At 45.3% G+C, this 230,686-nt stretch carries 174 protein-coding genes, 1 tRNA gene, 6 pseudogenes and 2 CRISPR repeat arrays (2 of these 183 running past the window's edge); of the genes and pseudogenes, 88 read left to right on the top strand and 93 right to left on the bottom strand.

Annotation, left to right across the window (positions count from 1 at the left end; genetic code table 11):
- On the bottom strand, positions 1–15 hold the 5' end (the start) of the coding sequence (locus THEBA_RS12165) for a hypothetical protein (protein WP_014731793.1). The gene continues 165 nt to the left of window position 1, outside the view; the window shows 15 of its 180 coding nt (coding positions 1–15); the start codon lies at positions 13–15; its stop codon lies off the left edge, out of view.
- A 267-nt stretch (positions 16–282) separates the two neighbouring features.
- A complete protein-coding gene (locus THEBA_RS12160; protein WP_014731792.1) occupies positions 283–1,236 on the bottom strand; it encodes a right-handed parallel beta-helix repeat-containing protein in 954 nt (317 codons plus the stop codon).
- Between the two features lie 265 nt (positions 1,237–1,501).
- On the opposite strand from THEBA_RS12160, the gene THEBA_RS12155 reads away from it, so the two are divergent.
- Together THEBA_RS12155 and THEBA_RS12145 are read left to right on the top strand one after the other, a co-directional pair.
- Positions 1,502–1,924 (top strand): hypothetical protein, encoded by a 423-nt coding sequence (locus tag THEBA_RS12155; RefSeq protein ID WP_014731791.1) that lies wholly within the window; start codon positions 1,502–1,504, stop codon positions 1,922–1,924.
- Positions 1,925–3,348: 1,424 nt separating this feature from the next.
- Entirely contained in the window at positions 3,349–4,242 is an 894-nt protein-coding gene (locus tag THEBA_RS12145) for an EamA family transporter (RefSeq protein WP_014731790.1), read from the top strand.
- A 55-nt stretch (positions 4,243–4,297) separates the two neighbouring features.
- Here THEBA_RS12145 and THEBA_RS12140 read toward each other — a convergent pair whose 3' ends face one another.
- The 6 genes from THEBA_RS12140 to THEBA_RS12115 form a co-directional block, all read right to left on the bottom strand.
- On the bottom strand, positions 4,298–5,263 hold the full coding sequence (locus tag THEBA_RS12140; protein WP_014731789.1) for an ABC transporter ATP-binding protein: 966 nt from the start codon (positions 5,261–5,263) through the stop codon (positions 4,298–4,300).
- Positions 5,256–6,248 carry an ABC transporter ATP-binding protein gene (locus THEBA_RS12135; protein ID WP_014731788.1) on the bottom strand — a complete coding sequence of 331 codons (993 nt, stop codon included), beginning with the start codon at positions 6,246–6,248 and terminating at the stop codon, positions 5,256–5,258. Before THEBA_RS12135 ends, THEBA_RS12140 begins: the two co-directional genes overlap by 8 nt.
- Positions 6,249–6,252: 4 nt before the next feature.
- Entirely contained in the window at positions 6,253–7,125 is an 873-nt protein-coding gene (gene nikC / locus THEBA_RS12130) for a nickel transporter permease (protein WP_006489886.1), read from the bottom strand.
- A 5-nt stretch (positions 7,126–7,130) separates the two neighbouring features.
- The gene (locus tag THEBA_RS12125; protein ID WP_006489888.1) at positions 7,131–8,141 is read right to left on the bottom strand and encodes an ABC transporter permease; all 1,011 of its coding nucleotides are present in this window, start codon (positions 8,139–8,141) and stop codon (positions 7,131–7,133) included.
- Positions 8,142–8,217: 76 nt separating this feature from the next.
- Positions 8,218–9,789 carry an ABC transporter substrate-binding protein gene (locus THEBA_RS12120; protein WP_014731787.1) on the bottom strand — a complete coding sequence of 524 codons (1,572 nt, stop codon included), beginning with the start codon at positions 9,787–9,789 and terminating at the stop codon, positions 8,218–8,220.
- 38 nt (positions 9,790–9,827) lie between these two features.
- A complete protein-coding gene (locus tag THEBA_RS12115) occupies positions 9,828–10,865 on the bottom strand; it encodes an L-Ala-D/L-Glu epimerase (protein WP_041928271.1) in 1,038 nt (345 codons plus the stop codon).
- 889 nt (positions 10,866–11,754) lie between these two features.
- On the opposite strand from THEBA_RS12115, the gene THEBA_RS12110 reads away from it, so the two are divergent.
- Both THEBA_RS12110 and ltrA (THEBA_RS14910) read left to right on the top strand, forming a co-directional pair.
- Entirely contained in the window at positions 11,755–12,981 is a 1,227-nt protein-coding gene (locus THEBA_RS12110) for a transposase (protein ID WP_014730612.1), read from the top strand.
- A gap of 682 nt (positions 12,982–13,663) precedes the next feature.
- A pseudogene (gene ltrA, locus THEBA_RS14910) lies at positions 13,664–14,900 on the top strand (group II intron reverse transcriptase/maturase).
- 362 nt (positions 14,901–15,262) lie between these two features.
- On the opposite strand, the gene THEBA_RS12095 reads toward ltrA (THEBA_RS14910), so the two are convergent.
- The 4 genes from THEBA_RS12095 to xylB all read right to left on the bottom strand — a co-directional run bounded on the left by THEBA_RS12095 (position 15,263) and on the right by xylB (position 19,461).
- Positions 15,263–15,991 carry a GntR family transcriptional regulator gene (locus THEBA_RS12095; protein ID WP_014731785.1) on the bottom strand — a complete coding sequence of 243 codons (729 nt, stop codon included), beginning with the start codon at positions 15,989–15,991 and terminating at the stop codon, positions 15,263–15,265.
- An 11-nt stretch (positions 15,992–16,002) separates the two neighbouring features.
- Positions 16,003–17,124 carry an exo-beta-N-acetylmuramidase NamZ family protein gene (locus THEBA_RS12090; RefSeq protein WP_014731784.1) on the bottom strand — a complete coding sequence of 374 codons (1,122 nt, stop codon included), beginning with the start codon at positions 17,122–17,124 and terminating at the stop codon, positions 16,003–16,005.
- A gap of 188 nt (positions 17,125–17,312) precedes the next feature.
- On the bottom strand, positions 17,313–17,957 hold the full coding sequence (locus THEBA_RS12085) for a class II aldolase/adducin family protein (RefSeq protein WP_014731783.1): 645 nt from the start codon (positions 17,955–17,957) through the stop codon (positions 17,313–17,315).
- Positions 17,950–19,461 carry a xylulokinase gene (xylB, locus tag THEBA_RS12080; protein WP_014731782.1) on the bottom strand — a complete coding sequence of 504 codons (1,512 nt, stop codon included), beginning with the start codon at positions 19,459–19,461 and terminating at the stop codon, positions 17,950–17,952. Before xylB ends, THEBA_RS12085 begins: the two co-directional genes overlap by 8 nt.
- Before the next feature lie 489 nt (positions 19,462–19,950).
- Here xylB and THEBA_RS12075 point away from each other — a divergent pair, with 489 nt between their 5' ends.
- The 6 genes from THEBA_RS12075 (at position 19,951) to THEBA_RS14465 (ending at position 25,671) form a co-directional block, all read left to right on the top strand.
- Positions 19,951–20,961: an autoinducer 2 ABC transporter substrate-binding protein gene (locus THEBA_RS12075; RefSeq protein ID WP_041928268.1), complete on the top strand. Its 1,011-nt coding sequence runs from the start codon at positions 19,951–19,953 to the stop codon at positions 20,959–20,961.
- Positions 20,962–21,004: 43 nt separating this feature from the next.
- Entirely contained in the window at positions 21,005–22,495 is a 1,491-nt protein-coding gene (locus tag THEBA_RS12070) for a sugar ABC transporter ATP-binding protein (protein ID WP_014731780.1), read from the top strand.
- Positions 22,473–23,480: an ABC transporter permease gene (locus THEBA_RS12065; RefSeq protein ID WP_014731779.1), complete on the top strand. Its 1,008-nt coding sequence runs from the start codon at positions 22,473–22,475 to the stop codon at positions 23,478–23,480. Before THEBA_RS12070 ends, THEBA_RS12065 begins: the two co-directional genes overlap by 23 nt.
- Entirely contained in the window at positions 23,467–24,459 is a 993-nt protein-coding gene (locus THEBA_RS12060; RefSeq protein WP_014731778.1) for an ABC transporter permease, read from the top strand. Before THEBA_RS12065 ends, THEBA_RS12060 begins: the two co-directional genes overlap by 14 nt.
- Positions 24,460–24,483: 24 nt before the next feature.
- Positions 24,484–25,224, top strand: coding sequence for a DeoR/GlpR family DNA-binding transcription regulator (locus tag THEBA_RS12055; RefSeq protein ID WP_014731777.1), 741 nt, complete (start codon positions 24,484–24,486; stop codon positions 25,222–25,224).
- Between the two features lie 69 nt (positions 25,225–25,293).
- Positions 25,294–25,671, top strand: coding sequence for a hypothetical protein (locus THEBA_RS14465; protein WP_014731776.1), 378 nt, complete (start codon positions 25,294–25,296; stop codon positions 25,669–25,671).
- 214 nt (positions 25,672–25,885) lie between these two features.
- On the opposite strand, the gene ltrA (THEBA_RS12045) is transcribed toward THEBA_RS14465, so the two are convergent.
- The 10 genes from ltrA (THEBA_RS12045) to THEBA_RS12010 all read right to left on the bottom strand — a co-directional run bounded on the left by ltrA (THEBA_RS12045) (position 25,886) and on the right by THEBA_RS12010 (position 36,603).
- Complete coding sequence (gene ltrA / locus THEBA_RS12045; protein ID WP_014731775.1) at positions 25,886–27,154, bottom strand: group II intron reverse transcriptase/maturase; 1,269 nt, start codon at positions 27,152–27,154, stop codon at positions 25,886–25,888.
- Between the two features lie 211 nt (positions 27,155–27,365).
- Entirely contained in the window at positions 27,366–27,488 is a 123-nt protein-coding gene (locus tag THEBA_RS14880) for a hypothetical protein (RefSeq protein ID WP_006485555.1), read from the bottom strand.
- A 94-nt stretch (positions 27,489–27,582) separates the two neighbouring features.
- Entirely contained in the window at positions 27,583–27,711 is a 129-nt protein-coding gene (locus THEBA_RS14875; protein WP_006485539.1) for a hypothetical protein, read from the bottom strand.
- A gap of 302 nt (positions 27,712–28,013) precedes the next feature.
- On the bottom strand, positions 28,014–29,024 hold the full coding sequence (locus tag THEBA_RS12040) for an ABC transporter ATP-binding protein (RefSeq protein ID WP_014731774.1): 1,011 nt from the start codon (positions 29,022–29,024) through the stop codon (positions 28,014–28,016).
- Positions 29,021–29,992 carry an ABC transporter ATP-binding protein gene (locus THEBA_RS12035; protein ID WP_006489918.1) on the bottom strand — a complete coding sequence of 324 codons (972 nt, stop codon included), beginning with the start codon at positions 29,990–29,992 and terminating at the stop codon, positions 29,021–29,023. The genes THEBA_RS12040 and THEBA_RS12035 overlap by 4 nt, the downstream gene beginning before the upstream one ends.
- A 5-nt stretch (positions 29,993–29,997) precedes the next feature.
- Positions 29,998–31,392: an ABC transporter permease gene (locus tag THEBA_RS12030; protein ID WP_014731773.1), complete on the bottom strand. Its 1,395-nt coding sequence runs from the start codon at positions 31,390–31,392 to the stop codon at positions 29,998–30,000.
- A complete protein-coding gene (locus THEBA_RS12025) occupies positions 31,389–32,429 on the bottom strand; it encodes an ABC transporter permease (protein WP_014731772.1) in 1,041 nt (346 codons plus the stop codon). Before THEBA_RS12025 ends, THEBA_RS12030 begins: the two co-directional genes overlap by 4 nt.
- Positions 32,430–32,481: 52 nt before the next feature.
- On the bottom strand, positions 32,482–34,983 hold the full coding sequence (locus tag THEBA_RS12020; RefSeq protein ID WP_014731771.1) for an ABC transporter substrate-binding protein: 2,502 nt from the start codon (positions 34,981–34,983) through the stop codon (positions 32,482–32,484).
- Positions 34,984–35,399: 416 nt separating this feature from the next.
- The gene (locus tag THEBA_RS12015; RefSeq protein ID WP_014731770.1) at positions 35,400–36,302 is read right to left on the bottom strand and encodes an alpha/beta hydrolase; all 903 of its coding nucleotides are present in this window, start codon (positions 36,300–36,302) and stop codon (positions 35,400–35,402) included.
- A 19-nt stretch (positions 36,303–36,321) separates the two neighbouring features.
- Positions 36,322–36,603 carry an acylphosphatase gene (locus tag THEBA_RS12010; RefSeq protein ID WP_014731769.1) on the bottom strand — a complete coding sequence of 94 codons (282 nt, stop codon included), beginning with the start codon at positions 36,601–36,603 and terminating at the stop codon, positions 36,322–36,324.
- Between the two features lie 251 nt (positions 36,604–36,854).
- Here THEBA_RS12010 and THEBA_RS12005 point away from each other — a divergent pair, with 251 nt between their 5' ends.
- Positions 36,855–37,331: a GNAT family N-acetyltransferase gene (locus THEBA_RS12005; RefSeq protein WP_006489927.1), complete on the top strand. Its 477-nt coding sequence runs from the start codon at positions 36,855–36,857 to the stop codon at positions 37,329–37,331.
- Positions 37,332–37,358: 27 nt separating this feature from the next.
- Here the strand turns inward: THEBA_RS12005 and THEBA_RS12000 are convergent.
- The 10 genes from THEBA_RS12000 to murA all read right to left on the bottom strand — a co-directional run bounded on the left by THEBA_RS12000 (position 37,359) and on the right by murA (position 44,486).
- Positions 37,359–37,434, bottom strand: a tRNA-Trp gene (locus THEBA_RS12000).
- A 34-nt stretch (positions 37,435–37,468) separates the two neighbouring features.
- Positions 37,469–38,911, bottom strand: a complete 1,443-nt coding sequence (locus tag THEBA_RS11995) for a proton-conducting transporter transmembrane domain-containing protein (protein WP_014731768.1) — start codon at positions 38,909–38,911, stop codon at positions 37,469–37,471.
- Positions 38,908–39,267, bottom strand: coding sequence for a sodium:proton antiporter (locus THEBA_RS11990; protein ID WP_014731767.1), 360 nt, complete (start codon positions 39,265–39,267; stop codon positions 38,908–38,910). Before THEBA_RS11990 ends, THEBA_RS11995 begins: the two co-directional genes overlap by 4 nt.
- Positions 39,264–39,935, bottom strand: a complete 672-nt coding sequence (locus tag THEBA_RS11985; protein ID WP_014731766.1) for an MnhB domain-containing protein — start codon at positions 39,933–39,935, stop codon at positions 39,264–39,266. Before THEBA_RS11985 ends, THEBA_RS11990 begins: the two co-directional genes overlap by 4 nt.
- Complete coding sequence (locus THEBA_RS11980) at positions 39,932–40,621, bottom strand: hydrogenase subunit MbhD domain-containing protein (protein ID WP_014731765.1); 690 nt, start codon at positions 40,619–40,621, stop codon at positions 39,932–39,934. The genes THEBA_RS11985 and THEBA_RS11980 overlap by 4 nt, the downstream gene beginning before the upstream one ends.
- Positions 40,618–40,899: a monovalent cation/H(+) antiporter subunit G gene (locus THEBA_RS11975; protein WP_014731764.1), complete on the bottom strand. Its 282-nt coding sequence runs from the start codon at positions 40,897–40,899 to the stop codon at positions 40,618–40,620. The genes THEBA_RS11980 and THEBA_RS11975 overlap by 4 nt, the downstream gene beginning before the upstream one ends.
- Positions 40,896–41,144 (bottom strand): hypothetical protein, encoded by a 249-nt coding sequence (locus THEBA_RS11970; RefSeq protein ID WP_006489940.1) that lies wholly within the window; start codon positions 41,142–41,144, stop codon positions 40,896–40,898. Before THEBA_RS11970 ends, THEBA_RS11975 begins: the two co-directional genes overlap by 4 nt.
- Positions 41,141–41,494 carry a hypothetical protein gene (locus THEBA_RS11965; protein WP_014731763.1) on the bottom strand — a complete coding sequence of 118 codons (354 nt, stop codon included), beginning with the start codon at positions 41,492–41,494 and terminating at the stop codon, positions 41,141–41,143. Before THEBA_RS11965 ends, THEBA_RS11970 begins: the two co-directional genes overlap by 4 nt.
- A complete protein-coding gene (locus THEBA_RS11960; protein WP_236609163.1) occupies positions 41,495–42,292 on the bottom strand; it encodes a radical SAM protein in 798 nt (265 codons plus the stop codon).
- 925 nt (positions 42,293–43,217) lie between these two features.
- On the bottom strand, positions 43,218–44,486 hold the full coding sequence (gene murA, locus THEBA_RS11955; protein ID WP_014731761.1) for a UDP-N-acetylglucosamine 1-carboxyvinyltransferase: 1,269 nt from the start codon (positions 44,484–44,486) through the stop codon (positions 43,218–43,220).
- 417 nt (positions 44,487–44,903) lie between these two features.
- On the opposite strand from murA, the gene THEBA_RS14460 reads away from it, so the two are divergent.
- On the top strand, positions 44,904–45,041 hold the full coding sequence (locus THEBA_RS14460; protein ID WP_158309314.1) for a hypothetical protein: 138 nt from the start codon (positions 44,904–44,906) through the stop codon (positions 45,039–45,041).
- A 630-nt stretch (positions 45,042–45,671) separates the two neighbouring features.
- Here THEBA_RS14460 and THEBA_RS15015 read toward each other — a convergent pair.
- Positions 45,672–45,869: a serine hydrolase domain-containing protein gene (locus THEBA_RS15015; RefSeq protein ID WP_407656342.1), complete on the bottom strand. Its 198-nt coding sequence runs from the start codon at positions 45,867–45,869 to the stop codon at positions 45,672–45,674.
- Between the two features lie 175 nt (positions 45,870–46,044).
- Between THEBA_RS15015 and THEBA_RS11945 the strand changes: the two genes are divergently transcribed.
- The gene (locus tag THEBA_RS11945; protein WP_014731760.1) at positions 46,045–47,313 is read left to right on the top strand and encodes a patatin-like phospholipase family protein; all 1,269 of its coding nucleotides are present in this window, start codon (positions 46,045–46,047) and stop codon (positions 47,311–47,313) included.
- A gap of 49 nt (positions 47,314–47,362) precedes the next feature.
- Here the strand turns inward: THEBA_RS11945 and rbr are convergent, their stop codons facing one another.
- The 3 genes from rbr to THEBA_RS11930 form a co-directional block, all read right to left on the bottom strand.
- A complete protein-coding gene (gene rbr, locus THEBA_RS11940; RefSeq protein WP_014731759.1) occupies positions 47,363–47,953 on the bottom strand; it encodes a rubrerythrin in 591 nt (196 codons plus the stop codon).
- A 153-nt stretch (positions 47,954–48,106) separates the two neighbouring features.
- A complete protein-coding gene (locus THEBA_RS11935) occupies positions 48,107–49,066 on the bottom strand; it encodes a cation diffusion facilitator family transporter (RefSeq protein WP_014731758.1) in 960 nt (319 codons plus the stop codon).
- The gene (locus THEBA_RS11930) at positions 49,063–50,499 is read right to left on the bottom strand and encodes an alpha-amylase family glycosyl hydrolase (protein ID WP_014731757.1); all 1,437 of its coding nucleotides are present in this window, start codon (positions 50,497–50,499) and stop codon (positions 49,063–49,065) included. Before THEBA_RS11930 ends, THEBA_RS11935 begins: the two co-directional genes overlap by 4 nt.
- A 141-nt stretch (positions 50,500–50,640) precedes the next feature.
- On the opposite strand from THEBA_RS11930, the gene THEBA_RS11925 reads away from it, so the two are divergent.
- From THEBA_RS11925 to rapZ, 5 genes are all read left to right on the top strand, one after another.
- Positions 50,641–51,690 carry a type IV pilus twitching motility protein PilT gene (locus tag THEBA_RS11925; RefSeq protein ID WP_014731756.1) on the top strand — a complete coding sequence of 350 codons (1,050 nt, stop codon included), beginning with the start codon at positions 50,641–50,643 and terminating at the stop codon, positions 51,688–51,690.
- On the top strand, positions 51,690–52,772 hold the full coding sequence (gene prfA / locus THEBA_RS11920; protein WP_014731755.1) for a peptide chain release factor 1: 1,083 nt from the start codon (positions 51,690–51,692) through the stop codon (positions 52,770–52,772). The genes THEBA_RS11925 and prfA overlap by 1 nt, the downstream gene beginning before the upstream one ends.
- A 28-nt stretch (positions 52,773–52,800) precedes the next feature.
- Positions 52,801–53,304, top strand: a complete 504-nt coding sequence (ybaK, locus tag THEBA_RS11915) for a Cys-tRNA(Pro) deacylase (RefSeq protein ID WP_014731754.1) — start codon at positions 52,801–52,803, stop codon at positions 53,302–53,304.
- A 259-nt stretch (positions 53,305–53,563) separates the two neighbouring features.
- Complete coding sequence (locus THEBA_RS11910; RefSeq protein ID WP_236609162.1) at positions 53,564–54,049, top strand: zinc ribbon domain-containing protein; 486 nt, start codon at positions 53,564–53,566, stop codon at positions 54,047–54,049.
- A gap of 1,331 nt (positions 54,050–55,380) precedes the next feature.
- On the top strand, positions 55,381–56,262 hold the full coding sequence (gene rapZ, locus THEBA_RS11905; RefSeq protein ID WP_014731752.1) for an RNase adapter RapZ: 882 nt from the start codon (positions 55,381–55,383) through the stop codon (positions 56,260–56,262).
- A gap of 96 nt (positions 56,263–56,358) precedes the next feature.
- Here the strand turns inward: rapZ and THEBA_RS11900 are convergent, their stop codons facing one another.
- Complete coding sequence (locus THEBA_RS11900; protein WP_014731751.1) at positions 56,359–57,831, bottom strand: phytoene desaturase family protein; 1,473 nt, start codon at positions 57,829–57,831, stop codon at positions 56,359–56,361.
- A 222-nt stretch (positions 57,832–58,053) separates the two neighbouring features.
- Here THEBA_RS11900 and THEBA_RS11895 point away from each other — a divergent pair, with 222 nt between their 5' ends.
- Positions 58,054–58,482: a hypothetical protein gene (locus THEBA_RS11895; protein ID WP_236609261.1), complete on the top strand. Its 429-nt coding sequence runs from the start codon at positions 58,054–58,056 to the stop codon at positions 58,480–58,482.
- Between the two features lie 51 nt (positions 58,483–58,533).
- On the opposite strand, the gene THEBA_RS11890 is transcribed toward THEBA_RS11895, so the two are convergent.
- From THEBA_RS11890 to THEBA_RS11850, 10 genes and pseudogenes are all read right to left on the bottom strand, one after another.
- Positions 58,534–59,034, bottom strand: a complete 501-nt coding sequence (locus tag THEBA_RS11890) for a hypothetical protein (protein ID WP_014731749.1) — start codon at positions 59,032–59,034, stop codon at positions 58,534–58,536.
- A 23-nt stretch (positions 59,035–59,057) separates the two neighbouring features.
- Positions 59,058–59,561: a hypothetical protein gene (locus THEBA_RS11885; RefSeq protein ID WP_014731748.1), complete on the bottom strand. Its 504-nt coding sequence runs from the start codon at positions 59,559–59,561 to the stop codon at positions 59,058–59,060.
- Positions 59,562–59,669: 108 nt separating this feature from the next.
- Positions 59,670–60,713 carry an ABC transporter permease gene (locus THEBA_RS11880; protein ID WP_006489976.1) on the bottom strand — a complete coding sequence of 348 codons (1,044 nt, stop codon included), beginning with the start codon at positions 60,711–60,713 and terminating at the stop codon, positions 59,670–59,672.
- Between the two features lie 330 nt (positions 60,714–61,043).
- Entirely contained in the window at positions 61,044–61,976 is a 933-nt protein-coding gene (locus THEBA_RS11875; RefSeq protein ID WP_014731747.1) for an HAAS signaling domain-containing protein, read from the bottom strand.
- A gap of 2 nt (positions 61,977–61,978) precedes the next feature.
- The gene (locus tag THEBA_RS11870) at positions 61,979–62,302 is read right to left on the bottom strand and encodes a PadR family transcriptional regulator (RefSeq protein WP_006489979.1); all 324 of its coding nucleotides are present in this window, start codon (positions 62,300–62,302) and stop codon (positions 61,979–61,981) included.
- 1,509 nt (positions 62,303–63,811) lie between these two features.
- Positions 63,812–65,079, bottom strand: a pseudogene (gene ltrA / locus THEBA_RS11865) (group II intron reverse transcriptase/maturase).
- 211 nt (positions 65,080–65,290) lie between these two features.
- Positions 65,291–65,413: a hypothetical protein gene (locus tag THEBA_RS14870; RefSeq protein ID WP_006485555.1), complete on the bottom strand. Its 123-nt coding sequence runs from the start codon at positions 65,411–65,413 to the stop codon at positions 65,291–65,293.
- A 94-nt stretch (positions 65,414–65,507) separates the two neighbouring features.
- Complete coding sequence (locus tag THEBA_RS14865) at positions 65,508–65,636, bottom strand: hypothetical protein (RefSeq protein WP_006485539.1); 129 nt, start codon at positions 65,634–65,636, stop codon at positions 65,508–65,510.
- Between the two features lie 487 nt (positions 65,637–66,123).
- A complete protein-coding gene (locus THEBA_RS11860; RefSeq protein ID WP_014731746.1) occupies positions 66,124–67,176 on the bottom strand; it encodes a YCF48-related protein in 1,053 nt (350 codons plus the stop codon).
- 461 nt (positions 67,177–67,637) lie between these two features.
- Positions 67,638–68,309 (bottom strand): annotated as a pseudogene (locus tag THEBA_RS11850) (formylglycine-generating enzyme family protein); the annotation flags it as partial.
- 46 nt (positions 68,310–68,355) lie between these two features.
- Between THEBA_RS11850 and THEBA_RS14455 the strand changes: the two are divergent.
- Positions 68,356–68,541, top strand: coding sequence for a hypothetical protein (locus THEBA_RS14455; protein ID WP_041928263.1), 186 nt, complete (start codon positions 68,356–68,358; stop codon positions 68,539–68,541).
- Between the two features lie 51 nt (positions 68,542–68,592).
- On the opposite strand, the gene THEBA_RS11840 is transcribed toward THEBA_RS14455, so the two are convergent.
- The 3 genes from THEBA_RS11840 to THEBA_RS11830 form a co-directional block, all read right to left on the bottom strand.
- Positions 68,593–69,018: a flavodoxin family protein gene (locus THEBA_RS11840; RefSeq protein WP_006489991.1), complete on the bottom strand. Its 426-nt coding sequence runs from the start codon at positions 69,016–69,018 to the stop codon at positions 68,593–68,595.
- 31 nt (positions 69,019–69,049) lie between these two features.
- A complete protein-coding gene (locus THEBA_RS11835; protein ID WP_014731744.1) occupies positions 69,050–69,733 on the bottom strand; it encodes a histidine phosphatase family protein in 684 nt (227 codons plus the stop codon).
- 219 nt (positions 69,734–69,952) lie between these two features.
- Entirely contained in the window at positions 69,953–70,327 is a 375-nt protein-coding gene (locus THEBA_RS11830) for a hypothetical protein (RefSeq protein WP_014731743.1), read from the bottom strand.
- A gap of 555 nt (positions 70,328–70,882) precedes the next feature.
- Between THEBA_RS11830 and THEBA_RS11825 the strand changes: the two genes are divergently transcribed.
- Genes THEBA_RS11825 through THEBA_RS11815 form a run of 3 tightly spaced genes read left to right on the top strand, consistent with a single transcriptional unit; the run spans position 70,883 to position 73,756 of the window.
- Complete coding sequence (locus THEBA_RS11825; protein ID WP_014731742.1) at positions 70,883–71,692, top strand: acetoacetate decarboxylase family protein; 810 nt, start codon at positions 70,883–70,885, stop codon at positions 71,690–71,692.
- 19 nt (positions 71,693–71,711) lie between these two features.
- Positions 71,712–72,518, top strand: a complete 807-nt coding sequence (locus tag THEBA_RS11820) for an SDR family NAD(P)-dependent oxidoreductase (RefSeq protein WP_014731741.1) — start codon at positions 71,712–71,714, stop codon at positions 72,516–72,518.
- Between the two features lie 14 nt (positions 72,519–72,532).
- Positions 72,533–73,756, top strand: coding sequence for a hypothetical protein (locus tag THEBA_RS11815; protein ID WP_014731740.1), 1,224 nt, complete (start codon positions 72,533–72,535; stop codon positions 73,754–73,756).
- 155 nt (positions 73,757–73,911) lie between these two features.
- On the opposite strand, the gene THEBA_RS11810 is transcribed toward THEBA_RS11815, so the two are convergent.
- Complete coding sequence (locus THEBA_RS11810; protein ID WP_236609159.1) at positions 73,912–78,129, bottom strand: acyl-CoA dehydratase activase; 4,218 nt, start codon at positions 78,127–78,129, stop codon at positions 73,912–73,914.
- A 264-nt stretch (positions 78,130–78,393) separates the two neighbouring features.
- Complete coding sequence (locus THEBA_RS11805; protein WP_014731738.1) at positions 78,394–79,797, bottom strand: DUF1254 domain-containing protein; 1,404 nt, start codon at positions 79,795–79,797, stop codon at positions 78,394–78,396.
- Between the two features lie 592 nt (positions 79,798–80,389).
- Between THEBA_RS11805 and THEBA_RS11800 the strand changes: the two genes are divergently transcribed.
- On the top strand, positions 80,390–80,962 hold the full coding sequence (locus THEBA_RS11800) for a MerR family transcriptional regulator (protein WP_201764208.1): 573 nt from the start codon (positions 80,390–80,392) through the stop codon (positions 80,960–80,962).
- A 384-nt stretch (positions 80,963–81,346) separates the two neighbouring features.
- On the top strand, positions 81,347–82,195 hold the full coding sequence (pheA, locus tag THEBA_RS11795; RefSeq protein WP_041928262.1) for a prephenate dehydratase: 849 nt from the start codon (positions 81,347–81,349) through the stop codon (positions 82,193–82,195).
- Between the two features lie 214 nt (positions 82,196–82,409).
- Here pheA and THEBA_RS11790 read toward each other — a convergent pair whose 3' ends face one another.
- The 4 genes from THEBA_RS11790 to THEBA_RS11775 form a co-directional block, all read right to left on the bottom strand.
- On the bottom strand, positions 82,410–84,353 hold the full coding sequence (locus tag THEBA_RS11790; RefSeq protein ID WP_014731736.1) for a beta-L-arabinofuranosidase domain-containing protein: 1,944 nt from the start codon (positions 84,351–84,353) through the stop codon (positions 82,410–82,412).
- A 32-nt stretch (positions 84,354–84,385) separates the two neighbouring features.
- Positions 84,386–85,207, bottom strand: coding sequence for a carbohydrate ABC transporter permease (locus tag THEBA_RS11785; RefSeq protein ID WP_006490014.1), 822 nt, complete (start codon positions 85,205–85,207; stop codon positions 84,386–84,388).
- Entirely contained in the window at positions 85,200–86,075 is an 876-nt protein-coding gene (locus THEBA_RS11780; protein ID WP_014731735.1) for a carbohydrate ABC transporter permease, read from the bottom strand. The genes THEBA_RS11785 and THEBA_RS11780 overlap by 8 nt, the downstream gene beginning before the upstream one ends.
- Positions 86,076–86,136: 61 nt before the next feature.
- A complete protein-coding gene (locus tag THEBA_RS11775; RefSeq protein WP_014731734.1) occupies positions 86,137–87,384 on the bottom strand; it encodes an ABC transporter substrate-binding protein in 1,248 nt (415 codons plus the stop codon).
- Positions 87,385–87,635: 251 nt separating this feature from the next.
- Between THEBA_RS11775 and THEBA_RS11770 the strand changes: the two genes are divergently transcribed.
- The gene (locus THEBA_RS11770; RefSeq protein WP_014731733.1) at positions 87,636–88,628 is read left to right on the top strand and encodes a LacI family DNA-binding transcriptional regulator; all 993 of its coding nucleotides are present in this window, start codon (positions 87,636–87,638) and stop codon (positions 88,626–88,628) included.
- Between the two features lie 221 nt (positions 88,629–88,849).
- On the opposite strand, the gene THEBA_RS11765 is transcribed toward THEBA_RS11770, so the two are convergent.
- Positions 88,850–89,572 carry a hypothetical protein gene (locus THEBA_RS11765; protein WP_014731732.1) on the bottom strand — a complete coding sequence of 241 codons (723 nt, stop codon included), beginning with the start codon at positions 89,570–89,572 and terminating at the stop codon, positions 88,850–88,852.
- A gap of 223 nt (positions 89,573–89,795) precedes the next feature.
- Here THEBA_RS11765 and THEBA_RS11760 point away from each other — a divergent pair.
- Both THEBA_RS11760 and THEBA_RS15010 read left to right on the top strand, forming a co-directional pair.
- Positions 89,796–90,413 (top strand): annotated as a pseudogene (locus THEBA_RS11760) (IS1634 family transposase); the annotation flags it as partial.
- Between the two features lie 187 nt (positions 90,414–90,600).
- Positions 90,601–90,768, top strand: a complete 168-nt coding sequence (locus THEBA_RS15010; RefSeq protein WP_147431759.1) for a 6-phosphogluconolactonase — start codon at positions 90,601–90,603, stop codon at positions 90,766–90,768.
- Here THEBA_RS15010 and THEBA_RS11755 read toward each other — a convergent pair.
- Positions 90,765–91,037 (bottom strand): hypothetical protein, encoded by a 273-nt coding sequence (locus THEBA_RS11755; protein ID WP_147431760.1) that lies wholly within the window; start codon positions 91,035–91,037, stop codon positions 90,765–90,767. The two genes, THEBA_RS15010 and THEBA_RS11755, sit on opposite strands and share 4 nt — an antisense overlap.
- Positions 91,038–91,425: 388 nt before the next feature.
- Here THEBA_RS11755 and dapA point away from each other — a divergent pair, with 388 nt between their 5' ends.
- From dapA to THEBA_RS11730, 5 genes are all read left to right on the top strand, one after another.
- Positions 91,426–92,343 carry a 4-hydroxy-tetrahydrodipicolinate synthase gene (dapA, locus tag THEBA_RS11750; RefSeq protein WP_006490028.1) on the top strand — a complete coding sequence of 306 codons (918 nt, stop codon included), beginning with the start codon at positions 91,426–91,428 and terminating at the stop codon, positions 92,341–92,343.
- A 35-nt stretch (positions 92,344–92,378) separates the two neighbouring features.
- Positions 92,379–93,380 carry a DctP family TRAP transporter solute-binding subunit gene (locus THEBA_RS11745; protein ID WP_014731731.1) on the top strand — a complete coding sequence of 334 codons (1,002 nt, stop codon included), beginning with the start codon at positions 92,379–92,381 and terminating at the stop codon, positions 93,378–93,380.
- Between the two features lie 65 nt (positions 93,381–93,445).
- Positions 93,446–93,976: a TRAP transporter small permease gene (locus THEBA_RS11740; protein ID WP_014731730.1), complete on the top strand. Its 531-nt coding sequence runs from the start codon at positions 93,446–93,448 to the stop codon at positions 93,974–93,976.
- On the top strand, positions 93,967–95,262 hold the full coding sequence (locus THEBA_RS11735; RefSeq protein WP_014731729.1) for a TRAP transporter large permease: 1,296 nt from the start codon (positions 93,967–93,969) through the stop codon (positions 95,260–95,262). Before THEBA_RS11740 ends, THEBA_RS11735 begins: the two co-directional genes overlap by 10 nt.
- 26 nt (positions 95,263–95,288) lie before the next feature.
- Entirely contained in the window at positions 95,289–96,044 is a 756-nt protein-coding gene (locus tag THEBA_RS11730; protein ID WP_014731728.1) for an IclR family transcriptional regulator, read from the top strand.
- 56 nt (positions 96,045–96,100) lie between these two features.
- Here THEBA_RS11730 and THEBA_RS11725 read toward each other — a convergent pair.
- Positions 96,101–96,769, bottom strand: a pseudogene (locus THEBA_RS11725) (ISNCY family transposase); the annotation flags it as partial.
- A 600-nt stretch (positions 96,770–97,369) separates the two neighbouring features.
- Here THEBA_RS11725 and THEBA_RS11715 point away from each other — a divergent pair.
- Positions 97,370–98,860: an InlB B-repeat-containing protein gene (locus THEBA_RS11715; RefSeq protein ID WP_014731727.1), complete on the top strand. Its 1,491-nt coding sequence runs from the start codon at positions 97,370–97,372 to the stop codon at positions 98,858–98,860.
- A gap of 23 nt (positions 98,861–98,883) precedes the next feature.
- Here the strand turns inward: THEBA_RS11715 and THEBA_RS11710 are convergent, their stop codons facing one another.
- Positions 98,884–100,581, bottom strand: a complete 1,698-nt coding sequence (locus THEBA_RS11710; RefSeq protein WP_014731726.1) for an HD domain-containing phosphohydrolase — start codon at positions 100,579–100,581, stop codon at positions 98,884–98,886.
- An 801-nt stretch (positions 100,582–101,382) separates the two neighbouring features.
- Here THEBA_RS11710 and THEBA_RS15005 point away from each other — a divergent pair.
- The 4 genes from THEBA_RS15005 to THEBA_RS11690 all read left to right on the top strand — a co-directional run bounded on the left by THEBA_RS15005 (position 101,383) and on the right by THEBA_RS11690 (position 110,574).
- On the top strand, positions 101,383–101,604 hold the full coding sequence (locus THEBA_RS15005) for a pirin family protein (protein WP_201764229.1): 222 nt from the start codon (positions 101,383–101,385) through the stop codon (positions 101,602–101,604).
- A 269-nt stretch (positions 101,605–101,873) separates the two neighbouring features.
- A complete protein-coding gene (locus tag THEBA_RS14590; RefSeq protein WP_201764207.1) occupies positions 101,874–102,017 on the top strand; it encodes a pirin-like C-terminal cupin domain-containing protein in 144 nt (47 codons plus the stop codon).
- Between the two features lie 206 nt (positions 102,018–102,223).
- Positions 102,224–105,289: a hypothetical protein gene (locus tag THEBA_RS11695; protein ID WP_014731725.1), complete on the top strand. Its 3,066-nt coding sequence runs from the start codon at positions 102,224–102,226 to the stop codon at positions 105,287–105,289.
- Between the two features lie 377 nt (positions 105,290–105,666).
- Positions 105,667–110,574, top strand: coding sequence for a right-handed parallel beta-helix repeat-containing protein (locus tag THEBA_RS11690; protein WP_014731724.1), 4,908 nt, complete (start codon positions 105,667–105,669; stop codon positions 110,572–110,574).
- A gap of 308 nt (positions 110,575–110,882) precedes the next feature.
- Here THEBA_RS11690 and THEBA_RS11685 read toward each other — a convergent pair whose 3' ends face one another.
- Positions 110,883–112,226 (bottom strand): APC family permease, encoded by a 1,344-nt coding sequence (locus tag THEBA_RS11685; RefSeq protein WP_236609158.1) that lies wholly within the window; start codon positions 112,224–112,226, stop codon positions 110,883–110,885.
- Positions 112,227–112,834: 608 nt separating this feature from the next.
- Between THEBA_RS11685 and THEBA_RS11680 the strand changes: the two genes are divergently transcribed.
- From THEBA_RS11680 to THEBA_RS11670, 3 genes are all read left to right on the top strand, one after another.
- Positions 112,835–113,458, top strand: a complete 624-nt coding sequence (locus THEBA_RS11680; protein WP_006490052.1) for a SatD family protein — start codon at positions 112,835–112,837, stop codon at positions 113,456–113,458.
- Positions 113,459–113,586: 128 nt separating this feature from the next.
- Positions 113,587–114,375 (top strand): DUF3307 domain-containing protein, encoded by a 789-nt coding sequence (locus tag THEBA_RS11675; protein WP_006490054.1) that lies wholly within the window; start codon positions 113,587–113,589, stop codon positions 114,373–114,375.
- Between the two features lie 929 nt (positions 114,376–115,304).
- On the top strand, positions 115,305–118,199 hold the full coding sequence (locus THEBA_RS11670) for a diguanylate cyclase (protein ID WP_014731722.1): 2,895 nt from the start codon (positions 115,305–115,307) through the stop codon (positions 118,197–118,199).
- Here the strand turns inward: THEBA_RS11670 and THEBA_RS11665 are convergent.
- On the bottom strand, positions 118,196–119,707 hold the full coding sequence (locus tag THEBA_RS11665) for a hypothetical protein (protein WP_041928486.1): 1,512 nt from the start codon (positions 119,705–119,707) through the stop codon (positions 118,196–118,198). The genes THEBA_RS11670 and THEBA_RS11665 overlap by 4 nt on opposite strands.
- Before the next feature lies 1 nt (position 119,708).
- Positions 119,709–120,464, bottom strand: coding sequence for an ABC transporter ATP-binding protein (locus tag THEBA_RS11660; protein WP_014731720.1), 756 nt, complete (start codon positions 120,462–120,464; stop codon positions 119,709–119,711).
- 187 nt (positions 120,465–120,651) lie between these two features.
- Here THEBA_RS11660 and THEBA_RS11655 point away from each other — a divergent pair, with 187 nt between their 5' ends.
- The 3 genes from THEBA_RS11655 to THEBA_RS11645 all read left to right on the top strand — a co-directional run bounded on the left by THEBA_RS11655 (position 120,652) and on the right by THEBA_RS11645 (position 125,838).
- Positions 120,652–122,772, top strand: a complete 2,121-nt coding sequence (locus THEBA_RS11655) for an efflux RND transporter permease subunit (protein ID WP_014731719.1) — start codon at positions 120,652–120,654, stop codon at positions 122,770–122,772.
- 31 nt (positions 122,773–122,803) lie between these two features.
- Complete coding sequence (locus THEBA_RS11650; RefSeq protein ID WP_014731718.1) at positions 122,804–123,364, top strand: 2'-5' RNA ligase family protein; 561 nt, start codon at positions 122,804–122,806, stop codon at positions 123,362–123,364.
- A gap of 104 nt (positions 123,365–123,468) precedes the next feature.
- Positions 123,469–125,838 (top strand): Lon protease family protein, encoded by a 2,370-nt coding sequence (locus THEBA_RS11645; protein WP_014731717.1) that lies wholly within the window; start codon positions 123,469–123,471, stop codon positions 125,836–125,838.
- Between the two features lie 83 nt (positions 125,839–125,921).
- Here the strand turns inward: THEBA_RS11645 and THEBA_RS11640 are convergent, their stop codons facing one another.
- A complete protein-coding gene (locus THEBA_RS11640; RefSeq protein WP_014731716.1) occupies positions 125,922–126,932 on the bottom strand; it encodes a phospholipase C/P1 nuclease family protein in 1,011 nt (336 codons plus the stop codon).
- 130 nt (positions 126,933–127,062) lie between these two features.
- On the opposite strand from THEBA_RS11640, the gene THEBA_RS11635 reads away from it, so the two are divergent.
- The 3 genes from THEBA_RS11635 to THEBA_RS11625 all read left to right on the top strand — a co-directional run bounded on the left by THEBA_RS11635 (position 127,063) and on the right by THEBA_RS11625 (position 130,770).
- Positions 127,063–128,286, top strand: a complete 1,224-nt coding sequence (locus THEBA_RS11635) for an alpha/beta hydrolase family protein (protein WP_014731715.1) — start codon at positions 127,063–127,065, stop codon at positions 128,284–128,286.
- A 2-nt stretch (positions 128,287–128,288) separates the two neighbouring features.
- Complete coding sequence (locus THEBA_RS11630) at positions 128,289–128,978, top strand: aspartate/glutamate racemase family protein (RefSeq protein WP_014731714.1); 690 nt, start codon at positions 128,289–128,291, stop codon at positions 128,976–128,978.
- A 244-nt stretch (positions 128,979–129,222) separates the two neighbouring features.
- A complete protein-coding gene (locus THEBA_RS11625) occupies positions 129,223–130,770 on the top strand; it encodes an ankyrin repeat domain-containing protein (RefSeq protein WP_014731713.1) in 1,548 nt (515 codons plus the stop codon).
- A gap of 105 nt (positions 130,771–130,875) precedes the next feature.
- Here THEBA_RS11625 and THEBA_RS11620 read toward each other — a convergent pair whose 3' ends face one another.
- Together THEBA_RS11620 and THEBA_RS11615 are read right to left on the bottom strand one after the other, a co-directional pair.
- Positions 130,876–131,322: a MarR family winged helix-turn-helix transcriptional regulator gene (locus THEBA_RS11620; protein WP_014731712.1), complete on the bottom strand. Its 447-nt coding sequence runs from the start codon at positions 131,320–131,322 to the stop codon at positions 130,876–130,878.
- Positions 131,323–131,325: 3 nt separating this feature from the next.
- On the bottom strand, positions 131,326–132,690 hold the full coding sequence (locus THEBA_RS11615; RefSeq protein WP_014731711.1) for an MATE family efflux transporter: 1,365 nt from the start codon (positions 132,688–132,690) through the stop codon (positions 131,326–131,328).
- Between the two features lie 920 nt (positions 132,691–133,610).
- On the opposite strand from THEBA_RS11615, the gene ltrA (THEBA_RS11610) reads away from it, so the two are divergent.
- The 4 genes from ltrA (THEBA_RS11610) to THEBA_RS14315 all read left to right on the top strand — a co-directional run bounded on the left by ltrA (THEBA_RS11610) (position 133,611) and on the right by THEBA_RS14315 (position 137,725).
- A complete protein-coding gene (gene ltrA / locus THEBA_RS11610; protein ID WP_014731710.1) occupies positions 133,611–134,846 on the top strand; it encodes a group II intron reverse transcriptase/maturase in 1,236 nt (411 codons plus the stop codon).
- 271 nt (positions 134,847–135,117) lie between these two features.
- Positions 135,118–135,288 carry a hypothetical protein gene (locus THEBA_RS14445; protein ID WP_158309312.1) on the top strand — a complete coding sequence of 57 codons (171 nt, stop codon included), beginning with the start codon at positions 135,118–135,120 and terminating at the stop codon, positions 135,286–135,288.
- 511 nt (positions 135,289–135,799) lie between these two features.
- Positions 135,800–136,960 (top strand): IS110 family RNA-guided transposase, encoded by a 1,161-nt coding sequence (locus tag THEBA_RS11600; protein ID WP_014729972.1) that lies wholly within the window; start codon positions 135,800–135,802, stop codon positions 136,958–136,960.
- Between the two features lie 345 nt (positions 136,961–137,305).
- Positions 137,306–137,725 carry a hypothetical protein gene (locus THEBA_RS14315; RefSeq protein ID WP_014731708.1) on the top strand — a complete coding sequence of 140 codons (420 nt, stop codon included), beginning with the start codon at positions 137,306–137,308 and terminating at the stop codon, positions 137,723–137,725.
- 528 nt (positions 137,726–138,253) lie between these two features.
- Here the strand turns inward: THEBA_RS14315 and THEBA_RS13805 are convergent.
- The 9 genes from THEBA_RS13805 to THEBA_RS11545 form a co-directional block, all read right to left on the bottom strand.
- Positions 138,254–138,619, bottom strand: coding sequence for a protein-export chaperone SecB (locus tag THEBA_RS13805; protein ID WP_148270038.1), 366 nt, complete (start codon positions 138,617–138,619; stop codon positions 138,254–138,256).
- A 79-nt stretch (positions 138,620–138,698) separates the two neighbouring features.
- Positions 138,699–139,130 carry a helix-turn-helix transcriptional regulator gene (locus tag THEBA_RS11580; protein WP_014731706.1) on the bottom strand — a complete coding sequence of 144 codons (432 nt, stop codon included), beginning with the start codon at positions 139,128–139,130 and terminating at the stop codon, positions 138,699–138,701.
- Positions 139,131–139,145: 15 nt separating this feature from the next.
- Positions 139,146–139,376 (bottom strand): hypothetical protein, encoded by a 231-nt coding sequence (locus tag THEBA_RS11575; protein ID WP_148270037.1) that lies wholly within the window; start codon positions 139,374–139,376, stop codon positions 139,146–139,148.
- A gap of 1,135 nt (positions 139,377–140,511) precedes the next feature.
- A complete protein-coding gene (locus THEBA_RS11570; RefSeq protein WP_014731704.1) occupies positions 140,512–140,931 on the bottom strand; it encodes a protein-export chaperone SecB in 420 nt (139 codons plus the stop codon).
- Positions 140,932–140,934: 3 nt separating this feature from the next.
- Entirely contained in the window at positions 140,935–141,342 is a 408-nt protein-coding gene (locus THEBA_RS11565) for a helix-turn-helix domain-containing protein (protein ID WP_006487492.1), read from the bottom strand.
- A gap of 4 nt (positions 141,343–141,346) precedes the next feature.
- The gene (locus THEBA_RS11560) at positions 141,347–141,730 is read right to left on the bottom strand and encodes a hypothetical protein (RefSeq protein ID WP_006487493.1); all 384 of its coding nucleotides are present in this window, start codon (positions 141,728–141,730) and stop codon (positions 141,347–141,349) included.
- 1,096 nt (positions 141,731–142,826) lie between these two features.
- The gene (locus THEBA_RS11555; protein WP_014731703.1) at positions 142,827–143,612 is read right to left on the bottom strand and encodes a tetratricopeptide repeat protein; all 786 of its coding nucleotides are present in this window, start codon (positions 143,610–143,612) and stop codon (positions 142,827–142,829) included.
- Between the two features lie 77 nt (positions 143,613–143,689).
- Entirely contained in the window at positions 143,690–144,058 is a 369-nt protein-coding gene (locus THEBA_RS11550) for a four helix bundle protein (protein WP_014731702.1), read from the bottom strand.
- Between the two features lie 167 nt (positions 144,059–144,225).
- A complete protein-coding gene (locus THEBA_RS11545; protein ID WP_269078300.1) occupies positions 144,226–144,669 on the bottom strand; it encodes an ATP-binding protein in 444 nt (147 codons plus the stop codon).
- Between the two features lie 46 nt (positions 144,670–144,715).
- On the opposite strand from THEBA_RS11545, the gene THEBA_RS11540 reads away from it, so the two are divergent.
- The gene (locus THEBA_RS11540; protein ID WP_014730611.1) at positions 144,716–145,930 is read left to right on the top strand and encodes an IS256 family transposase; all 1,215 of its coding nucleotides are present in this window, start codon (positions 144,716–144,718) and stop codon (positions 145,928–145,930) included.
- Here THEBA_RS11540 and THEBA_RS11535 read toward each other — a convergent pair.
- The 4 genes from THEBA_RS11535 to THEBA_RS11520 all read right to left on the bottom strand — a co-directional run bounded on the left by THEBA_RS11535 (position 145,914) and on the right by THEBA_RS11520 (position 149,492).
- The gene (locus THEBA_RS11535; RefSeq protein ID WP_014731701.1) at positions 145,914–146,297 is read right to left on the bottom strand and encodes a P-loop NTPase family protein; all 384 of its coding nucleotides are present in this window, start codon (positions 146,295–146,297) and stop codon (positions 145,914–145,916) included. The two genes, THEBA_RS11540 and THEBA_RS11535, sit on opposite strands and share 17 nt — an antisense overlap.
- Before the next feature lie 25 nt (positions 146,298–146,322).
- Positions 146,323–147,510 carry a hypothetical protein gene (locus THEBA_RS11530; protein ID WP_014731700.1) on the bottom strand — a complete coding sequence of 396 codons (1,188 nt, stop codon included), beginning with the start codon at positions 147,508–147,510 and terminating at the stop codon, positions 146,323–146,325.
- A gap of 114 nt (positions 147,511–147,624) precedes the next feature.
- Positions 147,625–149,049, bottom strand: coding sequence for a PD-(D/E)XK nuclease family protein (locus THEBA_RS11525; RefSeq protein WP_014731699.1), 1,425 nt, complete (start codon positions 149,047–149,049; stop codon positions 147,625–147,627).
- A gap of 131 nt (positions 149,050–149,180) precedes the next feature.
- A complete protein-coding gene (locus THEBA_RS11520) occupies positions 149,181–149,492 on the bottom strand; it encodes a helix-turn-helix transcriptional regulator (protein ID WP_014731698.1) in 312 nt (103 codons plus the stop codon).
- Positions 149,493–150,286: 794 nt separating this feature from the next.
- Between THEBA_RS11520 and THEBA_RS11515 the strand changes: the two genes are divergently transcribed.
- On the top strand, positions 150,287–150,523 hold the full coding sequence (locus tag THEBA_RS11515; protein ID WP_014731697.1) for a DUF1659 domain-containing protein: 237 nt from the start codon (positions 150,287–150,289) through the stop codon (positions 150,521–150,523).
- Between the two features lie 202 nt (positions 150,524–150,725).
- The gene (locus tag THEBA_RS11510; protein WP_006487518.1) at positions 150,726–150,935 is read left to right on the top strand and encodes a DUF2922 family protein; all 210 of its coding nucleotides are present in this window, start codon (positions 150,726–150,728) and stop codon (positions 150,933–150,935) included.
- A gap of 60 nt (positions 150,936–150,995) precedes the next feature.
- Here the strand turns inward: THEBA_RS11510 and THEBA_RS11505 are convergent, their stop codons facing one another.
- Positions 150,996–151,373: a four helix bundle protein gene (locus THEBA_RS11505; RefSeq protein WP_014731696.1), complete on the bottom strand. Its 378-nt coding sequence runs from the start codon at positions 151,371–151,373 to the stop codon at positions 150,996–150,998.
- Between the two features lie 105 nt (positions 151,374–151,478).
- Between THEBA_RS11505 and THEBA_RS11500 the strand changes: the two genes are divergently transcribed.
- The 17 genes from THEBA_RS11500 to THEBA_RS11425 all read left to right on the top strand — a co-directional run bounded on the left by THEBA_RS11500 (position 151,479) and on the right by THEBA_RS11425 (position 176,220).
- Positions 151,479–151,721, top strand: a complete 243-nt coding sequence (locus THEBA_RS11500) for a hypothetical protein (RefSeq protein ID WP_014731695.1) — start codon at positions 151,479–151,481, stop codon at positions 151,719–151,721.
- A 219-nt stretch (positions 151,722–151,940) separates the two neighbouring features.
- Positions 151,941–152,081: a hypothetical protein gene (locus THEBA_RS14440; protein ID WP_014731694.1), complete on the top strand. Its 141-nt coding sequence runs from the start codon at positions 151,941–151,943 to the stop codon at positions 152,079–152,081.
- Between the two features lie 390 nt (positions 152,082–152,471).
- The gene (gene cas6 / locus THEBA_RS11495) at positions 152,472–153,206 is read left to right on the top strand and encodes a CRISPR-associated endoribonuclease Cas6 (RefSeq protein ID WP_014731693.1); all 735 of its coding nucleotides are present in this window, start codon (positions 152,472–152,474) and stop codon (positions 153,204–153,206) included.
- 4 nt (positions 153,207–153,210) lie between these two features.
- Positions 153,211–154,965, top strand: a complete 1,755-nt coding sequence (locus THEBA_RS11490; protein WP_014731692.1) for a TIGR02556 family CRISPR-associated protein — start codon at positions 153,211–153,213, stop codon at positions 154,963–154,965.
- Between the two features lie 20 nt (positions 154,966–154,985).
- A complete protein-coding gene (gene cas7b / locus THEBA_RS11485; RefSeq protein ID WP_014731691.1) occupies positions 154,986–155,936 on the top strand; it encodes a type I-B CRISPR-associated protein Cas7/Csh2 in 951 nt (316 codons plus the stop codon).
- An 11-nt stretch (positions 155,937–155,947) separates the two neighbouring features.
- Complete coding sequence (gene cas5b / locus THEBA_RS11480) at positions 155,948–156,673, top strand: type I-B CRISPR-associated protein Cas5b (protein WP_014731690.1); 726 nt, start codon at positions 155,948–155,950, stop codon at positions 156,671–156,673.
- Positions 156,670–159,015: a CRISPR-associated helicase/endonuclease Cas3 gene (locus tag THEBA_RS11475; protein ID WP_014731689.1), complete on the top strand. Its 2,346-nt coding sequence runs from the start codon at positions 156,670–156,672 to the stop codon at positions 159,013–159,015. Before cas5b ends, THEBA_RS11475 begins: the two co-directional genes overlap by 4 nt.
- A complete protein-coding gene (gene cas4, locus THEBA_RS11470) occupies positions 159,012–159,509 on the top strand; it encodes a CRISPR-associated protein Cas4 (protein ID WP_014731688.1) in 498 nt (165 codons plus the stop codon). The genes THEBA_RS11475 and cas4 overlap by 4 nt, the downstream gene beginning before the upstream one ends.
- Before the next feature lie 4 nt (positions 159,510–159,513).
- On the top strand, positions 159,514–160,503 hold the full coding sequence (gene cas1b, locus THEBA_RS11465; protein ID WP_014731687.1) for a type I-B CRISPR-associated endonuclease Cas1b: 990 nt from the start codon (positions 159,514–159,516) through the stop codon (positions 160,501–160,503).
- Positions 160,504–160,506: 3 nt separating this feature from the next.
- Positions 160,507–160,776: a CRISPR-associated endonuclease Cas2 gene (gene cas2, locus THEBA_RS11460; protein WP_014731686.1), complete on the top strand. Its 270-nt coding sequence runs from the start codon at positions 160,507–160,509 to the stop codon at positions 160,774–160,776.
- A 167-nt stretch (positions 160,777–160,943) separates the two neighbouring features.
- Positions 160,944–168,054: direct repeats of the CRISPR family, unit length 30 nt; unit sequence GCTTCCAGACTACCTATGAGGAATTGAAAC.
- A gap of 402 nt (positions 168,055–168,456) precedes the next feature.
- Complete coding sequence (gene cas6, locus THEBA_RS11455) at positions 168,457–168,777, top strand: CRISPR-associated endoribonuclease Cas6 (protein WP_049794063.1); 321 nt, start codon at positions 168,457–168,459, stop codon at positions 168,775–168,777.
- A gap of 159 nt (positions 168,778–168,936) precedes the next feature.
- Positions 168,937–169,995 carry a type III-B CRISPR module RAMP protein Cmr1 gene (gene cmr1 / locus THEBA_RS11450; RefSeq protein WP_014731685.1) on the top strand — a complete coding sequence of 353 codons (1,059 nt, stop codon included), beginning with the start codon at positions 168,937–168,939 and terminating at the stop codon, positions 169,993–169,995.
- The gene (locus THEBA_RS11445; RefSeq protein WP_014731684.1) at positions 169,985–171,052 is read left to right on the top strand and encodes an RAMP superfamily CRISPR-associated protein; all 1,068 of its coding nucleotides are present in this window, start codon (positions 169,985–169,987) and stop codon (positions 171,050–171,052) included. Before cmr1 ends, THEBA_RS11445 begins: the two co-directional genes overlap by 11 nt.
- Positions 171,049–174,066 carry a hypothetical protein gene (locus THEBA_RS11440; RefSeq protein ID WP_014731683.1) on the top strand — a complete coding sequence of 1,006 codons (3,018 nt, stop codon included), beginning with the start codon at positions 171,049–171,051 and terminating at the stop codon, positions 174,064–174,066. The genes THEBA_RS11445 and THEBA_RS11440 overlap by 4 nt, the downstream gene beginning before the upstream one ends.
- Positions 174,063–175,001 (top strand): type III-B CRISPR module RAMP protein Cmr4, encoded by a 939-nt coding sequence (gene cmr4, locus THEBA_RS11435; RefSeq protein WP_014731682.1) that lies wholly within the window; start codon positions 174,063–174,065, stop codon positions 174,999–175,001. Before THEBA_RS11440 ends, cmr4 begins: the two co-directional genes overlap by 4 nt.
- Positions 174,998–175,396, top strand: a complete 399-nt coding sequence (locus tag THEBA_RS11430) for a hypothetical protein (protein WP_014731681.1) — start codon at positions 174,998–175,000, stop codon at positions 175,394–175,396. Before cmr4 ends, THEBA_RS11430 begins: the two co-directional genes overlap by 4 nt.
- Positions 175,396–176,220: an RAMP superfamily CRISPR-associated protein gene (locus THEBA_RS11425; protein WP_014731680.1), complete on the top strand. Its 825-nt coding sequence runs from the start codon at positions 175,396–175,398 to the stop codon at positions 176,218–176,220. Before THEBA_RS11430 ends, THEBA_RS11425 begins: the two co-directional genes overlap by 1 nt.
- 174 nt (positions 176,221–176,394) lie before the next feature.
- Positions 176,395–181,620: a CRISPR direct-repeat array (repeat unit 30 nt; unit sequence GCTTCCAGACTACCTATGAGGAATTGAAAC).
- Between the two features lie 542 nt (positions 181,621–182,162).
- On the opposite strand, the gene THEBA_RS11420 is transcribed toward THEBA_RS11425, so the two are convergent.
- The gene (locus tag THEBA_RS11420) at positions 182,163–183,530 is read right to left on the bottom strand and encodes an ATP-binding protein (RefSeq protein ID WP_014731678.1); all 1,368 of its coding nucleotides are present in this window, start codon (positions 183,528–183,530) and stop codon (positions 182,163–182,165) included.
- Positions 183,531–184,559: 1,029 nt separating this feature from the next.
- Here THEBA_RS11420 and THEBA_RS11415 point away from each other — a divergent pair.
- The 14 genes from THEBA_RS11415 to THEBA_RS11350 all read left to right on the top strand — a co-directional run bounded on the left by THEBA_RS11415 (position 184,560) and on the right by THEBA_RS11350 (position 201,290).
- On the top strand, positions 184,560–185,702 hold the full coding sequence (locus tag THEBA_RS11415; RefSeq protein ID WP_014731677.1) for an ROK family protein: 1,143 nt from the start codon (positions 184,560–184,562) through the stop codon (positions 185,700–185,702).
- Between the two features lie 46 nt (positions 185,703–185,748).
- The gene (locus tag THEBA_RS11410) at positions 185,749–187,848 is read left to right on the top strand and encodes an alpha-amylase family protein (RefSeq protein ID WP_014731676.1); all 2,100 of its coding nucleotides are present in this window, start codon (positions 185,749–185,751) and stop codon (positions 187,846–187,848) included.
- A gap of 18 nt (positions 187,849–187,866) precedes the next feature.
- Positions 187,867–188,700 carry a hypothetical protein gene (locus THEBA_RS11405; RefSeq protein ID WP_014731675.1) on the top strand — a complete coding sequence of 278 codons (834 nt, stop codon included), beginning with the start codon at positions 187,867–187,869 and terminating at the stop codon, positions 188,698–188,700.
- A 52-nt stretch (positions 188,701–188,752) separates the two neighbouring features.
- Positions 188,753–189,481 carry an ATP-binding cassette domain-containing protein gene (locus THEBA_RS11400; protein ID WP_014731674.1) on the top strand — a complete coding sequence of 243 codons (729 nt, stop codon included), beginning with the start codon at positions 188,753–188,755 and terminating at the stop codon, positions 189,479–189,481.
- Positions 189,482–189,500: 19 nt separating this feature from the next.
- Positions 189,501–190,460, top strand: a complete 960-nt coding sequence (locus tag THEBA_RS11395) for an ABC transporter permease (RefSeq protein ID WP_014731673.1) — start codon at positions 189,501–189,503, stop codon at positions 190,458–190,460.
- A gap of 24 nt (positions 190,461–190,484) precedes the next feature.
- Positions 190,485–191,717 (top strand): alanine racemase, encoded by a 1,233-nt coding sequence (locus tag THEBA_RS11390; protein ID WP_014731672.1) that lies wholly within the window; start codon positions 190,485–190,487, stop codon positions 191,715–191,717.
- Positions 191,718–191,749: 32 nt separating this feature from the next.
- Positions 191,750–192,910 carry a substrate-binding domain-containing protein gene (locus THEBA_RS11385; RefSeq protein ID WP_014731671.1) on the top strand — a complete coding sequence of 387 codons (1,161 nt, stop codon included), beginning with the start codon at positions 191,750–191,752 and terminating at the stop codon, positions 192,908–192,910.
- A 369-nt stretch (positions 192,911–193,279) separates the two neighbouring features.
- Entirely contained in the window at positions 193,280–194,437 is a 1,158-nt protein-coding gene (locus tag THEBA_RS11380; RefSeq protein ID WP_014731670.1) for an MFS transporter, read from the top strand.
- Between the two features lie 25 nt (positions 194,438–194,462).
- Positions 194,463–195,308, top strand: a complete 846-nt coding sequence (locus tag THEBA_RS11375) for an ADP-ribosylglycohydrolase family protein (protein ID WP_014731669.1) — start codon at positions 194,463–194,465, stop codon at positions 195,306–195,308.
- A 309-nt stretch (positions 195,309–195,617) separates the two neighbouring features.
- Entirely contained in the window at positions 195,618–197,267 is a 1,650-nt protein-coding gene (locus THEBA_RS11370) for an ABC transporter substrate-binding protein (protein WP_006487576.1), read from the top strand.
- A 109-nt stretch (positions 197,268–197,376) separates the two neighbouring features.
- Positions 197,377–198,357, top strand: coding sequence for an ABC transporter permease (locus THEBA_RS11365; RefSeq protein WP_006487577.1), 981 nt, complete (start codon positions 197,377–197,379; stop codon positions 198,355–198,357).
- Positions 198,357–199,334 carry an ABC transporter permease gene (locus tag THEBA_RS11360; RefSeq protein WP_006487578.1) on the top strand — a complete coding sequence of 326 codons (978 nt, stop codon included), beginning with the start codon at positions 198,357–198,359 and terminating at the stop codon, positions 199,332–199,334. The genes THEBA_RS11365 and THEBA_RS11360 overlap by 1 nt, the downstream gene beginning before the upstream one ends.
- Position 199,335: 1 nt before the next feature.
- Entirely contained in the window at positions 199,336–200,325 is a 990-nt protein-coding gene (locus THEBA_RS11355) for an ABC transporter ATP-binding protein (RefSeq protein WP_014731668.1), read from the top strand.
- Positions 200,322–201,290: an ABC transporter ATP-binding protein gene (locus tag THEBA_RS11350; protein WP_006487582.1), complete on the top strand. Its 969-nt coding sequence runs from the start codon at positions 200,322–200,324 to the stop codon at positions 201,288–201,290. Before THEBA_RS11355 ends, THEBA_RS11350 begins: the two co-directional genes overlap by 4 nt.
- A gap of 550 nt (positions 201,291–201,840) precedes the next feature.
- Here the strand turns inward: THEBA_RS11350 and THEBA_RS11345 are convergent.
- The 4 genes from THEBA_RS11345 to THEBA_RS11330 form a co-directional block, all read right to left on the bottom strand.
- Entirely contained in the window at positions 201,841–204,555 is a 2,715-nt protein-coding gene (locus tag THEBA_RS11345) for an HD domain-containing phosphohydrolase (RefSeq protein WP_041928254.1), read from the bottom strand.
- 1,059 nt (positions 204,556–205,614) lie between these two features.
- The gene (locus tag THEBA_RS11340; RefSeq protein WP_014731665.1) at positions 205,615–205,827 is read right to left on the bottom strand and encodes a hypothetical protein; all 213 of its coding nucleotides are present in this window, start codon (positions 205,825–205,827) and stop codon (positions 205,615–205,617) included.
- 934 nt (positions 205,828–206,761) lie between these two features.
- A complete protein-coding gene (locus tag THEBA_RS11335; RefSeq protein ID WP_014731664.1) occupies positions 206,762–208,165 on the bottom strand; it encodes a DUF1254 domain-containing protein in 1,404 nt (467 codons plus the stop codon).
- Between the two features lie 534 nt (positions 208,166–208,699).
- On the bottom strand, positions 208,700–209,788 hold the full coding sequence (locus THEBA_RS11330) for a serine hydrolase domain-containing protein (protein WP_014731663.1): 1,089 nt from the start codon (positions 209,786–209,788) through the stop codon (positions 208,700–208,702).
- A gap of 1,028 nt (positions 209,789–210,816) precedes the next feature.
- Here THEBA_RS11330 and THEBA_RS14130 point away from each other — a divergent pair.
- Positions 210,817–211,041: a hypothetical protein gene (locus THEBA_RS14130; protein WP_014731662.1), complete on the top strand. Its 225-nt coding sequence runs from the start codon at positions 210,817–210,819 to the stop codon at positions 211,039–211,041.
- Between the two features lie 358 nt (positions 211,042–211,399).
- On the opposite strand, the gene THEBA_RS11315 is transcribed toward THEBA_RS14130, so the two are convergent.
- The 4 genes from THEBA_RS11315 to gntH form a co-directional block, all read right to left on the bottom strand.
- Positions 211,400–213,085, bottom strand: coding sequence for a serine hydrolase domain-containing protein (locus tag THEBA_RS11315; protein WP_014731660.1), 1,686 nt, complete (start codon positions 213,083–213,085; stop codon positions 211,400–211,402).
- 843 nt (positions 213,086–213,928) lie between these two features.
- Entirely contained in the window at positions 213,929–215,044 is a 1,116-nt protein-coding gene (locus tag THEBA_RS11305) for a radical SAM protein (RefSeq protein ID WP_014731659.1), read from the bottom strand.
- Positions 215,041–215,703 (bottom strand): TetR/AcrR family transcriptional regulator, encoded by a 663-nt coding sequence (locus tag THEBA_RS11300; protein WP_014731658.1) that lies wholly within the window; start codon positions 215,701–215,703, stop codon positions 215,041–215,043. The genes THEBA_RS11305 and THEBA_RS11300 overlap by 4 nt, the downstream gene beginning before the upstream one ends.
- Before the next feature lie 466 nt (positions 215,704–216,169).
- Positions 216,170–217,402: a guanitoxin biosynthesis MBL fold metallo-hydrolase GntH gene (gene gntH, locus THEBA_RS11295; protein WP_014731657.1), complete on the bottom strand. Its 1,233-nt coding sequence runs from the start codon at positions 217,400–217,402 to the stop codon at positions 216,170–216,172.
- Positions 217,403–217,874: 472 nt separating this feature from the next.
- Here gntH and THEBA_RS11290 point away from each other — a divergent pair, with 472 nt between their 5' ends.
- Positions 217,875–220,226: a PAS domain S-box protein gene (locus tag THEBA_RS11290; protein ID WP_014731656.1), complete on the top strand. Its 2,352-nt coding sequence runs from the start codon at positions 217,875–217,877 to the stop codon at positions 220,224–220,226.
- Between the two features lie 637 nt (positions 220,227–220,863).
- On the opposite strand, the gene THEBA_RS11285 is transcribed toward THEBA_RS11290, so the two are convergent.
- From THEBA_RS11285 to THEBA_RS14995, 4 genes and pseudogenes are all read right to left on the bottom strand, one after another.
- The gene (locus THEBA_RS11285) at positions 220,864–223,578 is read right to left on the bottom strand and encodes a diguanylate cyclase (protein WP_014731655.1); all 2,715 of its coding nucleotides are present in this window, start codon (positions 223,576–223,578) and stop codon (positions 220,864–220,866) included.
- A 48-nt stretch (positions 223,579–223,626) separates the two neighbouring features.
- Positions 223,627–226,116 (bottom strand): EAL domain-containing protein, encoded by a 2,490-nt coding sequence (locus THEBA_RS11280; RefSeq protein ID WP_014731654.1) that lies wholly within the window; start codon positions 226,114–226,116, stop codon positions 223,627–223,629.
- A gap of 37 nt (positions 226,117–226,153) precedes the next feature.
- Entirely contained in the window at positions 226,154–227,842 is a 1,689-nt protein-coding gene (locus THEBA_RS15000) for a response regulator (protein WP_407656341.1), read from the bottom strand.
- Between the two features lie 90 nt (positions 227,843–227,932).
- A pseudogene (locus THEBA_RS14995) lies at positions 227,933–228,992 on the bottom strand (transporter substrate-binding domain-containing protein); the annotation flags it as partial.
- Positions 228,993–230,328: 1,336 nt separating this feature from the next.
- On the opposite strand from THEBA_RS14995, the gene THEBA_RS14530 reads away from it, so the two are divergent.
- Positions 230,329–230,686, top strand: partial view of an Ig-like domain-containing protein gene (locus THEBA_RS14530; RefSeq protein ID WP_014731651.1) — the beginning only. Its footprint extends 896 nt past the window's final position; 358 of the gene's 1,254 nt are visible here — the first part of the coding sequence; it begins with the start codon at positions 230,329–230,331; its stop codon lies off the right edge, out of view.

Below are 230,686 nucleotides of genomic sequence, written 5' to 3'. Positions count from 1 at the left end.
TCTCATCTTACGCATCTCGCTCCTTCGAACATTAGTATACCATGCTTAATTGAGAGATGCATCTGTAATTAACTATCAGTTAGTGTGTAAATCTATTCCTGAAAGGAAGTTTAGTGTTGAATTACTATGTGAACTTAAATAATAGATATACAAAGGAATTATATGAAATCGAACCGTTTTTTGGAAAGTCTTGGGAAGAAGAATGTTGCGAATGCTCCTCGCAGTGATATGGAGAACATAGTTGCCGGTACATTGGAGCAAATCGAAAGGTGATACTCTTGATTATTCTTTGTCAGCCAACTTGCCCAGATTCTCATCGAAACTGTAGAAGCTTTCATCCCAGAAATCTATCGGGCAGATCTCATCTTCGGACTCAAATCTGTTTCCTGAACCGACAACGGTCCCGTTGAATTCATCGCCGCCGCATTCACACTCCGTGCATCGATTCAAATAGAGGTCGAGACCATGCCAAATATTCCCGAAGAAGATGTTGTTCTCCAACCTGGTTTCGGAAGATGAGTTGATCAAGATACCGTTTTCGATGTTCTCCGTGACTACGTTTTCAGATAGAGATCCCGTAGCATTACCACCAAGTGAAACCCCTACTGTATTTCTCTTGAATGTGCATCCTGTGATGTTGTACTTCAGATCGTTTGTCAGGCTTATTCCAACTCCGTTCCTTTCGAAGACGCAGTTTTTGGCAATCAGGGTGGCGTTACCGTACGCGTAGATTCCGGCCAGCCTGGCTTCGATATACTCCTCGTTATCCATGCCGTCATAGCAGGTGATGTATGAATCGAGAACCTCTAGAGTCATTCCTGTGCCGCTGAAAGAGATTCCAAAGCGGCCGCCCGCTATGAGGACGTCTATGATCTGGCCGGAGGACCTGGAGACGTTTATGGCTGCGCCGCTGGCGATGACAGTCACGCTTCTTATCGAGAAGTTCTTGGCACCTCTTACGAAGATCCCGAGATCCTTTCCTTCTTCGGGCATTATTGTTACTTCGTCTCTTGAGGAGCCCTCTAGCTTTATCTCTTTGCTGATTGAAAGGCTCTCCTTGTATGTTCCCGAAAGTATTCGTATTGTATCGCCGGGATTCGCTGCATCGATGGCTGCCTGAATGTTTTTATACTGGCCGTCTGGGTCCCCGACAATTAGAACCTTGGCGCTGTCTCGTGCCGGGACTGTCGACACAAATACAAGTATGGATAAAAGCATAAAGAAAAGCATTTTCATAAACGCACCCCCATTCCTTTCCTACCATTAGTTTATCTTAATTTGGTTCAAGTATTCGATGGTTTTAACTATCAAGGTATTACAGATAACCATATAGCCGAGGTTTTGCCAATGATCTGACTCGCTTTCTTAAATTGTCTAGTTTACATTTCGTGACTGTTCTATTTGGAATGGTGCTAAAATCACTTGTTGTAAGGAAAATTCGTGGTCCGTTGTGGTTTTTCATGACTTCTCAGAGGCCAAAGTGAAAACTGGAGGCGAGAAAATGAAGCGGATCATACTGATTACGTCCTTTATGGCGATTCTACTGATGCTTCTTTCGGGATGTTTCTTCATTGATCCTATGGTAAAAGTTACAAAGCTTGTTAGCGATTTCGAGGAGTATTGGGAAGATGAAAATGCAGTCGGTCTTGCAGGATTGTATACAGATCCTGCGCTAATAAACACGGCAATGAAATCTTATTTACAGATCATAGACGCTTATTCAAGCAGATTCGAAGGAAGAGATGTAGTCTCCTTCAATAGAGGAGACGTCGACGTGCATTTCAATGTTGGAGCAACGGAAGCGACAGTAGAATTCAGCGCCGTAATAGACTGGACATCTGGTCCCGATGATCATCGCACTTATTCCTGGACAGTGAAAAAGATGTCCGGCAACTGGTTCATCTCGAGATCCAATGAATATTAGTTGATTTCTCTTTAGTGTGAAACCCAAAACAGAAGGATTGACCCTGTATTGATTCTTGTCGCTAGTTAGCGCTGTGAAGAAGCGCACTTAGATGAGATCATTATTCCTTCTGATTCTACGAGTCCAGGTTCTTCTTCGTAAAGGATTCCGTCCAAGAGCAGAAGTGATGCTGCCTACAGCAGGAAGTGAGGTTCGCTGGCGCGAGGAGGAATAGAATATTGACGCAAGGCTGCCTCTGGCAGGAGGCCATATCGAAGCCAGTCTGCTGGCACAGGCCAGTCAAAAGGCGAGAATCATCGCCGCCAGTGAAGGCTTCGCCTTCGCCAGTACCACTTCGTGGTGCCAGTTTCAGCTTCAAGCTGAGGCCAGTCACTGCAAGCAATGGCAAGAACAACCAAAAAACACAAGTGATGCAGAACATCAGGGCCATTGCACTTCGTGCGGCCAGTTCCAATTCGTGGGCAGAAAAGCCGCTGCACGCTTAAAAGCGGAGAACCCGCTAAGCGCTGGAAAAACCGTCCTTAGTAAGTACCGCTGTACGCTTAAGAGCAAAAACCCGCTGAGTGCTGCAAAGAGCCGTCCTTGGTCCTTCGTCAAAAACCGTGAACCCGTCCTTCGAAAGAGCAGTTGCAAGGATAAGAACCGCTGTACGCTTAAGAGAAAGAACCCGCTGATCGCTGTGAAGACAACATTGTCCATCAAAGGTCCTCCGTCCCCCGCCGAGAGGATCAAAACCAGATCCCGAAACAAGTTCGGGATGACATTCTTTGCGTTATTCAGACATGATTCTGCCCAGAATTCGGTTCGTTAAACTATTGAAGAGGACGATCTCATCCTTGGGAAGACTGATCATTGTTGACAGCGGGCGTGCAGCCGCACGCCCCTACATCCGTTTGGATCGAATCTATTCTCACATGCAACTCACAACTTGCAACTGTTCTTTTCGGCGAACGGCGAACCGGTTTCACTTCGTTCTTTCCGACCATAACCTCTTACCACCAACCACGGTTCCTGAAAAAACCAGATCCTGAACAGGAGCGCTTCAGGATGACGAAATGAGTTGGTTCTTATCAGATGGTTTTGAATTGCTTCTTGAGGACTGGGTCAATCTCTTTTTTGCTCCTGACCAACACCCAACCTGCTACCTCCGACCACTTACGGATCCTGAACAGGAGCGCTTCAGGATGACGAAATGAGTTGGTTCTTATCAGATGGCCTTTATTAGCCTTCTTCACGCCATAGATGGAGATGCTTGCCAGAATCACTCGAGTTAATCAAAGCAACAAAGGACTGTCATTCCGTGATGGGCTTCCCATTACAGTCTTTTTTTCAGAAAAGTTTCGAAACCGTATTGTTCTCGAATGATTATTGTTGGATAATTCGATCATTACTCCAATTTCCATCTGGAAGATTGAGGTTGTGTAATGAAGAAAAGTGAAGATGGAATGGCGATCTTAGCATATGTTCTCGTCAGTTTCTTTTGGGGATCGACTTATCTGGCCATAAAGATCGGTGTTGAGGGAATGCCGCCGATGTTTTTTGCTGGCGTTAGATTCCTCATAGCTGGTTTGATCATGATCGTCTTCTCGGCTATCAGGGGCTACGCCTTCCCGGCAAGTATGAGAGAGTTTTCGAGGTTGTCGCTCATCGGTCTTTTCATGCTACTCGGTGGAAACGGACTCGTAGTCTTCGCGGAACAGTGGGTAGATTCGGGTGTTGCCTCTCTAATGATGGCTACTATCCCTATCTTTGCAGGCGTGCTGGAGCATTTTTTCATAAGAACGACGCGCCTGACATTGAAGGCTCTTTTGGGACTTCTTCTGGGGTTCTTCGGTGTCTACTTTCTTCTAATTCCGGCCGAACACGGAATTTCTATCGACATCCCAGGAATACTAATACTTCTCTCTGCAAGCTTCCTCTGGTCTACGGGAACTGTACTCTCAAAAACGTTCAAGGGTAAAAGCTCTATTGTCTCGAACATCGGGATACAGATGTTTGCAGGGGGAGTCGGGCTGATGTTCGTTTCAGCAATAACCGGTGAATTCTCCAGAGTGAGTTTCTCTATGAACTCTGTTTTGGCAATAGCTTATCTCATTGTCTTCGGGTCCTTAGTTGCCTACAGCAGCTACATTTATCTTCTTCAGAAGTGGCCTGCAACAAAAGCGGGTACTTATGCCTATATCAATCCCCTTGTCGCCGTCTCGCTCGGAGCAATTTTTCTAGGCGAGAAGATCAATTTTCTCATGATCCTCTCTATGGCGGCGATTCTTCTCGGAGTTCTTATAGTCCAGAAATCAAAGATCAAAGTATCAGAATAGTTGGTATTAAAAAAGGCATGCCGCCAGGGACATGCCTCACAGTATTCTTAACAACTCAGAGAGGATAATGGCATCTTACGAAATGACCGGGTTTTATCTCCCTCAACTCTGGTTCTTCCCTCGCACATCTCTCATCTGCGAACGGGCACCTGTTATGGAATCTGCATCCAGAAGGGGGGTTTATCGAACTGGGTATCTCACCCTTCAGCAGCCGCTTTTCCCTTACGAACTTTGGATCGGGGATTGGATTGGAAGCCATAAGCAGGTCAGTATAGGGATGTGCAGGGTGATTGAAGATCGTGGCCTTGTCTCCCATTTCGACTACTTCCCCCACGTACATGACGGCGACCTTATCGGCTATGTAGTCCACGAGAGAAAGGTTGTGAGTTATGAACATATAGGTAAGGTTTTCCTGGACCTTTATCTCCTTCAGCATCTTGAGAACCATGGCCTGGACCGACACGTCCAGCGCCGAAGTAGGTTCATCCAGGACAATAAACTTCGGCTTGAGAACGATCGCTCTGGCGAAGGCTATTCTCTGCCTCTGCCCGCCGGAAAACTCGTGCGCGTATCTGTACATATGATCGTCAATCAGCCCGACTTCCTTCAAGACAGAAGCTATTCTGTCTCTTATTTCAATTTCCGAGATCTTGAAATGGATCTTCATTCCCTCGCCGATAATGTTCTTTATCAGCTTCCTCGGGTGGAGAGAATTGTAGGGGTCCTGGAAAACGATCTGCATATTCCTTCGAACTTCCAACAGATCTTTGCCCTTGAGTCCCAGGATATTCTTTCCATCGAACTCTATCTCTCCTGAAGTTGGTTCTATAAGCCTAAGAACGGTTCTCGCAAGAGTTGTCTTACCCGAACCAGATTCTCCTACAACGGCGAACGTAGAGCCTTTCGGGACGTCCATATTCACGTTGTCGACAGCTCTGACAAATAACTTCTTCGAGAAGATGGACTTCTTCACTGGAAAGTAGGTCTTAAGATCTCTTATTTTGATCAAGGTCTCAGCCATCTTCTCTCACCTCGTTCTTGCCCTTAAATAAATAGCAGGCAACATAATGATCGGGTTCTATTTCTACGAATGGTGGTCTCTCCGCCTTGCAAATGTCCATTGCATAAGGACACCTTGGATGGAAACGACAGCCGGATGGGGGGTTTACGAGATCGGGAACCGTGCCCTTTATGGCCTTCAGTTCGTCAGTTCTACCTACCCTAGGCACCGCCTGAAGAAGCCCCCCCGTGTATGGATGGAGTGGCTTTTCGAACAGCCTTACCGTCGAAGCGTACTCTACAGAGTTCCCGGCATACATGACAAGGACTTTGTCGCAAAACTCTGCCACAACGCCCATGTCATGGGTGATCAACATCACGGCGTTTCCCATCTTCCTTGCGAGTTCGTCCAGCAATTCAAGGATCTGAGCCTGGATGGTAACGTCGAGAGCCGATGTGGGTTCGTCTGCAATAAGCAGCTTTGGATGGGTTGCCAGTGCCATCCCTATCATGACTCGCTGCGACATTCCGCCGCTTAGCTCGTGGGGATAGCTGTTCATAACTCTTTCCGCGTCAAGACCCACAAGGCGAAGCATTTCCTTAACCTCCGGGTAGGTATTCTTGATCCTGATCTTCTTTGACTTGGCGATTGCCTCCCCTATCTGGTAACCTACTTTCATTACGGGATTTAGGGAGGATCTTGGTTCCTGGAAGATCATCGACATTTCTACGCCTCGTATGTTGTTCATTTTCTCTTCAGACAACTCTACAAGGTTCCTACCGTTGAAGATTATCTTCCCCTCTTGGATCTCTCCGGGTTGTTCTATCAAGCGCATTACCGCCAACGAAGTGACCGACTTTCCACAGCCCGTCTCCCCAACGACCCCAAGTCTTTCGCCGGAGTCCATCCAGAGCTCGACACCGTTGAGCGCTTTTACTACTCCCCTGTATGTATAGAAAGATACTTTGAGGTTAGATACATCTAATAGTTTTCCTCTAAGCTCCATATAATTACCTCCTCAACCTTGGATCAAGCATGTCTCTTATTCCGTCACCGAGGAGGTTGAATCCAAGAACGACAAAGGCGATGAATATGCCCGGAAAGGTAGATATCCACCACTGGTCGATCAGGTAGTTTCTGCCGTCGGAAACCATGGCTCCCCATTCGGGCGTGGGAGGCTGGACACCTAACCCGAGGAAGCCAAGACTTGCTGCGGTGAGGATTATCGTGCCCATTCTAAGAGTCAACTGAACAAGAACGGGAGAAATACACATCGGCAAAACGTGAAGGAACATTATTCTAAGATTACCACCGCCGGCCGCACGTATAGCTTCAATGTATGGCTGCGATTTTACTTTTATTGCCTCGGCCCGGGAGAGCCTGGCGTAGGTTGTCCACGTGACAATGGATATGGCAATAATCGTGTTTGTCAGATTCGGACCCAGCATTGCAGCAAAGGCCATTGCCAGGACCAGACTGGGAAAGGCCAGGAACATGTCCGTTATCCTCATGAGCACTTCATCGACAATGCCACCGAAATAACCTGCCGTAACACCAACAATAATTCCTATGGACCCGCTGATGACCGATACCAGGAAGATTATCCAGAGCGCGATCCTGGATCCCATGATAACCCTGCTGAATATGTCCCTCCCGAACTGGTCCGTTCCGAAGAGATGCTGCCAGCTCGGAGCCTGCAATTTTATCTGGAGATCCTGATGAACCGGGTCGTAAGGAGCTATAAGTGGCGCAAAGGCTGCCATAAGAAGGAAAACAAGGATTATAGCCGATCCGATCATCGTGAGGCGGCTCTTTCTCCAGAGAAAGGCTGTATGCTTCAAATCATCCATGAATGGCTTAGATACTTTTACGGTTTTTTCCATCTAGATCACATCCTCATCCTTGGATCGAGAAGAGCGTAAAGAATGTCCACGATAAGATTCGCAATTGAATATATCAAGGCTATATACAATGTACCGCCCATTACAGCCGGATAATCAAGGAAGAGCATTCCGGTGGTTATATATCTACCCAGACCTGGCCAGGAGAAGACCGTTTCCGTAAGAACGGCTCCTTCCAGTAGACTTCCAAATACGAGTCCGATTATCGTAACGGTCGGTATCAAAGAATTACGCAGTGCATGTCGGTAAATAACTACGTTTTTTCTCAAACCCTTCGATTTTGCAGTTCTTATAAAATCCTGCCTCAACACGTCGAGCATACTGGCTCTGGTAATTCTAGCTATGGAGGCCGTCGCATTGTAACCGAGGACGAACGCTGGAAGAAGAATATGCATAAGGGCTTCTTTGAATGTGTCCCACTGCCCTGCAATGATTGAGTCTATAAGATACATGCCCGTCACTCTTGGAGGCGGATAGGTGAAAAAGCCAAGTCTCCCGCTCCCGGGGAGCCAGCCCAGCTTGAAATAAAACACAAGCAACAGAAGAAGCCCAATCCAGAAGACCGGCATCGAGACCCCTAGTATAGAGAAGATTCTAGAAAACTGGTCTATGGCTTTGTTACGGTGAACGGCCGACAAGATCCCCAGAGTTATCCCCAGTATGATCGAGATCGTTATCGCGACAAGAGCCAGTTCCATCGTAGCAGGGAAATAGTTCCTGATATCTTCCATAACCGGATTGGACGTCTTCAAAGAAATGCCGAAATCTCCTCTGACTGCTCCGGTGATAAAATTGCCGAACCTTATTATTAGAGGCTGATCGTAGCCCAGTTTTGCCTTCAATCTATCAACCGCTTCCGGTGGAGCATTTCCTCCAAGAATGGCGCCGACCGGATCGGCAGGTATTACATTTGCTATGAAGAAGACAATACAGGCGACTCCAAAGAGAACTATGATCATTAAGAATAGTCTTCTGAGCAAGAATTGTCCGAAGTTCATAGAATTACCCCCGTATCAATATCTGATTTTTTGGGAAAGAATACGCCCCGCTCAAGAGAACGGGGCGGGGGATACTTTACTTAGATACCTTGGTGAAGTCGAACAGCATTCCGTAACCGAAAGCGGCTTCTTCAAAGTTCTTGACTTCTTTGCGAATTCCCCAGAACTCTACAGTCTGGTAAAGCATTGCAAAGGGTCCATTGTGGAACCAGTATTCAGTCAGATCCTTGTAAATCTGTTCACGCTTGTCAGGATTGGGCTCAACCTGACCCCATTCACAAAGCGTCGCCGCGTAATCGTCGAACCATGCATTTCTCCATGCGAGCTGCTTTGCCCTGTAGCTTGCGTGAGCCATCGCAAGGTTGTCCGGGTCTGGGTAGTCGTTACCCCAGCCGGCAATTATCATCTGATGACCCTGTGCCCTGTACTTTGCATACATCTGAGAAGACTGCATTATCACGATATTTGCCTTTATCCCTGCAAGAGCCAGGTCGGCCTGGATCTTTTCGGCTTCGGCCTTTCTTGTATCCGTGTTGCTGGTCAGCAGTTCAACTTCGAATCCGTCAGGATAACCGGCCTCTGCTAGGAGAGCCTTGGCCTTCTCTATATCCTGATAGAATGGATTCTCTTCAACATATCCGAAGTAGCCCTTGTTTATGAAACCCTGCACGAGGAGAGCGTTGTTTAGCATAATATCTTCAACTATCTCTTCGTAGTTGATTGAGTACCTTACGGCTTCTCTAACCTTTGGATTTGCAAGGGGTCCCCAAGTAGCGTTCATCGCGAGATACTCGTTAGAGTGTCCAGGAACTTTCACTTCAACGATGTCTGGATTTCTCTTGGCCTCTTCGAGTAGCTGAGGTGTGAGATCCCAGGCAACGTCTATGTCTCCTCTTTCAAGTAGAAGCCTCTGGTTCGATGCCTCAGGAATGTCTCTTACCATGATTCTCTTCAGAGGGGGCTGATTGCCGTAGTAATTCGGATTTGCTTCGAGAAGAATGACGTTGTTTCTTTCCCATTGAACGAGAACGTATGGACCGGCGCCGGCAGAGTGGTCTGTAAGCCATGCCCCACCAAGATCTCCATCGACTTCATGTTCAAGCACTACGTCTTTGTTGACGATACCTGTGAACATGTTGGAAAGAATACCAAGAGTGATGTTCTCTGCGTAGGGAGCGTTAAGCGTTATCGAGACGGTGTAATCGTCGATCATCTTAATCTTCTCATCTACATTGTCCTTGTTTATGCCGAAAATATCGACCAGGAACCATGCAGAAACCGACTCGAGAACTATGGGCCTCTTCAGAGAGAAGAGAACATCCTCAGCTGTCAAAGGATCACCGTTGGAGAACTTGACTCCCTTCCTGATATTGAAGGTATAGGTGAGCCCGTCCTCGGAGATTTCCCAGCTCTCAGCAATGTCGGGTACTGGAACGATAACGCCTTCGATTGCCTCCAGCTTGACCAACTGTGCATATAGAGCTGCTACGATCTTGTTCGGGAAGACCTCATAGGCAACGGCCGGATCCATTGTTATGAAGATTCCCGTGTTCGCACCTATAACAAGAGTGTCTTTCGGGGTTGCAGCAAATCCGGTTGCCGCAACGATAAGTACCATTAAGAAAACTAGCATGAAGCTTCGCTTCATTCTTGCACCTCCTTTTCCACTAAAGGTTGATGACAAAATTAGAACAGAATAGGATACTGTCTATCTTTCTCCTGCCTGAACCCGACAGGATCGACATCCTTGAGCAATAAATGAGAATCTAGATCGTGATAAGTAAAAGCGCCAGTCCCCGCAGCAAAATGCACGCTCTGTGAGACTCCGATTCCAGACTCGCTCATGCAGCCTATCATAAGACCAATGCCCGCGCTGTTGCACATCTCCACTATCGCAAGAGCGTCAGAGAGACCCGACTTCATGAGTTTGATATTGACGTAGTCGACGGCGCCTTCCTTTATAAGCCTCATAACATCGTACTTCGTCTTCGCGCTTTCATCTGCGCCAACTGGATACATCGAGCCCTGCCTGATTATCTTCAATCCCTCGAAGTCTTCGGCAGGAACTGGTTGTTCAAATATCCCCACAGGCACATCGTTTCTGTACATTGCATCTATGAATCTCAATGCTTCTTTGGTCGTGTAACCGGTATTGGCATCAATGACATACCTGACTCCTTTGATTTCGTCATTGACTGCCAGCACCCTAGCCACGTCGCTCTTTACATCTTCGCCTACCTTCATCTTGATAACTTTGTGGCCGGCATCAAAGATCTCCTTTGCATCATGAACAGTCTCTTCCAGACTACCGATGCTAACGGTCTTGTCTGTTTCCACAAAGTCCTTCATCCCTCCAAGAATCTGATATACAGGGGTGGAGATCGATCTCGAGAAAGCATGTAGCGTCGCGAACTGAATGGCGGCCTTCAAACTGGGAGCTGTTCTGGAGTACGCATCCAGCTTTGCAAAGACCTTCCTGTAGTCACGGACGTCTAGGTCCTTGATCATCTCGAGGATCTCCTTCTGGAGCTGGAAAATTGCTGCTTCGCTCTCACCGTTGACCCTGAACGATGAAGAGGACTCGCCCAGACCGACTGTTCCGTCTGAAAGAACCAGTTCCACCTCGATATTTACTTTGGAAGTGGAAACATTGTTCGCAATGTGAAAAGGCTTTACGAAGTCCCATTTCTTTTCAGTGAAACGCAGATCCTTGATCTTCATCATTTCCTCCCCTTATAAGAAAGCATAACCCACTTTCAATAGTGAAAAAACATCTATACAATAATACCTTAAATGGTTACTCTCTCCAAAATAGAGTAACCTACTCGGTTTTACGATACTTAGTTATAACATAAATTATGTAACACCTAAACATCATCATATTAAAGCTGTTGCCATTCATTAGATTGAATTGGAGCTAATTTTTCCGTCGTAATCATTTTCTTTGACGCACTGGCTGGTAAGATTAGTTCAGAAAGGCGCGGCATTGGTATTGTTAAGAGCGTCGCGGGAAGTAAGGGTCGCCAACGCGAGGAAGAATAGAATATTGATGCAAGGCTGCCTTTGGCAGGAGGCGAGGCCGACTTCGTCGGGAAGTGATGCCCTTATAGAACATTGGACGCAATGCACTGAGGAGCATCAGTGGACGCAAGGCTGGCGAAGAACATGCCAGGACGCAATGCCCGCTTTGCGGGGAAGATCTTCAAAGCCATTCTGCTAACGTAGTCCAGTCGCACTTCGTGCAGTCAGTATTTGCTTCGCAAAGGCCAGTCACTGCAAGCAGTGGCAAGAATAACCGAAAGACAAAATTGATGCAGAACATCAGGGCCATTGCACTTCGTGCGGTCAGTTCCGCTTCGCGGGAGAAGAGCCGCTGCACGCTGCAAAGAGCCGTCCTTGGTCCTTCGTTGTTTGTTAGAATAAGAGAGGCAGGGGATGCAAGATAAGTCCAGTCCTTCGTTATAGCCTGCGAGGCCCAGTGGGGCAAGAACATCTTGCATCCAGGAGTGTTCAGGAACGATAGTAGAATATCCGGAGCAGGAATGCTTCAGGACCAAAACAGCGGTAAACGAAACACTCAACAAACTGCCAAACAAGCAACGGAGGTGCAGTTATGGAGATAGTTGGAATTGATTGGGGAAGAAAGAAGCATTACTGTTATCTTTTGCACCAGGGTAAGAAGTTAGTTTTAAGGAACAAGGAAGAAGATTTCGCGAAGCTTCTGAAGATAAAGGAGGCGGTCTATGTTATTGAGGATGGCAATAACAGGATCGTCGATTATCTTCTAAGGAACAACAGGCAGGTGTACATACTTCCAAGCAGGAGATCGAGCGAAGCCAGGTCATTCTTCGTGATAGAAGGCAAGAGCGATTTCATTGATTCGAAGGTAATAGCGATGACCTATGAGCATAACCCCGAATGGTGTTTGCAAGTGAAGAGGGAAGGGATAGCTTTTGAGCTGGATGTACTGGTTGAAGAGAACGCTGTGATAAATGTATCTATGATGCAGGATATAGGAAGGCTGGATGCATACCTTGAAAGGTACTGGCCGGAGGTGAAAGAAGTTTTCAGTGGCACTTCCGCCAGAAAACTGGCGTTTATATCCATCTGTCCTACTGCAAAAGACTTTCTCTCAATGTCTGATAAAGAGATACTCCTGAAGCTTAAAGAGATGGGTTTCCTGATAAATAGCAATCTCAAAAGCAAGCTGAAGGAGCTCAGAAAAATCGCGCTTGAAAGATATGTGCCAGCTTCCATAAGGACATTGATAGTCGCTTTCTCAAGGTACGCTATGGAGAAGAAAGTGATGAAGGAAGAGATAGGCAAGCAGATGAAAGAAATCATTGAGAAAAGCGAATTCAGTGTGCTTCTCACCTTACCTGGAGTGGGAGTAATAATCGCCAGCCAGCTCATAGTTGCCTACCTAACACACAAGTTCAGTTCCTACAGAGACCTTCAAAGGTACGCGGGAACTACTCCGACTTACTATGGAAGCGGTAACAAGAACACCACCAAGATGAGAAGTAACTGCAATCACTATCTCAGAGGGACTCTTCATATAGCCAGTCTTGCTGCAACAAATAGCTCTAAATGGATGAAAAGATTCTACGACAACAAAAAGAGCGAGGGCAAGAGCTCTGCTCATGCCCTCCGTGCATTGGCGAACACCATCCTCAAAATCGCCTTCGCCATGCTTAGGGATTTGACTCCCTACTCAGAAGAGAAATTCTTCAAGAGGAATCCTCTTTCTGATTATACTCCTTCTAAAAAGGAGGGAAAACAGAAGCCTGAATACTCGCTGAAAGTATCTTCAGTAGCTACCTGCCGGTCTACTGCTTGATCCTTTCAGTCTGCCTTTTTTATAACTGTTGACATAGTAGAAGCCCCAAACCATGAACCCGTCCTTCGGAAGAGCAGTTGCAAGTTGACTGTTCCAGTGTGCCAAGAAGGCGAAGAAGGAAACTTCAAGCCATGCTTAATCGAAGATGAGGGAGGGCCCCTCGAAGCCGCCATGCAGGTGGAGGCTTCAAACCACCGTAAGCTGCTGTGGTAAAGAGCCATGGTAGTGAACGTTACGGGAAAAGGCGGGACAGTGATCCCGTCAGGTGAGTACCAGAGGAGACGAATACAAGTGAACCACCGTGAACGTGTCGTAACAACTACTAGTGTCATCTAAACCGGGGGGTGGAACTATCCCGGGATAAGTCTGGAGGAAACCTGCTTACTGTCCAGATGGTGACCGGCATATAGGTGGCGTGACCCTGGTACAGGCTTCGATTAGGAACTTGGGAACCTGGATCTGGATGTTAAGGGAAAAGCCGCAAGTGGAAGACCCACGAGGGTGAAAGTACCGATGCCAGATTTCAGGGGCGGAACAGTCCGTAGTAGTGATGAAGCTCCTGTAATGGGAGTGGAGCGAAGGGACTGTGTTATCCAGTTTTGTAGGTTAGTCAACCAACTCTGTGCAGACAACCGAAAGGGAGGAACTGTGAACAGAGACAAGGAAGGAGCCAACAGACAAGATGAGGTCATATGAAATCCCCAAGAAAGTAGTACTGGTAGCATTCAAGAAAGTGAAAGAGAACAGAGGGGCAGAAGGAATAGACGAGGTAAGCCTGAAAGAGTTCGAAGCCGATCTGGACAACAATCTCTACAAGATTTGGAATCGAATGTCCTCGGGCAGTTACTTTCCACCTCCAGTAAAAGCGATAGAGATAGAAAAGAAGAGTGGAGGCAAGAGAGTACTGGGAATCCCCACAGTGGGGGACAGAGTAGCCCAGATGGTAGCCAAAATCTATCTAAATCCCCTAGTAGATCCACACTTCCATAAGGACTCCTACGGATACAGGGAGGGAAAGTCAGCGATAGATGCCCTTGAAGTAACGAGGCAGAGATGCTGGCGGTATGACTGGGTACTGGAATTCGACATTAAAGGACTGTTCGACAACATAGACCATGAACTACTAATGAGGGCAGTCAAGAAACATGTGAAGATTCCATGGCTAATACTCTACATAGAGAGATTGCTGAAAGCACCCTTTTCAGAAACCTAATGGAAGAGTCGAAGAGAGGAGCAAGGGAACGCCACAGGGAGGAGTAATAAGCCCTGTACTGGCTAACCTCTTCATGCATTACGCCTTCGACAAGTGGATGGAGAGAACTCATCCGGATAAGCCCTTTGCCAGATACGCAGATGATGGAGTGATACACTGTAGAACTCTGGAGGAAGCCCGGCTTCTTCTTGAAAGTCTCAAAGAAAGAATGGAAGAATGCAAACTAAAGCTTCATCCAGAGAAGACCCGTATTGTCTACTGCAAAGACGATAAAAGGAAGGGCGAGTATCCAAATACAAGCTTTGACTTTCTAGGATACACCTTCAGAGTCCGTAGCTGCAAAGCCAGAAACGGGAGGATCTTCTACAGCTTCACCCCTGCAGTGAGTGAACAGGCAAAGAAGGCGATGAGACAGAAGATCCGGAGAATGAGACTTCAAACCAAGTCATACCTGAGTATTGAAGAACTCTCAGAAAGAATCAACCCGGTAATAAGAGGTTGGATAAACTACTATGGACACTTTCGCAGATTTGAGATGTATACAGTACTGAGTCAGCTAAACAAAGCCTTAGTTCAGTGGGTAAGAAACAAGTACAAGAAAAGGAGAGGTCGTACAAAAGCGGGTAAATGGCTAGAAACTCTTGCTCGCAGAGAGCCTCGTCTATTTGTACACTGGACAATGGGGATATTCTATACGGCTGGATAATGGGAGCCGGATGAATCGAGAGATTCAAGTCCGGTTCTGAGAGAGCCTGGGGGTGAAATCCCCCTGGGCTACTCACCAGTTGCGAGCATAAGAACCGGTGTGCGCTTAAGAGAAAAAACCCGCTGGTCGCTGAGCGAAAGAATTCGTCATCTGAACTTGATTCAGAATCTCGATGATGTTCTCTTGTTGAATGTCAGTAACGAGCTTACTTCATTGCCATTAGAACAGGTCTCCTTTCTTTTTCTTGCAACTTGCATCTAGGAACTCACAACCGTTCTTCTCGGAGAACGGAGAACCGTCCAACGGCGAACCGGTTTCACTTTGCTCTTTCCTACCCCTAACCTCCTACCCCCAACCACGGTTCATATTCTTCTGACAATCTTGAACTTGCTCTTGTCTGCCCTATATAGTGAAATTACGTACTCAATGCAGATGTCGCTCTTTGTGTAGGTGAATCGCTTCCTCATTATTGCGCAATCGTCCTGCTCCTGTCTAAGAAAACGCGCCTCTTCCTTCTTGAGTCTGGTAAGCTCCATTTCTTCTTCGGCGTAGGAGATGTTGATTTCAAACTCCTTTCTAAGGATTCCATACAGTGATTCCCTTTCCATGTCTCTCTGGGTTATGTTTAGAAGCCTAATGTCAGCTCCCACGTTCAGATATGCCTCTTCAATTGCGTAGGGTTCGCCCTCGAGAATCCTTACTCTTTTCAATAGCACAACCATTGCATCGGCAGGAATGTCGAAGAGCTCGACGGCATCGGCAGGAACCCTAACGAGTCTGTTTTCGAGAACCACAGAACGAGTTTCGACGCCTCGCTTTCTTGCTTCGTCTGTGAACCCTGTAAGTATGGCCAGTTGTTCTTCTCTCTTGGAGCCCGTTACAAAGGTTCCCTTCCCCTTCAGTCTTTCAATGACCCCCTCTCTTCTGAGCTCATCCATCGCCCTTCTAACTGTAAGTCTGCTTATACTGTATTTTTGACAGAGGTCCTTCTCTGTTGGAAGCTTGTCCCCTTTCTGGTATTTTCCAGAATTCAGGGATTCCTTTAAGTCCATATATAGCTTGTAATATAGCGGAATCGGTGTTTCGGCCATGACGACCCCCTTCACTCTCTGTACTTCAACTCACCGGGATAAAGAAGACAATCATCTACAAAGTCTATGAACTCCATTCCGGATTCATTCCACTCTCTGTAATCAAGGTTATGTGTTCTGATCTTCAGTGCGCTTTCTTTAATACCTATTAGATCGTCCGAACGATCCATGATATCAAATTGTTCATATTTTAGCAAATATTCCATCATCTTCAAAGTTATCACGAAATAGTTGTCTTCAATCCTGGGGAAGAATTCGACTCCACTGCAGTTGGCATTGGCATACTTTCTGTAAAAGGGCATATAATCACGGCTCCTAACTCTAAGACCAGGGAACTCCTCCCTGAGGTATTTGGTCAGGTCGGAGCCGTCTATCCACGGAGCACCTATCACAAGGAAGGGTTTAAAAGTACCCCGGCCTTCAGATACGCTTGTACTTTCAAAGAAGCAGGTCCCTGCATAGCCGAGAAGGGACTCGAATGTTGGCACGTTTGGTGAAGGTACATTCCAGAAAAGAGAAGTGTTGTCGTGCATCTCTCCTCGCCACCCTTCAAGCATGGAAATTTTCAGATCGAGGTCGAGTCTCTTGAGTTTCTTGAAGTACTGAGCCAGTTCGCCAGTGGTTAGACCGTACTGTAAAGGAAGCTCGTAACCACCAACAAAGGTTTGGAGATCGTTTTCGATTCTACTTCCAAAGACTCCTCTGCCCAGAGGGTTTGGCCTGTCAAGGACCATGTATTGAAGACCGTACTCGGCGGCAGCTTCCATCGTATAGGCAAGAGTGTATATGTAGGTATAGAATCTCAATCCCACATCCTGTATGTCGTATACCAGCATGTCCAAGCCGTCAAGATCCTCCTTCACGGGTTTGCGTTTGTCTCCGTATAGACTGACGATGGGTACCCCGTACTTCGGGTGGAGGGTATCACTGACATGCGCTCCGTCTGCAACTCCTCCCAGACCGTGTTCTGGTGTGAAGATCTTCTTTACATTCAGACCGTTTTCGAACAGTATGTCAATTCCCCATTTCAAGTCTGAGTCAACAAAAGAGAAGTTAGTTACCAGTCCTATAGCTTTCTTCTTCAACCCGATGAGACCATTTTTCTGAAGCTGGTCTATCCCGAGTAGAATCATGAGCATCACCCCCTGCAAATATGTTTATTCTCAATGACAATCATGCCATATTGTCATATCATTTTCCGAATCCTTGCGGAGGTTTCGGCGAAGAGCTTAATCAAGTCATTCGGGCAGATAAGAAAAAGAGCCGGCACTTCGCCGGCTCAGTGTTTGTGTAAGAATTTACAGTATAAGAAAGAGATCCACTATTTCTGGCCATAGTGATTCTTAACAAAATCCTGCATCTTGAGGCACTCGTCATGAGAGATAACTTTCGGAGTTCCTATAATCGTTGCCATGATTATTGTCTTTGCAGATTTCTCGAGTACTTCTGCCACTTTGAAGGCGTCGCTCAAATTGCTTCCGACACAGACTGCTCCATGATTGGCTAGCAAAGCGGCGTTGTTGTATCCTAGTGCAGAGACTACGTTAGCCGCAAGTTCTTCTGTTCCGGGTAATGCGTACTCCGCGCATTTCACGCCCTCTCCAATTATCTGTACCAGTTCTTCGGACACGGCAGGTATATCCTTTCTTGCTATAGCGAAAGCCGTTGAGTACTGGGGATGGGTGTGGATAACCGCTCCAACATCCGGTCTGTGACTGTAGATCATCCTGTGCAGCGCGTGTTCTATGCTTGGCTTTCGTTTGTTGTCAATAGTATTGCCCTTCATGTCTGCCATCACAATATCATCGATCTTCAAACTCCCGTAGCTCATCCCACTTGGGGTTATGAGGAAGGTTTCGTCATCCACTCTTACGCTTATGTTTCCCCATGTTCCCACCGTCATGTCCCTGTCTTCCATTCTCTTACAGGCATCCAGCACCAGGCTTGCGAACTCATCTCTATTCATATGTATACGCCTCCAACTTCTCCATGATTGAACGTGTATTTTCATAGATCTCTTTATAAATTCCAAATAGATTCTCATATTTCTTGGCTCTGATTGGGTCGGGAATGACAGTCTCAACATGTCTGATCAGCTTGGCAGCTTCTCTGGGATCTCCAATTTCATTTGTGGCAAGAAGGGCGAGTATCAAGTTGCCTATAGCACCGGTGTCCTGAGTCTCCAGCGTTCTCACTTTCTTTCCGTAGACATCTGATTGTATCTTCCGCCAAATGGGACTCTTGCTGCCCCCTCCCATAACGTTCACGCTGTCGAACTTGACTCCCAACTCTTCAACGACTTTCATACAGTCCTTTATCGAGAATGAGACCCCTTCCATAATTGCCCGGACCATGTGTGCCTTAGAGTGTTTCATGGTCAGTCCAAAAAAGACGCCCCTTGCTTTGTAATCCCACAGAGGGGTTCTTTCACCCATGAGATAAGGTAGAAAAACCAGGCCTTCCGACCCCAGAGAAACACCTTTTGCCAGGGAGGAGTATTCGTCAAAGACTTCGCTGTTTCTCTCTTTGTCGAAGGTATTTCTAAACCAGGTTAAGCTGGAAGCGGCCGTCTGAGTTATCCCCAGAATATCCCAGTAACCTTCAAGTGGATAGCTCCAACACATGATCCTTTTCTTTGGGTCTATTACCGGCTTGGATGTGCAAGCGGCAACGACACCGGCCGTGCCGACTATGCATGAAACCTCTCCTTCACCGAGAAGGCCCGAACCCAATTCAGCAACTGAGTGGTCCGAACCTCCGTTCACCACCGGTGTCCCTTGAATCAGGCCTGTCTCTCTTGCCGCTTTCTCGGTGACATGACCGATTATTCTCGCTGAAGGAATAACCTCCGGAAGAAGATCTCCATCCAGATCAATTAGTTCAAGAGCCTCCCTGCTCCATTGATTCGTTCTTATGTCGAATACAGCCGTTCCCGAGGCATCCGAGGGATCTGTAACCTTGTTCCCTGTGAGCAGAAACTTTATGTAATCCTTTGCAATCAATATCGACTTCGTACGGGAAAAAACACCTGGCCTATGCTTTTTCACCCAGCATATTTGTGGAGCGGCGTAAGTTGTTGTGGGGAAGTTCCAGGTCAGATCGAAGAGCCTTGCGGCCCTGCCATCGCTTTGCCATTCTTCTATTATTTCGCTGCTTCTCTGATCTAGCCAGGTGATTGAAGGGCCTATTGGCTTGTCTTCGGAGTCTAGATAGACATGGGTATGCATCTGGCCGCAAATAGAAATCGCTTTGATTAGATGAGGGAGATTGTTGTCACTATCGGTCAACTTCTTTACACAATCTATGATCCCCTCCCACCATAGCGCCGAATCTTGTTCTGCCTGTCCCGGGCTTTCTGAGATGATGGGGTACTCCGTGTATGCCGATTTCTGAATCTCACCTTCAAGAGAGACCAATGAAAGTTTTACTCCCATGGTTCCCAGATCGATTGAAAGAACTCCTTGCCTCATCGTCTCCTCCACAGGTACATTCTAAAACCGCTATTGAGCAAAACGGATCACTAAAGTGATAACTTCATATCATAGTCTATTACCTAGAGCTTACCAGATAATCTGCATTTGAAGAAATCCGATTAGGAACAAATATCCCATAGTTCAAACGATTAGGAGTGATTTCCGACGAATAATACTATGTAATGTTAGCTTAGACAGTGTCAATAAAAACAGACTTTTGACTGGCAATATAGCTGCGGGAAGGCGATAGATCAAGTTGATCATCCACAATTGTCCCGAAACAATGGATGAGATAATCCGGAAAACGAGAGTATTTATCGCTACAGGGTCTTCATCAGCCGTAAGTTCGAATAACCAGTAATCTTCGGGTATGGATCTGTCAGAGTGAATCGATATAATTGAAATGTTGATCACAAGTAATCATGTGAATTACGATGCTTTGTCTTATGATCTTTGGGCCGGCCTACCGGTCACATAGAAGGAGGGATGCGAATGAACAAGAAGCTTCTGATGCTCCTGTTCTGTGTCTTGTTTACAGTTGCCGTCTTAGCAGCGAACTATGAGATTGCCGTCGTTGTCAAGATCGGCGGAATCCCCTGGTTCAACAGAATGGAAGTCGGTGTAAAAGATGCAGCAGATGAACTCGGCGTGAATGCCTACCAGATAGGGCCTTCCGATGCGGATCCTGCTCAACAGGTGAAGATTGTTGAAGACCTTATTGCCAAGGGAGTAGATGCCATCTGTGTAGTACCTAATGATGCGAAAGCTCTTGAACCTGTATTCGAAAAGGCAAGAGCGAACGGTATCATTATCATCACACACGAGTCACCAGAGCAGAAGGGTGGCGACTGGGACGTAGAAACGATAGACAACGTCAAGTTTGGAGAAGCTAACTTCGAGAAACTTGCTCAACTAATGGGCGGAGAAGGTGAGTTTGCCGTTTTCGTCGGAGGACTCACAGTTCCTCTCCACAACTTCTGGGCGGACGTTGGGCTTGCCTATGTTGCGGAGAAGTATCCAAATATGAAACTGGTAACCGAGAGAATCCCATGTGGTGAGAGTGTTGAGCTTTCCTATCAAAAGACACTCGAGCTGCTAAATGCGTATCCTAATCTGAAAGGTATAGTCGGATTTGGTTCACTGGGACCGATCGGAGCGTCCCAGGCGCTCAACGCGAGAAACATGAAGGGAAAGGTACAGATAGTCGGAACGGTTATCCCAAGCCATGCTGACCCGTATCTCAAGCAAGGACTGATGCAATGGGGTTACCTGTGGGATCCAAGAGACGCTGGATTCGCGCAGGTCTATTTGGCAAAGACATTGCTCGATGCCAAGGCCGCTCTTGCTGAGGCGGGAATCCCCGAAGGCATAGTGCCGGCTGTTGTCGATGGATTCGAGATTCCCGATCTTGGGAAGGCCACGCTGGAAGGAAACATTGTGAAATTCGACGCGCAAGTCGATATAACTGCTGAAAACGCCCTTTCTTACGGGTTCTGATTTCGAGAGGGGGTACGCCCCCTCTCTTTCTGGTGATCTGATTATGGCCGAAAAACTGTTGGAGATGAGAAATATTTCGAAGAGGTTCGGGGGAGTATTGGCCCTCGATTCAGTCGATTTTGAAATAGAAAAGGGGGAAATCCACTGTCTCGTTGGCGAAAACGGGTCTGGAAAGAGTACCCTAATCAAGATAATCTCGGGTATTCACTCACCCGATCCCGGTGGTGAGATCTATGTCGACGGAAGAAGGATAAGCCACCAGAAGTCTTCTAACAGTGTGAGGGAGGGAATCCAGGTTATCTATCAGGATCTTTCGCTCTTTCCAAATCTGACCGTTGCAGAGAACATAGCTATTTCTTCGAGGGTGGAAACCGGAAGTCGTCTGATGAAATGGAAAGAGACCGAAGAAGAGTCAATGAAGACGATGGACAAAATTGGGGTTTCACTAGATCCCAGACGCGAAGTCAGCGAGCTATCTATAGCGGAAAGGCAAGTTGTAGCGATATGCAGGGCTATAAATGCCAAGGCGAGACTTGTAATAATGGACGAACCTACTGCTTCTCTCAGCAAGAAAGAGGTTCAGTCGCTAATTAGGGTCATAAATGAACTGCAGAACAGAGAAATCTCCACGATCTTCGTCAGCCATAAGCTCGATGAAATAATGGAGGTAGCCCAACGAGTTACCGTTCTTCGAGACGGGAAAAAAGTTGGTGCCTTCGATGCTTCCGAATTGACACGACAGAGGCTCTCATTTCTCATGACAGGCAAGGAGTTCGAGTACTCCAAACTGACTCCGTATTCTGGTCACGAAGTTATTCTGGAAGTCAGAAAGCTCTCAAGGAGAAATAATTACAAGGAAATTGATTTGAAGGTCCACAAGGGTGAAATAGTAAGTATCACAGGACTGATGGGTTCAGGCAGAACCGAGTTCGTCCTTTCACTCTTCGGAATGAATCGTCCCGACGATGGAGAGATCTTCGTAGAAGGGAAGAGAGTGAACCCTGGGAGCGCCTTGGACGCTATGAGAGCTGGAATTGCGTATGTGCCTGAGGATCGATTGCAACACGGACTCGTTATGGAACAGCCAGTAAGCAAGAACATTGTGTTAACGGTTCTAAAGAGAATACTGTCGAGAATCAGGCTCTTGAGTAAAGTCAAGGAAAGAACTGAAGTCAGGCGGTGGGTCGACGAACTCTCGATCAAGATTCCTTCGGTCGACTCTCCGGTTAATACGCTTTCCGGCGGCAATCAACAGAGGGTTGTAATTGCAAAGTGGTTGGCAATAAATCCGAAGGTATTGATTCTCGATTCCCCGACAGTGGGAATAGACGTTGCCGCAAAGGACAGTATATACAAGATAATAAGAGAGTTAGCCTCAGAAGGTATTTCGATAATCATGATCACGGATGAAGCCGAAGAAGCGATCTATCATTCAAACACGACTTATATTATGAGCTCGGGAAGGATAATTGGAAAGTACAACTCCAGCGAGCTCACGGAGAAAGAGCTGTATGAGAAGATTAACGGACAGTAATTCAGTATTGAGAAAATTATTCGGCAAGAGTGAGTTCTATCTCTTGCTTGTAATAATAGTCGTCTCACTCTTCTTCACCATTTTGAAGCCAAGTTTTCTTACTTCCACCAATCTCTACGGGATGGTTGAGAGCAACTCCTTTCTTGCGATAATGGCCGCAGGCGTGCTGGTTGTTTTGATTTCAGGAGGAATAGATATATCATTTACGGCAATTGCTACCGTTGCTCAGTATATCATGGCTACTATCGTTATCAATTGGGGCGGGAATATGTTCCTTGCCTTTGCTATAGGAGGGGTTGTCGGAATTGCTCTGGGTTTGGTCAACGCTTTACTGATTTATTTCCTCAAAACTCCGCCAATAATCGTGACGATCGCAACCATGAACTTGTTCTATGGTCTTCTCATATTCATCAGTGGTGGTACATGGATTTACGGCTTTCCACTGTGGTTTATGGAGAGGAATCTCGTTAGATTTGGAGACAGCCCGGGAATTACTATACCGATTCTAGTTCTTGTTCTTTCCTTCATTCTTACTTGGCTGATACTAAAGTACACTGCTCTGGGCAGAAATATCTACGCAGTGGGCGGAAATCAGGAAGCCGCAAGACGTGTGGGAATAAGCGTTCTCAAGACGCAGCTATTTGTCTATTGCTACATGGGCTTTCTGGCAGGCATAGCCTCAACCGTTCAGGCGAACATGATGTTGACTGTCGCCCCCAATGCCTTGATGGGCAGGGAACTGGAAGTTCTGGCGGCTGTTGTTCTTGGAGGGGCCAGCCTTGCCGGAGGTACGGGCAGCATTCTAGGGACTGTTCTTGGCTTTGGTTTGATTGTCATCGTACAAAATGGCCTTACTTTGCTTGGGATTTCCTCTTACTGGCATAAGGTTTTTGTGGGAGCGATCATAGTCATCAGCGTGAGTATAACGGCCTATCAGAGAAAAGTCCGCGAGAGAAAAGGAGCGATAATCAATGTTGAAGACTGACACAGGCAGGGGAAGAGTATCAAAGCACTCCGAGATTCTCTCGCTTGGAGCGATCTTGGTCATCCTGGTACTATTGTTCTCGCTCGCTCTTCCTGGGAAATTTCTAAGGCCCAGCAATCTCCAATCGATGGCCTTCCAGCTTCCCGAGCTCGGAGTCCTTGCTTTCGCGATGATGATAACAATGCTTACGGGTGGGATTAACCTTTCAATAATAAGCTCGGCAAATCTCTCTGGGATAATCATGGCGATGATTTTGACCGGTGATTTAGCATCTGGTCCGGGAGGGGCCGGACTGGGCTGGACGATCTTTCTGGCCGTACTCGCGGGGTTGTCGATTTCACTCCTAGTGGGACTCGTAAATGGAATGATAATCGCATACATCGGCGTATCTCCGATACTCGCGACGCTCGGTACTATGACCTTTCTCGAAGGAATAAGCCTGGTTATAACCAGAGGGTATGTCATTTCAGGCCTACCGAGGGAATTACTTGTGATTGGCAATGGAACCTTCCTGGGAGTACCGGTACCGATGTTCATTCTAGTAGCCGTCGCGGTGGGTGTCGCGATAATTCTAAACAAGACGCGGTTGGGTTTGTCGACCTACATGATCGGATCCAACATCAAAGCTACCGGTTTCTCTGGAATAAATACCAACAAGGTAACCATTCTCGTTTATATGATTTCGGGCCTTCTGGCCGGTATAGCCTCTTTGATAATGATTGCGAGATTCAATTCCGCAAAGGCCGGTTATGGTTCTTCGTATCTTCTGGTTACCGTACTGGTTTCAGTTCTAGGTGGGATCAATCCAAATGGTGGCTTCGGGAAGGTGTCCGGTGTTTTCCTTGGGTTAATTTTGCTGCAGGTTATCTCAAGCGGTTTGAATCTTCTTGGGATAAGTCAGTTTCTCACACTTGCGCTTTGGGGTGCACTCCTCCTAGGTGTAGAAGCTCTAAGATTAACCAGGAGGAGAGTCAGATAAGACAGATATGCTGGAGTTGAGCACATGGCTTTGAAGAAGGAAGACAGAAGACAAAACATACTTAGCGTTCTTTCCGAGAGAGAATCGATCAATACTCAAGAACTTGCGTCTCTAATGGATGTATCTCTCGTCACACTGAGAAGAGACTTGAGAGATCTGCAGAAATCCGGCCTTGTTATCAACGGATACGGAGTCGTAAGAGCGGTGAATCAGGAAACAGATCCAAACAGCTTTTTCTTGAAAAGGCTGAGGTTAGCCAGAGAGGCAAAAGAGAGAATCGCTGAGAAGGCAATCGAGTTTGTAGAAGAGAACGATGTCCTTTTCATAGATGAAAGCACTACATGTTACGTTTTCGCTTTAAAACTCTCCAGGGTTTTCAAGAAGCTGCACATAATCACCAACGGAATCAACATACTGCTCGCGCTTTCAAAGGTTCAGGGGTTTTCTGTCGAATCTAGTGGCGGCAGTCTACAGTACGGATTTGATTCGCTCATCGGCCCCAGGGCGGAGAGTCTTGTCGGTTCAATCTATGCAAACAAGTTCTTCTTTTCATGCGCCTCGCTAAGAAAGAAAATAGGAACATTCGAGTTGAGCCCCTTTTCCGCCAGTATAAAGAGAAAAATGCTGCTCAATTCCAGCACAAAGATTCTTCTTGTTGACAACAGCAAATTCGACGTAATCGCTCCGTTCAAAATGGCCGAAATCGACGAAATAGACAGGGTCATCACTGAAGACAGAGACTTCCTGCCCTCTGAAGTTATATGAGAAGGCTGCTTCGCAGGAAGTGATGCTTTTTGATTGGACGCAAGGCGCCGAAAAACATAGGCGGACGCAATGCCAACTCCGTCGGGAAGTGATGCGCCAAAAAGCATCAGCGGAAGTGATGCTGCTGCGCAGGAAGTGATGCCCGGAGTATCATCCGGGGAAGTGAGGCCGCTTTCAGCGGGAAGCATTCAGGAGCCAGTCAAAAGGCGAGAATCATCGCCGCCAGTGAAGGCTTCGCCTTTGCCAGTACCACTTCGTGGTGCCAGTTTCAGCTTCAAGCTGAGGCCAGTCAATGCAAGCAGTGGCAAGAACAACCGAAAAACACAACTGATGCAGAACATCAGGACCGTCGCACTTCGTGCCAGTTCCGGTTCGCGGGAGAAGAGCCGCTGTGCGCTTAAGAGAAAAAACCCGCTGGTCGCTGAGCGAAAGAATTCGTCATTCTGAACTTGATTCAGAATCTCTCGTTTTTTCACTTCGACCGATAACGAAGAACAGGTTTTTTATTCGGTGAACGGAGAACCATTCAACGGCCAACCAGTCCCTTTGCTCTATCCAACCCCCAATCCGCTATCCCCAACCACGGAAAGCACATCGAGTAGGAGAGGGGCGGAGCCCCTCGTCCTCTCACAGAACCGTGCGTACGGGCCGCGTACACGGCTCATGGATCAAGTATCGGAAATTTCGACAGGGGATGATGGTATTTTGTCATATCGACTAGGTTCATCTCTTCAAAGAACCTGTTGGGGATGGCGTAATTGGCTGCTTTTGAGTGAGAAGATCGCCATTTGTTCATTCTCATGTTGACTTTCTCTTTCCATCCGTTCCTTCTGAGAACTCTGTTCAGTTTCTTAGTTGTCTTCCACTGGTGTAGTATGATGGCTCTTAGCCTTCTCCTTATCCAGCTCAGAAGTCCCCTCAAGATGGATTGGAAATCCACTATCCTGAAATAGCTGGCGAATCCCCTCAACAGTGGATTGAGCTGTTTCACTATCTCCTTTACCGGCCTGCTCTGATTCCTTCTTGTAAGTTTCCTGACCTTTTCCTTGAATCTCTTCAATCTGGATTTCTCTATCCCCACTCTCTCGCCTTTTATTTCAAAGCCAAGAAAGTGAAATCCATCTTCAAGTGTTGTGATTCTCGTCTTGTTCCTGTTGACTTTGAGCTTCATGTCAATCTCCAGTATGTTTATCGCGATTGCCAGAAACTCTCGGGCTTCTTCCTGGGTTTTCGAGAAGATCAGTATGTCGTCTGCGTATCTGACTATCCTTATTCCTCTGGCTTTCATCTTCTGATCGAATTCGTTCAGATAGATGTTAGCCAGCAGCGGGCTTATTACTCCTCCCTGTGGACTGCCAGTCTCTGTTTCCTTCCAGACTCCATCTTCCATTACTCCGCTCTTCAGTATTGCCCGTATGAGTTTGAGTATCTTTCCATCACTCACTCTCTCGGCTACGGAGTCTATTATCTTCTCATGATCCAGAGTGTCGAAACATTCACTGAGGTCAAGTTCCACTACATTACACAGTCCGTATTTGGATGCAAAGGCTTTCGCCTTCTCCACTGCCTGCCAGGCATTTCTTCCCTTTCTGTAACCGTAACTGGAGGGATGGAATCCTTCCTCGAATATCGGTTCGAGTACCTCCTTAAGAGATTGCTGTACAACCCTGTCCCTTACGGCAGGTATTCTCAATTGCCTCGTTTTACCGTCGGCTTTCGGGATCTCTACCCCCCTGAGTGACATGGGTTTGTATTCGCCTCTCTTGATTTCTCCGGATAGTCTCTCGATTTCTTCGAGAAGTTTCTCTCCAAATGTTTCTACGCTTACTCCGTCTATCCCAGGGGCTCCTCTGTTGGATTTTACCCTGCCATAGGCTTCTAAAAGGTTCTTCTCCAAATAGACTTTGTCGATTAGACTGTAATACTTCATCTCTTTCTCCTGTATGCTCTCTTCCAACGGTTGTAGTCTCAGATGTTATTGCGACAACTAATGACTGGCTTCTCTACCCTTTCGGGAATATGTACCTTGTCTTTAACTGTCTAACCTGAATCTCTTCACTGTCTTCCGATCACATTTCTTCGATCCTTCCCCCCTTCGCAAGTGATGGAGCCTTTCGACTTCCCCATCACCCCCTTGGCTTTTAGCCAAGGTCCCTTCCCCTTTCGGAGAGGTTCTTCACTACTACGGGTTCATCTGCCATCCTCCTGAGCTTTCCGTTAACTTGGATCACCTCCTTGCTAACGGTTACCCCTTTCGGACTCATGAGGACTTCCCCGGGTAAGATACACCACTTTCATCCGAATCCTGCCATCCAAACCTTTACAGCTGGAGTCAGGGCTTTCCCTTATCTGGCAGGGTTACCCTACTGTAACGGCCATCCCTGGTTCACTTTCGTTCAGTTCCGGACTTTGCCTCGGGCTTCCTTCAGATTCACCGTTACCAGTGACACCCTTGCCTCTGGCTAATGCTTCTTTGACTCCCCGCATTCGGGTCTTTCACCCTATAGTTGTGTATCATGCCGGGCGCACCAGATCCCGAAACAAGTTCGGGATGACAGCAGATGGTTTTCCGAAAGGGCCAGATTCCGTCATTCCGACAAAGCTCCTGGTCGGAATCTTGATGCTATTGCTTCATAGCTCTTCTCGACGAACGGTAAACCGTACAACGGAGAACCGGTTTGTCTTGATCTTCCAACCGCCAATCCCTAATCACGATTTCCCTTTGCTCTTGCAACTGACAACTTGCAACTTGGAACTGATCCTTTGCTTTTCCTACCCCCGACCACGCTTCAAGAAACCCCTACTTCCTTCCATCTTCTGCAGGCGTGGAAGTGACCATCTTCAATCTCCTGAAGCTGAGGTTCTTCCTTCTCCCAGCATTCTTCTTTTGCATAAGGACATCTGGGATGGAATCTGCAGCCCTTTGGAATATTGGCGGCAGAGGGAATCTCTCCCTTTATCGGTACAATCTTTGGTTTGTTTACCTTTCCCGCTACCGGTTCGCATACGGCAGCGATGAGGGCCCTTGTGTATGGATGAACGGGATTGTCTATGACATCATCTGGATCTCCTATCTCTATTATCTTTCCAAGGTACATCACGGCTATCCTGTCGGTGAAGTATCTCGCAGTGGAAAGATCGTGTGTTATGTAGAGATAGGTAAGACCAAGGTCTCTCTGCACTTCCTTCATCATGTGGAGTATCTCGGCCCTGGTGGAAAGGTCAATCATGGATACCGGTTCATCCGCAACGAGAAGCTCGGGGTTTAGAAGAAGAGTCCTCGCGGTAGCTGCCCTCTGTCTCTGACCCCCGGATAACATATGGGGATACCTCACAAGGAATTCATCTGGAGGATTGAGCTTGACTTCCCTTAAAGCCTTCTCGATCATCTTCATTCTCTCATCCCTGTCTTCTCCGAGTTTGTGTATTATTAAAGGCTCCTCCATGACATCCCTTATCTTGAATCGCGGGTTCATTGAAGCGTATGGATCCTGAAAGATCATCTGTACATTCCTTCTGTATATCTTCAGTTCATCTTTCTCTATATGAGTTACATCCTTTCCGTTTAGAAACATGGTCCCGCCTGTAGGTTCGAGGAGTTTCATGATTAGTTTTCCCGTCGTGGTCTTTCCACATCCCGACTCTCCTACAAGACCGAATATCTCGCCCCTCTTTATCGAGAAGGATACTCCGTCAACTGCCTTGACGTAATTGTGTTCTCCCTTGAAGAACTGGGATATGTTTCTTCTTATGGGGAACCATTTCTGAAGGTCTTTGACTTCAATTATGTTTTCGTTCATCTCTTCTCACACCTCCAGCAGGCCACCATGTGTTCATCTTCTATCTCTATTAGGGGTGGTTCTTCTTCTTTGCACTTATCCATGGCCAGGGAACATCTGGGATGGAATCTACAGCCAGAAGGAGGCTCTAGCAAGTCCGGAGGAGCACCCGGGATGAACGAGAGTTCACTCACCCTTTCATGTAGTCTTGGAGTGGCGGCGAGCAAGTTTTTCGTATATGGATGACAGGGACCCTGTTCTCCGTATATCTGTTGATTTGTTCCTATCTCCACTATCTTTCCTGCATACATCACCGCTATCCTGTCTGAAACCTCTGCCTCTGTTGCAAGGTCGTGAGTTATGAAGATGAATGAAAGGTCGAGTTTTTCCTTTAAGTCTTTTAGAAGGTTTATTATCTGGGCCTGTACAATAACATCCAGAGCGGTCGTGGGTTCATCACAGATTATCACCTTGGGTTCCAGAAAGAGGGCGGTAGCGATGGCGATTCTCTGTTTCATTCCTCCCGAGAGTTCATGGGGATATCTCTTCACTATATCGCCTGAGAGTCCAACGAGGTTGAGATACTTCTCTATTCTCTTTCTCGCCTCGTCTCTCTCCATCTCTCTGTGTTCCTGTAAAGTCTCCATCATCTGTTTGCCTATTGTGTAAACGGGAGTGAGGGTATTCATTGCGCCCTGGAATACCATGGAAATCTTCTCCCAGCGTATATTCCTTCTCATTTCATTCTCACGCAGGGGAGTAATGTCGATACCGTCTACCTCTATTCTTCCTCCGACAATCTTACCCGGGGGAGTGGGCATCTTGAGAAGGGCGAAGCCTGTAGTTGTCTTTCCGCAGCCAGACTCTCCAACGAGGCCAAGAGTTTCCCCCTTCTTCAGTGTGAAGGAGATGTCGTCAACTGCCTTCACGACACCTTTGCTCGTGTAGTAGTAAAGCTTGAGGTTTTCTACAGTCAATATGTTATCCATATTCATTACCTCGTCTTCAGTTTCGGGTTAAGTATCTTGTCCATTGCGAACCCGACAAATGCGAATGTCATCCCCATGAAGGCTATCGCCAGTCCCGGCGGTACTACCCACCACCACATTCCGCTCAACATCGCGCCTCCATTATGGGCATCTTGAAGGATCTGACCCCACGTCACGATATTGGGGTCGCCCAACCCGAGCAGGCTGAGTGTTGCCTCGACCACGATAGCTCCCGGTACGTTGAGGGCCATTGAAGCGAAGGCGTAGGGGATAAGCAGAGGAACCATATGTTTGAAGATTATTCTCGTATTGGAGGCTCCAAGAGCCCTGGAGGCCTCAATATAAGTCTCTTCCTTGATCTGGAGTCCCATGCTCCTGACGGTCTTCACCGGTCCTACCCAGTAGAAGATGCACATGATCGCGATAATCATCCAAATATTTGGCTTAAAGACAGCGCTCATTACAATGAGTACGGGAAGCATGGGAACGCTTATGAATATCTCGAATATACGTTGCATTAAAGAATCCTTCCAGCCTCCTAGATAAGCGCTCATTACGCCGTAGATAACACCAATGGATACTGAAATAAGAGCCGTAAGGAGCCCGATAAGCATAGCCCACTTCACTCCGGCTATTACTCCACTCCAGATATCTCTCTTCGAGTTGTCCGTTCCCAGAATTCCATGCACCCTGCCCGCAATTTTCATTTCTGTGGAATCGATCAGGTCTGTTTCCTTCTGGAGAATCAGCGAGACCATTATTCTATACTCGCCTTTCAGGGCCTCTGGTTTGAATGGAACCGAATCCTCTACTTTGGAGAATATGATGTCTGTAGTTTTCATGGTCTGCTTCGAAAGGCCTGTTGCAGCGTCAAGCCCCTTGAGGAAATTGTACGCTTCATTCAATGAGGTCTTGTCAATCGCGATTCTCAAGTCGTTTCCTTCAGTAACTTCCAAAGGCTTTCTCAGCAAGTCGATCTTTCTTCCATCAGGTCTTTCGATGGATATGATTGCTGTCGGATTCGCCTTACCAGAGGCTCTGAATATTATGTCGGAGGGAGCGACATCATACTGGAAGTCATATACGAAGGTCTCCTCTATAATTCTTATCGGGCCGGCGTTTTTCTCTTCCTTTTTTGCTGACTCAAGAGCTATGGATACTGCGCTCTTCTTTGAGGAGAATAGGTTTGTCCACTGAGGTGCGGCACTGGCCGGATTATCCTCCCAGTAGGTTATGTCCTTCCACCGTTGGTTTGCTCCTTCAAAAGGGAGAAGCAGAGGTTCAAAAAACAAAACCATTAGAAACAATCCAAGAAAGACGAGGCCTATCATCCCCGATTTGACCCTTCTAAATTCTTGCCAGAACTCGTTGAACGATGATTTCATATCTCCAATTCTCATATTCTGCCACCAACCTTGATCCTGGGATCAAGAAGACCGTACACCAGATCGAGGAGAACAAGACCACAAATATACAATCCTGTGGTTATCGCGAGATTTCCCATAAGGACCGGAACATCGTTCTGCTGAAGGGCGAACCAGAAGAGATTCCCCATTCCGGGCCAGTTGAAGATACCTTCAAAGACAATATTTCCTGACACAGAGGCAAGCAGTGCAAGAAGCGACATGGTGACGATTGGTGGGGCCGATGTTCTCATTGTGTGTCCGTAGAGAACCTTCCTTTCGGGAATGCCCCTTGCTCTTGCCGCCATTATATAGTCGTCCTGAAGAACTCCGAGAACGATATTTCGAGTAAGGAAGGCGCGCCCCCAAAATCCAATTACGACAAGAGTCATCACTGGAAGCGCCAAATGATAGAGAGCATCTAAGAAGAATGCTATTCCCTCTGGAGGAGGCGTAGCGTGAAGTCCACCAGAAGGAAATACTTTTAGTGTGTATGCGAAGAACATGATCAGTATCATGCCCAACCACCACGACGGCATACCGAAGACCACCATGGTTCCTACTGAAGTACTTTTGTCCAGTAACCCTCCGGCCTTTTGAGCCTTCTTCAGGCCAAGCCATATTCCAATAAAGATGTCGACGAGCATCGCTGTGCTGAAAAGAACAAGGGTTCTTGGTATCTTCTCGGAGACTATCGACCAGACATCCCGATCGCCTGCTGCAGAGCGTATGGAACTCGATTTTCCAAGGTTGAAGGTCAGGGTTGACCAGGTTCGCCACACTATCCTTTCGAAGATGGGCTTGTCCAGTCTGTAAAGGGCATACTTTTCTGCCCTTCTCATTTCGATGAAGTCTTGAATCTGTTGGGAGCTTCGGTTATCTAGGGCCATCAATTCGCCTCTAATTTCCTCATCGATCTGTCCTCGCAAGGTCTGTTCCATGACGGTGTTGAAAAGCGCAGAAAAGACGAAAATCAGTATGATGTAGATAAAGATGCCGTAGAAGACACGTTTCAACATGTATTTCCAGAACATATTCCACCTCAATAATGAAAGCGGCACCCTTTCGGGTACCGCTCTGCAGACATCAGTAAACTATGGTGGAAGTGACGGACGATGCCGGCACCGCACCTTCGAGTGAAGCGATTGCCAGAACGTTGTATGAGCCAGGTTCGAGATCTTCGATAGCTTCAGCGTTTATTACAGCTTCGAAAAGTCCCGGTTCGATCAAGACGGCGTCGAAAGTCATCTCTTTCTCCGGAGTTATAAGTGTCACGACAACGCTTCCCCTGGATGCCTTGGATACCTCTTCAGATGGATAGGCAACCTCTGCGACTACTACCTTGACAGTCGTATCCATTCCCTTCATGATTATGGCCGGTACGTCTATAGAGTCGATTGAAAGCCTTACGGTTTTCAACATTTCCTTCCAGTAGTACGGTTCATATGGATAGGAAGGATCTCTAAAGGCCCTGCATTCCGCATAGTTCGCAGTTGGGTCGTATTTTGAAAGGTAGTATGGTCCATTGCTTATATACGCATGTCCATACTTGTCTATGAAGTCGATTGCGGCCTGGTATCTTGACTGAGCCTCTTCGACAGTTATCAGGCCCTTAAGAGAGTTAGGAACATGTCCCTTTTCTATTAGCTCGACGAGTTTCGCTTTTATGTCTTTCACGTGGTTCGGTACAAGGACATCGATCTGAGTGACAGCGGGATCGTTCCTGAAGGCATAGACCGTTCCAGATTGGCTGCCGTTGGCAACGATTTCCGCGAGGGCCTCGTATATTTCCCAGGAGACTATTACAAATGGCTGTCTGTGGACTCCAAGGAAAGGTGCTCCCCACTGTGCGGTTCTGTCGACGCTTGCAGGGAAGTTGTAATCGAAGTAGGTAGTGATTGTCCCGTCATCGTTTACAATATATCCCTTTATCGTGTCTTGTCCGCTTCTCATGTAATTCTCGTACGAAGCTTCGTAGTACTTGTCATTCTCCCCGTCTCTCGATATCCATTCATCAATGAATGCGAAGGCGTAGAGATAGTCGTTGACTGTTATGGGCTGGCCCTGGTGCATGTTGCCTCCGAGGAGGGTATATGTTCCCATCGACATTGACTTGACGCCCGGGCCGACTTCCTTCCACTGCTTGGTCTTGCTGTCGAATCTTATCGCATTTTCGGGAACGTCTATTGTACCTACGACGTCACCTTCCGAGTTTCGCTCGACCTTCGTGACTATGTCGTCATGTGTCCAGTTAACTCTGTAAGGGGTATTTATAGCAGACGCCGGGCTCTCAAAAGAGCTGGGATCAGAGAGAATCGTTACGACATTTGCACTGTACGTGTCTGAGATTCCGTCAGGTCCTACAGGATCCCAGTTGGACATGAAGAGAGCTCCAACGGATGAGTACTGTGTGACAAAAAGCACCTTGTCATCGGTGACGGCCGTTTTGAGTGACCAGTCATTAACTCCGTCTCCGAGTCCGTATGCGAATCTGTCGAGAAGCCTCGCCGAATTGGCCGTATAGAAGCCGTCCTGATAGCAGACATAAATTCTAACTGCGTCTTTAAGTCCCATCTCCAGAGCCGTAAGAGAAAGGTCCCAGTACTCCTCTTCAGTTAAGAAGTTTCCTGTGTAGGCCCTATCTATGAGATCGTCCAGCTTTTCGTTTCTGAAATTCCAGAACCCTTCTGTCCCACGGCCGGGCATGTAGGATCCACCGGAAGCATACATCTGGCGTACTATGTGTTCCCAGAAGGCTCTTGTGGCGCCTGCGCTCCATGCTTCGGTGTAGAGGTTCCAGATCAGGTCTGCAGGATCGCTACCATAAGCTGTGTTGCTAGCTTTTGATCTTTCCCAGACCAGTCTGTCCACTGTTACCCCGGCCTTTTCAAGTTGAAGGGAGACGTATTCGGCCATCTTGACTCTAACGTTGGGGTCATCAGCCCTAATAACGAATTTAACCGTCAATGGCTCATTATCGAAATACCATTTGCCGTTACTGTTTACCAGTCTACCCTGATTCTCAGGAATCTTTGCGGCATCCTCAAGAGCTTTCTTCATAGCTTCGAGAGCTCTTGTCTCGTTGCCTTCAAAGCTTAACCCAAGTTTGTTTGCGACCAGACCGTATCTGTAGGTACCGGGTTGACCGGGGGTTGCCATAGACAACATCGGTCCTCCAGCGCCTCCAAGTATCTCGTCAACTATGTACTGCCTGTTGATCAAGTCGTTGAGAGCATACCTGAATTCGTTTATCGCCATTACGTTGAAGAAGTCCTTTCCGTCTACATTTGCGAAGTAAGGAGCTTCGTTCGGATATGGGTTTACGAAAAGAGCATAGGTTAGCGCTGGAACAGAGTAGATATCCATTTTGTCTCGTGTTGCCTTATCCATCCCCATTAACGTAGGACCGGAGACGCCTTCCATGAAAATGTCGGTGAGTCCTTCGGCAACGTCTCTGAGACCGAGTTCTTGAGACATCTTAACGTTGAAGTAGATGACGTCGGAGATTGGTCCCTTCTCGGTTGCAAAAACACCGCCACAGAGAACAATCATCGATGCGAGAAGGATCACGGTAAGTCTCTTACTCAATTTCTTTCGCCCCCTTTTTCATTTAGTTCTGTGCCTTTGCACAGAATATTCAGTTGTATATCAGTAAGAAATTTTCATTATAATCGCATAATTATAATTCTGGACAGAACTATAGTGCAAAAAGTAATCGATAATTTAATTACTTCGATAAAAAGAAAAAGATTATCAAAGCATTACGAAGTCTAACACAATAATTCCAAGAATGTCAAGCTCTTTGCTTCAATAATTAATGGAAAAATAATTAATTAGTTGTAGTGATTGATTATTTCAATATGAATTAGCGTGCAAATCAATAAATTAAACTAACCAAAACCAAATTATCGATATAGTTCGGCAAGGTAATGAATAATTCCAACAATGGATTTTAATTCTTAAGGCAAATTTTTCAATAGTGAGGGCGGAAATAAAGAGCTGAATCAAAGGAGATCATTACTACGAAGAAACCATTCTATCTCTTTTTCGTATTTCGCTGGATCGGTAACAAGGGCCATCGCATGGCCAGCATCGGGAACTATAAGTAGATGTTTGTTTGATTGTCTTTCACTGTACATCTTTTCGCTCATAAAGGTAGGGACGTAGTGGTCTTCTCCACCGTGAGCAAACATGATAGGAATGGAAGTCTCTCTTACTGATCTGATCGGGCTGACTTCCTTGAGATCGGCTCCAGTCATTATCCTAGCGAAGAGACGGGCGAGCCAGATGAATGGAACTCTTGGCAGATGAAAGTCCTCTCTCAACCTTATCGAGAGCAATTCTTCGAGGTCCGAAAAACCACAGTCGGCGACGCAGAAGTCGATCTCATCATCTAGAGAAAGATACTGAATTGCGATTGCGGCACCCATCGATTCCCCATGCAGACCTATTCTGGTCTTCTTGCCCAGTCTATCCAGGACCCAGTTTTTCACCGCAGCAAGATCATGTTTCTCGTAATAGCCCAGAGTCGTATTCGTGCCTCCGCTCTTTCCGTGATTTCTGTGGTCATATACGATGATGTTAAAGCCTAGCTTGTGAAAAATTTTCGCGTACTTTATGGAACCGAACAGCGAATAAGTGATACCGTGGCAGATAATTACAGCTCTTTCGGAATTGTCGTTCGGAATGAGTAACCCGTGAAGTTTGTATCCATACGGAGAATCAATCCAGACCTCCTCCTTTTCGATCTTTTCGAACCACTCCGGATCCATTCTGCCGTTTTCGACTTCGATGCGGTAGGTCTCTTCGTACGGGATTTGCCGCGGTTTCGTGACCTTGTTGGCAAAAACGGCACCGACGATGCCCAGAAATCCTACAACGATCAGCACCAATATTATCACTGTCATTTTTCTCCTCCAGTAGGAATTACCTTTTTTCAAAGTCCATGAACCCGTGTTCCATGGATGGCCGTTCAGTAACCCTCTTGATGTTTCCTCCGGAAAGCTTTATCGAAATCGATCCCTTCTCGATCTTCGCAAGGAATGCATTTAGCTGTGCTTTGCTGCCCTGAGCTACTACTCTCACCGAGCCATCGTCGAGGTTCTCTACATAACCAGTAATCCCATGTCTCGTAGCCAGACGCCTTATGAAGTTTCTCATGCCGACCTTCTGAACTCTTCCCTGAATAATTATCTCGACGGTTCTCAAACTGTGATTTCTCCCCTTGTGATTTAGAATATCATGTATAAAACAATTTTATCAGCAGAAAGTGTACTTGATCACTTTAAGAGAGCAGTAGTGGTTTTCATTAATCAAGGAAGTGTACTTTCTTGTTGCTCTTTCTAAGACTGGTTGTTGTCCTGAAGTTTCCGGTCATCAGAGTACGTCGACGATTACTTTTCAATCAAGGTACTCTTCAAGAGATTTCTGTTGGATATGATCTATAGAGGAGGGACAGAATGATAGTTATAGAGAAAATGAGGTCAGATGAGTTTAGCGTATATCTGAGAAAACTTGTTGAAAACTACGCGGTAGAGAATGTGAAATCCGGAAGATGGGAAGAGAAAAGCGCACTAGAAAAATCGAAGAGAGAGGTCGATTCATTGCTGACTGACGGACTGAACACAGAGAACCACGAACTGCTGAATCTTAAGGAAAAGGATACAGGCAAGAAGATCGGCTGTGTCTGGCTACATATCTTCCCGGGAATGGAGAAGAAGGGATTCATCTATGATTTCGTAATCGATGAGGCATTCAGGGGAAAAAGCTACGGGAAAGAGAGCTTGAAGGCGCTTGAGGAATATGCTTCAAAACTAGGAGTGGAAGACCTTTCGCTCCATGTTTTCGCACATAACACCGTGGCGGTTGCTCTATATAGGAAGATGGGGTATGAAGTTACCAGCTTGAATATGGCAAAGCATATAGGGGGGAAATAAAAAAGAGAGGAAACTTCCTCTCTTTTCTGGCAGGCGAGGAGGGCCTCGAACCCCCGACCTACGATTTTGGAGACCGTCGCTCTGCCAATTGAGCTACTCGCCTACAAAGACGATTATAGCGGAATCGATACTCCTTTTCAAGAGGAGAGGATAATTGCCAACACGATCGAAATTAGAAATAGAACGAGATAGGAAGAGAGAGCCGAATCGATCCTCTCGAAATAAACCGGCAGAGGTCTGAGAAACTTGCGAAGCAGAAGATATGCGGCTACTCCCGCAATAACGGCAAATAATGATTCGAACATATATATTTCGAAACCGATAATCCCGTGTACGATTATGACTCCGGACAAAATGGAGTAAGCCGCAACGGTATTCGCGGCAGGCCGCGAGGAAGATTTTCCGGGTTTGAGAAAGATGAATTTCGAGAAGCTCATGGCCGTTCCAGCGGAAGCAATGAGGAGCAGTATCTTCAACGAGGGACAACAAGCGCCGTGTATGATGATCTCCTTCGTCACACATCCGGATGTCATGGGAAATCCCGCGATTGCGAGCGAACCGATCAACAGAAAAGCGTACTCGACCCTCGTGATCTTCCCCGACCACTTTGTATACTCCTTTGTACCGAGTCTTTCCGAAATATTTCCGACGACCAGAAAAAGGAGCGTTTTGAATATTGCATGGCTGAAGCCGTGCCAGGCAGAGGACTTGTCACAATTCACAAGCATGAATCCAACTTGAGAGATAGTGTGATATGCTAGCACCCTCTTGGCGTTCTTTGAATTGACTGCGAATACGACGCCGACAATTGCGCTTACGATTCCTATGAACATATAGGTATCTCTCATCCAGCCGAAAGAGGAATAGGTTATGAACCTTATCGATAAATAGACATCAAGTTTGACAATAAGACCGGATAGTATTGGAGACACTTCGATTGGCGCATTGGAATGAGCATCCGGAAGCCACATTGAGAAAAAGAAAAGACCGGACTTGACGGCCAGCCCCCCAAAGATCAGAACTGTTGCGATAGTCGAAACCTGTTCGAGACTATCCATCGCAAATGAACCCGTTTCCATATAGACGATTCCGATTCCTAGTAGATAGAAGTTCAGACCTAGTGAAGAGAGGAGCAGATACTTCAGACTGGCCCAGGCCTGACGGGGCTTCTTCTCGTAGGAAATTAGGATAAAGGAAATTATCGATGCGAGTTCAACGGTTACGAAAATACTGAAAAGGTCTCTCGAAAGGAATATTGAATTTAGAGTTCCGTAAAGTATGAGGATCAAGGCATAGAAAAAACCGTCATAACCCTTCTTGATAGAATTCAAAATCACCGCGAGCATAACGATAAAAGTCGATAGCAGAAAGGGGATTGCTAATTCATCTATCGCAAGTCCAATTCCAAGTGAACCCCAGTTCCCTATGTCTATCGAAGCGTTGTCAAAGATAACAAATGGAAGGACGCTTCCACCGACTAAAGCCGTAACAATGGCAATGATCAGGCTGACGTTCTTTCTCTTCTTCAATACAAGGCAGATAACGCCTCCGAGAACGGGCAGGAAGACTAATGCTATCATTTTTCCTCCCTCTCGAAAATCATTTCGATAGTCTCGACATTCATTGTGTGATACTTGTTGTAAATTATGATCGCAAATACGAGCGAAAGACAGAGCAATGCAAATGAAATTACGATTCCGGTAATTATTACGGCCTGGGGAATGGGGTCTGCATAGACTGCATTAGAAAAGTCACCGCTGATTATGGGGGGAATTATCCCTCCTCTGGCCGAAATTCCGGTATACATAAGATTTACGGAAGTCTCTACTATACCAAGGGACAAGATTTTCTTTATTATGTTTTTCGAGAGAATCATGCCCACTGCTCCGACCAGCATACCAATTATCGAGAAATAGATTACGAGAATTCCCGTCATAATGTTCCCCGTCTGTTTATGAACTCGCTGGACATCTTCCAGGCGCCTGCATATACTTTGATTCCTATCAATATATTCATCATGGGTATTAGTCCGCCACTGAAAACCGAACCGAATCCAGCCTCAGATAGTATTTGTGCGTGAGCCTCTGGAAAGATTATGATGAAACATGAAAACGCAAAAATAAGAATAAGGCTTACGTTCTCCAGCATATTTACCTTGAAGATCTCATAATGAAGACTCGCTCTCCTGAAACTCGAAGTGAGTCCATAAGTGACAACGCCCGTTGCGAGAACTACTCCACCAACAAATCCTCCACCGGGACTTATGTGACCGTTTATCACAACATATAGGAAGAGCGTTATGGACAGTGCAGCCAGTCCACCGCTGTAAACAGTAACCGTTCCGAATACCTGCTGACCCTCGTCGCTATTAACGGGCAGCGAAGTAAAAAGGCTTGCAACACCAAGTGCAGTTATCGTAAAGACTATTATCTCGAAAATAGTGTCATAGAGTCTTGTTTCAAGATAAACGCTTGTGACTATATTGGGTACGTTTACTCGATTCACTATTTCTTCGATCGGCTCTGGAATACTGCCGAACGGATCAAAGGAAAAAAGAACGATCATGAAGATGGTTATCAGAGCTATGATTCCCGCGATCTTCACAGATACCGCCCCACAATCTCCTCAATGTTTCCCGAAGATCTTATGAACTCCAGTCCTTCAAGGATATCCTTTTCGAGATCAGGTGAATTCGTCGAAACGACAAAGACATAGCTGCTCTTTCTCAGAAACTCAGGCGTTGGAGAAAGGGAGTTTCTGCTCAAGTGCTTCAGTCTCACAAAATCGATTTCCTCTCCATTGCACAGGAAGATCGAAGTTTCCAAATAGGGAATGCCCTTCGTCCTGCCGGTAACATCGTCTTCTGTAAGCGCTCCGCAAATCAAATCTATATCATGGTTTTCTATCGCTACCAATGCCTCTTCCTTGCTGGAAAACTTCACAGGTTCGAGATGATAACCCTCTTTCTCATCGACAAGCTGGATTATCTCCCACTCCAGACCCCTGAATCCAGAGGGTGTCTCTTCAATCATCGACGGTACCTCGACAATGCCGAGACGAACACGGCGCTGCTTCTTGAGCGCCATTATGTAAACGATCAGAACAAGGGCTACCCCGACCGAAAATTGAGTCATGGCAACATCCGGTGCTCCAATTATCATCATTATTATGGCTGACAGAGAACCGACAATCCCAAACCAGATTACGCTTTGGAAATTGGTTTTCGATGAAAGGACTATTATCGCACTGACAATATATAAAGAGCTGATTGCGACTATGACAAAGCTCATTTCTCTCTTCCCCCTGAGTTTATGAAAGCTCTTGCAATGACGTGTGTCACGAGAGGTCCCGTAACCATTAAAGCAACTATGAACGCGAGCATTTCGATTATCGTCAGGAGACCGAAGAAAAACGCCGAGATCACTAGGAATATCAGGCCAACCGTATCGGCTATGGTTAGGAAATGAAGTGTACCAATTATCGTGTGTGCAAAAACCGCCCTGAGAGTACCGGCAACAACGAAGAAAAGCCCAGGGATCAGAATTATGTAGGCGATTATTTCCATCATCTGCGCACTCCCATATAATAAGCTGCGATAATCGTTCCGCTTGTGTTGAGTATAAGGAATAGAAGAGCAACACTCGAGACGAAATCGACGCTTGTTACCATCTCAATGAAAATTATACCTATTAGAAGTCTTGTGGAGATAGCAGAATAAGCCACAAGAAGCCTCCAGGGATTACTGCCTGCGGCGAACCACACAAGCATTACAATGGAGGAGATAGTTGCAGCCATGGTGATGTAAAAAGTCACTTCTTCACCTCATGAATCAGCAATCCTTCCCTGTCTTTCGAGATGACTATTTCCTCAGGGGTCATCGTTATAGAGATGATCTTGCCAAACTCCACAATTCTGTTTTCCGGAGATTTCTCACTCCTGACCGTGAAGACGGGTCTTGAGAAGATAAGTCTGAACGCTTGAAATACGGCTATTGGCAAGGCAAGAATAATCTTGAAAGCCGTGGCAAAAACGGGGCCGGAACGAATGAGTCTAGATGATATATATTGAGGAAGAACGGAAACTAACACTCCCGAAACTACTGAGGCCAGAGTGAATCTGCCAAAAAAAGTGATCCACAAAAAGAAAGAGATTGTGAAAATCATCTAGTCCCACCTCAGAGGTTTCGCCCTGTAGCCTTCATTCGACTCGAAGTGCTGCATCCAACCGGTGAGGCCAAACGCATCTATCACGTTCAGCGCGTGATCGTACTCTTCTTCCGAAATTCTTCTCGATAGCTCATAGTATTCTCTCGCCCTGTAAACAGGTCGATACTGTGACATAAGCGATATGGGAACGGATGAAGATAATTCAAAAGCAACAAACTCCGCCATTTCTTCAGTGCCTGCTATTCCTTCAGGTAGAACAAGATGTCTGACGATAACTCCTCGCATGTTTTCTTCTCTGAAAGAGCCTGTTTGCCTGAACATCTCCTTAACTGCCTTCTTTGTGACAGTCCAGTAGTCGGGAACAAGGGAGTATTTCTTTCCAACCTCATCGTCGGTGTATCTTATGTCTGTGAGGTATATGTCCACGATTCCATCGAGAAGCAGCAGTGTACTCACTTCTTCATAGCCGCTTGTGTTGAACACTACCGGAAGAGAAAAGCCCTCCTTAAGAGCAAGTTCGTAAGCTTTGAGAAAGCCATACAGATTTGGAGTCGGAGTGACGAGATCGATGCAAGCGGCCCCTTCCTCCTGAATCTTCATAAAGTGTCGTGATAGCTCTTCAAAAGAAAAGACCTTGCCTGAATTCTTCTGACTGAAGGCGAAGTTTTGACAGTAGAGGCAGCTCATTGAACAGCCACTGAAAAAGATCGCACCTGCACCGCCTTCCTTCACCAAAGGTGGTTCTTCCCCGAAGTGGAGAACAGTTGCCGAGACTCTTGGTTCGATCCTTTGCATGCAGAAACCAGGAACCTCGAACCTGTTTATACGACACTTCTTGGGGCACAGGTCACACGAGTGCAGCCTTTCACGAGTGTTTTCTATTGCTTTTTGCACTTTGACAAGTCTTTCTGCGTTTGAATCCATCCAACCCATTCCTTTTCTTCACTCTTGAGAGTTGACGGAAGACCGTCAGCTGAGATTAGTCACGCAAATTCGAGTCTACGGTAACTGAGATTGCGTTTGGGCTATGGAAGAGAAAAGGAACACTTCGAACAAGTTCGCCTAACCATCAACCCATAACGCACAACCAATCTAACTCGTCCTGAGAGTCTTACACCCCTTAATCTGAACTTGTTTCAGCATTGCGCCCCAAAGAACCGCTGCACGCTGATGAAAAACACGTTGTCCGTCAACGGTCCACCGTCCTCCGAGAAGATCAAAACCAGATTCCGAAACAAGTTCGGGATGACAGAGTGAGGAGCTTCCTGCCAAGAGCCGGTGCCGGAATAACTTTCTCAGTTACAGTAAAACCCTGAATTGATGAACCGGTTCTCTTCACGAAACCCCATACCCTGTAATCGATACCCTGCCCTTCTCGTCATCTGAACTTGTTTCAACATCCAGTTCCTTTTCGCCGGCGAATACCGCTCAATGGCGCATAGTTCTCTTGATCTTCCGACCTCCTACCACCAACTTTGAACCTCGTCTGCTTTTATTCATGCAACTTATCCTTTGCGCTTTCAAGCGTTCAGCGTATCTTAGAAAGCGGTTAACGGCTCTTTTCGGAAAACGGTGAACCGCTCAACGGAGAACCAGTTTTCTTTCTCTTCCGACCTCCAACCACCATCCTCAAACCCCGGCCTTTACAACTCACAGCTTGCAACTTGGAACTGATCCTTTGCTCTTCCTACCCCCAACCTGCTACCCGCAACTCCGATCTTCATTCTTCGTCGGGATAGAAGGTTATCTTGGCTCCCAGTGTTCTCAATTTCTCCTGAAACCTCTCATACCCTCTGAAGAGATGGGTAACGTTGTTAATTATTGTTTCTCCATCGGCCGCCAGTCCTGCTATCACAAGTGCAGCGCCGGCTCTTATGTCAGGGGCTACGACCTCTGCTCCACTGAGTTTATCGACGCCGCATATGTTAGCGTGGCTACTCGATACTTTGATTCTTGCTCCCATTCGATTTAGTTCATCTACGTATCCAAATCTGTTTTCAAAGACGTTCTCTTCTATAACGGATGTGCCTTCGACCGTTGCCAGCACGGCAGTTATTATCGGCTGGAGGTCAGTAGGAAATCCAGGGTATGGTTCCGACGATATTCTTACCGGCTTCAGCGGTCCCTTCCAGAAGGCGTGCAAATAGTCTTGGCCTTTCTCTATACCTGCTCCCATCTCCTCAAGAATACTCAGGAGAGAAATCAGGTGGTCCGACCTTGTTCCGTGAATCTTCACGTCGCCTTTGGTGGCTATTGTTCCAAGGAGATAAGTGCCCGTTTCAATTCTGTCGGGAATAACCGAGTATTCCGATCCATGGAGATTTCTAACTCCGGTAATCTTTATGGTAGGTGTCGAGGCACCGGCAATCTGTGCGCCACACGCATTAAGGAAGTTCTGGAGATCCGATATTTCCGGCTCTCGGGCAGCATTCTCAATAGTTATCGTACTTCCCTCCATTAGAGCTGCCGTAGTCATGAGCTGCTCGGTTGCGCCAACACTGGGAAAGGGAAGCGCATAGACAATCTCTTTTTCAAAACTGTTGGGAATGACGGCCATGACGTCTCCATGTTCCTCCGTTATTCTGAAACCAAAGGCCTCGAGACCCTTCAGATGAAAGTCGACGGGACGCTGACCGATGTTGCAGCCACCGGGTTTTCCTACCTTTGCCCACCCGCAGATCATGGTAAGAGGGCCAATTATATTGAATGAGGCCCTCATTTTCTTTACAAGCTCATACGGAACGTTTCCCACTAGTATTTCCCCTGGCATTACCGTTACCGTCTCGTTTTCGAATGAGACTGTCTTTCCAATCTGCTGAAGTATGGAAATCATTGTTTGAACATCGCGCAGTTCAGGGACATTTTTTATTACTACCGGTTCTTCGATCATGACAGTCGCTGCCAGAATAGGCAAAACTGAATTCTTGGAGCCGCTTGCCTTTATCTCGCCTTTGAGACTTGTGTTTCCCATAACAACGAGCTGGCTCATAATAACCCTCCAATCATCTTATCGTGTGAGAAAGACTTGACCGCACTATTATTCTATCAGAGGAAGAGGTTGCAAGAATGTCCATAGAATTCAGAGACTTTATTGACGCATTGCCTTTTTGTACGTGCGAAGCCGTATTCTAAGCTCTGCAACTTCACCCGTACGATCGGGCATGAACTCTCCCGCGCTTGACGGATCAGGTTCGCTCTGGCTGATCAGGAATCCTTCCTCGGATATTGACATCTCTTGAGGAAGAAATGGTGGGGCCGGTTCCAAGTCTTCTTCTGGGAATCCTCCGCAAGGTATCTTTCTTATGAACGGCTTGCAGTCTTTTTTGAAGATATCCAGGTCGGACTTTTCCCAAATACTTCCCAACGATCCTTTCTGTTCTCAAGTGCATCGCTGGCTGGGGCCAAAATGATTGGGCTCATTCCCAGAAGTTTTTCGATCACCATTCTGGTGAAGATAGAAGTTGGTTTGCTGCCTTCATTGCTATTGGTAAGGATAGCCGCCGAAAGGTTTAGATCGAGAAGTATTATCAGCAAGGAAATCTGACCGTTGGCCCGGCATCTATGCTGCAGGACTTTGACGCCTTCAATCTCCTCAACGAACCATCCTAGAGCAACTCTGGAGGCCGGAGAAGCGTCGATTCTTCCCGTGGTCAGGGCCTCAAATGAGTCTTCACTTATGATTCCAGTCTTTTGGGGGACGATTCAGCAAAGTAAAATGCAGAATACTTAAGCAAATTCTCGGCGTTGGTAACGATTCCACCTGCCGGATGCAAAGCTCTGTCAATATGCCAAGGTTGTGCAACAAATATCTTCTCCTTCTTGACATGATGGCCGACGGCAAACCGTTCGGTAATGACCTATTCGGGAGAGAAACGGATCTTATCGAGATCGAGAGGTTTTGAAACCAATTCATTGATGGCTTATTCGAAGGGTTTTCCGGTAACCACTTCGATGACCCTGCCTGCGACATAGAAACCGGAATTGCAGTAGGAAAGAATCATTTCCGGGGGGATTGATCTGTGGAAGTGCCAATATGCTGTTAACCATGTTTCCCATAACATTTTTGCCAAAACGGAAATCCTTGAAGTAATCTCCCTTCCCCCGATGATTGTGTAAGAAGATGCCTCATTGTCAAACTCTTTTCGGCCTCTCCGTCCGAGAGCTTGAAGTTGGGTTAATAATCGCGTAAAGGTCTGTCAAGATCAAGTCTGCGGCAGTCTACCAATCTAATTACTGCAAGAACGCCGAACCTCTTAGTTATAGAGGTAATCTGGAAGAAAGTGTCCTCATTCACTTTCAGTGGATTGCTGAGGTTCGTGATGCCATAAGAGGCAGGATCGACAGTTTCTCCGAAGCGAATTCTACATGACAGGCCCGGTATCTTGCTTATGCAACAACCTCTTCCTGTTTGGCCACCATATTGGCAAAGCCGTTTCTCAAAGATTCATGAACACCTCCCTTAGGCATTATATCCGAAGTGTGTTTAAGGGAGACAATCTCTGGAATTACCGTTTGGTCTAATATAGAATTGCAGTGAGGTGACTAAAATGGCAAAGTTGAATCTGTCGGACTTGCTAATACCGATGAGCAAAAGGGTTAAGTTCGAAGAAAAGATAGGGCTCGTTCTTTCGGGGGGAGGAGCGCGTGGCGCTTATCAGATCGGAGTATGGAAGGCCTTGAAAGACTGTGGGATCGAAATTGGGGGAGTTTACGGAACCTCCGTTGGCGCGATAAATTCCATGGCTATTGCCATGGACAATTTCGAAGATGCAAGGCAACTGTGGCTGAAAATCGATTTTGACAAAGTTGTGAAAGACGGCCCCGACGGAAACCTAATCGAAAAAGCCCTCGCTGCCTTGAAGAGCCGTGGTTTCGATCCTGCACCTCTGAGAGAGAACTTTGGTCGACTTCTTAAAGAAGAATTAGTACGAAAGGCGAAAATCGATGTTGGAATCGTCACCTATTCTCTTAGCAATATGCAACCCAAGGAGCTATTCCTAGACGATATTCCAGAAGGAAAGTTAGAAGATTATATACTTGCCAGCGCAAATCATCCGGTCTTCAAGAGAGAAGAAATTGGTTCAGAGAAATTCATCGACGGAGGAATATACAGGAATATCCCTGTAAACATGGCTCTTAGCAGAGGCTTCAAAGAGATTATCATTGTGGATCTTGGTCCAAAGAGAATAAGGGATGTGCTTACCCTCACTTCGCTTAAGAGATTGGAGGAAGTAAAGTATCTGGTTATCAAGCCACGCGAGTTCTATGGAGACGTTCTCGATTTCGACCCTGATATCGCAAGAAACTTCATGAGAGAAGGATATCTTGATTGTCTAGATGAGCTGGGATATTTGAACGGCGAGGAGTACTTCGTCTTCGCCAAGCATGACGCAATTGCGCGTGCGCTGTTTTCTCTTCCTAAGAAGAAGAAAGAGGAGGCCAGGGCGATCTTCGGAGTTGAACCGTGGCAGAGCGAATCTACTCAACATTTCTATTACGGCCAGCTCATGCCGGTTCTTCAGGATCACTTTGGTATCTTCAATCCTGTTGAAACATGGGTACGACTGCTAGAAGACCTTGCGCGTTATCTTGAACTGGAGAGGCTTGATCTTTATTCCCTCTACAGCTTTACAAAGGAGATTCTCTCAAGTCGTAACGTTGGAGTTGAAGGAAGAAACTACAACGATATTTCCTGTGAAAGCATACTGAACTTCCTTGAATTTCTCGTGAAAAACTCGGATCTAGAAAGTCTTGAAGACCGTGAATTCAGTGTGTTTCGGGAAGGGTTCTTGTCATTAACCAATCTCAATGACTAGATGAAAAAGGTCCGGTTTTGCCGGACCTCACTAGCTTAAGGGTTTAGATCTAGTAGTTCTCAACGAAAAGTTCGAAGTAAGCCTTTGGGTGTTTACAAGCCGGGCACTGCTCCGGAGCTTCCTTAGCTTCGAGAATGTAGCCGCAGTTTCCACACTTCCAGAGAACCTTTTCTTCTCTCTTGAATACCTTACCGGTTTCGACGTTTTCCAGTAGTTTTAGATAACGGGCCTCGTGTCTGCTCTCTACTTTTGCTATTTGTCTGAAGCTATTAGCGACATCCAAGAAGCCTTCCTTTTCTGCGACATCGGCGAAAGTTGGGTAGAGTTTGGTCCATTCCTCATTTTCTCCAGCGGCGGCCGCCTTTAGGTTTTCTTTTGTTCCTCGTAGATCCACTGGATAGTCGGCGTCGACATGTACCATAACGGGTAATTCGTCTTTCATACCGTCGATAATGTGTTTGAAAAAGACTTCCGCATGTTCCTTCTCGTTGTCGGCGGTTTCCTTGAAGATTGCCGATATCTGTTCAAAGCCTTCTTTCTTCGCCACAGATGCATAGAAAGTGTATCTGTTTCTAGCCTGTGATTCACCGGCAAATGCCTTCATAAGGTTTTCAACAGTCTCTGAGCCTTTGAGATTCACAATTTCACCCCCGAATATTGGATGAGGTACCGAGTATTGATAGTTGATTGATGACCTGACGAAGAGCTTTTTCAAAACAATTATAGTACAGATTTGATTACAATCACGAATTTCTCTAAAAATGATGAGTTAAAGGTTTCTGTTCATAGCGGCCTATTCCGATTTCTCGTCTTTGTTATTCAGGCTTTCATTAAATTCCTTAGAGGAGTCGATCCCGAAGTTCTCGTCTTCGACATTGCCAGAGGGTTCTACATGGACATGGACATCGTAGACATTTTTGTGATCTTCTTTTATAGAGGCCTCGACTTTTTTTGCAAGAGAATGTGCCTTCTTTACCGACATATCCGGGTCTACTTCAATATCTAGATCTACGAGGTACTTATAACCCATTTTTCTCACTCTGACTTTATGAGGATTTTGAACACCCTGAACCCTTTCTATCGAATCGAAAACTACCTTGTAAATGTCGTCTCCAGGTTTGAGCCCGTCCATCAGCTCGTAATTGGTCTCCCAAAAGACCTCTATGGAGGTCTTGATTACCAGAGCAGATACTGCCAACCCTACGATCGAATCCACTATCTGCAGGCCAGTAATTCCCACGAAGATCGAGCCTCCCAGTACAGATAGCGAGATGACGATGTCCAGTTTCATGTTCGTTGCATCGGCTATGAAGACCGATGAATCAATCTTCTTTCCTATTCCCAGCTTATAACGATATAGAAAATACTTCGCAGCAGAGGAGATGGCTGCCACCACAATTACCAGAGCGATATTCTCAACAGAGGATCCACCGCTGAAGAGCTTCTGAATGGAACTAACGGCCAGTTGTGCTCCGGCAAAGAAAATAACCATGGATACGATTTTTGAGGCAACGGCGTCTGCCCTTTCGTGACCGTACGGGTGCTGCGCATCAGGCGGCTTGTTTGATACGGATGTAGAGATCCAGGTAATAACCGAGGTCAAAATATCCGTAGTCGAATCTACTCCGTCGGCCAAAATAGCCATACTTCCGGTGAAGAAACCGGTAAGAACCTTCAGCACCGCGAGCGCTGCATTTCCGGTCACCCCTATTATTGAGCCTCTTCTTGAAAGCACCATTCTGTCTTCGGTCATTCAGTCACCTCGATTGCGCTCGAGAAACCTCCAAGGTATCTCTTGCCGCGATACCTACCCAAAGAGCCGTTGATGATCTGAAGATTAGAAACGTCTTCTAAAGCGACACGTCTTTTCCCGAGATTGTGATAAATGTACGCGCTCCGGCTTTCTCCAACGACTCTTAAGATTACCAGGTTTTCTCTTCGTTTCAAGCCTCTCATAGTTGCCAACCTCAGCCAGGAGTTGTTCTTCCTGAATTCAAGTATAGCCCTGAATCTCTCGAAGTAGCTCCCATCTACAGCTTTTTGTGCTTCCAGAGACCTGCCGCTGTGAGGATGATTCTTCCCGAGCGCTTTCCATTCGGTTTGACCTGGACCGTAGCCGTTCTCGAACCACAGGAAGGGTTCAAGTTGCTCTTCGTTGAAATACGTATTGTAGACCCCTTCCATTCCAAGTTCTTCGCCATAATAGAAGAATGGCACTCCGGGAAGAGACAACAAGACCGACATTGCCAGAAGAGAGAGTTTCTCGTCACCGTCCATAACCGATACGAGACGACTCATGTCATGATTTGTCAGGAAAACTCCAGACTCATAGCTACGCTTCGACCTGAAAGATCTATTGAGATCAGTCCTCAAAGACTTCACTAGGAGTTCTGGGTCTCTTGTCGCAACGGAAGTTTTCAGGTCCTCGGCAAGGGGGAAATTGAATCCAATTCCAAAGATCGCGGAGTACAGGTCTACTATTTGCGCATCGTCCCACACTTCACTCACAAATATCGAATTTGGAGAAATCGATCTGCAGTGTGCCGTCATCTCCTTCCAGAAAGCGATGTTTCTGCTGTGCTGGTACTCGCAGATGCCTTTTTCAAGAGAAAAATCGAAAATGTGCTTTGCAGCATCGAATCGGAATCCATCGAATCCTACGGATAACCAGAATGTAAGGACCTCCTTCATCTGTTGCCACAGGGAAGAAGACTCATAGTTGAGATCAGGACTTCCAGGTCCGAACAATGTGTAGACCCACTGTCCCGAGTAGTTTGTCCATACCTGCTCTCCGTCCCAATGTCTCCTAGCCTTCAGCCACTGTTCGTCTTTCAGAAAGAGATACCAGTCTCTGTATGGTTTTTCTCCATTCAAGGCCTTCAAGAACCATTCATGATTTGGAGAGGTGTGATTCATCGGAAGATCCAGTATGACCTTCAAATCTAGTTTGTGCGCTGATGCCAGAAAGTTTCTCAAATCCTTAAGAGTTCCATAGATTGGGTTGACACTAAAGAAATCGATGACACTGTAGCCATGGTAAGATGGCGAATGAAGAATCGGCAAAAGCCAGATTCCTTCAATACCTAAATTTGCAAGATAGTCGAGCTTCCGCTCGGCTCCGATAAAATCACCAATTCCATCGCCATTGCCGTCACAGAATGACCTCAGATAGAGTTCGTAAAACACTCGAATCCCTCCCGAATTAGTCGGCCGAGTAATTGGACTGACTTACGAGAACTATTGTTTCCCCTTGAATCATAGATCTTACCATAGTTATCGGACAGTGCATTGTGTTAAAATCTTCTCTGTTCCGGGAGGTGTGGCTAGATGCTGATAAAGGAAATTCTGAGTAAAGGTGAACAGATGAATGCAAGCGACATACACTTAACCTCAGGTGAAAACGTCATATACAGGGTCGATGGTGAGTTGATTCAAGACAAACTGTTGACCGACGAAATAATGATGAAGAAGATAACGACAGAACTTCAAGAGATATCTGAGATTAAGTTACAGGATTCGGAAAGTAAGGAGATTGACTTTTCTTTTGGGTTCAGCTCTTTAAGGGTAAGAGGAAACTACTTCTATTCAAATAAGCTTCCCGTAGTCGCTCTGAGGTTAATCCCGAAAACAATCAAGACTCTTGAAGATCTGGGTTATCCGCCGTTGTTCAAGGAATTCTGTAAACCAGATAAGGGCCTCGTGCTTGTTGCAGGACCGACCGGAAGTGGAAAATCGACTACTCTTGCCGCAATGCTTGAAAACATCAACAGAACGAGACATGTTCATTTGATCACCATAGAAGATCCAGTAGAATACGTTTTCGAACCAAAAAATGCCCTGATCCATCAGAGGGAACTTGGATCGGATACGAAATCTTTTTATAATGGACTGAAATATGCATTGAGGCAGGACCCCGATGTCATTCTAGTTGGAGAGATGAGAGATAGCGAAACGATGGAACTTGCCATGACTGCTGCTGAGACAGGCCATCTTGTATTCTCGACAATCCATACAAATTCCGCCGCTACCACACCCGAAAGAATAGTGGGAGTCTTTCCGCCTCATCAGCAGAACCAGGTAGCTATGCAGCTTGCCAATACTCTGCTGGCGGTAATATACCAAAGATTGCTCAGGAGGAGGGACGGTAAAGGAAGAATCGCGGTTATCGAGATAATGGTAGTGAACCAGGCTATCCGAAATCTTATAAGGGAGCAGAAATTCCACCAAATAGAATCTATGATGCAGGCCGGGATAAAGTATGGAATGGTCACCTTTGATGATGCGTTGATGGATGTTTTCAAAAAGGGAATAATCGACAAGGACCAGCTTCAGGATTACGCAAGGGACCCCAATGCAATGCTCAGGAGGGCCTTCTAATGGATTTAGGCAAGATAATGGAAGTCTTCAGGGAGAGATTCAAGGAGGTCGAGAAGGAACTCTCAAAACCCGAAGTTGCTTCAGACCCGGACAAGCTTATGGAATACGGGAAGAAACATGCAGAGCTCTCTGAGATCATTAATCTTTATAGCGAAATAGACTCGATGAAGGGCGAACTTGAGGAATGGCATGAAATGAAGGCTACCGCAGAAGAGAACGAACAGGAAGTGATCGCGAATACAATATCCGATCTCGAGAACAGAATCGCAAGAAAGGAGCTTAATCTAAAGGGACTTCTCGTCCCCGATCTAGCAGATGAGAGGAATATTATTATTGAGATAAGGGCCGGTACAGGTGGAGAAGAAGCTGCATTGTTCGCTGCCGATCTCTTCCGAATGTACACCAGATATGCAGAACGAAACAACTGGAAATCGGAGATAATCGATTCAAATGAGACGGATATCGGTGGATTCAAGGAAGTCATCTTTCAGATAAGAGGCAGAAGCGTATTCAGTAAACTGAAGTATGAAAGCGGAGTCCACAGAGTCCAGAGAGTGCCGACGACTGAATCGGGGGGAAGAATCCACACGTCTACTGCGACGGTAGCGGTGCTTCCAGAAGTAAGCGAAACAGAGGTCAAAATCGACCCTGCCGATCTCAGAATCGACACGTATCGCTCTTCAGGCGCCGGAGGCCAGCACGTAAACAAGACCGATTCCGCCGTAAGGATAGTCCATGAGCCTACAGGGATAGTAGTTGCCGTGCAGAAAGAGAGATCTCAGCATCAGAATAAAGCTAGAGCGCTCGAGATTCTACGTGCAAGGCTGTATGAAATGTACAGTTCTAAAGCAGAGAATGAGATTACTGAGGCAAGAAGGACGCAAATCGGTACCGGTGAACGAAGCGAAAAGATAAGAACTTACAACTTCCCTCAAAACAGGGTAACTGATCACAGGATAAATTTTACAAGCTACAGACTTCTTTATGTGATGGACGGAGATCTCGACGAGCTCGTGACGGAACTTTCCGCTGCAGATATAAACAAGCGGCTGGAATTACTTCACAAGAAACTGATCGGTTAAAACAACTTCAGTTCCAATGGAGAATCGAATGAAAAGCAAAAAGCCTTTAAAGACAAATGCCACTAGAATCTTGGATGGGCTTGGGATTGAATATGAGATTCTAGAATACGAAGTCGACGAACACGATCTGAGTGCCGAGAATGTTGCATCGAAGCTGGGCTTGTCACCTTCGCGAACCGTGAAAACTATTGTCTTGAAGGGTGACAGAAGCGGGGTTTTTGTCTGTTGTCTCGGCGGTCATAGAGAGATCGATATGAAGAAGCTTCCAGAGATCACGGGTGACGGGAATATCGAGACGGTTCCTTCAGAAAGTCTCCTGACGCTTACAGGATATGTCAGGGGAGGAGTTTCGCCTCTCGGGATGAAGAAGAGCTTCAAGATTCTCGTTGATAAAGGAGTTTTGAATGAAGAAAGGATATCCGTGAGTGCTGGCAAACGAGGTCTTCAGATCTGGTTGAGACCGACTGACCTTGTCTGCGCAACTAATGCCAGTGTTGTCTCCTTTTCCAAAGAAAAGCATCAGACGTTGTAATGGTATCCGAACAATGCTTCTTCAAATCTTGAAAAGTATTACAAGGACCGAAACCAAACCAAAGAAAAGCGCCAACAACAACAAAACAGTAGTAATTTCCAAATCATTTCTCTCCCTTCGGATTTCTGTCAATCAATTCTACAATTTCGCAGGTGCTCACAGAAGGGGTTAAGATTGATCTGTTTTGCAAGTAATGAAAGGCATTGTAAAATTGAATACAAAGGACGGTGATAAAATGTATATCCGCTCTGGTGATCCGGTGAGAACAATAATAAAAATTGTCGGTGGAATAGTGTATGTTGTTGGAATAGGTTTGATAATATTCAGTTTTGCCAGTTTCTTTCTTGCTCCTTACTTGAGTCTGGTCTTCGGTGGCGTGATTGTGTTTCTGGTATTGGGTTTCATTGCGACGACACTGGGGAGAATGCTTCTTGCAATGGCGAAGACAAAGAGCTTCTCCGGCCCCGTAAGTGAACAGGAACCGGTTAGCGGTCGAGAACTTAAGGAAGATATGACCTATGACTACACATTTGTCTCAGACAGAGAAGCGAGAATTGAGAAGACCAAGAGCAAGAGTTATTCCAGATGTCCCGAATGCGGTGCGGAGAATGAGGACAATGCAACCAAATGCTCGAACTGCGGCGCTTCTCTTGTAGGTTACAAGAAATGCAGTCTTTGCTACATGCTGAATAAGAAAGAGAATCGCTTCTGCAAGAACTGCGGACACGATTTCACGCTTGACTGAGTTAAGAGAGCAAGTCACACTGTCGGGCATAAGAGCCGTCATTTGAGAAAACGGTTCTTCGTTCTGACGCTACGCGTCCAGGTTCTTGGTTCTTCGATGATGGATTCCGTCATCTGAACTTTTTTCAGCATCTAGATCCAAAGATCCGCTGTACGCTTAAGAGAAAGAACCCGCTGATCGCTGCAAAGAGCCGTTCTTGGTCCTTCCCCCAGATCATGGACCCGTCCTTCGAAGAGCAGTTGTAAGTTATCTGTTCCAAGTTGCAAGAATAAATGACGAGGTTCGGGGTTGGTGTTTGCGGGTTTGTAAGAGCAAAATATCAGTTCCAAGTTGCAGGTTAAAGACCCTAAAGCAAAAACACCACAGCACGTCATCTGAACTTGTTTCAGCATCTCGATCCCGAGAGCCGCTGATCGCTGTGAAGACAACGTTGTCCGTCAACGGTCCTCCGTCCCCCGTCGAGAGCATCAAAACCAGATCCCGAAACAAGTTCGGGATGACCCTGAACAGAGACCCCAAACAGGAGTGTTTTGGTGCAGGCTTCAGGGCAGACTCATTGGGGCAGGCTTCAGGGTAAGCTCTACGGAATTACGGCATGGAGATATTGCGGGATGGAACAACATGTTTTCTGGGCAGGATACTCGCACTTTTGGTCATCCTGACAAGCTCTTGGTCAGGATCTCCGTGAATAATGGTACAGAATCCAAGAATCAGTTAATCCCCGCGCTTGCTATTGAAGATGAAGAAAGAGATCCCGTGTAGAGTCATCACGGGATGACCGAAGAGGGGCTCATTGGGGCAGATTTTCAGGGCAGGCTCAGTGGGATGACAACTTACGGTTATTGCGAAAAGGCTAGATTCCGTCATTCCGACAAAGCTCCTGGTCGGAATCTGGATAGTATTGCTTCATTGCTCTAACGAAGAACGAAGAACTTGGACGCGGAGCGTCGGAACGAAGAACTAATTTTTTATTCGGCGAACGGAGAACCATTTAGCGGCAGACCAGTTTCACTCTTCTCTTTTTCAAATCAACCCGCAAGCTGCAATCACGTTTCCCAAAAGCCCAGATCCTGAACAGGAGCGCTTCAGGATGACGAAATAAGTTGTTTCTGATCAGATGGCTTTGAATTGCTTCTTGAGGACTGGGTCAATCTCTTTTTTGCTCCTGACCAACCCCCAACCTGCTACCCGCACCCCCGGTCTTCACAAGAGACAACCCCTTCGACATTGATCTCTAAAGTAGAATTCTTCCAGATTATTGTATAATTTGATTAATGTAAACATTATCTCTTTCTTCATTAGTATTTGCCATTTGGGCGGTGATGCTACGAATGTCTTCAAACATATTTGTTGTAACCGGTATGTCCGGAGCCGGAAAGTCATCGGCAATCGATGTACTTGAAGATTTCGGGTTCTTTTGTATGGACAATGTTCCACCTTCAATAATCGAGGAACTTGTAAACATTATCGGTGCACAAGAAATCGATAAGAGTGCGGTTGTTATCGATATCCGTACGGCCAAGAAGTTTGGTGGTATTGAAAGAGTTAATCAAAGCCTAAAATCACTGAAGCAAAAAGGACTGGGTATTGTTTCAATATTCCTCGATGCAGAAGATGATGTACTTTACTACAGATACCAGAAGACCCGTAGAGCCCATCCCCTGCAGGAAGAGACAGGTCTTGAAGAAGCAATTCAGAAGGAAAGAAGCATTATGGATCCATTCAAAAAGAACTGTGATCATGTGATAGATACGTCAAGAATGGATATGAAAGAAATGAAGGAGGCAATCGTCTCTATTATCAGAGGGAAGGGTTACAAACTGCCTCCGATGAGGGTTGAGATAGAGAGTTTCTCGTACAGTGAAGGGATTCCTCACGATGCTAACCTGATCTTCGATGTGAGATTCCTTCCTAACCCATACTATTATGAGGATCTCATTGAACTGACAGGAATGGACAAGAAAGTTAAGGATTATCTGGAGACCTACCCTGAGATAGAAACCTACTTCTCGACTGTTTTGAAACTCTGCAGGATGACGATTGAAGGTTTCGCCGGAAGCGGCAGAAACTTCATGAAGATAGCTATTGGCTGCACGGGCGGCAAACACAGATCTGTCTATATTGCAGATCGTCTGTTCGAGGAGCTCAAGACTGACAATTTAAGGCTCTCGCTTGATCATAGAGAGCAAAAGGTTCACAAAGACAATTCATGATCCATACTTTTTCATCTCTTAGCGGTGTCTTATGAGGTTGAGGGACATCAAGGTGTTTTATTTCTTATGAAAAGCTTTAGGTAATGGAGTTTAATCTCAGGAGGCGACAAAATTCCTGTGCTCCATCTTACAGATCCTTCTGATAGTATTCCTGCCCATTGCCGCACAGCCGTAGAGATTTGTTCCACCTATGGAGTGTCCTATCACAAAGAAGTTCTTGAGGCTTTTCAGCGTCATCGGTTTGTTGAGAAATCCTTTGAGGGTGTCTCTCAATCGAAAATCCTCTTTACTTCCGTATCCCCGGGCGTTTGACGTGAATCTCTCTGTGGTAATAGGTGTTGCCACATCGGTCGCTTCGACGGCTTCTCCGATACCGGGAATGAATCTTTCAATGGCCTCGATTGTTCGACTGGCGATTATCGCCTTCTCTTCCTCATATTTCTTCTGATCCTTCGATAGCTCTTCCCAGTAAGAATAGTAGGTATCATACATCGCTTTAATACTGGTCTTTCCTTTCGGTGCCAGTTTCTTGTCATAGCTGTAGTTAAGAAGGTTGATTATAGAGCAGTTGTCGCCTGCAATTTCGATTGGTTCGTCAAGGAAGAAGGAAATGGTGTTCGGTTTGTCTGAAAGGTCCATGTTCACACCGAAAGATACATGCAAACCCATCATCATCCTGTCAATCGGCTTCGAATACATCGAGCGCAGCCGATCGGTGAGGTGCCGTTCATCTATCATTTTCATGAAAGTGTCATAACCGTACGCGTCTGAAATTACATAATTGGCGGAGATCTCCGTACCATTTTCAAGTCTCACTCCGACAGCCTTTCCACTATCTTCTATGATTCTCTCCACGGAGGAGTTGTAAAGTATCTCGCCTCCAAGCGAAGAATATCTGTCTGCCACCGACTTTATGAATTCGGCCGAACCGCCGAGATATCGTCCGTATCTCTTTCCCACCGATCCCGCCATCACTCCTAGATTCAAAGTTAGTGGAATGTTTGCCCACCCGTACTGGATTACAGGAAAGAACTCTCTCAAAACAGGACTCTTGAACCTCTGCGCGAATGAAAGCATGGAGTATTTCGAAACCTTTCTATTCTTAATCAATACTGAGATATTCCTCAACCAGTCTCGGAAGCCCCAAAAGCCTACCTCCATCAGGTCAGTGTTGGAAAGCCTGCGTATAGCCCTTATGTAGTCTTCTATAAGCTCAGAATCCTCTGGTGAGATTCTCTTCATTTCGGCTTCAAGCTTTTCCAGATCGTAGAAGACTGTCAGTTCGTTACCCTTTTCGTCAACCGCCTTCACCAGTTCTTCGGGAAAGTAGATATCGGAAGGCATCGCTCCAATGTCTTTCCACATATTATTAAGTGGGGTGCCTGGCTTAAGCCCAGCAAGATGACGTATGCAGCCGTCAAATATATAATCACCCTTGTCCCACGATGTACAAAGTCCTCCCGGCTTATCGGCCTTTTCAAGTATCACCGATTCAAGACCATTCATCCGGGCATAACATCCTGCAGCAAGCCCCCCAATTCCACTACCTATAATTGCGATTTTCGACATTTGCACCACCTCGAGAATCAAAAAAACCGGAAACCCAATTCCTCTGCATTGTTGAAAAGTGAACTTATCGAAGCTCCCGGGGTTCAGGCCAATTCTACCACTCCAATTTGAACATGCTCGCTTTTCAGCGCTATTGGTGAATATTGACTCAGCGACCTCTGAAAATTATCTCCGTAGCTTAAGGTAGAATTGGTTGTTATGGAGGTGATCGGATTGACGAAGATGATTTGTGTGTTCTTAGTATTGATCCTTGCGGTGTCGATGATCGGTGTAGATTTCAGTGTGGGAGTGAAGATTCATGGCCATTTTGAGCCTTTTGTGGCCGTAAATTTTGATACATGGCTTCTTGGATTTCAGGTGAAGGCAGGAGTGATCTTTGCTACAGATTCGATCGTACTAGTTCCCGGTCTCTACCTCTACAAAGACATTGCTTCATGGAGAGTTCACGGTGGCGTCGAGGGTTTGATTCATCTTGGAGAGATGGAATGTCTAATGCTTGCCGGTGCCGGTGCTAGTTATGGATTTAAGACTGATTTCGGCAGAGTTCTCGTGGGTGGAGAACTGGGGCTTCCAATAAGCCTGCCTGGCGACTTCTTTGTTGACGCTACCATGAAGCTGGTGCCGACATTTCTCATTCAGCTTGAATTCTAGAACGAATCTACTGATACTATGAAATGTCTTCTCGAACTAATGTCCCGCTGGTCAGTTCATTTCAGCATTGGGATACTTCAAGAGCTTAGTAGGGGCCCATGGGACAAGATACATTTCAATATCATCAGTGCTGTGCCACCACAGTTTGACCCCTTCTATCTCTTTAGGGAATATGCCTTTGTCGAAATCAAAAACATATGAGGAGTGAAATTTGACATCTTTCTTTTCAGTGAAGACCTTTCCATTCTTATCATACGTGACAAAATCAAACAAGAGCATGCCGCTCTCATTCTTGTCAAGCTCCAGTATTACCATCTTTCCAAGCCTGTCTTCGTCAGTAAGGTAGACGAGAATATCGCCATCTTTGAGCATTCGTTTCTCATTCCTCGAGATATCGATTTTTTCTGTAGTAAGTTTTACACTTAGGTTTTCTACATCCATGAAGTTGATCGAGTAGAAATGATTTCTGTAAGCCTCAATCGTTGGATTTCTGGAAAGACAAGAGACTGCCAGCACAGTTACCAAAATGGCCGTTGCAATAGATCTCTTCATCTCTGAACACCTCTTTTGATCTTCTAGAATCTGTAACCTATCTTAAAGTCAAAGATCTTCCCGACCGTCTCGTTGAATTTCTGCAGAACAGTATCGACGCTTAGCTCTATGTAGTAACTGGGACTGAAGTTCATTCCAAACCCAAGTCTTAGAGGAGAAAAACCCAGCTGTAGCTGTTCGCCGAAAGCAAATGTGTGACCGATATCCCCCTTAAAATAGAAAACACCAAAATCGAGTTTCAATCCAATGTAACCATACCATGCAATTCCGGGAATTATTAATGAAGACTTCACTCCTGTATCTTCCGAAAGAGTGAACATGAGAAACGGAGTCGCCGCTCCAAGGTACAAAAGTCCTACATCATAGCGCAGGTCAATACCTAGCACATCTACTCCTACGAAGCCGGAAAGAGGAGTATTTGAAAGGGATTCGGTTTTGGCTGCGACATTTATCAATCCTAAAGAAAGATTTCCAAGTAATAAGGACCCGGCGAGCAATAGACACAGGACTAGAGAGACTTTCTTCATAGATCTCACCCCCTAAAGTTCATTGTACGTCCACTATGCAAGAAAAGAATCTGATTTTCAGACTGTTTGCTTCGCTGCTCGGGAATTCTACATAAAGCTCTAATACAATCATTCTCCCCGTTCGCTCTTGCCATTATCCCAGAGAAGAATTCTGGGATCTAAATAAGAGTAAATAATATCAACGACAATATTCACGAGCAGCATTACGGCAGCAATAAGAAGAACAAGGCCAGAGAGCGTGAGAACTTCAAAGCTTATTGCTGCTTCCGTAAGCAGCCGTCCGATGCCAGGCCTTGCAAAAATAGTCTCAACAAATGCGAGCCCTGCGAAAAGCGAAGCGAAGAGCTCTCCTCCCACTGTAACTACAGGAATAAGCGCATTCCTTCTTACGTGAGTCAGCATGATGGTCCTTTCGCTCACACCTCGTGATCTAGCAGCCCTTATGAAGTCTTTCTTCTTCACTTCCAGTGCAGTTGCCCGGCTTATCTGAAAGACATAAGCAGAATGTACAATGAACAGAGTCAAAACAGGTTGGATTAGATTGACTAGCTGAGCCAGCAGGATATCTAGACGTAGATTAAGTATTGAGTCGATTATCAAAGAGTTGCTGTAAGTGTTCCAGTCTTTGATAAGAGAAGTGGTCAGGTTGCCAATGGGAAGCCATCCGAATATTGTGAAACTGCCGACTAGAATGAGGAGCGCCATTACATAATCGGGAGTTGCCCATCCGATTATCGAAAGGAATCCGAATACTGAATCCGTAAATCCATCGGGATGCATTGCGGCCCTTATTCCAAGTCTCGAACCGAAGAGTATTATGGGAATCAGGGCCAGTATCAGTAGTTCGAGGCTTGCCGGAAGCCTTACAAGGATCGCTTCAGAGACTCTTGAGCCGGCAGTAAGAGAGTAACCCATATCGCCTCTGAGAGTGTTTCCGAACCACTTGAAGTACATAACTACTGCAGGCCTGTCAAGCCCGTACTTTTCAACTATCCTCTGCTCGGCGTTTGGTGATTTCGAGGCGTTCCCCGTCATATAGGCTCTAAGAAGGACATCAGGCCCCATAGACCAGATGACTGCAAAGACGACAAGCGTGACTACAAAGGCGACAAGCGGCAGGAACATAAGCCTTCTGATAATGAAAGTGGCCACATCGACCCTCCTAGTTTTGGAAAACAACTTATCAAAGAGTTGAACTGCAACTTCACATCTTTTCAGCTAAAGAACTTCCCGATAGATTAGAAGCGCAATTATGATTTTATCATCAAGGAGAGGGTGTTAGTATATTTAAAGCGCAGGACAGAAGTCCGTTGATATCACAAGTGGACTTATCCAAACAACCTCATTCTGAACTGGAAAGACAGTGACGGGAAAGCCTTAGAAAGAGTGAACGTCTAATCTTCATAGCCTGTATGTTTTGTTTCTAAAAACAGTAGAAAAAAGGGAGAGGTATCACCCCTCCCAGTTTCTAAAGGAGTCTAATCAGTCTGTTCGTACTATCCTGCTGACCCAGAACTTTATCGTCTCAAAGACCAGATCGACAATTATTACAATTGCCATCAAGAATAGAATCGCTACAAGGAGTGGATGATCTATACTTGAGGGATTCAAACTCAGATAGGATGCAATATCTGGTTTATAGTCTGGTGAAACGGCCAGAAAGAGAAAGACAAGGCCAAGAGTGTTCGATACGATTTTGCTGAACCGGGAGTAATTGAATATGTTGATTAAGTTGGATACTGAATCTATGACAAGCAGCCCAAAAGCAAGGAATAGCGCGAACTTGAATGAATCCAACGCGATTATCGCGATCTCCGTTAGCTCTCCGCCGCCCAAATAGAATGGTCCGTAAGTGAAAGCAAGAAAGGTTATCCCGGCCCCAACAAGAGAGCCTATTAGCGCTCCTATTCTCTTTCCCATTGAAGGTGTCTTTTCTGCTCTTATGAAATATGTGAAGTGGGGAAGCTTCGCAGTAGCCTTTGCCTGCGTCACGAAGTAAAGAATCAAGCTGACAAGTCCGAAGTCAAATATAAAAGTCACTGGAAGCTGTGAGAGAAGGCTTAGCAGATCGGTTCCCCTGAAATCAAAGATCGCGCCATTCTCGCCAAAAACAAAAGCGATAAGATGAAGTCCAAGATGAATTGCGAAAAGAATTCCGGTGTACATGAAGAGATAGTTCTTCAGATGAGGGGCGATGATCGGACCGCCTTCATAATACCTTGCCGCAACCTCTTCTGGTGAACCGTATTCCTTGATCGTCATCGCGACTGCAGTGTCATTAATTTCTCCATGTTCCCTCTCTGCTCTTTCCAGTACATGACTTTCAATCTCTCTTAGAATCTCATCCACTTTTTTTGGATTGGTTCCCGGTAAGAACGTTCGCACATCGTCAAGATACTTTTTCAGTCTTTCCATTTTCATTCCTCCCCAACGAAGCTTTTTAGAAGTTGTTCCTGCTCATTCCAAATTCTCAGCAATTCCTTTCTCACCTGTCGTCCAGTTTCCGATACGAAATAGTATTTCCTGGGTTTGTTCTCCTCAACTCTCCACTCGCTAGAAAGAATCTCCCTTTCTTCAAGTCTTCGTAGAAGAGGGTACAGGGTGTTCTCGTCGATTGAGAAGTTCCTTTCTCCGAGTGTTTTAACGATATCGTAGCCGTACATTGGTTCATCGAGCATAACCATGACTAAGAGTTGAATGAAGCCCCTGTTCATTTCCGTTGCCAGTTTTCCTATGTCCATAACATCACCTCTGTACTATGTTGATAATAGTATACAGTGTATCACACAGTACTATTATGACGTCATAATATAGTGTTGGTTAAAAATTCGTGAAGTGGGGGGCCGGGAATGTGCAATGTCTCATGGTGAAGAAAAAGACACCCTTGTTTCGTAGTTCAAGACCACAAATCCATCCTTGGATAAGACCTAAAGTTAAGCTGGTTTTGGTGGGACGCAAGGCTGGGCAAGAACATTTCAAGAAGTGATGCTGGGAAGAGCATCCCAGGAAGTGATGCCCGGAAAAGCGTCCGGGGAAGTGAGGCCGACTTCGTCGGGAAGTGATGCTCGCTGGCGAGACGAAGAATAAAACATTAGAAGCAGTGCGCCGGAAAGCATTGGCGTTCGCAATGCCCGCTTTGCGGGGAAAATACCGCTGAACGCTGTGAAGAACCGTTTTTCGTTAACCGTCCAAGATCGTGGACCCGTCCTTCGAAAGAGCCGTTGCAAATTGCCTAGAGTAAAAAAACGACAAATGCCGTCATCTGAAATTGTTTTAGCATCTCGATCCTTCAATAAGACGAGTCGAGAAAGAGCATTGTCGAGAGTTCACTGTGCTTGCCGAGAGGACGAGATTGATTATCGTTGTCCGTTATCGAGATCATTAACCAGATCCCGTATAGGAACCCTTAACAGGAGCACTTCAGGGCAGGCTCTACGGGATGACAATCTTAGGTGATTCTGTAGGGGCGAACGGCGGTTCGCCCGAAGAGGAAGCCCTCTCAAAGACGCAAGGCCTGTTTCGCGGGCAGAAGAGCCTCTTTAAAGAAACCGTTGAAGCCGAAGACTACGTTGTCCGTCAACGGTCCTCCTTCCTCCGAGAAGATTACCCGAAATGTGGGGACAGGTTTTCCGGTGTCTGTCCCCCCTAGTGCCCATCTTGCATTTGCTATTGGCTCTCACGAAGAACCATTCAACGGCCAACCAGTCCCTTTGCTCTATCCAACCCCCAACCCGCTATCCCCAACCACGGAAAGCACCAGATCCCGAAACAAATTCGGGATGACAGTGTTAGGCGATTACGAAAACGTCACATACTGTAATTCTGAACTTGATTCAGAATCTCTCGTTTTTTCACTTTGACCAAGAACGAAGAACGGGTTTTTTTCGGCGAACGGAGAACCATTCAACGGCCAACCAGTCCCTTTGCTCTATCCAACCCCCAACCCGCTATCCCCAACGACGGAAAGCACCAGATCCCGAAACAAGTTCGGGATGACAGTGTTAGGCGATTACGAAAACGTCACATACCGTCATCTGAACTTGATTCAGAATCTCTCGTTTTTTCACTTTGACCAAGAACGAAGAACGGGTTTTTTTCGGTGAACGGAGAACCATTCAACGGCCAACCAGTCCCTTTGCTCTATCCAACCCCCAACCCGCTATCCCCAACCACGGAAAGCACATCGAGTAGGAGAGGGGCGGAGCCCCTCGTCCTCTCACAGAACCGTGCGTACGGGCCGCGTACACGGCTCATGGATCAAGTATCGGAAATTTCGACAGGGGATGATGGTATTTTGTCATATCGACTAGGTTCATCTCTTCAAAGAACCTGTTGGGGATGGCGTAATTGGCTGCTTTTGAGTGAGAAGATCGCCATTTGTTCATTCTCATGTTGACTTTCTCTTTCCATCCGGTCCTTCTGAGAACTCTGTTCAGTTTCTTGGTGGTCTTCCACTGGTGTAGTATGATGGCTCTTAGCCTTCTCCTTATCCAGCTCAGAAGTCCCCTCAAAATGGATTGGAAATCCACTATCCTGAAATAGCTGGCGAATCCCCTCAACAGTGGATTGAGCTGTTTCACTATCTCCTTTACCGGCCTGCTCTGATTCCTTCTTGTAAGTTTCCTGACCTTTTCCTTGAATCTCTTCAATCTGGATTTCTCTATCCCCACTCTCTCGCCTTTATTTCGAAGCCAAGAAAGTGAAATCCATCTTCAAGTGTTGTGATTCTCGTCTTGTTTCTGTTGACCTTGAGCTTCATGTCAATCTCCAGTATGTTTATCGCGATTGCCAGAAACTCTCGGGCTTCTTCCTGGGTTTTCGAGAAGATCAGTATGTCGTCTGCGTATCTGACTATCCTTATTCCTCTGGCTTTCATCTTCTGATCGAATTCGTTCAGATAGATGTTAGCCAGCAGCGGGCTTATTACTCCTCCCTGTGGACTGCCAGTCTCTGTTGCCTTCCAGACTCCATCTTCCATTACTCCGCTCTTCAGTATTGCCCGTATGAGTTTGAGTATCTTTCCATCACTCACTCTCTCGGCTACGGAGTCTATTATCTTCTCATGATCCAGAGTGTCGAAACATTCACTGAGGTCAAGTTCCACTACATTACACAGTCCGTATTTGGATGCGAAGGCTTTCGCCTTCTCCACTGCCTGCCAGGCATTTCTTCCCTTTCTGTAACCGTAACTGGAGGGATGGAATCCTTCCTCGAATATCGGTTCGAGTACCTCCTTGAGAGATTGCTGTACAACCCTGTCTCTCACTGCAGGTATTCCCAATTGCCTCGTTTTACCGTCGGCTTTCGGGATCTCTACCCTCCTGAGTGACATGGGTTTGTATTCGCCTCTCTTGATTTCTCCGGATAGTCTCTCGATTTCTTCGGGAAGTTTCTCTGCGAATATCTCTACGGTTACTCCGTCTATACCGGGGGCTCCTCTGTTGGATTCTACCCTGCCATAGGCTTTTAAAAGGTTCTTCTCCGAATAGACTTTGTCGATTAGACTGTAATACTTCATCTCTTTCTCCTGTATGCTCTCTTCCAACGGTTGTAGTCTCAGATGTTATTGCGACAACTAATGACTGGCTTCTCTACCCTTTCGGGAATCTGTACCTTGTCTTTAACTGTCTAAGCTGAATCTCTTATCTGTCTTCCGATCACATTTCTTCGATCCTTCCCCCCTTCGCAAGTGATGGAGCCTTTCGACTTCCCCATCACCCCCTTGGCTTTTAGCCAAGGTCCCTTCCCCTTTCGGAGAGGTTCTTCACTACTACGGGTTCGTCTGCCATCCTCCTGAGCTTTCCGTTAACTTGGATCACCTCCTTGCTAACGGTTACCCCTTTCGGACTCATGAGGACTTCCCCGGGTAAGATACACCACTTTCATCCGAATCCTGCCATCCAAACCTTTACAGCTGGAGTCAGGGCTTTCCCTTATCTGGCAGGGTTACCCTACTGTAACGGCCATCCCTGGTTCACTTTCGTTCAGTTCCGGACTTTGCCTCGGGCTTCCTTCAGATTCACCGTTACCAGTGACACCCTTGCCTCTGGCTAATGCTTCTTTGACTCCCCGCATTCGGGTCTTTCACCCTATAGTTGTGTATCATGCCGGGCGCACCAGATCCCGAAACAAGTTCGGGATGACAGTGTTAGGCGATTACGAAAATGTCACATACCGTCATCTGAACTTGATTCAGAATCTCTCGTTTTTTCACTTTGACCAAGAACGAAGAACGGGTTTTTTTCGGTGAACGGAGAACCATTCAACGGCCAACCAGTCCCTTTGCTCTATCCAACCCCCAACCCGCTATCCCCAACCACGGAAAGCACCAGATCCCGAAACAAGTTCGGGATGACAGTGTTAGGCGATTACGAAAATGTCACATACCGTCATCTGAACTTGATTCAGAATCTCTCGTTTTTTCACTTTGACCAAGAACGAAGAACGGGTTTTTTTCGGTGAACGGAGAACCGCTCAACGGTCAACCAGTTTCTCTTGATTTTCCAACCCCCGACGCCGGTCTTACAACTCACAACTTGCATCTTGGAACTAATCTTGGTTTTCACATTCTCTTTTCGGCTATCGAAACATGAGCCAAGGTAAATGGACATTCCTCTGCACTAAGAACTACTTCCCAGTTCTTTCCTCCGTCTTTTGTGCGCAGTATCTTTCCGAATTGTGGGTATCCGGCCGATGAGCCGACAACCAACGCGTTACTCCTGTCGAGAGCATCTATTCCTAACAGAAAGGAATTGCTCGTTCCTGCCGGAGGCTGCTCCTCCCAACTTATTCCACTGTTTTCAGTAAGGATTATCGTATCGAAATCGCAGGCTGCCCAGTAAGTTGAACTATCCAGCATTACCAGAGAGTTCAGGTCTTTAGCGAAAAGAGGACCTCCCGTAACCCATTGTTTCCCACCATTCGCGGTTACCACATAATGGCCCTGGCCACCGTGGATAACTATGTGGTTTTCATCTGTGGCCTTTACACCTATCCATCCATTGTCATTGTAATTGTTTGGCAGTTCAATCTCTTCCCAGGTCTGGCCGCCGTCTTCGCTCTTCAGAACTATGCCGGCTCTGGGAGTTGATTTGTTTCCAACAGCATAAATCACGTCCTCGTTTATTGCATGGATTCCTTGAATAATATACTCTGAAGCCATTTCGGGGAGGTCGCATACTGTCCAGCTCCCACCGTAGTCATCAGAGAAGATTACAAGTCCTTCGTCACCGCTTACCCAAATTCTATCTTCAAAAATCGAAAGGAAAGAGAAAAAAGAATCAGTGGCAACTTCCGATACTCCAACTATCTCCCAGTCGGAGCCGCCGTTAGTCGTTTTCAGCAATAACCCGTCTGAACCGCAAGCCCAGACTCTATTCTGGTCTACGGAAAGAACGTCCTCCAAACTCTTACCTTCAGGCAGGGTGTCCATTGCCTGGCGTGTCCACGTTTCACCGGAATCGTCCGAGAAGTAAAGCATTGCGATTCCGTTTGAGTCTGTCTGCCCCACTACCCATGCGCGGTAATTCTTCACTTTGGGAAAGGGAATACAGCCGCCAATAACAAATGCAACCAATAGAAGACCCGTAACCCAGATCAGTCTTTTCATCTTCATAGTTTCCTCCTTTTTACCAGCTTCACAAGAGAAACGATCAATTCTCATTTAGAAAACATCGCGAGTTCTTTAGGCAAGGCTACTACTAGTAGATGTTGAAAGGAATCCAGCCAATTCGTCAGTACTGTTCTTCTGATAAAGAGGGCAATAAACTTCAACACTAAAATAATAACATCTGCAATTTCTGATAGAAGTTTTTTTTGAAGCTTGTTTCCGTGCCAGTTTATCATTAACTGTTTAACCGTCCTTATTGTTGTGCTTACACTGGGCCAAAAAGACGACATAAGTATTTTGGAGGGGGCAAGGTTGAGATTCGCTTTCCGTTGATTGAGCGAAGTCAAACCATAGACACACCTGATCGCTGGCCATTTTAAACTGGCGGAAAGAAGTGATTTGCTTGCTCTTTAACGCGACAAGTTGGACGGCTCTCATAATCTCCGTTAAGGTGGCTCTGCAACTTATCAATATGCTGTTCTAGAGATTCTGAAGCCGAGATTTGTGATGGCGTGATCTGGCAAACCCTTAGATCTCACATCGATACTGACACCGACGGGGCAGTCTATCCAGCTGCCACCTCTCTTAACTCTGTAAGCTGAGAAGCTGTCAACATATGGATTCGCTTCTTCTGAACAGGAGTAGTCTGTGTGATAATCGCTAACCCATTCCCAAACATTTCCCAACAGATCGAAGATTCCCAGTTCGTTTGGAGCTTTGGTTCCTACCGGATGGGTCAAGTTCTCTGAGTTAGATTTGTACCACGCTACCAGGTCAACTGAGTTTCCTACCAATCTTGTGTAGCCTTCACTCGTGTTACCGCCTCTCGCCGCAAATTCCCATTCAGCATCAGTCGGAAGCCTGAAACCCTCTACTTTGGAGGGATCGGTTGTTCTTTTGCCCCTTCCATCAAGCAGGTTGCCCTCGGAATCGTAGGCAAGGGGTATCCCCTGCTTATTGCTAAACCAGTTGCAATAAGCTATCGCATCCCACCAGCTCACGTTCATAACTGGTCTGGCGCCTTTTCCCCAACCGGAGTCGTCGGGAAGGATTCTTCCCGTTTCATCACAGAAAGCCTCATATTCTTCGAAGGTGACTTCAAACTTCCCGATGTAGAAATCGTAATTCAAATGAATTTGTCGAACCGGCTCATAATCAACGCCTTCCTCTCTCCATGTGGTTCAGATGAGAAAGCTTCCGCCGTTGACAAGAATATGTTCCGGCATTGAAGCGCTTAAAGAAGCGGCGAGAAGAGCAATTATGAATGTCGCGAATAGTCTATACATTGGGATTTTCCTGAGAAAATCGTCTTTGTTAGAAGAAGCAGGAGATACCGTTTACACAAGTGAGATTTCTGGCTTTTTTTGCTGAAATGTAAAGTATCTTGATTCCTTTTCGTTCTCACACTAAGATCGGCATTTATCATAGAAAAAAAGAAGAAAGGTCTTCAACCAATTTCTCAATTTTCTTCTCTCTTCCGAAGCTCCACCAGCCAACGCTTCCCTGTCCAACTATTTCGGCGCCCTTGTCTTTGCAGATGCTCTTCATGTATTTTAATGTCTGTTTTCTTCCCATTGAGGCCGGAAAGAGACCAGTAGCCATAAGGGCAACTTTTTTGCCCTGGAGGGACTTCATTTTGGCAAGATAACTCTTCATGGGATCAGCGGGTGCTCCACCATTAACTGGAGAGCAAAAGATAAGGCCCTCGTATCTTTCGAGATCGGGGGTTTCCGATCTCAGTCTTATCACAGATGCTTCTTTTCCTGCAGAAATCAGCCTGTCTCTTAGTTTTTCGGCAACGTACAGCGTATTTCCGGTCTTTGAATAGGCAATTATTCCAATCTTCACTACTGTCGCCTCCTTCGAAATTATCTTTCATTCAATCTTCTGAGTTCCAGATATTCTCTATCGGTTCCTTTTCAAAATCCAGTTCCATATGCGATGTGTTTGCCCAGTCTAGAAGCTCCAGAGAAATCGAATCACCACATCTGCATGCCTTCACCGTGGTAATGGCGCAGTTGGTTATCGAGATACCGGATCTTGAGAAGAAACTCTTAGGGTCGATCCCGCTGCAGACGAAGGGAAGTGTCATTGACAGAAAGCCTCCGTGACTCACGGCCAGAACCTCTCCCTCTGGACATTCATCTATGATAGTATTAATTGCTTTCCAGAACCGTCCGATCACTTGTCTGTGACTCTCACCCTCGGGAATTCGCATGTCTTCCTTGCCGCCGATCCAGTCTCTGACAAGCTTTAGGAATGAGCCCGCTGCTTCGCCTTCAATCAACTTGCCCTCAAGTTCACCGACGTGAAACTCCCTGATTTCGTCCATGGGCTTGACCTCAATTTCCAATTCAGAAGAGACTATACTCGATGTTTCCATTGCTCTCAATATAGGTGAGGAATATATCCTGCATATATTTTTCAGACGCAGATAGCGTGCGGCCATTTCTGCCTGCCGTATCCCCTCTTTTGTAAGCGGAAATCCTTCATCGCCATTTGCGAATATCCTTTCTATATTTGCCTGACTCTGGCCGTGGCGCATGAGATATATTGTTGTCATTTTTTGCCTCCGTGAAGTTACTCAAGAAGATGATAACAGATTTGGTCTGAAGGTTTTTTGGTCAAAACTCACAGAGTATTATGCGATAACTCAGAGTGCTCGACCCGTTTTGATGAGACTTGGGTTCCAGAGGTCAATATGTGAGATGAATATATCGATTCTAAGGCAGTTTTAGAAAGATAACTCTTGCCCACTTGCGGATTTTACGAATATGTCGGCCTAACGCCTAGTTGCCTCCCATGTTCCTTCGGCTGAAGGTTCGAATCTAGTGAAGGTTCCCGACATTGTTCCTTTCTCAGCGACTCCAGCGAAATCTATTTTGCTTTCAGAGGTCCAGGTGTTGATATTTACCTTATGATCGTTGGAGATCATCCCAAAAAGCTCTTTACAGGTTGAATCAAGACAGAATTTTCCCCTGTAGTTATAGATTATGTGCTGCTCGATATGAAAAGTAGCTGTCTTCGAGGCTCCACCAGAATAAGTCATTACAACATCCCAGCTTCCATTCAAATTAGGAAGTCCAAAGAACAGACACCCAGATGCAAGGAAGATTATCGCCAATATCGAGAGTGCGGTCAAAAAGCTTTTCTTCATTCTCCATCCCCTCCGTGTAAAAAGCACATTCTTTCTTGGGCTAACTACGGAATCTACAAAGAGCGCGAATTTGCTCCAATTATACAGTGAATTAAGCTTTGAAAGGGGAATCTTAGTCGCTGCTGAACAGCGATTTTCTATGAGAAAAGACGATAGTACTACTGATCAAATATAGCAATTCCGTGTAGTTAAAAAGAAACTATGAAGCAGAGGCCTCGGAGACAATATCATGTGGAAGCGACATAATTTATGCTGATATTATTTGAACATTACGCTTATTGCTCATGTTGTGATGGATTCATTTTTGCTTGGAAGTTCATTAGATATTGTGATCTAATTAACATGAATTAGAGGCCGGGCTTCCCATACAATCCCTATTCATCCTGACTTCATCTACCAGTTTTTCGACGATTGCCAGACGGTTTTAGATTCATTAAAGGTCAATGATAGAGCAAATTCTCCGAGATGATTTCGAGAATCTTGTCGATCTAGAAGAATATGCGTGCGGCAGGATATTGAGTTCCATCATCCATAATGATGAGAGGAGGAAGTGAAGTGTCTGGGAAAAAAGGGAAATTCGTGTTTAACGCGGACTTTATCTACAAGATGCCGGTGCATTTCGGTGGGGCCCCATTCTACCCGGTTAGAGTTGTCTACGGTGATAATACAGTTATCTCTGTTGACTATGAAACAGACGAAAATGCTCTATTAAGCTACATTCCCGAGGACTTCGAACTTAAGGAGCCGGTTGTCAGTGTCCAGTATACCAATTGTCGGGATGTGGACTGGATGATTGGGGGAGAGTACAGGCTCATTCAGGTGACGACACCTGTAAAGTATGTTGGAAACTCAGAGGGTCTTGAAGGAGTCTACGCGCTTGTAGTGTGGGAAAACAAGACCTGCCCGATAATCGGGGGACGTGAAGAGGATGGAGTGCCGAAGGTGTTCGCAGACATTTCGTCTGAGCGTCATCTGGAGAATCACTGGTTTGTGGCGGCCAGCTACGAGCAGTTCACCTTCCTAAAAATCGATCTTCAGAGAGGTGATGAGGTAAGTGAAGAGGATCTGTCGGAGCTAAACAAGGATTCGAAGATCAATCTGTTTGGGTGGAGATATCTGCCTAATTTGGGAAAGGGTGGTGCTACTCTGAGCCATGCTACTCTGTATCCTCAAGAGATGGTGTTGAAGAAAATGTGGATTGGTACAGGCTCTGTGGAGTGGACTGGCCTTTCTTATGAGCAACATCCTTTGCAGACAAGGATCATAAGATCATTGGAAGCTTTGCCGATCAAAAGGGTTACATCGGCAAGTATGGCCCAAGGAATTGTCAGGTTGAATGTCGGCGATTCCAGGATACTTCCATAAATTACAGGAGGAGGAAGAGATGAACGGATACTTTGAGAAGAAAGTTGCTGTTGTTACCGGGGCCGCTTCAGGAATTGGGCTCGGTTTGGCCGAGGGAATGCTTTCTAGAGGCGCGAAGGCAGTATTTATGGCAGATGTAAGTCAGGAGAATCTCGATAGAGAATCGGAAAGACTTAATTCAAAGTATGAAGGGGAAGCAGTACCATTCCTTACTGATGTGACAAAAGAAGAGCAGGTAGAGAAGATCATCAAATCAGCAAGAAAGTACGAAGGACATCTTGACTTTGTATTCAACAATGCCGGAATAGGAATGACGATTCCAACCGAGATGGTGACTCTTGAGATCTGGAAGAATTTGATAGATATCAATCTCTGGGGAGTGATCTACGGAACATACCAAGCCATTCCAATTATGAGAGAGCAGAAATCTGGTCACATAGTAAATACAGCTTCTATAGCGGGACTGGTCCCAGTTCCATATCAAGCGCTTTATGCAGGTACAAAGAGTGCGGTGAAGACTATCACTGAAAGCTTGTATTACGAGCTTCAAAATGAGGGCTTGAGATTCAGTGTTGTATGTCCGGGAAATGTTAGAACGGCTATCTTCAGAGGACTTACTCCTCCACCAGATTCAGTGTCTGTCGAAGAAGCGGTGAGCTACATATTCGAGAAGATGGAGAAAGGAGATCTGCTTATAGTCTTCCCGCAGAAATACCGCGATTTTGACGAAATGTATAGAACAGATCGAGAGAAATTTGATGAGTTTGCACTGAATTTGGCTGCAGAGAGACTGGAGAACTACAGAACCAAAGGTAACTACTATTGATTGGGCGGCTGCCTATGAATTTGACAAAAGTGTTTAGCGAATCGGAGCTGTCTCTTGAAGTAGTAATCTTGATGATAGCCGGGCTTATTCTTCTTATTACGGGGATACTGCTCTTTCCAGTGGCTACCGGAGGACTTCCCTATTATGAGAATGGACTTTACGGACTTCTGCTGGTCATGTTCTCCCTGCAGATCATTTCAATGGGGAAAACACCATTTGGCGACTTAAGACGATCGAAGTTTGTCGTGTTGGCGGGGCTTATCGTTGGTGGAATTGGAACGATAACCTGTTTCATTCCAGATGCCTTCAATGATATTCCCAGGCTTCTGCTATTCCTTTTCTTTGGCCCGGGAGGAGCTCTATTGCTTCTTCAGATGATCCTTTCGAAGGATAAGCTCAAAGCCTGGTCCAAATATGGTGGAATCTTCAAACACTTGATTGCCGGATGCACGGTGGCATATGTTTCATCGATTCTCATATCAGTACTTCTTTGGAATCAGAGCCTGTTAAGTGTTCAAATGACGGCGATCCTTGTTCTGATCTATGGAGTCGCTGTAGTATATCTTTCGTTTGTTTTGAGAAAGATATACAGCACTTACCCGCAAGAACAGAAGAGCAAAGACGGAGAAGTAGAACTACCCATCGACAGGGCCATGATTCTATTTACAAGTGTTTTTATGATTATTCTGGGCGTCCTGTTGATACCGGTAAATCTAGGTCTCTTACCGTTCTCAGGAAGTGCCCAGCTTGGCCTTCTGATGATGATTTTTGCGATCCAGATGATTGCTTCGGGAAGCACCCCGATAGGGGTCTTTCCAAGGTCGCTACCTGTAATCCTTATAGGTTTTGTATTCGCTGCCCTTGGAACTGTGTCGTGCATCATTCCAGAGGTTCTGGTGTATCCTCTGACCGTTCTTGTTGGGGTTCTAAACATTCTAGGCGGAGCGATTTCAATTGGCAAGTTCCTTGGACGGCGGGTGAGCAGTACCGATCAACAGAAAGGTAAGATTCCAAAGATACTGGTGAAGTTGAACGTCTCTCAGCTGATTCTGAACGTTCTTGCGATTGCATTCGGTTTATCTATGTTGATCTCTCATCTCTTGCCGGGACTGGTTATTGGCGTGGTTTTGGCGGCTAATGGGGTGGTGCTCCTGTACTTGCTTTACATTTTGTTCATTATAGACAGAATCCAAAAGGAGATGGGAACCGAATCATCGCTAGAGATATATCAAAGCTAATCAACTCAATTCAGAGAAAAAACCGTTTCATCTGATTCACACGACAACTTTGTGTGACCTTTAGTCTTGATGCGTTGGAGGAATTATCGTCCGGAAACTCGGTTTTCGAATCATGGATCATTCATGTCGCGATGCGACTCCTGATCTCTTAAGTGTTATTTGAATTCCTGGCTTTCCAGTTCCATCGAAAGTGATTTGACTCTCTTCACCTGCACCACAAACGATTCAAGCCTGCTCTCAACGGTTGGAGTGAACGGGTTTCCATCGGACTCAAAGAAGAGAATCGGAATGTTGCCAGCGATCTTGAAGATCTCCCTCTTGAGCTTGCTAGAGTTTTCTCTCAGGTGTTCCAGACCTCTTTCAGCAACAGCTTCGGCAATCCTTGTAGGCATACACCCAAATGGGCCTATAGAAATAACGCCATCGTAAGTATCTATCGATTCAAACAAAACGGCCCCAAGAGTAAGTATTGCCTCTCCGGTAAGCTTCGGATTCAAAAAGTCCTTCGAAGTGTTTACCATGGATTCTATGTCGACAAAGTGTGATTTGTACAGTCCACTTTTCTCAAGAATCTTCTTGATTCTTTTTTCAAATGCCTGTTTTACAAGGATTTCAACGTGTTTCGTTCCCCTCTTGAGTGGACCGAGTTCGGTCGGAACGTATTTCTTCAGCAGAATGTAGTCGAGATAATATATCCATTCTTCAATTGGAGAGGCATGCATGATTATTCCGTTGTCGGCAAAAAATAGCTCCAGAGACTTTCTTGAGAATTCGTCATTTCTGACGTAAATTTCTCCCGAGAGAAGGACTTTCGGTGCACTTTCGAAATCACTCTTTAGAGGAATGTGAGAGATACTCTCGCAAATCTCCTCCAGTTTCTTGGTCATCTCACTAAAGGAGTCTCGTCTAACACTCTCAAGTATGATTTTGCGGGCATCTTTGGTCGCTTTGACTGCCTCATCTCTGTCGGATGCCAGTGTAAGCAGGGCATTTTCAACGTTGCAGAATTCGTCTGCGATAATCATGCTCGCCCAGATTCTCAGTTTCGCCTTGAGTCCTATGCCCGCATAACCGTTTTCAGAATTGAGAGAGAAAAGGAGAACATTGCTCGCGTTGTTCTTGTCTAGCCAAAGATCTATGTAAGTGCTGTACTGTCCAAATCGGCAAGGTCCGCGAGTATCGGGCATGAAGTACATAAGTATGCTTTCGTCGTCCTTGTTTTCCTCGAGGTAACGAATAAGGCTTCCCAAAGTCAGGTGAAAAGGCAAACACTCCTTGGATAATGAGTTGGATTTTCCCAGTTGAAACTCCAGTTCGGTTGGCCTGGGGAGAACGTGAGTGTTTATACCGACTTTTTCGAATGCTGCCGCCATAAGCCGAGCCGCAAACTCGCCCATGGTGGGAACGATTACTTTGACCGAAGGATCTGTAATGGGTATGTGTCTTCCGTCCTGCAGTTCTATACTGAAAGTCCCATTGTTCGTCAACAGTTTTGGCCGTTTCGCCCTATTGTTCTCGCCCAAATTCGTCTTTCTTTCGAGGGAGCTTCTGACGACATCGGCGAAGGCTTCTATCCTTGTCTCCACTCCGGCGTCTGACGTATGACTATCCAGTTCCAGAATCAGAGATGGCTTTTTCCCCATAATGTCTCTGAAGAAGGAGATCAAGAACGAATCAGGCCCGCAGCTGAAGTTAGTTATGTAAAGTGCGAATAGCTTTGGATTGCTTCTTACATATCTGGCCGCTTTCAAGTTCATCTCGCCCCAGGCCCAGTACATCTTCTCATACGATTTTTCGTTTTCATAAGGAAGAGCGTCAAAAGTTACCACCGGGATTCCACGTGAAGCGAGTTTCTCTGGGATCCCCATATTGGCATCACTGGAAAAGGCATTGTAGGCTCGGCCGAAGATAACGACACCGAAATCCGATTTCTCTAGGTTCTCAAGAAATCTGTCTCCGATTTCTTTTATCCTTCTTACGCTGTCTTCGTAGGATCTTACTCCATTGGAAAAGGCAGTCAAAGCTTCTTTGCGATTCCTTCCCAGTAACTTCGCAAGCGAGACGAACTTCTCCTTCTCTTTCTCAAAGCCCCGCGAGAAGTCGAAGAAATCTGTCAAAATTCTTTTCGATTTGAGTTCCTCAAAACTCCCCATTAACCAGTCCGGTTCGCTCTGGACAAATGGACAGAACACCGAGTTTTCAACGGAGTTCGCAACCTCTAAGCCCTTGACTGCTGGAATGAAGAAATAGTCGGGATTCTTCTCCAGAAGATCATAAATATAACCATGAGACAGTTCGACTGGAAAACAGAATTCGGACTTCTTTCTGTCCCAGCCCCTGGGGTCGGACTTTTCCGGTACGACAATTCTGAACCCGAGACTGCTAAAGAAATTCGAGAACAGGGGAAAGAGAGTATTCATTGAGAGAGACTTGCTGATTCCTATAGTCTCAAGGCCCTTTTCTTCCGGCAGTTCAAAGACTATCTTCTCCCTATCGGTGGTATATATGTATTCGTTTCTGTTTATGGGAAGGTTAAGACGAACGTTTTCGTACTTGTTGCAAGCACCACCGAAGGGAAACTTCTTTCCTCCAACTTCAATTATTCGGATTGGACACTTCCTGTCGCATTTCTCTGCTCCACCGTTACAAATGAAGGTGTTGAGATAGCGCACTTCTTTTGAGATCAAGGCTCCTAGCTCGAAGCGCTCCTCTTCCAGTTGGCCTGCTTGAAGCTTTTCCTTAACCATGAGTGATACACCAAATGCACCCATGAGTCCAGGATGAGGAGGAACAATTATCTCCTTCCCAGTAACTGCCGCCATTGCCACTGGGACAGCATGATTGAGACATACACCTCCCTGCATGAAGACTTTTTTCCCAACCGGTCTCATGGCCTTTACTCTGTTTGTGTAGTTCAGGCAGATAGAATAAACTAGGCCGGCGCAGATATCTTCTCTGGAGATGCCCTCGTTGATTGCAGTCTTTATGTCACTGCTGATGAAGGCTGCGCACTGATCACTGAAGTTTGGGGGAGATTGACCCTTAAGCGCATACTCTCCAATCTCTCTGTAATCTATGTTCAGAGATTCCTTTGCGGATTCTTCGAGAAACGAGCCTGTACCAGCAGAACAGGCTTCGTTCATTGCATAGTCAAGGGCAACGCCGTTGGATAAGAAAGTGTATTTGGCATCTTGGCCGCCAATCTCAAATATCGTGTCGACTTCTCTATCAAAGAATGAGGCAGCCCTTGCGTGAGCCATGATCTCATTGTAGACTGCACTCGTTTCGCAATAAAGACCCACTATCTTCCTTCCGGAACCGGTGACCCCGAGACCAATTATCTCGACGGGAACATCCAATGAATTGCGGATTTCGTCAAGGCACTGTCGAGTAGCTTTTATAGGATCTCCCATAGTCCTGAGATATGAACTCGCTAGAATGGCATTGTCTCTGGCTCTCATAACAACCGCCTTGGTGGTAGTCGAGCCAACATCCACACCGAGAATGCAAGAATCGCCGCTTTCAGCTGTTTTGAAAGGCATATCCTTGAAATCAACCATGTTTACAAACTTCGAAAGAGGTTCATTCTTTGGGAAAGTCATTACTCCTTCCTTGAAGACACTTTCTTCATCTATCTCGATTTCTTCGAGAGTATTAGCATATAGATAAGCGCCGAAGGCCTCGAAGAAGAGAGCCTCATCCGGTATGGTAATTTCGGCGATTTCTTTCAGATGGTTCAGCATAAGCCGGTTTTTTGTTACTCCACCAACCAGAAGTATCTTTTTTACTCCAGCTCTGTGCATGAGTTCGCCGATCTTGTCAGACATGACCTTTCCAAGACCGTTGAGGACCGATTCTTTTGGTGTTCCCTTATTGAGAGCATGTGTGCAGTCGCTCTTGCAGAATACGGTGCACCTTGATGAAAGCTCGTAAATCTCGTCTGTTTCAACGGCGTTTGCATCATCAAGGTCGATATCCATTCGCTTCATTTGCTGGAGAAAGAACTCGCCAGTTCCTGAAGCACATTTGCTGCCTGTAAATACGGCAGTAATGTTTCCCTTATCGTTTAGCTTATACAGGGTAAAATTCTCCCCGCCCACGCTCATAATCGCTTCATGATCTCCATACTTGCTTTTCAGTTCTTTGTAGGCAAATTCAGTAGCTTCAACTTCGGGGATCTGGGGGAGATTCAACAGTTTTCTTCCCTTCTTTCCTGTTGCTACAACCAAACCTGTTTCAAGAATCTCTGGAAGAAAGCTCTTGAGTACTTTCAGTGGATTTCCTTCGTGCAGGAGTCGCCTGGGTGTTTGCCCATCATACCAGGAAATAGTGCTTGAGCCTATGCAAAGTCCGATTCTATTCAAGAAGTTCACCTCAAACCATTAAACAGTCCAATGATAGCATAGACAGAGATTATTGTATTTCAGGATCGCAAAAATCTTCCGCTATGTGATTTACAGTTTTTTAAGTGGACTTTATTGCAAGAAGATTAATCTTCAAAGAAATGGATTCCAATGAAGACGATTTCGTGGTGTTAACCAGGTAATCTGTTTCATTTCAGGTCTCCACATTTCGCCTCTTATTCGAAGATTCGAATTCTCTATATCATTAGGATGTTCGAATTAAGACACACCAGACTAATCTCGCGGTCTTCCTTTCTCCACTCCTGGAGGGCAGTACAGAGGATCAAGAGCTCCAGGTGAAGGCAGGTACATTCTCAAGGACAAAGAAAAAGGTCCGTCAGGGGCGGGGAGCCAGTTGCTTTCGAGATCAATGCCGGGCGAATCATGCTGGATATAGATGTCGAGAGATCCATCATCGTTGTATAACAATCTCGACCGATTACCAATAGAATATCTGTCTATCGGGTTGGGAACCATGAACTCGTCATCACCGTACACTGTAATCGACCAGAACCCACCGGGTTCTGTGGGAGGTATTTCATGGCTTTCGAAATGAATCCTGTAATCGTACTTTGAGCCGTCATATGCTTCATTGTCGGCATCGACGTAACTTGTGGGGTAATATGCCTCTTCGAGATCATTTCCATACAGACCCATATATGCTGCTGCCGCCCTGATTTCGTATTTTCCCTGCATTTGCTGACGACTGCCGAATATCCGTTTCGTCAAATTCCACCCGTTCTTTGTAACTCCCATCTTCTCGGACGGCCGGAATATGATCCTCATCGCATCTTCGATTCCCTTTTCAATCGCGATGATCATCTCAGGTTGCAAGTCGTTCTCACTAAATGGAAGGTTTGGGCCTATGCCGATCAGACTAAAACGCTCAATAAGAGCCCTTTCAGAAGGATGTATCTCAAGCTGTCCAAGAAGGAAGTTCAAATACGAAATAAAGCCTGCCGATTCAGCTTTTTCCTGACTGAACGGCGGAAAGGCTATCGGTTCGACAGCTGAAGAAGTTTGACTACCGCAGAAGGCTCCATAAGGTCTGATTTTGAAGCTGTCTTGAATCTTTGCGACGGCATCGATATCACCTTCTAACTCAGGATTTACGGAAATTCTTACTTTGCAGAAGACGAAATTCCCTTCACTGGTGAACACCTCATCAATTTCGTTGGGAATCTCAACGAAACAGGACGGGCCACTGATCATTACTGTCAATTTCCTGCAACCGGTGGTTCTCGTTCCTGCGTATGCGAAATTATGTGTGTACATGTCGATGAACTGGACTGAGAAATATCTTTCACAGATGCTTGGAATCTCTATTATTACCGGTTCGTTCCTCAGATCAAGCCATGCAGCCGAGAACAACATATCGTTGTTTGGTCTTGCTATTTCTCTGAACTCCGGCCCCAGTAATCCTTGAAGATGTTCAAACTCGTTGAATGAATTTGGAATCACTGCCTGGAGAACCATAGTTCTGTAGTTCTCAAGCATGGGAAAAGCGAAAATATACGCTTGTCTTGCGACTTCCCTTGCTTCTTCGTAGTTGCTTGTTACCGAAGTCGATTCTGCACCAATAATGACAGCGAAAACCAGAATCGCAGATATTAATGCCAGAGAGTTTTTCATGCCCATTTCTCAATCTCCTCACGCAACCGCTCTTTGCTGACTATTCTCGGTCCCCAGTTTTGAACCTAGGATGTTCAGCAGTTAAAAGGGTTCAAACCTCAGCAAAAGATACTTGTAGATATCAACTAGTATTTGTCTGACTGTCGATTGAAAGAAAGAGTTTGCTTTTCTTTTGGATCAGAATTACTAATCCCACGACAAACCCATCTCTTTGATTTCTAAACAGGTCTTCACATACTATTACAGCACGTGGAAACCTTCAGTGACAATATAGTGAAGTTACTTACATCAGTACAGCACAAGAGTAATAATAAACCCCTTGAGTCACTCTGGACGTTCAAGGAATCCTGAATCGGCGTAACCATCAACTTGCTTGACTATTACGCAACGTAATAGTATATCCTTGTGATTATGGGAGGAGATTTCTTGAACGCAAAACGGGTTGCCGAGCTTTAGGGCCTTCAGGGCACTTCATCGTTATGACGAAATCGGGCTCTTGAGATCTCAGTGTAATGCAGAGAATGGATACTGAGAGTATTCAGAAGAAAATCTCGACAAACTTCAGCAGATTCTCTTCTTCAGACAGTGTGGCTTCTCTTTGGAGAGGATCAAGAAGCTTCCAAGCAACCCGAGGTTCGATAGAGTCAAGACCTTCGAGCTTCAGAAGAAACACTTGATGCTGGAGAAAGAGAGAATTGAGGCTATGCTCAGCACACTGGAAAGGACGCTCAAGACTTTGAAAGGAGAAGATTCGATGAGTCAGAGAGAAAAGTTCAAAGGATTCGATTTCTCCTACAACCCCTATGAAGAAGAAGCGAAACAGCTTTGGGGTGATGAGACAGTCGAAAAGAGTAACGATTTCATCACTTCGAAGAGCGATCGGGAGAGGAAGGACATGGAGAGGATACTGGATGACCTTTTCAGAGGACTGGCAGAAATTCGGATCAAAGATCCCGATTCAGATCTTGCCCAGGAAGCAATTGACAGAATGTATAGAGTCTTTAACGATAGCTTTGAACATTACTATAGTTTTGAGTCTTTTGCCGCTCTAGATAGCAGATGTGTAATGGATGATCGGTTCAAAGCAAACACAGATAAGTATGGTGAAGGGTTAGCGGAGTTTCTTTCAAAAGCGATGCAGGAGTATGCAGACAGGGAATCTGAAGGATGAACCGAAAGTGTCGGTGATGGAACTGGTTACCTATGATTATGGGAACTATCACCTGAATTCGACCAGTTTCAAACAAGAGCAAAGCTAGCTGCTGAGATAGGTTCGAAGACTTCCAATGGTCTCTTCGATTTGCCTTTTGATCTATGCACGGTTGGAAACAATTGAGGAAGCACCCCTAACTCCTGACCTGTAGGCGTTGCGACCAGTTTGTACTGGCTAATTCATCTTAACGTCGCAATTGAAGAGCTATAATTGTGTTACTTGTTTCGGATTGTGTGACCTTTCGCAGAAGTTACTATAAGCACGATCCACATTTAAAAGATAGGATCATGAATAACAGAATATATACAGGCAGTGGATTTGCCTCATGAACAGGGGAGTTCTTTGAAGAGGAGTATCGTTTTTCAGGGTGAACACGGAGCTTATTCAGAACAGGCTATAAGAAAATTGTTTGGGGAATCACCTACGACTATTCCATGCAGATCTTTTCGGGAGATGCTGAAACTTGTAAGCGAAGAAAAGGTAGACTGCGCAATGCTGCCGGTCGAAAACTCCCTGGCTGGCACTGTGATTCCAGCATATGATGCCCTCATAGAAAGCGAACTATTTGTTCATGCAGAAGTCATGCTTAGAATTGAGCATTGTCTGATGGCACCAGAAGGGGTAAAAATTGAGGACATAAGATACGTGATCTCCCATCATCAGGCTTTGTCACAGTGCATGAGGCATATTGAAGAGGAGGGTTTTGAGGCGAAAGAGTATTATGACACTGCTGGCTCGGCAAGGGACTTGGCCACTTTAAAGATGCCATTTACGGCTGCAATAGCCAGCGAATTGGCGGCCAAAACATATGGACTGGAAATCCTTAGAATGGGTTTCGAGGACCTTGATACGAACACGACGAGATTCTTCTTGATGGGAAGAGAAGCCAGAAAGTGCGAGGGCAGGTGCAAGACTTCAATGATATTTACCACTGAGCACAAGCCGGGAGCTTTGTTCAAAGTTCTAGGAGAACTGTCGGATCGCAATTTGAACTTGACAAAGATAGAATCAAGGCCATTTACGAAGGAAATGTGGCACTATCTCTTCTTCGTTGATTTCGAAGGAAGTGTATCGGAAAAGAGAGTTGAAGAAGCTGTCAACGCAATAAGCAGTCGCTGCAGCTACTTCAAGCTCCTGGGTTCCTATCGATCTGCAAATGATGTTGAGCTAAACTCAAATCAGTTAACATAGATAACGTTGACACGGGAAGTGGTAACGGAAAGTGCAGGTAAACTGATTATGCGGTGAAAATTATCATAAGTATGTGGTAATCGATAATTATAAGAGCTATCTATTAGCAGTGTTTCAGTTGACGCCTTTTCAGAACTCTCAAAAAACAGAGGCCTCCTCTCTACAGATTGCCTTGAAAAGAGGCCCAACTTAATCTCTTCTAAAATATAGTTATTCATTCTTCAAAATAGGGAAACTGAGCTATTCTCAACCGTGCCGCACCGTAAGGAATCAAACATACTTTCTCTAACGGCCCCTCTGGTCTTACAGGGCTTTCTGGGAGAGTCCCGGCCGAATTCCTTTCCCACGACCATTCCTCTACCTTGGCTGCATCGGCTTCAATCAAGACTGGAACTAGATTCTGATCAAAGGGTTGTTCAGACAATTGTTGTGTTCGCTTGATAAATGAAAAGCTCTTTTCTGGGTTCTTAAGATCCACTTTCAAGGCGTAATTCCATGGACTGGTTGTATAAACCTCATATTCAGGAAACTCCCCGTCTTTGTTCGTAGTGTTCCACTTTTCATCTAGTCTCAAAGCGAAAAGAAGAGGACCTTTCTCGACACTAAGTGAGTTTTTGAACCATTTAGAGGTTCTAACCCTAGACCGGAAAACCAACTCGACCCTATCACCTCTGTTCCATAAACGTTTTATGGTTAGGTAACCCTCATTGTTTTCCGGATCAAACGCTGAACCATTGAGAGTAACTTCACTTTTTGTGGCCCATCCTGGAATCCTGAAGTGAAGTGGTATTTCAAAATCAGCATTATTATCAATAAGAATTTCGATTTTGTCGTCAAAAGGATAATCAGTTACTTCTCTTATCAAAATAGTCTGCCCCGCTACGGATGTTTCTATCTTGCAAGGACCATAAACGCCGAAAACCAGTCCGCCGTCATCACTCTTGTAACATAGATTCTTAACGAATTTTGGCCACCCTTGATGCATGTTCGCTGTACAGCAACCAAAGTTCGGTTCAAGTCCGAAGAGATTTGAGTCATCTAGATTGTTATACCAATTGCGTTTGGCGTGACTGCACATAATCTGATTCACTTGTTGATCGTATTGGTGTGTGAGTAGCTCCTTATCAATTGTTGCAGGCAATGCGTTGTATGCAATTTTCTCGAGAATATCCGCGAACTCTGTATCGTTGAAAACTCTAAAGAGTATCTCGAGTGAGAACATATACTCAACCACCGCACATAACTCAGTTCCTCGCGATGGATCGTTTCCATTTAAGTGTTCGTCACCTGTTACCATTCCATTTGATGTTCCGTGGTAATCAATGAGCTTTTTTATTCCTTCTTTGACTATTTTTAGCTGATTCTTCTCTCCGTAGAGTAGGTACCTTAAAGCCGGATACTTAACACCCATAACTACATTTACTACATGAGTTTCCTGAAACAACTTAGAATATGTAGTGCTGTTCGTTCTTTCCTCGTATTCGTAAAGCCCTTCGAGTCCCTTTCCGCCCGTAGCTTTCATAAATTTCTCCCAGTCCAGATACTCTCCGGTCGGTTTTGTGTACTTGAAGTTTTCGAAATAATTGGACCAGTTCATTGACTTTTCAAAAAACCTTTTGGCTAGATCTATCAGGAACCCTTCTCCAGTGATGCTATAGAGCCAGAGTATCACGTAAATATTCTCCACACTTCTTGTGTTTTCCCAAATTGCGAACTCTCTGGAATCTATATTTTGCAGTTGATACATGAAATACCTGGTCATGAAATGAACTACACGCTGATCCTTAGTGTATTCAAAGTAGTTCTTCAAAACCTTGAGCATGACCATTCTTGGCCACCAATCATCATTATCCCTGGGCCCGAAGAACCCCTCCTCGTTCTGGCTTTCCAAAGTCCAGGATATCCATTTTGCTGCCTTTCCCTTCAGTTTTTCATCCTCTAGTAGATAGGCCAGAGGAATGAGACCATCACAGTAATATGGTCCTCTTTCCCAGTTTTCACCGCTTCCCCCGAGCCAGCCGCTATCCGGTCCCACATCTTTCCAAACCTCTTCCAGTCTTCCTGTCAAACCTTTTGCCTGAATCTTGAGTTGTCTTTCCAGCCACCCGGCAGGTCGAATCTCACCAAGAGGCAGTTCCATAAGCTCCACATCTATCATTGTTTCACTTCCTTTGTATTCATAAAGCTTTTCTATTCTTTGTTAGTTCCTGCTGTCATGCCTTCTACATAGTATTTCTGCAGGAGAAGGAACACAAGAATACTGGGTATGATGCTGAATGTTGCGCCAGCGTTTATAAGTCCCCAATCGCGCGTAAATCTAGTTGTAGCGAATAAGGTAATTCCAACCTGTATGTTTCTAACGTCATTTGAGCTGGTGAAGTTTAGAGCGAGTATAAAATCGTTCCAGGTCATCAAGAATACATAGACTATTACAGTTGCAATTGCAGGGAGCGCAAGCGGTAGATGTACCTTGAAGAGTATTCGCATTTCTGAAGCCCCGTCTATAAGGGCGCTTTCCCTAAGAGTATTTGGCAATGAAGAGAAGTAATTCTTCATCATAAAAATGCAGAAAGGCATGGAATAAGTTGTGTAAATAAGCGAAACACCAAACAACGAATCTAGAAGTCCCATCGCATTCATCAGATCATACAAGGGAATCAGAAGAGACTGATATGGGACCATCATTATAGACAGGATTATCACAAAGATGATATTGCTACCTTTGAAAGCGAGCTTGCTTAAGGAATAACCTCCCATTATACTAAGTATCAGAACCATCCCTATACTTAATCCACAAAGGATGAAAGTATTTAATACATATCTTGTGAATATGGAATCCCCGGCCGTGAAGAGCTTCGTAAACTGGGCTAAGGTTGGTTGTTTCGGTACTAAACTGGGCGGATATGACAAAACTTCACTCGAGGGTTTAAAGGAAGTTATCGCAGCCCAGTAGATCGGTATTACGAAAATTATCGAGATTATGATTAACGTAATGAAGAGTTTCTTACTCATTCTGGAATCCTCCCGCCTTCAACTGCAAATAACTAATGAGAAGCAGGATTCCCAAGAATATTACCGACACCGCCGAGCCAAATCCAATGTCGTAAAATTCGAATCCGATTTTGTTTATGTACATTACAATAGTCTCTGTAGTTTTTAGTGGGCCTCCCTTAGTCATTATGTAGAAGTGATCGAAGGCTTTGAAGGAACCAGCCAGTGAAAGAATCAAAGCCAGTACCAGTGTAGGACGAAGAAGAGGAAGCGTTATGTACCTAAAGACTTGTGATTTCTCCGCCCCATCGATCGAGGCTGCTTCATAAATCTGGGGGGAAATACCCTGCAACCCTGCAATGACAATTATCATAGTGAATCCAAGAGTCTTCCATGCAACCATTATGGAAACCATAACTCTTGACAACCATGTCTGCCCAAGCCAGTTTATTGGTTGGCCTATCAAGTTAAGAGATATTAAAATGTAATTCAGTATTCCATAGGAATCGTTGTAAATCCATTGCCAAATATAACTAGCAGCAACAAAGGAAATCGCATATGGTATGAAAAAAATCGTTCTGAAAATTTTTGTGGAACGTGAAGTCTTTTTCAAAGCGTTGGCCAGCAAAACTGCAGGAACAAAAATCATTGGGGTAACTATTATTGCGTAGATTACGGTGTTCCAAAGGGTTTTCCAGAACTCATCATCTACGAGTGCCTTCTTGTAGTTTGACAAACCTACAAAACTCGATCCCCCCATTATCTTCCATTCTTGGAATGACATCAACACTACCTTAATCAAGGGATAGATGAAAAATATGCTAATCATCACAATAACTGGAAGAAGGAATATGAACCCAAATAATCCCTTCCTTGTCTTCTGTTTCATTGGCGGTTCCTCCTAAAAAAATCGGGATGGTAAAATGCCATCCCGATGAGGGAAGAAATATTTATTCTGCAAGTATCTTCTCTATTTCCTTTGTGCATTCTCTTACTGCTGTTTCTGCATCCATCTGACCTAGAAAGACGCTCTCAAAGTAATAACCAACTGGATCATAGATTTCATTGTACTTAACAGTGTATGGAGTTTGCGCTATGCCAAGTATATCTGCGAAACGCATCATCTGGGGGATGTCCTTGTAGTATTCGTTATCATAAAGGCTAGGTCTCGCCACTAGCTGTAGACTTGGAGCGAAGGCACCGACCTGGGCTTCTTCAGAGAACGCAAATTCCATGAATTCTTTCGCCGCTTCAACATTTTTGCTTTGTGAGGTTATTCCGAGAAGGCTTCCACCACCGAAAGAAGCGAATTCCCCTCTGTTCTTAGGGATCATAGCTACTCCAAATTCCATATCAGGTGCATCTTGTAGCAGAGACGTTATGTTGAAGTTGCCGCCGAGGAACATAGCGAGTTTCCCTGAAACGAACGCATTGTACCTGTCGCCAGAACCATACTGGACAGATGAAACAGGAGCAATCTTGTGCTTATGAACAAGATCCGCCCAGAACTGTAGAGCTTGAACTGTCTCATAAGAATCTAGCGCTACGTTTCCTTCATCATCAAACATTCTTCCGCCGTTACCCCAGACAAAGGGCATGAACCAGAACATATAAGCGCCAGCTCCGCCACCTGCAAGGTTGAATCCCCACTGATCAATGATTCCGTCTCCATCTTTGTCAACGGTTAGTTTCTGCCCCATTTCGACAAGTTCGTACCACGTTTGAGGTGGCTGTTCAGGATCCAAACCTGCCTCTTCAAAAAGGCCCTTATTCCAAAGCATTGTTGATAGGTCAATCTGGTAAGGCAATCCGTATATCCTATCATCCTTCATGCCAATTTCTAGCATTCCTTTCGTTAATTCATCAAAGAAAGGTAGTTCTTTGGCCCATTCCGTAATATCAGTGAACGCGCCGATTGAAATAAAGAAAGGAAACTGAACAAGATCCATTCCGTAGAGGTCAGGAGCAATTCCAGCGGAGAGGGCCGCCATGAACTTCGGAACCATTTGGTCGTAAGGTATCAGCTCAAGCTTCACTTCGATATCCTTTCCTTCTGCCTTCATTTTTTCGTTGAACATCTTGACTATGTCTTCCGTTGCTGCGAGCTGGTCCCACATGACGAGTGTCGTTTTTGCCATTAGGATGCCAGAAAAAGCAAGAGTCACCACCAGGATCAATACCAACAGTCTTCTTGACATAATGAAACCTCCTTCTTGGATTATCAGTTGTAGTCCTGTCCGAAATTCCATCACTTGAGAACGTTCCCGGGTGCGTTACCACCCTGATTCTATCATAGTTTTCGTTTCAATCAAAACCAGCCATAACTAATCTCATCGAGTGAGACGCCGTCTATCTCGATAACTACACTGTTTCTTGCTTTAGCGCGATCTTTCCACACCGAAAAACTCTGATAGAATAATATTACTTGGTCCAGTAATGAGGTGATGCTTTGAAGAAGAACTACGCTACCATTAAAATGATTGCTGAAGACCTTAATCTTTCAACTTCCACAGTTTCGAGGGTAATCAACAAGCATCCAGATGTTTCGCAAGAGACTAGAAGGAGAGTGCTTAAGAAGATTGAGGAGTTAGGCTATGTAAGAAACGCTACAGCTACGCTTATGCGAAATAATGTAAGCACGACAATTGGAGTTATCTTCGAGGCTGAGTACGATCCGTTCTTTTCTGAGATACTACAGGGAATTGAGAAAGGTATATCGAAGTACAACTATAGAATGATTTTGATCAACACTAAATTGAGATCTGCAGAGGCTAGGAGTGCAGTAAACATGCTTCTTGAGCATCGAGTTGGAGGGATAATAATTGTCCCAAGCAATCCCGAGATCTCTTATGCTAAAGATCTAGTCAAGCGTCAATTCCCGGTTGTAGTAATCGGTAGAGATTACAAAGAACTTGATGTAGATGAAGTTTTTACAGACGACTACCATGGCGGTGAGCTTGCTGGAGAGTATTTGGTATCTCGTGGAGCAACTCGTCTTCTGATGATCAATTCCAGAGATTCCGGTTCTGCTTCCAGTGAGAGGGAAAAGGGTTTTGTAAAGATTGCCGAGGATAAGAAAGTGTACTATGAAGTAATAAATGATCGTGTTACGGATTACGATAATACTTTCAAGATAGTGAGATCTATCTTTTCAGAGTCAATTCCTTTCGATGGTATCTTCTGTTTCAATGACACTAGAGCCTTTGCAGCTATCAATGCTCTAAGGAGCATAGATGAGTCGTTGCTTAGAAAGATATCTGTAATTGGATACGATGACATTATCTTTTCCTCTATTTTCTCTCCAAAACTAACATCCATCAGAATAGACAAAGATATGGAAGGATTCGAGGCTGTGAAGTTGTTGGATCAAAGGATCAGAGGAGTAAGAAAGTCAGTGAAAAGAGAGGTACTGAACGTATCTTTGGTAATAAGAGAAACTTAGTTGCTTCATATGCCGTTTGTCTTGCTGGTTCTATGAAGAAATGAAGATTCTCTTGAATACGCGATTTTTCTAAATACAGATGCATTAATTCTTTCCGAGAAATCGGAATCCCTAAGTAGTCAAGATTAAAAGTAATGCTATCTTCAACACCAGGGTTATCAAAATGAACAGCCGGAGACATTCGCAGTCCCCGGCCGGAAAAGCTTTCTTCGTTAAAGTTATTACTGGCCGAGCATCTTCTCCATTACTTCTAGCGCTTCGTCAGACAGAAGTACCATTGCGAGTCTTTGAGTAGTGAATTTGTTTTGCACGGGTCTCTCAACTATACCTGGTCTGCTGGCATTGAGCCTGTCGGTCATCTTCTCTTTCATGACTCTCGTTCTTTCGTCAACATCGAGATTCTTGAGGCGTTCCTGAGCTTCGGGAGGGAGATTTCTGAACTGCTGTCTCATCTGTTCCTCAATCTCCGGAAGTCTTTCTTCGATTCTCCCTATAATGGGTGCATTTTTCTCATGCACTTCAGAACGATTGGCTAATGGCCTTTCTCTGAAGTATTCAGCAAGATTCTCGGCCTGTTCGACCGTGATAACTGATTTCAGACCGCTCAGATAATTCTCGACTATCGACTGCATTCTTGTCCTGGTTGAATCAATTTCTGGAAAAGTCGCTTCTTCGCCTGAGATTGCTTTTTCCAGAGTTTCTTCAAGAGTATTTGTGACTCTTTCCTTTAGAGCTTCGAGTTCGTCGCGGGTGGATTTTGCGAGATCGTACACTTGACCCAGCTGTTCAGGAGAGAGGTTGGCTGCATTTATTGCATTTGCAATCTGGATTTGCAGACGTAGTTCCAAAATCTCCCCATCCATATCATTTCTAAAACCGGGAGAAGCTGTGGCCACTACTCCTAAAATCAGCATTAGGATCGAGAGAACTGCTATCTTCTTCATTTCTGTCACCTCCATTTGAGACTAAGACTATTATAAGAACCTGTAAGTGGAAGGAATGTGAAATGGTTTAACGTTCTTATTCCTCATTCGTGATAAGGCTCCTCAAAGCAATTGAAAACAATATTCAATATGGGGGACGAGGTTGAATCCTTTTTTGGGGCTTTTTGTCAAGGTTATTTCTAATTGATCATTTTGAGTTGTTTTAGCACGGATTGAAGAATCTGGTGATCTCCTTTTCAGCTCGAATAGACGGGCATATCTTCATCTTTTCTACAATGGCGAGAAGGCCGCCAAAGATCAGGCAGAGATGAACGATTATCTGAGCAGACTATACAATGATCTGGTAAACAACACACGTGAAGAATACCGCATGAAGGACTACGACAAATACTTTACTGTTTCCAGTAAATCCAGGAAAATCACACCGAATGAAGAGGCGATGCGTGAAGCGGCAAGAAACTATGGCTATTTCGCACTGCTCTCCAATGAAGTCAACGATCCCTTCGAGGCCTTATCTCTCTATCGCAGTAAAGACATACTGGAAAAGGGGTTTGGGAACCTAAAAGACCGGTTGAATTTCCGTAGAATGCAGGTTTCATCTGAACTATCACTGAATGGAAAGCTGTTTGTCGAGTTTGTCGCCTTGATTTATCTTTCCTACATAAAGAAGAAGATGCAGGACACCGGTCTCTTCGAGAACTGGACATTGCAAGATCTCCTTGACGAACTTGACACCATTGAAAGGTTTGAGTCTCCCGAACATGGCCGCTTGATCGGAGAAGCCACTAAAAAGCAGAAGGATATCTATGTCAAGCTGGGGGTGAAATCACCCTCGTTATAATTTTCGGGAATGTCGGCAGCAAATGAACTCTTGCTTAGAAAGATCTGTATTCCCAACGAAAACATCCACAGGATCAGAGGTGAACTCTCTCAATAAGAGGCTGTCTCCGAATATAGAAACGAGCCGATAAATTACTTCAGAGGGTGTGACGTAAGTTTCGATCTTGTCATACTAGGGTTTGGAGAGAATGGGCACACTGGGTTTTTTTCCCGGGTCGAAGGAAATTAGCGATGTCCGTTCCCTTGTTCTTCCCACTGAAGGAACTTATGACGAGAGGCCTTCAAAAAGGATTACTCTCGGTCTTCGAGCACTGAATCAGTCCAGGAATGTCATCGTTTTGGGCACGGGAGTCTAGAAGGCCGATATCGTCAAGAAGGTCTTTCTTGACAAAGATTCCGAACTGCCGGTCTCAAAGATTTCTCCCGAGGAAGGTAGATTAGTCTGGCTGCTGGATAAAGACGCAGCTCGATCTCTGCCATATAAATTTCTCTCGCAGTCTTCATGACGGATTCCAAAATCATTTGAAAGAAGTTGAGATCCCCAATATTCATCGAACTCGAAGAAAGATCTTCTTCCTGAAGAGACAACCCTTGAAGCGTATTTCTCCTTCACTTTCACTCTCATTAAGAAAACTTCCTGTTCACTCTCGTAAGATCCGTAACCATCACTTCGATCAATTTCCAATAAACGCAGGTCCTTCATTTAGAGCAAAGAGATTTCGCTCAATCAACTTCTGACACTGAGAAAAATAACAGTGTTTCGATTCCCGTTTCTTTAAATAAAGTTCCTGTGATTAGCGTGATAAGCTGAAAAAGCTCTATTCGGACGAAAATAGAATCACAAAAGACTGCCTTTGCGGAGGAATTCGATAAATGTTGGGATTAATCGATCGCCTGCGATTCTAGTCAGTCCAGAATAGACCTCAACGAGTTTAGAAAAATGACCCACAAGGGAATAAAATTTCATTGAAAGAAATCACGTTTCATTAAATGAAATATTAGGAGGCGTATTTATGGACGTTGTTGGCAAGTTTGGAAGGATCCTCATACCAATGAGCACAGCATTTGCAGCTGACTATTCCATTGACTATCCAATGACAAGAAGAATTGCCAGTTACTTGATCAGTAAGAACTATTGCGATTCTCTGGTGATAGCCGGAACAAATGGGGAATTCTATTCGATGAGTTTTGAAGAGAAAGTTAGACTCTTCGCAGAGGTCAAACAAGAGGTCGGAGAAAGGGTGCCGCTTATAGCCGGTACGGGCACTGCTAACACTCACGAAACAATTGAGTTGACAAAAGAAGCGGCGAGACTCGGTTATGATGCAGCTATGGTTGTTGTGCCTTATTACTGTCACCCTACACAGGAAGGAATTTATTATCACTTCTCTCAGATATGCAAGAACACGGATCTTCCCATAATGGTCTATAATATCCCGCTTTTCACTGCTTCTAACATTGATCCTTCTACCCTTGCAAAACTCACCGAATTTGAGAATATCGTGGCGGTCAAGGATGAAGCGGGAATAAATCCTCTGCAAACCTCTGCCTTCTTGAAAGCAACCGAGGGAAAGATAGTTGTCTATTCCGGCGATGATCTGATGGTTCTCTCTGTCATGAGCCAGGGAGGAATTGGTGTGATAAGCGGAGGATCCCACGTTATCGGCGATATGATGAGAAATCTGATCGAGGAATTCCTTTCAGGCGACGCCACGAAAGCAACTGGCAGTTTCAAAGAGTTGTATTCGCTGTTCAGCGCATTCTTTGGAAGGAACAGGCGTTTAGTAAATCCATTGCCGGCGGTGAAGAAGGCCTTTGCATTACACTCCGGACTTGATGTCGCACGTGTAAGGCCACCATTAATGGAAATCGAAGAAGACGAAGTGGCAGTATTGAAAGATACACTCAGAAAGTTTGGAAAAATCTCCTGACTTTCAGGAACAAAAAACCGAAAGGGGGTTTGGCGATGAAAAAGGCATTTATCTTAGTTTTCCTTCTGCTCACAGTGTTCGTTTGCTTTGCCGTTGAGGAGACCTATACAATTCGCTTCAATACGGTGGCTGCACCGACTCAACCGCAGGTCCTTGCAATGAATAAGTTTGCCGAAGTTGTCGAGAATCTAAGTGGAGGCAAAATAGTTGTCAAGGTCTTCCATTCAGGTCAGCTCGGAGATCAGCAGACATCTTTGCTGGCAGTAATGAGGGGAGACCTCGAGATGGCCGGTGATGGAGCGCCATCGTGGTTCGCCGATCTTGGGAATATGCCTAAGATGGGAGTGCTCAATGCAGCCTACATTTTCAAGAGCCTTGACCACATGTATTCCGTCATGAACAGCCCGATGGTAAAGGGATGGTTCGATGAACTGGCCTCGAACACCGGAATGAGGGTTCTGGATACATGGTATCTCGGTATGAGGCAGCTCAACACAACCGAAAAGGCTGGTCCCGTTTACAAGCCGGAAGATCTCAAAGGCATGAAGATCAGAATGCCAAATAACGAGGCCTTCATGGACATGGGACGCGCAATCGGAAGCAATCCTACTCCAATGGGCTTCGGAGAAGTATATCTAGCACTCAAGTTAGGTACTATCGACGGTCAAGACAATCCGCTTCCCACCGATCTCTCGGCAATGTTTGTTGAGGTAACGAAGTACATAATCCTAACAGATCATTCTATAGGAATGATCAACCCTGTGATTAACGAGAAGTTCTGGCAGTCTCTGCCTTTCGAGTACAAGACTTACATTATTAAAGCGCTTGAAGTTGCCCGCTACTACATGAACTATCTTGTTCTGGAGCAGGAATCAAAGCTTCTGAAGCAGTTTGTAGATGAATACAACATGGAGATAATCGTGCCCGACAAAGAAGCCTTTATGAATCTGGCGAGGGATTTCTACTCAGATGAGAAGTTTGACAAAGCCTGGGGCGAAGGAATGTATGAGACGATCCAGTCGTATCCTCTGAACTAGAAAGATGAGCTAGTTACCCTGGACCGGGAAGACAACCGGTCCGGGGTATCGTTTTGGGGGTTGTCATGAAAAAGATATTCTTGTCGCTTTTGAAGACATTACAAATTCTGCTGAATCTAATTGAATCTTGGGGCGGGACTATTTTTCTCGGGCTTCTGTTCCTCAGCATTTTCTTCCAGGTGATTTTGAGGTATGTATTCAGCAGTCCCTCCCCGGAGCTATTCGAGATAGCGCAATATAGTTTCATCTGGACGATATTCCTGGGCGCCCCTTACGCAAGAAAGTTCGATGCTCATATAAAGTTCGATATTCTCTTCCTTAGGTTTTCCAGGAAGGTGCAGCTGATACTCCAGATAGTGTTCGACCTTTTCTTCTGCATAGTCCTTCTGGTCTCTCTGGGGCCAGTGCTTGGCGATGTGATCTTTTACAAAATAATAAAATCAGAGGTTCTCAGAATACCCTGGACATATCTCTTCATGTGCTTTCCGATTTTCATGGTATTGACGTTCATTCACAACGTGATCTGGATAGTGAAGAGCTTCCTGGAACTCATTTCCGGGAAGACATTTGCTAAGGAGGTTGAACCATGGGATTGATACTCTTTTTTATTATATTTGGTGCAACCTTCGCTCTGGGGTATCCGATAGCCTTTGGGATGATCATGGGGGGCTTTGCCTACTTCATTACTTCCGGAATGGATCTGGGAATCTTCCTAGACATAATGGCAATCGAACTGAGGGCCCAGGACGTTCTCCTTGCGGTTCCCATGTTCATATTTGCCGCGAACGTTATGAATGATACTGAGATTACTGACAGGCTTTTTGGCTTTTTGAAGCAACTCTTGGGAGGTGTAAGGGGTGGACTTGCGTACGCAAACATTGGCGCCAGCATTATCTTTGCGGGAATGAGCGGATCGGAAATAGCTGATGTTTCAGGTCTCGGAACAATAGAGATAAAAGCGATGATGGACGATGGTTATGACGGTCCATTCTCCTGCGCGGTAACGTGCGCTTCGGCAACGATTTCGCCGCTGATCCCTCCCAGTATCCCCATGGTTATCTATGCTATGCTGACAGGGACTTCGCTCGGATACCTATTTCTGGCGGGAATTGTTCCGGGGCTCTTTCTGGGTTTTATCGAGGCCGGTATGGCTTTGTACCTCTCAAAGAAAAGGAACTATCCCAAAGGGCAGAGATACCCACTCAAGGTAATTGCCAGGAGTTTCGTTAGGTCGTTCCCGGCTTTGCTCGCCCCAGTCATTTTGCTTGCTGGAATATATGGCGGCATATTCACACCGACTGAATCGGCGGCGGTACTGGCTGCATATTCAATTCTCGTTAGCATCTTCATTTATCGCACGCTTGGATTGAAGAAGCTACGAAAGATAATGCTAAAGACAGTGTACAACGTTGGCGCAATAAGCTTCATGATTGCCGGCGCCTTTGTTGTGAAATATGTCCTAGCAAGAGAAGAGATACCGCTGTTGCTCACTAATGCATTCGTGGATATGGGCCTTCTGTCAAGTGCCTGGGTGCTTCTTTTGAGTGTTAATGTTCTCTTCTTCATCCTTGGAATGTTCTTCGACGTATCGGTCATACAGCTGGTAATTATACCGATCGTCTTTCCACTTGTGAGGGCTGCAGGGATAGACCCCGTTCATTTCGGAATCGTAACCACTTTCAACCTTATGCTTGCGCTGGATACGCCTCCTTACGGACAAACCGGTTTCATAACTAGTGCTATCAGCAAAACTCCCGTCGGAAAGGTCTTCAAAGAGATGCTAAAATATTGGATACCGATAGAAGTTATGGGACTTGTAATAATTACTTACTGGTCCGATTTCGTTTTGTGGCTTCCAAGATTGCTTGGGTATGCGCATTAAGGTCAGATCATAGTCGAGGGGTTTATATGCAGAGTGTTGAAAGGATCGTCAAAATTCTCAGTTCATTCAGTCTTGAAGAATCGAGACTGAGTCTTGATGATCTGACTAAAAAGAGCGGTTTGCCCAAGGCAACCGTGTATCGAATCGCGGAGGCCCTCTGCAAAGAACATGTTCTTAAAAAGGATAGCCAGACACCCACATATAGAATAGGGATCAAGCTTTTTGAGCTAGGAAGTCTTTATCTCTCTTCAATGAAACTGAAGGATGTGGCCTTTGCCGAAATGGAGAAACTCCACCTTCAGACTGGAGAAACGATACACATGGGCATACTCGACGGAACGGAGGTTGTCTCGATTGAAGGCTTCGAAAGCTTTAAGTCGCTCCACACCAAGTTATACATAGGAAAACGTGCGCCTCTCTACTGTACCGCCGTGGGAAAGGCGATACTTGCCTTTCTTCCCGAGGCTGATCGCGAAGGACTTATTGACACTCTTGACCTTATTCCCCAGACTTCGAAGACAATAACAGACAAAGCCAAGCTCAGGGAAGAACTGGAAAGGATAAGATCAAGAGGGACGGCCTTCGATAAGGGGGAGAATGAAGACGGTATTGCATGTGTCGGAGCTCCAATATTTGATTCATCGGGCGTAGTTGTAGCGTCGATAAGCATATCCGGTCCTATCTTCCGGATGGAAGAGGAAGTTATGAAGAAATACTCCGATCTCCTCAAGAAGGTTGTGTCAAGGATCTCTTCAGCACTTGGGCATGGATTACAGCAATGAGGCAATGCATCATAATTAAATCTACTCAAGAGAGAGTTAATGCATCAAAATAAAATCTACTCGAAGTCGAGATGAAGGAGATTAAGAACACCTCCCTTTGAGTTAGATTTGGACTTCATTATCTGTATGTCAACCAGTGATTCTTGAGAATGTGCTATATTACTCTTGAGTTTGTATAAATCTAGGGCTTCGTGAACCTTACGAAGCTCATCTTTTTTTGTACAGTCAATCCAGGGAGAGTTAAGCACTCTTTCATAAGGAGTAGCGAACTTGTCGTATTTCTTCACTATCCTTGTACCATCTCTGGTCTTTTCAATCATCTTTTGAGTAGGCTGGAAATGGTTGTTGTAGAGATTCAAGCTTTCATATAGCTCATTCAAGATACTCAGTTCCTCCAAAGTGTCATATCTGTAATAGCCAACGGCCCTTCTGACCAAAGACCAGTTCTTTTGTTCCACATGAGGATTGTCGTTCTTGTTGTAACTCCGGCTTCTGGTAAAGACCAATCTTTCATCCAAACAATACTTATACAAATGAGCGTTAATGAACTCCGAGCCATTGTCGGAATGAATTCCCAAAAGAGGAAAAGGAAGTAACTCTCTCAATGCAATTATAGCTTCGAGAGTCCATCTTTGAGCCTTGTTCCTTATCGGTGCAACGATACTCCAACCACTGGCAACATCCACCATATTCAGGCTATAACAGAATTTTCCCGAGCTATTACCCCTATCAGAATCAATCATTAACCTGAAATAATAGCTGGATAGACTGACGATCCTTTCTCTTGGTGGATTTGATAATCGCTCCGGCGCAACAAATTGATCGTCCCGAGTCTTTTGGAGGTCTCAGTTTTCCAATCCGTTCTGAGTTCGAGCAAACGCACCTACTACAATCTTGATTGCCAATAATTCTTCGTTCGAGCCTCCATAGTATCAGATATCTGCAGTGATCTATTAGAGAGTTTTGTAAGAGGCTTGCTTCATCAAAAAAAATGGATGAAAGTCTAACTAAACGCACATCGGTTCTCTCTTCCGAGGTAGATTCCACAAAGAACTGAGCATCAACTCCTATCTTTCTTCTCAACTTAAAATATCTTGTGATTGCCTTCATTATAAGACTTCTACAAAAGCATGCGTGGACGCTGACGTTCTTCTCTTTCCCGTGAGCATTTATGAACAGATTGGATTGCAACCACTAATGGATAAGGGCAACCAATGACTGAATGACTGTTGATAATGATTTTTTCACAAATGCTCGGGAATATAATACGTTTGAGAGAAGACCATGAACCGAGCAACATAAATATGTATTTCGGAGGTTTTTCTTTGAGAACCTACAGGAATAGAAAACTCAGGTTTCGGAAACTTATGATCTTCGTTGCAGCAATTTCTTTTATCTTCCTATCTACTGAGTGTATCTTCAAGACCGTAACTCTAACTATGCTCGAGCCAGATGAGGGAGGCGAGGTTCAGCCCCTTCCCGGGAATCATAAATACTTGATCAACACGTCTGTAGATATTCAGGCCATGCCCGATGATGGGTGGGACTTCGACCGATGGGAAGTAGATGAGGAATTCTATTCAAATGAGAAAGAGACGAAACTGGAAATGGATTCCGAAAAGACAATCAAAGCTTTTTTCTCGAGACAACCGGTTACCTTAACTATGGAAGATGAAGAAGGAGAGGGAAGTATTTCACCGGTACCGGGAGAGTATCAGTTTGATTATTCTACCCTGGTCGGTCTTTCAGCTACTCCGACAGAAGGCTGGGAATTCGACCGATGGCAGGTTGACGGCGTTTTCTATTCGAGTGAAGAAGAGACGGAATTGTCTATGGACGCAGATAAGATAGTAGAGGCGTTCTTTAACGAGGAGCCTGTGGCTTCGGTCACTCTGTCTATGCACGAACCAATTGGTCAGGGAGCGGTTGCTCCGACTGTCGGAGATCACAAGTATGATGCAGGAAAGTCTTTAACACTTCAAGCGACACCGGCAGAAGGGTGGCTCTTTGAACACTGGCTTGTTGAAGATGCAGTCTATTCCTCTGAACATGAAGCCGAACTCACAATGAACACCGATAGAAATGTTAAGGCAGTCTTTGTCCGTAAGACACACACGCTTACAATGCTTGAGCCCTCCGGAAGCGGAAATGTCGAACCTGCGGTCGGTATAAGTATATATAAAGAGGGTTCAGTTGTTACCCTTGTGGCTACACCTTCCAACGGCTGGGACTTTGATTTCTGGCAGATAGATGGAGCTCTCTTCTCATACAATTCGCAGATAACGATCACCATGAATGCCAGCAAGACAGCTAAGGCGTTTTTTGTTGAAGAACCGCCAACAGTTTTCACCCTGACAATGGTTGAGCCAATCGGTCAGGGTTCGGTCAGTCCTCCGGTCGGAGATCACACATACATAGAGGGAACCTCCGTGCCCCTTTCGGCTACTCCCGCAGACGGATGGGAGTTCGAGGCCTGGTACCTTGACGGTACTTTTTATTCAGATAGCGAAACTACTTCGATTATCATGGACCGTGACAAATCAGTCTCGGCAGAGTTTGTGCAAAAAGCAGAGAAAGTAACTCTTGAGATCTACAAATATGGAAGAGGGACCGTCAGTCCTCCCGAAGGAACCTACGTTTACGATAAAGGATCCTCAGTTGATCTAAGCGCGACGCCTGATTCCGGATATCATTTTGAAGAATGGCTCGTTGATGGAACGACCTATGAGGTCCCGGAAATAACTATAACGCTTGAATGGGATACTATTGCGCAAGCAGTTCTCAGATGTAATTGCGGAGGCTCATGCGAGAAATGATGAATAATTGTTTTTGCGTCGACTTATGATGGTGAACTGACTCTCAATATCTCAAGAAACTTTTCTATCACGGCTGGATCGAATAGCTTTCCGGAGTTCTCTAGAAGGTACTCTACGGTTTTCTCTTTGCTCCAGGCTTTTCTATACGGCCTATCTGAAGTCAGAGCGTCATAAACGTCTACAACGGCAAATATCCTTGCAGCCAGAGGAATCTCTTCTCCTTTAAGTCCGCGGGGATATCCGCTTCCGTCCCAACGCTCGTGGTGACAGTAAGGAATATCCAGCGAAGGTCTAAGGTACTCGACTTGGGACAACACTTCATACGCCGTTGTCGGATGAGTTTTCATTACCTTCCATTCGTCTTCAGATAGAGGTCCTTCCTTCAGTAACACGCTGTCCGGAATAGAAATCTTCCCAATGTCGTGCAGCAGGGCGCCTCTGTACATGTTTTCTATTTCTTCTTCCGATGCCCCCATTTTCTCGGCAAGCCAAACTGTAAGATCGGCTACTCTCCTTGAGTGTTTCTTGGTGTTCATGTCTCTCATTTCCAGTGTTCCTACAAGAACTTCCAAAGTCTGATCGTAAGCTTCTGCGATCTTCCTGTTGCTGTCTTTCAAATTATCTATCATCAGAGCAACATCTATCGCTAGTGAAGCTTGTGCCGCAAGCATCTGCAGAAAATCATTCCATTCACTGTCTCTGTGAATTTGCATCATGTCGAATGTTTCAAGGACTCCCAGAATTTTTCCTCTCGTTTCAAGGGGTACGGCATGATAGTCCTTCACTTTCATATCTATCAGGTTCTTGAGCCTCGGGCATTCGGGATTGCTAGAGGTGTCCAACGGACCGGAGTAAGGCTTTCCCGACGAAGCAACCGAACTAGGTATAGTTCCTTCCATTGGAAGCTCTCTGAAGTCCATTTCTCCAGTGACTATTCCCTTTCCATGAGCGAATCTCAGAACACTTCTTTCTTCGTCAATTAAGAAGACATCGGCGCCATCTACGCCAAGCCTCGAGATCAATCTTTCGAGAAAGACATCCAGCATCTTTTCAAGTTCGAGGTGATAGCTGACGGCCATATCTATTTCGTGCAGTGCGCGAATATTTGCCAATCTATGCGTTGCGCTTCTTTCTGATTCTACCAGTTGAGTTATATCTACACCTGTCAAAACGAAGTAATCATGTTCCCCTCTCCAGCTTGTAAGATTGCTCAATGCCCATCGGATGTGTAGAGTAGTCGACGAGGTTTCTAAATCGGCCTCATAGAAGTTCTCTATCTCTCTATCCAGTGTCTTGCTTGCGGTGTTCTCGATCCAGTTTGCAAGATCAGGGGATGCGAAGACTTCGGAGCAGTTCTTTCCAATTATATCCTCCGATTTGAGTGAAAGAATCTCCTCAAAAGTCTCATTTGTGAAGACAATGACCCCTTCGCTATCTAATACTGCAACAAAAACGCCCACCGTGTCGAGGACTGCGTCGGAAAGGTCTTTCTGCTTAACGAGTTCGAGTTGAGTCTTGTTTTTCTCGCTGAACTCACGGTAAATGAGAAAGTAGAAGAGAATCCCACTGAAGATAACAAAGGCCCAGCCCTTGTAGGTTTGAGCATGAGCAACAAGATCTTTTTCGACAAACATCAAATCGACGATCATATCAGAAAACAAGATCCATATAACACCAAATACAACGTATAGTAACGCAACTTTGAGCGCTGGATTCTTCATATTAAAATCTTACTCAACCGTGCCGGAAAAAACAATTAACGAATGCAAAGGGATCTCTTTGAGTAGATTTATTTATGATGCATTAAGGGGATCTAATCACTATCTACGCGGTGATATGCGAATTTCTAATCTTTCCTTTCTGTGCAATCTATGCTATTTCAATAAGGTTTGCCGAGAAAACAAAACAACTTCAGGTTATCTCTCATCTTTTCCCATACTTCTGCGACAATACTCCCAAAATCCTTTCTTATAATCTGTTTGAAGATGAACTGAAGAACTCTAAGGCGAGTATGAAACATAGAAGTACAATTAGCGACAACTAATTACCAGGCGCAGCAGAACTGACAGAGGAAACCTTCATTACCTTTCTCACCCCATCCCTTAAAGCCGGACCAGATAAGGTCCGGTCTTCCTATTGTCTTTGATCTGATAAACAAGGATATTCTTGCAGGCTTATCTAGGATAATAGATCATGGGGTTCAGATGGGAGTCATTCAAGACTGGGGATCTTCAGATACCATTTTTGCGATAGGCTTCTGAGTATTGATGTATGAAAATCCGTCGCGGAGCTAAGAGGAAAATGACAGTGAGCAGAGTACGGAAAATCAGCAAGATCTTGACAGAGGTGTGCCTCTGTTGATAGGGCCGGAGTAAAACTCGTTAGGGTTTTGGGTCATAGAGACGTTGAGGATTTCGACCCCTTTCTATTGCTTGACGCCTTTGATTCCACTGATCCGGAGGATTATGTCAAGGGCTTCCCTTGGCATCTTCACAGGGGGTATCGAGACCGTAACTTAACTTATTAGCGAGATTATCGAACACGGTGACAGCCATGGTAACAAAGGAGAGATACTAGATGTTGACTGTCAGTGGATGACCGCGGGTTCGGGAATTATCCATCAGGAGATGCCTGAGTCAGCTGAGAGGATGCTTGGGGTTCAGTTGTGGTTGAATCTTCCGGCAAAGGATAAGATGACTGACCCGAGATACGGTGATATAAGAAGTGAAAACGTTCGATTGTAACTGAAGAATGCGTAAGAATACGAGTAATAGGCGGGTCTTAAAAGGAATCGGCAGGAGCTTTTGAAGGCAGGTACGTGAAAGCCACATATCTTGACGTGTGGGTCGATGCAGGGAAGGAATGGTTATACGAGTCTGAGAGTCGCACCACTCTTTTCATATACATTCTTCAAGGTAGTGGGAGTTTTGATCCTGGCCAATCTGAAGCCAACGAAAACGCGGTTTTTCTTCGGTGAGGGTGAGCTGTTCTGGGCCAAAGCCGGCAGAAGGGAATGAGATTTCTTCTGTTTTCGGGAAAACCTTTGAAAGAGCCCATAGCATGGGAAGGCCTCATAGTTATAAACAAAAATGAGGAGCTTGAACTTGCTTTCAGGGAACTACTCGATAATTCCTTCGTCAAGAACGCCGGCAGATAACTACCGGTAGCGGAAATGACATTTCGAGAAGACCCTTTGAATGCTTCAGATGATAAACTACTCATATGAAGTCGTTCTGACGGTTCTTTTGAAATCCATCTGTCATGTATGTAGTTAACGATTGGATTGACCTCACCTGTTTCTTGAATGTGCAGACTTGTTATTTAGCCAGCTCTGTTTGGAGCATTTAATAGGGGGAGAGCAACTTGAAGAAATATATCCTATTCGTTCTGTCTTTGTCCTTGATTTTCCTGCTGCTCGGATGCCCGGCCATGAACAAATCGCCAGAAGTTGTAAAGCTCGATGGAGCTAACGGCAAAGTGACAACAAGCAGCTGTACATTCCTATGGTCGGGAAGTGACACCGACGGTTCAATTATCAGATATGAGTATAGAAAGGACTCCGCTGACTGGGAGAGCAACGGAAACGAAACCGTGTATACCTGGAGCGAATACTCTGAAGGCGAACACACATTTGAAGTAAGGGCTCTCGACAATGAAGGGGCCTATTCGGAGACAATCGTGTGGTCGTTCAACTACGACCCTCCCAACGTGCCTCCAGCAGTGACAAAGACCGGAGGAGTTGAAGGAGAAACGGAAGAGTCGAGTAACACTTTCTCGTGGAACGGAAACGATCCAGATGGTGAAATAGTGCGATTCGAACTGAGAAAAGACTCGGGAGAGTGGATCGATACAGAGCTTTCCGATGAATACACATGGAACGGTTATTCCGAAGGCGAACACACGTTTGAAGTGAGGGCGCTCGACAATGAAGGGGCCTATTCGGAAATTACTATCTGGATCTTCAATTACGACCCTCCCAACGTGCCCCCAGTAGTAACAAAGACCGGAGGAGTCGAAAGAGAAACGGAAGAGTCGAGTAACACTTTCTCGTGGAACGGAAACGATCCAGATGGTGAAATAGTGCGATTCGAACTGAGAAAAGACTCGGGAGAGTGGATCGATACAGAGCTTTCCGATGAATACACATGGAACGGTTATTCCGAAGGCGAGCATACATTTGAAGTAAGGGCTCTCGACAATGAAGGGGCCTATTCGGAGACAATCGTGTGGTCGTTCAACTACGACCCTCCCAATGTGCCACCAGCAGTGACAAAGACCGGTGGTCTTGAAGGAGAGACAGATAACGCCACAAACGCCTTTTCCTGGTCGGGCAATGATCCCGATGGAACAATAGTTGAATACGAATACAGAAAAGATACTGGGGCCTGGATCGTCAATGGAATGGAAAACGAATACGTCTGGGGCGATTACTCTATCGGGAATCACTCTTTTGAGGTTAGGGCTAGAGACGACGAAGGATTGTATTCTCCAACTCTTGTCTGGAATTTCGAATATGTACCGCACAATAATGCTCCTACAGTAACAAAGACCGGTGGAATTGAAGGCGATACTACCAGGTACCTCAATACATTCACCTGGACGGGAAGCGATTCCGATGGATCGATAGAACGGTATGAATACAGAAAGGACCGCGGTGACTGGATAAGTGTAGGTACTGACTTGAGTTATACGTGGAGGGGATACTCAGAAGGAAATCATGTCTTCGAGGTTCGCGCTCTGGATGATGGAGGCGCGTATTCGCAGATAGTTATCTGGTCATTCACTTACAGCTATGCGAATCAGCCCCCGGTGATTACAAAGACTGGCGGTCTTGAAGGCGATATATACGTGTCAAGCAACTCGTTTTCATGGACAGGCAGCGACTCAGATGGCACGATAGCAAAGTATGAATACAGGAAAGACAACGGTGATTGGGTCGATTTTGGACTCGGGACGAACTATACGTGGAGTGGTTACTCAGAGGGAAGCCACTCATTCAGAGTCAGAGGACGTGACGATAGGGGAGCGTATTCCGAAGAGGCTCTTTGGAGTTTTACATACAGTATTCCGCCGCAGGAGATGGGGGCCTTCAAGGTCGTTAATTCATGGGGAGTAGGTGGCTGGGAAAACGTTCCTGACGGCTTCCTGTACATTACATACGAAGCAATGAAGGAAAACCAGGTCCGCTGCTTCACTATAGACCCAAGAGAGGACTACGAACCGAGAGCAATTGCAGTATTCGAGATTTCTCATGGAATAAGAGATGATTGCGAGATAACGGTTGGGATCGGCAACCCTTCTTCTCCCATAAGAGAAAAGAGATTCGATGACTATAGCTATAGAGGAGGGCAGCATCCTTTCCCGGACAACAAGATGGTGCTGGATATCACCGAGCTCCTACCCTTTGAAGATGAGACATTGTTCCTGAAGGTATTTGATTCCTTCAGTGACTTCACAACGGGAAGTATAGAGTTCTTTTCCGTGGAAGTATTCGACAATTATCAATCTGGAACTCCTGTGGCGATATACACTTCGACCGAGACACCAAAGAACACCGTAAATAACTCATTCGTGAACGTGCAGATTCATAATGTTGTTGCAGCACAGGGCTCTTCGTATTACCTTTCAAGCATAAGGCAAGGATTGTCAACGGAAATGCTCGAACTTCTGAAAGCAGACCTAGGGGTCCTCGAAGAAGGGAGAAACTACAACGAGATTATTGACGGACACGGTACTGGTTTGCGTCCTCCTTCAGAAGACGATTGGGATGAAATCGCCAGGACCTGGCATTTGATGGATGGCTTCTCAGTCCAGGGAAGCTTACCATCGACTTTAGACCATTCCGTTTCGATGTATTTTCCTCCCGTAGGAGATCAGGGCGGCGAAGGCTCGTGCGTAGCCTTTTCAAATGGGTATTATACTTCCACTTTCTATGAAGCCAGGGATAGAGGCTGGGATCTCAGCGGCGCAAGCTGGACAAACGGCGGAGAACCTACTCCTTCGTATCAGAACAGGATATTCAGTCCTGACTTTATCTATCATCAGATTAATGATGGTGAGGACGGCGGTTCATCTTACCTTGATGCTCAGAAGCTGTTGTCGAGAGTTGGAGTCAGCAGCTGGGAAAAGATGCCTTACGATACGAGCGATCACACTTCGTGGCCTTCCGAATCTGCATGGAGAGAAGCTCCAAGATACAGGAACGGTATGAATGTAATTAGCTACTTGACAGTAAGGACGGATCAGGACATACTGACTATCAAGTCCTATCTCGCCGCGGGTTATCTAGTATCTGTTTCAATAGACGCCAATCAGTACAAGAACCTTACAGAGAAAGACGTCTGGAACACATCAACTTACATTTATCCCGATACTAATCACGCAAACACAATAGTTGGTTACGACGACAATTTCAACGGCTCTCTTTGATTAACGTCAGCTTCTCAGTTTGCGGCAGTACTGAGCATTGAGGATGTCTACAGAAGCATTCTTTCTGTAGAACTGCGATACTTTCGAATTCACAGGTTCTTCGGAATCAGTATTGCTTCGCGTTAGGTCTACGATTTGCCTGTAAACGAGTTTGCGGAGAAGAGCGTGGCAATGAGATTGAGTCAGAGGGTCTGGCTTCATTTGCTATCAGCAAAAGTTTCTTCTGTAGTTTCTTTCATGCGTTGTTTTATCTGTTCACTTCTGCAAGGTATTGCTTCGAGACGAATGTATAATCTGTTCATACGATGGCTTTGGCAGGAATACAGTTGCTCTCCGATCAAAGCTCTACAGAGCCAGGGACATCTCGGAGGTGCCGCATGAAGCGAGTCTTGGTGCACATTTTAGGGTCCGTTAGATCTTGGCTGCTGATAATGCTTCTAATCCCTTTTGGATTACTTTTTTCAGAGAACATTGAAACACCTGTTGACAATTACAAACCTCCCACAGAGGTTTCCGGGACTATAGCCGAGGACACGGTCTGGACAATCGATCGTAGCCCGTACCTGGTTAGGGCGACAATAACGATTTCTCCAAATGTGATCCTCACAATAGAGCCCGGCGTGGAAGTCCTCATAGTTCAGAATCAGGATTTCATCGTTAACGGTACGCTGAGGGCCGTTGGCAACGAGGAAAACCCGATTGTTTTCACAGGTACTGCTCAGGTACCAGGTTGGTGGAGATCGATCAACATTCAGGGAGAAGGTTCGGCATTTCTTGAGTGGTGCGAAGTCTCCTTTGCAGGAGCGTCAACGGGGGCCGGCGTTCTTAAAGCGGGATCGGGTTCTCTGAGACTCGTCAATTCCGTTGTTAGAAGGGTTATGGGAGATGGCCTTCGGATTTCGGCAGGGTACTCCTCCTTTGAGAGTATCAACAATACCTTCATGTATAACACAAACGGGGTTAGGGTCGGAATAAACGCATCTTACTCTGATCAGAGTTCGACCTTTATTTTGAACCAGGTGGACATCCATCTTGACGGCGGAGCGATCACAGGGATTGTGAAATGGGGAGCCAGTGGTGACTACTCCATGACGGTTACCGGAGATGTCTCTGTAAACGCAGGAGCATCGCTAGAAATAGCTCCGGGAACGGTGGTCAAACTGAGACAAAACAACAGGTTTTTGGTTTACGGTCAACTTCAGGCAAGAGGAGAAGAAGATCAGCAGATCTACTTCACCGATTTGCGCGATGATACGGTCGGAGGGGATGCTAATAGAGATAGCAGTGAGACGATCGCTGAAGAGGGATGGTGGAGATCTATCAACATCCAGAATGAAGGCTCGGCCGTTCTTGAATGGTGTACTCTGGCCTACGGAGGTAGATCGGATGGTGCAACTCTGCTCAAGAGCGGAACGGGTTCTATCAGGATATCCAATTCAGCGATTGTAAGAAGTTCCGGGGACGGGCTTAGGGTAGCTGCAGGCTACTCTCTATTTGAATCTTCGGACAACTATTTCGGGTATAACTCGGTTGGTATTCGATTGGGAATAAATTCATCTTTCTCTGATTTCACTTCCCGTTTTGAAAGTAACGATCTCGATGTTCATCTTGACGGCGGGACGATTAGCTCCAGTGTGGTATGGGGTGCAAGCAGCGAGTATTCAATGGTAACGGGCGGCGACGTAGTTGTCGCTGCGGGAGCTTCACTGAAAGTCATGCCCGGAACTGTAATCAAGCTTAGGCAGAACAACAGAATCCTCGTCTACGGTCATCTTGAGGCAGCCGGTCAAGAAAGCGCCCCCATATACTTCACAGACTTTCGAAATGATCTTGTCGGAGGGGACGCAAACAGAGACGGCGAAGCCACCGTTCCTGCAAGCGGCTGGTGGCGCAGCATAAGCCTGCTTACAGAAGGTACCGCGAACTTTGAGCATTGTACAATCGGGTATCTTGGAGTAAGTGACATGGCAGGAGTGATAAAGAGCAGCACTGGCACCTTTTCTATTCTCAACAGCACGATTCACGACGTTACCGGTGACGGATTGAGGATTGACAATTCCGCAGGAAGTGCGGAAGTGAAGTATTCGACACTATCTTATAATACCGGTGCTGGACTGTACTACAAAACCGACGGCGTCCACATTGAGGCGCTGACCATATCTTCCAACGGAATTGGGATAAGACTCCCGGCGGGCTGTTCGGTCGAGGTTGATGAACAGACCTATTTTGATGGGAACGATATTGCAATACAGATCGATCCTGCCGCAATTTCAGGCAGAGTAACGTGGGGGGCACCCAGTAATATATCCATATTGATGAACGGCAGTGTTTCGGTTGCATCGGGGGCAAGCCTTACCATTAGGCCTGGCAGCGTAATCAAGATAGCTCAGAACGCATTCCTTGCAGTAGATGGAGAACTAATGGCGAGCGGAACCGAGGATAACCCGATCTTTTTCACTGAGACTCGTGACAACTCGGTTGGAGGGGCGTTGTCGGGTGATGGTTCTTTGCCAGAAGCGGGCTGGTGGAGGTCTATCAACATACGTAATGAAGGTAAGGCCATTTTCGACTGGTGCACAATTGCATATGCCGGTCGTTCCGACGGGGCTGCGATATTGAAGAGCGGTGCAGGCTCTCTAAGAATATCGAATTCTGTTCTGTCGCACACTTCTGGAGATGGTCTACGCCTATCTTCGGGTTATTCGTCCTTTGAGCACTTTCAGAACGAGTATTCTTACAACACAATTGGAGTCAGGTTGGGCATAAACGCTTCATTTGCCGATGTAACAACAAGGTTCGAAGGCAACTCCACTGATATTCAATTGGACGGTGGCGCCATAACCGGTACAGTTTCGTGGGGATCGGATGGCGATTACTCCATGGTAATAACAGGCGATGTGAGCATCTCGGCCGGTGCCTCGCTAAGTATTCTTCCGGGAACTGTGATCAAATTCAGACAGAACAACAGAATCCTTGTTTACGGAAGTCTCCAGGCATTGGGAGAAGCGGATTTGCCAATCTACTTCACCGACTTGAGGGATGATCTTGTTGGTGGAGACGCGAACAGAGATGGTGGAGAAACTACCCCCGCTCCTGGCTGGTGGAGATCGATAGGTATTATGACTGACGGCACGGCGACTTTCGAACATTGTGTGATTCGATTCGCCGGATACGGTGATCGATCTGGGGTTCTAAAGAGCAGTACTGGCGCGGTTTCGATGACAGATACGGTAATTGAGAAGGTTGCAGGGGATGGCTTCAGAGCAGATAATGCTGCCGGAGGAGTGAAGATCGGCAGATCGACTTTCTCTGAAAACTCCGAAGCCGGATTGAACTGCAGGACGGACGGGGTTTCGGTAGAAGAATCCGTCTTCCTATCCAATGATACTGGTGTAAGGACAGTCGCAAACGCTTCTCTGATTTTAGATGACGAAACCTACTTCTCTGAAAACAACAAAGACATTTATGTAGAAGCGGCAACTATTAGCGGTAGTGTTGTCTGGAGAGTCCCTAAGCACCTCTCCTTACTTCTCAGCGGCAGCACCTCAATCTCAGTGGGAGCGAGACTTGAGATCAAGCCGGGAACTGTAGTTAAGATGGCTCAAAACTCTCTGATCACTGTCGATGGGGAGCTCATCGCGCTTGGAACTGGAGAAGAACCCGTCTTCTTCACTGATTATCGTGATGATTCCGCAGGCGGCGACTCAAATAGAGATGCAGATGCAACCTTGCCGGTCAAGGGCTGGTGGAACTCTATAAATATTAGAGAATCCGGATCGGCTGAATTGGACTTCGTCGATATCGGCTATTCGCAGAATGGTATTGTCAGAGCCGGTTCGGGATCATTCACACTGACCAACTCCAATATCCATGATGTTTCTGGAGAAGCACTCAAGCTTCTTTCGGGATACTCCTATCTGGAGCTGTCAAACAACGTGTTCCTTAGAAATGGCGCTGCAGTTCGATTGGCTACAAACGTTTCTTTCGATGACACTCTCGCCGCATTTGAAGAAAACGGTACCGATGTGTACGTAGATGGAGGCGAGATAAACAGTAATGTTGTTTTCGGCTTGAGTAGTGATTATTCATTCTACATCTCTGGAGAACTGACTCTCACAAAAGGGGCAGTTCTCGAGATAAGACCCGGAACGGTCCTAAAGTTTGCCGCCAATAGGGGACTAAGGATTTCGGGAAGTCTTAAGATGTTAGGAACTGAACAGGCACCGATAACACTTACCGACTGGCGCGACGATTCTACGGGAGGAGACGCAAATCATGATGGTGATGCCTCGCTTCCTGAACCCGGTTGGTGGAGGTCGATCTACATACAGGAAGAGGGCAGCGCAGAACTCGAATGGGCCAGAATAATGTATGCAGGCTACGGAGACAAGGCAGGTGTCTTCAAGACAGGTTCAGGATCTCTAATCTTAAGAAATTCAGTGATCTCTCGAATTGCCGGTGATGGTCTTCTGGTAAGCAGTAGTTCGGGCCATCTGGAAGTCTCCGGCTTATCATTCCTGGAAAACTCGACAGGAGTGGGTATCTCATCTCAGCAGACAGTTCCTCTGGAATTTGTTGATTGCGTCTTCGAGGGAAACGTCGTTTATGGTATTAGAAACGATAGCCCGGTTGAAGCCGTCGCCGTCGATTGCTGGTGGGGCGATATATCGGGGCCGCATCATCCTTCTCTGAACAACCGGGGAACAGGAAATCCCGTTAGCGACAATGTATCATTCGATCCATGGATAGGAAAGGAAGAGCTCATGAATGAGTCCGAAAGTGAGGAAGTGCCCTCTGAGAATGCTCAAGAGGTAGTTCAAGAGACCGTTGTTGCGGAATGGATAGAAGTCTCTTCGGACGGACTGTGCTATGAAGTACCTTCTTCCTGGTTCGATGATTCGGAGGGGTACAGACTCGAACTGGAGGGCGATGAGAATTCGAAGCCGGTAAGCAGATGGTTTGATGCTGAACCCGGCTCAGAGAACATCTTCTTCGTCATCGCTAAAGTGAAACCGGAGTTCCTCGAAAAAGAAGAAGAGGAAACAAGACTCAACATGGAAGTTGTCGAAGAATTCGAAAGGCTAATCGCCGGGGAGCCGGGAATATGGATAGAGCTTACGGCTGCGCAATGGAATGTTGAGAGATCTATCTACTCTCACGTCTACGAACCGGGAAACGATGGATACTGTCTTTCAGTCGGTTTTGCTGCGAAGACAGGCTTCTGGACTCAGTACGAGCCTGTACTGGAAAGAATAATGGAAACGTTAAGATACTGCGGAAACTGAATCGGCTATCAGAGCAAGACGCGCAAAAACACCGGCAAAGGTGGAAATCTTTGCCGGTGCTTTTTACAAAAGATTACTCTACCTCGAGAAATCACTTCTTTGATGACGGCGTCTATCAATCAAGAAGACATCACAATCCTTCATCTGAACTTGATTCAGAATCTCGATTCTTCTTATCGATCAACTGAGAACCGTTCAACGAAGTATCAGTTCTTTTGCTCTTTCCGACCCCTTACCCGCTAACCCCAACCACGGTTCCTCAGAAGCTCGGATCCCGAATCAAGTTTGGGGTAGCGAAATCCAACAGCTCAATCATCAAAGACCGAAAGGTCATTTCTGGAGAATACATTCTTCTCAGTACGGTCCAGGTATTTCAGTCTGAAGATGAAGTATATCATTCCGATTACTTCCCAGACGATAAAGAACAGGAAGAAAGACGTGCTAAAGTCCACTCCGACCTGGTAGAGAAGAATAAGCATAATAAGTATTGAAAACACCACACCGAGAATGGGAATGAAGATGAACCATTTCTTCTTAACAATTGCAGGAGCCGTTTTTCTAAGCGTTTCATTTTTCTTCAGTTTGAAAACCGCAAACATCGTGGGAATAATCACCGCGATTCCTCCAATCGAAGCGAAGGCTGCAAATAGGTTTAGGCCGGATTCGCCGACTGAAATCAGCATAATGGAAGAGAGAAGCCAAATAATTGTCAGCAAAACCCATGGTGTTCCTCTCTTGTTGACCAGTCCGAGTTTCGAGGGGAATACTCGAAGTTTGCACAGCGCAAGCAAAGATCTAGTACCCCACATGTATGTAGCGTTTATCGTTGTGGCGATAGCGAGTATCGGACCGCCGAATGCAAAGACGTAGAAAAGAAATCCGCTAAGGTAATTCGAAGCTACATCATTAAGAGTGCCGTTAGCCATTACCTCTTCTCCCACTCCAAAAGAGACTATTGCCATCAAAAGATAGCAGATCAGAACAATTGAAAGAGATAACATAACTGAAAGCGGGAGATTTTTTCTGGGATTCTCCACTTCTCCGCCCAGCTCTATTACGGCATTTGAACCGGCGAAAGTAAATGTAAGGAGCGCAGAAGCGTAAATCATTGGACCCAATCCCGTTGAAAAGAGTCCTTCAAGGTTTCTCGGGTCGATTTTTGCAACGCCCGGAACGGTGTAAATGGCAATCGCTACAAAGAGGAGAGCAACAAATACTATCTCTACTATAGAAGCCGTTTTCAGCCCGAGCAGATTGACTACATAGAAGAATGTGAGAATTATCAAAGCGACAGGTACGACAGAAATTCCATTCCAAATTCCTTTCATGTAGGATGCCAGTGCCAGAGCATTCAACGGAAAAAGTCCCACAAATGCACCGAAGAGATAGGCCCAGAGACCAAGGAATGCAACTTTGGGTGAAAAGAGGAAAGCGCCGTACTTGAAGGTTCCACCGGTCGTGGGAAGTGTCGATCCAAGCAACATGACGTTTATCATTATTATCGCCATAGGAAGAAAGGCAAAGATAAAGGCAACGATGGTCCCAATCCCGGCACTTTTGTAAGCTATCGGCATATAGACAAATATGCCTGCACCAATAGTCATACCTACTTCTAAAGCAACAAGATCCCAGAACTTGAGTGATTTCTTCATTTGAGACACCTTTCTGGCCAAATTAGAAGGCATTCAGAATGGCCTGACAGTATATGGCGTATTATACAGTAAATCTTCTCTATAGAAAATTCTCCTATATCCATGACTTCTGGGGGTTCGGGTGACGATCTAACTCTCTCCGCTTTTTCAGAAGGGGATACTATGGCCTGCGCCGGATACTCAACATCTCTTGAAAGGTCGGGCGTTTCTTCGGAAACTAAAGATCTTTGGGTTATTGAAGTCAAGAAATCGAAAGCGTACCTGTCGCGAATAGTTCAAGAGCGAAGGTTTTTACGTGTCCACTAAATGAAATTGGTGGGAAGACTAGAAACCTCAAGTAAACTGTTCAACGCGGTTCTATGCATGAATTTTACGGATTGTCATACGCTTTCACAATTTTGGGCAGCAGATACACTGTCTGTCAGTCGTCATGTTAGGTGGTTCTAGATTGCTGATCCATATCTCGAAAAAGTCATGAGTGAGCGTTACGTAGCAGGTTTTTCTCTGAGAACCCAGTTTCCCAATTGAAGCGTTCCTGTACAGGTCTTGGAGACTACTGTGCTACAATCAGTTTGGATCCGTTCTTCGATAAATGGAGTGTGAAATAAATGGGCCTTTATGCGGTCATTACCGCCGACATTATTCAGTCCAGAAAGCAGGTGCTTCCATTTGAGAGAATTGAGCAGACTCTTGCTTCCTTCGCAGGAGAGCATCTCGTCAAGTCGTTCGCACTGTCAAGAGGCGACGAAATTCAAGGCGTAGTATCTGATCTAAGTGTCATCGTATCGCTGGTGCGAAGGTTAAGATACGTTATGTGGCCTTTAGCCCTTAGGGTGGGGATGAGCATCGGCGAAATAGAAGATGACAAACTTAAAAAGGCTGGCACTTCGTGGGATTTGAGCGGAGAGGTTTTCTTCAGCGCAAGAGACGCTCTTGACATGGCAAAGAAATCAAGGGTTTCTAACACGTTCTTTCTTTGCAGTGATGAACTTTTATCCACTGCACTGAACACGTCTCTTTCTCTACTGGAGACTATTGAAAGCGGCTGGACTGAAAAGCAGTGGCAGGCCGTTCATGTATATGAAAGGGAGGGGACCTACGAGAAGGCGGCCAGGGTTCTGGGAGTTACTGCTCCGGCCGTGCAGCAGCATTGTGATAAAGCTGGCTGGAACGTGGTCAGGGTGGCGGAAAAGGAACTGGCGAGATTGATCTCTCTTTCGTTGAAAATATAAACCTATATAGATTTATATGTGTACACTAAAGTTAATTATCTTTATCTCAGTTAAATAAAGCGGTTAAGTTTAACCCCGGTGTTTATCATGATTAGTGAGTATCTTTCTGGAACTGGATGGAGGCAAATATGAATGGATTCATGATACCTTTAGCTCTTTCGATCTTGGCTCATGTACTCGCCGATTTCTTGTTCCAAACAGACAACACTGCAAAGGAAAAAAGCGAGCAACAGGCAAAAGGCTTCCTGAAACACTGGATCGTTGTTTTCTTGACGCTTTTAGTCTTGATGATGCCCTTCGGACTCATGGATGTGCTTCTGTATTGTGTAGTCCTTTCACTGTTCCACATACTTCTGGACGTCTTCAAGTCCAGCATTGAAAGTAAACGTGGCCCGGCTACCAGGTTTTCGATGTTTATTATTGACCAACTTCTTCATCTAATGTTGATCGTCTTTCTTGTTCCGATTTCCAGTTTTACAATAGCCAGAAGCTTTTCTGCCTTTATAGTTTGGATAGATTTTCATACAGGACTAGATTTAGCCGTACTTCCGGTTAGTAAAATGCTTTCCGTACTTATTGTCTATCTATATGTTCTCTTTGCGGGAGCGGTATTCATAAGAAAGCTTTTCGACCTGATATACAAGAACCAGCCGGACTACCTTGAGAGAATCGTTGGAAACAGCTCCTCTCTAGATAATGTGAGAACGGGAAAAGCGATCGGCATCTTCGAAAGACTTCTAGTTCTAACACTTTACCTCACGGGAAACGTGGCTTCCATAACAATTGTCATTGCCGCGAAATCTCTGGCAAGATTCAAGAACTTCGATAACAAAGACTTTGCCGAGTACTATCTTATCGGGACACTGGCTAGCGTGATGATTGCAATCATCGGTGGCATGATCTTGGAGGTTCTTTGAAAACGTTATGCGCAAAGAGTTTAGTAGTGTGAGGATAGAGGTTAGAAAATCAAGATCAAAAATCGTATCTCGCCGTGTTTGAGAGAAAGCCGTCCTTGGATAAGATCAAAACCAGATCCAGAAACAAGTTCGGGATGACCCTGAACAAGAGCATTTCAGGGCAGGCTCCGTGGAATGACAAAGAATGCTTATTCCGAAAGCGTCTCAATCTGTCATGAACTTGTTTCAGCATCCCGGTTATGAGAGCCGCTGAGCGCTTAAAAGCGGAGAACCCGCTGATCGCTGTGAAGAGCCGTCCTTGGTTCTTCGTTGTTTGTTAGAATAAGAGAGGCAGGGGATGCAAGATAAGTCCAGTCCTTTGGATAAGATCAAAAGCAAGATCCCGGATCAAGTCCGGGATGACAGAGTGAGAGGCTTTCACAAAGCGCCCGGACAACTTCCTCAGTTGCATTGAAACCCTGAACTGATTGCCGGTTCTCTTCACGAGACCCCAGACCCTGTAATCGATACCCCGCGCTCCGCGTCATCTGAACTTGTTTCAGCATCTAGGTCTAGCGTTCAGGTTTTGGTTCTTATTCTTGCAACTTGGAACTTGCATCTTGCAACTAATTTCAGCTCTTTCGAACCTGCTATCCCAGACGCCGGATTATTGAAAAGAGAGGACTGATTTCATTTCATCACCCAACTGATGGTCGAATGTTGGATCCGTTATAGGAGAATTCTACACGACTCGCATATCTTTGTTTACAGTGAGGAAGAGAAGAATAGATAATGCTAGAAATGTAGAAGCGACAATGAAGATCTCTTCTGAATGAACGACCCAGAAGATCCACTAAAACTTCAGCATGGGAAGGTCATTGAGTTACTGCCGATCTTCATATCAAAGATGATAGACTTTATAGTAAACATTGTCTCACACTGGAGTATTTATGAAGAACCGGCTAATCTCTCTTTTCCTAGCTGCAATTGCTACAGTTTTCGCCGCTGTCATAATTTTCGCGATGACAGAAGTAAGGTATTCCAAAATAGAGAATCACATCGCAAACTCCGCCAGGATAATCACGGAGAATAACGCAAAGACCGCCTTCCTCGGTTACTTCCACTGGGATTCGATGTACGAGGCTTTGGAGTCAGGTGATGCCGACTTCGTTATCTACAATCTAGAAGATCTGCTGAAGAACAATAGCCTGATCGAGGGTGTCGTTGTCGTGTACCGCAACGAGGAATTCGTATCTGCCGGTGAAAGCTTCCAGACTCTTAGAGATCACACGATTGGAGCTTCGGCCTTCTACGAGATCATTCCAAGTGGAGAGGACTTATTGGCGACGATGAGAGTTACCGATAGCGCCGGCTTGGAGAGTCTGAAAGACTCATATGCTATTCTGAAACTTAATCTAGACGAGATTCTAAGATTATTGACTACTGAAGACTACAGATTATCGAGTGTAGAAGGGACTTCCGTGTTCGAAGGTATCTCACTTTCTATTATCAGAAAGTGGTCTCCCGCCAATTATGCTACTGTGAGTCTCGTTTTCCTGATGTCGCTTTCATTCACTATGATTGTTCAGCGTTTGGAAGGCAAAAGGTCTATAGCATCCAAGAACAACGAGATGCTGTTGCTTCTAAACCACATCCCAACACTTATCTGGTACTTCAAAGATTCCGAGACTTTCGGGATCGTAAACAAGTCATTTGCGGAGTTCTTTGGCATGCGTCCGGAAGATATCGAAGGAAGGAAGATTCGCGAGATCTTTTCGGGAGAAGACCTCTCAACAAGTATTGAAACCAATAAACTAGTCTTTGCTGGCAAAGAGGAGCACATTTACGAGCAAGATACCAGGAATTCGAAAGGCGAGCTTAGAACTCTGATTGTTACCAAGACTCCGGAAATCGATGAAAACGGTAATATAAAATCCGTAGTCTGCTCTGCATGTGACGTAACGGATGAACGCAAGGCTCTCAGAAGAATAGAGCTCATCCAGTTCGGGCTCGACAACGCAAACGATGAGGCTTTCTGGATTGCCCCTGACGGATCGATTCTCTACGCAAACAGCGCTGCTTGCAAGAGTCTCGGGTATTCGAGAGAAGAGATAACTGCAATGAAGGTCAATGATCTTGACAAATCTCTAGAAGCTGATGACAGAAAAAGCAGCTGGGAGAGGCTCAAATCAAACGGGAAAGACAATTTCGAGGCATACCATCTGAGAAAGGATGGTTCCACTTTCCCCGTTGAAATCAACAGAAACTATTTTAAGTACGATGGAAGAGAATATGAATTCACGTTTGCGCGGGATATTTCTGACCGCTTAAAAAGTTTTGAGATTCTTGAAAGAGACAAGTTCAGGATCGAACGGCTCCACGAGGCGGCTCTCAATCTCGAAAGGTGCAGTGAACTGCAGAGCGTCTACGACCTTGTCATCGAAGCGGCAAAAGAGATTCTCGAATTCGACATTTGCTTCATATGCGTAAGGGAAGAAGAAAATCTCGTAATAAAGGCGTCTTCCAACCTGAATCCACGGGATCCCCTGGAAATGTCGATCGATAAGGGCATTGTAGGAAGGACTTATAGAGAGAAGAAGTCATATGTAATCGATGATATCCAGGAGTTTCCCGGTGCTCTTAGAACAAACGATATATATAGAGCTGGACTCAGTGTACCGGTTGGAGATGTCGGAGTCTTTCAGGCAATGTCCGTGAAAAAGGCGATCTTTGGCGAACAGGAATTGCGTCTTGCTGAACTCCTGATGTCTCATGCCCGCGAAGCGATTGTGAGGATTGAAACAGAGAAGCGCATGAATTACATGTCTCTTCACGATAAACTTACCGACCTTTACAACAGGTTGTACTTCGAGGAAGAGCTTAAAAGACTTGAAGGCTCTAGATTCTACCCCATCTCAATTGTTTCGGCAGATATCGATGGACTGAAGTTGATCAACGATACGATGGGTCACTCAAGAGGAGACCAGATACTCATCGAGCTTTCGCAGATATTGAGATCTTGCTTCAGAAAGACGGATGTTGTGGCGAGATTTGGGGGAGATGAATTCGCAATAATATTGATCAAGACGGACGAGGAGATTACAGAAAAGATCGCTCTGCGGGTAAGAAAGATTGTGGAAAAATTCAACATGAACAACTCCGGACCGCCTCTAAGTGTTTCGATGGGTATTGCTACGAGCAATGGCCCTGAACAAGAACTTGTTGAAACACTTAAGCAAGCCGATGACTTGATGTACCGCGATAAACTTTACAGAAGTTCGAGCGTTAGAAGTCAGATGGTCAACACACTCCTTGTAACTCTAGCCGAAAAAGACCAGATCTCAGGAGGGCATGCGAAGAGACTTCAGAAACTCTGCCTTGAACTTGGAAGAAGAGCCAGACTTAGCACGAGGCAGTTGAGCGACCTTGCATTGTTCGCACAGGTGCACGATCTCGGAAAGGTGGGAATTCCAGACAGCATTCTGTTTAAACCAGGTCCTTTGACCGCTGATGAATGGAGGATAATGAAGCTACATCCTGAAAAGGGATATAGGATAGCGATCTCATCTCCCGACCTCTCTTCAGTTGCGGATTTGATTCTCAAGCATCACGAAAGATGGGATGGAAGGGGTTACCCGCTGGGCATAAGCGGTGAAGACATTCCAATAGAATGCCGGATTCTCTCGATTGTCGATGCCTTTGATGCTATGACAAACGACAGGCCTTACAGTAGGGCGATAAGCAAAGAAGAGGCAGTTGAAGAAATAGTGAACTGCTCAGGTACCCAGTTTGACCCGAAACTGGTCCAAATGTTTAAGAGTATCGTGAGCAATGAACTTGTTTAGATCTCGTTGATTACCAGCTTCACCTTTTTGTAGCTGAAGATAGAAATCAAGATAGCTACCGCAAGCGACGCTAGAGAAATCAGGATGAGCCAGATATTTGAATTGCTCTCTGAAGCGCCACTCAGTATTGTTGTTAGTGGCATTATTGCACCAAAGCTGAGGCCCATGCAGATCACCTGGTTCAGAAGGACAAACTTTGTTCTCATAAAAGTATTCGGATTATCCATCTGATCCGGTGGGGATACCAGGACACCCCTGATTCCTAATAGAGAAGAGGTAATATATAGGACGAAGACTATGGGAACTACAACAAAATAGCCGAATGACTCGCCCTTCACGAGTATGCTGGTTGTGAGAACCCCGACGAAGAGAACTGACCCCAGCAGAACGGGCAAGGTTGCCTTCAGGGCTATCATTCTTCCCAGAGAGATGGGAAGTGTCTTTGTCGTTTCAATGAAAGGGAACTCTCTTCCCATAAGAAATGCAGATTGAATTGTTGTAAAAATAGTGCTTATGAGCACCGTAGTAAATATCGAAGCAACAGCGTCATCTGAAATGAGTCCGAAAATCAGACCGAACACTACGGGGTAGAAAAGATAGTATATAAGTTGCTCATAACGCTTATAGATTTTTAGCTCTCTTCTCAGCAACACCCCTCGCGATCTCCCATTAAAGGAGACCGTTTTCGTTCTGCTTTTTGTATAGGAAACCGGTTCAAACTTAATAGATGAAGCTACTCTGAAAAATATGTATCCCAAAACCGGAATTGCCCCAAGGCCTACAAGAAGATAAATCGGCTGCTCCGAAGCTTTTACACTCCAGGTAAAAACGTTCATGGGATTCGAAAGAACTCCCCATGCGGATGCCAGCTTCTGCAAGTACAGCGGTATATTGTCCGTGCTTCTCGGAACCAGCTGAACGATAATAAAAAACATGAAACCAGCGATTATCTGAACAACAAACATCACTTTTCGCGCTGCCGCCCTTGACATGAACTTTCCGAAAGCCACTGAAACTATGGAGGCCAAGAGCACAGTGTCTATTACTACCAGAACGAGCGCGGGAATCCCAATCCATGGACTGGGATCGACTCTCAGATGAAAAGGAAGAGCTATTCCGATGAAGACGGATAAGGTAAGACCCTGATATACAGTCGATATCATTATTTGATAGGCTATTATGCTGACTCTTTTCACGGGAAGAACGAGAAGCATATCTATCTCCTCATTTCTCATGAAGAGATATGATGACGTCGCGGAGAAAGAAATCAGGAAGAAGAACCCTGAGATAGTTAGGAAGAAACCTGCCATAACCTTTCCAAGAGAGACTCCCTCGATAGAGACCCCTGCAGTAGATCCATATACCTCCCAAAGAAACGTGCCGATCATAATCGCAAATACGGCGAAAATAAATAGCTGACCGGAAAGGCCACCCCTATTGCCTCTCTTGCCTGGGAAGAGAAACAGCTTGTGTTTGAAGAATAGCTTTAAATCATTCAAAGGGGCCACCTCACAGTGCACTTACTATTTCCTGGATGTCTTCATCCTCACCGGTTAACTGAAGGAAGAGGTTTTCGAGAGTTTCCCTTTCATCGGCACCGGCCTTCCTTCTCAATTCATTCATTGTACCTTCCGAAATCAACTTCCCCTTATTGATTATTCCTATCCTGTCACACATCTTTTCAGCGATTTCAAGTACGTGGGTCGTCATAAAAATCGTAGATCCCTCATTCTTGTACTTCTCCAGAAGCATCTTCAGGATTTTTGCGCTTCTTGCATCGAGGCCGACTGTGGGTTCGTCCAGGAATATCACTTCGGGCCGTCTCATCAGAACGGATATGACCATTATCTTTTGTTTCATGCCGTGGGACATCTCGGAGATCATCTTACCTAGATAATCGATTCCAAAGGCTTCGCATAGCTCCCCGACTCTTTTCTTCGCTTCTTGCTTCTTGTCAGGGAAGACGTCCATTATGAACTCCAGAAACTCCGCACCCGTGAAGTAAGAGTAGATTCTTGGCTCATCGGGTACAACGCCAATCCTGCTCTTGATAAGCAGTTCGTTTCTGGAAAAGTCCATATCGAGTATTTTCACCTCTCCAGATGTGGGTTTCAAAGTGCCCGTCAACATTCTTATGGTAGTAGTTTTTCCGGCCCCGTTCGGTCCAAGAAAGCCGTATATCTCCCCTGAACTAATAGACAGATCTATCTCATTCACTACAGGGTCTTTGTCGAAGACCTTGGTAAGCTTTTTACAGCTGATCATTTGGATCCCTCCAGACTCTACTGCTAAGTGTCGGCCAGATTGTTCACACGCCCCAATTTTACGACAAGAGTCAAAGCATTTCAAATTACGTTACGATTCCAATTCATCTGCGAGGCGTTCAATCTCTACATAGGCGATGAATCGTAAAGTCAGATGATATAATGGGCTGAGTTCATGAGGTGTGAATATGAGAAGAGCGATATCCTTTATCATATTGGCCGTAGTAGTCGTGATTCTGTTGTCCGGAATAAACGGGTTTAGCTTTGACCCCTCGCCTGCTGCCTTTTTGAGCGACGACGATTCGGAGCTTGAGGCGTTCAACAAGATCGCGGAAGTTTTCGGCGATACCGGATCGATAGTTTTGATTCTTGAAGCTTCTCAAACCTCTTTGGAGCTCTTGAAAAGCGTCACCGAGAAGATCAATTCTCTTGACTGGGTGAAATCCGCTTTGTCTCCCACCGAGGCCGTTAAGCTGGGAAGCTTCAATCTTTTTACGATGAGTATTCCATCGGGAAGCTACGTTTATGAAGATGAGGGCCGACTGGTTCTTAATGAAGAACTGCTCACGGATCCCGTTTACAGCAATCTGATCGTTTCTTCCGATGGCAGGTACTATGCGATCATGATTACCATAGCAGAGGGGAACGAGCTGAAAAGTGACATGATGATCCCGGAACTGCGTTCGGTACTGGACTCTTCCGGCGTAGAAAGCTACAAATTGATCGGAGAAAGTGTTGCTAATTTCGAAACCTTCAGGTCGATCTTTGATCTCACCTTCAAGTATCCACCCTTCATACTGCTTGCCATCATGGCAGTTTACATGATCAAGTTCAGAAGAATATCGCTATCACTTTTAACCCTTGTACCACCTTTGGCTGCAGTAATGGTGATAGTAGGAATAATGGGACTGCTCAAACTTTCTATAAACAGTCTTACGGTTATGATACCTTCGTTCATAATTATAATTGGCAGTGCTTACGGGATGCATTTTCTATCGAGATTTGAAGAAAACATCCATATGAAGAATGCCGTCAGAAGGACCATCCACGAAGAGAGAGTGCCTATACTCTTTTCTGCTCTTACAACTATGGCGGGCTTTTCTTCATACATCCTACTCGATATGAAGGCCTTTCAGGAAATGGGGATATTCGTCTGCTCCGGGATCTTTTTATCGGCGATTTTTACTATCACTGTCCTTCCGGGGCTTGTTACCCCTAAGGCGGGCACTAAACGCGAGGTTTTGCCACCAAGGGATGTTCACCCATTAGTTAAAAGAGCGGTTATCTGGGTTGTCGTTGCCACAAGTATTGTCTCTCCCTTACTAATCATCACTATTCCAATGACGATTGATCAGTATAATTTTTTCAAGGAGGATTCAGAGATCAGAGAAAGCGCAAGAACGATGAAGGAAGCCTTCGGTTGGTTGACGAATTATACTCTCATGGTTGAACCTGCTAAGGGAGCAAGCATTTCATTCACAGGTGACCAGGTTGAGAATCTAGAAGCTTTCGAACAGGAGTTGAAGGGGATTGAAGGAGTTTCAAAGGTTTTGAGTCTCTTTGACCTTTCGAGAGAGACCAACGTACCCTTACCTTTGATGATCAGAGTGCTCAACTCTACAGAGGCATTTGGTGATTCTACTTCACTTCTGGTCAGTGACAATGCGATCCGTTTCAACATCTTTTCATCTCAGAGCGACAGCCTGAGTGCTGAGAGATTGAAAGCCGCAGTCGAAAAGGCCATAAGAAAATTCCCTGAAATGAACAAGAACTTCGAATTCACTCTGGCTGGAACAACTCTCATATGGGAGAGCGTCAATTCATCGGTAGTCAAGAACCAGATTCAAAGTCTAATTGTCTCATTTGGGCTAATCATATTGCTTCTGTTTTCTATATTCAGGAGCTTGAAATCAACCATAATAGCTACTATTCCAATTCTGCTGACAGCACTGTTCAACTTCGTCTTTATGGCCGTTTTCAGGATCCCCCTAAGCATTTCTACAGCTCTTATTTCGGGGATGTTGATGGGACTGGTAATCGACTACGCTATCCATTTCACGATCTGGTTTAGGAGATTTGGTGATTCACATAAGGCTTATGAACAAACGGCTAGGGCAATTCTTACAAATGGTATAAGTCTTGTAGCGGGTTTCTCGGTTTTGCTCCTCACACCATTACTGCTTTATGTGGATGTTGCGAAACTTATGGTAAGCGGGCTAGCTGTGGGAATGGTTCTTACCCTAATACTTCTCCCCGAAATCGCATCGAGGAGTGAAAGGTTTTTGAGCAGGGGCAAAGACTCCGACTGATATAATTCTTATAATAATCAACTGGAGGTGCGTGGTTCTGAAGGCACTTGTTTCTCTTCTCCCAGAGGATTTGGATCGTTTCGTCAGAGGGATATGGGACGAACTGAAGACAGAGTTTGGTTTTTATTCAGTTTTTCTAACCCCTTTTCCTCATATAACCTTCTGCATTGTGGAAGAGGAGGAGACTGGAATCGACCCTTTGATCGAGGTCATAGCTTCCAGTACGCCTCCTTTGATGGCCAGAACGGAGTATCTAGGAGTCTTCTCCGGTGAGAAACCCGTGATCTTCATTGGACTCGCAAGGAATTCGCGTTTAGCATCTCTCCACCATGCTTTATGGACCGAACTCCGCGATTCGGTAAACAACAGAGCGATCGCTTATGATGAAGACCACTGGATACCTCATATTACAGTTGTTTTTGGAGATGATCTTAAACGATCCAACATTGGTCCTGTTATGGAGAGACTTGCCTTCAGGGATTTTCATCACGAGTTTACAATAGACAATCTGACCATACTCGAAGAGGTTCCCGACGAAGGGATAGTTGTCAGGAAGAAGCTGAAGCTCGCCGGCCAGTCGAAGAAAGATTGACCTGTATCTGGCTCTTACAATCCCTTCTCAAAGGGTAAACAACTAGAAATCCAGCTACCAGATTACCTGTTTGTTATAATCTATCCAAAGAAGGAGGTAGATGCATGAGAAAAGTTGGCTGGAAGGACATAGATCTGAAGATTGCGCTACCGGAAGACGTGAAATCTACTGAGTGTATTGGCGAACTGGAAGAGTTTATAGGTCAGGAAAGAGCCATAAGGGCACTTGAGACTGGACTTCACATAGATGCGAAGGGTTACAATGTGTTTGTTTCGGGTACTACCAACACTGGCAGAAGGACCTTTGTAAGTCGCTATCTCAAAAAGAAAGTCGAGGGCACTAAAACCCCCGGAGACTGGATATACGTCTATAATTTTGACGACCCAAGGTCTCCAAACTCAATATCCCTTGAAGCGGGAACGGGAAAGATATTTCAGAAGGAAATGAATGACTTTGTCGAGATCGCTATAAACTCCATTGGCGAGAGCTTTCAAAGCGAGGACTATCAGCAGAAAGTTACATCCTTACAGAATGAACAGTCGGAGAAACGTTCAAACATGCTGAAGGAACTCGTTGAGAAGGCCAAAGAGAAAGACTACACCGTTCAAATAAACCAGACCGGAGTCGCAACAATTCCTATATGGAACGGAAAACCACTTACGCAGGAAGTATATGAGGCTCTTCCCGAAGATTATCAGAAGCAGATTACGAAGAAGGGCGAAGAGGTTCGTGAGCTGGTTAATTCCTATCTTCTGAAACTGAGCAAGATGGAAAAAGACTTCGGCGAAAAGTATAAGGAACTGAACAGAAAAGTTGCCTCATTTGCCGTTGAAGGTCACATAAGGGAGATGAAGGATAGATTCAGCGAAAGTAAAGAGGTTGTAGAGTTTATTGAGAGCATGAAGAAGGATCTTCTTGACAATCTTGGAGTCTTCTTCAGCCAGGAGATCGATTCGAAGGCCTTTTTTGGCAAGAGATACGCAGTAAACCTATTTGTCGACAATTCTGGAATAGAGGGAAAACCGGTTGTAGAGGTAACAAACGCCAATTACTCTTCCCTCTTTGGAAGAATCGAGTACGTAGCGAAGATGGGAATGCTCGATACCGATCACACAATGATAAGACCAGGAGCGATACACAGTTCCAATGGCGGATACCTTGTTCTAGATGCTAAAAACGTGCTAAGTGAACCGTATGTTTGGCAAACACTGAAACAGGTTCTCTTTTCGGGCCTGGAAGGAATCGAGAATCTTGAACATAAGATCGGCCTGCTTTCGACTGTGAGTCTGAAGCCGGAGCCGATTCCACTTGACATAAAGATCGTCATGATCGGAGAGCCCTGGATATACAGTATGCTTAGCACCCTTGACACCGATTTTAAGAAGCTCTTCAAAGTAAAGGCAGAGTTCGACTGGGAAATGACTATACAGAATGATACTGTGGACAAGCTCTGCGGACTCATGTGCAATATTGTTAAGGCGAACTCCTTAAGGCCATTAGAGAGAGAAGGAATAATAGAGGTTATCAAGAGAGCGATCTTCCTTTCTGGGAGTAGAAAGAAGGTTTCTACACAGTTCGGTGCACTTGAACAGATCCTTCTCGAAAGCTCGGCCGTCGCGGAAGTCAGTGGTCACGAGATGACACAGGCCGATGACGTATCGACTGCATGGGAAGAAATGCACAAGAGGGTTTCGCTCTATCAGGATAAGATCAAAGAGATGTTCCAGAACTCCACTTTAATGGTTCAAACAGAGGGGGAACTTGTCGGCGAAATAAACGGGTTGACAGTGATCCAGACTGAAGATCTTTCTTTCGGGATACCGGTGAAGATTACCGCCAAAGTCGGACCGGGCAACAGCGGAATCGTCGACATACAGAAGGAATCCGAGCTTAGTGGACATATCCACAATAAGGCCAGTCTGACCATTCAGGGATATATGAGCTCGAAATACGCGCAGCAGTTCCCGCTAAGCCTAAATGGCTCGATAAGTTTCGAGCAGGTTTACTCGGCGGTTGAAGGAGATAGCGCTTCGGTTGCCGAAACGGTGGCCTTCCTTTCTGCAGTTGCTGAAGTCCCGATAAAACAGTCGATAGCCGTGACAGGCTCCATAAACCAGAGCGGACGGGTTCAGCCAGTTGGTGGAGTCCAATACAAGATTCAGGGTTTTTATGATCTCTGCAAGATTAAGGGCTTCAACGGCCAGCAGGGAGTGATAGTGCCCGAAGCAAATTCCGATAACGTGATTCTGAATGACGAAATAATAGGAGCGGTTAAAGAAGGTAGATTCAACGTCTGGACTATTGAAACCGTGGACGAGGCTATCGAGATACTAACGGGAATGAAACCGGGGAGAATCGGAAAAAACGGGCAGTACTCTTCGGGCAGTTTCAATCGACTTGTCGTTGATAGACTCAAGAAGTTCTACGAGATTGCCTCTCGAACAAATAAGCGAGCCGGTAAGAACGTCGATTAGTCAGGTTATTTCATTAGACTAGCAAAATACGGCGATAGATAGTGCCTCTGTCTATCGCCGTATTGATTATAAAAACAGCTATTCTAGGATTCGGAATCTATCTCGGCAAATCTTGCAAGCATATAGTTTATGTAACCCTTTACATAAGAGGCAGTTTCTCTCAAAATCTCTACTGAAAGCGCATCGAGCTTCGCTGTTTCGCCTGCGTCTTGAAGATCGTCGAAATAGGCTTTTCCAGGCCAGGCTGATTCGGGATTTTCCAGTTTGTCTCCCATTGTACGCTTAAGCTCGTAATAGACTGAACTCAACCTATTTCTGGAGTACCTTCGCAAACTAACGGCCGCTTGCTTCGGGTCCTTAATTTCTTTGGGAGAAACCTCTTTGATCGCCTCAACAAGTGGTTCGTATTCTTCCCAAAGCAGGTATCCACCGTAGAAGTCATAAGCGAAGTGGTAGTTTGCAAAGACAGTCAGCCACTTGTCCATATTGAACGGCAATTTCAGAAGCTCGAAAAACGGAGCCGGGAATGTATGAAATGGCTGACCAACGTCTTCAAGATAGTGAAGTGCTCTTCCCAAAAACCGGTATGCCCAGTAGTGGTCTCCTCTAGAATAAGCGATCTCGGCCAGATCGCTGAAATACTGAACCACGTCGGTCACCTTACCAACTCGAATGAAGAAAAGCATTCTGTATTCCATGTGTCTCAGCCCCTGGCTATCTCCGAGAAGTGTCTCTATTCCTTTAAGTTCAAGCCCCTTGTCCATACCAAGATCGGGCTCGTAAGAATAGACCGAAAGGATCTGCCACAGGGGCGCCAAATTGTCAACCGGTTTGGGGTTTGGGAAGATCGAGCTGTACAGATCGAGATCTTCTTCCGGCAGATAGTCTTCGCCGAGATAATCGTAGAAACCCTCTATGGCCGGATTGTACTGCTGAGTATCTACATCGGAGTAAGTATAAGGAGTTATTTCCACGAACGCGTCGAAATCATCCTCATACTGAGAAACAATAATATAAGTAAGCGCGTCATGCCCCGACCACGAAAAGGCAAACGCGGTCAAAAGTAGTGTAAGAATCACCATCACTCTTTTCATTTGATCACCTCCAGTCTGATAATATCAGATTTCACGTTGCATTATTACTTTCTCAAGAGCGCCTTTATTTCGGTAATAGAACTCTTTTCTGATAGTATTATTTGAGAAAAGGCGTTATAGGAGGTGCGAAATGGAGGACAATTCAAAGGGAGTCTCAAGAGGGTCGCTCGATGTGAGAATACTGCGTGATGTCGAATTCGATTTTCAACTTTACAGATCTCTCGGTGCGGTTTCCTATGAAGGGGGAACGGTTGGGGAGATCCTCTCGCTTGTACCACATATAGATTGCGACGATCCCGACTCATGGGTGAAGTCATTCAAAGAGCTCGCAACAAAGCTTAAGAATCACGCCCTCGTAGTTCTTCAGAAAGGCAATAACGAGAGTGCGAGACAGGAATTCTTGAGGGCGGCAAGTTATTTCAGAGCCGCCGAGTACTTTGGCGACCCCAGGGATTCGAAAACAAGATACCTTGGAATGGAAAGCAGGGATTGCTTTGTATATGCTTTCAGAACCACCGATATTCAATTTGAAGCAGAGAGGATACCATACGGCGAGGATTTTATTCCAGCGTACTGGATTGCTCCAACAACCGGTGGCAAGAAGAAGACGATAATGATGATGAGTGGTTTTGACGGGACGTCGGAAGAAATGTATTTCCAGGCAGGCTCGGCCGCCTTGCAAAGGGGTTACGCGGTTGTTCTCTTCGATGGTCCCGGTCAGGTGGGAATGAGAAGGTTCTCGCCAGAGACTCCGTTGCGTCCCGATTACGAAGTCCCGATCTCCAAAGTTGTCGATTATGCCCTGTCGAAGGAGGATGTCGACCCTTCTAAACTTGCGCTGTACGGCATAAGTCTGGGAGGATACTTCTCGCTTAGGGCGGCGGCAAACGATTCCAGAATAAGGGCCCTGATTTCTAACTCGCCAATTACTGATATGTACAAGTACATGTCTGCATTTGCCGGAGAAGCGATCAATTCTCCCGAAGACATTACACTTGAGACAGTCGATCTTGTGCCGACCGAGTATCTATCGAAGGCCCAAAAACTGCAGCTCGTTAACATAATGCTTAAATATGGAAGGCATTCAATGTTCAAGGCTTTCGAGAGAATGAAGGACTTTGTGGTCGGTGATAGCATAAAGAATATCCAGGTTCCCTTCCTTGCAATGGTTAGTGAGGGAGAAGGAGAAGAGGCGCTTTCCCAGGCGAAGGAAGCTTCTGATAGCGTTTCGGGAAAGTCAACAATGAGGATCTTCACTAGAGAAGAAGGCGCAGATTCCCACTGTCAGGTTACAAATCTTCCCTTGTCCAATTCAGTTCTTCTTGACTGGTTGGATGAGGTCTTCGGAGCGTAGACATGAAGCGCATAGGTTTACTTGGAGGAATGAGCTGGGAGTCATCGCTCGAGTACTACAGATTGCTTAATGAGATGGTTAAGAACAGGCTTGGGGGATTGCATTCCGCGGAATGCATAATGGCTTCCGTTGACTTCGGACCGGTCTCGGACATGATGAAGATGGATGACTGGAAGGGTATAGAAAGAGTCCTTTCCGAGGCTGCCCAAGATCTTAAGAGAGCGGGTGCGGATTTTCTGATTATCTGTACGAACACAATGCACCTCATAGCAAGGGAAATTGAAAAGGCATCCGGACTTGAGGTCATCGAAATAGGCATTGCTGTCGGTGAGGAGATCGAGCGAAGAGGACTTAAAACAGTCGGACTCCTCGGAACAAAATTCACCATGGAAAGAGCTTACTACAGAGATACATTGGCGGGATTTGGGATAAGTGTTATCGTTCCCTCGGAAGAAGAAAGGGCAGTAGTAGATAGGATCATCTTCGAGGAGCTGTGCAAAGGAATCTTCAAAGAAGAGTCAAAGTCGGCATATAAGAAAATAATTAGTGGGTTGCAAATGAACGGAGCAGAGGGAGTAATTCTAGGTTGCACCGAAATACCTCTTCTGATAAAAGAGTCCGACGTGGACATTCCCGTTTTCGATACGACGGCCATTCACGCCCGGGCGGCCGTTGAACATGCACTTTCGTGATTCGAGACTGCGAATAGTAGATCGTTCACAGTTCCACAGAAAAGTATACTCAAGTGTCCGCTTCATAAAACAAGGGCAGTATGTTTCTGAACCAGTTAGTTCAACCTGATGTTAGATTCAAGATCACTCTTGTATGGATCTCGACAGGTTAATGGAATACTTCAGCTGGATACTGTCACACGCGGAGATCATTAGCTATTTCAAATAACTGAAATTGCCTACATCCATGAAGGAGGATTCAAGTATGAGAAAAATCTTGTCAGTGCTTTTGTCAGTATTGCTGTTATCAGCAGTCTTATTTTCAAACGTTTACAGCAGTGCGTGCAACGGTGACTTACAGGGAGTAAAGGAAGCCTTGAACAGCGGTGGTGACATCAATGAGCTGGGTTACGCAAACAAATCGGCCCTTATGGTTGCTGCAGATTCCGGCCACTCGGATATTGCGGTTTTTCTAATCGAATCCGGAGCAGACATCTCCATTGTTGACGACAACGGTTATACCGCTCTTCATTACGCGGCGAGAAAAGGCCTCCTCGAGGTTGTGAAGATACTGCTTGAAAGAGGGGCGGATATAAACGCTCGTCCAGCAAGTTCGATGTTTTATGAAGGCTATACGCCCTTGATCCTCGCTTGTGACAACTCCAAGAACGACGTTACTCTAGAAGTTGTGAAGTATCTTGTAGAGAAGGGGGCCGATCTTGAGAGAGTTGAATATGCTTTCCGGTCTCCGCTGATCGCCGCGATCTTTTCGAAGGGGACAAACACCGTAAAATTCCTTCTGGAAAGCGGCGCCGATCCAAATAAACCGGCCAAAGACGGCAGAACGCCGCTATACCTAGCTATATCGGAAGGCCTCCCAATTGAGGGCATAGAGGCTCTTCTGGAATACGGGGCCGATGTGTCTGTAGGAAACGAGTACTACACGCCGCTTCAGCTGGCTGTATCTAAGTCGAAAAACGATGTCGCTATTAAGCTGATTGAGTTTGGAGCGGACTACTGGGCTGTAGATGAGGATGGGAATACTCTCCTCCATCGTGCTGCCGGAAAAGGTTCCACAAAAAACATAGAAATGTTTGTCAAGCTTGGGATCGATATAAACGCGAGGAACAACGAGGGAAAGACACCTCTCCATATCGCTGCCGAAGATGATCACTTCAAGAATGTCAAGCTGTTGATCTCTCTTGGAGCGGACGTCCTGGCAAGGGACAACAACAACTATTTGCCGTTCCATCTGCATCTAGCCGTGTATGAAGAAGATGTAGAAGTTATCGAGCAGTTGCTTTCGGCAGGAATCAGCGTAGACAACAACGAAGTCGAGACCGGGATCTCTCCGCTTCATATCGCTGCAGCATATGGAAAAACTGACATTGCAAAGCTTTTGATCCAGAAAGGAGCAGACGTCTCGATAAAAGCACAGGGAGGTCTTCAGCCAATCCATGCAGCGGTGGGTAGTTATGGGAGTCTGGAGATGGTTGATTACTTGCTGGAAAGTGGGGCAAATATCGACGCCGAAGATGACGAAGGCAGAACCCCAATCTTCTATGCTGTAGTAGACTATAACATGGAGGCGATATCCCATCTCGGAGAGAAGGGGGCCAACGTAAATCATAGGGACCATGCCGGTATGACACCCGCTCATTATGCGGTTCAGGACGAATGGGACGGAATCGAAATGTTGACAATTCTAAACAATTTCGGCCTTGTAGCAAATGTCAAGGACAACTCCGATAAGACCCCAGAGGATTACGCGGCTTCCGAAGAAATAAAAGAGTTCTTGAAGACTCTTTACTGAAGATTCAGATAAGCTTTTCGCAATGTCCCACAAACATGGCCTCTGCGTTTGCGGAGACCATGTTTTATTGATTGCCTGAGAAGGGACCCGGAGATAGTTATGAACTTACTTTGCCTTTTTCGCATTAGTGGCTGCTCTCTCAAGAAGGGATAGCAGTTGCTGCTTTTCGTCGTCTGAAAAGCCTTCCGTTAGTATCTCTTCAAGCTCCGAGCCAAGTTTTCGGAGTTTCTGTCCGATCTTCTTCCCGTTATCGGTAAGAAAAAGCCTGTAAACCCGGGTGTCCAAAGAATCGATGTCTCTCTTAACGTAACCCGCTTCAGTTAGTTTGCTCATGGCCTTTGCGGTTGTGGCTTTGTCAACACCCAGAATATCGCTAAGTTCGTTCTGGCTGATTCCTTCTTTTGACATAAGAACTCTCAGAAAGAAGAAGTGTCCGCTTCCCAATCCATATTTCTGCATTTCCCTGCTGAAGTAGACGTTTGCACTGCGCGAAATACAGTATATCCAGCGACTTATGTACCCTTCCCCACTGAAAGATAGATCATGAGACATCCGTTATTCCTCCTCAACATTGAGCTCGCCTGAACGGAATATTTTCAACTCTCTAAGGTAGAAAACCAGCGAGATTGCGAAAGCAATCAAATCGGCAAGAGGGAAGGATATCCAGATGCCGTTAATCCCTAGGAAGCGCGGGATAACTAAAATCAGAGGGATAAGTATGATTATCTGCCTGAGGAGGGATAAGAAAAGTGCTGGTAAAGCCTTTCCGAGAGCCTGGAACATTCCAGATGCAATAACCTGAACTCCTATCGTGGGGGTGGCAAGGATAACTATTCTGAGTGCATAAATGGTGGACTCAATAAGCTCTGTTTCATCGGTGAAAATTGATATGAGTTGTCTCGCAAACAGGAACATGACTATTGACGAGAAAAGAGCAATCATTGTAGTAACTGCAGATGCAAGTTTGACAGACTCTCTCGCCCGTCTCATTTTTCTGGCGCCATAGTTGTATCCGACAATTGGAAGAAATCCCTGGTTTACGCCGAACATGGGCATGATAAAAACCATCAGAAGTCGGTTGATCACTCCATAAACTGCAACGGCAATATCTCCTCCGTAGAAAACCAGCGAATTGTTGAGAACCACGGCCAGAACACTGCCGGCTACCTGTCTTGAAAAGGCGGAGAGTCCAACCGAGACAGTCTCTCTCATGATTCTCCATTCGGGGATCAGCGATCTTAAAGAGACTCTCAGTAGGCTTCTCCCACTTAAGAAGTAGAAGAGAACATAAATTGAAGTGGCAGCTTGAGACAGAACGGTCGCCAAAGCCGCGCCCCTTATTCCCATATTTAGAGAGAATATAAAAATCGGGTCAAGTATAATATTGAGAACGGCAGAGATCAGCATTGCGGCCATTGCTATTTTCGGTTTTCCTTCGGCCCTCACCACATGATTCATAGCCATGCCGAAAGAAAAGAAAGCGCTTCCAAGAAGAATTATACCCAGGTATTCTCTTGCATACGGAATGATGGCTTCACTAGCACCGAGCATTATAAGCAGCTGATCTAAAAAGAACTGTCCTAGGAGAGTCATTACCAATCCGAAGGCGAGCGAGAAGACCATTACGTTTCCGGCGGCTCGTCTAGCCTTTTCGTGGTCCCTTTCACCCAGTGCCCTCGATATCACTGAAGCGCCACCGATTCCGAACATTTGAGCGAATGCCATAACGAATATTTGAACAGGCAAGGCGATCGAGATGCCTGCGATTCCCATCGATCCGACACCTTTTCCAACAAAGATTGTGTCAACAAAGTTATACATAGCCTGGACAAGCATCCCAATAGTAGCAGGCAAAGAGAGACTTAGAAGAAGCCTCCCAATCTTTTCTTCACCGAGCATCTTATGTATGTCTTTTGCCATAACTCACCTCACAGATGGTTGCGCATTCAACTATTATAGTCCGAAATAGTATCAAATGCAGCGGCTCCGCCCAGCGAAGGTAGTGCCGATTTCAGAAGAAGAGAATTGATAGTCGTTACCCGTCAGTGGTCCCACCGTCCCTTGAGAAGAACGGTTCTTTGTTCCGACGCTATGCGTACAGGTTGTTCGTTCTTAGTCAAGCACACATCGTCATGAACTTGTTTCAGCATCCCGGTCCTGGAACCGCTGGACGCTTAAGAGCGAGAACCCGCTGGTCGCTGGGGAAAGCCGTCCTTGGTCCTTCATGAAGGGCAGTTACAAGTTGCTTGTTCCAGTGTGCCAAGAAGGCGAAGAAGGAAACTTCAAGCCATGCTTAATTGAAGATGAGGGAGGGCCCCTCGAAGCCGCCATGCAGGTGGAGGCTTCAAACCGCCGTAAGCTGCTGTGGTAAAGAGCCATGGTAGTGAACGTTACGGGAAAAGGCGGGACAGTGATCCCGTCAGGTGAGTACCAGAGGAGACGAATACAAGTGAACCACCGTGAACGTGTCGTAACAACTACTAGTGTCATCTAAACCGGGAGGTGCAACTATCCCGGGATAAGTCTGGAGGAAACCTGCTTACTGTCCAGATGGTGACCGGCATATAGGTGGCGTGACCCTGGTACAGGCTTTGATTAGGAACTTGGGAACCTGGATCTGGATGTTAAGGGAAAAGCCGCAAGTGGAAGAACCCACGAGGGTGAAAGTACCGATGCCAGATTCAGGGGCGGAACAGTCCGTAGTAGTGATGAAGCTCCTGTAATGGGAGTGGAGCGAAGGGACTGTGTTATCCAGTTTTGTAGGTTAGTCAACCAACTCTGTGCAGACAACCGAAAGGGAGGAACTGTGAACAGAGACAAGGAAGGAGCCAGCAGACAAGATGAGGTCGTATGAAATCCCCAAGAAAGTAGTACTGGAAGCATTCAAGAAAGTGAAAGAGAACAGAGGGGCAGAAGGAATAGACGAGGTAAGCCTGGAAGAGTTCGAAGCCGATCTTGACAACAATCTCTACAAGATTTGGAATCGAATGACCTCGGGCAGTTACTTTCCACCTCCAGTAAAAGCTATAGAGATAGAAAAGAAGAGTGGAGGAAAGAGAGTACTGGGAATCCCCACAGTGGGGGACAGAGTAGCCCAGATGGTAGCCAAAATCTATCTCAATCCCCTGGTAGATCCATACTTCCATAAGGACTCCTACGGATACAGGGAGGGAAAGTCAGCGATAGATACCCTTGAAGTAACGAGGCAGAGATGCTGGCAGTATGACTGGGTACTGGAATTCGACATTAAAGGACTGTTCGACAACATAGACCATGAACTACTAATGAGGGCAGTCAAGAAACATGTGAAGATTCCATGGCTAATACTCTACATAGAGAGATGGCTGAAAGCACCCTTTATACAAGCGAATGGAAGAGTCGAAGAGAGGAGCAAGGGAACGCCACAGGGAGGGGTAATAAGCCCTGTACTGGCTAACCTCTTCATGCATTACGCCTTCGACAAGTGGATGGAGAGAACTCATCCGGATAAGCCCTTTGCCAGATACGCAGATGATGGAGTGATACACTGTAGAACTCTGGAGGAAGCCCGGCTTCTTCTTGAAAGTCTCAAAGAAAGAATGGAAGAATGCAAACTAGAGCTTCATCCAGAGAAGACCCGTATTGTCTACTGCAAAGACGATAAAAGGAAGGGCGAGTATCCAAATACAAGCTTTGACTTTCTAGGATACACCTTCAGAGTCCGTAGCTGCAAAGACAGAAATGGGAGAATCTTCTACGGCTTCACCCCTGCAGTGAGTGAACAGGCAAAGAAGGCGATGAGACAGAAGATCCGGAGAATGAGACTTCAAACCAAGTCATACCTGAGTATTGAAGAACTCTCAGAAAGAATCAACCCGGTAATAAGAGGTTGGATAAACTACTATGGACACTTTCGCAGATTTGAGATGTATACAGTACTGAGTCGGCTAAACAAAGCCTTAGTTCAGTGGGTAAGAAACAAGTACAAGAAAAGGAGAGGTCGTACAAAAGCGGGTAAATGGCTAGAAACTCTTGCTCGCAGGGAGCCTCGTCTATTTGTACACTGGACAATGGGGATATTCTATACGGCTGGATAATGGGAGCCGGATGAATCGAGAGATTCAAGTCCGGTTCTGAGAGAGCCTGGGGGTGAAATCCCCCTGGGCTACTCACCAGTTGCAAGCAAAAGAACCGCTGTGGGCTTAAAAGCGGATAACCCGCTGAACGCTGCAAAGAGCCGTCCTTGGTCCTTCGTCAAAGAGCATGGACCCGTCCTTCGGAGAAGAACGGTTCTTCGTTGCGACGCTACGCATCCAGGTTCTTGGTTCTTCGGGACCAGATCCCCAAACAAGTTTGGGATGACAATTAATGGTTATTGCGAAAAGACCAGATTCCGTCATTCCGACAAAGCTCCTGGTCGGAATCTGGATGCTCTTGCTTTATCGCTTGACCAAGAACAAAGACAGATCCTCGCTCTGGAACGAAGAACAGGTTTTTCATTCGGTGAACGGAGAACCATTCAACGGCAGACCGGTCTGATTTGATCTTCCTGCATCTATCCTCAAACCTCTGACCCCGGCCTTTGCTCTCACAACTCACAACTTGCAACATGGAACTGATTACTTGCTCTTTCCAACCCCCAACCCGCTACCCCCAGCCACGCCTTCAGAAGTGCAGATCCCGGATCAAGTCCGGGATGACAGAGTGAGGGACTTCCGCAAACCGCCCGGACAACTTTCTCAGTTGCATTGAAACCCTGAACTGATTGCCAGTTCTCTTCACGAGACCCCAGACCCTGTAATCGATACCCCGCGCTCCGCGTGATCTGAACTTGTTTCAGCATCCCGACGGGCTTTCCGAAAACATCACATCCCGTCATTCTCGTGTATTGTCAAAAGAGAGAGAGTATAGAATGAGGGTAGAGGGAGTAGCCAGTCGTCATGCGTAGGCTTAGAGCCTGTAGTTCAGATTGGGCATCCTTCTTAACACGATTGAGAGTAATGGTCGAAAAGACCGCACCTTGTACGAGGTTGTGAAAGGAGGAACCCTCATGTTGTATGTAGGAGTGGACATATCCAGTGAAAGTTTTGACGCTTGTTTCTATTTACCAGAGAAGAAGAAAATGAAAAGCATGAAGTACAAACAAGACAAGGAAGGTTTTAGGGAATTTCTAAAGAAGCTAAATACTTACAAGGACGAGAAACAAGTCGGAATGGAAGCGACGGGTTCGTATCACAGCAACTTGTACGGATTTCTTAGGAGCAAAGGGATAGACGTACAGCTTCTCGATCCGTATACCCTTAGCAAATTCATGAAGGCTATGAGCAGGTCAAAGACAGACAAGAAAGATGCAAAAAGCATAGCGGTTGCAATGTACAGGATATTCGATCTGCTGAGCGTTTCTCAAGTACCAGAGGAAGAGATGTCAGCATTCAGGGACTTGGTTAGGGTGAGAAGCACTGTAGTAGCAAACTGTTCTGATCTTCAAAGGAAACTGAAGAGCAAATTGAAGATTCATATGCCTGAGCTTCTTAAGACCTTCAGATCCGTTAGTTCACCTGTGCTGTTGCATCTGTTGAGTGTATATCCATCCAGAGAAGAGATACTTGACAACGAGGAAGATGCAGTCAAATTGCTCAGCTCTCACAGAAACTGGAGTGAAAAGAAAGCGAGAGAGGTTATCGATTCACTCAAAGACTCAATAGGCAAGCCAGATACCTTTGGAACCTACTCAACGATTACCAGCACATTCATAGCTGAAATTAAGCTTCTCAAAGACCACGTGGAAGCCCTGAATGAGGAAATAAAGAAGTTTCTTGAGAAGTTCCCTGACAATCCCCTAAGAACCATACCAGGTATTGCTGAAGTCACGGAAGCCGAAATCGTATCTGAAGTAGGCGACATAGACAGATTCTCTTCTGGGAAAGCCTTTGTATCGTACATAGGCCTTGATCCTGTTATTAAGCAGAGTGGTAACATGACTCGCGGCCTCTCAATTTCTAAGAAGGGTAACAAACATCTACGAAGAACCTTCTACCAGTTAGCTAAAAGCTTGATCAAAAACACTGAAAAGTACAGGAACAAATACGAGAAGATGAAAAAGAGGGGGGTGAAAAATAAGGTGGCCCTAATAGCAACTGCAAGAGCTGCAGCTGAAATGGTCTACCAACTTTTGAAAAATAACGTTCCATTTGACCTTTCACTCTCATAATTTTCCTAATTCTATACTTGACAACTTAGAGTATCTGAACTCGTTTCAGCATCTCGCTCCTAAGAACCGCTGTGCGTTTAGGAACAAGAATCCCCTGATCGCTGGAAGAGCCGCTTCGTAGGAACCTCTTTTTTCTGGCCGCTGTGAAGTTCGTTCTCACTTTGTCACTGAAGTGCTCCTGTTCAGGGATACTGTACAGGACCCCGTCCTTGCCAGACTCTAGATTCCACAACCCAAGACCCGGCTCTTCAAATCTCTAAGCAATCTCTAAGCGGCTTTTAAGCGGGCTCCAAGAAACGGACCGTAGACTGAGAATGTACCAAAAATCATATGGAGGTGTAAGAGATGAAAAAGATAGTGTTGATTGCGATAGCGGTTCTTCTGATCGGTGGAATGACTTTGGCTGTTGGTTATGGTTCAAGGCAAATAAAGAGAGCTCAGGACGTGGTGGCATGTGAGACCTTCGTAGATGAAGACGGAGACGGAATCAACGATAACTGCCCCGTAGACGGTGAAAAGGTTTACATGAATAGAAAAGGACAGGCTGGTAATGAAGCAGCAACAAGAGCAATGCAGAGAGTTCAGGATCCTACAACCTGTGAGAACTTTGTGGATGCAGACGGCGACGGAATAAATGACAACTGCCCGAATGACGGTGTAAGAGAACTGAAGAATGCCCAGGACGGAACAGGCTACAGGCACGGAGCCTCTGGCGAAAAGGGACCGGGACTCGGCAGAGGATTCGGAAAAGCAGCACAGCTGTAAAATAAAACCCCTACTAATTCAAGTCAAGGGCCCGAAAGGGCCCTTGTTCTTATAATGATGAAATCGACTTTGACAGCACGAATCCTGAAACGCGCTAAAGAAAAGCAAAATTGAAAGTAAATCCAAACGTACCACCGCATTTTCAAATCACCGTGCACTTGATTCGTTGAGTATCTCAAAGGCCCCGACCTCGACTAGGAGTGTTCTTTTGCGAGTCCTGTTTACTGTCTCATGAGAAAAATGGAATCCTTCTGAAAGAAGAGTCTTTCCCGGCGGCGGTTCGGTACAACGAGCTTGATTTTCAATGTCGTCATACTCAGTCGAAAGCCGGTCGCAAGAAGTCGAATCCCATAATTACGGCAATTGTCATAGGATTTCTACGCTGATTTCGAGCGATTTTCTCCGGGAAGCCACGCGTAAGCGGCTGCTTTCTTCAATACAAATATCCACTGGCTATATCCTATGATCACTCGAGATGTGCGATGAAAGCGAGCTGACTAATATAATCTCAAAAGAGCTCTAATCAGACTATTCCCTGTTCTTCTCTCTTTTCTCTGACAAGGCGGTCTTTGAGAGCGACTGAGGCACGTTGATCAAAGGTATTCTAATAGGGGGATTCATTCCAGCCTGCGAAGTGAAAGAGATAATGGTTGCCCTGAGAAGAGGGATCAAAGTTGCGGCCCCGCTAATCATGCAGAAGTCTTCGAATGTTTTATCTTCCATATTCTCGGGAGCTTCAAACCTGCCCTTGATTGTTGCATCGAGCTTCAAAGCAATCTTTCTGCCGCTCCGACCCCTGACTTTGACTGAGAGAGACAACAAGCCGAGGAGGCAACCGTTATCGGCACGCCTATATTCAAGCTCTGGATCATCCAGGTCCAGCGAAACTGACATGTTTTTGATCCCCTCATGGAGCGTAAAGGAAAAATCAGAAATTCTGTGCGCCAAGAAACGAAACTCAGCATTCACTGGCTCAGGCACTATTCTTCATCCCTTTGATGCTTTGATTGCCAACGCACTCCCATATTGAGACTCGCTCTTCTGAAGAATTTGTAACCGAAGTACCATCTTTGAAGTCAATCTCAAGAGATACACGACCTCCGAGTTTGTTGACAACGTCAAAAAGCTTTCTAATTGTGAAGTTATAGTCGCCACTTTCGATTTTCGAGACCATTGCCTGGCTGCACTCTAGTTTTTCTGCCAGCTCCTTTTGTGAAAGGGAGTTATCCGCCCGATAGTTGATAAGAGCTGCAGAAATATCCGTCATGACTCCAATCAATTTCAATTCAAATCTCGTATCATCGTCTGCCGACTCTAACAACAGGTCGCTATCTCTCTTGAATAGAGGCTCTGGATTTTCAGTAACCATCCTTTTATTACCGTCGCCTACACCCCATGAAAACATAAGTAACTACACCTCCTAAAACTTGCATACATTAAATCCCCGCCCGGTCCATTCACAAATCCTCGACTTCAGTCTCTCGATCGCCTTCTCATACTTTTCATCGGACTCATCAAAGAAGACGAGATAGACAATAACCTTCTTATCATTGAAGAAGCAGAAAAGAATCCTTGCGTTTTCTGGATCATTCCTCTTAGTCTCCGTAAGATGAAGAGAATATATCGAATAACTGGTCTTCGTACGTCTCAAAATCTCCAGGCGGGAAGATCTTCGCGGTTTTGCAAGTTCCGTTTTCACATAATTCTCCCCCGCCTTCTCCAGCAGTTCGGTGAACAAAAACCTTTTCTTTATCAGATCCTTCTTTCTGGAGGGATTTTTTCTACGTACTTGTCAAATTCCCTCTGCATTTTCTCGTCGGATAAGACATCGATCTTTCTCTCCATCTTACCTCTATTTATAACTTATAAGTTGTATTATTGTAAGAACGATCCGTAACGATTATTACTCATTACCACCATTTTGGGCCAGTTAACAAGGCTTTGCTCGCGATATCGAATGATTTCCATGAGCTTTCCACATGGCTTCAACAATCCTCTTGAGTTGATCTCTGGATGGAGAACAATCGAGTAATTGGCCTCTGACAATTCTTCTGCGTGCGGCTTTTCCTTCGCAAAGACATCCGGATCATTCATTAAGTTGCATTAACTACAATAAGCTTAATGTATTCTCTCGCTGCGGTGTATTCGCTACTTAACATATCTATAGCGTCGGCCCGTGCCAAGGATCTAGATTCTGACCAGAAGCTTCGTCAGAATGACCACATGAGCTGCTTTCCGACTAACCCTATGCCGTCATCCCGAGTAACTCATGCTAATCCCTTACTTTGTCATCCTGTGAGAGCACCTGCACAGGATCTACGTTTCGATCTGTGAAACGGCCGCGTTTGCTTCTTTAGCAGTACTCTCCAAAGGACGAGTCCATGATCTAGGAAGTTGTACGAAAGACGTTATTTTCAAATCACCGCGCGCTTGACTCGTTGAGTATCTCAAAGGCCCCAGACTCGGCTTGGAGTGTACTTTTGCGTGTCCTGTTTATTATTTCTCTTTAGAAGACGAAGTTCCTCCGAAAAGAGAATCTTTTGCGGAGATGCCTCTGGCGCCGGGGTTTGATTTTGAATGTCCATTTGTTCTGTTGAAAGACGGTCTCAAGAAGTCGAATCCCACAATTACGGCAAATTATCATAGGATTTCTACGCTGGTTTCGAGCTGTTTCTCCGGGAAGCCTCGCAAAAGCAGCTTCTTTCTTCAATGCAAAAACATCTTGGCTATATCATAAGATCAAATGAGAAGTTCGACTAAAAGCTGAGGAAGCGTATATAGACTCTTTACTGTTTTTCTGCTTCCGAAGAAAAACGTGGATTCATAAGCGGAATAACAATTGGAGGTGTAAGTCCTGCCTGCCCTGTAAATGATAGAATAGCTGCGCGTAGTACTGGCAGAAGTATTGAAGTACCGCTCTCAGCAACCATTTTTTCTAATGCCTTTTCTTCGAGGGTTTCTTGGCATTCGAAGACACCCTCCATGCTTGCCTTTATCGTAAGATAATCTGTCTCATCGGCTCTACCAAATGCTGTTAGAGTGAGCTCAAGAAGACAGTTCTTCTTACCGTCTTCTTCGATGATTTTTGTCTCTCTACCGAGTTCAATAGATATCACGATCTCATTTTGCACTGGAGTGTAGGAGAAGCAAAACTCCTTTATCAGATATCTTTTCATCTGAAGTATAGCTTGTTCCACTCTATTCATTTATCATGCCGCCTCACTCGGTTTCCAGCAAAAAGAGCTTTCATTATTCTGCACCGAAATTACGGGAATATATATTGGAACGTATTTTATTACCTCTTTTGTTATCTTAGTTTTTCTGTCAGTTATTCCAAGATCTACATTTAGTCTTCCTTTAAGACAGGCAGAGATCTTGACAAGAGTTTCTAAGCTAAGATTCTCTTCTCCACGTTCAATATTTGATACGTATGGCTGCTTAAAACCTAACAGCTCACCCAACTGTTTCTGCGAAAGACCTCTTTCTTTTCTGTAGCTCATTAACTGACTGGCAACTTGACCCTTAATCCTACCTATAGCGAGAGAATCTTCAACATTGTAGGTCTTTGCAATCTGGTCAAGAAACTCACCAAAAGATGAACTCCTCTTATTGGCCATTGTTTCACCCCTTTCGAACTTTGAATCCTTTATTATCGCTCAACCATTTATCCGCCAGAATTTCAGCTTGCCTGACTGCCTTATCATAATCTGCTGAGCTTTTCTCAATGAACACCATAAGCAAAACACAGACCTCTTCAATCCCATCGCTGGGGAAAAAACACAAACAACGAACATTCAATCCTTTTCTAATCAACGTAATGCTGTTAATGCTCGTACCATGCAACTTTTCCAGTAGACCGGACTTTCTGACTCCTATAGGCCCGTCCCTTTCAAGTACCTCTTCGAAGAAACCAAGCTTGTCCATAACAGGAGCTACCCTATTATTATGCTTGTCCAGAAAGTCTAGAAATTCAGAATTGAAGCTTTCTGATCTTATGATTCTCATCGCACACCTCATTTATAACCTATAACTTATGTAATAATAATTCGATAGAATTACGATCACGATCGATTAAGTTAAAATAAGCACGTTTATGCTCATTATTCTTCCGCTTTCACATGCATGCAGTTTTCTAGGCGACAAGAAAATGCATATACTACACTATTGGCTAGCAGTGGTTTACGCCTTTGCTGCCAATGTCTTATCAAACCTCAGAGCGGAGAAGTCAAATAACACCCCTTCGCATTCATACACCTCCCGAAGGCATACGCAACTGACTGTGCATCAATCCCTGGCAAAAAGAACACCGTCGTTAATTCTTCCACGTCCTGGCCGTTTCTTGCCATGTGGTTGCAGGAATCCTTTTCTGTTGATCCTAGATGTCGTATGATCAAACACCAGAACCTTAACATTTTTTCGCTGGGTTTCCCAAAATCCCTAATGCTAAGGATCTCGTAAGCTTTCTCCCTGCTTCTCACTGCTATCCTTTTGAATTTCATTACGGCATGTCTGTTATTTTACATCACTTAACATTCGGAACAAAATACACTAATATGATGTGATTGGTAGATCGGTAGTCTTGTCAAACCGTTAAACTGATAATACAACAGTGATCGTTTCTAGAAGAGAACGTGGGCTCTCTTCAACCTTGGGAATCTCACTTAGTTTAAGGGAACAATCAAATTGGGAATCGCCTCAGTTCATATGTGAATTCTTAAGCAGAACTAGAACTAACCAACGACTAGCAGAACGAATGGCAACCATGTCAGATATACATTTCGGAATCTGTTGTCGAATTTCTCTAACAAGAAGAGATCGTTTTGAACTGAAGACGTTTGTCCTAATGAAAGAGAATTGAAGTAGCCGGGCGGATGCCCGGCTTCGGTTCAGCTATGTGAATATGCAGTGGCATTGTCTAAGTTGCACTCAGAAGAAATCGTTGTCCGTCACAGGTCCACCGTCCTCCGGAAAGGCTTTACGCTTAAGATTGGAGACCCCCCTATTCGCTGCACGCTGAGGAAGATCCCTCCCGTGTCTCGCATCATGGTCAGATACGAGATTATCTAGCCAAGAGCCAATCAAGGACCTTTTCGTTTTGGTATCAATAGCTCTCCTGGTGTTCGAACTCGGAGAACGGAGAACGGTCAACCGCGTGCCGGTTTTTTCCCACCCATTCCTCAATAACCTCCTTTCCGTCGAAGAGATCGGCTATGGTGATTGATTCCCCGAGTCTGTCTTCGTAGAAGCTCTGCAGACTTCCCCTGAAAGAGCTCGATTGATCGAGGATCATACTGGCGATAATGTATCTTCTGCTTTGCTCTTCCCTGTCAAGTTTCTCAAGCGCCTTGCCTGCAAGAAAGTAATTTTTCGGAGTCCGGGGATCGAGTCTCAGTAACTTCTGTACCCAGGCTAGGGCGTCGAGAGGCCTCTCGGTTTCGAGGTAAAGATAAACAAGCTCTTCCACAGCTTTCATGTTGTCTTTATCTTCCGAAAGTGCAGCCCTGTACATCAGTTCGGATTTGTAAGGCTTGTTTCTCTTCTTGTAGATCATTCCGAGGAATACCATCCCCTCTATGTCGTTCGGTTTTCTTGAGTAATGCTCCTCTATAAGAGATTCTGCCGTCTCTGTGTCATCGAAGAGATAAGCGATATGACCGAGATCCCACAGCTCTTCATCGTTCAGTGTGGGCCATCGCTCAAATTCACTCACGACAGATACCGCCTCTTCAGTCTTCGAAGAGGTTTGACTGTCCTTTGTGTTTTCAACTGTTTCCGGAACACTCTTCTCCTTTGAGAGATCGTTTATTATCTCGTGATAAAGTTTAAACGCCTCATTCCATCTTCCATCCAGAAGCAAAGCCAAAGTCTTGGCTATTCTGTCTTCCATCACATTTCTCCTTTCGTCGAAATAGTTGCAAGCATATTAAACGCTGAACACTTTGAAAAGACGTCCTCCGTCAGCCGTCATCGGTCCTCCGATTTTTCAAGAGACTTAGAGAGTTTCCAGAGCATTCTATTAATGCTTTCGGCCTTCTTCTCGATTAGATCAAGCTGATCTCGATTCAGATAGCCAAACTCAAAGGAAATCTCCAACTGAGCAAGTGCCTCATTCAACGAACCGCGGGCAAGATAGAGAAAATGGTCAAACTCTTTCTTGTGTTTCCGCCCAGCTCCTTCGGCTATATTCGACATAACTGAAATCGCTGCCCTTCTTAACTGAGCGACAAGACCAAACTTCTCATCTGAAGTGAAGGATGAAGTCAATTCATACACATCCTTTGCGAAGGACTTGCTTACTTTCCATACTTCCAGATTCTTGAAACCAAACGACATTTCAGACCTCCTGCTTCTTTGGTGGATTTTGCGTAATGACGCTGAACTTAATCGGCTGACGGTGGACCGTTGACCGATAACCTTTCTTCTTACTGCCTTGCTCTTCCTAGCCTTCAGCCCTCAGCGGCTCTTCGATCTTTCCAGCGGGTTCTTGCACTACCCAGCGTTCAGCGTTCAGCGGGTCCTTGATCTTCCAGCGGTTGTTTCGTCCACGCCACATATCTCTCCCTCTTCTTCTCCCGGTAAGAGCCGACTCCTTCCAGCCTCATGATCGCTGTTCTCTCGCCCAGTCTGCTGAAGATCCTTGCCCCAACGGTTGAGTCGAAATCTGTCAAATTCAGGTTGGAGGTTATTATCGTTCCCGCTCCCTGTTCATACCTGTGGTTTATCAGTTCGAATATCTTGTCGGTCGTCATCTTGTTTTCCGTCTCGTTGCTGAGGTCGTCAATAACGAGAAGGTCTACCCCCGAACACTCCTGTACCTTCTCGCAAACAGTCTTGAAGTCCCCGATCTTAAGAGACGGGGCCGTTATGAAAGCGACTGTGTCTCCCATATTGACCGCCTCTATCGCTATTCCCGCTGCGAGGTGAGTCGAGTATGTAAAGAAGATTGTGTAAACCCTCTAGAATGGAAGAGAAGATTGGAGGGAAAAGAAGATGAAATTTGACAGAGAAAAGATCAAGTCGTTAATCGAGAAGAATGGATTTGAAAACGTTGGAGATGTTCAAGAGGCAATGAAGGAATTGTTTGGTGACGTAATCAAAGAAATGCTTGAAGGAGAACTGGAAGATGAGCTTGGATATTCGAAGCATGACTACAAGAACAAAGAGACTGACAATTCCAGGAATGGACATAGCAAGAAGACAGTTAGGAGCGATTACGGAGAAATAGAACTTGAGATACCAAGAGACAGGAAAGGTGAATTTGAACCGGTTGTTGTGAAGAAACACCAGAGGGACATTTCTGGTATAGAGGATCAGATAATCTCCATGTATGCAAGGGGAATGACAGTAAGAGATATTCAGAGTCATATAGAGGATATCTACGGTTCCAGATTGTCTGCAGAGAGCGTAAGCAGGATAACGGACAAGATACTGCCACTGGTCTCCGAATGGAGAAACAGACCATTAGAATCTGCGTATGCGATAGTCTACATGGATGCCGTATTCTTCAGGGTCGTTGAAAGCAACCAGGTAAGGAAGAAAGCACTCTATATAGCCTTAGGAGTATCCCTAAATGGCCACAAAGACATTCTAGGCATGTGGATAAGTGAAACAGAAGGAGCAAGCTACTGGCTAAGCATTCTCAACGAATTGAAGAATCGCGGGGTTGAAGACGTGGCAATCTTCTCAATAGATGCATTAAGCGGAATGGAAGAAGCCATAGAGGCTGTATATCCATTCTCAGAGGTTCAGAAGTGCATAGTTCACCAGATAAGAAACACCATGAGATATGTTACCTGGAGGGATCGTAGACCTCTAGCACGCGATCTCAAGACAATTTATCAGGCACCTACAAGAGAGGCAGGATGGAATGCATTGCTTGCACTAGAAGAGAAGTGGGGCGACAAATACCACTTGTCAATAAAAAGCTGGAAAGATAACTGGGAAACTCTCTCAACCTTCTTTCAATATCCAGAGGAACTGAGAAGATTGGTTTATACAACTAATCCCATTGAATCAGTTAATAGACAACTCAGGAAGGTGACGAAGAACAAAGGAGTCTTTCCAACAGACAATTCTCTCTTAAAGATGGCTTATCTAGCAATAATGAACATAACAAAGAAATGGACAGTAAGAACTCTTGATTGGTCCAGGATCCTTACTCAACTTGTGATAAAGTATGAAAGATTAGCTAAGTACATAAGCTGATTCTTAAACCCATTACAAAAAAGGGGTTTACACAAAAAAAGAGACAGAACCGGTGAGTCTTTCCAGTTCCGTAGCCTCCTAGAAGTACAAAGTTTGACCCTATCTTCCACGCCCTGTGTCTCACGTACTTCTTCGAGAGGTCAAGGGCCCTTTCCGTCACTTCATCCTCGGGGATGAAGTTGTCCAGTCTTCTCTCCCAAAGTCCCTTGGGAAGGACTTTTATCAGTCTCTCCATGTTTTCCCTCACCCTTCTGAATTCTTTGTATATCGAGCACTCGTACATGAGGTCGCTGTACTGTGGATCTTCGCTGGCGTAGATTATGTATCCCCCGTAAGGGCACTTCTCCGGACCGGGACAGTTCCTCATGCACTCTTCTATCGCCTCGTCCTTGCTATACCGTGTATTTGAGGAGTTCTTCAAGTGTTTTGGGTTTTTCTCTTGCCGGATTCTTGAACTTTTCGATAGGATCTCTAAACGGTTCAGAATCGCTCCAATCTTTTCTTCCATTTTTCTTCACTCTCCTTCCGAAGGCTCCCCTGAGGAGGGGCTGCATTAGATACTCGAAGCCTATCTCTTCGAGTACCTCGTGTTTCGATCTGTCTATAGCTATGATCGCGGTCTTTATCTGGGAGGGATAACATTTCCTCAGGGCTTCTCTCAGCAGGGGAATCCATTCCCTCTCGAAGGGCCCTATTATCGCCTCCCATGTCTCCATTACGTCTCTCTCGTACCTCGAACAGGACTCGAGGTATGAGAAGTCTTCCTGATCTTCCTCACTCTGCTTTTCTCCAGGATCGTTCATCTCGAACAGGGGAACGACCAGACAACCTTCAGCCGGCACTTCTGGAGGTCCGCCTTTGTCCTGAGCCGTCTCTTTCCCGTTCGATTTGATTTCGGACGATGAAACGTTCAGTTCGCAGGGAGGAGCTTCTTTTGGATCGGTCTTTCCCTTTTCCGGGACACCGGATTCCGGTTCAATGCCTGTGGAAATCTCTTCATTCTTAACCCCTTCTCCTGTCGATTGCGAAAGTGAAACTTTCGTTTCTCCGTAAGGAGAAAGAATGTTTTTATTTCCTGTTTTGTTTACTTTACTTTTCTTTAGTTTAGTTTTGTTTATATTACTCGTAGGCGTCGGGTAGGCCTCGGGTAGGTCTCCAGTAGGCTTAGAGTCGGTCTTGGATATGGACTCATCTCCAATGACGCAATTCTCTTGTCCATTAAGAGACACTTTCGAAAGACCGCAGGGTGGTGTGTCTTGAGTAGGTCTTGTGTCGGCCTCGGGTAGGTCACGGGTAGGTGTCGGGTGCGCAATTACGGTGTATTTTCCGGGGTTATGTCGGTCACCCGTTTCATACGCAAGTAGGCCAAATTTACACAATTTCTTTCTCGCCCTTATGAGCTGATCTCTCGAACAGCCGAAGACGCTCTGAACTATTCCGTTCGGAAGGACAAAGCTCTCGGGCCATCTCGCGTTGTTCGCGTAGTCGAGAACGAAGAAATAAAAAGAAGTCTCGAGAGAGTTGAACTTGTGTATCTTATTTGCTATCCAGAAGTTGTTTATTAGTTCTATGTAATTCACACTAAAACCTCCAGTCAAAGATCGGACAGATGTGATAGGTATGAGGCTAGAGGTTAGAAAGGCAGGATCTAATTGCTCTTCTTACCTCTTCCCTCTGGCCTCTTACATCTTTTTCTACGCCTTTCTGAACCTCCTTACCGGCTTCAGCTTCTCTTTCTTCTCGTAGGCTTCTTCGGGAAGATAGTCGACCAGTTCTGACAGGTTCCTGAACGTGATGAATTTGAACGGATCGGGGAGGCCTATGATGGTATCCAGAGCCGCCTCTCTATCCAGAAGCCTTATCTGAGTCGGAGCCTCGTCACTGGCATACTCATAGCCCTGAAGCTCTACCTTTCCTATCCCTTCCCTGTCTATGAATTCATCTGCGAGCTTCTTCATCTTCTTCGCCCCTTCCTGAAAGGCTACCGTCTTTTGAAGAGTGCTCTTCAGAGAGTCACTGTCGGTAATCATGAGATCCTCTCCTAGCTTCTCCATTAAGGGACAGAAGGAATGATAGAGACAGTAAGAGCAGTGATCTCCCGCTTCCGGTTCAAAGTCGCTCTGAAGGATCTGGCTTATCCAGGCGTAGAGATTGATCCCGGCCTCTTCGAGGTTTTCCTTTGTCACCTCTTTAGAAATCGAGGCTCCCGCAGAAAGAGATACCCATTCTATCCTTCCTATCTCATAACCCTGTCTAGAGAGAGCCCACGCGTAAATAAACAGCCTCTCCCAGTCGGGATCTCCGAATCCTGCCTTGAAGTGGCAGAGAACAAGAGACGGGTTGACCGTCCCCGGTCCTCCGTCCTCCGAAAGACCAAGAAAAGCAGATTCAAGGCTCTTGTTAGCTTCTTCCCCGGGATTGGAGACAAAGAATTCTGCTTCACAGTTCTTCTCGAAGGACGAATACATGCTCTGGGACGAAGGACGAGGGACGTTTTTCCGCTCATCTTCATAGAGCGCCTGCGCTACGCCCCTAAACACCACTTCCGGTTCATTAAATGGCACGGGATTGGAGAACCTGTCAAGAGAGAAAGGAATATTGATAGCTACAACATCTTTGCTCTTGAGGAATTGAACTCCGTACTCTATCTGGTCGAGATCCCTCTTAAGGTTCTCTCCAAAGAGGAGAGGAGTGGGAGAATTACCGAGATAGGAATTGAACAAAGCCCTCAGTATGAGGCCGTTGTGTTTTCTTCCCTCTCCCTGAGCTTCGGGAAGTCCCTCGAAATATCGCAGATAGAACCTGTGAGGACATTCCACGAAGGACTTGATTCGGGAGTAGGACAGTGGGAACGGCTGGCGGTTCTCCGTCAGCCGTTCTCCGTTCTCCGATTTCTCAGGACCTGATCGCTTGGATATGTATGGGCAAGAGAAATTCTGTCCTATTCCTGACACTTCTTCTGCGGGAATGGACGAAGTAATATCACTGTTGCAAAAAGGGTAAACAGATTTAGACCATTCCCGCCTGAAAGTGGTAGTATTTAGTTGGGTGTTAAATTTGTTTCTTGAGAGCGGGTCTCTGGCGGGAGATCCGTTCTCGTTTTTTACTGCCGGATTCATGGCGAATCACCTTCCTTTCTTGAATTCAGTTCCAAGTTCCATGTTGTTAGTTGCAAGGAAAACCAGTGCAGGTGCCAAGTTGCATGTTGCGACGGATCTTTGGACGGTGGACCGTTGACGGTTGACCTGCTTCATCCGTCATTTTGCGCCTCCTTTGTTGTCAGTTCTCTCATGGCGTTCTCATATACGGCGATGTCGTAACCGAGACTGTAGAGATACATGAGATCCTTATAGCCGGGAAATCTCGAAGTCCTTGTGAAACAGGGAAAGATCCTCTCCACCGGAACGCCCAGAAAACGGGCAAGAGTATCCGCTTTCCGGAAACAGGGAATTATCCTTCCCAGCTCGACCTCGGAGATGTACTTCTGGTCCTTGCCTATCACCTCCCCGAGCTCTCTCTGGCTGAGCTCTCTTATGATTCTCTCATCGCGCAGGTTGCCCATAAATCACCTCCTTTCTACATGGATTTAGTTCATCCAGAACTCAGTTGTCTGAATGCAACGGCTATGAAGCCCTGGATATACTCCAGATTAACTTTCATATTCTTGTGAACAAAATCGGGCTAAACAAGCAATTTGACCTGAAGCCTTAACTAAACTTGCGCGGAATGTTTCCCGTTCAGTTGGAAATTATCATGCCATTATTATGGCGACAGACCTGAAGATGAGTTCTTGAAGAAATAAAACCTTAAACAGATAGAACAAAAGTGAAAAACAGTATTTCGAAAACCATCCATATTTTGAAAAACCTCCATCGGCTCCGCAAGTCAATCAAAACTGGTTGTATATATTCTATATCATTCCCATAAACGCTGTCAAGAACTGTTCATGAGCTTTTCAGTTTTGAGAAACCGGGAGCGGCTATTTTTCATTATCTGCAACTATCGGCAAATAGATTTGATTATTCAAATAATTCTTTATATTAGGCTCTCTTTCTTTTCAAATCGTCTTTTTCTTTTGCTTTTTCATAATGCTCACACATGAATGCGATAGATTTCAACCCGGATAAGAGAGCCTTTGCTTCTCTATTTCGATTATACATAGCCGGCATTCCAGAGCCAAACTCAGGTGTTTTTCACCTGAGCTTGGTGTTTTTTGACCCTGTGGTATATATTCATCTCACGTGGCCACGAAGAAGAAAACGGAGGTTGCGGGTACGTGGTAGCGGGTGGGTAAGATCTTTCAAACCCCCAACCCCCTACCTCTAACCCCGGCCTCCAAAAAAAGGAGGAATTTTCATGGGACTTGGCACAACTGTAATGGTAGTAGGTACTGAGAAGTCACTCTCGATCACCTGGGATACCGGTGTCATTGAGGACGACAAACCGGTTCTCTCTAGACAGACTCTCAGCGTCGATTCGGCAATGACTGCACAGGAGGCATACGATGCAGCCTATAACATCGCGAGCCTCACCAATTACATCATCGCCGACATCAGACTGATCGAAACCCAGACCCTCGGACCGATTGATTGACAGACGGATGTGAGAGGGTAGAGGATAGAGGTTTGAAGTTAAAGATCTTCCTACCTCTAACCAAGTGATGAAACAACGATAGCCGAAGTCCGTCAGCCGTTCACCGACTAAGATCGGAAATGCAATGCCACTGCACTTCATAGGTTTTTCGGAGCACGGAGGACGGCCGACGTAGAACCGTTATTCGAAAGGAGGAACTCAAATGAGAAACCTGAGCGTTAGATGGTACGATTCGACTGCGAAGAAGTCTAAGGGCTTCTACATAAAGGAGCCCAAGGAGACTCTGACTCAGGCTGAGGTCGAGACTGTGATGGGGAACCTCGTAACTCTGAAGGTGATCCCTTCAAGCTATGCGGTAGACTACGCAGCGGTAATCGACACTCAGAAGAACGAGTTGTTTAACCTCATATAGATGTAAGTGGATAGAGGTATGAGGTTTGAAAGGGATGGGGTTCTTACCCCGTCCCCTTTTCTAAGTACCGGATGAAGATCTGAGCTTCTTCTTCGAGAATATGAGACCATTTAGGAGCCTGTTTACCTCGTCTGCAAGCCTCTGTATAGAAGGGTGCTCTTCCTCTGAAAGGTAGCCCAGATTGTTGCAGATTTCGAGCTGTGTGGAGAGCTCCATCAGAGAACCCCTGGCAGTATAGAGAAATCTCAGAAGCTCTTTCGTAGATTCTCTTCCAAATCCCTCTGCGATGTTGGAAGGGATAGATACCGAGGCCCTTTGCATTTGGGACGACAATCCGTAGCGTTCATGCTCGGGGAAGTTTCTGGTTAGCCTGTAAATCTCAGTAGTCAGATTCATAGAAGATTTCCAGAGCTGAAGTTTTCTGAAGTTTCCAAACATAGATACCTCCTATAACAGTGACTGTGATCCTCTATTATAGCTCTTGATATTCATACCTCTCACCTCTGGCCTCTAACATCTACTCACGCTCAAAGGAGTGATAATATGTCGTGGATAAAAGAGTTACTATCTCTAATCACAGTCTTCGCAAGCTACGTAGAATCTCCCGGCAACGGACCGGAGAAGAAAGAGAAAGTGAAGCAGATGATAAAGGACGCGCTTCCAGATGAACAATGGAAGATCGATCCCGAGTTCTTCGACTTCATTCTGGATGTCCTGATAGACCTCGTCGTCATGTTCCTGAACAAAGGACTTTGGAAGACAGCGATGAAGGTGCTGGTGAAATGATAGCAATTTACAGATAGCGATTGAGAAACACAATGTTTCTAGGCGACTCGAAAACAAACCCAGTGTATCTCACCTTCTTTTTTGGCCCGGCTTCAGAGCCGGGTCTTTTTTAAACAATCGAAAGCGCTTAATTTTGTTTTGAATGTAAACTCCTTTATAATTTTGTTTGGATTCGATTGTTTTTTGGGGGATGCTTGGAACGAGAGAAGGAGGATCGAAATGAGAAGAACTAACTTCTTTCTCTTATTAGTGTTGTCTACACTAGTGCTTGGACTAGAACCTATCACTCTTCGAATTGGTGATACTTCAGCCACTTATTACAGGGAAGGATCTCTTTCTATATTTAGTGTGGCAGTATGATTTCAATTATTGCATTCTGACTGAAGAAGCACTTGGGTTTTGGAAGCTCTCGTTTCTCTTGAACCAAAGATGCCGCTGGACTTTCAGAACAAAATTCGATAAATTCTTAGATTTTGATTTTTATGTTACAAGAGATATAATGTACACAGATTAATCCTCATTAAAGCCTTTTACGAACCGAGATTACGAGTAGCCAAAGCAATGCATTACATTCTCATCGTCCGAACAATAATAAATAAATATTGCATATGCAAAATGAATTGAGGTGATGGTTTTGCGATTGCTCGCAGCATTTGAAACCCCGGGCTTCGTTTTTCTAGACTGCCCAAGTGAATTCATGTCACTTATTCAAAAAACCAATATAAGAGGCTGCTTTATGGAGGTTTCACTTTGAGAATAAAAGTCTCACTTAAAAGCGAAAAACCTATCTCTCTTCCAATTAGCTACTCACACCCACTTCAGTCGGCAATATACAAGATACTCTCAGACGTAATCCCGGAAAGCCACGACTTTGGCCTAACCGTGAATAAAAGAACCCTAAGACCATTCACTTTCTCTCGACTCTTTGGTCACAAACAAAGCATTAATGAAGGCTCAATCTCGCTAACTTCTCCGATTTGCTTGCATTTCTCATCGCCACTAGAAGACTATGTCCAAGCCTTTGCAAACGGTCTTATGAAGAACGGAGGGATTAAACTTCTCGGTGCAACCCTTGATCTTAGATCGATAGAAGTAGAACCAACACTTCCGGAAACGAAATACATAGCGGCCAAAACAATATCACCAATAACTGTCTATTCGACTCTCATGACAGCAGACGGGAGAAAGAAAACCTATTTCTACAATCCGGCAGAGAAAGATTTCACAATTCAGATTCAGGAAAACCTCAACAGAAAGGCAAGTGCATTGGGTAATTCCGTCAGAGCAAGAGAATCCTTCTCCTTCAAACTTGCCTCAAGACCAGTTCAACGAATTGTCAAGTACAAGGATTTCACTCAAATCGCCTGGGACTTCCGCTTTGAGCTTAACGCAGATCCGGAGCTTATATCGATAGCCTACTCCTGGGGACTAGGTTCAAAGAACGCACAGGGATTTGGAATGATAGAAATCAGCGAAAGGAGGTGAAACAGTGCTGAAATCAACCTATGAAATTGGAAGAATTGTCTCGAGGGGTAAGGATGAAACACAGATGTACACAACAGACATAGGGGAAACATATATTCATGAACTAACAATTGTGCTAGAGAATAACGGAGAGACCATTCGATATTCTGGTTGCGACAAAAGGGAGAAGACTCGCCGCAACTACCTCTTCCGGGAGAAGAAAGGGAACATTAAAGTTCCGATGTCTCTTACTCTTAGAGATGCTGGCAAGGGATCAAAAGCCATTATTGAGAAATTCATCAATTTCGGTACGCAAAACAAAACTCCCTTTGCAGAAAAAGTCGCAGCCGCTCTTGTAGAGTCAGAAGAGATCATCTCTGCAACTCTAGATGAGATGGCAGAAAATCTACCGAAGAAAGAAGGCCGTTTCTATACAGTAGTAATCAAGCAAGGGGACAGGGAACTATACCCCGGAGACTTAGATGAATTCAGACAAATCTTCCTGAGAAACGTTGTAAGTGCGGCAAGTAATACCTTTGGAACTTGCTTTGTTTGCCAAGAAGAGAAGCCTATTGGAATGAAGGCGAGTGATATTTTCAAATTCTCCTCTTTTGACAAGCCAGGCTTTGCTCATGAGATGAATGACAAGAACTACTACGTGAACATGCCTCTCTGTCAAGACTGTTTCTCAAAAATCGCTCTCGGAAAGAAAGTGTTGGATGAAGAGCTTTCAATGAACTTCTACGCTTCAAGAGTGTATATCATTCCAAGATTTCACTCTTCGGAAAGCGCGCTAATTGAAGGAGCGGTTGATCAAATAAGAGACATAAAGAGAATCTCTAACCTAAAAGACACAGTTCACAAAGCAAATCGCTTCAAGGGTTTCGAAACACACATGCTCTGTGAAATTTCTGAAGGGCTTTATTCAAGCCTAAACTTCATCTTCTACACAGTGAACAATCAGGAAATGAAGATCAACCTTAGCGTCTTAGACGTTCCTCCAAGCCGCTTGCGCAATATGTCTCAAAAGATTTCTGACATCGAAGAAGAACTCAGAACGGTATTCGGTAATGAGGAGTATCTTCCCTCTGTTCTCTTCGGTTCGATGTACGACGTTTTCAAAGACAACCGACTTAGGACTTTCTTCGATTACATCGAAGCGTTATTCAAAGATCAACCGGTTTCTCTGACCCCCTTGAAAAGAGGAACACTTGAGTTCATAGGATCTAGGAAGCTTAGAGGTGAACCATATGCCACAAGGGCAAAACAGTTGATTACTGTTGCCTTTTTCATAGACAGGCTTCAGAAAAATGCGGAAGGAGGTGTCCCTTTGATGGGAAAAGACAGAGAGGACAGAATCGAGGAATTCTTCAACAAATATCCGGCGTTTTTCAGGACTGACGAGGAGAAATTTCTTTTCATTGTTGGTCAGGTTCACTCGAGGATTTCCAGGTTCCAAAGGGAGAAGAATATAGCAAGTACCGTCGATCTAAGATTGAAGGCCTATAACATGAGACCGCTGGACTTCATGAATCATTTTAAAGATCTGAAGTGGAAGACAACACAATACTCAAAGGAAATGGACCCTGTGAGAGTGCGCGGACCCATCATGAATCTATTACAAATAGCTGACAAGTATTTGATTCCGAGTGGCTATGAATGGAAAGCTTCAATCGAAGACTTGAATTACGCCTTCCTGGCCGGAGAACTGGCAACCGGAGTTTTTAGAAGAGAAAGCGATCCATTCGAGGCAGAAATTGTTCAAGAAGCTGAACAATAGATACTAAGGAGGTATTGAGCATGTCAATTAAGAATCGCCATGAAATTGTATTCATCTATGATGTAAAAGACGGGAATCCTAATGGAGACCCAATGGATAGCAACAAGCCAAGAATGGATGTTGCAACGGGAGTAAATATAGTATCAGATGTCCGTCTGAAGAGAACAATCAGAGATCACCTTGCCGAAATGGGTGAAGAACTCTTCGTGTCTGGAGATCCTATAACTTCGGAAAAGAGAGCATCTCTCTTGATAACTGACCTCACAGATGAAACTTACAACAAAAAGGCAGTGGAGGAAGCACTAAAATTGCACAAGCGTGAAGGGGCATCTAAGCTTCTGTTGGAGAAGTGTATAGACTTGAGGCTTTTTGGTGGAACAGTACCTCTGACAGGTTTGAATATGTCAATCACAGGACCTGTCCAGTTCCGTTTCGGGAGATCATTGCACGTTGTGGATCCAGTTTTCACACAGGGTACAGCAGCATTTGTTTCGCAAGAAGGAAAGGAGCAAAGAAGCTTCAGAGAAGAGTGGACATTGAACTATTCTTGCATTGCGTTTTATGGGGTAGTCAATCAGAACACAGCAAAACACACTCTCATGAGTGATGAAGACCTTTCAAAGATGCTCAATGCCATTTGGGATGGTACCAAAGATCTTATAACTCGTTCCAAGATGGAACAACTACCTCGGTTACTCATAGACGTTGTATATCTCGAAGAAGCGAACTTTCATATTGGAGAGCTTGACAAAGGGATTAAGCTCCAGTCAAACATGATGGAAGAGAAGATTAGAGGCATATCTGATTTCAGATTAGAGATATCGGATCTCAAGAAGTTGCTCACTCAATACAAGAATAAAATACAAGAAATCAGGTACAGAATCGACCCTAGACTTAACATTGTGGAAAACGGCACCCTCTTCGATCTAGATACTTTGCTCGAAGGAAAAATGAAACGGTTACCAGAGTGAGGTGAGGTCCTATGAAGGTCCTCGCTTTTGATATTTCAAGCGACTACGCTCATTTTCGGCAGCCATACTCGACTACATCCTCCTTGACTTACGCGATTCCTCCCAGAACAGCGGCTCTAGGCATAATAGGTGCCATAGTTGGTATAGAAAGTGGTGGCTTTGGTCGTAGCGAGCATGTCGCAATACTGGAGAAAGCAAACACAAAAGTTGGCATTCGGTTAATGAACAAGATAGAAAAGACTCGCTTCAATATGAACTACTCGTATACCAAGGCCGATGTAACAACGAAAAACGTGCTGCATATTCAAGTGCCGGTTGAAATGGTTAGAAATCCCGTTTATCGGCTGTTTGTTACAGCTGACAGCGAGCTATTCGAAAAGCTTGAAGGAATGGTAATCAATTCCGAATGCTACTACACCCCATATCTTGGAATAAGCGAATTTGTGGCCAAGGTGAAGTATGTGAAGACATATGAAGCTCTGATTGTCGAAACGGCTGATGAAATCTGGACCGCAATTGAGATGCTGAAAAAAACTAGTCTCTCATTCTCCAGCGGGCAGAAAATATTCACGGAGACTCACGCTGCTTCAATGAACAGTCAGCGGCACGTTACTAGATATGTCGAAGTAGCATATGAAGCAGAAGGAAGTTCATTGAAGCTGCAGTCCGTTGACCCCGATTCTCTGCTAGCTAAGATTTCTACAGACGCGGGAGACGAGGTAGTGATGCTCTGGTGAGCCACGTAAGATCTCATCCAGACAGGCTCCTGGAAAAGCACACAGTTGGTGTCTGGTCATTAATGACAGAGGAAATAGAAAATATTGGCAAGTTCATTGACTGTGAAAATCTCTTTGGTATTAGCCAGTCCGAGCTTAGTGTGCTTGTCAAGGGAATCGCTATCTTCCATGATCTAGGGAAAGCAAGCGAATACTTTCAGAGTCATCTCTCCGGAGCGAGAGTCGACAGTGAGTTGTCCCAACACGCAGCAGTGGGATCACTATCTGTGGGACATTATCTTGACGGCAAGATCCCGGATAAGTCCGGCGCGGCTATCTTAATAGCAATGGCCGTAATCAAATACCATCATGGTTCGGCAAGAGATCCAAAACTAATCCTCGATTCCTTTGACGAAAACCAGAAATTCTTAGAAAAGATTGTGCGCAAACTCGATGAGAATTACCTTTCTTGGATGGAAGATTTGTTGGATGAAACTGTGGATCTAGATCTGCCTTCTTTAATTCCCAGAATACTATCATGGGAGAGAAACTATAGGAAACACCGTGAAGAATCTGGGATTAAATATTACGTATTGTTCCAATATCTTTTTTCTCTACTGACCTGGGCCGATAGAGTAGATGCAGCATTCAGAGGCGATTACAAATCTGAAAGGCAAACTTTTTCACCAGACATTGTGGACATCTTCAGAACCACGGCAGGATTTGATGAACCAAAGACAGACATGAATTTGTTAAGGAATAACTTCTATAGAGAGGCTATCTCTAATCTTGATTTCACTGTCGGGTCGATGAAGGGAAGAACGGGAATCGGCAAGACGCTCGCCACACTTTCACTCGCTTCCAAAAAGAGAGAAATTATCGCCGAAGAACAGAATTATCTTCCCCGTATTGTCTACTGTTTGCCTTTTTTGAGTATTATTGACCAAACTTTTGCAACAATTCGAGACGTCCTTGAGACCTCAAAAATCAAGGTAACGTCGGACATTCTTATTCAGCAACACCATCTAACAGAACTCTCGTACATAAAGAGGAAAGATGGTGACGAAAATGAGAACTATGATGCTTATCTCGCTGATATTCTCCTTAATTCATGGGACAGTGAAATTGTTATAACGACTTTTGTCAGTCTTTTCCACTCCATTCTTACTGACAGAAGAAACACGCGCTTCTTCAGGCTACCAGGGTCGGTAATCATCTTGGACGAAGTTCAGGCGATCCCTCCAAAGTACTGGAAGGTAATAAGCGAGGTTCTTGAACACCTTTCTAAATGGGGAGGAACAAAGATAATCTTCTCCAGCGCGACGATTCCACAGCCGTTCTTTGTTTCATCTTTTCCCCTGATAAAAGGGGAGTACAACCTTGACAGGTATGATGTAAGATACTTGGGAAAAATGGGCATAGAGGAATTCAAGTACGGGCTTCTTGAAGAATCAGTAAATACTGCAATGGAAGAAGATAAGTCATTGATGATCGTATTGAACACAATAAACTGTTGCAAAGAGCTATTCGAACACCTGCAAGATTCAGGGAGTTTCACCGATGAGAATCTTCACTGCCTTTCGTCGAGTCTTCCGCCCGCAGTTAGACGGGAAATCATCAAAAACATAAAGAAGAAGAAAGGCTTTCAAGTTCTCTTGACTACTCAGTTGATCGAAGCGGGAGTAGATATTAGTTTTGACTACTGTATAAGAGATTTGGGCCCTCTTGACTCCGTTCTTCAAGTTGCAGGACGGGTAAATAGGTCATGTGAAGGCAATCGCGGTGAAATGACAGTTGTTGACCTCTTGAAGGAGGATTCCGGAAGGCCTTTCTCCTGGATCTATAACGATACCATAATATGGACAACCAGAGAAATACTCAGTAGTCTGAAGGGTTCTATTAGTGAACCAGCCTTATATGAGCTGGGAGACCAATACTTTTCCAGATTAATGAACAAAGGTCTTGAAAATGAATCCTTAGAGCTCCTGGAGGCACTCGTTAAACTTGACTTTGAACGAATAGCTGAGTTTAGCCTTATTGAGCAGCTAAAAGGTGCCGTCAGCTTTCCAGTTTTTCTCGAAATCGACGATGAGGCGAAGCGCTTCTGGGAGAATTACTGCGAAGTCCTCAGCACAAAACCACCAATAGAGGCAAAATTTGAATATATTGCCAAAAGGAAACAGGCTGTTAGAAATCTAGCTCCGTATGTGGTCAACGTTAGACTATTCTTATATCCAGGCGCCAAGAAATACACTCTACCAGACATTCAGCACGGTTTTTGCTATGTATCCTCCGACGAGCTTGAGTATTACTATGACACAAAAACTGGTTTGAAATCAGATGAGGAGAGTCTATTTCTATGATCGATATAAATGGAAGCCTAGTGCTTTCATACACAAATTGCAGACGTGAAGCTTGGTTAATGGCCCATCGAATCATTCCCGAACAGGACAATACTTCAATGTCTCTTGGCCGACTTATTCACGAAGCATCCTATGAGAATAGGGGAGAAAAAGATGTCTCTATAGACAACATAAAACTCGACATGGTCGAAGAGAAAAAGGGAAAAACTATCGTCAGCGAGATAAAGAAGTCCAAGTATTCACTTGAAGGGGCGAGAGATCAGCTGCTCTTCTATCTTCTGAGGCTAAAGGAAATGGGAGTTCAGGCCGAGGGACAGCTGCTGGTGCCGAAAGAGAAGAAGAAAATAACAATTACTTTGACTGAAGAAGAAGAAGAAAGAATAAAGAAATTATGCGAAGAAATACAGAAACTCGTTGAAGGCCCGATTCCAGAGATTGAAAGGGCACAGAACAAATGTAAGAACTGCGCTTACTACACTTATTGTTGGGTGTGATGACATGAAACGGATGTTATATCTTTTCACTTCTGGGAAGCTTTTGAGAATGAACAATACCCTGGTCTTTGAAAAGGAGGACGGAAAGAAGGTTCATCTTCCCGTCGAGCAGACTGATTCCATCTGTGCTTTTGGAGAAATTGATCTCAACAAGAGAGTTCTAGAATTTCTTACTCAGAAGCAGATTCCTCTTCATTTTTTCAATCGCTATGACTACTATTCAGGAACCTACTACCCGAGAGAACATTTGAATTCAGGCTTCCTTATACTGCAGCAGGCCAATTTCTACAACGATGGAAAGAAACGTACGGATCTTGCAAAGAGGTTTGTGAGAGGGTCAATGCAAAACATGCTGAGTGTATTGTCATACTACAACAGACGCGGAAAGGATCTCGAAAGAGAAATAGAAGGTTTAAACGCACTGAAGGAACGCCTTGAAGACACTGGGACCATAGATGAGGCAATGGCAATAGAGGGAAACTTCAGAGATCTTTATTACAAATGTTTCGATACCATAATAGATGACTCAAGCTTTGAGTTCGTTTCAAGAACCAGACAACCTCCCTTGAACAGACTGAATGCTCTTATAAGCTTCGGGAACACAATGCTCTACACTACCGTTCTGGGAGAGATTTATCGTACTCACCTCGATCCGAGAATCGGATACCTTCACACAACCAATTTTCGAAGCTTTTCTCTGAATCTAGATGTCGCCGAGGTGTTCAAACCTATCCTTGTAGATCGCCTGATATTCGCCATGATAAACAAGAAACAGATCCAGGCGAAACATTTCGCGAAACATCTGGAAGGGATATACATGAACGACTCAGGAAAAGAGATCTTTGTGAGAGCATACGATGAGAAACTGAAAACAACGATAAAACATCCGGGACTGAAAAGAAGTGTATCGTATCGGTATCTGATTCGCTTGGAGCTTTACAAAATAGAAAAGCAGATAACAGGCGAGCGTGGATACATTCCCTGGAAGGAATAAAGTGTGTTCATTCTTCTCGTCTATGACATTGGTGAAAAGAGAGTGAACAAAGCTCTAAAAATCTGTAGACAATATCTGGACTGGGTTCAGAATTCCGTATTTGAGGGAGAGCTAACAAAGGCAGGCCTCGAAACACTCAAGAAACGCCTAGGAAAAATAATGAACAAAGAAGAGGATTCTGTAAGAATCTACAAGCTCAGGTCAGAAGATTACTTAACCATGGAAATACTCGGAATAGATAAGAAACAAGTAGCTGACGACGGAATTCTTTAGCTCCGTCGACCCCTGATAAATTGAAAACACCTGGGGATCGACAGAAGCATATCAATTCAGCTCTTCAGTTTTGTGTGCAATTCATGAGAAAATAGTCTTTGAAAAACAGGCAAAAACTCATATTGCCTCAAAATGCTGAAAATCCTTTATAATCTATATAGTAATGGGCTTCCAGACTACCTATGAGGAATTGAAACTCCAGCTCTACCGGTGCCGACTCGTGTGAGATTTCTACGCTTCCAGACTACCTATGAGGAATTGAAACGAGAAAATCTCGGCCTTACCGGTGAAGCCTTGGCCAGCTTCCAGACTACCTATGAGGAATTGAAACTTATTAACAGATGCAATTTTGTAGAGATCACCAAAGGCTTCCAGACTACCTATGAGGAATTGAAACCCTGCTGCTCAGATTTGCCGAGAATATGGGCGTTGGCTTCCAGACTACCTATGAGGAATTGAAACTTGTTCATCTCCAACTCGGAAGACCGGCGGTGAATTGCTTCCAGACTACCTATGAGGAATTGAAACCAGAATATGGGAATGTGATTCTTTCCAACAGCCTATGCTTCCAGACTACCTATGAGGAATTGAAACACATCGATTGCAGTTCTAAGATGCAGTGGCTTCTGGGCTTCCAGACTACCTATGAGGAATTGAAACCAGCGTTTGGTGGTTTCAATGCGCATGTAAAGCCAGCTTCCAGACTACCTATGAGGAATTGAAACTCTTGTCAGACGACATGAACGCAAAGGTAATCAACATGCTTCCAGACTACCTATGAGGAATTGAAACAATCACTCCTTCATTGCTAAAGAATGGGAAGATCCAGCTTCCAGACTACCTATGAGGAATTGAAACTTCCTAAAGAATGGTAATATCCACCAGATACGGCTGCTTCCAGACTACCTATGAGGAATTGAAACTCTAATCTATCAGTCACTCGTATTCAAACAGTTGAGCTTCCAGACTACCTATGAGGAATTGAAACTGTTCATGGCGTGATATATGTCACGTTTCTACTACCGCTTCCAGACTACCTATGAGGAATTGAAACAGGAGGCTCGATATGGCATTTGTACTGATGGCAATGCTTCCAGACTACCTATGAGGAATTGAAACCGTAAGCCTTGGAATTATATTGTTGCCACAAAAGAGCTTCCAGACTACCTATGAGGAATTGAAACCCTGCAATCTCGAAGATGGCAACATACATACGATAGCTTCCAGACTACCTATGAGGAATTGAAACCGGACAACTAGGTCTAGGTGATACAGCCAACAGAGAGCTTCCAGACTACCTATGAGGAATTGAAACCATCGGAGGGGTCGCTGCTGATGAATGATATCTCGCTTCCAGACTACCTATGAGGAATTGAAACTCCACTGACACGTATATCAAGGCCCGATTCTGAGGCTTCCAGACTACCTATGAGGAATTGAAACCTGGCTAGTGCTTTCTGTCTCTCTCGATGACGCTGTACCGCTTCCAGACTACCTATGAGGAATTGAAACTTGGTGTGAGACAAACCCGCCAATTCAAGAAGCTGAGGCTTCCAGACTACCTATGAGGAATTGAAACACTGTTCAGGGGCATAGCATGCACCCCAAGTTCATGCTTCCAGACTACCTATGAGGAATTGAAACTCCGAATACCAGATCTTCGAGTGCATGAAAATGAGGCTTCCAGACTACCTATGAGGAATTGAAACTGCTGTCGAAAAGAGTCGCGGACTCTTTCTCCAGCTTCTCGCTTCCAGACTACCTATGAGGAATTGAAACTACGAAATGGTACATCTGGGAATCCAGTAGCACTTGCTTCCAGACTACCTATGAGGAATTGAAACTGACTCACAGGCGAGCCATGATTTGAGCCGTTGGCCGCTTCCAGACTACCTATGAGGAATTGAAACAGCATATAGATTTGAAGTCCTGAATTTCCTATCACGCTTCCAGACTACCTATGAGGAATTGAAACCAGGAAGAAAAGACTGAGAGGAGGTGCGATGTGAGGCTTCCAGACTACCTATGAGGAATTGAAACTGCGCTGCGTAATGCCGAAGAGTTCGTCTATCTTCGCTTCCAGACTACCTATGAGGAATTGAAACTAGGTGATCATGTTTCGAGACTTGAGATCACTTATCGCGCTTCCAGACTACCTATGAGGAATTGAAACTATTGACGGTGCCGTCAGAGTCGATCAATCCTGCCAAGCTTCCAGACTACCTATGAGGAATTGAAACTGGGGAGGGCCTGAAAATGGCCCAACTCCTTTTCAGAATCGCTTCCAGACTACCTATGAGGAATTGAAACCTTTCCTTGTATGTAACGGAGTACGATTGGCCAGGCTTCCAGACTACCTATGAGGAATTGAAACTGGGTATCGTTTTCAAAAGACTTACCATTGGAACTTGCTTCCAGACTACCTATGAGGAATTGAAACATATGCCAGAAGGAATAGAAATGCCAAAGAGTCTCTGCTTCCAGACTACCTATGAGGAATTGAAACTGTTCTCTTCGACTCTATCCAGCCTTTCATCAATCGCTTCCAGACTACCTATGAGGAATTGAAACTCTTCAGCGGTTCCATGCTATTCCCTCGCTATCGCTCGCTTCCAGACTACCTATGAGGAATTGAAACCAGGAACAGACTGGAAGAGACCGCTAACGCGGCCGGGTCGCTTCCAGACTACCTATGAGGAATTGAAACTCCGTAGGATTGCCAGGGAACTGGAACTGGCAGGTGAGCTTCCAGACTACCTATGAGGAATTGAAACGAATCATACAAGGTATCCACCCCGCTTGGGTCATTGCTTCCAGACTACCTATGAGGAATTGAAACTTTTGCCTCCCGCAATCTCTTCTTCCTGTAATCCTCGCTTCCAGACTACCTATGAGGAATTGAAACTCGCAAAGCTCGGTACTCTTCAAACTACTCTCTCGCTTCCAGACTACCTATGAGGAATTGAAACACGATCGTTTCCGCTTCCTTCTCACTCGTGGCCTTGGCTTCCAGACTACCTATGAGGAATTGAAACTGGCTTTTGAGATTGCTTCTTCGGTTCGCTCTTGATGCTTCCAGACTACCTATGAGGAATTGAAACTCCCCGGAATCGAATCATGACAGGCAGTTACAACGAGCTTCCAGACTACCTATGAGGAATTGAAACCAATTCTTCGAGATAAAGACCCTTCTCAACTAGAACTGCTTCCAGACTACCTATGAGGAATTGAAACTACGATAGAGGCCTATGGAAGATGCAGCGATCTGGAGCTTCCAGACTACCTATGAGGAATTGAAACTTTCGATTTCATATTTCAATGGGAGCAAGCTACGCGCTTCCAGACTACCTATGAGGAATTGAAACGCTTGTGGCAAGAGCCGGTCTATTTCGCTCATCTCGCTTCCAGACTACCTATGAGGAATTGAAACGTATCCAACCTCCGAACATAAGGGTATCTCTTGCCGGCTTCCAGACTACCTATGAGGAATTGAAACTCAGGAACGATACAGGCAAGGAAAGAGAGATTTCAGCTTCCAGACTACCTATGAGGAATTGAAACATCCGTGAAGAAGAAAGGAAAGCAGAAGAAGTTAGTGGCTTCCAGACTACCTATGAGGAATTGAAACGCACTCAAAACCATGCAAGACTTCGAAATGATCGAGGCTTCCAGACTACCTATGAGGAATTGAAACTTCTCTGTATTGAACTCCTCAATATGCAGTTCTGCAAGCTTCCAGACTACCTATGAGGAATTGAAACTTCCAGACACTACTTTCGCTTGAACAGTTCTTGCTCGCTTCCAGACTACCTATGAGGAATTGAAACTCGTGCAGCATTTCAAAGGGCGCTTCCATAACTGCGAGCTTCCAGACTACCTATGAGGAATTGAAACAGCCTCCTTTACCAATGTTTTCTTTCTCGGCATCATCTTTAGCTTCCAGACTACCTATGAGGAATTGAAACTTATATACGAACCAACCTTGGGGTTTTGGAGAGGGCGCTTCCAGACTACCTATGAGGAATTGAAACCTTACAGTAGAAGCGGCCCTGGAGGAGGCCCGTCTCTGCTTCCAGACTACCTATGAGGAATTGAAACTTGCTAGAGAATGGTAACCCCCACAAGCTACAGCTACCCAAGCTTCCAGACTACCTATGAGGAATTGAAACGTGTGATAGTATGGGTTAGTCTATCCTGGTATAGTAGCTTCCAGACTACCTATGAGGAATTGAAACCTATTTGTTTTGCTGTGTTTTTTTGAAGCAACACAGCTTCCAGACTACCTATGAGGAATTGAAACTTCTGTTGCCGCTATTCGTATGTCAATGACCTTTTATGCTTCCAGACTACCTATGAGGAATTGAAACCCAAGGACCAGAGATAACTCAGGTAATCCTTGAAGATATTGCTTCCAGACTACCTATGAGGAATTGAAACGTCTATCTCTCCTTTCAACAAGTCATATATCTCTCGCTTCCAGACTACCTATGAGGAATTGAAACTGATGAGGTTGACTGGTTTAACTCCGGATTGACTTCGCTTCCAGACTACCTATGAGGAATTGAAACGCCTCGTGCGATGCGAGGCACTTTTTGAAGTTAGGCTTCCAGACTACCTATGAGGAATTGAAACTGTGTAACATTGGTGATATGGGTAGTAGTAACATCAGGCTTCCAGACTACCTATGAGGAATTGAAACACTGGGGTGTGGAGTTCGGAGAGATAACCGAAGAGCTTCCAGACTACCTATGAGGAATTGAAACTGTGAAAGGTAAACACCAGGTGCTCAAAGGGAGATGCTTCCAGACTACCTATGAGGAATTGAAACTCATACTACCACCTCTATTCCGTGCTCTTTAGCGTAGCTTCCAGACTACCTATGAGGAATTGAAACTAGGCTGATGCCAGCCTGCCATGTTTCCTCCACCCTCGCTTCCAGACTACCTATGAGGAATTGAAACTTCTGAGCCCAGGTGGGGTTTCAGTGCCGAAAGAATCTCGCTTCCAGACTACCTATGAGGAATTGAAACTGAAACTGAACAACTCCCTGGAGAGGGAGGCCCCCACGCTTCCAGACTACCTATGAGGAATTGAAACTCTTGCAGGAGACAGGGGAAAGGTTCTCTTCTACTGCTTCCAGACTACCTATGAGGAATTGAAACTCTTGTTTCCATAGATTCTTCCCACGATTCTCAACGCTTCCAGACTACCTATGAGGAATTGAAACCTGTATTTGCTGGTGCTGTTAGAACTGCCGAAACTCTTGCTTCCAGACTACCTATGAGGAATTGAAACTCGTAATCATGCCTTGTCCATTCTGTGTCGTATTCGAGCTTCCAGACTACCTATGAGGAATTGAAACATGAGATAGAGAAGATTAACCATTCCGGCCTGTTTCAGCTTCCAGACTACCTATGAGGAATTGAAACATCTGAAAGAAATGATGAAGGATGAATCGAAGAAGGGCTTCCAGACTACCTATGAGGAATTGAAACTCGTCAAAACCAAGATTGAATGTGTCACACATTGCGTGCTTCCAGACTACCTATGAGGAATTGAAACCTATTGAAACAAAGTCTGGCACAACAGTCTATGTCAAAGGCTTCCAGACTACCTATGAGGAATTGAAACAGTTCAATCTCTCCACAACCTTTTGGCTCTGGACAGCTTCCAGACTACCTATGAGGAATTGAAACTTGTACAACTTTCAGTAAGTGAAAGTCAAGAAAGTGCTTCCAGACTACCTATGAGGAATTGAAACGAGGGGGCTGACGGTGCATCGAAGGTAATGGCGGAGGCTTCCAGACTACCTATGAGGAATTGAAACTCTAAACGAACTCGATCAATTTGCGAAGCGAGATCTGCTTCCAGACTACCTATGAGGAATTGAAACTGAAGAAATATCGTTGGCAGTTCTCACATTTAGCCAGCTTCCAGACTACCTATGAGGAATTGAAACGTCTCATCCAGTCGAGCAATGTGTCTCGTATGTCTTCGGGCTTCCAGACTACCTATGAGGAATTGAAACACGCTTGATACTACTGGTCCGTCGTCTCCTTCTATCGCTTCCAGACTACCTATGAGGAATTGAAACCAATTTCCTCTGGTCCTGATGTTACTAAGATTTCGCTTCCAGACTACCTATGAGGAATTGAAACTTCTCCTTTGGAACCAATTCCAGATCTCCAAAATTCCTGCTTCCAGACTACCTATGAGGAATTGAAACGCAGGAATCTTAGAGATTTCAAGCTGCTTCCAGCTTCCAGACTACCTATGAGGAATTGAAACTTTAGTAGCTGTTGACGGCCTTCGTAATACGCCGCGCTTCCAGACTACCTATGAGGAATTGAAACTTAATGTTCCCCAGATTATTCCCCGGATTACTTCCCGCTTCCAGACTACCTATGAGGAATTGAAACTGGGAACGTGACAAGATCTCTTACTCCACCGACTACTTGCTTCCAGACTACCTATGAGGAATTGAAACATCGCTTCTGGACAATAGATTCTGAATTTAGTTTCTCCCAGCTTCCAGACTACCTATGAGGAATTGAAACTCGGCACTACCGTTGATAATGTTTCGGATGGTACTACAGCTTCCAGACTACCTATGAGGAATTGAAACTACATACTATAATTGTAATTTTCAACGTTGATAGCGCTTCCAGACTACCTATGAGGAATTGAAACTTCGTTATATGCAACAATCATATAATCGCACGTGATAAGCTTCCAGACTACCTATGAGGAATTGAAACCATACTTCACGCCCTTGATGTTCTTCTGTTTCAGCTTCCAGACTACCTATGAGGAATTGAAACTGCCATGCAGCAGCAGAGCTTTGCAATGAACGTGCGCTTCCAGACTACCTATGAGGAATTGAAACTGAGCTCATCTGCTCCTTCGATCGTGACTTTAAGGCTTCCAGACTACCTATGAGGAATTGAAACTCAACGAAGTACATGAGAAAGATTTCTGCGCCATAGCTTCCAGACTACCTATGAGGAATTGAACCCACGAGTGACACTGAGAACAATGTACATTCTGATCCAAGCTTCCAGACTACCTATGAGGAATTGAAACTGCTTCTTTGTTCATCGCTTTTAAGACTCAAGATAGGCTTCCAGACTACCTATGAGGAATTGAAACAAATCATCTATAGTTCTAAGTGTTGCCCAGCTAAGCTTCCAGACTACCTATGAGGAATTGAAACGTGCTTACACTACCATCAGTCAAATATAAAATGAAGCTTCCAGACTACCTATGAGGAATTGAAACTCCAGAACATGGCTGGATGGCTGCAAGCCTTGATAGGGCTTCACAGGTTCCTAGAAAGCCGAATCCATTCATCAATAAACTGGTTTGATCGTTTCAAAAAAACAATATATGCTTGGATTTTGATTTATTTGTTACAAGAGATATAATGAATATAAATTATGCCTTGTGAAGTCTTTGCCGGAACAATTATGGATAGCTTGAATGGGGTATTACGTTGTCGCTTTCACATTAATTGTCAAATGGTGTTGTACAAAGATGAAATGAGGTAATGGTTTTGCAGTTGCTTGCGATAAGTAAGGCTCCGTACTGCGTTCCTCGAAAAATCATCTTGATCCATTTGTCGCCAAACAGAATGACGAATAAGCGAGAACAATATCGCTTACTAAGGGTTACTCGACTCTCATGACAGCAGACGGGAGAAAGAAAACATATTTCTACAATCCAGCAGAGAAAGATTTCGCAATTCAGATTCAGGAAAACCTCAACAGAAAGGCAAGTGCATTGGGTAATTCCGGCAGAGCAAGAGAATCTTTCTCCTTCAAACTTGTCTCAAGACCTGCTCAACGAATTGTCAAGTACAAGGATTTCACTCAAATTGCCTGGGACTTCCGCTTTGAGCTTAACGCAGATCCGGTGCTTATATCGACAGCCTATGATTGGGGACTAGGTTCAAAGAATGCACAGGGATTTGGAATGATAAAAATCAACGTGGGGGATAGCTGAGACTGAGGGAAGGGTGTTTGTTTATAAGGATGAGTTTGATTAAAAATCCAGCGCGTACCTAAAACTTAAGTCAGAAGATTACTTAGCCATCGAAACACTTGGAATACGCAAGAATCAGCGGCTGACTTTGGGGCTGCATAGAAAAGAGGTGTGGGAAAAATGGAGAGTGGACCGATCACATTCAGAGTTAAGACCCTTACCCCGCTATGGACCGGTGGGTCAGATGGAAAGATGGACCGGGTACATGAAACGGGAATTATAGGAAGCATCAGATGGTGGTATGAAGTTATTGCTAGAGGTCTCGGCTATTACGTATGCGATCCAACTTCAGATAATCGCTGTAAACTATCTGGCAAAGAAAACGACGGTGAAGAAAGGATTTCGAAGCTTTGTCCTGCCTGTTATCTTTTTGGAACTACAGGCTGGAAGAGAATGTTCAGTTTGTCTGTAACGGTCGATGGCAAGCAGCCGGTTAGAGGGAATGAACCCTTTTCACAGGCTACAACTAACAACATCAACAAGAACTGGTTAAGCAAGATCTTTGAGAAGAACCTTTATGATAGGGACTTCTTCGGTTCGCTTGAGCTTAGAGTTTTTCCAAGGTGCGATAGAAATCAAATTGAAAAGCAGCTCAAGGCTGTCCTTTCAATTATGAGCAACTTTGGTTCTCTTGGGGCTAAGCCTCAATTCGGTTACGGCCTCTTTGAACTCACTGACGATGCGGAGGAAACAAAAGAATCACTTCGGATAATCAACAGATTCCTTAAGGAAAATTGCTTTGTCAAGAAAAGTGGTGATGAGAAAGGCTTTTCGCTGAAGAACTACTGGAAAATCGAAACAGAAGTTGGAAAATCTCTTCCGCCAGCGAACCTGGAATATCTAGGTAGCGAAGTCAAGAATTCGTATATTCCGATGTCTTTTGATGTGAGATATATGTTGCGAAAAGAATACTTTGGAAAATGTGGATCCAAAAAAGCTACAGCAGAGATCTTTGGGAGAACGAAAGGTGATAAATCGGCAAGCAAAGTGTTTGTTAGCAGTTTCTACAAAGAGGACCAGAAGAATGAAAAATATAAGTTGCGCATTTGGGGATTCACAGCAAGAGCTGTTTCGGAAATTATTCGCGAAGCAATTGAAAGAGATTATCAAACTAATAGCGATGGGGAGATTTTTTCTTTTGGTGAAATGCTAAGTGAGGTGACAGAAATTGATTCTTGACTGTAATTCCAACACCCTCTTTGAAATTAAGAAAGACAGTATCATAAGCGAACTCACAGATGAACTCCAGAAAAACAAACCAAATGAGAATGTACTTTCGAAAATTCTTAGAAAACTAGGCGACTCAGAACTCTTGATTACTTTCAAGTACCTCGAAGCTATAGGGTATTCTGATGGAGAAAACTGCGTAAAACAAGTTTATGTGAGAAGAAGGAAAAATGCGGACTACGGATGCAGTTTTGCTAAAGAAACATTCAATAAGATCGATGCGACGGCCCTGGATATTCTCCCTCTCTATTCATTCATAATCGAATTTGATTTTACTCTTAAAAAGCCCTACATCTCCAAAGATGATGAGAATTTTACGATTATTGAAAACTCCATAAAGCGAGAAAGAATTCTCGGTTGCCCATACATTCCCGGGTCTACATGGAAAGGCTGCCTTCGTTCAGCGCTTTGGCATGAAGGTATGAAGGAAGATGACGAGCAAATCACTCGAATCTTCGGAAATGAAAGACAGAATAAAGAAAGCTTTCGACAAGGTCGTCTTCACTTCTTTCCGTCGTTCTTCGATAAAGTAGACTACGAAATCGTAAATCCTCACGATAGAAAAACCCGTACTGGAACCGTTCCGATACTTATTGAGAGCATTCCTTCAGGCTCGAATAGCAAATTTTCACTGCTCTATGTTCCGTTCGACCTTGCTGGAAAAGAAAAGGAGGAATCCGCCAAACAAATGCTTGAAGATCTGAAAGTAATCGCCAAAGGAATTGAAGCTATGTTCACTGTTTATGGTTTCGGAGCAAAGACCTCAAGCGGATATGGAATAGCAAAAATAAACGATGGTTTCATAAGTATAAACGCCAAGGATAACAAAGTGAAAATCGAGCCAGAACTCCCAAAGTCTTTCAGTCTTAATGAAGCCAAGACTAATCTTCGATCAACACTAAAGAACCATTTGAACTCATCACCTGAAAGGGGCTTTATTGAGAAGCGTTTTGACACTCTTATGTCTTTCAAAGAAAGCGTCGGCAAAGCAATTGAGGTGTTAATATGACCAAGAGTCTAAAAATACTCAAAGACAATCGGGACAATTTACTAAAGATCGAACTTGCCGGCTGGCTACATGATATGTACAAGTGCAGTGATGAACATGTTGATAAGCAATCTGTCGAACCAGTGCTATCGATGAATGTGGGCAAAGCCTTCTACTTTGGTCTTATGAATGACTTTGATATTAGCTTCAAAGGTAGTTTAAAAGAAAGTGTAAGGGTCACCGAGTTAATTGAAAAAGGCAGACCTGGAAAGACTACTATGGAAGACAAAAATCTCTCTTTACTTGTTAAGTATCTAGGGAGGTGCCATGGGGCTGCTCATATAGAAAAAGAGGAATCCAAAACTTCCCTTGAATCCGCAGAGCTAAAGGAGTTAATGAAGAATAAAAACGATAGTAAGAGAAAACTAAAAAACGTACAGCGTAGCCTATCTGATAAAGAAAAAAACGCAGATTCGGTTCTTAGAAAGCATGGATTTGTTAATCCAGAATTAGTGGCCAAAATTGAAGAAGATAAAGCAAAGATCAAGTTGATTAGCAACGAATTGCAGGATATTGAGAATATGATTAATTTGGTTTCCAAAAAACAAAAAGTGGATTCTGTAAAACAAAATAGACATGACACTTTCATTAGTTCCATCTTTGGTTATGAATCAAGAATAGTTAGTAATCTTACTGCACGTTTCAAAGAAATTCTTGATAACAGTAAACCACCTGAATATGGAGATGTTGGAGCAATAAGTAGGGTATTCTCCGAAGCTCTCGGAGATACACGCCGACCTGCCAATGAGATCACCCTAGAAGACTGGTCTTTCATAGTCGCCACACTTTTCAAATCAGCAGTAGCTGGAGCATTGCTTGAGACCGAGAATGGTAGAGAACCAGTGTCAGCGGATAAACTGCGATGGAGATTCTTATCGGTCAGAATAAGTGGAGAACAAGCCCTTGGTAATTCAACTTCTATATCTGATTTGTTAGCGCGCAAGAACTGGATCAATGAGGGCCTAAGCAGAGTGAAAAAACTTCTCGAAGAAGAATATCCATTAGGTAATGAAGTTTATAGAGATGAGAACGGTAGCATATTTGTTGTCCCGGATATCGAAGACATTCTGGAATATGTGTTGGATGATACAACTGAGACACTCGAAAAAAGAATTAGAGTAAAGCTGGACTTTCGGGGTGAAATAACTCCTGAGATTGCCATTAGCGAACCCTGGTGGGGTCAAAAACCAATACTCCCTAGTGGCATATCACCAGAAGCTTGGCAGGAAGGGGACAAAATCCCACCAATAGGGACAATAATATCCAAACAGCCTTTTTCTCCGGCAGATCCTGAAGAGATTTCTACATACTGGAGCCAAAATCAGAGAAACCAGATATGTAGAATATCCTGGCTTAGACCGGAAGAAGATAAAACCAGACACGTTTCAGAATTCTGGGCAAGTGAAATAAAGGGCAGAGCTGAAACATGGCTGAAAGAGAAGAACACAACCATATGGATTGATGAAATTGCAGACAGTAATTCGAAAATAGCATTAGTCTCTGCGAAACTTGCTATTTCTAATTGGATTGGTGAAGAACCTGGTAAACTCAGTCTAATAAGGACTCTGAATTATGAAACCCCGCCAGTTTCTAAACACTTTGAGAAGTGTGCAAAAACCCCCTCATTTGCAAGGGTTCGTAGAGTGTGGGAGACGACAAGTAAATTCTGGGATGAGGCTCTCGCAGAAATCAAAGAAGTTATAGATCCAATAACTGAAAGGCTTGTTTTGAAAGTTCGGACAAATAATCTAAGCCTCCCAACAAATAATGCCTATGAAGCCAAAGTCAATGAAACCAAGTTCAATGAAACCAAGTTCACTGAAACCAAGTTCACTGTATTCTACGAGAACAAGAATCCTAAAGGCGCTGATGGACTCGAAAACTTCGTGATAATTGAGAATCTTGAATTGCTTGCCAAGAAGCTCCCTGTTGAAATAAAGACAGACAGTCGGAAAGATTTAGTTGATGCCTTGCTTGAAGGGCTGAAAGGCAAGAACATAGACTTTTTCAACTCCAATGATCCTTCAGTAGTCCTTGCCAGTTCAAGAATCGATGGCATAGAAATCGAATCGTGTAATTACACCCCGGTAATCGAAATAACGAAAGACCCGGAAAGATTTATGGTTCTTGTGCCGGCAGATAAGGCTCTTGAAGCTGCCAAAAAGATAAAAGAGAAATACGAAAGGGAAATGGGAAAAGTCAGAAACCGCCTGCCCATGAATCTTGGAATTGTGTATGCGGGATATCATACGGCTCTTCCTGCCATCATGGATGCCGGGCGCAGAATGATGCAAATCGACAATGAAGAAAAAACATGGATATTGATGAAACAACCCGAAGAGCTCTCAGATTACTTCGAATTGACTTTCCAAGGAAATCAATTTTGGAAAATCCCCTCAAAGATGGGAGACTGTTCAGAAGATGTATGGTATCCGTATTTTTATGTTTTGAACGCCGAAGCCAAACCTGAAAAAAGGCTCCTCTCTTTCAAGGGGCCTTCCGGTAACTGGCTAGTTCATGTTTCAGAACTCAAAGAGGGCGACATAGTTCAAGTCACACCTTCTTATTTTGACTTTGAGTATCTTTCGTCTGCATCCCAGAGATTCGAGATCAGCTACACCAACGATTGTAGAAGGCGGTCAAATGATAGAAAACAGCGCCCATATTATCTTGACGATCTGGATGAGATTGAAAGAGTGTGGGCAATTATCTCAACAAAACTTTCGAACAGCCAGATAAAGAAGCTAAACACTCTCGTTGAAGAAAAACGAAGAGACTGGGCCCTTTCTACAGAAAATGAGGACGATACTTTCAACAGTTATGTTGAGAACGTCGTTGAAAATCTCAAATGGAAACAACCTCTCTCAAAGCATGAGAAAGAGAAACTCGTTGATTTTTGTGTGAATGGGAAATTTGTGGATGTTCTGGAAATTCACATGAGCATAATGAAGGATAAATCGGAGGTGGCGGAATGAGCAACGAACTCTATAGCGAGGAGAAATTCATTTTCATGACTCTTGACCCAATTCACATAGGTACGGGCGGAACTAATCTGGGGATAGTAGACAATACGATAATAAGAGAAGCCGGCTCAAACATACCGATAATTCCAGGGACAAGCCTCTCAGGCGCGGCGAAGATGTACGCTGCAATGCTTATGGGAGATCTGGATGCAGCTGGCAGCAAAAAGCCCAAGAGTACTGAGAATCCAGTATCATACACTTTTGGGTATATAAATAGCTCTGGTTCTAAGCAAACCAGCAAGGCCGGCGTTGTTAGTTTTTCGGATGCAAGGATAGTTCTTTTCCCGGTCTGTTCATCCGAAGGAACGATCTGGGTTACTACAAGAGCTATGCTGAACGAAATTGGCTTCGATATGAAAGACCTCGGCCCAGATGAAGAAAAAGCTTATCACCTGGGCGGAACAGATGAAAACAGCAAGATCAAAATCGGCTGGCTATTCATTGATGTAGAAAATATAACAATTGAAAAGCCCAAACTTGGTGGCTTGGCAGAAAAAGACGAGTGGAAGGTTGTCGAACAGAAGATCTATATAGTATCAGATAAGCTGTTCACACAAATAGTCAATGACAACCTTGAAACAAGGACCTCCGTAGCGATCAATCCTGAAACCGGTGCTGCCGAAGATCAAGCTCTTTTCACATATGAAGCAATTCCAAGAGCCACATGGCTAATTTCAGCCGTAATTCAAGACGATTATAAGATCGAAGGGTTCAGTGACTCAATGAAAGAAGATAAATATAAAGAAAACGGAAAGATAAATTGCTGGAAATCCCCAATGGATGTCGTAAGAGCTGGCTTCAAAATCATCGAATTCATGGGCATCGGCGGAATGACCACGAGGGGCTTCGGTAGAATGAAGATTATCTCTGGTGGTGACAACCAATGAAAAATCTCGATTATTTTGCAGCAAAGTCAGGGCAAAAAATCTTGGCTGCTCTAGAGAGCATGGACAAAAAAGAACTAGAGAAACTCATTAATGATATTCTCCTGGTACTCCACGGTAACGGTGTTTACGCCTGCATACTCTATCTCTATGCGAGAGAAAAGAAGAAGACCGAAACAGCAGAAAAATTAGCAAAAGAAATGCTTGGTTCTGTTAGGGAATCGCTGGGAATAGACTTTGAAGATTTGAATGAGAAGATGAATAATCCAGAAGACGTGCTCCGCGTGGTCAACGAGAAGATCTGCAACAACACAGGTTCTCTCTTCCTTGTGAAGGACCTATGGGAAAGGACTCTCGTTTACGCTAGATATGGTGCCAAAGCGAAGGTGAAGAATTAATGAGCTGGGAATTACATAGGGTTTCTCTCAAACTGCTTTCTCCGATGCACATAGGCTGGAGAAAAATCGGAAACCTTCAGCAAACAAGATACTATGTTCCTGGTAGAACCCTTTGGGGAGCCTTGACTGCTAGGCTTGCCAGAGACTACGGAGACTTTGATTACAGCAAAACCGGAATAGACGTCGATAAATCTCTCAGATTCAGCTATTTCTACCCCTCTGATAATGAAGAGAAAATCGATCTACTCCCATGGGAAAGAAAAGATGAGTTCGAATGGAAATACATAGGAAGTACGGTGAACACTGCGCTAGATCTGGGTGCAAGAATAGCTGACGAGGGCAGTCTGCATGAAACAGAGTATATAGCTCCAAAAACAAGAGACGGGAAACAAGTCTATCTCATTGGAAATATCTTTGAACACAAAGATTGTGCCTTGAATTGGGAAGATGCACTTTCGAAGCTACAAATAGGTGGTGAAAGAACATATGGATGGGGTCGAGTGGAAACTGATGAATCGAAAGGCTGCGTTCAGGTTGCTCAGATTGATCTAGATGGATATGATATTGAACTAAACGAGGAATTTCCAGTAATAAAACTCTCAAGATCTCATTCGGCAATCTCCCACGTGCTCGCCGACAATCAAATAGATAGCTCTGCCTTAAGTGGCAACATAGAACCTCTTATTGGACTTGAAACAACTAGAGAAGAGAGATTCGGAGCAGAAATCTCAGCAGCTCAAATATGCTGGACACCTGGTACTAAATTCAGTAAAGATCATACTTTTTTGATAGGCGAAAAAGGAATCTGGAAATCCAAATCCTGATTTACTTCTCCGTCGACCCCTGATAAATTGAAAACACCTGGGGATCGACAGAAGCATGTCAATTCAGCTCTTCAGTTTTGTGTGCAATTCATGAGAAAATGGTCTTTGAAAAACAGGCAAGAACTCATATTGCCTCAAAATGCTGAAAATCCTTTATAATCTATATAGTAATGGGCTTCCAGACTACCTATGAGGAATTGAAACTCGACTTCGAGATTGGCGAAGACGAGCTTGAGACCGGCTTCCAGACTACCTATGAGGAATTGAAACCCGCTCATGTTCGTCGAACCACCTGCAGTCGGTATGCTTCCAGACTACCTATGAGGAATTGAAACTAGACCACTCGTCAAAGACTGTGAGGTTCATTCCCGCTTCCAGACTACCTATGAGGAATTGAAACTTGCTAGAGAATGGTAATATCCAGAAGATACAGCTGCTTCCAGACTACCTATGAGGAATTGAAACCACTTTGGCGAGTGAGGGCGCACAGAAAATTACGCTAGCTTCCAGACTACCTATGAGGAATTGAAACGCGGATAACCGAGCAGGAATAGGATAAACACTATATCAAGCTTCCAGACTACCTATGAGGAATTGAAACCGGTATATCGTCTCAGAAAAGGCTATGAAGTGCATGCTTCCAGACTACCTATGAGGAATTGAAACCACCGTCAATGCCTTCAAAGCGCAAAGCTGCTAATCGCTTCCAGACTACCTATGAGGAATTGAAACGAGAAAATAGAGCCGTTGCTTGAATTGCTAACGGTGCTTCCAGACTACCTATGAGGAATTGAAACCAATATGGGAATATACTATATAGAGCACTTGTACTTGGCTTCCAGACTACCTATGAGGAATTGAAACGTGAACGTTGAATAGACTCAAAACGTGGGAATGGAGCTTCCAGACTACCTATGAGGAATTGAAACGATAATCAGGATTGAAGCCTATTTCTAACTCTTTGGCTTCCAGACTACCTATGAGGAATTGAAACTTCCTAAAGAATGGTAATATCCACCAGATACGGCGCTTCCAGACTACCTATGAGGAATTGAAACCGGCACTACCGCTTTTTCTGCCACCACCGAAGCCGTGCTTCCAGACTACCTATGAGGAATTGAAACTGTTCGACCAGGTCTCGTCAAATTCGACCTCTATCGCTTCCAGACTACCTATGAGGAATTGAAACTCTTTCGTTCTATGAGGCTGTGGTTTGAATACCTTGCTTCCAGACTACCTATGAGGAATTGAAACTGCCAGATCCTCTGCTTCATATTTCCAGAAGAACCGCTTCCAGACTACCTATGAGGAATTGAAACTACCTAACCTAGGCAGGGGATGAAACTGAGTCGTCCGCTTCCAGACTACCTATGAGGAATTGAAACTGTGTTGACTTTCCTTACATTAGATGGTGGCACTACGCTTCCAGACTACCTATGAGGAATTGAAACTCTGATAAAGAGTGTGCCTGTTTTCGTCAAGAGGAGCTTCCAGACTACCTATGAGGAATTGAAACTACGTCCCCAGTTCTTGAAGTTGGGCACGGATGAACGCTTCCAGACTACCTATGAGGAATTGAAACCCAAAGTTTCAATGCCAGAGGCAGCGCCTTTCTGACCGCTTCCAGACTACCTATGAGGAATTGAAACTCAAGAATCAAGAGATCTGCCTGCTCGATCATCTGGCTTCCAGACTACCTATGAGGAATTGAAACTCGAGCCTGTCGAGCCGTTTCTCTGCTTCGCAATGGCTTCCAGACTACCTATGAGGAATTGAAACTCTGCACTTGCAACCAATTCGGGTTTTGGGTCATTTTGGCTTCCAGACTACCTATGAGGAATTGAAACTAGAAGAAGTCGAGTGAACCACAAACTTGAACTGGCTTCCAGACTACCTATGAGGAATTGAAACCTTTTCACGTTGTGGATATTGCTTCTCGTTCTCGCGCTTCCAGACTACCTATGAGGAATTGAAACCTTCAAGATCGGCAAATATGCCATCGACCCACATTCGGCTTCCAGACTACCTATGAGGAATTGAAACCACTTTCTCGCAATTACAGAGTCAGCTCAGGGACCGCTTCCAGACTACCTATGAGGAATTGAAACTTGAGCTTGTACTGTTTCTTTCCTTCCTCCACGATTCCGGCTTCCAGACTACCTATGAGGAATTGAAACCATCGCAATACTTTTCGTCAAGTTCCATCATGTAGCTTCCAGACTACCTATGAGGAATTGAAACAAAGAGAAAGTCACACAGAATATGAACGGTGGCTCGGCTTCCAGACTACCTATGAGGAATTGAAACACCTTCCACGGCCTGACAACATCAATATCTTTCGTGCTTCCAGACTACCTATGAGGAATTGAAACATGGTTTTGGGCACGGGTGATTGCCAACACCTTTTTGGCTTCCAGACTACCTATGAGGAATTGAAACGCCTGTCTTCAAGGAAGCGGAGCTGAGAGATCCCGCTTCCAGACTACCTATGAGGAATTGAAACTGTCTCTGTATCTCTTCACTTTAGGCCAGTGCTTTTCAGCTTCCAGACTACCTATGAGGAATTGAAACTATCTTCTCATCCTTCACCACCTCTTCCTTAGGAGGCTCAGCGGCTTCCAGACTACCTATGAGGAATTGAAACGTCTCATCGGGGATCTCGTCAACAGTCTATTGAAGCTTCCAGACTACCTATGAGGAATTGAAACCCGAGAGGACTATTCAGAGATGGAAGCCCGAAGCCGCTTCCAGACTACCTATGAGGAATTGAAACTCTTGTGCGATGAAAAGGGTTTCAACATCTTTTCGCGCTTCCAGACTACCTATGAGGAATTGAAACTGTCTTTTACCACTATCACGTACTTAACCATTTAGCTTCCAGACTACCTATGAGGAATTGAAACCTCCAAATAAAGAAAGGCTCTCCGAAGAGAGCCTTGCTTCCAGACTACCTATGAGGAATTGAAACTGATGTAGTCAACATCTTTGAATCGAAGATAATCGCTTCCAGACTACCTATGAGGAATTGAAACCCGTATGAACCTAACAGGTTGACGAGGGTAGTACCGCTTCCAGACTACCTATGAGGAATTGAAACAAGGAATCTCTATGTTTGTTGAGTCTGTGGTAAAGGCTTCCAGACTACCTATGAGGAATTGAAACTTTTCTTTCTCATAGGCCCACTCCACCAGCCTTTTCGCTTCCAGACTACCTATGAGGAATTGAAACCTCCGCCAACAACCTCTAACCCGCTTCTAAAATCACCAGCTTCCAGACTACCTATGAGGAATTGAAACTCAGAATTGAGGGTTCATATTGAGCCTCGCCCTCGGCGCTTCCAGACTACCTATGAGGAATTGAAACCTATTGGTTCTGTGGAATCATATCAATACAATGCTGCTTCCAGACTACCTATGAGGAATTGAAACTCCGACACGAGTATCAGCATTATATGCAAACCGCAGCTTCCAGACTACCTATGAGGAATTGAAACTGACGGTGCTTCGAAGAGAATCTATTACAGAATCGACTGCTTCCAGACTACCTATGAGGAATTGAAACTGTAGATGCTTTTGCAGATGTAGAGTTTGAGGCCGGCTTCCAGACTACCTATGAGGAATTGAAACTCTCTCACCTCAACGAAAAGATTGGGGGGTTTCAGTGCTTCCAGACTACCTATGAGGAATTGAAACGTAAGCGAGAATACCTCATATGGGCCAGATGATGGTGCTTCCAGACTACCTATGAGGAATTGAAACTTGGAGCGCTTCTAATGTTCATAGGCATTACCAGGCTTCCAGACTACCTATGAGGAATTGAAACTCCCTTCACAGGCGAGTTTTCTCTCGAACTGCCCTTCAGGCTTCCAGACTACCTATGAGGAATTGAAACTCAGAAAGAGACGAAGCTCGATGTGACACCTTCGGCTTCCAGACTACCTATGAGGAATTGAAACGATGGAGGCATGTTTCTTCAAGCAAGTGGGGAGGGCTTCCAGACTACCTATGAGGAATTGAAACCTGATATGGCGTTAGGGGATATGCACATAGGACCGAGCTTCCAGACTACCTATGAGGAATTGAAACTGTGAATCTCCATGCGGTGAGAATCCGGATTTCTCGCTTCCAGACTACCTATGAGGAATTGAAACTTTGCTTCGTCTGCCAGTCAAAAACCTTAAACACGCTTCCAGACTACCTATGAGGAATTGAAACGCGTAAGCATCTATCTCGAACCAGTTCTCCGAATAATCGCTTCCAGACTACCTATGAGGAATTGAAACGCTTCACCTCTGGTTCTTCAGAAACTTCGGAGGTTTGCTTCCAGACTACCTATGAGGAATTGAAACGCGTCCGAAAATTCGTGGGTTGAATTTCGTTTTTTGCTTCCAGACTACCTATGAGGAATTGAAACACCTCTCGCCTTAGGCCTTTAGAGTAAACACACATGCTTCCAGACTACCTATGAGGAATTGAAACTGCCTCCAAAGCTAACCGCCCTTATGGGCGGCTAGAGCTTCCAGACTACCTATGAGGAATTGAAACTCAGAAAGAGACGAAGCTAGAAGTGACGCCGTCTAAAGCTTCCAGACTACCTATGAGGAATTGAAACTGTTATAGACGTTGACGGTGCTAAGGTTCTACTTACGCTTCCAGACTACCTATGAGGAATTGAAACTCAAGGGCGCAAACGGAGAGGCCAATAAAGTTTATGCTTCCAGACTACCTATGAGGAATTGAAACCACGGCGTTACATCGGGGGTGTTTGCGTTACGTGTAGCTTCCAGACTACCTATGAGGAATTGAAACTCTTTCTATTGTGCTAATGAAATATCTTGTGTTTGCGGGCTTCCAGACTACCTATGAGGAATTGAAACCGGATATCGCCATAAGGGCGTCTTGCGTGAGGGCCGGCTTCCAGACTACCTATGAGGAATTGAAACTGAGCTTTTGCAATCCTCTTTGCTTCGGGCACGGTAAGGCTTCCAGACTACCTATGAGGAATTGAAACTCAGCACTGATACCTCCGATTGTCATGGCAGCAAGCTTCCAGACTACCTATGAGGAATTGAAACTGAGCTTTTGCAATCCTCTTTGCTTCGGGCACGGTAAGGCTTCCAGACTACCTATGAGGAATTGAAACTACCGTCTAAGAATATTCTCAAGGTATAGTTGCTGCTTCCAGACTACCTATGAGGAATTGAAACTACCGTCTAAGAATATTCTCAAGGTATAGTTGCTGCTTCCAGACTACCTATGAGGAATTGAAACCAAAGAATCCATCTTCTCCCTTCCACCAGAGAACATGCTTCCAGACTACCTATGAGGAATTGAAACTACCGTCTAAGAATATTCTCAAGGTATAGTTGCTGCTTCCAGACTACCTATGAGGAATTGAAACTCTCAAACGGGGTTGTGGGGATAGCGGGTCGGTGGTTGGAGTGTGCCAAGATCAGTTGCAAGTTCCAGTGTGAGTTGTGAGTAGAAAAGTCCAACGAAATGGGTCTCAGGTCTCGGAAGATCAAACAAACCGGTTCTCCGTTCACCGAGGAGAGCCGTGAAGCAATAGTATCGAGATTCCGACCAGGAGCTTTGTCGGAAGAACGGAATCTAGCCTTTTCGGAATAACCGTTAATTGTCATCCCGGACTTGATCCGGGATCTGTTCCAAGAACGAACAACCTGGACGCGCAGCGTCGGAACGAAGAACCAGTCTTCCCGAAGGACGGATTCATGGTTTTGGACGAAGGACGGCACTTCCCGGCGATCAGCGGGTCTAATTGAACTCGTCAGTCCCCATTTTGCTTTCCGACAAAGTCCGGACTCGCCACCGAAGGTTACTGGCTTCTCGATTTCTATTCCTCTCATCAGAAGATTGGTAAACTCTCGAAAAGGTTTCTTCCTGACAGATTTTTTGGAAAGTGGTGTGCTTATCACAGGATCTTTAGACTACTCTCTTGTCCCCGTGAAAAAGCATTAGAGATCGATCGGACTTAGCCTCGTCAACTAGAGCTTTGGTGAAGCCAGATCTGCTGAAAATAGCGTACTCCTTCTCTTTGAATTCATCCCATCGTGGCAGATATGCCTTTTCACGCAATGCTGCAAAAATATCAGTGGTGACGGGCCTTTCACTCCACTTGACTTCTCCCAATAATATTCGTTTCTCTTCTCTGTTCATGCCCACCAGATCGATTTCGGCGTTTCTATCCCACCAGCGACCAATTTCGAAGTAGTTCGATCCGCTAATCCACATGACGGCACTGCGCGCGAAATCCTCATATGTGAGCGCGAAGAACTGGTTTTCGGTATCTTTCAGGATGCTCAACAGTCTTTCCCTCTGATCGGTGAGTATTAGATCTTTGTAATAGAAAACATAACGGAAGTAGAATCTGAAGAAGTTGTCCGCTATTCTGTATAGTCCCTTCTTGCTCTTAAGCGGATCTTCACCCACTGGTACTTCTTTCTCGACTATGCCAAGAAGATTGAGAATGGAGATATATTTCATGATGCTACTCTTGTCGATACCAGTTTCGTTTATTATCTCGCCCAGTTTTCTCTTTCCAAGCGAGATTGCCCTCAAAATGGCAAAGTAGTTTCTCGGTTCTCTGAGCTCATCATTCAGAAGAAACTCGGCTTCGGCAAACAACACCTCGTTCTGGTTGTATATCTTCTCCATGACATTTCCGTAGTAGTCAAGATCGCTGTCAAACTGTTCAAGATAGAACGGTACTCCACCAAGAGTGCCCCATATCTTGAGTAAATCGTCAAATCCGTATTTCTTCTCGAAGAACTCGCCGATTTCATTGAAGGGAAACTGCTTTAGAAGAAGCTGTCCTGTTCGCCTGCCGTATAGAGGGCTCTTATAGCCCAAGACACTGTTCTCCATTACGGAGACGCTCGAACCCGTGAGAATGAGAAAGACGTTCGAGTTTGACAAGTATTCGTCCCAGCCCTTTTGAAAAGACGAAATAATGCCCGGTTCTCTTTCTATAAGGTAAGGAAATTCATCTATCACGAGTATGTATCGATCGTGCTTGGAGGCAAGGTACTTGAACAGCATCTCCCAGTTGGAGAATTCGGTTATTATGTCTTCGTCGAAGAATTCAATGACCTTCTCGGAGAGCTTCTTCAGTTGAAGATTCTCAGGCAGTTTCTCTGCCAGGTAATAGATCCCCCGCTTCTTCCTCAAGAATTCCTTTGTGAGTTCTGTCTTTCCAACTCTCCTTCTTCCGTATAGAATAATCAGTTCCGGTTTTCCCGTTTTAAATCTCTCCTCGAGATAGGCTAATTCCCTCTTTCTGCCTACAAACACAGTGATCACCTACTTATTATACTTTACAGTATTATACTATATAGTATATTGTTAGCAAACCATCTTCATACCTCTCTTCCTTTCTAGTTTCCAATTAATTACTCTGAAAAGGACTCAGTTTGTTTTTGTATTATATTCATGAGTCTCCCAGATAATCCACGAATCTTTCTGATGCTTATTTTCTTCTACGCTATATTGATCATTTGAGGAAGAGCAATAATGTAGGACAGGATCCCGTATAAGAGCACTACGGGATGACACGCGGGGATATTACGGGATGATACAACAAGTTTTCGGGGCATGATTCTCTCCCTTCGCGTCATCCTGAAAAGCTCCTGTTAAGGATCTGGGTTTTCGAGGGGGTATTAGGTTCAGTGGAACAATGAAATCGAAACTGTATATATATTACGGAGTACCATCTAGTATTACTCTGCTTCGATTTGCTTGACTTGAGCAGAAATTTGGATAAACATTAGAACCTGATCGACTTTGTGAAGGCTCGGTCTGAAGGATTTTCTTTTTCCTTTTTAGAGCTTCCGCCTCTTGTGGGCTGCTCGGCTATGCGAGACACTTGGAGTAATCATTAATTCCATATCACTTAGATTAGCCCTTTCGATGAATGAAAACGCACTCTAATTGCCAACTAGAAGGGAGTCTCCTCGAATCAGGTGAGAGATTCCTGCAGAATCGATGTAAAACATTGATTTCTATTACAATAAGAATTCGGAGAAAGAAATCATTCATCTGAAGGCTTTTTTATCATCACAGCAACAATCCGCACACAGCGCCTTTTAGCCTCTGAAGTGCCGTTGCTTCGAAAGCAATGTACAATTTACTGCCTTAATAGTTCCCTCTTAACTTCAGTCTTGATCATTCAAACGCGATCTAGCCTGATTATCTCCATTCTCTACCGTCAGACAATTAGTTAGGTTTTACTAACTATGATGAATTGAGTTTTGATGATAAAGAGAAGTGTAATAGAATTCATTCGTTGGACTTTATGATACTAACTTGGTTAGGAGTTCTATTTTGCGGAATCTGCATTTTACGGAAAGAGAGAGAGTTATTCTTGCAAGGATTCGAAATGAGGGTCCTATTGCAAGAGTCAGAATTGCTAAGAAAGAAAACATAAGTAAGCCGGTTGTCACTCTTGGAGTTCGCAAACTCCTGAGCGTAGGGGCTGTCAGAGAAGTCGGGAAGGATGTTAAGAGAAGCTCAAAGGGCGGCAAGCAAGCTACTTTATTGGGCTTTGTTGCTGATTTCAGACTGACACTGGCAGTGGACATCGGCAGAACCAAAATAGTTGCTGCAATGATCGATCTCGATGGAAACATAGGAGCTTCACATACAGTCTCTCTTAGAGAAAATATGTCAAAAGAAGAGTTCATGAGTCTTTTGTTTGAAGCCATAGGAGGGGTAATCGAGGTCGGTCCAAAAGAGAAAATAATCGGTATAGGAGTAGGAATACCAGGCGTAATTGGCAGCAATAACGGCGTTGCCGATTTCATCCCGGTACTGTCTTTGAGAAATGTTCCCATAAAATCATGGATCGAGGAGCAATTCGGAATTGAAACCTTTTGTGAGAACGATGCAGCTTTGCAGGCGCTCAGTGAAAGCTGGAAAGGTGTAGCTGAAGGAAAGAAAAACGTTGTTGTAATCAACCTTGGAGCAGGGATAGGTAGCGGGGTGATTATTGACGGAAGGCTTTATACAGGTTCTACTGGAAGGGCCGGAGAATTGGGTTACCTAATTTCCAACTGGGACAATACCTATTACAGAGAGAGCTTCTTCGGCGAGCTTGAAGAAAAATTATCAGGTGTGTGTTTGGAAAGAAAGCTTGACGAATTTGGATATCACGGATTCACAGCTACAGATCTATTTGAAAGGGACATTGATGACGAACGCTTAAGGGATCTCATATATCAAGGATGCAAGAGCTTAGCTCTTGCGCTCTGTAACTTGATTTCAATTCTTAATCCAGATATCGTTGTTATGACCGGGGGGATCGGCTACAACCAATTCGAGCTCCTAACAAAATATACAATCCCACTGATTAAAAACATTCTCCCGAATGAGTTTGTCGGTTCAGTAGATTTTGCAAGAAGCAAATTTCCATCTGAAGGAGTCTTAATAGGTGCGGGCTACTTAGTTCAGAAAAAAACATTCTTGTAGTCATTAATATCTAGAGCTCAAAAAGAGAATTGAAAGGAGGCCAATGATGGCGACAGTTAAAATTGAAGATCAGAAGTTCAAGGTCGACGGGAAAGAGATTTCCATGTACAGCGGATCGGTTCATTACTGGCGTAGCAAACCGGAAGCCTGGAGCGGAATTCTTGATAAGGTGAAGGACATGGGCTTCAATGCAATTACCACTTACATTCCCTGGGAAATCCACGAATTGCAGAGAGGCGTTTTTGATTTCGGGGAGGTAGAACCCAGCAGAGACATAGACAGATTCTTGACGCTTTGCGAAGAAAAGGGTTTATATTTCGCAGTCAGGCCGGGCCCACAGATAAATTCGGAGCTTACCTGGTTCGGTTTCCCGGAGAGAATCCTCGAAGACCCAAAGCTACAGGCAAGAAACGCAAAGGGTGGGAAAGTTGTGTTGACACAAGTGCCAAGACCCATTCCGGCACTCGCTTATCATTCAGAGGAATTCCTCGCCGAAGTTGATCTATGGTATGATGCGATCTTCAGCATACTCGAGAAGCATCAACCACCGAAAGGGAATCTCGTCGCTGTGCAAGTAGACAACGAGATGGGATTCTTTTTCAATGTCAATCCATATTCAACAGATTACAGCGACTCTTCAAAGGCTCTTTACCGAAGTTTTTTGAAGGAGAAATACAACACGGTTTCCGAGCTTAACAAAATGTACTCTTCAAATTACAGTGGGTTTGACGAGATAGATCCCCCAGGCCGTTTTGAAGGGACAAGGAAGGAAGAGCTTCGTTATTACCTCGATTGGATAGAATACAGAGAATTCTACCTGATAACCAGCATGGAGAACTTAGGTAATCGAATGAAGTCAAGGGGGATTCACGTGCCTCTATTCCACAACTATCCACATCCTCTAGGTCCCGGTGGAGCAAAGGGAGCTCCTACTACTCCGTTCAATCTCCCTGCTCTCGAAGAAAAGCTTGGCTTTGTCGGCTTCGATATCTATTCAAGAAAGGAACTCTACGACCACGTCAAGACGATCGCATCTTATGTCTCTGGATGCAGCAGATTTCCATATATTCCAGAGTTCATTATGGGTGTCTGGCCGTGGTATATAAAGCCCGGAGACGTCACTGACGAGGTTTTCGTAACGAAAGAAGCGCTTATGCACGGGATAAAGGAATTCAACAGGTACATGCTAGTTGATAGAAACAAATGGCTCGGGTCCCCTATCAACAGAAAGGGAGTCGTAAAAGAAGACTCTTACGCCGCTCACAAGAAAGTCGGGACCAATCTTATGAAGATACGGTGGAACGACTTTGCCAAGTGTGATGACGTACTACTTGTGGTCAATAGAGATTACGACAGACTAGAAGCCGCAACTACTCTTCTTCCTGTAGTAGGAGATTTTCTAGAACCGGTCTTTGGATTCTCCGAATATCCAAGTTCAGTAATAGTCTCCGATGAAAATCTTGGATTCAGAAGACCAATACAGCAGCACAAGAGTACATGGTTCGATGCTTTCTACAGGGCATTGACAGAAGGTGGAGTAGTGTTCAGCTTGGGAGATACCGCTCAGTCAGTCGAAGCACTCAAGAAGCACAAGGTTTTGGTTATCTCTGCTTTCGACTACATAGGAAAGAAAACGGCCGACAAGTTGGCCGAGTACATCGAAACCGGCGGTACGGTAGTTCTGGGTCCGGAGGTTCCAAAGCTTGACGATACGTTCAGCTCAGAGTCTGCCCTAAGCAAGCTGGTGAGTTCCACAACAGGGAAGCCAGTGCTCAATAGCAACGGCATGGAAATCGGAAAGAAATTCGCATGTGGTAAAGGCTCCCTAATACAGATTTTCGAGCTGGAAAGTGTCAGTTCCGGTTTGATCGAGATCTTGGATTCCGTTAAGGTCTTCAGAATAGACAAAGGTAAATCCGTTGCAGACTTGGTTTTGTACAAGGGCAAGACAAGTGATGAGTACATTCTCTTTGTGGCAAATCCATCAGACAAGAAAATTGAAATTGACATTCCGTTGCCTAGCGTTTCCGAGAGCATTACAGACATCTGGGAAGAAAAGAAGGAACAGATCTCGGCTGGAAGATTAGTGACGGAAGTTTGCGCGCACGACATTAGGATCTTCAGCTGGAAGGCAATCAACGCTTAGACGGGAGGGATGATGAGTATGTTGGATAAAAATCCTTTGATGATTGATATCGATGTAAAGCAATGGGCAAATCTTCATCATGTAGTTCTAAAAGGCTTGAGAGAGAAGAGAAGAATCGTTGTGATACATGAGAATGGAAAGGTCCAAAACATCAGTCATTCTCATGAAGTGGAAGTTGTAAATCCAATCAGGAAGGTCACAGATCCTGAGATGGACGCAAAGAAACTCTTTGAGACAAATGAAAAGAATGTTGATCTGGTAATGGTTCTAGAGAGAAGCCACGTAGAGAACTACTACAATGAAGTCCAGAGTTCATGGAAAGTCGACGAGGATCTTGATGAGTACATGTACAGAATGTACAGCTTGCTGGACTGCTATTACCCTGGAATAGTGGCCTATCCCGGTCCTGCAAGTCGCCAATTCGGCCTGCAGTGGTTGCTACCCGGAAAGGTCGGGTATCTTCAGTTCAAATCAGTATTGGAAAGCTTTGCCGATAGAGGTACTGCAGTTGTGATTGCGGTTTTTGAGAATAAGACGGAACTCTGGACAAGTCTGGTTCTAGGGGTGGACGAAAAGGGCAAAGTCTCTCTAATAACCTCAGTCAAACAGGGCATAGTGAAGAAGGACTGGAGAGAAGAATACCAGGACATCAACAGATGGGTTGATGAGAACTACTGGAAGTCCGGACTGGCGATCTATATGGACAAGAAGGATTTCCTAGAGATTTCAAGCAGTAAGGCTCCCTCTTATCTGTTCAAAGGCCTTTGCGATAAAGGTTCCATCATTATTGATCCTTCAACTGAGTCACTGAAGGCTTTTATTGCAAAGTACAGATTGCACGAGCTTAGCTGAGAAACCCGGGTAATTATAATGTCAGCCCCCTCGAAGAAGAGAGGTGTTTAATTTGGATGACGTCGTACTTGAATGCAGGAATATTGTTAAACACTACGGAAACGTAGAAGCGTTAAACGGCGTCTCATTTGAGCTTAGAAAAAATGAGATATTGGGCCTCGTTGGAGACAACGGGGCCGGTAAGTCAACTCTGCTGAAGATAATTCGAGGAGCGGTTCAACCCACATCCGGTGAGATATTGATAAACGGAAAGAAAGTTGAATTCTCCAGTCCAATGGATGCAGCGGAAGAAGGAATACAGTGTGTTTATCAGGATCTCGCCCTGGTAGATCAGATGACAATTGTCGACAACTTCTTTCTTGGAAGGGAACTTCGTGAAAAGAAACTAGGATTCATTCCCGTGCTTAGAAAGAAGAAGATGGAAAACGAAACTGAACAGGCGCTGAAACAGATGGAATTCAGCATGGATGTTAACAAGAAAGTCTCTGATCTTTCTGGCGGTCAGAGACAGGCAATCGCGGTTGCCAGAGCGGTTTTCGCAGATCCCAAAATTGTCCTTCTCGATGAACCAACCTCTGCTCTCTCGGAAATCGCAAAGCATGAAGTCTTCAAACTCTTGAAGGGTCTTAAGGAAGAACATTCTCTCATCTTTGTCACTCATGATCTGAACAACACACTGCAACTATGCGACCGCATCATAATCTTGAAGCATGGAGTAATTGAGTATGAGGGCGAAGTGACGAAAGACCTCAGCCTCGAAGAGCTCCTTTCGATGATGTGATGAGAGGTGATTATCTTTTATGAATTATAAAAACTTGTTGAAGAGAAGTACGGCCAACATTGAGTTGTTTGTTCTTCTGCTTGCTGCGGTTGTTCTGATTGTTGTGTTCTCAATTCTTGAACCAAGATTCTTTTCGGTGAATAATTTCAGGATTCTGTTGGAGACGATGAGTATTCTTGGAATTCTTTCACTTGGCGTGAATTTTCTCCTGATAGCTGGTGAAATGGACATTTCATTCACGTCTGTTCTGGAGCTTTCTGCCGCTGTTGTTGCGATAAGCAGCACGGCACACATGAATACGTTCGTTTCAATTGCATTTGGTGTACTTGCTGCAACAGCTGTTGGGCTAATCAATGCATTCTTTGCCGTGAAGCTGAAGATACCATCCTTCCTTGTCACATTGGGCACTCAAGTGGCAATAGGCGGCTTAGTTATGATTCTTTGTGACTACAGAACGATCATAATCAGGGACAAGAGCTTCATTAACATGTTCTTTGGGAGACCGTTTGCGAACATTGCCTCAGCGGTCTACTGGATGATCGGAATAGCAATAGTCATCTGGTTTGTTCTGACAAGAACGAGATTCGGAAAATGGGTTTATGCAACTGGTGGAAATCCGAGTTCGGCACGCCTCATGGGCATTCCTACAGATAGAGTGAAGATCTCTCTCTTTGTTACCAGCGCAATTCTTGCTGGTATCGCCGGATTCATATTGGGTAGCAGAGCAACATCCGCTCGCCCTGCAATGGGGACTAGCTATCTGATGCCCGCCATTTCTGCGCCCATCCTGGCTGGAGCTGCACTTACCGGAGGGCAGGGGTCTGCCTTCAAAACATTGCTGGCAGCATTTGTCCTAACTATCATTACGAACGGAGTCACTTTGATTGGTTTGGAGCCGGCATACCGTGACATTTTTATGGGTGTAATTTTGATATCTGCTCTTTCAGTCAGATACCTGCAGAATATGAACCGTGACTAGCATCATTTAGGAATGAGGTGAAATATGGATTTTCTTGACACTATCGTCAGACGTAATCCCTCGCTCATACAAACGGCAGTCTCTATGCATCAAAGAAATGAACTACCTGCAAACTCTGTCGTTGTTGATCTCGATATGGTTGAAGAAAACGCGGTCAAAATTCTTGACGCTGCCGCTGGAAGAGGAATTCATCTGTACTTCATGACTAAGCAATTTGGAAGGAATCCGGAAATCTGTCGGACACTTAACAACGTGGGTATTGACAAGGCTGTTGCCGTGGATCTTGAAGATGGTATTTGTTTGCAGAAAAACGGGATCAGAGTGGGACACATAGGTCATCTTGTTCAAATTCCCAAAGCATCAATAAGATATGTGCTCTCTTCAATGGCCCCTGAAGTTATAACTGTGTTTTCCTATGAGAAGGCTTTACAGATTTCTGAAGTGGCAAAGGATCTGGGAATAGTTCAGAACTTGCTCATAAGAGTTGTGGGTAAGGGAGACTTCTTCTATCCATTTCAGTTCGGAGGTATAGAAGAAGAAGATCTACTCGAAACTGTCGGCAAAATCTGCGAGCTCCCGTCGGTAAAAGTTGTCGGAGTTGTAAGCTTTCCTTGCTTCAGATTTGACGTGAAAGCGAGAAAGACGATGCCCATGCCAAATCTGTTCACCCTAAAGCGCACAGCTGAAACTCTGGAGAAGGAATTAGGGTTAAGAATAACACAGATAAACGCGCCCGGAGACAGTTCGGCACAGATGATGGACCAGTTCAGAGAACTTGGTGTAACCCATGTAGAACCCGGAAATGCGTTCACTGGCACGACTCCATGGCACGCATTCGAGGATCTACCCGAGAAACCTGCCTGGCTTTATTTATCAGAGATTTCGCATGTTAATGGTGATAACGCTTACGCAATCGGAGGAGGTCTAATGAGCGGTGACTCACCAATGGGTATTTGGTCAACGCTCTATCATAATCACAGGCTTAATGCACTTTCGGGAAACAATTCTGATTCAATACTTCAGAGAAAGATCCTTGCCGAGAGGTCCGGCTATATTGATTACTACGGGACTCTGTATGGAAACAGAGAAGTCGAGTTCTCCGTGGGAGATTCCGTAATCTACGGTCTACGGAATCAGGTGTTTGTCTCCAGAGCAAATGTAGCAATCGTCAAAGGTATTCAGAGTCACAAGCCTGTTTTGCTTGGAATCTTCGACAGACTTGGGAACCCAATCGAGACAAGTTTCTTTGGGAGGTAAAAAGCACCAAACTATCTAATGGAGGTGTAAAGATGTTGAGAAAGAGCTTAGCAATTGTTTTGTTAGTAGCTTTCTTAATTGTTGCCGGGTCAGCAGCCCTAGCAGCAGAGAAGTTCAGAGAGGTCCCGCTAGAACTCATTCAATTGATGGAGAAGCAGTTCCATCAGGTCTGGACTCCGGCAGGTCCAAGTGGTGAAGAAGTAAGGGGAGCCGGAGACCTAGAGCTGACTGCAGAAGAAATCGAGAAAGCAAAGTCGCTCGATCTCGGTCAATATTACTTCATGGGTGCTAGCTTGGACATGACAGAGACCCTTAACAGATTTGGTATGAACAAGGTTCTGGCCTCTATAGGCAAACCCGAGATAAGCTTCATGGGATCCAACTCAATAGCTGATCAGATCGACCAGGTAACTACACTCGCAGGGAAGGCCGATGAGATTGGTTTCGTCGTTGCGCAGGCCTGGGAAGCAGTTACATTAGGGCCTTCGTTCGTCGAACTTGCCAAAGCAGGCGTTCCTCAGCTTCACAACTGGACAACCCCTGCAGGACTTGAGAACGAAGAGTACTATGTTGGTCTCGTTGATGCAGATGGTTATGGTCAGGGCGCCGCAGCGGCAGAAATCCTTGCTTACGCTATGGGTTACAAGGGAGAAGTCGGTCTTATCTACTTTGCTCTAGAACAGTGGACAAACGTTATGAGACTGAAGGGCGCGGAAGATACATTCGCAAAGTACCCTGATATCAAAGTAGTTGGCAAAGCAGGATTCACAGATCCGTCTCAGTCTTTTGATTTGGCTATTGGTCTACTTCAAAAGTATCCCGAAATCGATGCCATGTGGGGAACCTGGATGATGGGCGTTGCCACCGGCGCTGCGGAAGCAGTTCTTTCTCTCGGCAGACTCGGTGAGGTCGTTGTGGCAGCACCTGACTTGGGTGGAAAGGCTGGAGCTCAGTACATTGCTGACCCAGAGAATCCGATCATTGGAGCCGCAGAGGCTGACTGTATTGAAATGGGAGAGAATTCAGTCAACGCTGCCATCAAGTGGTATCTCGGCAATACCGACATCGCTCAGGGTTACTTCGTTAGCAGAGTGTACCCGGTAGTGAAGGCTAACCTGGTGGATGTGTACAACAAGACAAATCTCGAAGCAATAGGGGAGCTTCCTCAGGACGTTCTAGACCTGCTCGATTAATTGAAAACAGAAAACTAGTTAATGGGAGGGCATTGCCCTCCCTTAATTTTGCGCTTAATATGAGAATCAGCTCTCAAATTCTATTTCAGAAAGGACATGAGGCTGCATTATGAACTGTGCAGCACAAGGATGGCATTCGGTTCTGTATTGCCACTCTAGAGTGCGAAATTGCGATATAATAATTTATAGATGAACGTGTAAGTTGTGGTAACAAAAAGGCACTACCCATAATGGTTTCCACAGTTTTTGAGTTAGATTCAGTTAAATGAATCAGGAATTGACCACCCCGGTTTCTTCATAGTGGCGAAGCCTTCGCAAAACACCAGCGAAGTATTGTTAAATGAATCGACCGAGTTTGAGAGGTTGCACATGTTTTCACTCTTACTGGTAATTATCTACATTGCATTCATTAGTCTTGGCTTGCCAGATTCTCTGCTGGGCTCCGCATGGCCTGTTATGAAGGATTCATTCAACGTTCCATTATCGTTTGCGGGTATAGTCTCCATGATTATTTCAGGAGGTACGATTGCTGCCAGTCTCATGTCAGACCGCGTGACGCGAAAACTGGGAACGGGACTCGTCACTTCTATAAGCGTTGCAATGACTGCGATGGCTCTTCTTGGATTTTCCTTGTCGAGGTCTTTCGTGGTAATCTGCCTCTTCGCGGTGCCTTATGGCCTCGGTGCCGGAGCGATCGATGCGGCTCTCAACAATTATGTTGCCTTGCATTACGCTTCGAGACATATGAGCTGGCTTCATTCATTCTGGGGTGTTGGGGCCTCTATCAGTCCCTATATCATGAGCTTTTCCCTTGGAACAAAGCTTGGTTGGCGCGGAGGGTATGCAACGGTTTCGGTTATCCAGATTGTGTTGACGATAATTCTTTTTGCCACTTTGCAGAAATGGAAGAACGGGAAAATGGATTTTGGAGATTCTGGAAAAACCTCTTCGAAACCGCTTACCATTACTCAAGCAGTAAAGATCAAGGGTGTCCCTTCTGTATTGATTGCATTTTTCGGATACTGCGCCCTTGAAACAACTACGGGACTCTGGGCAAGTACTTATCTCGTCGAGTACCGAGGAGTGGATGTTGAGACCGAAGCGATCTTTTCATCGCTCTTCAATCCGGGAATTACTGTTGGCAGGTTCTTGAATGGTTTCATCGTCGACAGGTTCGGGGATAAAAGAGAGATTCGCTATGGGATCTCAACATTGACTGTGGGAGCTATTCTTGTGGGCATTCCCTTCAAGTCCGAGATCTTCGCCTTGGCGGGCTTGATTGTAATAGGACTGAGTTGCGCCAATCTGTCAGTAATTCACGCAACTCCATCGAATTTTGGAAGGGAGAACTTGCAGGCAATTATTGGAATTCAGAAAGTCAGCACTTATGTCGGCACAACTTTCATGCCCCCTCTGTTTGGCCTGATTGCAAACGGCGTGAACATTGGGCTGTATCCCATATATCTTGCGGTTCTTGCAGTCTTGATGCCGACCATAACCGAAACCCTTAACCTATCCATTGGGTAGTAATGAATGGCTTACGAGGTGTACAATGCTTGGAGCGATTACCGGAGATGTAGTTGGATCGAGATTTGAATTCAATAACCACCGTGACAAGAATTTCGAACTCTTCACAGAAGATTGCTTTGCAACAGATGACAGCATAATGACCCTAGCCGTCGCAAAGGCAATAATGGAGACCGAAAAAAGTATAAACAAATCGGGGATAAAGAGCAGGGCAGACAGCGATTATCTCTCGCTGCTGCGAATGCTGGCCATAAAATACATGCAGGAAATAGGCAGAGACTACCCGAACTGCGGTTACGGTGGAATGTTTGGCAGATGGGTCTTTAGCGATTGTCCAGAACCATATAACAGTTTTGGAAACGGAGCCGCCATGCGGATCAGTCCAGTCGGTTTCGTTGCAGAGTCAGAGGAAGAGGCTGTCAGCCTCTCCGGTGCGGTAACTTCTGTCACTCACAATCACAGGGAAGGGATCAAAGGTGCCGAAGCTACAGTCATGGCCATCTTCCTTGCGCGCCATGGCCTTTCGAAGAGAGAAATTCGAAGCAGGATATCCAAGGACTACTATCCCCTTAACTTCAAGATCGATGAAATAAGGGACACATATGAATTCAGTGAGACCTGCCAGGAAACCGTCCCTCAGGCTATTGAATGTTTCCTTGAATCAGTCTCCTTCGAAGATACAGTCCGGACTGCTGTATCTCTGGGCGGAGACAGCGACACCATTGCGGCAATAACCGGGGCCATAGCCCAGGCTTACTATGGCGTTCCTGACTGGATACGCCTCAAAACTCTTTCTTACCTGGACAGGAGACTTCGCTTCATCTACGACGAATGGGAGGCCTTTCTCGATAGATTGGGTATAGTCTTTTAGTTCTTCAGGCAGACACAAAGCCTTTCTATGTGATAATTTCACCTAACTCTTGCCCTGCCTCGAGGCTTTCCCCCTCACATAAGAGTTACAGCGAGTAACGGTATTTGCCACTTCATAAAGAATCTTCCAAAGCTTCGTCAATGAGTTTTTTGTATATATGTATTATCATAATAAAAACCACGATACCGTGGATTTAAGGTCAATAAACGGCTTCTCCTCCTTCTTAAGAACTCTATTTGACTTTGGAACCGTCTGTGAAAAACTCTATAATCATATTAATAGTCACAAACCTGTAAAGGAGGGGTGTTTATGAAAAGAGTTCTAGTAATTCTCATTGTTGTTTTCCTAGTGACATCGACTGTGATGTTCGCAGCGGATATCAAGAGAGGGGGTACGCTCAGGATTACCTCGATGAAACAGGGGATTCTGATAGAGAACTTCAATCCCTTCTCGCCGAATTCCAATGAAATGGCGATTGGAGGTTTTTACGAAACTCTCATTTACTTCAACCCGATGACGGGAAAGATCATGAACTGGCTGGCAGAGAGCTATGAGTGGTCTGACGATCTCCTGGAGTTGACCTTCAATCTGAGAGAAGGTGTTGAATGGAATGACGGAACACCTTTTACCGAGAAGGATGTACTATTCACCGTAAACCTTGGAAAGAACAACAAGGCACTCGACGTCGCGAGCCTGTGGTCGACAGGCGTTGTTGGAGTCCGATCAGACAAACCGATGACCGTTACTTTCACCTTTTCCGATGTCAACACGACCATCATTCAGAGATTCTCCAGCGTCTTCATTGTCCCCGAACACATCTGGTCGAAAGTCGATGACCCTCTGACCTGGATAGGTGAGGGAATTCCTGTGGGCACCGGACCATTCGTTCTCAAGGAAGGCTCGTTCAGCGAGCAGTCCTTCAGCGTGGTAAGAAATCCGAATTACTGGCAGATAGGGGAAGACGGAAAGCCTCTTCCCTATATCGACGAAGTCTTGACACTCACAACTACAAACGAGCAGGTCCCTCTCAGACTTGCCAGAGGCGAGTTCGACTGGGCAGGCTACTTCGTTGCGAACATAGACGAGGTCTTTGTAAAGGCCGATCCAGAGCACTTCAAGTACTGGCTGCCTGAGGGAAACCTGGTATTTCTAAACCTCAACAACCTCAAGTGGCCCTTCGACAACTACAACATGAGAGCGGCGATTGCGGCCGCGATCGATCCAGTCGAGATAACCAGAATAATGGCTAGCGGCGCCGTTCCCGCTTCTCTGGCCGGCGTCAAGGCGAGTTATCTAAGGCTTGCCGAGAAGGGTTTAAACGAATACGGAATTGAATACGACCCCGATTATGCAAGATACCTTATCGAGAAGGAAGGTTATAAGCTGAACAGGAACGGAATCTACGAGAAGGACGGTAAGTCGCTATCGTTGAATCTGTACGTGCCAACGGGATGGACCGACTGGATAATGGGTGCCGAGGAAGTATCCAGGCAGCTGAAGGAGATCGGAATAGAGGCCATCGTCACTTTGGCAGCGTGGCCTTCTCCCTACAAAGACATGATGTACAACGGCAACTACGAGATGCTGTTCGGCATAGCCGTGACAGGAACCAGCCCATACTACCAGTTCGACAACTGGGTTCATTCCAAACACTGGGCGCCGATCGGCGAAAATGCCGGGAACTACTACGGGATGAGATATAAGAACGAGAGAATCGACGAACTCCTGGATAGCTACAAGAGGCTTACCGATCCCGAAGCCCAGGACGCCGTAATGGAAGAGGTATTGACAATCTTCTTGAGAGATCTTCCATCCGTTCCCATGTTCTTTAATCCCGTATGGTTCGAGTACAGTACAAGGAACTTTGTCGGCTGGCCCAACGCCGAAAATCCGTACGCGGAACCGAGACCGACCGGAATGGACAAGATGCCCATTCTGCTTTCTATACATCTGCGTTAATCAACTGATATTTCCCGCAGGCTTAACTGCCTGCGGGTTTTGTTAAAAACCACGAGAGGGGGTAAGAAAGGCTTTCTTTCTGCATGGAAAGAGCTCTTTCTGAACAGCATTGGCTTATTTCGCTAGAAAGATCGGTTTACTGCTATTCGCTTTGTTCGTGGCAGTCACTCTGAATTTCTTCATACCGAGAATGATGCCCGGTGATCCCGCACAGGATTTGATGGACAAGATGCAGGGCATTCCCCTTGAATCGCTCGAAGCTATAAAGGCCGCCTTCGGTGTAGATTCGACCGATCCTCTCCTGCTCCAGTACGGAAAGTACCTGCTGAACCTTATCAAAGGTGATCTTGGAATCTCTATTTCAAGATTCCCGACACCTGTCGGACGGGTTCTCCAGGTTGCCGTTCCCTGGACCGTTGGTCTCATGGGTACGGCAACGATTATCAGCTTTTTTCTTGGCACGATAATTGGAATAGGCGTTGCATGGAAACGCAATACGAAGTTGGCTTCTTTCACCGTGGGGCTCTTTATTTTCGTACGTTCCTTTCCATATTTCTGGCTTGGTTTATTGCTGATCTACTTTCTAGCTTTCAGAATTCCCATCTTTCCTCTCGGAAATGCCTATACTCCGCAACTGGAAAGAGGCACTCTTGAGTTTTTCCTTTCGGTCGTCAAGCATGCGATTCTTCCAGCATTGACCATAGTCATCTCTTCGATGGGAGCATGGATTCTGACCATGAGAAACAATATGATAAACGTTCTTGCGGAGGACTACATAACAGTCGCCGAGGCAAAGGGACTTCCTCTGAGAAGAATCAAGACTCTGTACGCAGCGAAAAACGCTATACTCCCTTCGATCACGGGCTTTGCAATGTCTCTTGGCTTCGTTGTAGGAGGGGGCCTACTCACTGAAATGGTCTTTTCTTACCCGGGAGTTGGTCTGATGTTGTATCAGGCCGTTCAAAGCAAAGACTATCCCCTTATGCAGGCCATTTTTCTCTTCATTTCGGTGGCTGTTTTAGTTGCGAACTTCATTGCAGATATCGCGGTCCTCATACTAGACCCGCGCGTCAGGGACGGTGGCAAGTGATGTTCAGAGATGTCTTTTCGCTTTTCATCGAAAATCGTAAGGCACTGATCGGTCTGATAATCCTGGCTTTCTTCTCTATCGTAGCGATATTTGCACCGCTGATCGCGCCTTACGATCCAAAGACAAACAAGGTTGAAGTTCTGAGCATAGTCGAAGAGGAAATTGGAAGAACAAAGACGGTCGAGAGGGAGGAGATCGACGAATTTACCGAAAAAAGAGTATACACGCAGTCTATAACAACTACCTACGAAAAAGTCACCACAAAACTTCCGCTTAACGCCAAACCTTCCCGAAACCACTTGCTGGGAACGACACGGGCAGGACAGGACCTCTTCTCCCAAATGGTCTATGGAACAAGAATCACACTTGCAGTCGGGCTCATTACCGGACTTTTCACAACGCTCCTAGCCCTTACCCTGGCTCTCGTGGCAGGGTATTTCGGCGGCATAGTGGATGATATAATCTCCCTTTTCACGAACGTATTCCTTGTTATCCCGAGCCTGCCTTTGATGATAGTGATCGCCGCTTACATAACCGTGAAGGGAGTCATCCCCATAGTCCTGATTCTGGGGCTCACCAGCTGGCCTTGGCCTACGAGGATACTTCGTTCCCAGGTTGTGAGCCTCAAGAACCGTGATTTCGTGAGAGTATCCAGGATTCTTGGCGAAAGACCCCTGTACATAGTCTTCAGGGAAATACTCCCGAACATGATCTCGCTAGTTATGGCCTCTTTCTTCACATCCACTATGGCGGCAATCATGGGTGAAGCGACTCTAGAGTTCCTGGGGTTGGGCAACGTATCGGTGGTAAGCTGGGGAACGATTCTATACTGGGCTCAGAACAGCGGGGCGCTCTTATCCGGCGCGTGGTGGTGGTTCCTCCCTCCCGGTATCTGCATAGCCTTGATCGGTACTTCCTTCGCCCTTATGAACTTTGCCATAGACGAGATCTCCAATCCGAAATTGAGGAAGAGATGATTTGATGAATAGACAAAAGAGCGAACAGCTACTCCAGTGCAGAAATCTTGTGGCCGGCTACAGGATCAAAAGCGGTTTTGTTCATGCCGTTGACGATGTCTCTTTCGATCTCGAGCGGGGAGGTTTTCTCGGTATCGCGGGTGAGTCTGGGTGTGGAAAGTCTACTCTTGCCTTCGCAATTATGAGGCTTCTGAAGGACAATGCCACGATTGAAAACGGCAGTTTGTTCTTCAAGGGAACCGACCTCGTTGGACTTAGGGAAGAGGAGATGAAGAAGATCCGCTGGGTCGATATCTCGATGGCCTTTCAGTCGGCGATGAATGCCCTAAACCCCGTTCTTTCAATCGGAGAGCAGCTCACAGATGTCATCCATGCCCACGGTGAAGTTAGACAGAGCGAAGCGCGTGACAGAGCAATAGAGGCTCTAAAGCTCGTAGATATTCCTCGTGACAGGTTCAATTCCTATCCTCATCAGCTTTCGGGAGGAATGAAGCAAAGGGTGATGATAGCGATGGCCTTGATCCTCAATCCCGACCTGATAATAATGGACGAACCCACAACGGCACTGGATGTAGTTGTACAAAGGACCATAATCGAAAAGATACAGGAGCTGAGAAAGTCCCTGGGATTCTCTGTGATATTCATAACGCATGATCTCTCTTTGCTTGTGGAAATCAGCGACACTCTCGCAATAATGTACGCAGGCAAGATAGTGGAGTACGGCAACTCCGATGAGTTGTTCAACATGCCGCTCCACCCCTACACAATAGGACTCATGAACTCCTTTCCATCCCTCACTGGCAAGATCACCAGAATGGGCGGGATAGAGGGAAAACCGCCCGACCTTCTAAATCCGCCTGAAGGTTGCAGGTTCCATCCACGCTGCCCTCATGCAATGGACATTTGCGAAAAGTCCTGCCCGGCTCTTCAAAAAGTGGACCCTCGGCACAGTGTAGCGTGTTTCCTGCACAAAGGAGCTGAAAACCTGTGAGCGGCGACATTCTGGTCCTCGAGGGAGTAAGAAAACACTTCCCCGTGAACTCACTGAGGAGACACGGCAAATTTGTTCACGCAATGGACGACATATCGTTCTCTCTGAGAAGCGGCGAAGTCCTGGCGATTGTCGGAGAGTCCGGCAGTGGAAAGACCACGACGGCTAACGTGATATCACGTATATACAGACAAACAGAGGGGAGCGTAGTCTTCGAAGGCAGAGAGCTGAGCGGCAAAATGACTCGCACAGAAGAACTAAAGTACCACAAGAGAGTTCAGATGATCTTTCAGGATCCATTCGGGGCGCTGAACCCGACGCGCACAATAGGTAGAATCATGGAACGGCCCTTCGTTATTCACAGGATTGCCGAAGACAGGAAGGCGGTCAGTGAAAAGGTCGACAGCACATTGACACAGGTAGGCCTTGAACCCCCCGATCAGTTCAAGAGGAAGTTCCCCCACGAGCTCTCCGGTGGACAGAGGCAGAGGGTCAACATTGCCCGTGCCTTTGCCGTCGAACCGGACCTTATACTGGCCGACGAGCCGACCTCAATGCTGGATGTGTCAAACAGGATGAGCATAATGAATATGATGCTAAGTCTCAAAGAAAGCCATGGAGTTTCATTCATATACATCACTCACGATTTGGCAGGCGCCAGATACATGAGCGACAGGATAATCGTCATGTATGCGGGAATGATCATGGAAATCGGTCCGGCAGAAGAGATAATTACGAACTCTTTCCACCCTTACACAAAGCTTCTTAAATCGGCGGCACCGGCCCCAGAAACGGGTCTAAAACGAAAACCGCTCATTACGGGAGGAGATATACCCTCTCTGATCGATCCGCCGAACGGCTGTCGCTTCCACCCACGATGCCCCTTCGCCAAAGAGGTTTGTTCACTCGAGATACCCCCTATGAAGAAGATCGGAGATGACCACTACGCTCGATGCGTTCTTTAACTTCATAGACGCCTGATCGGGATTTGTAGCCACATTTCAACCAATCCTTCTCGAGAAAAACGGTGTTGCAAATCCGAAAAGCCTTTATATGAAGTTGTGGTTCTGCTCTCGTGCTTGTTCACACCTTAGTTTTGTGGAGGCGCTCTCTGAAATGAAAAAGAATGCAGGAGTTCTGTACGATCGAGATGTTGTTTCCGCCTGTGTGCAGATAATTGAATCGGGATTCACTTTCGAATCGAACTGAGTTGACCTTCCGAAGGCGGAGCAGCTTCAAGCCACTGTCCAAAACGAGACTTGCCGTTCTGCATCTAGCAGGCCCTTACCAGCAGAATCACAATTAAGCTTTCTAGGTGAGTCCTTGTTCTTGAGTTGTATCAGAGGAGAGTCTGTCGCCCTCGTGATATGTCACTGCATCAAGACGGCGCAATCCGTAAGTGGATCGGGATTCTCTTGATTAGGGACTTTCTTCCAAAAAATCAGATCACCATCTGTACGATCTGATAAATCCACGCATCATCATTAGTTCAAGAATACAGGCTTTTCATTTCGCCTAAGCGTTCTTTCCGTCCATCATTTGAATAAACAACCTGGCGATATTCGGGTCGAATTGCTTTCCGGCGTCTTCTCTTATCACCTTTAACGCAGCTTCCCTCTTTTCTTCTAACGTGCCCTCCACCCTGTTCATTACGCGATCGTAGGCTCCCGCTATGGATATTATCCGTGATATCAGAGGTATTTGCTCACCCTTAAGACCTCTCGGATAGCCGCTTCCATCCCACCTTTCGTGATGGCTGTAAGTGTACTCGGCAATGTCTAAGGTTTCGTCGAAGAGATTCAAAATTCGATAACCAACAATGGAGTGTTGCTTTATCTTCTCTCTTTCTTCCTCTGTCAAAGCCGTGTAAGTATCCTTAGAAAGGATGCTTTCGTCGAGTACGATCTTACCTATGTCATGCAAATATCCGGCTCTTTTCAGGACGTTTATCTGCGACTGAGAGAGCTTCATGGCAGAGCCGATCTCCCCACACAATTCGCTTACGGCAATAGAGTGCTGTTTTTCCATAGGATACTTTGTGTGAAGAGTATCGATAATCGAGTCAATTAACTGCCTGTTCAAAGATTTTCGGTGTATCGTCTTGTCTTTGTACATGAAGCTCTCAGCGTTGGCCATTATTTCATTCAGTGACTGATCGGCTCGGGTCTTAGTATCAAAGCCAAGTGAAATGCTGCATTTAACTGCTTGGACACGGGCATCGGAGAAGCCTTCTTTGATTCTTGAAGCAATACTTTCAGTTTCCTTTTCGCTCGTTCCCGGAAGAATAACGACAAACTCATCGCCACCCACACGTGCTATTAGATCTCTCTCTCTGCACGATTCTAAAAGGATTCTGGCTGACTCTTTTATTAACTCGTCTCCCGCCGCATGGCCGAAGACATCATTTGTCATCTTCAAGCCGTTAATGTCTGCAACGATTACGGATATGGGAAGGTTCTCTTCAACATCGACTGCTTTCTGAATCTGAGCCAAACTGCTTCTGTTGAGAAGGCCGGTTAGAACATCGTGAGAGCTAAGGTATTTGATTTCCTCCTCTCTTTTTTTGCGCTCGGTGATGTCCGAAAAAGTGATTACACCGCCAACGACTTCTCCGTTTCTCATTTGAGGATAGGAACGATACTCGACATCGAAAGACGAGCCGTCGGCCTTCCAGAAGACCTCGTCATCCGTCTGGAACCCTCTCCCATGTTTGATAGACCTGACAATCTTACATTCTTCAATCGGGAACGTCGTTCCATCTCGCCGACTGTGGTGAATCAACCGATGAACGTTCTTTCCGAGAATATCTTCTGGACCACTGAATCCCAACAGCTTTACGGAGCTCGCATTGCAGAATGTGCAGTCACCATTCAGATCTATACCATATATCCCTTCTGCCGTGGAGTCAAGCAGAAGCTGTAGCTCATTCTTGCTTTCTTTCAATTCCTCATTTGCCCTCTGCAGTTGCCTGGTTCTTTCTATCACACTCTCTTCAAGGTTATTGATCAAGAACTGTAGTTTGTCTGCAACTCTGTTCAGGCTTTCAGAAATCATCCCGATTTCATCACTTCTTACAACCTCTACTCGTTTAGACAGATCACCTTTAGACAAGGCAGTTGAAACCTCAATCAGATTGTCTAGAGGCTTCATCAATTTTCTCGCTAAAATATGGTATATGATTAGTAAGAGCACTAAGGCAACCACAACGATAATCACGGTCAGATGGATACTGTCTATCACGTCCTTCATATAGAAGGCCTCAGGAATTGCGGACATCACAACCCATGTAGCATTGAGTATTTCGATCTCCCGCATGTTAATGAACAGCTTTTCCTCTTCACCTCTGTAGAATAAAGGTGATTCCCGGTTTGTAGTGGACTGAATGAAAGCCTTCTCAATATCGGGAAAGCCGATATCGTCAACGGTTCGCTGGCTGAAAGAGCCATCTGGAAGGACTGTGAAGTTATCAACACCCATAGAGTTCGCTATTAGAGAGCCCGTTTCCTTGTCGGCAACTATTGCGTAGCCTGAGTAGTCTCGAACAGCATCTGCAAGGAATCTACCAATGTCAGAAAGAAGCATATGTGTCCCCATTACGCCTTGAAGACTTCCACTGGCATCATAAACTGGCAACGAGAGGGAGACTGTAAGGTCATCCATCACGAAGTGCTTGTATAAAGGACATAGCGCCGGCCCTCCAGATTCCTCGGCGGCCTTATACCAGGCGCGTGTACGTGGGTCGAACTTACCGGCTTGAACGACCCTCTCCCCTGCGGTCAGATCCTCATTAACCGAGTAGTACCATGAGTTGCCCCCCGTAGAGGCGTCATTTCGCATTATTTCAATGACTCCCTTTTCATTTCTGCGGGCTCCGTAATACTCCCCGTTTGCCGTACCGTAACTAAAGCTATATATATGAGGGCTTTGAGCGCTTAACACTCCCACAAAGAACTTCTCTCTGAGCTCTTCATTTGACAAATCGAGAATTCCATATTCGATAACCTTATGGTTGACTTCGTTCACATTTTGAGGTATATGCATAAACGAGGAGACTTGATTGTAGATGTTTTCCCCAACGTTTTCGACTATTCTTTCAGCCGCTTTTTCAGCCGAGGATAACCATCTCGAAATGATCAAGTATCCTATAACGACTGTCGAAAAGAGCATCGTAGACACGGACACGATAGTAATGATACTCTTTATTGAAATGTTCTTCTTTCTCAACCTCATATGCCTCACCTTGATAATTGTAATTGTCGATTAAGTCTATATGATAACCGAAATCATTTAAGCTCCTTTTCACAGAATCAACTAACCATTCTTACTACCTAAGCTAACCCCAAGAGTATTCGCTTCATTGTACAGGTATCACAAAAGGCCAAAACCCTAAACTCCTACGAATTGCACACAGGATGTCCTCTCTTGAACAAACACGATGGTCTTACGATTCAAACTCATGACGAAATAATTGCCAGTGATTACTATGCCTTCAATAATCGTCGATTCTACACGTGAGACAGCACACCCGGACACACTCAAAAACAATTATTACATATAATAGCAATCCTTCGTCATATTACGCATCAAATTGAGTCATGCAACTTCATGCCATAGCAATATCACAACTCGTAATTGAGTCATCCAAAGGGAGAAACAAGATCCTTAACCTCGGATTCTGCATGATGCTAGCTGGAGAATAGCTTCATCTCTCTTCAACAAAACCGGGATTGTGAGTCGAGAATTGCTGACCGCTGTAATTCGATCCGGGTCAAACATGACAGCTGTTCCTTGTTGTGAAATCGATGGGAATGGGATATTCGGTACTTAGCAAACTCGTATTTCCGTCGAAGAAATTATCTTTTGCTATAGCTTTCGAGAAATTCGATAGTTATATTTCCATCTTTCGGTCTAGCGACGAGATAGCTCTGTACCTTATCGCAGCCGCAACTCAAAAGAAACTGCCTCTGCTTTTCATTTTCCGCGCCTTCGCCCGTAGCAAAATGTCCAGACTTGGGCGCCATAGAAATTATGTCGGTTGTTATGGCCTCTTCCGCTTCTGCATTGGTTTGTCGACAAAGAGAACTCATCGGTCTTCGGCATACTGAGATCAAGAATCACTATATATCTCGATGCTCATCGATCTGCTACATCGTTCTATTGTGTTAGACGCTGTAAGGATATCATATCCTTTCAACATCCTCTCGATAATCATTAGGTCTGAAGCCGAATCGTCAACTATAGGATTTTTGTAGCCATTTCAATCCCCCCTTAATAAATGACACCCTTTTCTCAATCTTCGAGCCGACCAATCTCCTCTAGAAGCTTTCTGAGCAAGAGAGTGAACCTCTTCTCAAGAGCCGGTATCTCCTCTCCCCTTTCACCCGCCACAGTCTTTTGAAACGCTACAAATACTTCATAAAGCTCTTTTGCACCAATACTGTCGAAAGTGTTCTTTACCTTGTAAACATTCCCGACCGCAAGCGAGAGCCTTTCTTCTCTCATAGCTAGATTTACTTCAAAAGAAGAACATAGATTTCACTCTTGCATTACTGAGGAGCGTTCTTCTTTTCCTTTTGCATGAAATACCTTCTTCCAACAAACCAAAACAAAAAAATGGTCCCGGAGGGACAAGCTCCGAGACCTAGTTGGATGTAATAGTGAGGTGTTACGAGGTGAATCCGTGCTTTCAGGATTACGTGAACCTGAATACATTGGGCGCTCAACTATCTTAATGATCGAGCACCACAAATCTATTATGAACCAGACTCACTCGATAATCCAAGTCTTTTCTCAACTCCCTCTAGGAAACTCCCAGTCGGTCCAATTATAAACCCGCTGTACTAATGATCCTGATCTTAAATCCTTCATTAGGAAGGAGGGCGACGTAGTGGCGGGGGGTGTAGGTCTTTGTATACGAGAAAAGCCGATGCTCTGAAATAGTCCGATGTGAGTAGTTGTCGATGTTAGTTCTTGGTCTCTGGTAGGAGCATACATATGGATTACAGATTAATAACGTGAAGTAGTGAATATATCGTTCAATTGCGAACAGGCCAGTCTATTCTAAACGTTATTCAAAGAGCACACACCCCACCGCAAGCGGTCCCCCCCGCTCAAGCGGGGATTTAAGATCAGTAACGAACCTAATTTTCAGTCATGACGGAATTCTTGCCAAGAACGAACAACCCGGACGCGTAGCGTCGGAACGAAGAACCGGTATTCTTGGGGGAGAACGGTAGACCGATGACGGACAAAATCTTCTTCACAGCGATCAGCGGGTCCTTGGTTTTAAGCGTATAGCGGTTTCTAATGCGAGATCCCGAACTGGAGCACTTAGGGATGACAAAGTGAGTGGATTTAGGGGCAGGCTCTATGGGATAACGAAATTGAGGGCTATATCGAGAAGCTCTCGTCTGGTCTCCTTTGCTCCCGGTTAACTCTACTCGACCGCTCCAGCCTTCCTTACTGCGGGTGGACAGTAGAGTGGATCGAGCCCTTCAGGCAACGGGATGTATATTCTCAAAGTCGTTGTGAATTTACCGTCCGGAGCCGGAAGCCAGTTCGACTCCTTCGATTCTCCGGGGGATTTATGCTGGAGATAGATGACCAAAGATCCATCGTCTCCGTAGACCAGTTCGGATCTGTCACCTATAGAGTATCTGTCAAGAGGATTTTCAACCATGAACTGGTCTGCATCATACATTGTGATTGACCAGAAACCCCTTTCATCAACTGGGGGCAACTGATCTTGGCTGAAGGTTATCATGTAGTTGTACTTGGAAGCATCTAGCGGCTCTCCATCGCTATCGAAGAAACTACTCGGATAATAAGCCTCTTCGAGATCATTTCCATACAATCCCATGTGCGCAGCAGTGGCCCTAATGAAATAATTGCCCTGCATCCTTTCTCTGTTTCCGAAGATTCTTCCCGGCAGAGACCAGCCGTTTGTGATGCTTCCAATCGCTGTACCGGGATGGTATATTTCCTGGCGAGCTTGAGCTATTGCAGATTCGATCGCTTCATTTACAGGCTCTGTGAGATCCGCTGGATTGAAGACGAAATCGGGTCCGACTCCTATCTCTGAGTATCTCTCGATAAGAGCCTCTTCAGATGGGTGGATCTTCAACTGGCCCAGAAGGAAATTGAAGTATCCGATGAAACCAACGGAATCGGCAACTGTCTGATCGAAGAGTGGGAAGTCCTCTGCTTCAAGTGGCGACGGTTCAGGTTCTCCGCAGTAAGTGCTGAGAGGCTGCAATGAATACTTCTGCTGCATTTGGAGAATCGTCTGGAGATCTCCCGGCCGCTCGCTATTAACTGCCGCCCTCACAACACAATAGACATAATTGCCTTCACTGTAGAAGGCATTATCTATACCTGAGGGGATTTCACCGTCCCAGTAGGGGCCGGCAACCATAACTGTCACGGCTCCGGTACCAGTGGTTCGCGAGCCTGCATAAGCAAAGTTGTGAGTGTACATGTCTACCAGCTGCAAGGAGAAATATCTGTCGGAAACTGCCGGAAGACTTATTACAATTGGCTCGGCCCTCAAGTCGAGCCAGGCAGTAGAATAGATCGTATCGTTGTTAGGACGGACAACTGTTCTGCTTTGAGGTCCAAATATCGTCTTGACATGATTGAACGTGTTGAAGACTCCCGAATCAACTGCCTCGCCATACATCGTTCTGTAATTCTCGAGCATCGGATAAGCGAAGATGTATGCATCTTTGGCCACCAAACTTGCTTCATAAGGGTCCGTAGTGAGATCATGCTGACTGGAGTACACGGTCGAAAGAAACGTTATAAACAGCACACACAGTATTAGTAGTTTCTTTGAAGCCATAAGAAAACCTCCTCTTAGTTGTGAGAAAACACATAATCGGCAGACGCCATTAAGTCCATCTTGCTCCTCAATCTATGCTTTCCCGAAAAGTAAAGAGATTGCCAAAATCGGTTTTGCCACCACTGAGCAGATCAAAACTTCGAGATTTTAGTCGGCTCAAAATTATGTTTTCTCTGTCAGGCTCCTAACTGTGTTGTGGGCTCAGCTCTGGCCAATAAATCTACTCCTCACGACTAAAATATACCCTCCTATTACTCTCGGTCTTCACCAAAGTAGTGTAGTCTGAATCATTCCAAGAATCATCGGCTTAGAATTTCAGCAAATGCGCTTCTTCTAATCTCTTCGTTTTCCAAAACGTTCAGAACAAACCTGTCAGCTATCTGCTGAAAAGCGAGATCTCGAGATTCAACTTGTCGAGGAGCTCGCGTCAAACAAACTCCTTGCGTAATGAAGACAGCAAAACATCCTACTTGCAAGATCGAAATCGACTAGCTCCACACGTCAAGAGCCAGACTGTGCGATTATCATGGCCTTTCAATTGCTCCTCAAGAGATCGGCTACCTCCATTGCCAGCAAAACAATCTCCCTGAGGCTGTCATCTAGATTGGCAGTCACGGCCACTGCAAGATCTCTATCGGGAAGATAGAGAAAGTATGAGTTGAAGCCGGATATTCCGCCCGTCTTTCCGGGTACGAATCTGTCAAAAAAGTAGAGCATATCAAGCCCGAGTCCGTAGGTCATGCTCTTATCATTGGGCCACAACTCACCATTTCTGAGTACCGTCTGAGATATCATTTCATCTATACTCTGTTTTGAAAGCAAGAGGTCCGGGGTAAAGACTCTGGTGAGTTTTACAAGATCCTCAGATGTCGATATCATCGCTCCACTGGCGAAGGGCGAGACAAGACTTTCATACTCTGCATTTTCCAGTACGCCTTCAGAAAGCCGATAGCCACTTGCCCTGCCATACACCAGAGTCTTCCTGCTCCCGAGCATGCTGTTGCCCATTCCGAGAGGCCCGAGTATGTTATCTGCTATGTATTCGTCATACGGGATGCCGGTAAGCTCTTCGATAATCAGACCCAGGAGGATGAAGTTGATGTTGCTGTATTGAGCAGAGGTTCCCGGTGCGAAATCCAGTTCAAACTCACTGGTAATCTCTATCAACTCTTGAGGGCTCCAGTCACGGCGCATATTGTTACTGAATTCCTCAATGTCCGTCAGCTCATGAATTCCGGAGCTGTGCTGCAGTAGATCTCTCACAGTTATCTCACCTGCTCTCGGGAAGTCGCGGAAGAAAGGCTCAATTGTATCATCGAGATCTATGAGACCCCGCTCCCTCAACTGGAGGATACCTACTGCCGTTATTGTCTTACTAATCGAACCTATCTCGAAAATCGAATCCTTCGTAACAGGAATTTGGTGCTCAAGATTGGCGTAACCGTAGTCGAAAACAGTGATAACGTCTCCGACTCTTACTGAAAGCGAAAGCCCCGGGATGGATTTACTCTCGGCAGTCTCTGCAACCAGTGCTTCAATGCTCTCGAGAAGTGCATCATCGATCGTCGTTCCCAGAAGAAAACTGCCTAAGAATAAAAGCAGTAAAAGACTGATACCTTTCACATCCCTCACCTCCAAGGCGAATCAGTAGAAAACTAAAAGGCTTGTTTAACTTATTTATGTGAATGATTATACTCCGGTCCGGCCATCAAGCAGCTACACTGAAACACCTCGTGCATCGTCTTGCACACAGTCAAATCTGTATTAAATCTCTGCAATCTTTTCCAGAAACTCATTTCTCCATTCACTAGCCTCTTAAAGCGTCCCTTCAATCGACAAAGGAGATTTCCGAACCTGGCCGATGTAATGACAATGATCGCAACGTTCTTTTCGTCTGAAGGGAGTTGAATGCCGCTAATATGCTGGTTCTCGTGCGAATTTGCGTTTCGATCCTGATGATCCTGATCTTGAATCCTCCCTTGAGCGAGCTCATCATTACCCATGAGTAGGGAGTCAAATTCCACTAATATGCTGGTTTATGCACGAACTTGCATTTTGCTCCTGATGATCCTGATCTTAAGTCCTCCCTCGAGGGAGGAGGGCCACGTAGTGGCGGAGGGTGTAGGTCTTAGTATGCGAAAAAAACCGATGCTCTGAAATAGACCGATGTGAGTGATTGCTCGATGTTAGTTTTTGGTCTCTGGCAGGAGCATACATATGGATTACAGATTAATAACGTGAAGTAGTGAATATATCGTTCAATTGCGAACAGGCCAATCTATTATAAACGTTGTTCAAAGAGCACACACCCCACCGCAAGCGGTCCCCCCCGCTCAAGCGGGGATTTAAGATCAAGAGCCAGGAAGAGCCGGGTCTGGGATCTGGAAAGAGCAGAAGTGATGCTGGGAAGAACATCCCAGGAAGTGATGCCCGGAGTAGCATCCGGGGAAGTGAGGCTCGCTGCGCGAGGAAGTGATGCTGCTTCGCAGGAGGCAAAAAAGACGTAAGAAGCCAAGAGTGAAGAGAGAAAAGCGGATCTAGTTCTGACGCTACGCGTCCAGGTTCTTTTAAGAACGCTAGAGAAAAAGAGAGAGGGGAGACTGAAGAGACGCGAGATTTCAGGCCGATTATGGAACTAAGGAATAAGATGATTGAGCTTCAGAAAAAATAATGTGGGTAATGACAAACCGCTCGAGCGGGGATTTAGATCAAGAGCCAGGAAGAGCCGGGTCTGGGGTCTGGAAAGAGCAGAAGTGATGCTGGGAAGAACATCCCAGGAAGTGATGCCCGGAGTAGCATCCGGGGAAGTGAGGCTCGCTGCGCGAGGAAGTGATGCTGCTTCGCAGGAGGCAACAAAACGCAAGAAGCCAAAGTGAAGAGAGAAAAGCGGCTCTAGTTCTGACGCTACGCGTCCAGGTTCTTTTAAGAACCCTAGAGAAAAAGAGAGGGGAGACTGAAGAGACGCGAGATTTCAGGCCGATTATGGAACTAAGGAACAAGATGATTGAGCTTCAGAAAAAATAATGTGGGTAATGACAAGGAGGGAGGACCATGTACTGGCGAGCGTATTGGCCTTTGAAAACCGGATAAGTCGTTTCCTTACAGGTGAAGAGACAAATCTGCTTACGCTGTTTTACCTCAGGCGTTTATCCTGTCTGCAAGTTCTAACTGCAGATTCTCGACATTCTTCAAAGGGCAGATGATTCATGATTTGCAGCTGTAAGTGATTTTCAATCAATGAATCTTTGCGAATTTCAAGAACTCCCTCCCATCATTGTCGTAGTCCCTGAACACAAAAGCCTCAACGTCTTGATCCCTGTCCCTTAGGAACTCAACGCCAAAATAGCAGCTCAGATAAGGTGGTGCATAGGTGAAGAAAAGATCCTTGACGGCGGGCCGGTATTCGAAATTCATAGCATCGTGGTGCGCATTCGTGTTGGAAAATAGCAGGCCTCTTTCGGTTGCATAGAGATCGTAACCTGTGTCAATATCACGACAATAGTATCTTCCACAGTACTCTTGGAGATCACATTTTGAAAGTCTCTTCTCGAATGGTCTGAACCAAACTGCACCGCTGTGATTTGTTAATAGAAGCCCTTTCTCTCCATTCTCCCGGAAGATTTCCCCTTCAAACTCACGATCCATCTCTTCGAATCGGAGTCCTCTCAGGGGCAATAATACATGTACCCTTTCACCGTTCATATCTAGCTTGAGGAAGCCCTCCTCAACGAAAAGCCTGCAGATTTGAGCGCTCTTTCTATCGGCAAACCACTTGTCGCCTTCCTTCATCTCTTCAAGCCAATCTTCAGAAAGTTCTTCAGGTTTTGTGCCTTCGTCTTTGCTGTCAAGACACGCCGAATCTTCTCCAAGAACCCAGTCGGCAATTGCTTCGTAGATCTCGATGCCGAGTTTCACCAGCATCCTGTGAAGGAAGTCGTTACGATTCGCCAGAACAACAACAGAAAGGGATTCGGAAGGTATCCTGTAAATGGCAGCGTTAAATCCTAGGCTTCCTCCCTCGTGCATGACAACCGTCTTACCCTTTCTCTTGGTCAAGAATAGACCGTAACCGTAGTCGCACCGATTGCCGTTGTTCAGTTTCGCCGGAGAAATGATCTTCTCCGACAACTTCTCCGGATCTTCGCCAATCATCTTCTTGTGGAAGGCCCTTTCCCAAATGAGAAGATCATCAATTGTGCTCCATAATTGACCTGCTCCTGTGCACTCCATTAGATCGAGAGCTTTTGAGAGCCTCCCCGGTTCGCATGAAGGCAATCTGAAAGACTTGGAATGCAGATATTCGTATTCGCAGTAGCCATCAACTACATTCTTTATAAGTCTAGTATTGTCTTCTCTGAAAAAAGTGTTCGTCATTCCTAATGGGGAGAAGATCTCTCTTGCTGCGAATTCATTCAATGTCGATCCTGTCACTTTTTCGACCAGCCTACCGAGAAGAATGTAACCTGAATTGCCGTATGCCCACCTTTTGCCAGGCTCGAACTCAAGCCATCGAAGGTTTCTTAGAAGGTTATACGCTTCTGTCGAAGTCAGATAGTCACTCTCTCTTAAGCCTAAGATGTACTGCGAAACCTTGTATAGATCCGGGAGGCCGTTTGTCATGTGTATCAGATCGAGGATTCTTATCTCTGCTGCATGACTTCCAAGATCAGGGAAGAAGTCGGTTATTCTTCTAGACACATCGAGCGACTTCTCTTCAAGCAGAGCGATGCACATTGCCGTGAACTGCTTGCTCACAGAACCAATGTGAAAGATACTGCAAGTCTTAACGGGGATTTTCTGTTCTTCATTTGCTAGCCCAAAAGTCTCTTTTAGGATTACTTCTCCTTCTTTGAAGACACCCACGGCAACTCCAGTGCTTCCAAGGTCTTCGAACAAACAACTGATATTTTTTCCAGTCATAAGTTATCCCTCCAATCTCGAGAGTTGCGCTCTAACTTGAGCCTTCTATCATTTGAGATATTATACTTCAAGTAACTGAATTCCCAATCCATTTGGTCGGGATGCGGAATTCAAGGGAGTTCTTTACTATAGAGATATGTTTCTTTCACGTCGTAGATCTTTTGCAGAGATGGCAGCTTGAAGCACTTCTCCAGTTTAAGTGTCGGTCGTGGCGGTGGGCTATTTGCTTCGATTGGAGAGGATCTTCTCTAATTTCGAAGGCGAATATTGAAGCCGTGACGATCGGTGCGGAAAGCTCCTCAAAGATGCATGATTGGACAGGTTATTTCAATACGGTTTTCATGAAGCAGATAAGGCCTGATGAGCTTAGAGGAAGCCCCGCCCCTATTCTGCATTCCAAATTCAATTCCTGGGGAAACATTGTGCCCACAGAATCTTTCCTTCGATTCGCATGTCACCGGAACCTTGAATCGTTTCGGGTTCCAAACCGGGGGAGTTTGACTTTTCCTGAAGGCGATGAGCAAGATCTCCAAAATCCGATACCCTTTCGCAGATTGAGCATTTGCTGCACTTTGTATGTTTCACAGTACAGGTTCTCGTCTGAGTATAATCCAGTCAGTTCATGTTCCTAAGTACTTTGAGGATGGCCTAGTATCACACTAAAGTTGGTTAGTTCTAATCGTGCTTCTGAAAAGTACCGAGATTCTCGAAGTGAAAATTCGGCCGAATTCTTCTAAAGACGTTTCCTTCACTCTGTAAACTTCGCTGAGCCTTTTCGACCTGTTCTAAGGACAAATCGTTTTTCTAAGAAGCTCACTTTCATTCGAGACATTCACGCTTTCCTCAGGAAGTGAGCGATACTGTTTCCTGGATCGCTTCCTTCTCTACTGTCGTCGATTGTCGAACACTCTCCACCCATTCTCTGTTGGACCAGAGTCCGCATCCGCCATCCTTCGACTTCCATTTCATGTGATTTTCCTTGAGCACCTTCAGGAACTCCGATTCCAGCGCTTCTCTCAAGCTCGTCTCCTTCAAGTTGTGAACCGAGAACGGAGCAAATGGACAGGGCTCCACAAATCCTTCGGGACTGAGGTGTATGAACCCTCTCCCTGCAGCGAGACATCCCCCATAAGTCGCTTCCCTGCCAGGCAGAGAAACGAATAGACTTGCGCTATTCTTCCTCAGAGCGTCTATCCTGTCTGCGAGTTCAAGCTTCTGTTCTTGATTAAGCACTAGATTCATAGTGCCCGGAGTGAGCGGAACAAATTCTATGTAGAATACTAGTTTCGCTCCAAGTTTCACAACGTTATTTACGAATCTTCTCTCCGTTATCTTAATGTGATTTTGAGAAGTCGCCGTAATAGAGACTCCAAAGAAAGACCCGCTCTCTTTAAGGCTGGCAATGACTTCAAGAGCATTCCTGTATATGCCGGCCCCTCTTCTAGTGTCTGTGTCTCCTTCATTTCCCTCTATGCTGACAATCGGGACGATATTTCTGTGTTCTTTGAGCCATTCGACCGTGTTATCGTCGATCATAGTGCCGTTTGTGAAAACAGGAAAGAGAATCTGCGGAAACTCTGCGGCAGTTTGGAGAATATCTTTCCTCATGAAGGGTTCGCCTCCTGCCATGAGAACAATGGATATTCCAAGCTCTACAGACTGCTCAAGGATGCTCCTGAAGTGTGAGGCAGTGATCTCTCTGTCAGTTCTGAGTTTCTTGGCGTTCGAATAACATCCCACACAATTGAGGTTGCACTTGCTGGTAATGCTGGCTATCATGACCGGAGGAACGTGCAGCCCTTCGGCTTCAAAACGATCTCTTACAGCGGCAGCCTCACGCTGATTCTTTGCTGTCTTGGCCATGAAGGCGATCTGTGCAGGGTTCTTGACGGCAATTTTGATAGCTGTTCCAAAGAAATTTCTTAGCGAATCGTTGAAGAGAATGTTCCAATTGCTCATTTCTTACCTCCCAATCTTTCCTTGCTCGAAATAGTCTTTTCTTCAAGTTCTCTAAAAGGTTCTAGAACGTGATCGATGTTTCTTTTCAGCATTTGAATAGCTTCTTCCTTCGAAACCTCGTATAATCCCTGAAAGTACATGAACAGTATCCCGAACATTTCAGGTGTTAGTATCTGTTCTATAATCAATGAGCTACCCTTTTTCAAACCCAAGGACTCATCAAATTGTCGCAATGATTCCAACCTCTTCATACCCATTTCGCAGAATTTAGGCATCAGTTCGGGATTGCTGAAGAACTTCGCTCTCGAACTCCCCGGAGCCAGGAAGATAGTTCTGAAGAGAAGAGGATTGTCGAGAAAGTACTCCGCGAAAATCAAGTAGGCAGCCTCGACACAGTCTGTTACTCTGTCACACTTCTCTATCTCTACTTCCGTCATGTCTCCGATCTCGGCCATGAATTCATCCACACTCATCACCAGTAATTTGTCCAGACTCTCGAAGTAATCATAAAGGCTGGAAGCGGAATAACCAGCTCGCTCGGCTATCGACTTTGCAGTCAGCTTAGACTCGTCCCCTTCTTTCATCAGTTCCTGCGCGGCCTTTATGAAGAATTGTCTTCTTCTTTCGTGGCGCATGGTCTTTCTATCAGAATTCTCCACAGTCAGTCTCCTCATCTCAATCATTTCGAGTCTCGTTCCTAAATCCGACTCGTGTTCGAAATTATGATTATAATTTACTATATAAAACTATAGTCGTCAAGTGGGAAGCGCAACTTTTTTTACGGCTATTACGAGATTCTTTTTCTCATTCAGTTCAGAATATTAAGACTCCCGCTTTGCATGTGGAAGAAGTCGAATACTGAAGAAAATTACTTGCTTGGGGTGGGGGTTGCACTTTTTTCAGAGTTTCTCTCTAAAGTCGCGAATTTCGATGCATGTCCATCTCTTCAGGGAAAGTGAGCTTTCGCGACTGGATCTTCATTAAGACCTTGTTCTCTCTATTTATTCGTTTTCATATAAAAAGGCCGATCCTATGATCGGCCCATTGACAAACGGAAGAGTTAAAGCTCGTCAGAGATCATATCTTATTAAATGAACTCAAGATTTATCTTTGCACTGTTTTCTATTACTTTTCGCCTCCGTATGTTTCCTCGGGAATTATAATCCCCAGGAGCGTGTCGTTGAACTGGGCGTACGGTCCATCATATTTAGGTGGAGCCATTTGATCGAGCGGATAAATATACGGCTGAGGGTACCAGGCATATTCGGAAACCAGTGCCTTGCGCACAAGGATCTCGCTCTTTGAGACATTTATAACGAGCAGATCCGTAGCGATCGCGACGGCTCCTTCGTACAAGAGCCGGATGTCTTCAATCGCAGGTCCCACAGTATCTTCATTGGCCTGGAAATGAGTGGCGATTCCCAGCCTGGGATTCGTCTGGCTGAGTATATAGCCGAAGGCCTTCTGCGAAGTGTGTGAGTTCCTTTGAACGGATAGCGCGAATGCCACGGCTCTTTCCCAGCCGGGATCGCCCGGTTTCAGACCGGAATTCTTGCTCGCCCAGACTTCTGGGGGCACGACCATCTCATGGATCAGGACATCGACTCCCTTCGCCTGTTGAATCATGTAGTAATTGGGTATCGTGTCGCCCGAGAAGACCATCGAAAGGCCGTTCCATTCTAGTTTGTAACTGATGCTTCCATTTCTGTCATGTACGGCTGGAAAATGAGTGATTCTTACGCCGTTCTCTTCGTACGCCACTCCACCAACCGTCATATACGGCAGTTCCTTCGCTATGATATCGTACCCGTCTCTACCGTCTTTGAGTCCGGTACTCAAGAAGCTGAATGCCTCGACATGCCATTTCATGAGCTCCATAAGGTTTTGCGCAAACGCGAGTGTTCCCTCTTCGGGACTGTCTCCTGAGGGTCCGTAGAGATAGAGCGGAGTCTTTCTATCTTGAGAGGGGCCGAAGCAGTAGAGCGTAATCAGATCACCAACATGATCTCCATGCAGGTGAGTGAGAAAGACCTTGTCCATTCTGGACGGAGGAATGCCAACAGCCACATAGTTCGAGGAGACGCCCGATCCGAAATCGAACACGAAACTATCCCCATTCCCCAGCTCAACAAAGATACTGTTGCATTGCTGGGCCAGTCTAGGTACGACCGAAGTTCCCATGAACGTGATTCTCATCTGATCGGCGGCCAGTTGCTCACCGGGAAGGAATGGCTCGAACGTGCTGACAATCTCACCTGGAAAACCACTGTAGGTTGCGTATCCAAATACGAAGGAGGAAATCACTAAAACACACAAGATCAAGGATCTTGAAAGACTTTTTCCAATCGGTCCCAACATCGCTTCACCATCCTTTTAAAAGTTCAGCTACCTTTTGTCCTGGATTCCAGAATCAGATCGTTTTTTCGAAGCCGTAGCTACTACAGTTTGGGATGCATTTTTAGCTGTGCAATCAGACCTAGTAAAATATATAACAGTCGTATGCTCAACTACTCAATTTGTTGCCTGCACAGTATCGATCACCATTCATGACTATGGAGAGTATAATAATCTTTTACCCTCTCCTCTAGCGACTCCTGTTTTGAATGGTTAATAAAACTCATGTTAGGTTCAAGACAGACCAAAGAAAAGAAAGAGCCACATTCGAGCTCTGTAATGGAAAGAAAGTCTCGTCTTCAATTTCAAAATAGCATTTCACTGTTATTTGAAACTCATTCGTCATAGTCAATCTCACTAGGAAATACGGCTCCCAGAATTGTATAATTCTGTCACTAGTCTTGTGTTGAGATCGGTCTTCAATGGAGTGATTCTAATGTCCGTGGATTCTTTTGATTCAGCTTCCACTAAAGAGCCTTCAAACGTTATTCTTCTTGAGATCGGTAGAAATGGCTTGATAGAATGGATGAACGAAGAGGCCAAGAGTCTCTTTGGAGCAGTTCGTGGCGAATCCTTCTTTTCTCTTGAAAACAAGCTCACCGATTGCTTGAAGACAGAAATCATTGACAGGGTGTTCACTGAAGGAGCTCTTTTCAGCACCACATGCAGTGAGTCACAGCAGATAAGTGTGACACCGGTTCACACAAATGATGGAGGTGTTGAAAGGGTTGTCTTGTCAATCGCTGAGTGTGAAATTGCGAAAGTCAAGCTGCAATCACTTCAACTGAAGAGAGAGCTCCATCTGATCAACAAGATATCAAAGTTTATGTGGGAGAAAGATCGCTCAGTTTCTTCGCTAATGATTTTTCTTGCGAATGAGCTCCCCAATGCAATGAGCTATCCCGATCTCGCATCCGTTAAGATCATCTGCGATGGGAAGGAATACTTATCGCCCAATTTCCGTGAGACTTCACTCTCTTCGACATATCCTATTCAATCAGAGAAGGCGGACTTCGGTTTCATTACAGAATACTACGACGAGAGTTCTGAAATGGATCCGAGTGAATTGTTCAACGAAAACGAGAAATCGCTTTTCTCAACGGTTGCCGAGAGAGCAGGAGAGATCGTGGAGAGAATCAAAACTTCAAGGACCTTTTTTGAAGTTCTTGAAAGCATAGGAGACGGAGTTGTCTCGACAGATATGGAAGGAAGAATAGTCTTCATAAATAACGTTGCAGCAAAGATGATAGGTAAAGAAGAATCTGAAGCGGTTGGCGAGCAGATAAACAAGGTTCTCAAGCTTTATGACTCTGAAACTGGTCGGCGAATACTTCTCGACACAAAGAAGATGATTACTGCAGAAGGGTCAATATCCTTTCATCCTAATGCTGCGATCGTCTCACCTGCCGGAACTATGCGGCTGCTGGCCGATTCAGCGGAGTTCGTTCAGGATGATGATGGAGAAGTAATCGGTATCGTCCATTCCTTCAAAGACGTTACTGAAGAAAGGGGCTTTCTGAAAAGACTTGCTGACAACGAGTCAAGATTCAGATTGCTGTTCGATAATATGGGAATGGGAGTAATGATCTGCTCCGTAGAAGGTCATGCCGAAAAGTTCATCCTTAGAGATGTAAACAAGGCAGCTGAAAGGCTTGAAGGAGTGCGAAGAGAGAAGCTTATCGGAAGAGATATAGTGGAAGCATTTCACGGTTCAGAACGCTTTGGTTTAGTCGAAGTATTTAGAAAGGTATATTCCTCAGGAGAGCCGGCCCACATTCCTGCAACCCATTACTCTGACAAGACAGGGAGCGGATGGAAAGAAGTTAGCGTTTTCAAGCTACCCTCCGGTGAGATTGTAAGCCTCTATCAAGACGTCACGCAGAGGTGGAGATATCAGACGGAGCTCGAGATGCAGTCTCATATTCTTAATGAGGTCGGAAAGGCAATTGTAGCTACCGATTCAAACAGAGAAATTACCTTCTGGAACAAGGCTGCAGAGGAATTATATGGCTGGAAGTCGGAGGAAGTAATTGGCAAAAAAGCAAGCGAGGTCCTGATGCCAGAAGGAAATGAAAAAAAAGTAAACGAAATCTTCAGCTCGCTTCTTGAGAAAGGGATCTGGAAAGGAGTCTTTTCTCAAAAGAAGAGAAATGGAGAGATCTTCATCGCGGAGATGACTGATCTCGTGGTTCCAGTCGAAGATGGAAAATCAAGAATCTTTGTCAATGTATCTTCTGACATCACGGAGCAAAAAAGAACTGAAGAGACCCTTAAGAATACGTTGAGATCAACAGTAGAGGTTCTTTCGGTGATCACGGAGTCTAGAAGTCCATTTTCCGTCGGCCATCAGAAGAATGTTTCTAGGCTGGCTTCTGAGATCGCCAGAAAACTTGGTCTTGGCGAAGAGAGGCTGGGGTTTGTAACTCTGGCGGGACTAATGCTGGATGTCGGTATGATTGCAGTTCCAAGCGAAATTCTGTCGAAGACCGGGCTTCTAAATGACATAGAACGGCGACTTATAGAGCAACATGTTGTCAAAGGAAAGGAGATACTTGAGAAGGCGGATTTCTTCCGGCCTATCATAGATCAGATTTATCAACATCATGAGAGACTCGATGGTTCGGGGTATCCCCGCGGTCTGAAAGGTGATGAGATAATTTTGGAGGCAAGAATACTCGCAGTCGCAGACGTCTTTGAATCCATGGTTTCTCATAGACCTCAACGTCCCGCCCTTGGAATCGAAAAAGCTCTCTTAGAACTGAAAAGCAACGCAGGAACTCTTTTTTGACCCCAATGTGGTAAAAACCTGTGTATTACTTATCGAATCAGGATTCACTTTCGACTCGAATTGATTGACCGTATTTCTTTCAAGATTTTCACTCAGAAAACTTCCTGCATCCACATTGACAAACATAACCATACTCAAAAAACAGATTCCTGCAGCGAACCGGTGCCGGGCTTACCCAGTTGCCGCCTTATTTCGCCAGAGCAACTCGTCTATTTCCCATAATGTTCATTCTTCTACACACCTCAAAACTCAATTTTCTCTGAAGACCTGCAATCGCTCTCTGACATCTACCGGCAACATAAGGAGCTGTAGTAAATGGAGGTCCCCGGAGTTTTCACACACAAACTCTCGTTTAGCAGCTCCTCAAGCTTATTGCGAGATTTTCGACATCTCCAATCCTCGCTTTCGGGATTCCTCTCTCTCGACGAGATCTTCCTGCATAAGTTCGTTGCCTGTAAACCGGACCGCCTCTCTATACCTTCATCTGACCTTTCAGGTGGTTCGAGTCATGCAATCAGAAGCCCTAGACTATTCGCAGATTCTTGTTATATAAGTTCTTCTAGAAGCTAGAGCCCCGAACAGAGACAATCCCTGAAAAGAAAGTCTTCACGGAATACAATTCCATTCTATACCCCGTTCATGTGGTTTTTTCCTCAATCATTTCGATGAACAGTCCGGCAATCTTCGGGTCGAATTGCTTTCCGGCTCCCTCTCTGACTGCTCTAATGGCCGTTTCTCTTCTTTCTTCGATTGAACCGTCTCCTCTATTGAGAACACGTTCATAGGCTTCTGCTACCGATATGATTCTAGATATCAGCGGGATCTGTTCTCCTGCAAGCCCTCTCGGATAGCCTTTTCCGTCCCATCTTTCGTGGTGACTGTAGGCGTATTCGGCGAGATCCAGCGTATCGTCAAAGAGATTCAAGATGCGGTATCCAACAACGGAATGCTGCCTTACCTTTTCCCTCTCTTCCTCCGTCAAGGCTTTCGAAGAAACCTTGGACAGGATGCTTTCATCGAGTACAATTTTCCCGATGTCATGCAGGTAGCCCGCTCTCTCCAGCACGCTGATTTCAGGTAGCGAGAGGTTTAGGGCAGATCCAATTTGGCTGCACAGTTCGCTAACAGCAACTGAATGCTGCTTCTCTCTCGGATGCTTTGAGTGCAAAGTATCAATGATTGAGTTTATTATTTCCCTGTTTGAAGATTTACGGTTCATGGTCTTATCCCTGTACATAGAGTTTTCCGCGTTTGCCATTACCACTTCCAGCGGTTGATCGATACTTGTTTTCGTATCGAGACCAAGTGAGACACTGCACTTCATCGCTGCGACACGCGTATTTGAAAACCCAATCTTGATTCGCGAGAGTATCTTCTCTGCCTCTTCCTTGTCCGTTTTCGGAAGAAGAATAATAAACTCATCGCCTCCGGCTCTGACAATCACGTCACTCTCCCTGCAAGACTGATTCAGCACCTCTGCAGATTTCTTCAGCAGCTCATCCCCGGCTGCGTGACCAAATACATCATTCGTCATCTTCAGGCCGTTGATATCCGCGAAGATTACCGACATCGGAAGATTTTCCGGTATATCGATCTCCTTGCGGTTGTTCTCGAAACAACTCCTGTTGTGAAGACCGGTAAGTGAGTCATGGCAGCTCAAGTACCTGATCTCTTCCTCTCTCTTTTTTCGTTCTGTAATATCCATGAAGGTTATAACCCCGCCGACTACCTTCCCGTTTCTTATCTGGGGATAAGAATGGTACTCTACATCGAAAGAGGTCCCGTCAGATCTCCAGAAGACCTCGTCATCCGCTTCAAAGCCTCTTCCTTGTTTGATCGATCTGAGAATCTTGCAGTCATCAGCAGGAAACACCGTTCCATCGCGTCGGCTATGGTGAAGCTTCAGGTGCATGTTCTTTCCCAGCAATTCCTCAATGCTTTCGTATCCAAGAATTCTAGCCGCACTAGTATTGCAGAAAGTGCAGTTCCCATTCATGTCTATTCCGTAAATCCCTTCTGCCGTAGAATCTAACAGCAGTTGGAGTTGATTCTTGTTCTCTTCAAGTTCCGCATTCGTCTTGTGCAGTTTCTCCGTTCTATCTCTGACGCTATCTTCCAGGTTATTGATGAGAAACTGCATTTTATCGGCAACTTTATTCAATCCCGTCGATATCGTTCCGATTTCATCGTTCCTAACCACGTCGACTCTCTTTGACAGATCCCCCGAGGATAATGCAGCGGAGACCTCAAGAAGATTGTCTACAGGCTTCATCAGCTTGCCAGCGGCAATATTGAATACAATTACTGATATTATCAGTGCGAGAGCAACCAGCAATACAGTCATGTGAATACTTTCCACAACACTGGTCATATAGAGTGCTTCAGGAATTGCCGACATCAAGATCCAGTCAACACCCGGCATGTGGATTTCTCTAATACCTACAAAGAGCTTTCCGCTCTCACCCCTGTATGTGAAATGTGGATCTTGAGTTAGAGAGTAATCATTATATGCCTTCTTAATGTATGAGTTCTCGATTTCACCAATTTCATGTCGTTTGAACGTACCATCGGAAAGGATGGAGAAGTTGTCGAGCTCCATAGAGTTGGCGATCAGTAAGCCTGTGTCCCTTTCAAAAATGATAGCGTAACCATTATAGCCTCTCACAATGTCCTTGAGAAAACCTCCGACACCCGAAAGCAGCATGTGTGTTCCCAGGACGCCCCGCAGATTACCCTCTCTATCATAGACAGGCCAAGCGGCAGAAATGGTCAAGTCATCCATCACAAAGTGTTTGTAGATTGGCGAAAAGACTGGGCCCGCTTCGGCTTCCGCAGTTTTATACCATGCGCGTGTTCGGGGATCGAATTTCCCCGCTACAACTACTCGTTCGCCGGCCGTCAAGTCCTCATTCACGGAGTAGTACCATGAGTAGCCTCCTGTAGAGGCGTCGTTTCTCATTATCTCTATTACTCCATCTTCATTTCTGCGCGCCCCGTAGTACTCGCCACTGGCTGTACCGAAACTGAAACTGTATATCTCCGCTTCATGCGAGCTCAAAACACCGACGAAGTATTTTTCTCTAATTTCCTCGTTGGACAGATCGAGTATATTGTTCTCGATAATACTGTGGTTTGCTTCGTTAATGTGAGTAGGCTCATGCATGAAGTCGACTATGTGATTGAACACGCTTTCGCTAATTGTCTCTACAATGCTTTCAGATGTGCGTTCGGCTGAAGATAACCATCTCGCGAAAATCATACTTCCGATTCCGCCAACAGATATTGTAATGGCCAACATGAACATAATCGTGATGACCCATTTGATCGAAATAACTCTTCTACTCCCCTTCATAATCCTTACCTTCCCTCTTAGCGATAGTCTTCAGCGCAAAGACAAAGTTTACAGAAGCTGACTGGCTTTCAAAACCCCGATTGCCGCCTCCTCATCCAGAGGTTTGCCGATCAGATATCCCTGTATTCTGTCACATCCCCAACTATGCAAATACTGCCTCTGCTTTTCATGCTCCACCCCTTCTGCTATAACACAGTGGCCAAGTTTATGGGCCATTGAAATGATATCACTAGTGATCGTGTCCTTCGCGTCTAAACACATCAGTTTGTCAATGAAGGACTTGTCGATCTTCAGGCAGTTCACATTCAGCTCCCTTTCTCTCGCAAGAGAGGAGTACCCTGTCCCAAAATCATCGATAGCAATCTGAATTCCCGAATCCTTAAGGCCTCCGATGATTCGGTTTATTTCCTCGTAGTTCGAGGCAAATACCGACTCCGTAATCTCTAGCCCGATATTCTCCGGATTGACCTGTGTCCGATCTATCATCTTGAAGAGATTCTCGGAAAAATCGCTCCTCAGCAGCTGAATTGCAGAGACATTGATCGAGACAAGTACTCCGCCGAATCCATTGTCCTTCAACCTTCTTAGAAAACGCAGGGCCCTGATAATGGCTCTGCGACCGATCGGGACGATCAACTTTGTCTTTTCAGCTATGGGGATGAATTCCAAAGCCGGCACAAGACCAAACTTTTCAATCTTCAATCTGGACAGAGCTTCAAAACCACAGATCCGATTTGATTCTAGATCCAGGATCGGCTGATACTGTAAAAACAGTTCGCCGTAGTTTTCATCCGCGCCAATTTTAGCGAGCTCACGCTTTATCTCTTCTTCGCGAATCATTTCCATTTCGATTTCTGCGTCATAGAAACAAATTCCAACATCTCTGTCGTATATGTTCAGAGCTTTTTCTGAGGCAATCAGAAGTCTCTTCATTAGCTGATCTACATCGCGGTCACTGTCTTTATCAATTTGAACAACGCCTATCCCACCGCCAATTCTCTCAGCAACGAGTAGTGACTCGAGCATATTCGCAATGTCTCTGCAGAATTCAGTCAGTTCTTCTCTGTCTTTGTAGTCTTTCAAGTAGAAAACAAATAGATTTTCATATGTATAGAACAGCATGCGTCGGTCTGTACAATACTGGCCGAGCATATCTGCTACTTCCCTCATCAACTCCTGAGTGTAATGAAATCCATAGGTTGCGGTAAGTGACTGAACAGTGTTCAGATTTATACTGACAAATGCCCTGTTCTCAAGCCTTCGATGTTTTCCATCCCTCTCTAGAAGAGTCTCAAGATAATTCAAGTTATGCAGACCCGTCCACCTGTCGTGCTCGCTATTATACTTAAGCCTGTCTTCGATTCTCTTCCGATATGTTATGTCAATGATTATCCCTTCAAGAGCCTCAACCTCTCCTCCCTCGCCAAAAACTCCTTCTCCCATCTCCAGAACCCATTTTCTCTCACCCTCTGCCGTAATGGTCTGATATTCATAATTTAGAGGAACTTTCTTAGCGAGAGTCTTCTCCCATTCTATCCAGAGGGATTCACGGTATTCCGGAGCAACCAAATCGCAAAAGGCAAGCTCTTTGTTGTTTATTAGGCTTTCAGGCGAATAGCCGGTAAGTGTGGAGCAGCCGGCAGAAACAAACTCCATAGTCCACTGCCGATCGTATTTGCACCTGTAAGCAAGACCGGGAAGATGGGAGAGAAGAACGGACTTGCTGCGCTCGCTCTCGAGTAGGTCGGCCTCCATCTCTTTTCGTCTCGTGATTTCCTGAGCCAGACATATATGGTTGTACCTGTCATCATTCGAAATTATGAGCGGAGCCACGGTCATTTGAACCCAAACGATAGAGCCGTCGGGCCTAACATATCGCTTCTCCATTGAATAACTACTGAGCTCACCACGCTGCAACTTCTTGAAGTTAATCAAGTCCTTATCGAGATCATCGGGATATGTGATCTTCACCCAGCCAAGCTCCATCAATTCATCCTTAGTTCTTCCTGTTATTTTCTCGAACATAGGATTGAACCTCGCAACGGTACTCTCCCTGCCACTAGACGGTTCAGAGCCGTGTGAAATAGCTATCCCAATGGGCGCCTGCTGGAAAATCGTATCGAAAGTCAGGCCCTGTTCATACAGCTTCTGCTCGAGCATTTGCTGGATTCGAAGCAGTTCAACGTGAATTTCAATTCTGGCTTTCAAGGAATCCATATTTACGGGCTTTCTTATGTAGTCCACTGCACCAAGTCTCAGACCTTCTATCTCATTATCCAGCTCATCGTAGTTCGTCAAAATTATCGTGCGGAGTCCCTTGTATCGATCATTTGACTTCAAAGCTTTTAGAACCTCGAACCCATCCATCTTAGGCATATTCAGATCCAGTATCACAATGTCAATATCGCCATGTTCATCGATTTGTTGCATGGCCTCTATTCCGTCACATGCCGTAAGGATATCGTATTCGCGCAACATTCTCTCGATTATGAAACGATCTGATGCCGAATCGTCCACAACCAAAATCTTTGCAGACATCATTCTTCCTCCTTAAGTTTGGGAGACTCATGCCTTTTCATTTCTGGGCATGAAACCGATCGATTTCCTCGATCAGTCTTCTCAGCAAGCCAGAAAATCTATCTTTCAGCGGCTGTATTTTGTCTTCCTTTTCTTCATTTAAAGCCTTCTGCAATTCCATCGACACTGTGTGCAATTCCTTTGCTCCAATACTGCCTGAGCTTCCCTTAACCTTGTGGACGATCTGCGCGGCATCGGAATATCTCTTTTCATTTATTGCAAGTGAAAGCTTTTCTACGGTTTCCCGGTTCTCTTCCAAGTATGCCTTCAATATCTGCCGATAGACTTCTATATCGCCACCAATGTTCTTCAGTCCGGCCGAATGATCGAGAACGGTCGACTCTTGTATTCTCTCTTCCTCATTTTCCAGTATTATTTCTTTGATGGTTTGAATGAAATGGTCGGGGTCAAAGGGCTTGCTTATGTAATGATGAATCCCACTTTCTTCGCATTTCTCTTTGACACCGAGAATAACATCCGCGGTCATCGCCACAATCGGGACACTGGTTGACATCTTCCTGATCTCCTTCGCCGCCTCGTAACCATTCAATATAGGCATGTGCAGATCCATCAAGATCAAGTCGATCTTTTCCTTATGCTGCGAGTAAAGTTCAATGGCAGTCTTACCGTCGCCGGCCAGAATCGATTCAATTCCCACTTGCTGGAGAATAGACTTGGCAATCAATTGATTGGTCTTGTTATCTTCCACCAGGAGAACCTGATGTGGTCGTTCCAGCTTTGCCTGGCTCACTCTCTCTTTTACTGAAGGATGGGTGGCAGACACGGCCTTCAGCTTGAAAATGTCGAGAATTCCATTCAACAGGATTGAAGGAATGATCGGCTTGCCGATTCCCATATCGATTCCATAGTCGTTAAGTTTATCGAACAAGTCCTCTCTCATCATTGGCAGGAGCATGATAAGCTTTGGAGTCTTCGGTATCCTTTTGTTATTTCGAATCGAAACTGCAAATTCGAAGCCCCCTTCAGACGGTGTATCGTAATCCAGAATGAACAGGTCGAAGGATTTGGCAAACTTCCCATCGGCAGCTTCCAACATGCTCACTGCACTTTCCTGCGAGGTCGTGAGTTCACAATGCATTCCAAAGGCGCCGAGATAGCTCTCGATCAAGTTCATACTTGCCCCCGTCTTCTCAAGTACGAGAGTCCTGATATTCTTGAAGTGAGTCGCCGAGAAGGTTTTCGCATATAGTTCCTCCCTCTCTTTATCAACGTCCAGTGACAGATGAATGATAAACGTGGAACCTTCTCCCGGGGTGCTAAAAACCTCGATTTTTCCTCCCATCATTTCCACAAGATTCTTGACGATCGACAGTCCCAGTCCCGAACCCCCAAATCGACGGTTGATGGTGCTGTCTCCTTGTATGAAAGGCATAAACAAGTTCTTTATCTGCTCTTCGGTCATCCCGATACCGGTATCTCTGACGGAGAATGACAGATGATACTTCTCATTTTCCTTAGCAACTAGCCTGACGTCAAGCGAGACTTCACCGGCACTTGTGAATTTCGCTGCATTGTTAAGGATATTGAGGAGAATCTGTTCTATTCGCTTCTGGTCACCGAAAAACCAGTTGGGAATAAGGGGATCCTTCGAAAGCCTGAAACCGATTCCCTGTTCTTCGATCTTGTAAGACACGATATTCACGACATCCTGGATGATCTGATCCATGCTGAAAGAAGTGATCTCCAGCTCGACCTTGCCGGCTTCGATTTTAGAGAAGTCAAGAATATCGTTAATTATACTCAACATGTTGTTCGAGGCCTGAGTAATCCGATCCACATACATACTCTGAGTCAAAGAAATCTCTGTCTTCTTCAGAAGGTATGCCATTCCCGTAATTGCATTGAGCGGCGTCCGAATTTCGTGAGACATCCGCGCCATGAAGCTGGACTTGAATTCATTTGCATCTTCTGCTTCTCGTTTTGCCCTCTCCAGATCTATCTGAATGAGCTCCCTTTTTCTGACTTCCTTTTTCAGACGAAAAATCCAGTAGATCGAAACAGCCATTGCAACGCCAACGAAGGCGCCAAAGATAGAAATAATCCGGATTATACGGCCATAGTCAACCTCTGACTCCAAATCGATCCATTTGCTGTTGATGGCAATTCTCTCTTCCTGTGTGATCGAATCCAACGCCTTGTTGATAATACTTATTAAGTGGGGCCAGTCTTTGCGAACTGCAAAATGCAGGGCCAGCTGCTTCTCCGCTTCGAATGCAGTGAATCGCAAGTTTGTCAGCCCGTTTTCGCGTATTAGATGATTCGTAGTAGCGAGGTTTCCGACGAAAGCCCTCTCCGTTCCGTTTGCCACTGCCGTGATTGCGGCCTCAACTGAGTCGTACAGACTCAGGTTTATCCTCGGATAGTATATTAAGTAACTGTGATGAGAACTGTTTCTTTGCACAGCCACTGTTAATCCTTCCAGGTCTTCGATTCCGGAGATACCCTTGTCGGTGTCTCTGGTTACGATTACCCTCTTGAAGTAATAATAAGGTTCGGAGAAAAGGAAGTGTCTCTCTCTCGTCGGTTCTCGATATTGCAGGCAAAGCGTCGACCTCGCCCGACAGAGCCAGATCATATGCTTCTGGCCAGCTCAACCCCGGAGTAATCTCAAATCTGAGACCTGTTCTATCGCTGACAAGCGACAAAAGGTCCGCGGTAATACCCTTGTATCTTCCGTCTTTGTCAATGAACTCAAACGGCACAAAGGCGGGATCTACTCCGAGCCTTATGACAGGATGCTCATTCACGAAAATGATCTCATCTTCAGTCAAAGTTATCTTTCCATCCACCGCAAAACAGGGACTTGACAAAAACATTATTGTGCTTACGGCTACGAATAACAGGACTAGAAGCTTTTTCATAGAGACGCTCCTCCACGCACAAAACGAACCGACTTACAGCCTAGACCAATGCAAAGGCTATTCTTGTCGGTCACGCATAAAATCGAAATACAACTAGCTTTCGTCTGTCCTTTCAGGTAAATCTCACCCCATTCAGCTGGAGAATTTCACGACACCTTTCCCAGTTCCACGACTCTTCACTCCAAAAGCCTGGAAAGAACACAGAGCATCGCGGAATTTCGCCCTGATCATCTTATCAAAAAGATCCCCCACTTAGCTTGAAGTAATACATTCCTTTTCCCTCTTCAAGCTTCGGCGAAAAATTCTTCTTCACAATCTATGTGCTCCATTCAATACAATTTCATGCCAAACTGCCCATTCAGAAGCATAGACTCTTCTAGCGAATAATCGTTTTTTTATCGACTCTCAATTTCGTACAAATAAATCGCTATACTCAATCCTGGCGGCCTCTTTATGTAACCCACGGAAAAGCAGTTTGGAGCGTGATCCTTTATGACGTCCTTAACAAATCAATAATACTCTTCAATTCCGAAAATGTATTTATTCTTGTTATTAATATTCTTCGTAACCCAAAACAAATGCTTATCCCTTTTGGACAAAGAAGTGCTACCGATGTCACTTGCTCTCTTCGACCGTGCGGAACTCCTTATTTAAAAAGTATTCTTCGAACTCTCTTCAAGAAACTTCGAGTCTATCCTTTGATCTCTGCGCTGTTCCTCAACACTTTACAAAACGACCGAATGCAAAGAGCGTGATTGACATGATTGATCGCATGCTTTGCCCATATTTCAACTATGATCAATGACGATTGTTTTTCTATAGAGATTACGATGGACGTCAGCTACGTATTGCCTGAAGAACGCGATCAAATGATGGAGACGTGAAAGGCCTTCATGGATTAAGCGATTGTTGGATAGTGAAAACTGGAAGTCTAGGTAAATAGAATTCGCTCTAGATTGAACATAAGCCACTACAATTGGCAAGAGAGACGTGGAACGCTCTCCACAAGTATGCACAATTAAAACCCTGCGGTGCTAAGCTATTATAGGACATTCAATGATTGCTCCTAAAGGCTCGCAGGTTACGGGAAAGGAATTGCGTACTTTGATCGCTATATTATTCGATCATAGTTTACTTGTCTCTTGCACTCTCTGAAAATATTGGACTATCGAAAAAAGAGAGGTGTTGGAGCGAGTTTGGTTATTTGTTGTTTAAAGCCGTTACTTCACAGATTTGTAGATGTCTCTTCTCGTATGCCCTCAAACATTGATCTTCCAAAGGGGGAATTTGAATGAGGAAAAGACACATTATTCTGCTCATTGTTCCTTTAGTACTTCTACTCACGGGCTGTCCACTTTTTAACAAACTTCCGGTCTGGTCCACAATAGCAGATCTTTCAACAAACATAGGCGATATTGTAAACGTGAATCTTTCAGTATACTGCACAGACCCTGACGGCGATTCTCTGAATTTTAGGCTGGTAAACGGTCCAGGATCGGTCGTGGGTAGTCTTTACTCGTGGACAGTTACTGCGCCTTCTGGGCTAAAAACAGTCGAGGTAGCCGCTTCAGATGGTAAGGGTGAATCGAAGACCAGTTTCAAGATCAATGTGAAATCTCCGCCTAATGTTCCATCAAATCCTTCGCCGG

Origin of the sequence: Mesotoga prima MesG1.Ag.4.2 (assembly GCF_000147715.2) — a bacterium.
In the GTDB taxonomy this organism is placed as follows: Bacteria; Thermotogota; Thermotogae; order Petrotogales; family Kosmotogaceae; genus Mesotoga; species Mesotoga prima.
Note: the sequence above shows the minus strand (reverse complement) of the source record. Positions and strands in the feature narration are given on the sequence as shown.

Excerpts from the sequence above, each read along its gene's own strand:
- THEBA_RS11630 (WP_014731714.1), top strand. The coding sequence starts at position 128,289 with ATGAAGCGCATAGGTTTACTTGGAGGAATGAGCTGGGAGTCATCGCTC.
- THEBA_RS11425 (WP_014731680.1), top strand. The coding sequence starts at position 175,396 with ATGAGCTGGGAATTACATAGGGTTTCTCTCAAACTGCTTTCTCCGATG.
- THEBA_RS11525 (WP_014731699.1), bottom strand. The coding sequence starts at position 149,049 with ATGAATCCGGCAGTAAAAAACGAGAACGGATCTCCCGCCAGAGACCCG.
- THEBA_RS12015 (WP_014731770.1), bottom strand. The coding sequence starts at position 36,302 with ATGACAGTGATAATATTGGTGCTGATCGTTGTAGGATTTCTGGGCATC.
- THEBA_RS11975 (WP_014731764.1), bottom strand. The coding sequence starts at position 40,899 with ATGATGGAAATAATCGCCTACATAATTCTGATCCCTGGGCTTTTCTTC.
- THEBA_RS11635 (WP_014731715.1), top strand. The coding sequence starts at position 127,063 with ATGGAGGACAATTCAAAGGGAGTCTCAAGAGGGTCGCTCGATGTGAGA.
- THEBA_RS11995 (WP_014731768.1), bottom strand. The coding sequence starts at position 38,911 with ATGATAGCATTAGTCTTCCTGCCCGTTCTCGGAGGCGTTATCTGCCTT.
- THEBA_RS11765 (WP_014731732.1), bottom strand. The coding sequence starts at position 89,572 with ATGAAGAAGATAGCAGTTCTCTCGATCCTAATGCTGATTTTAGGAGTA.
- THEBA_RS15010 (WP_147431759.1), top strand. The coding sequence starts at position 90,601 with ATGGGCACACTGGGTTTTTTTCCCGGGTCGAAGGAAATTAGCGATGTC.
- THEBA_RS11870 (WP_006489979.1), bottom strand. The coding sequence starts at position 62,302 with ATGGACATAGGAAAACTGGCAACGGAAATGAACAGGGGCTTCATTCAA.
- cmr1 (WP_014731685.1), top strand. The coding sequence starts at position 168,937 with ATGGAGAGTGGACCGATCACATTCAGAGTTAAGACCCTTACCCCGCTA.
- THEBA_RS12120 (WP_014731787.1), bottom strand. The coding sequence starts at position 9,789 with ATGAAGCGAAGCTTCATGCTAGTTTTCTTAATGGTACTTATCGTTGCG.
- ltrA (WP_014731710.1), top strand. The coding sequence starts at position 133,611 with ATGAGGTCGTATGAAATCCCCAAGAAAGTAGTACTGGAAGCATTCAAG.
- THEBA_RS11735 (WP_014731729.1), top strand. The coding sequence starts at position 93,967 with ATGGGATTGATACTCTTTTTTATTATATTTGGTGCAACCTTCGCTCTG.
- THEBA_RS15000 (WP_407656341.1), bottom strand. The coding sequence starts at position 227,842 with ATGGATCAGATCATCCAGGATGTCGTGAATATCGTGTCTTACAAGATC.
- cmr4 (WP_014731682.1), top strand. The coding sequence starts at position 174,063 with ATGAGCAACGAACTCTATAGCGAGGAGAAATTCATTTTCATGACTCTT.
- THEBA_RS12125 (WP_006489888.1), bottom strand. The coding sequence starts at position 8,141 with ATGAACTTCGGACAATTCTTGCTCAGAAGACTATTCTTAATGATCATA.
- THEBA_RS14880 (WP_006485555.1), bottom strand. The coding sequence starts at position 27,488 with ATGAGTCCGAAAGGGGTAACCGTTAGCAAGGAGGTGATCCAAGTTAAC.
- THEBA_RS11835 (WP_014731744.1), bottom strand. The coding sequence starts at position 69,733 with ATGACAACAATATATCTCATGCGCCACGGCCAGAGTCAGGCAAATATA.
- THEBA_RS11670 (WP_014731722.1), top strand. The coding sequence starts at position 115,305 with ATGAAGAACCGGCTAATCTCTCTTTTCCTAGCTGCAATTGCTACAGTT.
- cas4 (WP_014731688.1), top strand. The coding sequence starts at position 159,012 with ATGATCGATATAAATGGAAGCCTAGTGCTTTCATACACAAATTGCAGA.
- THEBA_RS11640 (WP_014731716.1), bottom strand. The coding sequence starts at position 126,932 with ATGAAAAGAGTGATGGTGATTCTTACACTACTTTTGACCGCGTTTGCC.
- THEBA_RS11510 (WP_006487518.1), top strand. The coding sequence starts at position 150,726 with ATGAGAAACCTGAGCGTTAGATGGTACGATTCGACTGCGAAGAAGTCT.
- THEBA_RS11830 (WP_014731743.1), bottom strand. The coding sequence starts at position 70,327 with ATGAAGAAAAGCTTTTTGACCGCACTCTCGATATTGGCGATAATCTTC.
- cas7b (WP_014731691.1), top strand. The coding sequence starts at position 154,986 with ATGTCAATTAAGAATCGCCATGAAATTGTATTCATCTATGATGTAAAA.
- THEBA_RS14590 (WP_201764207.1), top strand. The coding sequence starts at position 101,874 with ATGAGATTTCTTCTGTTTTCGGGAAAACCTTTGAAAGAGCCCATAGCA.
- THEBA_RS11500 (WP_014731695.1), top strand. The coding sequence starts at position 151,479 with ATGTCGTGGATAAAAGAGTTACTATCTCTAATCACAGTCTTCGCAAGC.
- THEBA_RS11945 (WP_014731760.1), top strand. The coding sequence starts at position 46,045 with ATGGCAAAGTTGAATCTGTCGGACTTGCTAATACCGATGAGCAAAAGG.
- THEBA_RS14865 (WP_006485539.1), bottom strand. The coding sequence starts at position 65,636 with ATGCGGGGAGTCAAAGAAGCATTAGCCAGAGGCAAGGGTGTCACTGGT.
- nikC (WP_006489886.1), bottom strand. The coding sequence starts at position 7,125 with ATGGAAAAAACCGTAAAAGTATCTAAGCCATTCATGGATGATTTGAAG.
- cas5b (WP_014731690.1), top strand. The coding sequence starts at position 155,948 with ATGAAGGTCCTCGCTTTTGATATTTCAAGCGACTACGCTCATTTTCGG.
- THEBA_RS11785 (WP_006490014.1), bottom strand. The coding sequence starts at position 85,207 with ATGAGTAAGAAACTCTTCATTACGTTAATCATAATCTCGATAATTTTC.
- THEBA_RS11440 (WP_014731683.1), top strand. The coding sequence starts at position 171,049 with ATGACCAAGAGTCTAAAAATACTCAAAGACAATCGGGACAATTTACTA.
- THEBA_RS11690 (WP_014731724.1), top strand. The coding sequence starts at position 105,667 with ATGAAGCGAGTCTTGGTGCACATTTTAGGGTCCGTTAGATCTTGGCTG.
- THEBA_RS11430 (WP_014731681.1), top strand. The coding sequence starts at position 174,998 with ATGAAAAATCTCGATTATTTTGCAGCAAAGTCAGGGCAAAAAATCTTG.
- THEBA_RS11730 (WP_014731728.1), top strand. The coding sequence starts at position 95,289 with ATGCAGAGTGTTGAAAGGATCGTCAAAATTCTCAGTTCATTCAGTCTT.
- THEBA_RS11580 (WP_014731706.1), bottom strand. The coding sequence starts at position 139,130 with ATGTTTTCATGGGGTGTAGGCGACGGTAATAAAAGGATGGTTACTGAA.
- THEBA_RS11740 (WP_014731730.1), top strand. The coding sequence starts at position 93,446 with ATGAAAAAGATATTCTTGTCGCTTTTGAAGACATTACAAATTCTGCTG.
- THEBA_RS12035 (WP_006489918.1), bottom strand. The coding sequence starts at position 29,992 with ATGGATAACATATTGACTGTAGAAAACCTCAAGCTTTACTACTACACG.
- THEBA_RS11565 (WP_006487492.1), bottom strand. The coding sequence starts at position 141,342 with ATGGCCAATAAGAGGAGTTCATCTTTTGGTGAGTTTCTTGACCAGATT.
- THEBA_RS11375 (WP_014731669.1), top strand. The coding sequence starts at position 194,463 with ATGCTTGGAGCGATTACCGGAGATGTAGTTGGATCGAGATTTGAATTC.
- THEBA_RS11315 (WP_014731660.1), bottom strand. The coding sequence starts at position 213,085 with ATGACTGGAAAAAATATCAGTTGTTTGTTCGAAGACCTTGGAAGCACT.
- THEBA_RS11285 (WP_014731655.1), bottom strand. The coding sequence starts at position 223,578 with ATGAAGGGGAGTAGAAGAGTTATTTCGATCAAATGGGTCATCACGATT.
- THEBA_RS11645 (WP_014731717.1), top strand. The coding sequence starts at position 123,469 with ATGAGAAAAGTTGGCTGGAAGGACATAGATCTGAAGATTGCGCTACCG.
- THEBA_RS11515 (WP_014731697.1), top strand. The coding sequence starts at position 150,287 with ATGGGACTTGGCACAACTGTAATGGTAGTAGGTACTGAGAAGTCACTC.
- THEBA_RS11875 (WP_014731747.1), bottom strand. The coding sequence starts at position 61,976 with ATGGAAAGACTGAAAAAGTATCTTGACGATGTGCGAACGTTCTTACCG.
- THEBA_RS12135 (WP_014731788.1), bottom strand. The coding sequence starts at position 6,248 with ATGGAGCTTAGAGGAAAACTATTAGATGTATCTAACCTCAAAGTATCT.
- THEBA_RS11775 (WP_014731734.1), bottom strand. The coding sequence starts at position 87,384 with ATGTCAAGAAGACTGTTGGTATTGATCCTGGTGGTGACTCTTGCTTTT.
- THEBA_RS11885 (WP_014731748.1), bottom strand. The coding sequence starts at position 59,561 with ATGAAGAAAGTCTCTCTAGTCCTGTGTCTATTGCTCGCCGGGTCCTTA.
- THEBA_RS11900 (WP_014731751.1), bottom strand. The coding sequence starts at position 57,831 with ATGTCGAAAATCGCAATTATAGGTAGTGGAATTGGGGGGCTTGCTGCA.
- THEBA_RS12140 (WP_014731789.1), bottom strand. The coding sequence starts at position 5,263 with ATGGCTGAGACCTTGATCAAAATAAGAGATCTTAAGACCTACTTTCCA.
- THEBA_RS11385 (WP_014731671.1), top strand. The coding sequence starts at position 191,750 with ATGTTGAGAAAGAGCTTAGCAATTGTTTTGTTAGTAGCTTTCTTAATT.
- THEBA_RS12160 (WP_014731792.1), bottom strand. The coding sequence starts at position 1,236 with ATGAAAATGCTTTTCTTTATGCTTTTATCCATACTTGTATTTGTGTCG.
- THEBA_RS14440 (WP_014731694.1), top strand. The coding sequence starts at position 151,941 with ATGAGAAGAACTAACTTCTTTCTCTTATTAGTGTTGTCTACACTAGTG.
- THEBA_RS12090 (WP_014731784.1), bottom strand. The coding sequence starts at position 17,124 with ATGATTCTACTCGGGATAGACCAGCTTCAGAAAAATGGTCTCATCGGG.
- THEBA_RS11305 (WP_014731659.1), bottom strand. The coding sequence starts at position 215,044 with ATGAGCAATTGGAACATTCTCTTCAACGATTCGCTAAGAAATTTCTTT.
- THEBA_RS11280 (WP_014731654.1), bottom strand. The coding sequence starts at position 226,116 with ATGTCTGCAAAGATTTTGGTTGTGGACGATTCGGCATCAGATCGTTTC.
- THEBA_RS11535 (WP_014731701.1), bottom strand. The coding sequence starts at position 146,297 with ATGAGGAACTGTCCCGGTCCGGAGAAGTGCCCTTACGGGGGATACATA.
- THEBA_RS14460 (WP_158309314.1), top strand. The coding sequence starts at position 44,904 with ATGATTGGGCTCATTCCCAGAAGTTTTTCGATCACCATTCTGGTGAAG.
- THEBA_RS11780 (WP_014731735.1), bottom strand. The coding sequence starts at position 86,075 with ATGAAACAGAAGACAAGGAAGGGATTATTTGGGTTCATATTCCTTCTT.
- THEBA_RS14455 (WP_041928263.1), top strand. The coding sequence starts at position 68,356 with ATGAGAAAGCTTCCGCCGTTGACAAGAATATGTTCCGGCATTGAAGCG.
- THEBA_RS11625 (WP_014731713.1), top strand. The coding sequence starts at position 129,223 with ATGAGAAAAATCTTGTCAGTGCTTTTGTCAGTATTGCTGTTATCAGCA.
- THEBA_RS13805 (WP_148270038.1), bottom strand. The coding sequence starts at position 138,619 with ATGTCAGTTTCGCTGGACCTGGATGATCCAGAGCTTGAATATAGGCGT.
- THEBA_RS11380 (WP_014731670.1), top strand. The coding sequence starts at position 193,280 with ATGTTTTCACTCTTACTGGTAATTATCTACATTGCATTCATTAGTCTT.
- THEBA_RS12025 (WP_014731772.1), bottom strand. The coding sequence starts at position 32,429 with ATGTTCTGGAAATACATGTTGAAACGTGTCTTCTACGGCATCTTTATC.
- THEBA_RS11290 (WP_014731656.1), top strand. The coding sequence starts at position 217,875 with ATGTCCGTGGATTCTTTTGATTCAGCTTCCACTAAAGAGCCTTCAAAC.
- THEBA_RS11620 (WP_014731712.1), bottom strand. The coding sequence starts at position 131,322 with ATGTCTCATGATCTATCTTTCAGTGGGGAAGGGTACATAAGTCGCTGG.
- ybaK (WP_014731754.1), top strand. The coding sequence starts at position 52,801 with ATGAAAAGCAAAAAGCCTTTAAAGACAAATGCCACTAGAATCTTGGAT.
- THEBA_RS11555 (WP_014731703.1), bottom strand. The coding sequence starts at position 143,612 with ATGGAAGACAGAATAGCCAAGACTTTGGCTTTGCTTCTGGATGGAAGA.
- THEBA_RS11815 (WP_014731740.1), top strand. The coding sequence starts at position 72,533 with ATGAATTTGACAAAAGTGTTTAGCGAATCGGAGCTGTCTCTTGAAGTA.
- THEBA_RS11965 (WP_014731763.1), bottom strand. The coding sequence starts at position 41,494 with ATGATTTTCACAATCTCTTTCTTTTTGTGGATCACTTTTTTTGGCAGA.
- THEBA_RS11505 (WP_014731696.1), bottom strand. The coding sequence starts at position 151,373 with ATGTTTGGAAACTTCAGAAAACTTCAGCTCTGGAAATCTTCTATGAAT.
- THEBA_RS12155 (WP_014731791.1), top strand. The coding sequence starts at position 1,502 with ATGAAGCGGATCATACTGATTACGTCCTTTATGGCGATTCTACTGATG.
- THEBA_RS11360 (WP_006487578.1), top strand. The coding sequence starts at position 198,357 with ATGTTCAGAGATGTCTTTTCGCTTTTCATCGAAAATCGTAAGGCACTG.
- THEBA_RS11660 (WP_014731720.1), bottom strand. The coding sequence starts at position 120,464 with ATGATCAGCTGTAAAAAGCTTACCAAGGTCTTCGACAAAGACCCTGTA.
- THEBA_RS11410 (WP_014731676.1), top strand. The coding sequence starts at position 185,749 with ATGGCGACAGTTAAAATTGAAGATCAGAAGTTCAAGGTCGACGGGAAA.
- THEBA_RS12005 (WP_006489927.1), top strand. The coding sequence starts at position 36,855 with ATGATAGTTATAGAGAAAATGAGGTCAGATGAGTTTAGCGTATATCTG.
- THEBA_RS11790 (WP_014731736.1), bottom strand. The coding sequence starts at position 84,353 with ATGATAGATGTGGAGCTTATGGAACTGCCTCTTGGTGAGATTCGACCT.
- THEBA_RS11340 (WP_014731665.1), bottom strand. The coding sequence starts at position 205,827 with ATGAGAGAAGAAAGGCTCTCGCTTGCGGTCGGGAATGTTTACAAGGTA.
- THEBA_RS12040 (WP_014731774.1), bottom strand. The coding sequence starts at position 29,024 with ATGAACGAAAACATAATTGAAGTCAAAGACCTTCAGAAATGGTTCCCC.
- murA (WP_014731761.1), bottom strand. The coding sequence starts at position 44,486 with ATGAGCCAGCTCGTTGTTATGGGAAACACAAGTCTCAAAGGCGAGATA.
- dapA (WP_006490028.1), top strand. The coding sequence starts at position 91,426 with ATGGACGTTGTTGGCAAGTTTGGAAGGATCCTCATACCAATGAGCACA.
- THEBA_RS12065 (WP_014731779.1), top strand. The coding sequence starts at position 22,473 with ATGAGAAGATTAACGGACAGTAATTCAGTATTGAGAAAATTATTCGGC.
- THEBA_RS11335 (WP_014731664.1), bottom strand. The coding sequence starts at position 208,165 with ATGGCTTCAAAGAAACTACTAATACTGTGTGTGCTGTTTATAACGTTT.
- THEBA_RS12145 (WP_014731790.1), top strand. The coding sequence starts at position 3,349 with ATGAAGAAAAGTGAAGATGGAATGGCGATCTTAGCATATGTTCTCGTC.
- THEBA_RS12060 (WP_014731778.1), top strand. The coding sequence starts at position 23,467 with ATGTTGAAGACTGACACAGGCAGGGGAAGAGTATCAAAGCACTCCGAG.
- THEBA_RS11600 (WP_014729972.1), top strand. The coding sequence starts at position 135,800 with ATGTTGTATGTAGGAGTGGACATATCCAGTGAAAGTTTTGACGCTTGT.
- THEBA_RS11860 (WP_014731746.1), bottom strand. The coding sequence starts at position 67,176 with ATGAAGATGAAAAGACTGATCTGGGTTACGGGTCTTCTATTGGTTGCA.
- THEBA_RS11960 (WP_236609163.1), bottom strand. The coding sequence starts at position 42,292 with ATGCAAAGGATCGAACCAAGAGTCTCGGCAACTGTTCTCCACTTCGGG.
- prfA (WP_014731755.1), top strand. The coding sequence starts at position 51,690 with ATGGATTTAGGCAAGATAATGGAAGTCTTCAGGGAGAGATTCAAGGAG.
- THEBA_RS14875 (WP_006485539.1), bottom strand. The coding sequence starts at position 27,711 with ATGCGGGGAGTCAAAGAAGCATTAGCCAGAGGCAAGGGTGTCACTGGT.
- THEBA_RS11890 (WP_014731749.1), bottom strand. The coding sequence starts at position 59,034 with ATGAAGAGATCTATTGCAACGGCCATTTTGGTAACTGTGCTGGCAGTC.
- THEBA_RS11395 (WP_014731673.1), top strand. The coding sequence starts at position 189,501 with ATGAATTATAAAAACTTGTTGAAGAGAAGTACGGCCAACATTGAGTTG.
- THEBA_RS12075 (WP_041928268.1), top strand. The coding sequence starts at position 19,951 with ATGCGAATGAACAAGAAGCTTCTGATGCTCCTGTTCTGTGTCTTGTTT.
- THEBA_RS11520 (WP_014731698.1), bottom strand. The coding sequence starts at position 149,492 with ATGGGCAACCTGCGCGATGAGAGAATCATAAGAGAGCTCAGCCAGAGA.
- THEBA_RS12055 (WP_014731777.1), top strand. The coding sequence starts at position 24,484 with ATGGCTTTGAAGAAGGAAGACAGAAGACAAAACATACTTAGCGTTCTT.
- THEBA_RS11570 (WP_014731704.1), bottom strand. The coding sequence starts at position 140,931 with ATGAATAGAGTGGAACAAGCTATACTTCAGATGAAAAGATATCTGATA.
- THEBA_RS11560 (WP_006487493.1), bottom strand. The coding sequence starts at position 141,730 with ATGAGAATCATAAGATCAGAAAGCTTCAATTCTGAATTTCTAGACTTT.
- THEBA_RS14465 (WP_014731776.1), top strand. The coding sequence starts at position 25,294 with ATGCCAACTCCGTCGGGAAGTGATGCGCCAAAAAGCATCAGCGGAAGT.
- ltrA (WP_014731775.1), bottom strand. The coding sequence starts at position 27,154 with ATGAAGTATTACAGTCTAATCGACAAAGTCTATTTGGAGAAGAACCTT.
- THEBA_RS11895 (WP_236609261.1), top strand. The coding sequence starts at position 58,054 with ATGATTTGTGTGTTCTTAGTATTGATCCTTGCGGTGTCGATGATCGGT.
- THEBA_RS11680 (WP_006490052.1), top strand. The coding sequence starts at position 112,835 with ATGGGCCTTTATGCGGTCATTACCGCCGACATTATTCAGTCCAGAAAG.
- THEBA_RS11745 (WP_014731731.1), top strand. The coding sequence starts at position 92,379 with ATGAAAAAGGCATTTATCTTAGTTTTCCTTCTGCTCACAGTGTTCGTT.
- THEBA_RS12030 (WP_014731773.1), bottom strand. The coding sequence starts at position 31,392 with ATGAGAATTGGAGATATGAAATCATCGTTCAACGAGTTCTGGCAAGAA.
- THEBA_RS11935 (WP_014731758.1), bottom strand. The coding sequence starts at position 49,066 with ATGACCGAAGACAGAATGGTGCTTTCAAGAAGAGGCTCAATAATAGGG.
- THEBA_RS11345 (WP_041928254.1), bottom strand. The coding sequence starts at position 204,555 with ATGAGGTTGAGAAAGAAGAACATTTCAATAAAGAGTATCATTACTATC.
- THEBA_RS11655 (WP_014731719.1), top strand. The coding sequence starts at position 120,652 with ATGAGAAGAGCGATATCCTTTATCATATTGGCCGTAGTAGTCGTGATT.
- THEBA_RS11405 (WP_014731675.1), top strand. The coding sequence starts at position 187,867 with ATGTTGGATAAAAATCCTTTGATGATTGATATCGATGTAAAGCAATGG.
- cas6 (WP_049794063.1), top strand. The coding sequence starts at position 168,457 with ATGACAGCAGACGGGAGAAAGAAAACATATTTCTACAATCCAGCAGAG.
- THEBA_RS11685 (WP_236609158.1), bottom strand. The coding sequence starts at position 112,226 with ATGAAGAAATCACTCAAGTTCTGGGATCTTGTTGCTTTAGAAGTAGGT.
- THEBA_RS11390 (WP_014731672.1), top strand. The coding sequence starts at position 190,485 with ATGGATTTTCTTGACACTATCGTCAGACGTAATCCCTCGCTCATACAA.
- THEBA_RS12095 (WP_014731785.1), bottom strand. The coding sequence starts at position 15,991 with ATGGCCGAAACACCGATTCCGCTATATTACAAGCTATATATGGACTTA.
- THEBA_RS11550 (WP_014731702.1), bottom strand. The coding sequence starts at position 144,058 with ATGTCGTTTGGTTTCAAGAATCTGGAAGTATGGAAAGTAAGCAAGTCC.
- THEBA_RS11925 (WP_014731756.1), top strand. The coding sequence starts at position 50,641 with ATGCTGATAAAGGAAATTCTGAGTAAAGGTGAACAGATGAATGCAAGC.
- THEBA_RS12070 (WP_014731780.1), top strand. The coding sequence starts at position 21,005 with ATGGCCGAAAAACTGTTGGAGATGAGAAATATTTCGAAGAGGTTCGGG.
- THEBA_RS12115 (WP_041928271.1), bottom strand. The coding sequence starts at position 10,865 with ATGATGAAGATCAAGGATCTGCGTTTCACTGAAAAGAAATGGGACTTC.
- gntH (WP_014731657.1), bottom strand. The coding sequence starts at position 217,402 with ATGTTGGGACCGATTGGAAAAAGTCTTTCAAGATCCTTGATCTTGTGT.
- THEBA_RS11370 (WP_006487576.1), top strand. The coding sequence starts at position 195,618 with ATGAAAAGAGTTCTAGTAATTCTCATTGTTGTTTTCCTAGTGACATCG.
- THEBA_RS14315 (WP_014731708.1), top strand. The coding sequence starts at position 137,306 with ATGAAAAAGATAGTGTTGATTGCGATAGCGGTTCTTCTGATCGGTGGA.
- cas1b (WP_014731687.1), top strand. The coding sequence starts at position 159,514 with ATGAAACGGATGTTATATCTTTTCACTTCTGGGAAGCTTTTGAGAATG.
- xylB (WP_014731782.1), bottom strand. The coding sequence starts at position 19,461 with ATGAGGCAAGGAGTTCTTTCAATCGATCTGGGAACCATGGGAGTAAAA.
- THEBA_RS11820 (WP_014731741.1), top strand. The coding sequence starts at position 71,712 with ATGAACGGATACTTTGAGAAGAAAGTTGCTGTTGTTACCGGGGCCGCT.
- THEBA_RS11675 (WP_006490054.1), top strand. The coding sequence starts at position 113,587 with ATGAATGGATTCATGATACCTTTAGCTCTTTCGATCTTGGCTCATGTA.
- THEBA_RS14870 (WP_006485555.1), bottom strand. The coding sequence starts at position 65,413 with ATGAGTCCGAAAGGGGTAACCGTTAGCAAGGAGGTGATCCAAGTTAAC.
- THEBA_RS11540 (WP_014730611.1), top strand. The coding sequence starts at position 144,716 with ATGAAATTTGACAGAGAAAAGATCAAGTCGTTAATCGAGAAGAATGGA.
- THEBA_RS11615 (WP_014731711.1), bottom strand. The coding sequence starts at position 132,690 with ATGGCAAAAGACATACATAAGATGCTCGGTGAAGAAAAGATTGGGAGG.
- THEBA_RS11755 (WP_147431760.1), bottom strand. The coding sequence starts at position 91,037 with ATGAGAGTGAAAGTGAAGGAGAAATACGCTTCAAGGGTTGTCTCTTCA.
- THEBA_RS12085 (WP_014731783.1), bottom strand. The coding sequence starts at position 17,957 with ATGAATAGAGATGAGTTCGCAAGCCTGGTGCTGGATGCCTGTAAGAGA.
- THEBA_RS14445 (WP_158309312.1), top strand. The coding sequence starts at position 135,118 with ATGGTTATTGCGAAAAGACCAGATTCCGTCATTCCGACAAAGCTCCTG.
- THEBA_RS11990 (WP_014731767.1), bottom strand. The coding sequence starts at position 39,267 with ATGACGGGAATTCTCGTAATCTATTTCTCGATAATTGGTATGCTGGTC.
- THEBA_RS12110 (WP_014730612.1), top strand. The coding sequence starts at position 11,755 with ATGGAGATAGTTGGAATTGATTGGGGAAGAAAGAAGCATTACTGTTAT.
- THEBA_RS11805 (WP_014731738.1), bottom strand. The coding sequence starts at position 79,797 with ATGGGCATGAAAAACTCTCTGGCATTAATATCTGCGATTCTGGTTTTC.
- THEBA_RS11980 (WP_014731765.1), bottom strand. The coding sequence starts at position 40,621 with ATGAGCTTTGTCATAGTCGCAATCAGCTCTTTATATATTGTCAGTGCG.
- THEBA_RS11710 (WP_014731726.1), bottom strand. The coding sequence starts at position 100,581 with ATGAAGAATCCAGCGCTCAAAGTTGCGTTACTATACGTTGTATTTGGT.
- rapZ (WP_014731752.1), top strand. The coding sequence starts at position 55,381 with ATGTCTTCAAACATATTTGTTGTAACCGGTATGTCCGGAGCCGGAAAG.